This window comes from Alistipes sp. cv1 (genome assembly GCF_900240235.1).
In the GTDB taxonomy this organism is placed as follows: domain Bacteria; phylum Bacteroidota; class Bacteroidia; order Bacteroidales; family Rikenellaceae; genus Alistipes_A; species Alistipes_A hominis.
Genome location: NZ_OEPW01000001.1, coordinates 1 through 230686 on the forward strand (window position 1 = coordinate 1; position 230686 = coordinate 230686).

Below are 230686 nucleotides of genomic sequence, written 5' to 3' on the forward strand. Positions count from 1 at the left end.
AAAAGGTATACGAACTCCCCGGGGCAGTCGTAAGGGCTGTGGACCCTAGAAAACCAAAAGGGAATACTTACGGAACATTACTCGACACTGCTGCGCTCGCTAAATATAAGCCCATGTCCCTGTATAATTACATAATGTTTTTACCCGGTGTCTATAGAGTAGGCGACGGATTATTTATGAGAAGGAAAGGATTGCCGGATGCTTCAGGATCTCTTTGTTTCAACAAGTTTTATCATCCCGTTTTATTATCAGTTAATGGAGGAGGTTGTGCTTTAAGCGATTTAACGAGTTATACTGTCGATGATGTCTTATATATCAATTACGTACAAAAAACTGAAATTACACCGATGTCTGTTGAATTTCCATATCGAGTAGAAATTATTTTAAAAGAAGGGGTTTCAGCAATTAGATCCGAGATAAAAATGTATCGTACCATCGGTTATGCCGAAAGCGTAGAGTTTTACAGTCCGGCATACGATACCCCTGAAAAAGTTGCCGACGAGAAACCCGATATCCGGACGACGCTTTTTTGGAACCCATACCTGGAAATAGAACCAGACGGTACCGCTATAATAGAGTTCTATGCCGATGACAACGAAAATCCTCAATACGATATTACCATAGAAGGAATCAGTCCAGACGGAAAAATATGTAATTACCAGACTATAAGAAAATAAACCATCCGATCCTATTTTAAAGGGAGGATAAATTAATTCATTTATTAACTTATTAAAATTTCACAACTATGAAGAAACGATTGATTCTGACGAGCACTCTGCTGATTGCGAGTGCCGTAACCGCAATGCTGTGGACAGAAAATGGTAATGCGAAAACTGATTTATTAGCGGCTAATGTTGAAGCGCTTTCTTGGGGAGAATACCCTGGCTTGGAGTGTGGGCAACCAAATTTATACCCTAATTCTATGTTAGAAAAAGCTCAAGGCACAATAACAGAAACCAAAGAATGCATAATGGACGGATTTCTAACATATTCAAAAGGAACTTTACAAAATAAAAAATATATAAAAGGTCATTATTATACTATAGTTTACGAAACTACTTACTGTGCCCCTTACCAAGGGTATTGTTGCGATCCGTCTCAAGCTGGCAGTTTAATCATTGATGACGGAGTCTCCCATTAAAATTAACATACTAAGCTGCCGGAACATTCCGGCAGCTTCTTTCCTTATAAACGAATAACTATAACCATGAACTTAAAACACAGAATTTTATATCTTTTATCATCTTTGTTGCTAACCGGTTGTACTTCTGACAACCGACCGATCGTTTACAACGGCGAATATATTTCGAAAGAAAATGTAACTTCGGCAACCATCGAACAACTCGACTCTCTGATCGAATCCTGCGATTTTATCCCGCTCGAAACCGGCGACAGCAGTCTGTTGAGCAATATTATCGACATACAATGCTACGACGACAAATTTTTCGTCACCTCGTCGGTTGTCGGATTTATGCCTGAAATCCTCGTTTTCGATAACCGGGGGAAATACCTGAACCGGATCGGAAGACCGGGACGCGGCCCTGGCGAATACCTTGGACTACAGACCTGGTATGTCGATCCTTATTCTCAAGAAGCAGTTATCGTCGATCAAGCCAAACGGAAAGTTTTCCGTTACGGACTCGACGGCCAATATATACCCGACACAGAAACCGACATGGATTCGACTTTGAATAATGCCAAACGACTTTGCCCCGCCGATTCGAACACCGTGATAGCCTGCTACGGAATCAATCCGATCCGCCGGGATCTGCTCGCCACCTACCCGGCAAACCTGAAAAAACAGAAGCCGTACCGCAAAACCCGACTGACTTGGCATGGCAACAGTTCCTATTCGTCCAATCCGGTCGGCCGCGACGGCGATGCATACCACGTGATGCTGCCGCTGAGCGATACCATCCTTCGATACCGGAACGGCACGTGGGAGCCTTGCTACGTTATCACCTATTTCAACGAAGGGAAAAGTTATAAACCGGGAAAGAAGGAGACCGATTTCGAAGAGATCAGGCAACGGGCCGCCGAACGGAATTTCCGGTATATCCGCGGGCTGGTCGAAAACGACCGGTATATCCTGTTCGAATACCTCGGCGGATCGATTTTGTGGGACAAGCAGGCTAAGCGAGGAACCTACGTAGCCGACGGTTACAATGCGGAACGGCTGAACGGCTTTCCATTCATTCCGCACACGGCTTGCTACGGAGCGGACGACTATTTCGTCTCGGTCATGACTCCGTCGAGTTTTCGCGACAACGCCGAAACCATCTGCAAAAACAACGGAAGACAAAGCGACGAACTGCAACGAATCGCCGCGAAAATCAGCGAAAACGACAATCCCGTACTGATCGTCTACCACCTCAAACGACAGTCTCGATAATAAGACGTAAGACACTGATTATCTACACATAGATTATCCCCCAAAAAAACATCGCGCAACCGGAAACCGAAACTGTTTTCGGACGGGAGATCACGGAACTCGTCAAGCAGCGGTAGCGGCAAGCTTTTTACGCCGCTTGCGCCGCTGCCTGAGGCCGACCGGAACGAACAACGGCAGGAAGAATACCAGCGCGATCACCGAGAACAACATGCCGCCCATCGTGCCGACGGCGAAGGCGAACCAGAATACTTCGGACTCGCCGTCGTAAAGGAACGGAATCAATCCCAGCACCGACGAGAGGATCGTCAGCGAAATGGGAATGATCTTATGATTGTACGCTTTCAGGAAATTGTGCATCGAGACTCCGTTCCCGACCTTGCAGGTCAGATTGTAGTGGTTGATGATATAGATCCCGGCGTTCACGACGGTTCCGCACAGCAGTACGAAAGCGGCGAAACCGCCCTGGTCGAACGTATACCCCGTGATTCCGAACGTCAGAAACACCCCGATAAACGAAATCGGGATCAGCGACAGAATAATCAGCGGTTCGGTCAGCGACTCGAAAAGCACCGCGCAGCAGAAATAGATGATCGTAATCACCAGCAGGATCAGCCAGTACTGACGGTTGGCGCCGGGTCCGCCGCCGCCCCAGTTGTAACTGTCCGTCTCGGCTTTGAAACCGATCGGCAACACTTCGTCGTTGAGACGTTCCACTTCCGTGCGGGTCGTCTTCTCGGCCAGTTCGTACGGCCCGACGAAATCATAGGCAACGATCAGCCGGTACTGCTGGTTATCCTTGTAAATGTCGTTTCCGGTGCGCCGTTTGGCGATATCGCCGAACTCGGAAAACCGCGCGTTCTGCCCGTTCACCCGCAGGTATTCGTTAGACAGACGCCATACGTCGAAACGGTCGCGCTGCGAAGACACCAACGCCACAGGCAGGCTGGACTCCCCGTCGAAATAGGAACCGACGTTCCCGTTGTACAGCTTTTGCCGCATCGAATTGTACAGGCTGTACAGGTCGATACCGTTCAGCGCGATCCGGTCGGGATGGAAGGCGATGTAAAACTCGTTACGCGACAGGTTGTTGCCCCATCTGACCTGCCCGTAAATCCCCGGATCGCCCACGCGCTTGTTTTTCGATATCTGCTTTACGACGTCCTCCGCATAACGGTACAACTGATCGTAATTGTAGCCGGTGAGCGTGATCCGGTGCGACTTATAGCCCGAATAGACGTTATTGTTGAACCCGTTCTGGTCGATCCCGTAGACTCCCCATGTAGCTCCGCCGTAGTTGATGGCCTGGCTGATTACCGTATTTTTCAGGAAAAGAGGAAAACCGGTATGCTCCGCATCTTTCTTAAACGTAACTTCGATCGAACCGTCGTTGTACCCGTAAATACTCGTCTTGAACATGTCGATCTCGTCGAACTGGCTCAGGAAGTTTTCCATCATCTTCATGATATCGTTGAGCTGCTGCACGGTACATCCTTCCGGCATCGCCGCTCGGATGCTCAGCGTCGTCCGCTGCGGCTCCCGGTAATAATTCCCTCCCGACATGTTCTTCATAAAGAACCGCAGACTCCCGCCGAGCGACTTCTCGACGATCGACTTCATGTTTTCCTGATACCATACGCTGCCGATCGTCTTGTTATATGTCTTCGGCCACCACTTGTCTTCTTGATTCGGGTCGGTCTTGATCCGCTCGGGCAGCAGGTGAACCGGCAACCCGAATCCCAAGATCATAACGACGATAAAGATCCATTTATGTCGTTTGCCGAACAGAATGTATCTCCCGTAAATACGGTTGAACCTCAGCAATCGCCTCATCTTCCGCCGGGTGTTTTTACGCTTGCGCGGAGCGATCGGCAGTTTGTCCATCAACGCCGGCACGAAAATCAGCGCCACGACGATCGAGATCATCAGGTTGACGATCATCACGGCCGAGAAATCGACCAGGTTCACCCGCTGCTGCTCGGGAAGAAAAAATACGATGGCGAGCGAACCGACCGTAGTCATCACGGCCGCAAGAATGGCGATAAACGCCTTCCGGTCACGGTAATAGCCGTAATGGTCGATCATGATAATCGAAGTGTCGATGATAATCCCCAACGACACGGTAATTCCCGCCAGCGAGTAGAGGTGAATCTCCAGATTCAGAAAATAATAGAAAATGAACGCGATGAAAATATTCGCCGCCAGCGTTACCACGATGATGAACAGGTAGCGTAATTTCCTGCTGACCAGAAAAACGAACAACAGCAGAATAATCACCGAAAGCACCGTCCGGAACACGATCTTGCGCAACTCGCCCTTGATATAGTCCGACGAATCGTAGCTGAGCGTCGCCGAATATCCGTCAGGGAAAGTTCGTCCCAATTGTTCCATCCGCTCCCTGACTCGTTTGGACAGATCGATCGTGTTGACGTATTTTTCGGGAGTCACCGACAGGTTGATCGTATTCAGTCCGTTGATTCTGAAATAGAAAGCCGGCAACTGCTCTTTGTAGGCCACCGAAGCCAGATCGCCCAACGATACGATCGTACCGTCGATATTTTTGATCGGAATCGACTCGAAATCGACCCGGCTGCCGCCGCTGCCGAGCATCACGGTGATTTCGTTCACTTCCCCCTGCCGGTCTTCTTGGACGATGTTGCCGACGATATCCTGGCGTTCCAACCCCGCACTGATTCCGTTGTGCAGCTCGTCGATCGAAATCCCGAAATTATCCAATTTATCCGGGTCGAAACAAACTTCGACATAGAAAGGCGTAGCTCCTGAAAAACCGATGTTGCCAACCCCTTTGATCCGGGCCAGTTCCTTGACGATGTTCTCTTCGGCATACTGCTGGATCTGCTGACTGGGGACGCCCGCGTTCAACGTGTAGATCAGCACCGGGGAGAGCTGTTCTCCGGACGGGGCGGACGACAGCGAAGGGTAGGAGACGCCCTCGGGTAATTTCGGATAAATTTGCCTCATCAGCGACGCGATCTCGAATCGGAGTACATCGACGTTGACATTTTTTTTGAACGATACGCTGACGCTGCCTCCCTCCCGGTAAGACACCGAGCTGACGTGATCGACCCCTTTGACGGCCGCCAGCACACCTTCGATTTTCGACGTCACCTCGGTTTCGATCACCCGGGCCGACGCCCCGTTCCATCGGAAGTTGACGTTCAGGCTATTCTGCTTCGAGGAAGGCGTATATTGGATATTGAGCAACGGCATGATCCCGGCGCCGATCACGACCATCACGATCATGATCAGAATGACGGAATAGGACGGTATCCGCGAAAAAATATTTCCACCGGAATCCGTCATCGTTTCTTCTTGCTTTTATAAATCGTGTAATAGAACACCGGAACATAGAATACGCTGACCACCGTGCCGACTATCATTCCGCTGATCAGGGTCAACGACAGCGGATACTGCAGGTCGGAACCCATGTCGCCGCGGTACAGGAACGGCAGCACCGCAAGGATCGTCGTCAGACTCGTCATCACGATCGGCTTGATGCGCCGCGAACCGCCCTCCATGATCGCGCGGATCAACGAATATCCGTTCTTACGCAGTTTGTTGATCGTATCGACTTTTAGGATCGAGTCGTTGATCACAACGCCGCACATCACTACGAGTCCGATCAGCGACATTAGGTTGATGCTGGCGCCGAGCAGCCACAGTATCAGCAGGGCGCCGAATATATCCACCAGAATCTCGGACAGGATGATCAGCGGCTGAACCAGCGATTCGAATTGCGCAGCCAGGATAAAAAACAACAGCAGGAAAGCGACGGTCAGCACGACGATCAGTTCGCCGATCATCGTCCGGTTCGAAAAGTAACTCCCCGAGAAACCGACGTCGAAATCGTCATTCTGCTGTACCACGGCGCGGATCGTACTCATCAACTGCGGAATCTGCCGATCCGAAGCGTCGATATTCACCGGATAGAAATCGCCTTCGGTACCGGAGATGATGTTTTTCAAATCGCGGCTTCGGGTCTCGCCGACCAGCATCGAGAGCGGGATGTCGACGCCGGCGCCGTTGGTCACTTTCGTTTCCAGAATATCCGCCGACAATTGCGACCGGTTGCCGCTGACCACCGGGATCGAGAAAGTCCCTTCGTTGATCGTAAAGAGTCGGTTTTGGTTCGTGGCTTTCTTCAGCGCGCTGAAAACCGTGTTGTAATCGATGCCGTACAGTGCCATGACGCGGGGTTTCACCACGAACAACACGTGTTCCTGCCAGACGGCCGGTTCGATATAAATGTCGGGCAAGGCGCGGCTCAGTTCCCCCAGCAGCGCGTTCAGTTTATCCGGATCGGGCGCCCGCCCGTTGGTCGGTTTCAGCCGGGCGACCAGCGGAGGTTCGGTTTCGGAGAAGATCATATCGAAGATATTACCCGCCATTTCGAAATGAAACATCGCGTCCGGATACTGTTCCTTGAGACGCTTTTCAAGCCGCTCTTTGATCTGCGGCAGATGATCCGGACTTTTCGCCCGGACATACACCAACGCTTCAGAAGCGCTCAGCTCGCGGGTATGCGACAAGATGAACTGCTGGATTCCGGTCATTGCCGTACGCTGGGCCGCCAGATCGGCGACTTCGCTCATCAGCGCGTCGGTACGCCGGTCGTTGTCCTCGGGCGAAATCCGGCTGTTCCAGTCGATGCTCATCAGCATGTCGTCCTGGGTCAGCGGCGGCAACTTCTCTTTATCGATCTCGGTATAGACGAACCACAATGCCGGGAAAACGGCGATAAACGAGATCCATACGAATCGCTGGTGTCTGAAAAACCACTTCAGTATCCGCTCGTACCCGCCTCGGAAATCCACGACAGCCAGTTTTTCCAGGTAACGGTTCGTCGGGCGGAAAGGGCTTTTGCGATAAAAAAGATAATAATAGACCGGAATGACGAGCACCGAAACCATCAGCGACGAAAACAGTCCGATCGCAACGGCCATAGCCTGGTCGTAGAATAGCGAGCCGGCGATCCCGCTGAGAAAAATCAACGGCACGAATACCGAGCAGGTCGTCAGCACAGAGCTCAGCATCGGCCCGAAGACTTCGTTCGTAGCGGCCGGCACGGCTTCTTTCAGCGGTTCGCCGCGGTCCCAATGCTGCGAAATGTTGTCGATGACGACGATCGAATTGTCCACCATCATACCGATCCCCAGCACCAATCCCGACAGCGAAACGATATTGATCGTGATACCCAGCAGGTGGAAGAACAGCAACGACACGATCAACGCCAGCGGAATGGTGATCGTCACCAGCACCGGCGTCCGGAAATCCTGCATGAACAGGAAAATGATCAGACAAGCCAGCAGAGCGCCCACGATGATGTCGTTGCGCAGGTTGCCGATCGAATATTCGAGCAACTGCGTCTGGTCCCGGGTAACGGTGAACTGTACGTGCGGATACTCGTTCCGGAAATGCTGCATCAAGCCGTTGATCTCGGCCCGCAGATCGCTCATCTGCGCGTCCGACTGCTTGATGACGGCCATCGAAACCGCATTATGAGAATCGGAACGCACCATGCCCTGCCGCCGTTGCGGATGCTCGATGACCGTCGCCAGATCTTTGAACTGGTACAACCGGTCATGGATATTCAGGTACACGTTCTCAATATCCTTTTTGGAAAGAATGTCCGATTCGAACCGGATGTCGTACTGGTATTCCCCCTCCCGGATGGTCAAATTTCCCAATTTGATGTTGTTGCGTTGCAGGGCGTTTTCGAGCGTTTGCTCGCTGATTCCGAGCGACTCGAGCTTTTTGCGGTCGGGGACGATCAACAGTTCGGGGTAGGAGAGTCCGCTGACGTCCACCATGGCCACCTGCGGGATCTGCTCGATCCGTTTGGCGATCACCTGCCCGGCGAAACGGCTCAATTCCATGAATTTCGGCGAAACGGGAAACAGCTCGCGCGACGATGCGACGACGCCGTCATCGTCCTCGTCGGTTAGGCTCATGTTGATGAAGAAAGCCGGAATATCCGTCGCGCTCGCTTTGACCACCTTCGGGCGTTCCATGTCGCGGGGCAACGAACTCATCGCCCGGTCGATCTTTTCGTTGGTCTCGATGAACAGGTAATTGATGTCCGAACCGGGGTCGAACTGCATGAAAATCGTTCCCGTCCCATTCCTGGCTTCGGTCGTGATGTCCCGCAGGTGCGAAACCTGCATCAATTGGTTTTTCAACGGTTTAACGATCGTCGCATCCAATTCGCGGGCCGAAGCGTTATCGTCGACCACCCGCACCGTGATCTGCGGTATCTGAATATCCGGCATCAGCGAAACGGGCAACATACCGATCGAAACGAAACCGAGCACGAGGACGGCAATCAAGGTCATCGTGACGGCGACCGGGCGTTCTATCAGGCGTTTGATCATAAAAAAATCATTTTAAACGGACGAACATCGACACGAATGCGCTTCCGTCCTGTTTCTCAGCCGAACCACCGCCGGCGGGAAACGAAATTCAACCTACGGTTTGCGTACTTCCACCTGGGAACCGTCCGCCAGGTTCAGATTACCCGAAGTAATGATCACATCCCCAGCATTCAGTTCGGCGCCCTTGTCCAGGTTCGGGGCGACCACGTGCGAATCGCTGTTCGACATCACCACGTTCACATAAGTCCACATCGCTTTGTTCTCCGGCCCCAGGCGAAACAGCACCTCCTGGTTGTCCCGGATCACCACGGCGCTTTTCGGTACGGCCAACTGTCCCCGCACCAGATTCTCGACCAGCACCGTAACGTTCATCCCTTCGAGCAACTTCCCGTCCGTATTGTTCACCTTGGCCCGCACGTTGATCTGTCCTTTGTCGTCTACCAGCGGATTGATCTGCGTTACGACGCCGTCGTAATAGTGATCCGGCCGGTTGAACGACGCCGTTTTCACAGTCTGCCCGACAGCCACGAAGCCAACCTCCGATTCCAGCAGGTTGAAATCGACGTCGAACGTCCGGTCGTCGATCAGCGTACAGAACGGATCGTTCGGCTTTTCGTAAACTTTCGACTGCAGGTTCGCTATCTTCCCCGCAAAAGGAGCTTTCAGGGTTGTATTCATCAGGTCGATCTCGGCCTGTTTCAGGCTGTTGACGGCTGAGGCATACCCCGAACGGATATCGGCTACACGACGGCGCTCTTTCGGCACGTCGGTCGTGTCCGAGTACCCGAAGCTGATCAACGCGTCGACCCGGTCGATCTCGGCCTTATCGAGCGTCTGATGCGCCTGTTCGAGTCGCAACTGCGCCGAACGCGGATCGAGTCGGGCGATCACCTCGCCCTGCCGCACGGACTGTCCGTTCGCAACGCAGACTTCGGAAATATCTCCGGCCGTCGCGAAACGAAGCACGCTCTTGGTCACGGCCCGCAACTTCCCGTTGCCGACGATTTGTTTATTGAAATTCCGCGGCCGCAGCACGACCGTATCGACGACATTCCGTTCGGCCACGTATTCGGCCTTGGCCGCTTCCGAATCTTCCCGTTTCTTCTCTTTGTCGTGCCCGCACCCCCAAAGGATCGCCGCCACGCAAAGCGGCAAAAAATAAAGTTTCATTATCAACTCCGATTTAAAATCTTTACTGTGAATTTCCCCGTCCGTTATTTCCCGACGATCTTATCGAACTCGGCCGATATGTTCGTCCTGCTGATATAATCGAACAGGGTCAGCCTGCGTATATTATAGTAATACGACCAGTAATTGTTCAGTTCCTGAATGTAACGGTTCGCCGCTTCGTCCTTTTCGCTCTGAGCCGTATTGAGGTCGGTCACGTCGGCCGTTCCGTTGATAAAACGCTCCATCACCATTTCGTAACGCTGTTCGGCCACGCTGTCGGCCATGGCCGATATTTTACACTGTCGGATCTGGTTGTTGAACTGCACCACTTTGATCATAATATCCTGGCGGTGCTCCGTGTCTTCCTGATTGGTCTGGGTGCGTACCACATTTTCACGCGATTTGGCGGTTTTGACCCGTCCTTTACCCAGCCCCCAATCCATAATCGGCAGGCTCAGACCCAGACTAATAATCTCCTGATCCATCGGATTTTTGTAAGCATATTTAAAGCTTTCATTCTGCTGAGTCAGTCCGAACTGGGCGCTGAGCGTGGCCGAAAGTCCCCGGTTCGCCTTGGCTTCGGCGACGGACTGTTCGGCGTACAACACGGAAAGTTCCTGACTGAGTCCGAAAGAAGAATTGGCATAGGAGAGATCGACCACCTCGCTTACATTCAGCGCGAGTTCGGGAATCGAATCGGGCAGCACCAGCTCCAGTTGCACGCTTTCGTTGTATCCGAGGTACGATTTCAGTTTCAACTGGTTCATATCCAGATTCAACTGACTCTGATTGATCGACAGGCCGTCGTTCAGCAGCCGTAGTTCGAGCTGCAGCAATTCGCTCTTGGTCACTTTCCCAAGTTCGAAACGTTCCTTGGCAATCCGGTAAAGCGTTTCGGTATTCTGATAATTTTTCTGGGCCCTTTCGAGGTTCCGCTGCGACAACAGCGCATTGAAAAACAGCGAAGTAGCCGTAACGGTAATATCCTCCATCGTTTCGAGGTAACTCCGCTTGGCCTTTTCGTACTCTTTCGGTTGGGTCTTCTTCTGCCATTTCAGCGAATTGAAAGCCCGCAACGGCTGAATGTAAGTGATATTGATCGGCTGCGAATTATATGTTATGTTCCGTTCCGGCGCATACTGATCCAGCCGGTTCAACTGTGTGAATACGGATACTTTACCTCCCGTCAACGCGATATTCTGATCCAGCGAAAGCGTCAGGTTGTTGCGCATGTTGTTGTTCTCGACGTATTTGATATTTCCCGTCTCGGAATTCTGAAGCGCCATCAGCGACCGGTTGAAATTGCCCAGCGTCGCCCCCAGGTTCAGCGACGGCAGAAACTGCGCTTTATAAGAACGGTACGCCCAGTAGTTCCCCAGAAAATTATGTTTGGCCACCAATGCGCTGGGCGATTGTTCGTGCGCGGTATAAATAACGTCGGTCAGGGTCATTTTGCGGTTCAGGCTCTGAGCATACCCTTCCGTCGAAAATAACACCCCGACAACGATCAACAACGAAATCGTGTTTCTTTTCATAAAAATCATACGGTCTTGGATCGGCAGTCCGCCGCTTTCTTGTAAAAGTACAAAAAAAGGAATCCGAAAATCCCTTCCTTTGTTACTTTTTTGATCTTTTTTTGTCAGTTTCAACGTTTTTTCGTGCAAACCGGCAGGATCATTGCTAATAATTTATTGTTTAAGTCGACCTGCTTAGTCGTGCTTGGCCTGTTCCCGGATCTCCTTTTTATAAAGCTCCCACAGCCGCTCGTTTCCGATCGGATTGCCGACCAAAACCACCCGGTTCTGCCGGTCGAGCAAGAAAGTATGATACATTTCCCCGGACGGAATGCGGGGATTCCGTTTTAAAAACAAACCTCCGCTATCGAGAAATACCGGATAATCCAACTGGGCCGCTTTCAGCGAAGTAATAAGCTGGGATTCGGTTCCCCGTTTGGGCGAAAATATAAATATCGCATTGAACTTATGCTTCAGTCCGATCGATGTGGCGATCACTTCCTGCCATTCGTACATCCTGTTGATCCGGCAGGAAGAGCAGACCACCGAATCGTAAAATACCACCAGCTTCGTTTCGGCGCCCATAAAGTCGGTCAGCGTGGTGTCCCGGCCGTTCACCGTACTCCGCAGGCTGTCGGGCAGCACGATTTGCTGCCCGGTAAATTCCTTCAATTCCTTTTTGATCCGCGCCGTTTTGCAGGAAACGACCGCAAAGCAGCTTAACAGGATAACCAAAATACGTTTTACCATCATAACATGCTATCAATAAGTTCTAAAATCAAAGCGCTTTCATCAGCCGGTTCCACCGCAACTTCCCGGTCGCTTTGTCCCGCGAATAGGCGATCCGCGTAGCGACGCCGACGATAAACTTTTCCGGAATGAATCCGAAATAACGCGAATCCTGCGAGTTGGCCACATTGTCGCCGCCCATGAAATAATAATTTTCCGTGAACGTATATTCATCGACGGGAAAGTCGCCGAGATACAGAACGCTGTCGCGCACTTCAAGGCGCTTCCCCGTCTCGTATCCGACCGCCAGCCGGTACAGCACATGATTCCGGGCATCCAGCCGGATGCGATCCCCCTTGCGGGGAATATACAGCGGCCCGAAATTCTTCGTCGTCCAGCCGTACTTCTCGTCGAACGGAGCCGACCGTAGGATGACCGGATCGATCAGGGAGTCGGGCGTGGCCGAGAAAGCCGCTTCGTTGTCATAATACCCCAGCGTATCGCGACAGGCCGGGTTACGGTAAAAGCCGTTCACGACAGAGAGCGTATCGCCCGGCAGACCGAGACAGCGTTTGGCAAAGACCCGGTTGATCCGAAACTCGATCTTTTGCCAGTCGTCGTTCCCGAACGGGAAATTGAAAACGACGACGTCGTTGTGCCTGATTTTCCTGAATCCGGGAATCCGGAACGTTTCGAGCGAATCGCCTTGGAGAAACTTTAGGTTTTTATAAATTCGCGCGCCGAAAACCAGCTTATTGACCAGAATCTGATCGCCGGGAATGATCGTCGGAGTCATCGACGTCGTCGAAACCGGATATTTGTCGCACACGAAAACGCGTGTGCCGAAATAGAGCAGCACCAACCCGAAAAACGCCAATACGCACACGGAAACCGCATTGACGGCCTTCGCTATCTTTTGTTTATTTAACATCATCTTTTACATTCTCGCATCCCGAACTGCCGACCGTTTTTGACGCACACCCGATCGGGTTCCTTTAAAAACGCATTCCGCACCATCGTTCAGGATCATTAAAACAATTTTTTGTTATTCGAAATTAATACATTCCGACCGATACTCCATGCCGTCCGGACTATTTTCCATACATTTCGGACGAAACGGACGAATCCGTCTCCGAAAGCTCCCGATTTTGCAGCCGCCGGATTTCCCCCTTCATCTCCCGCACAGCCGTGGAGGGAACCTTGGGGTCGAACGACAACACCCGGTCGGCCATTTCGCGGGCTTTATCGTCCTGCCCCGTCTCGAAATAGAGCTTTGCCAGCAGGTACAACGGATACAAACGGTTCGGTAGCCGACGGTAGGCCTTCTGGTAATACCGTTCGGCGGCAACGACATCTCCCCGCGCCTTGCTGTTATTTCCCATCACGTTCCAGAACATCGGATCGCCGCTGAAACGCGCGCCCCGGCGCAGCGCCCAATCGCTCAGAAAATAGCGTTCCGACTTATTCAGCGCATGCCCGTATTCGAACAGGAAACGGGGCTCGTCGCAAAGTTCCGGATACAGTTCTTCGTACTCCCCCGCAACGAACCGGTAATCCTGCAACTGATAGGCCCCTTGCAACAGCTTCCAATCCTGCAAAGCCCGGTATCGCTTTTCCGCTCCGGATACGGCGCAGCACGACCACGCGAACGTGCCCGAAAGCAGCGCGACGGAGACGACCGCCGGAAATCGTCTTCCCGAACGACCATCGTCCTGAGCCGCCGCGATAAAAAACACAAGCAAAATACAGAAGGGGAGCAGATTCAGCGGATAAGAAGCCAACGAAACGATCATCAGGCTCGTCAAGCCGTACAGCAACCCGTCCCGCCGGCGCGCCAATCCCCGGAAAGACAAAACGACCACCGACAGAAACAGCAAGGCTCCGGCCGCTCCCGTTTCGACCGTAATCTGCAAAAAATCGTTGAAAGCATAATCCGGAGCCCCGGCTACGCGCACCTGATCTTCAGTCATCGCCCCGGAAACGAAGCTGGCTTCTTGCGCATTCCCGTACGCCCCGGCAAAGCAGCCCGTTCCCACGCCGAATGCGGGATTTTCACGGATCAACTGCGCCGACACGTTCCAGATCAGCCACCGGCCGCCGGCCGAATCCTTTTTGTACCGGTACAACCCGACCAGCGACACGACGACCAGAACGAGCACGGCCGAACCAATCGTTGCAAACAGAAACTTCCTGCGTCGGTAAAACTTTCGGATATATGCCGGCGCGGGCGTCTCGCGGCATACCGCAACCAAACCGCTCCCCAGCACCGCCAGCCACGCAATCCGCCCCCGGGTCGCCGGCAAGACAACCAGAGCCAGCAGCAAGAAAAGCCAGGATGCGTAATAGATCAGCGTATCCGGATTCGACAACCGTACGAATCTCGCGCGCCCTTTCGACGCCGACAGAACGGCCGGAACGGCACGCAGAGTCAGCACGTAATAAAACGCCACGGGAACGATCACGGCGAGGTAGTTGGAGTAGGGGCCCGGATTGAAAAACGATCCGGTCATGCCGAACAGCGAATGATTCGACGAAGCCATTCCGTACAACTGCATCAATCCGGTAACAGCCTCGGCAATCCCGGTCGATAGCAACGCCAGCACCAATACGGGCACGACCCCGCGGGACAGCGAAAACACGATCCGCAGGTTCAGGTAAAGGCATCCCAGCGCTACCGGTACAGCCCATGCGTACTCCGTCCGGGAACCGGAACGAAAAACGACGTACGCCAGCAGCACGCACGCCAGAAGATCCGCGACCGTCCACCGTACCCGTTTCTCCCGGGCCATACAAAACCATAACAGGACAAAAAAAGTCAGACACGGCATCAGCCAAAAGAGCGCCTGTTCTTTTTCGGCGACCGCGATCAACGGCGTATCTTTCCGCACCCGGAATACGATGAAAAAGACAGCGACCGACAACAAAACCGTCGTCGTTTTCACCAGAAAAACCGCCAAATCGCGCACCCGCATAACTTCCGTCCGTTCGATATGTTTATAAACAAGCTATGATTCAGGCGGATAAAGTTATAAAAAATTCCGTCCAACGAAGAACGTCTTTCGATTTTAATTTCGAAACAAGTATATTTATGGCCACAATTCCCGGCAGGATTCCCTAAAAACCGATTACGCCTATGAATACGAACCTGAAAACCGTTCTCGAAACAGCGATCGGCGACCCGATAACGAGCGCCGTCTCCGGCACCGGAAAGATCCGTACGAAATCGGGCGCGGAATACTTTCTCAAAAGCGGCGCGCCCTCCGAAAGCTATGTATGCGAAGCCGAAGGACTGAAAGAATTGTCGGAAACCGGAATCTTCCGCACCCCGAAAGTCCTGTCCGTCGGAACGGATCACCTGCTGACCGAATACGTCCCGAACAGCGCCGGCGGAAACGATTTTTTCGAAGATTTCGGGCGCAGACTGGCCCGGCTGCACCGTCGCCGGACGGCATATTTCGGATTCCGGCGGAACAACTACATCGGACTCAATCCGCAGATCAATCTTCCGCACGGCGCCGAACGGTCGAATTGGACCGCATTTTACCTGAACAAACGCCTGCGCTACCAGTACGAGCTGGCCGAACGGAACGGCTATGCCACGACCGGACTCCGCAGAAATTTCGCCCGGTTGGAATCGAAAATCGCGGATATCTTGCAGGGCTGCGAGGAGCCGCCGTGCCTGCTCCACGGCGATCTGTGGGCGGGTAATTTCCTATGCGACGCCGTTTCCGGCGAGGTCGTGCTGATCGATCCGGCCGTTTATTACGGACACCGCGAAGCCGATCTGGCGATGACGCGGCTGTTCGGCGGTTTCCCTCCGGCCTTTTACCGGGCCTATGAGCAGGAATATCCGTTGAAACCCCGCTGGGAGTACCGCGAAGGGATCTACCGGCTATACCATCTGTTGAACCACCTGAACCTTTTCGGCAGCTCCTACCTTCCGGAAGCGAACCGCATCCTGGAAAAATACGCATCCGATTAAAACAGAGGAGCATCCGAACCGTACGGCCCGACTACATGCCCTTTTTAACGCCTTTGCGGATCAGCCATACGTTCATCGGCAGAGCTGCCAAAAAACCGACGAACATGGCCGTCTGCATCATAAACCAGAACGTCCACGACATTTTCGACAATCCGGTTTCCCGGAACAGCACCCAGATAACGACGGCCATCCACGCGTACATGCCGGCCTGCCACGCGGTCAACGACAGAAAATCGGCCTTCAGCGCATGGACGACCGCCTGCTTTCTCGGCAGCATTTGCATACTCCGGATTGCCGCGTACTGAAAATAAACCCCGATACAGAGCGCCAACGCATAATCCAGCGCCCAACCGCCGACAACCGCGCTGCCGCCGATCGCGACCGGCACGAAATACAGAAAGCTTTCCCCGATCAGGTCGGCTAACGTACATCCGGCGCCGCAGTGCAGCGTCGACAGCACGACGGACTGCCACTTCGGACGGTCGCGGCCCATATCCATCGGCATGCGCGTCTCCGCTTTATTTCCCATCGGCATCGAACCGGCATCCGGCGCCTCCATCCGCATCGGAGCGGCCACCGGCGCGGAGCGTTTCGCGCGCCCGAACCGGAAATAAGCCCACAAGGCGATAAACCCGCCCCAGAGCCCGGTCAGTATCCACACGCTGTTCATTATCTTCATGGACTGCTTCCGGCTATGGAGATCCGATGCGATCACGAGGGCCGAAACGATGCCCGAGCATACGAAAAATACGGCGATTGTATTCATACCAAACAGGTTAAATTGTTACGAAGATCCGTAACAATTAACATACCAACGCGGGGAAACGCCGTCAGAACATGCTGACCAGCAGCATCACGTTCAGCAGCGTCACCACGCCGCCGATCGCATAAAGCAGGTATTTGGTGAACGTCGAATTTTTATACTTGCCCATCACCCGTTCGGAAGAAGTCAGGTAAACCTGCAGGAAAACGGTGAACGGCAGCTGGATGCTGAGGATCATCTGCGAATAGATCAGTCCCCGGAACGGATTGGTAATCACCAGGATGATCAGGAACGCGACGACGAGCGAAATGATCACGCCGAGCCGCGAGTGGCTATCCTTGATATCGTAGGGCTCTTTGAAGATCCCGGCGAAAATGGAACCGGCCGCCATACCCGACGTAATCGTCGAAGCGATCCCGGCGAACAGCAGCGCCACGGCGAAGATCACCGTCGCATTGCTTCCGAGCAGCGGGCGCAGCAGCGAATCGGCCTGCTGCAACTCTTCGACGGGTGTTTTGGACACGAAGAACGTCGCGGCGGCCAGTAGGATCATCGCGCTGTTGATCGCCCAGCCGATCAGCATCGACAGGATCGTATCGGCATATTCGTACCGGAGCTGTTTTTTGATCACCGCGTCGTCGGAAAGGTTCCACTGCCGGCTCTGGATGATCTCGGAGTGCAGGAACAGGTTGTGCGGCATCACCACGGCCCCCAGCACGCTCATGATAATCACCATCGACCCCTCCGGAATGGTCGGCGTAACCCACGCCCAAGCGGCCGCGGGCCAGTCGATCGTCGTCAGCGACAGTTCGTAAATAAACGACAGCCCGATGATCGACACGAACGCGATGATCCACTTCTCGATCAGCCGGTAACTGTTGGTAAACAGCATGACGATTACGAAAATCAGCACCATCAGCGCCCCGATCCGCACCGGAATGCCGAACAGCATCTGCAACGCGATCGCCCCGCCCAGAATTTCGGCCAGCGACGTGGAGATCGACGCGAGCACGGCCGACCCCAGCACGGTGCGCGACACGGCCGGCTTCAGGTAAACGGTGGCAGCCTCCGACAAGCAAAGCCCGGTGGCGATCCCCAGGTGGGCCACGTTGTGTTGCAGGACGATCAGCATCACGGTCGACAGCGTGACCATCCACAGCAGCGCATAGCCGTAGTCGGCGCCCGCGGCCAGGTTCGAAGCCCAGTTGCCCGGATCGATGAACCCGACGGTCACCAGCAGACCGGGCCCGATGTATTTCAGTATTTCGAGGCCGCCGAGCCGGGGATGATGTTTACCGAGGCCGAATTTAGTACGCAGCGAATTCAGAAACGAAGCCATGAATCACAATTTGGTTACATTTATATCCTTGCGGTCGATGTAGTTCGGATAGCGGAACGCCGGTATGCCGAGCGCCATTCCGGCGCGTATCTTCCCGGATATGCCGAGCATTTTGGCCAGCCGCCTGTTCCGGTCTTGTTCGACGGCCGAACAGACGAAACCGGTGTAGAACTGGGCAACGCCGAGACTCTCGGCCATCAGCGAACCGTTCTGATAGGCGAGGTTGGCGTCCTGGCATCCGAAGCGGCTTTCCGAAGGCGTATGGATCAGGATCACGGCGGTAGCCCCGCGCAGGATCAGGTCGTTCCCCTTGTCGAACTCCGAGATCAGACGCTTAAAATGCGGCACGTAGCCGTATAGCTGCGGCGCAATCCGTTTCAGCACCGGCTTCAGCAGCGGATTTTCGAGTTTTCTGAGAATCGAAGCGAATACGCCGACGGTAAACGCGCTGATCGCGTGCAGTTTTTCGGGATCGGTCACCAGCGTAAACGCCACCCGTTGCAGGTTGCTGGCGGTCGGGGCGCGGTGGGCGGCCTCGAGAATCCGGTCGAGCGTCTCTTCCGGCACCGGCTTCGCGGTAAAGGCCCGGTTCGACCGCCGCGCCTTGCACAGCAGCATCACCTGTTCGGGCGAGGGCAGCAATTCCCGATCGACCGGATGCACCTTCTGCGGCGGAAAATCCCCGTGCTCGACCGAACCGGTCGGGCAGACGGCCACGCAATGCCCGCACACGATACACGACCCGATCCCTTGCAATCCGATCTCGCCGCCGGAGGCCGGCTGCGTAAAAATTTTCGACGGGCACACCCGCACACATTTGCCGCACCGGATGCAACTCTCCGCACGAACGCTCAGCATTACTTCCATACCATCCTGATTTTAATTCCGTAAAAATACGATAAACCGGGCTATTTTCCCCGGTCCGCCCGAACTTTTTTACTCGACATTGATCTATAACGCCATACATAAAATGTTCCAAACCGCAGCGCATACGCCCGTCTTCCGCCGTTACTCCTTTTCGAGCCGGAACCGCCACGCGCAGGCGCAGTCCGGCTCGGTCATATCCGGAAAACAACTCACGGCCTCGCATCCGATCCGATCGTCGATCACGCGGGCGAAATAGGCGTACTCGTTTTCGCCGACCGGTTTGCACGGATGCAACGGCAACCCCCTGCGGGTGCGAGCCGACTGCACCCGGCAGTCCGCCACGCGGAACTCCAGCGCATCGCCCGCTCGGCGGCACTCCGTCCGGCGGTTGGCCAGCGCGGCGAAACGAAACGCGAGGGCTTGTTCCAGCCCGTCGAGTCCCGGCCGTTCGGGCAGACCGAGAAACGTTTTGATACGGCGGGCTTCCGTCTCGGTGAAACGCCGCCACACCGCACAGTCGTGCGCCATCGCCTCGTCCATGCCCCGTCCGCGTTCGACGGACTGAAACCACACGCCGTCGAGCGCCAACAGGTTGCGGGCATAGATCCGCACCAATTCTTCGAGTTGTTCCTTAGTCAGTTCTTCCAAACTCATCGCTTTCATAAAGGCATCGTTTCAGTCGGTACAAAAATAACGATTTCCCGGCAATAAAAGGTTCGGCGCCGCCCGGCGCAGGCAAAATATAAAGTCGATTATTTCAGCAAGGAACGGCAATTATACTCGCCGAATACGTTTTTGTAGATTCAAATTTTAAAGGCAGGCTAAATTCCTCTGAAAAACTCCTCGAAAGTAATACCGTAATAATTACACAACTTTTTCAGGGTAGGGAGCGATATGCAATTTTCTGCAATCTCGATACGGCCTATGTTCATATTCAGATCGAAACGCACGTTCTCCTGGGTAAGGCCCTTCTTTATGCGAACGTCCTTCAAGCGTTCAGCTATCTTTATTCCCAAGGCTTATTTTTCAAATCAATATTTTTGAAAAACTCTTCCATCGAAACTTCGTAATACTTGCAAAGAATAGCTAACGAATAAATCGAAGGCATCCGATTCCCTGATTCTATCCTACTGATATTTACTCCCGTATCCATCGTAACCCGCTGTTGGGACACACCCCGGCCGTTGCGGATTTCTTTCAATCTCCACACAATGGTCGCAAGGAATTGATTGTCACGTCTCGGAGTGCTCATAATTGAGCAAAATAGAAGATAATCACTTTCTTTTTTGCATACCAATCGGTATTTTATTCAGAAATAAATTTTATATTTGCATTTGTAAATCAATAATTGACAATGAAAATATTATCTTTGTTAGGTCATAATACGGTTTAAACCGTAACATACACAGTAAAGGTTAAGACAACCTTTGCGTCGTTCAGTAAACTTAGGAACTGTTATATTTATTATGTAGCAGGTTTAGTGTGGCGTAAATCTTGTCCGAAACCCTTGCCATGCCCCGGTACGAAATACCGGGGCGGGGCTTGGGCGCAAGGGCAGTTTCCACACAAGGCATCCTAAGGCCGACTGAACGAGCTGTCTGAGCGTCCTTGCCCCTTTTTTATTGTTCTACCGCAGCGGCGGCGAGGATATGTCCCAGTTTTACGTCCCGGACAGGACGTATCTCATCCAATCATTATCCGAATGCCGCCATGAAAGAAAAGAATGAAAGCTGGTTGTTGTCGCCCCATGCCGCGTACCACCTCGAACTGAGCATCGACTTTCTGCACACACGCCCGGTCATGGATATCGGAGCGAACGAGATTCCCGCAGAACTGTTGCAGACACGGATCGCGCCCGGCCCGAAAGAATTGCTGATAAGAATGGCAGATGGCTCGGCCGGACCGAACGAGACGATGCCGTACGAAGTCTTCGCCCGCGCCCACGAACGCCACGACCGGTCGTACGCCGAAATGCTCGAACGCGAATTTCATACTCCCGCCGCCACGGTCAACCGGAATTTCCTACTGTACCAGGAGATCCTGCGAATCGTCGCGCGACTCCGCGAAAAGCGGATCGAGGTGCCCCCGTTCGCCGTGTTCAACTTCGTCAATTACCCGATCACCGTACCGGCCGCCAGGGAGTATGCGTGGAAACACGGCATTCTGTCCGTATGAAATGATCCGGCGAACACGTACGAAAGAGTAGGGGACAGGCTACCGGCCGGGAGCGGTTCCCCGTCCGGCCGCGCCGGAAGCATCGTCCGCCGAATGGTCTTTTTTGATCCGCACCGCGTTGCCGGCGTCGGGCGAGAGCCCGAGGTAACCGAACAGATGCAGGAACCCGATCGCCGTGACGAAAAAGAACGCCAGCCGGAAATCCGGGATCGTGTATTGTCCCGGCACGCCGCCGTTCAGTACGTTCGAAAAGCGCAGCGCGACGGCGCCGATGGCGATCCCCATCCCGATCGACATCTGCTGGATCGTACTGTACAGCGTATTGGCCGAGGTCATATCGTGTTCGGGAATATCGGCGAAAGCGAGCGTCGTCAGCGAACTGAACTGCATCGAGCGCACGAGTCCCGACAGGAACAGCGTCAGCACGATAATCCATACCGGCGTGGTCGGCAGCAGCAGGGCCGTCAGAAAAGTGAACAGGGCTACGAGGCAGCCGTTTACGATCAGCACGCTGCGGAAACGGAAACTGCGTATGACCCACACGGTAGCCGACTTCATCGACAGGTTGCCGACCATCGTCGACAGGAACAGCAGTCCCGCCTCGAACGGACTGAGCCCGAACCCGACCTGGAACATCAGCGGAACCAGGTACGGGAACACGCCGATCACCATCCGCGAAACCGAACCGGCGTAGATCGTGATCCGGTAGCTTTTGTACTTCATCACCGAATAGTCGATCAGCGGATTGTCGATCCGTTTCGAATAAAACACGTTGGCGAACAGTATAATGAGACTTCCGCCGATAAGCCCCAGCGGCACGTAATACGAAAGTCCTTCTTTGCTGAACAGCTCCACGCCGTACATGAATCCGGCCAGCGCCAGGCCGCTCAGGACGAACCCCGGAGCGTCGAACGGTTTGCGGGAACCCTCGCCGCGCTTCTCGGACGGGATATAACGCCAGGCGAGCAGGACGCACGCGATGCTGATCGGAACGTTCAGGTAGAAAATCCACCGCCACGTAAGGAAAGTCGTCAGATAGCCGCCGACCAGCGGGCCGACGATCGGCGCGACCAGCGCCGGAATCGTGATGTAATTCATCGCGACGGGCAGATTCTCTTTGGACGACGTTTTCAGCACGGCCAGGCGGCCCACCGGCGACATCATCGCCCCGGCCATCCCCTGCATCACCCGGTAGATCACGAACTGCAACAACGACTGCGACGTCCCGCACAGCGTCGAGGAGAGGATAAAAAACACGATCGCCGCGCAGAACACGTTGCGCGTCCCGAACCGGTCGGCGATCCAACCGCTGACCGGAATAAAGATCGCCAGCGCAATCAGGTACGAAGTGATGCCCGTACTCAAATGGATAACATCCGTCCCGAAGGCGCGCGCCATGGCCGGAATAGCCGTATTGACCGCCGTGGTGTCGAGAAACTGCATGAAAAATGCAATGGCCACCACCAACGCTACCCGAACCGATTTATCTATTCTCATCCTCCTCAAAATCTCAATCGCAAAGTTAACAATTTTCAACAAAAAAGGCCGCTCGCCTGCCGGAGGCACGGCAGGGCGAAATAAATATTTTTTTATCCCGGCTTGCGAAATAAAAAATAATATCGTATATTATCCCGATAAATTAAATTCGACCTATGAAAAACCTCTTATTGCTGCTTGTCGCCCTGACCGGATTTATACGACTTCAGGGGAAAGAATTGATCGTTACGACGACCGATAGCGTACAACTTTACGTGAAAATAAAAGGACACGGGCCGCACTTGCTTTATTTGCACGGCGGTCCCGGATCGGGTTCTTATTGGCTTGAAAAATTTTCCGGAGAATTCTTCGAACGGCATTTTACGATGATCTATCTCGACCAGCGGGGAACCGGACGTTCGACCAGTCCTTCCAACGGAGATTATTCGATGAAAAGGATGGCCGAGGATTTCGAACAGGTGCGCCAAATCCTGCATATCGACCGTTGGTTCACACTGGGGCATTCGTTCGGAGGAATCCTGCAAATGGGATATACAGAACGGTATCCCGGTGCAATCGAAGGGATGGTCATGCTGAACTGCACGTTGTATATCGACGACAGCTTCGAAAACGGATGGCTAAAAAAAGCCGGAAAACTACTCGGGAAAAAAGAGTGCGCTTTTTTGAAAAACGATTCTCTTTCAAATATGGAAAAATTGACGATCGCCGCCGGAAAACTCGAAGAAAAAAAACTCCGGTGGAAAATATTTTACGCTTCGCCGGAGAGCGATGCAAAGATGAATCGGTCATATCAGGAAGTTCCCTCTTTCAACAACGATTTCAGCAATAGTTTTTTTAGCAATAACGCCGTTGTATTTCCGGAATATTACCGGGACTATAGACCTGCCACGGCTGAAATTCAAGTACCCGTCCTGTTTTTTTATGGCAGCACGGACTGGAGCGTCGGGCCTAAACACTACCGGAACGTACATTTCCCGAACATGATCCTGCGGAGAAGCAACGTCGGCCATATGCCGTTTCTCGAGAATAGCGAAGACATGCAAAACGCCGTATTGACTTTTCTAAAGGAGAGCGATTCTCTTCGATAAACGATGCCGCAACGCTATCCCACGCCAATCGGTAAAAATGCAGGATATTTGCTCTTATTAGCAAATATCCTGCATAAAATCGGAAAACTGCCTATCATGCGTTTTTTTCAGCCCGATTCGCAACATTCCGAATAAAGAAAACTCACAAACTATTTCTAATATTCGGGCGGCAGCCCATTCAGTTGCGCTTTCGTAAACACCGGACCGTCCTTGCACACGTACAACTTGCCAACGTTGCAGCGGCCGCATTTGCCGACGCCGCACTTCATCCGGTTTTCGAGCGTCGTATAGATCCGGTCGTCGGCGAACCCGAGTTTTTCGAGTACCGGGAACGTGAATTTGATCATCACCGGCGGTCCGCAAACGATTGCGATCGTATTGTCGCTCGACGGAGCGATCTGTTCGAGCACGGACGGTACGAATCCTACGTGCCCTTTCCAGTCGGCGGTCTCGCCGCCCGGATCGACCGTCGTAACGAGATTGACGTCCGGACGCGCCGCCCATTCGTCCAGTTCGTGTTTATAGACCAGGTCGCCGACCGATTTGGCCCCGTACAAAATGGTCACGTCGCCGAAATTTTCGCGGGTGTCGAGCGCGTTCCAGATCACGCAGCGCATCGGCGGCAGCGCGATGCCGCCGGCGATGAACAGCAGGTTTTTACCTTTCCATTCGTCGAGCGGGAAAACGTTGCCGAACGGCCCCCGAAAGCCGACGGTATCGCCTTCTTCGAGCTTCGACAGGCCCGTGGTCACGCGTCCGGCCTGGCGGAACGTACATTCGATATACCCCTTGCGGGTAGGCGACGAAGCGATGCAAAACGTGGATTCTCCTTCGCCGAATACCGAGTATTCGCCGAATTGTCCCGCCCGGAACTCGAAGGCGGAAGCCTCGTCCCCGTTGCGGAATTTCAGCCGGAACGTCCTGACGCCCGGTGCTTCGACGGTGATCTTCTCGATCTCCATCAGGTACGGAAGATATAGATTGGATTGATTCATGGCGGCTAAATGGATTGTAAGTGTTCGAGCAGGTTCATGTTCACCGGGCAGGCCCGCGAGCAGCGTCCGCAGCCGGTACAGCCGGTCTGTCCGATCCGCTCGGGCATATACGAGAATTTATGCAGGATCCGCTGGCGCCAGCGCGCGCTCTGCACCGAACGCGGGTTATGTCCCGACGTATGCAGCGTGAAAAGCGAGAAGCCGCACGAATCCCAGCAGCGCACCCGCCGGCCGGTCGCCCCGCGCGCATCCTCCTGAATGTCGAAACAGGCGCAGGTCGGACAGACGAACGCGCAGGCTCCGCATCCCAGGCAACGCTCGGACTGCCGTTTCCAAACCGGGCTGTCGAACGCCTGATCCAGTTTCTCGCGGAGCTGTCGCGCATCGAAACGCTTTTCGACGCGGGCCAGATACTCTTCCTTCGAAATGCCGTCGGCCGACGCAAACAGCGACGACGCTTCGGCTGCGAGCCGTTCTCCTTTCGGGGTCAGCACTTCGACCAGCGCGCCGCCGTCGGGCAGCAACGTAAGCTGAATGTCGCTTCCCGCCGTACTTCCCGGCCCTCCCCCGACCGACGTGCAGAAACAATATTCGTCGCTCGTCGCACAGCTGAAACTGATGAGCGTCAGCCGCTCGGCGCGCGCATTATAGGAACCGTCCTTGTAATCCCAGTTGAATATGCCCGACAACGGGGCGAATCCGGCCGCATCGCACGGACGGATTTTCCAGACGACCGTTTCGGGAATCGCCTGCAAATCGGGTTGCCGCACGGAAACCTGTTTTCCCTCCTTCCGGTAGGAGAACAACTCCTCCGTCCTCGGGAAAACAACCTTTTTGACCGACTGCGTCGTTTGTACGTAATCCGAGGCCACTTCCTCCGGCCGGGCGATCTTTTTAAAATCGACCCGCTCCCCGGTTCTTACCGGAGCGTATACCGACCGTCCGCTGCCGATCAGTTGTTCGAGCCAGCGGGCGATATTTTCGGGTGTGATATGTAATTTCTCCATGATTCTCGTTTAACGAATGAAATTTTCCTTGTCCGACGGATCGAACGTCGACAGCGCATTGCCTTTCTGACCGAGGGTTCCGGACTTCGCACCGAATTCGGCGTCCACGTCTTCGAGCAACTTTTGCGTCAGCAGGTGGATCGGAATCCCCAGCGGGCAGGCTTCGCCGCAGGCCCCGCACCCGGTACAGCGTCCGGCCATGTGCATCGCGCGGTTGATGTGCCATTCGATATTCGGCAGCGTTCCGGCCCAGGGTTGCACCCACTGCGGGCAGTTGATCTCCACCACGCAACGCGTACAGTAACACAGCGGGCAGGCCGCACGACAGGCGTAACACTTGAAACACGGTTCGAGCTGCTCTTTCCAGAATTCCCAGCGTTCTTCCCGGGACATTCCTTCGAGCCGGTCGATCAGTTCCCGTTCCTTCTCTCCGAGTCTGAAATCGAAACCGGTCAGGTAACTTTCTACCGCGGCGAACGTATCGAATTGCATCACCTCGCCGTCGGCTACGGTAAGTACCAGCAGCTTATCCTCGGACAACTGGTTTTCGGCAGCCAGTTGCAGGATCGACCGCAGCACCGGGATCGTGGCGACTACCGCCGTGCGTCCCGCGCCGAGCAGTTCGGGTTTGGTCAGGTAGACGGCCAGGTTATGGATGCAGCGGCCGTCGTAAACGAGGCGCGCCGCCTCTTCGGGTATGCGGCAGAACAGCGGACGGGTCTTGTTGCCCTTGTCCTCCCCGTAGCCTATTACGAGCGTCGCTGCGCCCTCCCGCAGCAGGGCTGCGGCTTTTTCGGTCAGTTTATCCATGGTTTTCCTCCTTTTCGATATAATCGGCTACTTCCCGATACCTCGTATACGGCCCCAGTTCGCGGATTTCGCGCACCGTGTCGTTGACCAGGTCGGCCCACTTGCCCCCTTCGGCTGCCGACACCCACGAATAGCGGATGCGGCGCACGTCGATGCCCATAAAGTCGAGCAATCCCCGGAAAACGATCCAGCGCCGGCGGGCGTGGAAGTTCCCGGACGTATAGTGGCAGTCGTTCGGATGGCAGCCCGAAACGATGATGCCGTCCGCGCCGCCGGCAAAAGCCTTCAGCAGCAGCATGAAGTCGATGCGCCCGGTACACGGGAAACGCACGATCTTGACGTTCGTGGCGTACTTCAGCCGGCTGGTTCCGGTCAGGTCGGCCCCGGCGTAGGTACACCAGTTGCAGACAAAGGCCACGATATTGGGTTCGAATTCTGTTTTATTTTCGTTCATTGTTTATCGTATTTGCATTGTGACGATCCGTCCGTTCAGGCCCCCTGCGTGTGCAGCAGCGCCATCACCTCGGCGTACATCTGGTCGTTCGAGTATCCCTGAATATCGATTGATTTCGAGCGGCAGAACGCGACGCAGGTTCCGCAGCCCTGACACAGGCCCGGATTGACGCGGGCCACGGTCTTGACGACGTTGCCGCCGCGGTCCTTGATCTCCTCCCGCTCGATAGCCTGGTACGGACAAGCCGTCTGGCACATGAAACAGCCTACGCAGGTACTGTACACCGGCGGCGCCATCCGGTTCACCACCGCGATCAGCGGCTCGCGTACCAACTTGTCCGACGAGAACAGCGCGGCCACTTTCGCCGCCGCCCCCGAGGCCATGCTGACCGTTTCGGGAATGTCGCGCGGCGCCTGGCAGGCTCCGGCTACGTAAATTCCGGCCGTATTGGTTTCGACCGGTTTCAGTTTCGGATGCGCTTCCGCAAAAAATTTGTACGGATCGTAGGATACGTGCAGCCGCTGCGCCAGTTCTTCCGCGCCCTCGTTGGACACCCCGGCGGTAGCGAGCACGACCATATCGGCCTCGATCTCGACGGGTTGGGCCCCCATCAGCGTATCGACGCCCTTAACGATCAGCTTGCCGTCTTTTTCATAAACGCGGGCCACGCGTCCGCGCACGTAGTTCACGCCGTCGTCCTCGATCGCGCGGCGCACGAACTCCTCGTAGTTCTTGCCGGCGGCCCGGATATCCATGTAAAAGACATAGGACTCCCCGCCGTGCACTTTGTGCTGGTACAGCATCGCGTGCTTGGCCGTATACATGCAGCAGATTTTCGAGCAATAGTGAATCCCTTTGGCCGGATCGCGCGATCCGGCGCAGGCGATGAACACGATCTTTTTCGGCATCGTTCCGTCCGACGGACGGCGTATCTCGCCCGACGTAGGCCCGGAAGCCGAAGCCAGCCGCTCGAACTGCAGTCCGGTAATGACGTCTTTGTACCGTCCGTAACCGTATTCCGAAAAAAATTCCGTACCCAGCACGTTGAACCCGGTAGCGACCACCACTGCGCCGATATCCTCGGTAACGAACTCATCTTCCTTGTCGAAACAGATCGCCCCGGTAGGGCAGGTCTTCTCGCATATCTTGCACTTGCCGCGTTTGTAATAGTTGCAGTGCTTTTTGTCGATCACCGGTTTGTTCGGCACGGCCTGCGGGAACGGGACGTAGATCGCCGTGCGAAGGCCGAGTCCGGCATTGAATTCGCTCGGGATCCGCTTTTGCGGGCATTTGGTCGTACACAGGCCGCAGCCGGTACAGATCTTTTCGTCGACGCTTTTGGCTTTCAACCGGATCGTCGCCTTGAAATTGCCGATAAACCCGTCCAGATGTTCGAGTTCGGCATAAGTGTACAGCTTGATGTTCGGGTGTTGCGCGACCTCCACCATCCGCGGCGTCAGGATACACTGCGAACAGTCGAGCGTCGGGAACGTCTCCGACAACTGCGACATGTGGCCGCCGATCGACGGCTCTTTCTCGACCAAGATCACTTGATGACCGCAGTTGGCGATATCCAGCGCGGCCTGTATTCCGGCGATGCCGCCGCCGATCACCAGCGCCTTCTTGGTAATCGGCACTTCGATCGGCTTCAACGGCTTGTTGCGTTTCACTTTCTCGACCAGCCCGCGAACGATGTCGATCGCTTTCGCAGTCGTGGGTTCTCCTTTTTCGTGCACCCACGAGCAATGCTCGCGCAGGTTGGCCATCTCGCACAGGTAAGGGTTCAGCCCCGCTTCGGAACAGGCCCGCCGGAACGTCGGCTCGTGCATCCGGGGCGAACAGGCGGCCACCACCACGCCGTCGAGTTTTTGCTCCTCGATGGCCTTGCGGATCAGCGACTGTCCCGGATCGGAACACATATACTTATAATCGGTGGCAAATGCGACTCCGTCGAACTTCGCGGCTTCGGCCGCCACCTTTTCACAGTCGATCGTAGCCCCGATATTTTCGCCGCAATGGCAAATAAAAACTCCTATTTTAGACATTTTCGGATTTTCAGTTAGTTAGAAGGTGACGGGAACGAAATGGCGTTCGATGCCCAGCTCCCTGGGACTGAGCCCGACGGCCAGACCGATGGCCTGCGTAACGTACAGCACCGGAACATCGATCCGGCGCCTGAGGTAGCTGTCGATCGCCTGCCGGCGCATATCGAGGTTCGAATGGCACATCGGACAGGCCACGATGATCGCCTGAGCACCCCGGTCGGCGGCGTCGCGGACGATCTCCCCGGAAAGCCGTCCCACGATATCGGTACGCGACACCGAAAACCCGGCGCCGCAGCATTCGGTCTTGAATCCCCAGTCGACCGGCTGGGCCCCGACCAGTTTCATCAGCGCGTCGAGGCTCTGCGGGTCTTCCAGACGATCGAATTGCAACACCCCGTGCGGACGTACCAGCAGGCAACCGTAGTAGCACGCCACTTGGCGGTCGAACGGCTGCACGATCCGCGCCGCGAGTTCTCCCTGAATATACTTTTCGATCATCTGCACGACATTCAATATCCGGACGCTGCCCGTATAGGGCATCCGGATCGTATCGGCGATTTCGTTGCGCAACGCCTCGTCTTCGGCCAGTTCGTACTGTACCGTACTGAGCCGATTATAACATGAAGCGCACGGCACGACCACCTCATCGAGTCCCTGTTGTTCGGCCAGCGCAAGGATGCGGGCCGGCAGCAACAGCGCGAGCGTCCGGTTCATCGAGTGGGCCGCAGTGGCCCCGCAGCAATTCCAGTCCTGCACCTCTTCCAGTTCGAGCGAAAACGCTTTGGCAAGGGCCGCGACCGATTCGTTGTATTCGCGGGAAGTGCCTTTGAGCGAACATCCCGGATAGAAACCTATTTTCATCTGCATTCCCGGTTTAAAGTTTTTTACCGGCTTTACCGGCCTCGTCGAAAATATGCCGGATCGCCTTTTTGTTTTTCACCTGCTCGGGCAGCAGGCTCAGCTTGCCTTTCGCCAGCATGTCCGGCACCAGGGGCAGGTCTTGTGCGAGCCGCATCGTCCGGGCCTTGAATCCCGCGATCAGTCCCACCTCGTACAGCCGTCCGGTGTATTTCACCGAGTCGAGGAACGCCCGGTGGAAGGCCACGACCGGTTTCGCCTTTTCGCCGACGCATCCCGCCCGCAACGACTCTTCGCGCAGGTAGTCCATCATACGCGGAATGTCGATCTGCTGCGGACAACGCGCAATGCAATTCTCGCAGTTCAGGCAGAGCCATATCGTGTTCGAACCGAGCACCTTCCGGTCGTTCTCTGCGCTGCGCGTCTGCAACATCCGCAACACGAGGCTCGGCGGATAGTCCATCTCCGGGGCCGTCGCGCATCCGGCCGAGCATTTGCCGCACTGATAGCAACGGGCGACATTTACGCCGGTATTTCCCCGCACTTCGTCGGCCATGTAATTTTTGTTTTCCATTAGGTATTATTTAGTAGCTTGGATGAATAGGCATAGCTATACCGCACCGAACCGGCACGGTCATTCCGATGAAAACGGGCATTAAACCCGCATACAGCCCAATGTATGGATATAATCCGGAAAGGCGTTCCGGATAAAAGACAGGTATTCCGCGGCGACACGTTTCCGCCGTTCCGCAGGAACGGACAATTGCGGAGTAGGGCAGGCAAGCGTCCGTACCGGATATTTCGAAATCTCCGCCCCGGAATATTCCGCGCCCGCAAAAAGACACTTATCCGTCGAAACCGCCTGCGCATCCGTCGCGGGCGGACAGACCGAAACATCGCACGAATCGAAGCACGCCGTCTCCGCATACGCAAAAACGGCGGAGAATTCCGAAGAACCTCCCCCTTTTTCGGTAACGTTTCCGACTACGAACGAAAAAAACAAATATGTCAGGACGAATAAAGCCTTTTGATACATGGTTCACGACGACGCTTACACCCGAGAACACTTTCTACCGTAAACGCGTTTACAAATGTAATCATTCGGAACGACATTTCCGCCTCGATTTGAAAAATTACATAACGCCGTAGAAAAGCGATGTAACCGTAGCACGCGTTTACGGCGATCCGCTGTCGGCCGTCCAGGGTACCAAAAGGTCAACAAAGCCAAGTAATCAAGCCGACGCACCCAAAATAAATTTCAATCCGGGAGGGATTTAAGAAACGATCTTAAATCCCTCCCGGATAATTTTTAGCTTCGACAACAAACTTCCGCCTTTTTCGACCGGAGAATCGCGACATATCGACCGATCTTACTTATATTTGCCGAAAGAGCCGGATCGTCCATGAAAAGAATCGTTTTGTCCTTCGCATTATTAGTTATCGCACAGAGCGGTAAACCGTCGGTTATCGAATACCGATTGCAGGAGCCGTCGTTCGCCGCGACGGAAAACGCCCCGTTTCAGGAACGGGGTCGAGGTAACGGAACCTATACGAAAGACAGTTGGACGGTTTTTTATCGCGGGTATGAAGTAGAGGGAGCTTCCTCGTCATCGTTCGAAGACCTCGGGAGCGGATACGGAAAAGATGCGTGGAAAGTATTTTATCAGGGCCTTGAAATCGAAGGCGCTTCCCCCTCTTCATTCCGAAGTTTCGGCGACGGCTATGCCAAAGACGACTGGCAAGTATTTTACCGGGGCAGAAAAATAGAAAATGCCTCCTCGTCTTCATTCGAAAACCTCGGCGGCGGTTATGGGAAAGACAGTTGGAAGGTTTTTTACAGAGGAAAACCCATACCCAACGCCTCCGCATCGTCGTTCGAGAATCTGGGCAGGGGATATGGCAAAGACGCCTGGAAAGTTTTTTACAACGGGAAAGCCGTCAAAGGGGCCTCCCCGTCTTCCTTTCGGACTCCGCACCAAAGATAATAATCGGTACGATCGTAAAGAAATATCAGATCAGCAATGATTCGATCCTTCTGCGGGGAGAGTAGGGTAACGGTTTTGGCATAACCGATTCTCATTATCAACGCAGGATACTCCTTACCGGCAGGCAAGTTTTCTCGCAAAGCGGAATATGATTTCGACACGGCAAAAGACAAAAAATAAAAATGAGGAGTACGATTATGTTTTTTAGAAAGTATCCACCTGAATATACCGTAATAGCCGTTTTCATAGCGATCGGGCTCGTTCTTCAATTGACAGCTTTGTCCAATTCCGGATTTTTCAGCGACGAATTTCTACACATCGAAGCGGGAAGACACCCCGCCTGGGGCTATTCGGATTTTCCCCCGATGATCGCCGCGTTTGCCTGGATACAAAATCTGTTTAACACCGATTCCGTATTTATCAATCATCTATTCAACCTTGCGGCTTCCGCAATGGCGGTTCTGTTCTGCGGTTTGACGACAATCAAACTGGGAGGCAAATGGTTAGCCGTATTGGCCACCTTGTTATGCATCCTGTTATCTCCCGGAATAGCAGGAACCCGGTTTCTTTTTTTGCCCACCGCATTCGATCAGTTATTTTGGATTATTTGCATTTACTGTTCAGCGAGTTATTGCCAAAGTCAAAATGCCAGATACCTAATTTGGTTTTGCATATTCGGAGCATTGGGATTTTTGACAAAATACAGCATTGTTTTTCTGTTCGCAGGGATGCTTACTTCGTCGTTAATCTTTCGGAGAGATATTTTTCTGAAAAAGAGTTTATGGATCGGATTGCTAATATTCCTTGCGTTAATCACACCGAACCTCTGCTGGCAAATAAAAAATCAGTTTCCGGCGATCACTCATTTTTCCCAATTATACGACAGTCAGCTAAACCGACTTTCAATGGGCGGGGAATTAAAGAAGCTTTTTCTTTTTTCAAATCCCTTCACAATGATATTCTGGCTTCCCGGACTGTTCGCGATTCCGTTTATTTCCAAATTCAAACGATACAAATTAATTTCCTTTGCGTTATGCTGTTCGTTTGTTTTCTTGTTTTGCGCAAAAGGAAAATGGTATTATTTTTTCCCTGTCGTAATCGGGGCGATTCCGTTAGGCACGGTCTTTTTCGAGCGATTATTGCAGAAAAGAAAATGGATAATCTACGCATACCTCACCGTACTCGGATTAACAGGCGTTTACCTCTTGCCTCAAGGAATCCCTATTATCAAGCTCCAGAGATTTATCGAACTATACCATAAAAAACCAAACAAAGACGGTAAAATACCCCTTGCTTTTGATAATTATTATTCAACCGAAATATGGACCCGGATATTAAATGTCGTGAACAAAACGTATATAGAATTGCCTTCCGAAGAACAAGAGAAATGTTTTATTTTGGGGCGGCATTATTCAATGGCGGGAGCGATGAACTTACTCGGGAAAAAATACGGGTTGCCCCAGGCTTTTTCACTTCACAGTTCATTTGAGTGGATGCCTGAATTTGACAAAGGAGCGGTCATCATTGCAATCGGCGAGTCAAACTGGCTCGAACAACACTGGGGCGAATATTTTAAATATGTTGAAGAAATCGGTATTGTCGAAAACAAGTATGCAAGTAAAGAAAGCGAATATAATTATCGCATCTTTTTATGTAAAGGATTGAAATATAACTCAGTCGAATTTAAGCGGTTTATTGAAAATTAACAGCCGAATTCTACGAAGTATCGAATATGAGGCGAACCTGACGATGTATGAACCGATCGTGTATTACGCAGTGATAATCCGCAAATCATTTTTGAAAAGTACCGAACCGCATTGGATAATTATCCGATACGTTTGGACTTCGATACGCCCAACCGTACCGTATTTTGGGTGTATTCCAATAACATCATTCTGCACAGGTCGAAAGACCGACTTGAAAAATATATTTGTTTGAAAAACAAATAATTAGTATATTTGTATGTTAAGTTTGATTGATTCGTTAGAGATTAGGAATTTGGTACATTTTTTTTGGTACACAAAAAAAGACAGTCACAAATTTTCATTGCAACTGTCTGATTTTCAAGTGGTGCCACCACGAATCGAACGAGGGACACAAGGATTTTCAGTCCTTTGCTCTACCAACTGAGCTATGGCACCGGTTTATCGTTTGACGGGTGCAAAGATAGAGATAAAATTTAATAAAACAATAGGCAAGTTAAATTTTACTTCTGGACTAAAAGTTTTATCTTTGCGTCATCTACTAAAACTAAAGGCCACAAACGTAATGAAAATAGCTCTCGCCCAGTTAAACTATACAATCGGCGATTTCGATTCAAACCGAAAAAAAATCGTAGAGTGTATCGATTCGGCGAAATCCCAATCCGCGCAACTGATCGTTTTTGCGGAACAGGCCATCAGCGGCGCACCCGCATATGACCTGTTAAACAAAGTTTCGTTTCTGGATCTCTGCGAAGAAACGCTCCGCGACATCGCATCCCACTGCGAAGACATATCGGTGCTGATCGGTCTGCCGGTACAGTGTTCGAACAAGACCATCAGCGTAGCGGCTCTGATCGAGAACAAAAAAATCAAACGTTACATCGGTAAAAAAACGATTCGTTCGCGGGACGAATCGAGCTACCTGTCTCCTTCCAAAGGTTGCGAATACATAAAAATCGCCGGCAAAAAAGTCGCCGTCGTCGTGGGGGAGGACATCCATACGGAACAGGAATACGGCGAATATGCCGACTTGATCATCAACCTGTGCAACAGCCCGTACTCGCGCGGAATTATCGAGAAAAGATACGATTTTTACCGGCAGTTGGCTTTTATGACCGGCAAAAGCATCGTTTTCGTCAACAACGTCGGCGCGCAAACCGACATCGTTTACGACGGTTCGTCGGGGATCATCAACAGCCGCGGAGAAGCCGTTACGCTGTTGAAAAGTTTTTCGGAGGATTTTCGAATCATCGAACTGGACGCCGACCACGAACCGGTGCGGTTGCCCGAGCAGAATAAAACCGTCAACGTATACCATGCGATCAAACTGGGATTGCAGGATTATTTCGCCAAAAACGGATTTAAAACCGCATGTTTGGGGCTTTCGGGAGGTATTGATTCGGCGGTCGTCGTATCGCTGGCCGCCGAGGCGCTCGGCCCCGAGAACGTGCGGGTACTGCTGATGCCCTCCCAGTTTTCATCGGATCATTCGGTCGAGGACGCGCGGGCGCTGGCCGAAAACCTCGGTATCGAATACCAGGTCGTCCCGATCAACGAAACGTTCGCGGCGCTTACTACGACGCTCGGCCCCGTTTTCGGGGAACTTCCGTTCGATGTGACCGAGGAAAACATGCAATCGCGCATCCGGGGCATGATGATGATGGCGATATCCAATAAATTCGGGAATATCCTGCTGGCGACCTCCAATAAAAGCGAGATCGCAGTCGGTTACGGAACCTTGTACGGCGATACGGTAGGAGCCCTGAGCATCATCGGCGACCTGTACAAAAGCGAAGTTTACGACCTGGCGCGTTACATCAACCGCGACCGGCAGATCATCCCGGTCAGCACGATCGTCAAGGCTCCTTCGGCGGAGCTCCGGCTCGAACAGAAAGATTCCGATTCGCTGCCGCCTTACGACATCCTGGACGCGATCCTGTACCGTATGATCGAAGAGGGACAGAGCCGCGAAGAGATCATCAACGCCGGATTCAACGAGAAAGACGTCTACAAGGTATACAACCTGGTTCTGAAAAGCGAATTCAAACGCTACCAGTCGTGTCCGACGCTGCGGTTGTCGACCTGTACGTTACGCATCAACCGTCGGCTTCCGCTAACCAACAAATACGGTTATTAATCGATCCGGGGAGAAAACGACGTGAACGGGATTATCACACATCCGGCGAAAGTTACGAAGGTCACGGGCGCAACGGTCGAAGTGAAGATTCTGGCCGAAAGCGCATGTGCGTCCTGTCGGGTCAGGAACAAATGCGGAATGGGGGAGAGCCGCGAAAAGTTACTGGTCGTCGAAACCCCCGAAGCCCCTTTTTTCGAAGAGGGGGAAGCTGTCGAAGTACACACCGATCAGGTAATGGGCTTGAAAGCCGTCTTTTTCGCTTACATGCTTCCTTTCCTGCTGGTATTGACCGCTCTGTTGATCCTTTTGCAAACCGGTTCCCGCGAAGTCGTGGCAGGAACGGTTTCGCTTTGCATACTCGGAATATATTACCTGGTTTTGTACCTGTTCAGGTCGAAACTGTCGAAAGAGATTGTTTTTAAAATAAAAAAGCTGAACACTTAACCGACGAAGGCCGCCGTCCGAAGGCGACTCCCGTTCGCCTCGGGGCGGACGCTGTCGGCTGTGTAGATATAATTGATTGTTTATGATAAGCGGAGTTCTGGGATCTACGATCCTGACATTATGCGTCATCGGAGTAATAGCCGCCGTAGTTCTTTATTTTGTGGCGCAAAAATTCAAAGTTCACGAAGACCCGAGAATCGATGCCGTCGAAGGTATGCTGCCGGGAGCCAATTGCGGCGGATGCGGCTATCCGGGTTGTCGGGGCCTGGCCGACGCGCTGGTCAAAAACGACGATATTTCGTCGCTCTATTGCACGGCCGGCGGAGCCGACACGATGCAAAAAATCGCAGAGTATCTGGGCAAAGCCGTTGCCGAACAGGAACCGATGGTCGCCGTGGTGCGTTGCAGCGGCTCGTGCGACAAACGCCCGCATACGAACGTTTACAACGGAGCGCCTTCGTGCGCCGTCGAAGCGGCGCTGTACGGCGGAGAAACGGGATGCGCGTACGGATGCCTGGGCAACGGGGACTGTGTGGCGGCCTGTCAGTTCGGGGCCATCGTCGTCAACCCGGAAACGGGCCTGCCCGAAGTGGACGAAACCAAGTGTACGGCCTGCGGCGCCTGCGTAAAAGCCTGTCCGAGGAACATCATCGAACTGCGTAAAAAAGGAGTCAAAGGACGCCGCATTTACGTCGGTTGCGTGAACCGCGACAAAGGGGCCGTCTCACGGAAAGTATGCGCCGTGTCGTGTATCGGCTGCGGCAAGTGCGTCAGGACCTGCCCGTTCGAAGCCATTACCCTGGAAAACAATCTTGCCTACATCGATGCCGAAAAGTGCCGACTGTGCCGCAAATGCGTCGCAGAATGCCCGACCGGAGGAATTAGAGAAATCAATTTCCCGCCCCGGAAAACAGCGGCCGACAATCCGACAACACAAGCTTAAAAAAGGAGTCTGACATGTTAAAAGGATTCAGCAAAGGCGGTATTCACACGCCGGAATATAAAATCAGCAAAGCCGAGGCAATCGCCGATTTCCCGCTGCCGGAAATCGCCGTCGTGCCGTTGTCGCAACATATCGGCGCCCCGGCGGCGGCCTGCGTCAAAAAAGGAGACGCGGTGCGGGTCGGCCAGGTGATCGGCACGGCCGCAGGATTCGTCTCGTCGAACATTCACGCTCCGGTATCGGGTACGGTAGTGGCCGTCGATGCAACTCCGGATACGGGCGGCATTCGCCGTCCCTCGATCTCGATCCGCGCCGAAGGCGATGTTTGGATCGACACGATCGACCGCAGCGACCGCCTGGTAAAAACGTGCGATCTTTCTAAAGAAGAGATCTTCAAAAAAATCACCGAAGCCGGTCTGGTCGGCATGGGGGGAGCTACGTTCCCGACCCATGTCAAGCTGGCCGTTCCGGCCGGCAAAACGGCAGAAATGCTGATCGTCAACGGCGTCGAATGCGAACCGTTCCTGACGGCCGACCACCGGCTGATGCTCGAAAAAGGAGCCGAAATACTGGTGGGAGTCGATATTCTCGCAAAAGCGCTCGGCACGCAAAAAGCCTATATCGGAATCGAAAACAACAAGCCGGACGCGATCGAACGTCTAACGCAACTGGCCGTCGAATATCCGCACATCGAAATCGTACCGCTGCGGGTGCGCTATCCGCAGGGAGGCGAAAAACAGCTGATCGAAGCGATCACCGGCCGCGAGGTACCGTCCGGCGGGCTTCCGATCGACGTCGGAGCCGTCGTACAGAACGTGGGCACCGCATTCGCCGTTTACGAAGCGGTACAGAAAAACAAGCCGCTGATCGAACGGATCGTCACCGTGACCGGCCGCTGCCTGGCTCGGCCGTCGAACCTGCGGGTCAGGATCGGCACCCCGATCGCCTCGCTGATCGAATATTGCGGCGGTTTTCCGGAAGACGCAGGCAAAGTGGTCGGCGGAGGGCCGATGATGGGCCGCGCCATCGCTAACCTGGACGCTCCGGTCACCAAAGGTACTTCGGGCATCCTGCTGATCCGCGAAAAAGGAGCCGTACGCAAAATGCCGCAACGGTGTATCAAATGCGCCAAATGCGTCAGCATCTGCACAATGGGGCTCGAACCGTACCTGATGAGCAAGTTGGCAAAAATGGGACGGTTCGACGAACTGGAGGCCGCGCACGTAACCGACTGCATCGAGTGCGGCTCGTGCTCGTACACCTGCCCGGCTATGCTGCCGCTGCTGGATTATATTCGCCTGGGCAAGACGGAAGTCGCCAAACGCGTCCGGGCACGCAAAACACAGGAGAAAAAATAAAACCGAACTGAAAATAAATGGATAAAAAATTAGTCGTATCCCCTTCTCCGCATATCCACGGGGCATTTTCGACCAAACGCCTGATGGGGGACGTGCTGATCGCGCTGATCCCCGCCTTCATCGTATCGGTCATCGTCTACGGTGTCGACGCGCTGGTCGTAACCGGAGTATCCGTCGCCGCCTGCGTCGCATTCGAATATCTGATTCAGAAATACCTGCTAAAAGGCGATTGTACGATCGGCAACTATTCGGCCGTCGTCACCGGCGTGCTGCTCGGCTTCAACCTACCCAGTACGCTACCCGTCTGGATGATCGTCATTGGCGCGCTGGTAGCGATCGGCGTCGGCAAAATGTCGTTCGGCGGCCTGGGCTGCAACCCGTTCAACCCGGCATTGGTCGGACGGGTGTTCCTGTTGATCTCGTTCCCGGTGCAAATGACAGGCTTCGTCACGCCGGCACACGTAGATTCGCTGTCCGGAGCCACGACGACGCAAGTGGAAATCAATGCCGAAACCGCCACCGACGCCGTTTCCGGACCTACGCTGCTGGGATATGTAAAAGAGGCGCTGGCCGGAGGCTCGACCACTGCCGACATCGCCGAAAAACTGTCGTACAACGACATGCTGCTCGGCTTCAAATCCGGATCGGTCGGCGAAATCGCGGCGCTGGCGCTGCTGCTCGGCTTCTTCTACCTGCTGTGCCGGAAAGTAATCACCTGGCATACGCCGGTAGCCGTGCTCGGATCGATGGCGCTGTTCGGCGGAATCCTGTGGGCGGCCGACCCGTCGCACTACATGAATCCGTTGTTCCACATCCTGACCGGAGGAGCGATGCTCGGAGCTGTTTTTATGGCCACCGATTACGTCACCTCTCCGATGACGCACAAAGGGATGTTGCTGTACGGAGCCGGCATCGGAATCATCACGATGCTGATCCGCACCTGGGGTTCTTATCCGGAAGGCATGTCGTTCGCGATTCTGATTATGAACGCGGTCGTGCCGCTGATCAACAAATACGTAAAACCGAAACGCTTCGGAGTCGTTTCTGCCAAAACCCGTTAAAGCCGTATGGAAAGTTCATTGAAAAATATGGTCGTCACGCTGCTGGTCATCACGCTGGTGTCGGCCTCAGCCGTAGGGTTTGTCTATAAAATCACCGCCGAGCCGATCGCCCGCGCCAAGGCAGCCAAAATCACGGCAGCGATCGCGCTGGTGTTGCCGACTTTCGACAACGATCCCGGAGCGGCCAAAACGGTGCAGACGGTAGACGGGAAAGAAGTCGTCGTCTACACCGCCACGCAGGGGCAGGATACGGTAGGATATGCCGTCGAAACCTTCACGAACACAGGTTTCGGCGGAGAAATCAAACTAATGGTCGGCTTCCTGAAGGACGGCACGATCAACCGCGTTGAAACGCTTTCGCACAACGAAACGCCCGGTCTGGGCAACAAAATCGAACGCAGCAAATCCGACTTTGCCGTGCAGTTCGAAGGCAAAAATCCGGCAGACTTCAAACTGGCGGTGCGCAAGGACGGCGGGGACGTCGACGCCATCACCGCTTCGACGATCTCTTCGCGCGCCTTCAGCGACGCCGTGAGTCGGGCTTACGAAGTTTACAAATCGATCCAAAACAGCGGAAACCATGAATAAACTGCAAATCCTGACCAAAGGTCTGATAAAGGAAAACCCGACGTTCGTGCTGTTGCTGGGAATGTGTCCGACCCTCGGCACCACCACCTCGGCGATCAACGGGCTGGGCATGGGCGTGGCGACCCTGTTCGTACTGACCTGCTCGAACGTCGCCATTTCGTTGATCAAGAACCTGATCCCTGACAAGGTGCGCATTCCGGCGTTTATCGTCGTAATCGCTTCGTTCGTCACCGTCGTGCAACTCTGCATGGAAGCCTACGTACCCGATCTTTACGCGACGCTCGGCGTATTCATCCCGCTGATCGTCGTCAACTGCATCATCCTGGGACGCGCCGAAGCGTTCGCTTCGAAAAACAACGTCGCAGACTCGGCGCTGGACGGGATCGGCATCGGATTCGGCTTCACGCTGTCGCTAACTCTGCTGGGAGCCGTCCGCGAAGCGCTCGGCAACGGCTCGGTGTTCGGCCTGAAATTCATCCAGGGAGACGGAATACTGCTGTTCATCCTCGCCCCGGGAGCCTTCATGGTACTGGCCTACCTGATGGCCATTTTCAAAAAGCTAACGGCTAAAACGAAATAGTCATGGAATACTTCATCATTATCATCAGTTCGATCTTCGTCAACAACGTCGTACTGTCGCAGTTTCTCGGGATCTGCCCGTTCCTGGGCGTATCCAACCGGGTCGGCACGTCGTTGGGCATGGGCGCCGCCGTTACGTTCGTGATGGCCATTTCGTCGATCGTCGCCTACCTGATCCAGTACTACGTGCTCGTCCCGCTCGGCATCCAGTATATGCAGACCATCGTTTTTATTCTGGTAATCGCCGCGCTGGTACAGATGGTCGAGATCATCCTGAAAAAAGTAAGCCCGGCGCTCTACCAGGCGCTCGGCATCTTCCTGCCGCTGATCACGACGAACTGCGCCGTCCTGGGGATCGCCATCCTGCTGGTACAAAAGGAATACAATCTCGGCGAATCCGTCGTTTTCGCGACCGCGACGGCCATCGGCTTTTCGCTGGCGCTGGTGCTTTTTGCCGGACTCCGCGAACGGCTCGAACTGGAAGACGTCCCGGCCGGCATGAAGGGAATGCCGATCGCGCTGCTCACGGCGAGCATTCTGGCAATGGCTTTCATGGGATTCTCGGGACTGGTGCGGTAACCGACCGATCCGGATAAAATACGGGGGCGGGGAAAGAAAATCTTTCCGTCCCCGTATTTTTTTCATCGAATTTACGTTAACTTTAAGGGTTAAGACCGTCGATATAATGAACGTTAGGATTGCCGTCATATGCGTTACCGTGCTGGTTCTGTCGCTCCGAGCGCAGGGCCGCCCGGACGTTGGCCAGCCTTCCAAGGATACGCTGCCGGCCCGGGAGAAAAAAACAGGACGTTTCTCCCGCCTGCTTTACCAGACGATCTCCGTAACCCCGCGCGACAAAGAAGCCGAAATGCGCGCCGCCAAAGCCGATCAGGAATATTTCGAACAATTCGCCGGGAAGAAGATCGGCGATATCCGGATCGTCCGCGAGAACGTCTTCAATCCCCATTCGAAAGTATGGGGCGAACGCAAGACGAACGCCATGCACCGGATCACGCAGGAGAGCAAGATTCGCCGCGACCTGTTTATCAAACCGGGCGACCGCTTCGATCCGCTACTGGTCACCAACAACCGCCAACTGATCCGCTCCCGCAGCTACATCGCCGACGCAAACATCCGCGTAATCCCCGCGACGCCGGACTCGTCGGTCGTAGACCTGATCGTCACGACCCGCGATCGCTGGACGATCGGCGTCGACCTGAATTCGCAAAGCGACGGGAACACCTATTTCGAACTCTACGACGACAACATTCTGGGGTGGGGGAACAAGCTGAGCGTCAAGACCTATTTCAATTGGAAAAACTGGAGCTACGGCGGCAACCTGTTCGAATACGAGAACCCGAATATCCTGGGCAGCTTCGTCGAAGGGCGCATCATCGCCGGCAAAGGATTCAACTACTCCGACTACGGAGCCGAATTCAAAAAAGAGTTCATCCGACCGTCGGACTACACGCTCGGAGGATACGGCTACTACCGCCGGGAACCGATCGACATCGACCCGTTGGATTCGACGATCAACACCTCCCTGGCCAAATGGGGCGTATGGGGCGGTAAATCCTTTTACATAAAAAACCTGAAAAGCAGTTTCTTTATCACGGCGCATTACAATACGGTGCTTCACCGGGAACGGCCGGAAGTATCGCAGTCGCTGAATCCCTATTTCCACAACGAGAACCTCGTGCTGTTCAACACCGGTTTCTACAAAGAGCAGTTCCGTACCTCCAGCCTGATCTACGGGTACGGAGTCAACGAGGATATCCCTTACGGCTACCAGTTCTCGCTGACGGGTGGCCCTTCGTGGGGCGAGTTCGGCAACCGGTGGTACCTGGGCGGCAAGTTCAGCGCCGGTAACTTCACGTCGTTCGGCTACCTGCGGTGGAGTTTCGCCCTCGGCAGCTACCTGAACAACCGCGACGGGCGGTTTTACCGCACCGCCCTGGTATCGAATCTGAACTGGTTTTCGAACCTGATGGGCAAAGGAAGATACCGCGTCCGCCAGTTCATCGACGTGAACCTGACCCGCGGATGGAACCGGATGGACGGATACCGCGAATCGTTCGGATTCGAAGACAATGCCGAACTGCGCGGACTCGGAGAGGAAATTTACGGCAACAACCGGCTCGTGGTCAACTCCGAAACCGTCGTATTTACCCCATGGCACCTGTACCAGTTTCGTTTCGCGTTGTACGGATTCGCCGACCTCGGCATTCTCGGCTACAACGGCAATCTGTTTAAAAACGGATTCTACTCGACCATCGGCATCGGCGTGCGCATCAAAAACGAACACCTGATTTTCCGAACGATCAACATCCGGCTCGGTTTCGCCGTAGGACGAACCGGCCTACTGAACGCCAATTACTTCCATATCAATACCGAGGACAAGCGGCAACCGATCCGGTACCGGCCGCAAAAAGCGACCGTCACCGATTACGAGGACAATACCTGGTACGGCTGGGATTAATCCGGGACGACCGGTACGCGAAAAAGACGGCAGGCATCCCGATAAAAATACGTTACCGGACTTTCGCCCGGTAACGTATTTTGAACGAAACAAACGCCTTCCGGCGGCGACTTCTAATTCGTCTTGAACGGACGCTTGATCTGAGCGAGCTCCCGGTTCGCCTTGCCGATCTTCTGGGCCAACTCGCTTTTGAAAGCGACGAATTTCCGCATCAGCTCCTCGTCGCCCACAGCCAGGATCTGAACGGCCAGGATCGCGCCGTTGCGGGCCCCGTCCAGCGCCATCGTAGCAACCGGTATCCCGACTGGCATCTGCAAAATGGAAAGGATGCTGTCCCAGCCGTCGATCGAATTGGACGACTTGATCGGAATCCCGATCACCGGCAGCGGGGTAGTGGCGGCGATCACGCCCGGAAGATGGGCCGCTCCGCCGGCGCCGGCGATAATTACTTTCACGCCGCGGGTATGGGCGTTCTTCGCAAATTCGGCCACCATTTCGGGAACGCGGTGGGCCGACAGCGCATTGATTTCATAAGGAACTTCCATCTGGTCGAGAAACTCGGCAGCGGCCTCCATGATCTTCAGATCCGACGTGCTGCCCATGATGATGCTGACTTTCGGTGTCATTTTATCACGCTTTTTAAATTATTTTTGATTCGCTTCATTATCTTTGCAAAGATAAACAACAAACCTCCGGATCACAGCAACCGGACGTTATTTTTTTCCGTTACCGATCAAAGCGAAACAGATGGACACGATACGGCTTCACGACAAGACATTCCGGCGTTCGATCTCCTGCGAACAACTGCAAAAGGCCATCGCGGAGGTGGCCGCACGCATCAACAGCGACTACCGGGAAAAACGAACGCCGCTGTTCGTCGGCGTGCTCAACGGATCGTTCATGTTCATGGGCGAACTGCTGCGTCACATCTCGTTCGACTGCGAAGTCTCGTTCGTCAAAATAGCTTCTTACAGCGGAACCGCAACCACCGGCCGCGTCAGGGAGCTCATCGGCCTCTCGCAGGATATTCGGGGCAGGCACGTCATCCTCGTCGAAGACATCGTCGACACCGGAGCCAGCATCGAATACATGACCGGCGTGCTGAAAAAGCAGGGACCGGCCGACATCGCCGTCGCGACGCTGCTTTTCAAACCGGAATGCTACCGGAAACAAATGCCGCCGAAGTACTACGCGCTGTCTATTCCGGACAAGTTCATCGTTGGTTTCGGGCTCGACTACGACCAACTGGGACGCAACTACAAAGACATTTATGAAATCGCCGACGACCATGAATAACCACGACGACCTGTTCTGCGGCGGACGAAAACTGCCGCTCGTCGAAGATTTTTACACCGTTCAGGGAGAAGGTTTCCATACCGGAAAACCGGCCTATTTTATCCGTCTGGGCGGATGCGACGTCGGATGCCGGTGGTGCGATGCGAAAATGACGTGGAATCCCCGGCTTTTCCCGCCCGTGGAAGTCGATTCGATCGTCGAACGCGCCTGCTCTTTCCCGGCGCAGGCGATCGTCATTACCGGCGGCGAACCGTCGCTGTATCCGCTGGATTACTTGACCGAACAACTCGCGGCCCGCGGACTCAAAATATTTCTCGAAACCTCCGGAGCGCATCCGCTGAGCGGCCGGTTCGACTGGATCTGCCTGTCGCCCAAGAAACAGCAACCTCCGGTCGACAGCGTATTCGCCTGCGCCAGCGAACTGAAAATCATCATCGAAACGCCCGACGATTTCCGGTGGGCCGAACAGAACGCCGCGAAAGTAACGCCGGAGTGTATGCTCTACCTGCAACCCGAATGGAGTCGTTACGACCGGATGATCGCCGAGATCGTCGAATACGCCAAAGCGCATCCGCGCTGGAACATCTCCGTGCAGACCCACAAATACATGCGGATACCCTGACCCGACTCCGGATGGGAAAACAGCAAAGGGGCTGCAAAATTCGGATCTCGCAGCCCCCTTGTCGGCATATTGTTTTAGGCCCATGCGACAGGAACCTAAGAATCACCGTACCAGATAGATCGTCTCCTCCTTACGTTTCATCAGATAATGCTCGCGGGCGTACTGCTCCAGGTAACGGTCGTTTTTCAGGTTCTCGAGCACCGTACTGTCCTCGGCAATCTTCTGCCGGTAATAGGTTTCCTGCACCTCCAGCGCATTGATTTTCTGTTTCAGCCGCCACGCTTCGATCAGGTTGTTTTTGTCGAACACGACGATCAGCAGGCCGAACACCACGATGCTGATCAGCCACAGACGCCTGTCTTTAAAAAATTTACCGACAAATTCCACGCGCGCAATTTTTTGTAAAAATAGTTATTCCTCCGGAAATCTACTCCCAAAAACGATAAAAATGGTGTACGGGCCCGTGTCCGTTTCCGAGCCGATACTCCCGGCCGCGGACAATCGCCTCGTGGACATAGTTTTCCGCACACAGCACCGCCTCTTCGAGCGGATAGTCCTGCGCCAGGAAAGCGGCGACGGCCGACGACAGCGTGCATCCGGTGCCGTGCGTATTCGGCGTGTCGGTTCGCGGGTAACGGAAGGTATGGCAACCGTTGCCGTCGAAAAGGTATTCGGTCAGTTCCGTTCCATCCAGATGTCCGGCTTTCAGCAGCACGGCCCCGGCTCCCATATCGCGAAGCGCGGCGGCGGCGGCGGGAAAATCGGCCTCGGAACGGATCGGCATCCCCGTAATGTATTCGGCTTCCGGAACATTCGGCGTCACCAGCGTCGCCAACGGAAAAATATGCCGACGGATCGCCTGCGCAGCGGCTTCGCTGATCAGACGGTCGCCCGAGGTAGCCACCATCACCGGGTCCATCACCACGCTGCGCACCCGGTATTTTTTCAGCGATTCCGCGATCGGAACGATCATTTCGTCAGTCGGCAACATGCCGAGTTTTACGGCGTCGGCGCCGATATCCTCCAACACCGCCGCGATCTGTCCGGCGACCACTTCCGCCGGAACGACATGAAAACCCCGTACGCCTACGGTATTCTGAACGGTTACGGCCGTGATCGCCGTCATCGCATAGCAGCCGCAAGCCGATATGGCCTTGATATCGGCCTGAATACCGGCCCCCCCTCCGCTGTCGGAACCGGCTATCGAAAGTACTTTTTTGTATTTTTTCATTCTGCAAATTTATGAAAAACCCCGCGGATTCGCCTCCGTCACCGTCCCGAAATGTAACCGAATTTCTCAAGGTCTTCCCATTCCCGCACCCGGAAAGTCCGTCCGTCGCGGATCAGATACAACCGACCGCCGACACACAGGACGTCGCGCGGTACCGGCGATCGGTCAAAAATGACGAAATCCCTTCCACTGCGGTCGGACGACCTCCCCGTTGTCCGACCAGATTATATCCGGCGCTCCGGATCGTATCCGACCGATCCCGTACAACGGCTTCCCGAAATGCCGGACGTACTCCGCCGCAATCCGGTCGGCGGCTTCGGCTCCGACGGTCAGCAGCAACTGGTAATCTTCGCCGCCCGTAACGGCCAGCTCGACGGTCGTACGGGTCGGTATCCGCTCGATGGAAATCTCGGCGCCGGTCTTCGACTCTTCCAGAATATGAGACAGGTCGGAAGCGAGTCCGTCCGAAATATCCATCATCGCATGCACTTCCGGTTGGTTCCCCAGCCAGATCCCTTCGTTGACACACGGATGCGGATCGTGGTGCACGGCGATGAACGGCGAGTCGTATACGCCCGACCGAATATCGAGCAATCCTTGAGCCGAATCTCCTAAATACCCTGTCACATAGACTATATCGTTTTCTCTGGCTCCGCTCCGATATTTGACTTTCGCACGGGCGATACGCCCGATGGCCGTCACGTTGATCGCAATTCGATCCTGCGAAGAGGTGGTATCCCCGCCCAACAGCGGAACCCCGAACTCTTCCGACAGGCTACGGTAACCGTCGGTAAAACGGTCGGCCCAACCGGCGGAGACATCCCCCGGAAGAGCGATCGATAAAAACGATGCGATCGGAACGGCGCCCATCGAAGCGACGTCGCTGAGATTTACGGCAAGCGATTTGCGTCCCAGCAGGTAAGGAGGAATCACCGCACGCAAAAAATGAACGTCTTCGATCAACATATCGGTCGTAACGACCAACGCTTCTCCGTCTCCGCACGGGATTACGGCGCAGTCGTCCCCGATTCCGAGACTTTCCCCGGAAGGGACGCCCCGAAACTTTTCGCGGATACCCGCAATCCAACCGAACTCGCCCAATTCTCGCAATTCCATCTGTCTGTGCTTGTTATCAATTCGTTAAATTATTACAAAAATATGCTAAATATTCAAATTACCGTTGTATTTTTGTACCGAATTTGAGAAAATGTTTTTGATCCTATCCGTAAAATTTTTATCCCGATGAAGTTACTGATTATTAACGGCCCGAACCTGAACCTGCTGGGACAACGCGAAAAGGGCATCTACGGAGAACAAACCTTCGAATCTTACCTAGACGAATTGAAAACACGGTTTCCGGACGTCACGCTCGACTATTACCAATCCAACATCGAAGGAGAGTTGGTCGACAAGCTGCACGCGGCGCAGGAGGCCTACGACGGGGTCGTAATGAACGCCGGAGCCTACACCCACACGTCGATCGCCATCGCCGACGCCATCGGAGGAATCCGCATCCCGGTCGTCGAGGTGCACATTTCCTGCATCCTCGCCCGCGAAGAGTTCCGCCACGTTTCGCTGATCGCCCCCAAATGCAAAGGATCGGTGATGGGTTTCGGACTCGACTCTTACCGGCTGGGGATACTCGGCTTCCTGAATTAACGGTCCCCGACGATTCGTTTTCAATATAAAACCAGATTATTTAAGACACCTACTCATGGACAAAAAGACAAAGATCATAGCCACCATCTCGGACAAACATTGCGAACCGGAATTTATCAGAGCCCTGTACGAAGCCGGCATGAACGCCGCGCGGATCAACTCGGCCCACCTGACGCCCGAAGGGGCCACGACGATTGTCGAGAACGTGCGGAAAGTGTCGGAACAGATCGCTATCATCATCGATACGAAAGGGCCCGAGATCCGGATCACGGGCATGGCTCCGGGATTCGAAGCGGGTATTCCCGTTTCGACCGGCGACATCGTCCGGCTCAGGGGCACGTCGGAAGACCTGCCGTCGAACAACGAACTGATCTATCTGAACGACGGGCACATCTCCCGGGACGTGCCGGCCGGCTCGGTAATCCTGGTCGACGACGGGGAACTGGAACTGTACGTCCGAGAAAAGCGCGGCGACGAACTGGTCTGCGAAGTGCGCAACGGGGGAGTCATCTACGGTCGTAAAAGCGTAAACATCCCCGGCGTGGCCATCGACTTGCCATCGGTCACCGAACGCGACGCGCGGTTCATCAACTGGGCCATCGACATGGACGTAGATTTCATCGCCCACTCGTTCGTCCGCAAAAAAGAGGACGTGCTGGCCGTCAAGGAGTTGATCAAAAGACGCAACAGTTCGATCAAGATCATCTCCAAAATCGAAAACAAAGAAGGGGTCGACAACATCGACGAAATCCTGGACGAGACCTACGGAATCATGGTCGCCCGCGGCGACCTGGGCGTCGAAATTCCGGCCGAACAGATTCCCGTCGCCCAACGCCTGCTGGTCAGCAAGTGCATCGAAAGTAAAAAACCGGTCATCATTGCGACCCAGATGCTGCATACGATGATCACACACCCGCGTCCAACGCGCGCCGAGATCAGCGACGTGGCCAATGCCATTTACCAGCGCGTGGACGCCGTGATGCTGAGCGGTGAAACAGCCAACGGTCAGTACCCGGTCGAAGCGGTGAAGACGATGGCCCGCGTGGCCCGCGAGATCGAAAAGGATACGGCGCAGAACAGTCCGAACTACGACATGAACCTGGTGCGCATCAACAACGAAATCACCGCGCAGCTTTCGCGTTCGGCCGTGCGCGCCTGCATCAACTTACCGATCCGGGCCATCATCATCGACACGCTTTCGGGACGCACGGGACGTTACCTGGCCGCCTTCCGCGGCGAGAAACCGGTGTACGCCGTCTGCTACCGCAAGAGCGTGATGCGGCAGCTCGGAATCTCCTACGGCATCCACGCCATGTACCGCGAACCGACCATCAACCACGAAAGTTTCCTACTCGGCGTGCTGTACTACCTGGAAGACCGGAAATGGCTTTGTAAGGAGGATATGATCGTCGTGATCGGCGGAAGTTTCGGGGCCGCCAAAGGCGCGTCGTTCCTCGAAATAGGAAACGTTCTAAACTTGGAGCACAAAGCGCTGAATGCACAGAATCTTTAAAGCAAACAAATCTTTCGAGGGAATCTGGCACAAACTCACCTGGATAAAACTCAACTAACAATCAAAAACGAAAACGGAAGGGAACGTTTCCCTTCCGTTTTCGTTTATAAACTTTTCGCCGGAATCCCCGACACCGGCCAAAAGCGAATGACTTCTTATCGCTAAAGGCTTTCGCCGAAATCCTTGCGGAATTTAATCATCAGTTTTTCGGGCCAGTCGCTGGTCGGTTCGAGTCCTCCCATGAAGAAACGCAGTACGGGCGGTTCGTAAACGAACTTCAGGCCGCCGATCATGTCGCGGTTTTCATACAACCAGGCCAGGCGGTCGATCACGTACTTGACCTGCGACAGCGTGAACACGCGGCGCGGCACGGCCAGACGCAACAGTTCCACGTCGGCCAGGATCTCGTCGCCGTTCTCGTCCCGGACGCTCGATATGGTCCCCCGTTCCATTCCGCGGATACCCGAAATCAGGTAAAACGCGGCTGCCAGCGCGCCGGCGGGGTATTCGGTCTGCGGAATGTGCGGACAGAAAGCCATCGCATCCACGTGGGCTCCCAACACGCCCGGAGGGGTCACTACCGGAATACCGAGCTTGTCGAGCGATTCGACTAGGTATTTGATAAACGACGGACTCTGGCTGATCATCGTCTCGTCGAGCGTCTCGCGCAAACCGACGGCCATCGCCTCGATCTCGCGCACCGAAATACCGCCGTAAGTCAGGAATCCTTCGAACAACGGAATCAGCGCCTCCATCTTACCGTACAAATCCTTGCGATTAGTACAGATGCCGCCGCCGCGCGACGAACTGAGCTTGCGGGCCGAGAAGTAAACCAGGTCGGCCAAACCGGTCATCATCTTGATGATATCGGCCATCGAATTTTCCTTCCACTGCTCCTCGCGCTGCTGGATCAGGTAAGCGTTTTCACCGAGCAGACTGGCATCCAGCACCAGCATGATGCCGTATTTGTCCGCAACGCGGCGAACGTCCATCAGGTTGCTCATCGAGAACGGCTGACCGCCGATCAGGTTCGTGGAAGCTTCCATCCGGATGAACGGAATTTTATCGACGCCGTGCTTTTGGATGCAGGCTTCGAGTTTTTCGATATCCATGTTCCCTTTGAACGGATGGTCGGAATGAAGCACCAGCGCATGATCGTGCAGCAATTCCTCGATCTTTCCTCCGTTTTCGAGCACATGCGCCAGCACGGTCGTAAAATGGTAGTTGGTCGGGATAATGTCGCCCTTCTTAATAAAAGCCCGGCAAATGACGTTCTCGGCCGCACGGCCCTGGTGAACCGGCAGCAGGTATTTTTTACCCAATACGTCTTCGACCGCCTTTTGAAGTTTGATAAAACTCTGCGAACCGGCATACGCATCGTCGGCCTGCAACATGGAGGCTACCTGATTGTCGCTCATCGCATTGGTTCCGCTGTCGGTCAGCATGTCCAGGTATACATCCAGCGTACTCAGACGGAACGTATTGAAACCGGCCTCTTTGATCGCGTCCAGGCGGCGTTCGATCGGAACCAGGTGGAGTTTCTGTACCACGCGCACTTTGTGCAATTCCAAGGGAATGTCTTCCCCCAAATAAAATTTTACTTGGCTCATCGTTTATATAATTTTGGTTAGATTTTTACGGGATACAAAATTAACGTTTTTGCCGGGAAATAAAAATCCATTTTCATATTCTGTTATAAAACGATCAATATTCCGACCATCCGTTTTCACCGAACAGCGATTCATTCCGTCCGAAAGCTGTCTCCGACAAGCACGGCGACCGGAATCCGTAAAAACGCGGAGGGAACCGGCGTTTTGCCGGTTCCCTCCGCAGGATGATTCATCGAACAACTACCTCGCCGAAAAACCGTAAACGGTCGTTTGGCGATAAGTTTCGCCCGGGCGAAGCACGGCCGACGGAAAGTCCGGATGATTCGGCGCGTCCGGATAATTCTGGGCTTCCAAAGCGAACGCGGAACGATAGAACGAAGCCGTCTCGTCCTGCTGCACGCGCGATTTCCCGGTAAAGAACTGAATGCCGGGAGTGTCGGTCAGCACGGTCATTACGATACCGGTCGAAGGCTCGTAGACCTCGGCTGCCTCGACCACGTCGGGCGACGAACGGCGGATCACGTAATTGTGGTCGTAACCGTCGCGGTAATTAAACGCGCTGTCAGGGCCCAGCACCCGTTCGCCGATCGTCGTCGGGGTACGGAAATCGAGGGCCGAACCGTCCAGCGAAGCGATCTCGCCGGTCGGAATCAGCGTCGAATCGGTCGGCGTGTACCGGTCGGCGTTGATCGTTACCCGATGGGAGTTCACGCTGGTCTTATGATCGCCGCCATGCAGGTTGAAATAGGCGTGGTTGGTCAGGTTCAGCACCGTCGGAGCGTCGGTCGTAGCCGTATAGTCGATCCGGAGCTGATTATCCACGGTCACGGTATAAACCACTTTCGTAGTCAGCGTACCCGGAAAATTCTCTTCTCCGTCCGGAGAAACATAGATCAGTTCGAGCGCCTGTTCGCCGGCATCGTTGGTAAAGGTGCGGGCGTCCCACACTTTTTTACTGAAACCGACGATCCCCCCGTGCAACGTATTCGGGCCGTTGTTGATAGCCAACGAATACTCTTTGCCGTCGAGCGTGAATTTCCCGTTGGCGATCCGGTTCGCATAACGCCCGGTGATGGCTCCGGCAAACGTATTTTCCGGTACGAAATAATCGGCCAGTTTCGGGTACCCCAGCACGACGTCCTTGAAAGCGCCGTCTTTGGCCGGAACCCATACGTCCACGATAATCCCGCCGTAATTGGTGATCTGCGCTGCCATTCCGTTGGCATTCTTCAGCGTATAGAGCGACACCGCCTTACCGTCGATCGTCGAGTCGAAATCGGCCGCCGAGTAGAACGCCGGCTCTCCCGGCTGTGTCTTTTTACAACAAGACACAGCGCCCAGCAGCGCCATGCACAAAGGAAAAATCTTCTTCATTCCGTAATAATTTTAAAAGTTAATGATCGGAGCGTGATTCGGTTGCTAAAGTAATAATAATTCGCAGAACCTGCAACGTTACCGATAACGCCGGCCGCTCCGAAGCTTGTTTATATCGGATTTTTTGCCGAGTTTTGTTTAGCCGACTTCCGACCGCTCCGATGAACAAACTGACAATCCTTATTTTCGCCTGCATCCTTTCACTGCCGGCCCTTGCACAAACGGCCGGCTGGCCGGAAACCGGCAACCGAACGCGTCCCGGGACGAACGGTCCCGCAGGGACTCAACGGCGCGGTAAAATTGATCCCGGCCCGGATCGACGCCGCATCCGATCCTTAATATCTGAAAGTTACATCTATTTTAACAAATTAATGCGAGCGACCGGCCGTTTTTTGTTTCCGGGAATGTATCTTTGTACAGTATCTGTTTCCCGGACTTATGAACCTGTTGAACGACATCCGCATCCTGCTGACACGGTGGAGCACCGCTTTCGTACTACTCGGGGTCTTGGCCGTCGCGATGGCCGGAGCCACGCTGATCGAGGCCGGAATGAACCTGCAGGCGGCCCGCGGCATCATTTACAACGCCTGGTGGTTCGACCTGCTGCTATTACTGCTCTGCGTGAATTTTATGCTGATCGGCCGGAGGCTGAACCTCTGGAGCCGGCGGCGGAGGGGAGCGTTATTGCTGCATTACGGATTCGTCGTCATCCTCGCCGGAGCTTTTATCACGCACATGTGGGGCGAAGAAGGCTACATGCACATCCGCGAGGGAGAAACCGCCCGGCGGATGATGACTCCCGACCGCAAAGTGCAGACGTTGCCGTTTTCGGTTACGCTGAACCGGTTCACACTTCATCGCTACCACGGTTCGCAAAGCCCGTCTTCGTATGAAAGCGACGTGACGATCCGCTACCGGGACGATGTCTCGCACCGGAAAATCTACATGAACAACATCGCGCGGGTAGGGGGATACCGCCTTTACCAATCGTCCTACGACCCGGACGAACAGGGCACGATTCTGTCGGTGAACCACGATCCGGTCGGCACGGCCGTTTCTTACGCCGGCTATTTTCTGCTGATCGCCGGACTGATAGTCGCCTTGTGCCAGAAAGGCTCCCGTTTCAGAACGCTTTACGCGAAATTGGGAAAAGCGACGCTGGTCGTTCTGTTCGCCGGCTCGTCCGTCGTAGCCGTCGCCGCAGCCCGCCCCGCCACTCCCGGCGGCATCGCGCCCGAAACCGCCGAACGGTTCGGACGATTGCTATTGCAATCTTCCGACGGACGCATCGAACCGGTGGACAGTTACGCTTCGGAGATTCTCCGCAAGCTGTATCACCGCGACAGCTACGGAAATCTGAATGCCAACCAGGTGCTGGCCGGCATCCTGACCGACCGGCAGACATGGGGCCGCGAACCGATCCTTTACATCGGACAGAATCCTCTTCCGGAAGAAGCGTGTTTTCCGGACAAATACGTATCGTTCGATGCGATGTTCGACGATCGGGGCGATTACCGGCTGAAGAAACAGGTGGAAACCATTTACGCCAAACCGCCCGCGCACCGCACGAAGCCGGAACAAACGCTGCTGAAACTGGACGAAAAGGTCAATATCCTGTACGCCCTGCTGAACGGGCAGATGTTCCCGATCTTCCCGGTCGCCGGATCGCAGCGGTGGATATCGCCGGGCGACGACCGGACGGAAGCCGACACGGTTCTGACACCGAGGCTGTTCGCGGCATTCCGCAACGCGCTGACCCAAACCGACCCGCAGGCCGCCGGACGGGCGCTCGACGCCATCCGGCAATACCAGCAAGCACGGACGCCGTCGCTGCAACCGCTGCGGATCGAAGCCGAAATCCTGTACAACCGGGCGGATATTTTCCGGATTTCGTTCCGGGCCTACCTGATCCTCGGGGGAATCCTGCTCGTAACGGCCCTACGGGGGATGTTCGGAAAGAACAAACGCCGAGCGACGCTCGCCGCCCGGGTCGTTTCGATCGCCATATTCATCGTTTTCGCACTGCATACGTTCGGACTGGGACTGCGCAGCTACATCAGCGGCCACGCCCCCTGGACGAACGCTTACGAATCGATGGTCTACGTCGCTTGGGCAACCGTACTGTCGGGAATCGTTTTCGCCCGCCGGTCGAAACTGGCCCTCGCGCTGGCCGCGCTGCTCGGCGGGGTCGTCCTGTTCGTATCGAACCTGAACTGGCTCGACCCGCAGATCACCCCGCTGGTACCGGTGCTGAAATCCTACTGGTTGATGATCCACGTGTCGGTCATTACCGCCAGCTACGGTTTTTTCGGTATCTGCGCGGCCTGCGGCATCGCTTCGCTGATCGCCACGATCGCAGGAAAGAACCTCGCGGAACTGAGGATCATCAACGAAATGGCGATGCTCGTCGGGCTGGTGCTGCTGACCACCGGCATCTTTTTCGGCGCCGTCTGGGCCAACGAGTCCTGGGGCCGTTACTGGGGCTGGGACCCGAAGGAGACCTGGGCGCTGATCACGATGATCGTTTACGCGGTCACGACGCACCTGCATTTTATTCCGCGGCTGAATACGAACCCGCTGGTCTTCGACGTTATGTCGGTGGTCGGTTTTTCGACGGTGCTGATGACTTTCTTCGGTGTGAATTATTACCTGTCGGGATTGCACTCCTACGGAAAGAGCGAAGGCTTTTCGCCGGAAATCGTACTGGCTGCGGGAGCAGGGGTGCTCGTGCTGGTCGCCGTTGCTGCCGTCCGTTATCATAAAAACAAAAAAACAAGCTGATCTCCGTGAAATTCAGATACTTTTACGCATTGCTGTGTTTGATACTGACCGTCTTCACGCTGAACCGGAGCTGTCACGAAAGCGTGCGGAACGTTTACAACCCGATCCCGGAAATCATTCTACCCGAAGGGATCAACCACCTGCTCGACAACTCCAACTCGGAGCTCGAAGAGACCCGGCAGTTCGAGAGGATCGTCGAACGCTTCATGCAACAATGGGAGATCACCGGCGCGTCGATCGCCATTATGAAAGACGGCAAACTACTATACAGCAAGGGATTCGGCTGGGCAGACAAAGAACAGGGCATCCGTACCGACGTCCGGCATATCTTCCGGATCGCATCCCTCTCCAAGCTGATCACGGCGACCGGCATCATGAAACTCTGCGAACAAGGACGGCTTTCGCTCGGCGACCGGGTCTTCGGCGCCGACGGCATCCTGAACGATTCGCTGTTTCGGAATATACGGGACAAACGGATCGAAAAAATAACCGTCGAGCATCTGCTGCGCCACCAGGGAGGCTACTCGATCCGCAGCGGCGATCCGCTGTTCTGCTCGGTGAGCGTCGCAAAACAATTGGGCATCGCTCCGCCGGTGGGATTCGACGACATGGTGCGTTATGCGGCCGAAACCCGCCTGCGCTACGAACCGGGAAGCAGCAACCTCTATTCGAACCTCGGCTACGTGGTACTGACCAAAGTAATCGAAAAAGCGAGCGGACTGCCTTACGAGAGTTTCATCCGGGACAGCATTCTGTCGCCCGCCGGATGCCACGACATGCACATCGGCCGCTCGTCCTACGAACAGAAATTCCCGAACGAAGTCCGCTATTACGAGCCTTCCGACGCCGAGCCGACCGAAGCGTTCGACGGCAGCGGCCGGTTGGTTCCGCGCAGCTACGGCGGCTGCGACATGCAGGTGCTGAGCGGGGCAGGAGGCTGGGTAGCCTCTCCGGCGGAACTGATGAAGTTCATTACGGCGATCGACCCCGGCGATTCGCGGCCGGACATCCTGAAACCGGAAACCATCGCCTACATGACCGAAAAAGACAAATCGAAATACCCGATCGGCTGGATGAGAACCACCGAAAGCGACGACTGGTCGCGCACCGGGTCGCTGTCCGGATCGAGCGCAATGCTCAAACGGCAGCACGACGGTTACACCTGGGTATTCATCACCAACACGAGTTCCTGGTCGGGTTCCCGCTTTCCCCGGAAAATCGCCGCAATGATGAAACAAGCGATGGGCAAAATAAAAAAATGGCCCGACCGCGATCTGTTTTCGGTCGAACAGCCGGCCGATTCCGTCCGGTCGTCCCGACTGTCGCCGGCAAAAAAATAACCGGCAGCGCCGGCTGCCGGTCTTTCGAAACGTCCCGGAAACATCTCTTCGGCACGTTTTATTCGTACTTCTTCGGCATCTCTTCGCCCCGCAATACCCGCAGCGCATTTTCGGCCAGCGCTCCCATCTCGTCTTCACCGGGAATCACCTCGACCGGAGCGATAAAGGAAACGCGTTCGCGAATCGCGTCGCAAACCGTGCCGCTGTACGCGATGCCGCCGGTAATCAGAATCGCATCGACCCGACCGCCGAGTACGGCAGCCATAGCTCCGATCTCCTTGGCCACGTTGTAAGCCATCGCGTAGATGATCCGTTCGCAGGCCCGGTCGCCCTGTTTCGCTCGTTCGAGCAATTCCTGCACGCTGTTGGAGCCCGCCAACGAAACCAGACCACCGCTGCCGCAGAGCATTCGCCGGATCTGGGCCTCGGTATATTGTCCGCTGAAACAGAGCTTCACCAACTGTCCGGCCGGTAGGGTTCCCGACCGTTCGGGCGAAAAAGCGCCGTCGCCGTCCAACGCGTTATTCACGTCGATCACCCGTCCGCCCCGGTGAGCGCCGACCGAAATACCGCCCCCCAGGTGGGCGACAATCAGGTTCAGTTCATCGTACTTTCTCCCGACCCGCGCGGCATAAATCCGCGATACGGCTTTTTGATTCAAAGCGTGGAAAATAGAGACCCGGCGAAACAGCGCGTGCCCGCAGACGCGGGCTACGTCGTCCAATTCGTCCACGACGACCGGATCGGCGATATAAGCCTTCGCATCCGGAACCCGCGACGCGATTTCGACAGCCAGCAGTCCGCCCAGGTTCGAGGCGTGCTCGCCCTGCGGAGCGTGGATCAAATCCCGACGTAGCGCGTCGTTCACCTCGTACACGCCCGAAGCGATCGGTTTGACCAATCCCCCGCGCCCGATAACCGCAGACAGCGAGTCCAGCGCAATACCTTCCTCCTCCAGAACTTTCAGAATCAGATCCCGGCGAAAACCGAACTGGTCGGTCACGCGGGCGAACGGCCGCAGCTCCTCCGCCGAGTGACGGATCGTCCGGCTCATCGCCTCCGTTTCATCGAGATACACCGCAATTTTCGTAGAAGTCGAACCGGGGTTGATCGCCAATATTCCGTATTGTTTCATCACTTCTTACTTTTTAACGGACAACGCAGCCATTGCGATCGAATAGAGCTTCGACGCCGGAGAATCGCCGCGGGACGTCAGTACGCACGGACATTTGGTGCCGACCACCATCCCGGCCAGCGGTGCGCGGCATAGTTGGTTTGCCGCCTTAAAGAAAGCATTCGCCGCATCCAGCGTCGGGAACAACAGGCAGTCGGCGTCGCCTGCAACCGGACTCGACAGCCCTTTGGTCTGGGCTACCTCCTTCACCAGCGCCACATCCACCGCTAACGGACCGTCGATCAACGCATTTCCGAACTGTCCCCGGTCGCCCATTTTGGACAGGATCGCCGCATCGACCGCCGACTGGATTTTCGGTAGCATCTGCTCGCTCGGAGCGACCACCGCGACCTTGGGTTTCTGAACGCCCAGCGCCCGAGCCGCCTCGATCAGATAGCGGGTGATCCGCACCTTCTGATCCAGGTCGGGGTAGGGGATCACCGCCACATCCGACACCAGCAGCAACTTGTGATACATCGGCAGCTCCAGCACCGCCACATGGCTCAACACCCCTTTGGGCGGAAGCAACCCGAATTCCTTGTCGAGAATCCCGCGCATGTATTTGTCGGTAGAAACCAGCCCTTTCATCAGAATATCGGCCATTCCGTCATGGATCATTTTCACGGCCGTCGCCACGCAGGCGACATCGCTCTTCTGGTCGATCACCGAAAACTTTTCCGGGTCGATCTCGTCCGCCATGCAAACCCGCTCGATCTCGTCGCGGTCGCCGACGAGGATCGCTTCGACGATTCCCATATCCACCGCCGCGCCAACGGCCTCCAGCGTGTGCGAATCCTGCGCATAGGCTACCGCCAGTTTTTTACGCGGCTGCCCCTGGACGGTCTGAATGATTTCTTCCAGTTTCGTTATCATCGTTTCATAATTTAACAATCCTTTGAAACATCAAAAAGTTTTCCGTTTTTTTCATTCCGGAAAACTTTTCGAACATTCGTTTGCATTCGCCGCAACAACCGTATTATTCGGAGCGTTTTTTGGTCAACCGGAACGTATCCGAAGCGATGACCAACTCTTCGTTCGTAGCGATCGTAACGACCTTGACGCGCGAATCCGGCGCAGAGAGCACGACGTCTTTTCCGCGCACGCCCCGGTTCACCTCGGGATCGAATTTCACGCCCATGAATTCGAGCCCCTTGCTGACGCGCTCCCGGGTTCCCGGATCGTTTTCGCCGATTCCCCCGGTAAAGACGATCATATCGATCCCCTCCATCAGCGCGGCATACGCGCCGACGAACTTCTTGATCCGCGCCGCAAACATTTCGATCGCCAGTTCGGCCCGCGGATTCCCACTCTCGGCCGCAACGCGGATATCGCGCATATCGGACGAAACGCCGGTAATGCCGAGCATTCCGGACTCCTTATTGATCATCACGCTCAGGCGATCCAGATTGATCCCTTCTTTCTCGGCGATATAAATCAGCGCGCCGGGATCGGTGCTGCCGCAACGGGTTCCCATAATCAGGCCGTCGACCGGCGTGAATCCCATCGACGTATCGTAAGACTCCCCGTTCAGGATCGCCGCCACCGACGCTCCGCTACCGATATGACAAGTCACGATTTTCGACCGATTCATATCGATCCCCGTCAACTTGCAAGCCGTCTGGGCCACATATTTGTGACTCGTTCCGTGGAAACCGTAACGGCGCACCCGGTAATCCTCGTAATATTTATAGGGGAGGGCGTACATAAAATTCTTGGCCGGCATCGTCTGGTGGAACGAAGTATCGAATACGGCCACCTGCGGCGTGTTCGGCAGGATGTTTTCCATCGCGAGAATCCCCTTCAGATTGGCCGGATTATGCAACGGAGCCAAGTCGAAGCAAGCTTCGATCTTCTGCTTGACGGACTTGTCCACCAAAGCGCTGTCCTTAAAATACTCTCCGCCGTGAGCCACGCGGTGACCGACCGCCGCGATCTCCGAGATGCTTTCCAGTACGCCGTACTCCGGATCGACCAGCGCGTCCAGGATCAGGCTGATCCCGCTCGTATGATCCGGAATGCTCCGCACCACTTCGTAAACCGGTTTTCCGACCGGCTTATGCGTCAGGATCGCGTCGGACAGACCGATCCGTTCGATAATGCCCTTCACCAACAGCGAATATTCCGTGGCGCTCTTCATGTCGATCACCTGATACTTGATCGACGAACTACCACAGTTTAAAACAAGGATTTTCATAAGTTTATATCACTTTATATTAACCTTCAGATTACTTCATTCCTCCCGCCTGGCATGCCGTAATCGCGACGAGTCCGACGATATCGTCCACCGAGCACCCTCTCGAAAGGTCGTTGATCGGAGCGGCCATTCCCTGCAGGATCGGACCGATCGCCTCGGCATGCGCCATGCGCTGCACCAACTTGTAGGCGATGTTGCCGACTTCGAGCGTCGGGAATACCAGTACGTTCGCTTTGCCGGCGATCTTGCTGCCGGGAGCTTTTTGCGCGCCGATACCCGGAATGATCGCGGCGTCGGCCTGCAACTCCCCGTCGATCATCAACGTCGGATCCAACTCCTTGGCCAATTCGGTCGCGCGCACCACCTTGTCGACCATTTCATGTTTGGCCGAACCTTTCGACGAAAAACTCAGCATCGCGATACGCGGTTCGAAACCGGCGATCACGCGGGTCGTCCGCCCGGTCATCACGGCGATCTGCGCCAACTCTTCGGCCGTAGGATTCGGATGCACCGCACAATCCGCGAACACCATCATCCCGTTCTCCCCGAACATCGGGTCTTTCAGCATCATAATGAACGCTCCGGACACGACGCTGATCCCCGGTATGGTCTTAACATACTGAAAAGCGGGACGCAACACGTCGCCGGTCGCATTGTTCGCGCCGGCTACCTCTCCGTCCGCATCGCCGGCCTTCACCATCACGGCGCCCAAATACAGCGGATCGGCGATCTGCTTTTCGGCCTGTTCGCGGGTCAATCCTTTGGCTGCCCGAAGCTTCAGCATCAGTTCCACGTACTTTTCCTTATCGGGATTGTTTTGCGGATCGACGATCTTCGCCTTCCCGATATTTTCCAGATAGAGTTCCGAAGCCAGATGATGGATCTGATCCGGATTCCCGATCAGGATCAGATCGGCAAACCCTTCGCTGATAATCCGGTCGGCAGCCTTCAGGTTGCGTTCCTCGTAGGCTTCCGGCAGGACGATCGTTTTGATGTTGCTTTTCGCCTTCTGTTTGATTTTATCGACAAATTCCATAATACCAATTATTATTTAAATTGTGTTTTCATCCGAAACGACAACCGGCCGTAAAGAGGTGAGAGCGACCGGATACCCTGCAAAAAAACGCTCTTCTCATCCGTCGAGATAAAAAGAGGACAGCCCGGGGCCGCAACAAAATCACACAAAGGTAGCCATTTACCGACGAAATGAAAATGTATTTTACTTTTTTTTACGTTTATTGCGCCATATCTCGATCACAGCCGGCAAAATGGAAACGACGATGATCACGACGATCAACAGCTTCAGATTTTCCTGCACCACGTCCAGTCCGCCGAACAAAAATCCGGCGTAACAGAAAACGGCCACCCAGGCACACCCGCCGACCACATTGAAAAGGGCGAAATGCCGATAGCTCATGTGCCCCATGCCGGCCACGAACGGAGCGAACGTCCTCACGATCGGAACGAATCGCGCCAGAATAATCGTTTTTCCGCCGTATTTTTCATAAAAAGCGTGCGTTTTCTCAAGGTAACTCTGTTTGAAAATCCGGGAATCCGGATTCCTGAACAATTTTTCGCCGAACAAACGGCCGATCGTGTAATTGGCCGCATCTCCCGACACGGCGGCGACAGCCACCGCCAGCACCAGCAAATGGACATTCAACTCGTTGGTCGGCAAAGCGGCCAGCGCGCCGCCTACGAACAGCAGCGAATCTCCGGGCAGAAAAGGCGTTACGACCAGGCCGGTCTCGCAGAAAATGATCGCGAACAGGATCGCGTATACCCATACGCCGTACTGGGCGACCATCTGCGCCAGATGCACGTCGATGTGCAGCAAAAAATCGATCAGAAAATGAACATATTCCATAAAAGTTCGAGTTATCGCAAAATTTGGAAATGCAATTTTAGGCAATTATTGTTAAAAAACAGTTAAGAAGCTCGCTATATATTCCCGCAAAGGGCGTGAATACCGGTAACTTTTTGAACGGGAACTGTGTTTTTTAGGAAAAATCATATACTTTTGTAATTTAAAGCTGCCCGCTGGCAGCGGGACTTTTCTGAATCTAAAAACGTTTGATGATGGTTACCGAAAACAACGAACTGCCTGTTCCCGAGGAACAAGTCAATGCTTCCGGCATTGAGGATACGACGGATACCGCTCCGACTGCCGAACCGGCGGTCGAAAAAGAAAGCAAGAACCGGCAAGACGCACCGGCCGACCCGCAGGCTCCGGCCCCGGAAAACGCCGCCGATCCGGTCGTAGACTTCTCGGACGAAGAGGCGGCCCTGGCGGCCGACGCTCCGGAATTCGATCTGGGAGACGAAGAACCTGCGGAAGAAAACGCCGGCGGGGATCGCGTTTCGGAGACGGTCGACTATTCCGGGAAGAACAAAGAACAATTGCTCGCGATTTTCGAAACGCTGCTGCGGACGAAGCCCGTACAGACGATCCGCGCAGACGTGGAAGCCATCAAAATAGCCTTCTATAAGAATTACCGCAACGAGGTGGATCAGTTGCGCAAGCTGTTCGTCGAATCGGGCGGCAATAGCGAAGATTTCGTTCCGCCCGCAAACGAAGCGGAACAGCAGTTCAAGACGCTATTCGCCGAATACCGCGAGAAACGCAATGAGTTCATCGCCCGGCTGGACGCCGAAAAAGAAGCCAACTACCAGACCAAACTCCAGATCATCGAAGAACTGAAAGAACTGGTCAACAGTAACGAAACGCTCAATCAGACATTCAACACGTTCCGCGAACTGCAACAGCGCTGGAAAGAGACAGGGCTCGTACAGCAGTCGGTCATGAAAGACCTGTGGGAAACTTACAACCTGCACGTCGAGAATTTCTACAATTTCATCAAGATCAACAAGGAACTGCGCGACCTCGACCTGAAAAAGAATTACGAAGCCAAAATCGCCCTGTGCGAAGAGGCGGAAGCGCTGGTGCTGGAGAACTCGGTCATTACCGCGTTCCACAAATTACAGAAGCTGCACGAACAGTGGCGCGAAATAGGCCCTGTGACCAACGAATACAAGGAACAATTGTGGGACCGTTTCCGCGAAGCCAGTTCGAAAATCAACAAACGGCATCAGGAACATTTCGACCAACTGAAAGAGGAACAAAAGAAAAACCTCGACCTGAAAACCGAGCTTTGCGTCAAGACCGAGGAACTGGTCACCGCTGCGCCGATCTCCCGCAAGGAGTGGAACAAAGCCTCGGAACAACTGATCGAAATCCAGAAAGTATGGAAAACGATCGGTTTCGCCCCGAAAAAAGACAACACCAAAATTTACGAACGCTTCCGCAACGCATGCGATAAATTTTTCGAAAACAAACGGAATTTCTATCTCCAGACGAAAATGGAGATGGAAAGCAACCTGCAACTGAAAAACGAAATATGCGCTGCGGCCGAAGCCGTTCAGGACAGCGAGGAGTGGAAAAAAGCCACCGACGAACTGATCGCGCTACAGAAAAGGTGGAAAGAGATCGGGCCGGTCGCACGCCGCCATTCGGATGCGGTGTGGAAACGGTTCCGCACGGCCTGCGACCGTTTCTTCGAGCGCAAGGCGGCCCACTTCGCAACGATCGACACCCAATACGAAGAGAACCTGACGAAAAAACGCGCGCTGATCGAAGAGATGAAAAACTTCGTCGCGGACGGACAGGAAAAGGCTTTCGACAAACTGAAAGAACTGCAACGCCGCTGGGCCGAAACCGGATTCGTGCCGATCCGGCAAAAAGAGGCTATCCAAAACGAATGGCGTCAGTTGGTCGATGCCGCTTTCGCCAAGTTGCGCGGCAATGAAAAAGAGCGTCATCTGGAACGCTTCAAAGGCAAAATCCAAAACCTGGCGGCAGACAACGCCAACGACCGCCGCCTGCGCCACGAACGCGAACGACTGTACAACAAGATGAAACAACTCGAAGCGGACATCGCGCTGCTGGAAAACAACATCGGCTTCTTCTCGAAAAGCAAGAACGCCGAGGCCATGATCCGTGACGTCAACGAGAAGATCGCCAAGGCGAAAGAGGAAATGGCAACCACGATTGAAAAGATTAACATGATAGATAAGCAGGGAGAGTAAAAACATGGCTGTGAGTAACACGAACAAAACGAAATTTATCTTTGTCACCGGAGGCGTCGCCTCTTCGCTGGGAAAGGGGATTATCTCCGCATCCCTCGCGCGGCTGTTGCAAGCCCGGGGCTATAAAGTAGCGATCCAGAAGCTGGATCCGTACATCAACGTCGATCCGGGAACGCTGAATCCCTATGAACACGGAGAATGCTACGTCACCGAAGACGGCGCCGAGACCGACCTCGACCTCGGGCACTACGAACGTTTCACGAACATCCCGACTTCACAGGCCAACAACGTCACCACCGGACGCATCTACCAGAGCGTTATCAACAAAGAACGGCGCGGCGAATTCCTCGGCAAGACCGTGCAGGTCATCCCGCACATCACCGACGAAATCAAACGGCGAATCAAGTTGCTGAGTGCCAAGAAAATATACGACGTTATCATCACCGAGATCGGCGGCACGGTCGGCGACATCGAATCGTTGCCGTACATCGAAGCCGTCCGGCAGCTCCGCTACGAACTGGGAGCGAACAACTCGCTGGTCGTGCACCTGACCCTGATTCCGTACATGGCCGCGTCCGGCGAACTCAAGACCAAGCCGACCCAGCATTCGGTCAAGCAGTTGCTCGAAAACGGCCTGCAGCCCGACGCGCTGGTACTGCGCACCGAAAAGCACCTGACCAACGACATCCGGCGCAAAGTGGCGCTGTTTTGCAACGTGGACGTCAATGCGGTCGTCGAATCGATCGACGTACCGACGATTTACGAAGTGCCGCTGATGATGCTGAACCAGAAACTCGATCTGGTGGTGCTCGATAAACTACGGCTGCCGGACAACGGAGAGCCCGACCTGAAAGCCTGGATCGAATTCGTCGAAAAGGTCAAGCATCCGCAGAAAAAGGTCAACATCGCGTTGGTCGGCAAATACACCGAACTGCCCGACGCCTACAAATCGATCGTCGAATCGTTCATACACGCCGGGGCCGCAAACCATACGAAGGTGAAACTGCAATACGTAAATTCTGAAAAGATCACCAAAGAGAACATCGCCGCGCAACTGAAAGGCATGTGCGGCATTCTGGTAGCGCCCGGTTTCGGGCACCGCGGCATCGAAGGAAAAATCGAAGCGGTGCGTTACGCCCGCGAACAGAAAATCCCGTTCTTCGGGATCTGCCTTGGAATGCAGTGCAGCGTAATCGAATTCGCCCGCAACGTGCTCGGATACGCCGATGCGAATTCGACCGAGATGGACAGCACGACGCATCCGGTGATCGACCTGATGGAAGAACAGAAGGGCGTGACCGAAAAAGGCGGCACGATGCGGCTGGGAGGATACCCTTGCGCCCTGCAAAAAGGCACGAAAGTCTATGCGGCATACGGGAAAGCCGAGATCGTCGAACGCCATCGCCACCGTTACGAATTCAATAACGACTACCTGGACGAGTTCGTCCAAGCAGGCCTCAAACCGGTCGGCGTAAATCCGGATACGAACCTGGTCGAGATCGTCGAACTGGAAAACCATCCGTGGTTTATCGGCGTGCAGTACCACCCCGAATATAAAAGTACGGCACTGCACCCGCATCCGCTGTTCGTATCGTTCGTAAAGGCTGCCGAAAAATATTGCGAAAGCAACAGTTGTAAATAAAACAGAAGACGTCAAAACATGGATAAGAAAACGCTACTGGGCCTACTGATCATCGGTGTCATACTCTTCAGTTTTTCGTGGTACAACAGTAAACAGCAGTCGCAGTTCGACGAAGCCAAAACGCTCGTCGATTCGCTGAACGCCGCCAATGCGGCAGCCGTTCAGCAAACGCAGAAAGTGGAAAAGATCACCGTGACGAACTCGCCAGCGGGCGACAGCCTCCGGACGGCGCAAGCCGAACAAGCCCTCGAACGCCACCTCGGGAGCTCTCTTTTTCAAGCGACCAAAGGAACCGAAACTTTCTATACGGTCGAGAACGACCTGATGAAAATCCGCTTTTCGAACAAAGGCGGACGCGTCGCTTCGGTCGAGCTGAAAGATTACAAAACCTACGGGGGACAGCCTCTGGTGCTGTTCGCCGACACGACTTCGGTATTCGATCTGTCGTTCTTCATCAAACAGGGATACAACGACGCCCAGATACGAACAGGGGATTACTACTTCACCCCCGCCGAGGCGACCGACCTGACTTTCGGGGCAGGGCAGGAGCAAAAGGAATTCGTCCTGCGGTTGCCGGTGGATTCGGCCGCCTATGTGGATTACGTTTACACGATCCGCAAGGACAACTACATGATCGACTTCGACGTGCGTTTCGTCGGTATGCAGCAAATCTTGTCGCCGAACCAGGGCGACATGGAAATCACGTGGCAGAATGTCGGCCCTCAGAACGAAAAAGGGTTCGAAAACGAGAACCGTTACACGACGATCGCCTATAATTACCCGGGCGACGACGGCATCGAGGAACTCGGCATCTCCAACGAAACGAAAGAGGAGACGATCAATTCCAAGATCAAATGGGTGGCATTCAAGCAGCAGTTCTTCTCGTCTATCCTGATCGCCGGAGACGATTTCCAAAACGGCTCGGTCAAATTCACGACCTTTGCGCCTACCGCCCGCGAGATCAAAACGTTCCATACGCAACTGGCCGTCCCTTATACGCCGCAGACAGACCATTACGATTTCAGTTTCTATTTCGGCCCGAACAAATACTCGACGCTGAAAAAATACGACGACCTGCACCTGCAAAAGTTGGTTCCGCTCGGAGGCTGGATCATCGGTTGGGTGAACCGCTGGCTGGTAATCCCGACGTTCGATTTCCTGGGTAAATACATTTCGAATTACGGATTGATCATCTTGCTGCTGACGATCTTCATCAAAATCATCATCTCGCCGTTGACCTACAAGTCCTACCTTTCGACCGCCAAAATGCGCCTGCTGAAACCGGAAATGGACAAGCTCAACGAGAAGTACCCGAAACAGGAAGACGCGATGAAGAAACAGCAGGCGATGATGGCGCTGTACAAAAGCGCCGGAGTCAACCCGATGGGAGGCTGTATTCCGATGCTGATCCAGTTCCCGATCCTGATCGCCATGTTCCGCTTTTTCCCGGCGTCGATCGAACTGCGCGGAAAATCGTTCCTGTGGGCCGACGACCTTTCGTCGTACGACAGCATCCTGCATCTGCCGTTCAACATTCCGTTCTACGGCGACCATGTCAGCCTGTTCGCGTTGCTGATGGCCGTATCGGTATTCATTTCGTCGAAGATCAACTACGCGCAGACGGCCGGAGCAGGCCCGCAGATGGCCGGCATGAAATTCATGATGCTGTACCTGATGCCGCTGATGCTGCTGTTCTGGTTCAATAATTACTCCAGCGGCCTGAGTTACTACTATCTGGTCAGCAACATCATTACGATCGGGCAAACCTATGCGTTCCGTTACATCGTAAACGAGGACAAACTGCACCACCGGATGAAAGAAAATGCCAAAAAACCGCGCAAGTTGAGCAAGTTCCAGCAACGGTACGAAGAGATGATGAAACAACGGGAACAAATGGCCAGAAAGAGATAACGACTGCAAAACAAGCGATACCCGAAAAACGCCGGCTGTTCAGCCGGCGTTTTTTATAGCCGCAAATTACTGTAATGTAACTTTTACGCGGCACGTTCGGGAACGGATTCCGCATAAACCGGATATTTTACTATTTTTGTTACAAACCAACTTAAAAGCACAATCATGATAAACCGAAAACTGAGAATGGGCATGATCGGCGGCGGGAAAGGCGCTTTTATCGGTGCGATCCACCGGGCCGCCGCGCTGATGGACAACCAGATCGAACTGGTTTGCGGATGCTTCAGCAGCAAACCGGAAGTTTCACTGGCTTCCGGCCGGGAATATTTCTTACCGGACGACCGGATATACACTTCTTACCAACAGATGATCGAGCGCGAAGCCGCGCTGCCGGAAGAACGGCGCATGGATTTCGTATCGATCGTCACTCCGAACCAACTGCATTTCGGGCCGGCCGCGATGGCTATGGAACATGGCTTCGACGTCGTACTCGACAAACCGATCACCTTTTCGCTCGAAGAAGCTTACCGGCTCAGGGACAAGGTCGAACAAACCGGCCGTACCCTTGCGCTGACCCATACTTATTCCGGTTATCCGGGCGTCAAAGAAGCGCGCGAACGTTTCGCCCGCGGCGATTTCGGGAAAATCCGGAAAATATTCGTCGAATATACGCAGGGATGGCTCTCCACGCGCGTCGAACTCGACCCCGCCTCAAACGCCGGATGGCGCACCGATCCGTCCCGCTCCGGAAAAGCGGGGACGATGGGAGATATCGGCACTCATGCCCTGCAACTGGCCGAATACATCTCCGGGCAGCGATGCACATCGCTCTGCGCCGACCTGCGTACAGTCGTGGAAGGACGCCTGCTCGACGACGACGGCGCGGCACTGCTCCGTTTCGACGGAGGCGCCACCGGCGCGCTGGTCGCAACCCAAGTAGCCGCCGGTGAAGAAAATCCGCTGACGATCCGGATCTACGGCGAAAAAGGCGGCATCGAATGGGCACAGATGGAACCGAATACGCTGTACGTCAAATGGAACGACCGACCGATGGAGGTCGTACGCACCGGGAATGCTTACATGGGAGCCGCTGCAAAAGCCAACACCCGCACGCCCGGCGGACATCCCGAAGGTTACATCGAAGCCTTTGCGAACATTTACCGGAATTTCGCACGTACCGTGCGGGCCCGGCGGAGCGGGGAAGCGCCCCGGCCGGAATGGACGGATTTTCCTGATGTGAACGACGGAATCCGCGGTATGCAGTTCATCGAAACCATCGTAAAATCCGGATCGGACGACGACCGTAAATGGACCGAATGGGTAAGATAACCCGCCGCGCGGCATACCGGCATAAAAAAGGCTCCTCTTCGAGGAGCCTTTTTGTATTTTATAAATCCGGTTATTTCGCTGCCGGGGTCGCGGGAGTCGTAGGCGCCGCCGCGTCGGTCACCGGAGTAGTCGGCTTGTCTTTCAGGTTCAATTCCTTTTTCAACAGAGGAAGGATGTCGGTTACCGTTGCCGCGTTGTAATAAGCCAGCGGTTCGTTGGCCGTATTGAACACCAGCGTGAAACTATTTTCCTTGCTTACTTTGTCGATCGCAGCCTGCGCCTTCTTCAGCACCGGATCGAACAGATCCATCTGAGCTTTCTGAAATTGCTGCGTAGCGAGTTGGCTCAGTTCCTGGTAACGCTGCTGAACGCCATCCAGTTCCTTCTGCCTCATCTCTTTCACCGCATCGGAAAGCGTAGCGGCATTTTTCTGATAATCGAGCGCCTTCGTATTGAACTCGACCTGAACGGCTTCCAATTGCTCCGACAGTTCTTTCTGTAAAGCCTGTAGTTTGACCATTGCCGAATCGTTCTCCGGCATCAGAGAGATCAGGTCGTCCATCTTGATATAGCCGAACTTCTGAGCGTAAGCACTGCTCCCCGCTACCAACAGCGTCGCAACCAAGGTTAATTTGAGAATCGTTTTCATAAAATTCACATTAAGTTTTAATTGTTGTTTAACATTTTGATAATTTCATCGGTTTTGTCCAACGCCGGCTGATAGTAGAGCAGGGTCTGATTATTCGCCCGGTCGACTACCATTCCCAGATTGTTGGTTTCGGCGTACTTGTTGATCGCGGCGAAAACCCGCTCCTGGATCGGTTTGATCAACTCGATACGTTTTTTCATCAGCTCGCCTTCGGGACCGAAAACGTCCTGCTGATATTTTTTAATCTCTTTTTCCCGGTTGACGATTTGTTCCTCCCGGTTCTGGCGGCTCGTCTCGGACAGATATCCCCGCTGCGCAGCATAGTTGTTGAACGTCTCGTCCAACTCCGCATACGCATCGTCGATATTTTTCTGATATTCCGCGGACAGATCGTCCAGTTGCTTTATCGCACTATTGTAGTCGGCCTGCGACTTGAAAATCGTCTCGGAATTCACGAATACATAACTTTGCGCCCATGCGCCGCTTGCCGCGCAGAATACGAGTGCAAACAATACCACGAACTTTTTCATAGCCTGATAATTTAAATTAGAACTGTTGACCGATCATAAAATGCACCTGGCTTCCGCTGCGGTGGCTCGCTCCCACGGCCCTGTCGAAACCGTATCCCCAGTCGATACCCAGCAGTCCGACGACCGGCATAAAGATTCTAAGTCCCACGCCGACAGAACGTTTGATCAGAAAAGGATCGAACTCCTGCCACGACCTGAAAGCGTTTCCACCTTCCGCAAATACCAGACCATAGATATTCGAATTCGGCTTCAATATAATGGGATAACGTATCTCCATCGTATATTTATTGTATGCCCGCGCATAATCGGTTCGTCCGTCCGTCGTATACGAATAGGGGGTCAGGGCGCCATCCTCGTATCCGCGCAGTCCGATAATATCCACACCGTACACATTATACCCCGACATACCGTCGCCGCCGACATCGAACCCTTCGAACGGAGAAGGTTTGTTCTTGTTGTACGATCCCAGGTAACCCATTTCGGCTTTGGCCATAAACACCAGCTTGTTATTGTTGGTCAGCGGGTAGAACCACTGCGCTTTGAGCTGCCATTTATGATATTCGATCCATTTATACCGTTTACGATCCGGCAAATTGGGATCGGAATAATCGATATTTTTCTGAAACAGCGAGTAGGGGGGAGTCAGAGCCAGCGAAACGGAGAACTCCGAACCGGTACGCGGATAGATCGGCGAATCGACCGTATTGCGGCTGAAAACGGTTTTCAACGCGATAATATTGGAAGTGCCGTTTTCCACGATGAACGACGTCCAGTCTTTCAGATTATAGGCCTGGTAGCTGAGCTCGTGGTACAGCGAGAAGTTCCTGTCGGGCCACTTGAGCCTCCGTCCCCAGCCGACCGAAACGCCCATCGTACGGAAGTGCTTGGTGCCGGACTGCCATGCGTAGTAAGCATTCGTCTCGTTGGAATAGAAGAGTCCGAGCGTAAACGAATTCGGCTTCTTTCCGCCCAACCACGGCTCGGTAAAGTTCACCGAGAAGGCCTTGTAATACGAACCGTTACTCTGCGCCCGGACGGCCAGCGACTGCCCCTGCCCCTGCGGGAAAGGTCGCCAGGCACCTTTCTTAAAGAAATTCTTGATCGCAATGTTGTTCAGCTGAACGCCGATCGAGCCGACGAACATGCCGCTTCCCCAACCGCCGGATATCTCGAATTTGTCGTTGGCCACCTCTTCGAGCGGGAACGCGATATCGACCAGTTCGGTGGAATTTTCTACCGGTTGAACGTCCGGCAACATCTTTTCGGGGTCGAAATGTCCCATCTGGTTCAACTGCCGGATCGTCGCCATCAGCAACGAACGGTTGTACAATTCGCCGGGACGCACGTACAGTTCGCGGCGAATCACGTTGTCGTTCACCTTCCGGTTTCCGGACACGTCCACTTCGTTGATTTTGGCCTGTTTACCTTCGTATATCTTGACATTGATATCGATCGAATCCTCGCCGACGACCTCTTCGCCCGGATCGATCTTGGAGAACAGATAACCGTTGTTCTGATACAGCGAGTTCACCGAAGACATATCCTCCGGGTTATCCTCCTTACCGATTCCCAACCGTTTATACAGCGACTTTTTGTCATAGGTTTCTCCCCGGCGGATTCCCAGCATGTCGTTCAACTGTTTGGTATCGTAGACGTCGTTACCCGTCCAGGTTACGTTCCGGTAGTAGAATTTGTTTCCCTCTTCCACCTTGATCGCGATCCCGATCCGGTTGTCGCTGATCGGATAGATCGAATCGCTGATGATCGTGGCGTTGCGATACCCCTTCGAATTGTAATAGTCGATTACATTTTCTTTGTCCGTTTCATACTCTTTCTCCTTCAGTTTCGCTCCCCGCAGGAAGTTGATGCTCTTGCGGTGCGTCTTTTTCATCGCGCCGCGCAACTGCCTGTCCGAAATCGCTTCGTTCCCATCGAAGACGATATCGCCGATCTTCACCCGTCGGTTGCGGTTGATCACAAACGTCACGTTCACCACATTCTCCAGCGTCGAGTCGTTTTCCACGCGGTAGCTCACCTCCGTATTATAAAACCCTTTTTCCCGGAAATATTTTCGAATCGCCTCTTTCGAACTGTTCAGAATAAAATCGGACAATTCACGGCCCTTTTTCAGATTCAAGGTTTCGAACAAATCGGATTTCTGCCCCTTGCGGATACCTTCCACATTCCAATTATACACCCGGGGGCGGTCTTTCAGCACCACTTCGACATTCACGCTATCGCCGACGGGAGACACCAGCATCTGGATATCCGAGAAGACTCCTTGTCCCCACATTTTCTTAATGGAATTGGAAATGTACTCGCTGGGCAACATGATCGTATCGCCCTTGACCAGACCGGTCATGGCCGAAATGAACTGCGGATCGCGGTAGGTGGCTCCGCTTACGGTTATATTATTGATAATATATGCTTTGGGAGTAGATTTGAAATCAATCATCGGCGGAGTTTGAGTCTGCTTCGTCGAGTCGTCGGGTTGAGCAAAAACGGAAACATTTATCAATATAAACAGTAAAGCTATTGCCAGGTTCCTTAATTTATTTCTCATTTTTTCCTGTACTGGTGTAACAAGGGTTATTTTTTCATCAATATTCCGTATCTGCGCTCCCGCTTCTGATACTCCGCGATCGCCTTATCGAATTCAGACTCGTCAAAATCGGGCCAATAGGTTTCCGTAAAATACAACTCGCTGTAAGACAACTGCCACAACAAAAAATTACTCAGGCGTTGCTCTCCGCTGGTACGGATCAGCAGGTCGGGATCGGGAATCCCCGCCGTAACCAGGTTGTCGGCCACGGTACGATCCGTAATTTCGTGAATCTGCAATCCTTCGTCGCGTACCTGCACGGCTATTTTCTGCGCCATCCGGGTAATCTCCCACCGCGAACTGTAATTGACCGCAACGACCAGGGTCAGTTTCTCGTTCCGGTGCGTCTCTTTCTCGCTGCGCGCAATCGCCGCACGCACATCTTCGGCCAGCGCTTCCACATCCCCGATGAACCGCATCCGCACGCCCTGACTCTTCAGTTCGGCGGTTTCGTTCGACAGGGACGTGCACAACAACTCCATCAGCGCCTGCACCTCCTCTTTCGGACGCCCCCAATTCTCGGTAGAGAAGGCGTAAACGGTCAGGAACTTCACTCCACGACGGACAGCCGCGCGAATCGCTTTGCGCATACTCTCCACGCCGTTGATGTGGCCATATACCCGCCCCTGTCCGCGTTCTTCCGCCCACCGGCCGTTGCCGTCCATGATAATGGCCACGTGTCGGGGTATATTTTCCGGATCGAGATTATCCATCTGTTCGTTTTAAAATGTAGAGTGCAAATATAACACTATTACCGGGATTTCCGTCAAAATAACAACGGGATTCCGAAAGCGTCGACGCTATTTGACCAGATCCCGGCTGTCGATCCCCCACATCATTTTATTTCTTAACGTATCGTAAAAAGATATATTTTGGAAATGCACCAAAAAAATCGACTTTTCGGCCTTCGACACCCGGAAGGTCACTCCATTGGGCGCCGTGTAGTTCTGATTGTCAAGCGAAACGGCAAAATCGGTTTCACGGCTCGACACCCTCAGCGTAATCACGCTGCTGTCCGGAATCACCACCGAGCGCATCGTCAGGTTGTGCGGCGCGATCGGCGAAATCAAAAAACACCGGCAATCGGGCGCCACCACCGGCCCGCCGACGCTCAGCGAATAGGCCGTCGAACCGGAAGGCGTGGAAACCAACACGCCGTCGCCCCAGTAAGTAGCGATCATCTCGTCGTTGACATACACCTCGGTCGAGATCATATTCGGCCCATGCCGCTGGATCGTAAACTCATTGAACGCATACGGAAACCCGGGCTGCTGCGTAAACTCGCCCTCGGCATGGATCAGCGAACGCGGAGCCACCGTGTAGTCGCCCGCCTTTATATCGGCGAACGCCTGCTTCATGTTTTCTTTCGTTATATTCGCCAAAAAACCCAGACGTCCCGAATTGATCCCGACGATCGGGACCGGACGGTTATCGAGCAACCGCACGGCATCCAGAAAAGTCCCGTCGCCGCCGTAGCTGACCATCACGCGCGCATCGTCCCCGATACCGGCGCTGTCCCGGTAAATCTGCTCCGCACCGAACGTCCGGCCGGTCTTCGCCCCGATCAGTCCGGCAAAGTCTTTGTTCATCCGGTAGGACATCCCGGTTTCGTCCAACGCATTGATCAGCAAGTCCAAATCCTCTGCCGAAAAAGACGGCTGAGCACGGCTGTACAAAACTATATTCATCCGATTTCCAATTACTCAAAAAAGTGTTGTAACTTTATGCCCACAAAAATAGCGAAAAATATGACAAAGCTAAGCGTTAACATAAATAAGATCGCCACCCTGCGCAATTCCCGCGGGGGGGACATTCCGAACGTCGTCGAAGCGGCGCTGAACGCCGAACGATTCGGCGCCCAAGGGATCACCGTGCACCCTCGGCCGGACGAACGACACATCCGCTACCGGGACGTCTACGACCTGAAACCGGTGCTTACGACCGAATTCAACATCGAAGGAAACCCGATCGACCGTTTCGTCGATCTGGTACTCGATGTCCGCCCGACCCAGGTGACGCTGGTGCCCGATGCGCACAACGCGATCACGTCGAACGCCGGCTGGGATACCGTTACGCACAAAACCTTTCTGAAAGAAGTGATCGCCCGGTTCAAAGCCTCCGGCATTCGCACCTCGATATTCGTCGACGCACGGCCCGAAATGATCCCGGCCGCAGCCGAAGCCGGAGCCGACCGCGTGGAACTTTACACCGAACCCTACGCGAAGAACTACGCCGCCGACCGCGAAGCGGCGATCGCCCCGTTCGTCGAAACGGCTCGCGAAGCGGCACGCTGCGGTCTCGGCGTCAACGGAGGTCATGACCTGAACCTCGAAAACCTGAAATATTTCGCTGAAAACATTCCGAACCTGCTCGAAGTGTCGATCGGCCATGCGCTGATCGCCGACGCCATCTACCTCGGGTTCGAAAATACGATCCAGCTCTACCTGAAACAACTTCGGTAACGATGAACGACGCGCTGCGACACCCCCTTTTCAAACAAATCGGAGCGATCGCCGACGCCAAAGGCTTACAGGCCTTCGTGATCGGCGGCTATGTCCGCGACTACTTCTTGCGGCGTCCCTGCACCGATATCGACGTCGTGGTAACCGGCAGCGGAATCGACGTGGCCGAAACGCTGGGCCGACAGATCGGCAGCCGGGTATCGGTCTTTAAGAACTTCGGAACTGCGATGCTGCGCTGCGGGAAGTGGGAAGTGGAGTTCGTCGGGGCCCGCAAGGAGTCCTACCGTGCCGACTCGCGCAAACCGATCGTCGAAAACGGGACGATCGAAGACGACCAGCTGCGGCGCGACTTTACGATCAATGCGATGGCTTTCTCGCTGAACGGCGATACGTTCGGGCAGTTGATCGACCCGTTCGACGGAACGGGCGACTTGGAGCGACTGCTGATCAGAACCCCGTGCGATCCGGACACGACGTTCTCGGACGATCCGTTGCGGATGATCCGGGCCGTACGTTTCGCCGCCCAACTGGGTTTCGACATCGAACCGGAAACTTTCGACGCGATCGAACGCAACCGCGAGCGGATTTCGATCGTCTCGAAAGAACGCATCGTAACCGAACTGAACAAGATCCTGCTGTCGCCGGTTCCGTCGATCGGATTCGACCTGTTCGACCGCTGCGGGTTACTGCCGCTGATCTTTCCGGAATTGTCGCGGCTCAAAGGCGTCGAACGGGTCGGGAAACACGCCCACAAAGACAACTTCGTGCATACGCTCAAAGTGCTCGACAACATAGCCCGTCATACCGACAAACTCTGGCTGCGTTGGGCGGCGCTGCTGCACGACATCGGCAAACCGAGAACCAAAGCCTACGACCCGAAAACGGGATGGACGTTCCACGGGCACGAAGTCGTCGGATCGAAAATGGTCGCGGCGATCTTCCGGGAGTTGAAACTGCCGATGAACGAGAAGATGAAGTATGTCCAGAAACTGGTTTTTTTGCACCTGCGGCCGATCATCCTCGCCGAAGACGTCGTAACCGACTCGGCCGTACGGCGGCTGCTGTTCGAAGCGGGCGACGACATCGACGACCTGATGACCCTCTGCGAAGCCGACATCACTTCGGCCAACGACGCCAAGGTCAAACGTTACTTACAAAATTTCGAGCTGGTACGAGTCAAACTGCGCGAAATCGAGGAGAAAGACCGGATCCGTAATTTCCAGCCACCGATCTCGGGCGAGCTAATCATGCAGATTTACGGACTGAAACCCTGCCGGGCGGTCGGCGAGTTGAAGAGCGCCATCAAAGACGCCATTCTGGACGGCGTGATCGCCAACGACTACGACCAGGCTTACGCCTACATGGAACGGCAGGCCGCCGAACTCGGGCTGAAAAAAATCGGGTAGGGCCGTCCCTTCCCGGTAAATTATTCATAAAACCGGCTCATTTTGCATTTTCGGTATTCTATTTGCCGGATAGGTCGTTACCGCCATTGTCAAACGTTAAACACCAAAACTATGTCATCGAACATTCCCGATACCGACAAAAAACGCATCGTCATCGTGGGCGGCGGATTCGCCGGCCTCGCATTGATCCGTACCCTGCGCCGCAGCGGTATGCAGGTCGTGCTGGTCGATAAACACAATTACCACATGTTCAAGCCGCTGCTGTACCAGGTGGCCAGTTCGGCGCTGAATGTCGGCGATATCGCATTCCCGTTCCGGAAAATGTTCCACGGATGGAACGACTTCTACTTCCGGATGGCCTATATCGAACGCGTCGACGCGACTGCAAAGCGATTGTACACCACGGTCGGAGACATCCGCTACGACTACCTGGTCATCTCCACGGGCTGCGTTCCGAACTTTTTCGGGATCGAAAACATCAAGCGCACCGCACTGGCGATGTCCAACATCACCGACGCGCTGAATATCCGCAACCGGGTACTCCGCAATTTCGAGATCGCCGTAACGGCCTCTTCCGACGCCGAACGCATCTCGCGGCTGAACGTGGTGATCGTGGGCGGAGGCGCTTCGGGGGTCGAAATCGCCGGAGCGCTATCCGAAATGAGACGTTACGTGATGCCGAGGGATTACCCGCGGCTGGACATGTCGCACATGAGCATCTACCTGATCGAAGGACTGGGACGCCTGCTCTCTTCCATGTCGGAACAGACCTCTGCTGAAGCGCTGAAAACCCTGAAGAGCAAAGGCGTCAAAGTGATGCTGAACCGAAAAGTGACCGATTATGTCGACGGCTGCGCGATCTTCGACGACGGGGAGAGCATCCCGACCCAGAACTTGATCTGGACGAGCGGCATCCGGTGCAGCGCCGTTCCGGGCCTCGGACAGCAAACCAAAGAACGCGGCGGACGGATCGGCGTGGACGCTTTCAACCGGGTCAAAGAGTACGACGACGTTTTCGCCATCGGCGACATCGCCGCGATGCACGACGACGCGGAGTATCCGAACGGACACCCGCAACTGGCTCGCGTCGGAATTTCCCAGGGAAAACGTCTGGGGAAAAACCTGCTGGCCGGACTCAAAGGACGCCCGATGAAACCGTTCCGCTACTGCAATTACGGCGTCATGGCAACCGTCGGCCGCAACAGGGCTTTCGTCGAATGGAAAAAGATCCGTTTCGGCGGTTTTGCCGCATGGGTCGTCTGGTCGACGATCCACATCATGTTCCTGCTCGGCATCCAGGGCAAGCTGAAAGTATTCTGGGGCTGGGTATGGAATTATTTCGGACACGACCAGCCGATCCGGCTGATCATCGGCTCCTACGAACGCCAGAAAAAAGAGGACGGCCTGGCGTAAACTTACCGGCGAACAAAACCGCGGCGCATCTATTTTCAGATGCGCCGCGGTTTTTATTAGGAAGCAAGGGATCAGTTCTCCGACCGGGCCGGAATGAACAATACGGCATCCGCGACGACTATGCCGTCCGCCTCTTCGTTCGAAATCTCCACATACCCTTTCCTACCTTCGGGCAGCCGATAGCGGCCGATACGCACCCATTCGCCGCCGGTCTGTCCTTCGACGACCACGTCCGACGACCGGATCCTCCGGTCGTACCGCCGCGCCCCGTCGAAAACCCGGATCGAAGTATGCGTAGTCGCTCCGCCCACTTTCGGGAAGTAAACATAAATGTCGTATTCGTTTCCGGCCGGAAGCCGCGGCACGTATCGCAACGATTTGGGAAATGTCCCCTTCGAATCGTCCGACAGGAAATCCGGCCCGTAGGCCGACCAGGCGTTTTTCTCCGTTTTCCAATCGCCGCTGACGACGACGTTTTCGGCATCGCTGTTATCGACGAACAGTTCGGGCTGGCTACCATCCGCCAGCGGATTGCCCGCAAATTCATCCATCACGGCCGCAACGTCGACACGCTGCACGCAGCCTCCGCACCGGTCGATCGCCTGACAGGCCGCTATGGCCGACGACTGCGCCAACACCATGAATACCGGCTCCATGCGGATCGAACCGTAAGCGATGTGCGATGCGGACAGACATACCGGAACCAGCAGGTTCCGGGCTTCTTCGGCCCGCGGCGTAACGGCCCGGTACGAAACGGGGTAGGGGCCGAACCCTCCGATCTCGACATTACCCTCGTTCTTGACCATGCCGTTCACGACGTGGCGGTCGCAATTGTGCGAATCCATCGTATAGGCGGCCCAGCCGATGCCGTCGGTCACCGTCTCCTCGCCCAAACAATGGTGCTGGGTCATCACGACGGGGCCGATCATACGCCGCGCTTCGCGTACGTACATCTGGTGCGTCCAGTGCCCGTTATCCGTATATTCGTCCTTCGGGTATCCCCACCGCAGCATCTCCCTACGGATGGAGTCGGGGACGCGCGGATCGTGTCCGATAAAATAGAGAAGCCCTTTCGTGTAGTCCTCGTGGAATTTTCGAATCCGTTCGCGCTCCGGGTAATCCGCTTCCGGATAGTTCCAGTTTTCACCGATCACGTCGGTCGAAAAACCGCCGGAATTATTGATATCCGTCTTGCCGTTCGGCATTCTGCTCCAGATAAAAACATCGTAAGGCGTTTTCCACGGAAGCTTCTCCTTCAACCGTACCAGCAACTCGTACCGCTGCGGATCGTAGTTGTCCGGGCGGGTGATTTCAACCCGGTTCTCCGGACGATCGGTAAGCGCGATGCGGAAATTATAGGCCTGCACTTTTTTGTTCCCCGTCCCGTCGGGCAGGATCGGATCGGGATTGATGCCGTACAGCAATCCGCTGGCGCTGTCCCCTCTGACGATATACGGGTCGATCCCGTCGGGAAACTGGTGGCCGTTCATCCGCTGCGCCCCGTTGTAGGTTTCGCCGTACCGTTCATTACCTTCCCGACCGACGGTGTAGGAAACCCCGGCGCGCGCCATCAGATCCCCTTCGTAACTGCAATCAATAAATACCTTTGCGCGTACCGTTCTACGGGGCGACGACCGCGGCGAAACGGAGTTTTCGAGCGTGATATTCCGGATCACTCCGCCCCGGTTGGCCGCCCGGACGATCCGGCTGTCGTACCACACCTCCACATCCGCCCGGCGGATGTACTCGTTGAAAACGGCTTCCGCTTCTTTCGGTTCGAAAATCCATTGTTCGAGCTTGCCGTAATGCCGGCCCAGCCGACGGTAGAAATCGAGCGCCAGGCCCCGGATGACGTATTTGTTCCCGATATCGGTATATCCCAGCCCTCCGGAACTCATTCCGCCCAGATGACGCCCCGGCTCGATCAGCAGAACGCTCTTCCCGGCCTGCCGGGCCGTATAGGCGGCTATGACGCCGGCCGAGGTTCCGCCGTAAACGCAAATATCCACCTCTTTCACATTCTCTCCCTGTAAAGGGCTGCAAGCGCATACCGTCACCGAAAGCATCGCCAGACAAGAGATTATTTTCGACATCCTCATCGTATGATCCGTTAATACCGGAGTAGCACTTCTTCCAAAAAATCCGTAAAAGCGAAAATCCTCCGGTTGCCGCAAGTTGGTCATAAAAACTGAAAATCACAACAAAAAACGGTCGCGGATTTCGATCCGCGACCGTTTTTCGTCGTCTCTTTCGCCAAAACCGGAAAGCTACTCCTCCTCGCCGCCTTCGGCCTCTTTCATATTGTGGTAAACATTCGCCACATCTTCGTCCTCTTCCAGTTTCTCGATCAGTTTCTCGACCGTAGCGCGCTGCTCCTCGGTCACCTCCTTCGTGTCGGTCGGGATTCGCTCGAACTCCCCGCTGATAATCTCGTAACCGTTATCCTCCAGGTACTTCTGAATGGCTCCGTACGATTCGAACGCCCCGTAGATCACCACTTCCTCACCATCGACGAACACCTCGTCCACGCCGCAATCGATCAGTTCGAGTTCCAGCTCTTCGATATCCATCCCTTCTTTCACCGGAGTTTTGAAAACGCACTTGTGATCGAACATAAACGACACCGATCCCGAAGTCCCGAGCGAACCGCCGAGCTTGTTGAAATAACTGCGAACGTTGGCTACGGTACGCGTCGTATTGTCGGTCGCCGTCTCGACAATCATCGCGATCCCGAACGGAGCGTATCCTTCGTACACCATCTCTTTGTAGTCGCCCATCTCTTTCGACGTGGCCCGTTTGATCGCGCGTTCGACGTTCTCTTTCGGCATATTGGCGGCTTTTGCATTCTGAATCAGCACTCTGAGGTGGGTATTACCCGCCGGATCAGGCCCTCCGGCCTTCACGGCAATCGCGATTTCCTTTCCCAGTTTGGTAAAAGTACGGGCCATGTTGCCCCATCTTTTCAGTTTGCGTGCTTTTCGATACTCAAATGCTCTTCCCATAATATGTTTTGTTCGTTTTCATTTTTTAGAGGTACAAAGCTATACTCTTTTTTAAAAATAGACAAAAAAAAGCGTACTTTTGTGCGATTCCAAATTATGTAAAACATGGCTGAAGATCCGATTTATCAGGCGCTGGAAGTCCTCCGAAGGGGGGGGGTCATCCTCTATCCGACCGATACGGTCTGGGGGATCGGATGCGACGCGACCAACGAACAGGCAGTCGCGCGCATCTACGACCTCAAACAGAGCGTCAACAAAAAGAGTATGCTCGTACTGCTCGACCAGATCGACAAAGTATCGCTATACATCCAAAAAGTGCCCGAAGTGGCGTGGCAGTTGTACGAAGTAGCCGACAAACCGCTGACGCTGATCCTGCCCGGAGCCTGCGCCGTCGCCCCGAATCTGATTCCGGACGAAGGGACGCTGGGAATCCGTATTCCGGATCACGAATTTTGCAACAAACTGATTCACAAACTGAATCGACCGCTCGTTTCTACTTCGGCCAATATTTCGGGCAAACCGTCCCCAATGTCGTTCAGCGAAATCGCAAAGGAGATCGTCGACGGCGTCGATCTGGTGATCGACCGCGCGTGGGAAGGTCGTCCCACCGGAAAAGCATCGTCGATCGTCAAGGTCGGCGTGAACGGAGAAATTGAAATCATCAGACCATAAAGCCTATGATAGAGACACAAATACAAATGCGCTTCGCCGACATCGACGTACTGGGGCACGTCAACAACGTCAATCAACAGCACTATTTCGACCTCGGGAAGTGCGACTTTTACAAGCAGGTGCTCGGCCTGACTCCGTACTGGAAAACGGCCGGACTGATCATCGTTGCAAGCCAGACGAACTACCTCGTCCAGACCCGCCGCGACGAGCCGATCGCCGTACGCACCCGAATCATCCGGGTGGGTAACAAAAGCTTCACGCTGCACCACCAGCTCATCAACTCCGAGACTGAACAGATCAAGACCGAATGCACGGCCGTCATGGTGGCTTACAATTTCGACGAGCAGCACTCTTTCGAAATGCCGGACGAATGGAAAGCCAAGCTGACTGCCGAAATGGAAAAAGACGCGGGCCGATAACTCCGTTCCGTAGACGGAAACCGGTCGTCCCGCCGGGCGCGCCGCGCCGCAATACCGACGATCCCCGGGAAACAGGATTCCGTTTCCCGGGGATCGTATTTACGAATCTCGCCCGCGCATATTCCGCCGGATCAGAATGCTTCCGATGCGGTAAACAGGAAAGCCGTACACCTTTTTTTATCCCAGTGGAAATTCGGATTGCCGTGCGCGCCCCAACCGTAATCCAACCGGATGTTCATCCGCTTTTTAAATTCGAAACGGTAACCGACGCCGAAACTGCAAAGCGTATGATTCCAGGCAAAAGAATCGACGCCCCAAACGTTACCCGCACCGATCCACGCGGCCACCCCGTGGCGACGGTAAACCCGCTGGCGCAATTCGACCTGCGTCATCACGCAGTTCCGGTCGCGGTAGCGCCCTTCGTAATAACCGCGCATGCGCTCCATGCCGCCCAGCGACGAATACATGTGCCAGGACGGCACTCCCATCGTAAAATTCCCGTAAAGGTCGTAAGCCAACACGCACCCTTTCCACGTTTTCCGATACCAGTCGAAGGTAACCTGTATCTTCCCGAACGTATGCAGCGAATTGCCGAGCCATCTCGGGAAATATTTGATATCCAGATTAAAGAAAATACCTTTGTACGGACTGGTCAGCACATCGCGCGAATCGTATTGCAAGAAGGCCCCCAAACCGACATTCATCGCATTGGGATTTTCGCCGGTCGATCCGACATAGTTGTCGAACGGATCGGCTTTCGCGGGATCGTAATAACCGTTGCGCCACGCATCGTACAACCGTTTCCCGTCTCCGTAGGAATAACCGTTGAAAACCGCTTTTTCCTGCGCGTCGAGACGGTCGTAAGCCTCCTGCGCCCCGCCGATCGTACCGCCCGACTCCTGGAGCACCTTATCCACCACCGATTCGTAATAGAGGAACGACCGTTCGGTAGCGGAGGACTTTTTCGATTTGGCTCCCGTATAGTCCAGACTGAAAGTCATCCCGGCGTAAGCCTTCGGCGCGATCCGAACGCCGCCGCTCGCACGGACTTTATACATCGTCGTGGTCAGCTCCTGCACGTATCCCACTTTTCCGGCGTCGTAACCCACGCCGTAAAAAGCGCCGGGAAAATAGACCATCGCCCCGGAATAAGAGACACGATAACGATTCTGCTTGAAAATATTGGTGCCGCTGACACGCAGCAAGGCGAACTTCTGGGTCGTTACGTTTCCGTAAACGGCAAAATTGGAAGGCATCGTCGTCGAATCCGTTCGATCCAGCCGATACAGGCCGGCTATCAGGAATCCGATACCGAAACCCACGTCCGACGAATAATTCGGACCGGGCGCTATGCTCCAGTCGAGTTTCTTTTCGAAGGTGCGGTCCACGTTCGACCGGCCGTAATAATCGATGATGCGGGCGATGAAATTCTTTTTGTGACGGGAGACGGTATCCTGAAACGCATCGATATCGGACGCCGACTCTTGCTGGAACGATCCGGTTAGTTGCTTGACGGACGGGAAAGACGCCGAAGTTTTCTGCGGATCGGCCATACCGGCGACTCCTCCTTTTTCATCCCTTCGCAATTTCAGAGAATCGTTCGTTGCGGTTTGCCGCGAAGAAAGTTCCTGCGCCTGCAAGGCAGCGGCGGTTCCCAGCAATAAAAAAACGACCAGAACTTTTCGGAAAATCTGCATACAAACGGGTTAGTGATTTAGGACAAAGGTACGGAAAAAAACGAGATAGTAGGCTGAAAGAGGCAAGAAGGTTGTAAACAAAGGGTTTAGAGAAAACACAGACTGCGAGGACAAAGAAGCCAAGCGAAACCTTTGAAAAGCCAAGTGAGATCGGAGTTGCATTACTATCCCGCTACTTCGGTTCGGATAAAGGATTTTCGACGTTAGGTATGAACCATGAAACCTTGTTAGCGATATTCCGTCAGCACAACGAGGATTACCAGAAGCAGGCGGGCAAGCTCAAAAGTCTGCACAGTTATTGGAAATACTGCACCGTGTATAAACACCTCGCGGAGTTCCATCGAAGAACGCTATAAAGTCAGCGCCATTGCCTTGGAAGAGCTTGCTCCCGCATTCATCACCGACTTCGAGCTGTTCCTCAAAACCGAAAGGACAGGCTTCTGAACTGAACCGAACAAAGAAACGGGCAGGCGTCGAAACCTGCCCGTTGTCATTCTCATTCGCTGAATACTCTTGCCGGCAAATTCTTGTTTCTTGTACCTATCGGTTTATATTTGGACATCTACAAATCCATACTACAATTCCTCTTAAATGTAGCGTTTTTATATTCAGACGGAGAACAGCCTGCATACAACTTAAAATAGCGCCCGAAAAAAGACTGGTCGGTAAAATGTAATTTGCATGATGTTTCCTTGATGCTTATCTTAGGATTGGACAATAAACGTTTGGCTTCTATGATGACGAACGTCGTAATCCATTGAGATGGTGTCTTGCCCGATACCTTATGAATTAATGTCGTGAAATAGCGGGGCGTAAGGCCTTGTTGCTTTGCATAAAACTGTACATTTCTGTGAATATGGAAATTCTGATACAGTGAAACGAGAAAGTTCTGGAAAGTCTTGTCCTTGCGAGTCTGCTTCATAGACTGCATCGATTTGTTGGTTATATAGGCATCTATCACTTCGTAACAAAAGGCTTGAACAAGCGATAACACGATTTGTGTCCCCAATTGGGTCTGGATATTTTTCCTTTTACGGACAAACCAAATGATTTCCTCTATACGTTGCAATTGTTCAACCGTCAAAGAAACAAGAGGATGGAAACGTATATAAATATGACTTTGAGTGTCGGATATGGAATCGAGCGAGGAAAATATGAAATTGAAATCCGCCGTTCCCGCCACTCCCTGTAGGTCATCGCTGACACTATGGATTTGCGTCAGCGAGAATGCCGGATATATGTACAAATCGCCTTTTTCCACATTGTATAGCCGTTCGTCCATTATAAGAGAAATTTTTCCTCTTTTACAAAGCAGAAATCCATTTTGATTAAGATAGCTGAAAGGATTTCTTTGCTTTATATTTTTGCTGTCTATATCGAATAACTCGATATTGGAATCTTCAATTGTACTCATTTATTTTGTATATCTAAACCTCGGCAAAGATAAAAAAACAAACAAAACAAACTCATATTTCGCTATGAATCTTCCGTAAATCGAACATATCATACAATTTTCGCTCAATTTTGCTCTTGCGCGCCATTTTTGATTTGCATAATTTTATAGCCGCAATTAAGGACAATTCATATATGAGAAAAAATTATGTTATAACATGTCTGTTCATGGGACTGTTATTGCTGAACAGCTCGTGCCACAGTAAGCAGACGGAGGAAACGGACACGGCAAATGTCCGGCTCTTCATGGTTGAAAACGCCGGTGCTACATCGGTTCAAGAATTTCCCGGACGTGTGAAGGCTGCGGAAGAAGTGAACATGGCTTTCAAGATCAGTGGAACATTGATGAACGTCTATGTCGAGGAAGGCAGCAGGGTAAGCAAAGGTCAGCTTGTAGCGGAAATAGACCCGCGTGATTATCAAGTGCAACTGGACGCTATCAAGGCGGAGTATATGAACGTAAAATCGGAAGCCGAACGTGTAATAGCACTCTATGCGGACAGCGTAAGCACAGCCGATGCATATGACAAGGCACGATTTGGCTTACAGCAGATTGCCGCAAAATATGAAAATGCCCAAAACCAATTAGCTGACACAAAAATATATGCTCCTTTCAATGGGTATGTTCAGAAACGCTTGTTTGATCCGCCAACGGTCGTGGCAGCAGGTATGCCTATTGTCACGATTGTATCAGGGGGTAAGCAAGAAATAGAAATCAATATCCCGGCGTCTACTTATATTCATCGCAACAAAATGGAATCGTTCTATGCTTCATTTGATTTCATGCCGAACCAGAAAGTCCCGCTCCGCTTGATTAGCATAGCACCGAAAGCCAATGCCAATCAATTGTACACAGTACGTCTTTCCATTCCGCAGGACATGTCGCCCCAGCCTTCGCCCGGAATGAATACGATGGTAGATATGGTGATAAGCGATACCGCGAGCGGGAAGACGGAAATACCGTCTTCCGCATTATTCAAGAAAGACGGGAAAAGTTGCGTCTGGGTTTATAATAAGAAGGACGGAGTGATAAGATTACGTGCCGTATCCGTCAAGCAACTCCATACCAATGGCAAGGCAATCATTGCACAAGGGCTTTCTGATGGGGAACTTGTCGTGACTGCTGGAGTACATAAACTGACGGACAGCCAAAAGGTAAAGCCTATGGCTGATGAATCTGAAACGAATGTAGGAGGCTTATTGTGATGGATGTAGGAAAATGGGCTTTCGACAACAAGAAACTGGTTTATTTTCTTATTGTCGTCTTGCTGGTCGGCGGGCTCTATTCCGCATACGACATGAGCAAGCTGGAAGATCCGGAAATCAAGGTGAAAATGGCGATGGTCGTGGCGACCCGGCCCGGAGCTTCCGCACACGAGATGGAAATGGAAGTCACCGAACCGTTGGAAAAAAACATACGCACCATCGGTGAAGTGAACAACGTATGCAGTTGGTCGTATAATGATTTAACCATCCTCCAGGTCGAAATGAAGACCACGGTTCCGGAAAACGAAATCGAGCAGTGCTGGGACATGTTGCGGCGCAAAGTTTCCGATGCCGGAGCCGGACTTCCGGAAGGCACGTCGGTCAAGGTGCAAGACGATTTCGGATTGGTATACGGCATGTTCTACGCCCTGACCGGTGACGGAACGGACGAGCGCAAACTATCCGACTATGCCCGATTGATCCAGCGGGAGTTGACAAACATTGAAGACGTGGGACGTGTCACTATATACGGAGAACGAGAGGAGTGCATCAACATTGAGATGCTGCCTGAACGTATGGCGACATTGGGCGTTTCGCCTGCGGAGGTACTCACCACGCTGCAAGGGCAGAATGGCATCTATTATACCGGATATTACGACAACGGGCCAAAACGCGTGCGCGTGACTGTCAATGACAAATTCCGCAAGGTAGAGCAAATTCGCAATATGATTATACAGGGCCATGAGGATGACCAACTCCGCTTGGGAGATATTGCCAAAGTAGGTAATGACTATGTCACTCCGGTACGCAACTCGATGGCTTATAACGGCGAGCCGTCTTTGGGCATTGCCGTTGCCGCCGCTTCGGGTACGGACATCGTGAAAGTAGGCAAACAAGTTGAACGGCGGCTTGAGGAATTGAAAGCGGAGCATTTCCCGGCAGGAGTAGAATACCATCGCGTGTTCTACCAGCCGGAACGAGTGACAGATGCCCTTGCCACTTTCTTCATCAACCTGATAGAATCGGTCGTTATCGTCGTGGCGATATTGATGCTCGTCATGGGCTTCAAAAGCGGTGTTATCATAGGCACGAGCCTTATTGTCACGGTTATCGGCTCATTCTTGTTATTGGGCATGATGGACGGTTCCATGCAACGGGTATCGCTGGCTGCTTTTATTCTCGCAATGGGAATGCTGGTAGACAATGCCATCGTGATAATTGACGGCATCCTGATAGACCTGAAACGGGGCAAGCCGCACATGGAAGCGATGACTTCCATAGGTAAAAGGACGGCCATGCCGCTTCTGGGGGCAACTTTGATTGCCATCCTTGCCTTCCTGCCCGTCTTCCTTTCTCCCGATACGGCGGGCGTATACGTGAGAGACCTGTTCATCGTCCTTGCCGTGTCGTTGTTGTTGAGTTGGATACTGGCACTCGTGCATGTGCCTTTGATGGCAAACGGTTGGCTGAAAGCCGACGCGCCCGGCAAAAAAGAGGAATCGTTATACAACGGTCGGGTATATGACTGGCTGCGTGCAGCCTTGAATTTCGGGCTGCGTCATCGCGTATCCTCTGTGCTCATCGCGGTCGCGCTCGTCCTGTTAAGCGCATACGGCTATCGGTTCATGCGCCACGGCTTTTTCCCTGACATGGTGTACGACCAGCTCTATATGGAATACAAACTGCCGGAAGGTACGAACTCCACACAGGTGGCGAGCGAGTTGGAAGAAATCAGGGTTTATTTGAAAAGCCGCCCGGAGATACGCAACGTAACGACCGCCATCGGCGGTACGCCCGCCCGTTACAATCTGGTACGCAGCATCGCCACGCCCTCATTGTCGTACGGCGAACTGATTATCGACTTCGAGTCCCCCGACGCGCTGGTGGAAAACATGGATGAAATTCAACGGGAACTTCTGAAGCGGTATCCCGATGCCTACGTCAAGTTGAAACAGTACAACATCATGTACAAGAAGTATCCCATCGAGGCCCTGTTCACAGGACCCGACCCTGCCGTACTCCATGCGTTAGCGGATTCCGCACGCATGATTATGGAACAGACCCCCGAAGTCTGCTTGGTCACGACAGACTGGGAACCGTCCATGCCGTTATTGACGATAGACTACGACCAATCGTCCGCACGCCGCTCCGGGTTGAGCAGGCAAGATATTTCCACTTCCGTACTGACAGCAGCCGGAGGCATACCCGTTGGCAATTTCTATGACGGCATACACAAGAACACGATTTATCTGAAATGTACAGGAGAGGACGGAGAGAAAATGGACAATCTGGAGAATGTTCCTTTGTTCTCAATGATGCCCAATATAAGCAGCGTGTTGGATGAAGAAGCTTTGCTGAAAATAAAATCAGGAACGGCAGACCGCAGTGACCTCATCGAATCGATCATGCAGACGACACCGTTGAAGCAAATCGGCAAGGGGATTAGCATGGAATGGGAAGACCCCATCGTTCCGCGTTACAATGGACAGCGTGCCCAGACAGTCATGTGTTCGCCTTCGCCTGGCATTGAAACAGAAAAGGCACGCGCAACCATTGCCGAAAGGATCGAACAGATAAAACTTCCCGAAGGATACCAACTACAATGGAAAGGCGAAAAAGATGCCAGTACGCAAACCATGCACTACTTGTTCAAAAACGTGCCGTTGGGTATCGTCCTGATGATTGCCATCCTTATCATGCTGTTCAAGGATTACCGCAAGCCTGCAATCATACTTTGCTGCGTTCCATTGCTTGCCATCGGTATCGTCGGAGCCATGCTTCTAAGCGGACAGTCATTCACGTTCTGCGCCATTGTCGGGGCATTGGGACTGGTCGGCATGATGATGAAAAATTGCATCGTGCTGATGGATGAAATCGGGGAACAGATAAGTGCCGGCATCGCGCCGGCCGAAGCTCTTGTATCCAGTTCGGAAAGCCGTTTGCGTCCTGTGATGATGGCTTCGCTTACTACCATTCTCGGCATGATACCGCTGTTGAGCGACGCTATGTTCGGCTCTATGGCTGCTACCATCATGGGCGGCTTGCTCTTCTCCACACTGGCTACGCTGTTCTTTGTGCCTATCCTTTACGCCATGTTCTTCAAAATCAAGATAAAATGAAACGATTATTTATATACATATTCGCCGTATTACCGTTTGCATGCTATTCGCAAACGGTTCTGACACTGGATGAATGCATCCGGTTGGCAAAAGAAAACAATAAAAGGATGGAAGTCTCCGAGCAGCAATTACAGGCTTCCCTGTTTGAAAAGCGCAGTACCAAGGCTCTGTTTCTCCCGTCATTATCATTGACAGGAAACGCTCTTTATTCTACTGCCGACGGTTCCTATTCAAGCGGTATGGGACAACTGCCTGTATTAGGTGCGGATGGAATCCCTACAGGACAGTCTGCCTTGTTTCCGGGCATCGACCTTGCATACGACCTCGGCTGGATATACAGCGGAGGTGTCAAAGTGGAACAGCCCGTTTACATGGGCGGGAAAATACGGACAAGCTACCGCATGGCAAAGATCGGCGATGAAATAGCCCGGCAGAACAAAAGACTGACGGAATCGGAAGTGGTCGTGGAAACGTCACGTGCATACGCCGGAGTGGTGCGCGCCAAAGAACTGGTGCAGGTTGCGGAGTCCTATAATGAGCTATTGACGGAACTGATGCGTACCGTGGAAAGTGCCCGCAAGCATGGTATGAAATCGCAGAACGACGTGCTGAAAGTGAAAGTAAAGTTGAATGAAAGCGAACTGGACTTGCGCCGTGCGGAAAACGGGCATCGACTTGCCATGATGAATCTGTGCCACTACATAGGTCGCCCATTGACGGACAAGATAGAAACAGATAGCTCTTTACCTGAAACGAATGCCGGTCATATGCAGGACGACGGCATATCCAACCGTCCCGAATACTTGATGCTTGAACAGCAAAACGAATTGGCTAAACAGAAAATCGCCGTAGCAAGAAGCGAGCATCTGCCACAAGTGGGATTGGTCGGTCAATACGGCTACTTGAACGGCATTGAGCTAAATGGGAGAAAACTGCTCGACAGTTGGAACTTTCTTGTCGGCGTGCAAGTCTCCATACCTATTTTCGATTTCGGACACCGCACCAACAAGATCAAATCAGCCAAGGCGCAATACACACAGGTTCAAGCCGAACGCGAAGATACTAACGAACGGCTTACGCTTGAGATGACCCAGTCGTTCAACAACCTTGACGAAGCATTCCTTGAAAAGAGGTTAGCGGAATCGTCCGTTGTCTCAGCGGAGGAGAACCTGCGTGCGAGCCGACTGCAATATGAGAAAGGCGTGGAAACGCTGTCCGACTATCTTGAAGCGCAGACCTTGTGGCAACAAGCCATGCAGACACAGGTGGAAGCACGGATAAACTGCTATCTGAGATGGCTGGAGTATCAGAAAGCGGTTGGAAAAATTAACTAACGATCGGCATCGAGGTATATTTCTGCGTCCTTTCAAAAATGATTCATATCGTTTTATCTCGATGATGACCCGCAGAAGCGCCTCTCCGGGACAAAGAGGCGCACCGGACTCCTGCTTTTGACCCCGTATGCGCCAGGACGGCTAATACCCTAATATCCGCATCATCGAACGGTAACTCTGCTCCTTGGCGAACAGGCGGGTATAATACTCGTTATCGCCCTTTTCGCGGTCGATGATAATGTGCTTCGGAGCCGGAATCAGGCAATGCTGGATTCCGCCGAACCCGCCCAGCGACTCCTGGTAAGCTCCGGTATGGAAAAACCCGATGTATTGCGGTCCGCCGTTCAGCTTCGGCAGAAAGATCGCGTTGGAATGCGACTCTCCGTTGTAATAATCCTCGCTGTCGCAAGTCAGGCCACCGAGAAACACCCGCTGGTACTCCTTGTCCCAATTATTGATAGCCAACAGAATGTACCGCTGGTTGATCCCCCAGATATCCGGTAGCGTGGTCATAAAGGAACTATCGATCATATACCAGCTCTCCCGGTCGTTCTGCTGCTTCTGGTTGATGATCGAAAAGAGGGTCGCGCCGCTTTCGCCCACCGTGAACGACCCGAATTCGGTAAACAAGTTCGGCTCCTCGACCTCGGCCAGGTTGCATATATTCTTGATCTGAGCGACGATTTCCTCGGTCATGTACTCGTAATCATAATTGAAGCCCAGCGAATTTTTGATCGGGAACCCCCCTCCGATGTTCAGCGAATCGAGTTCGGGGCAGATTTTTTTCAGCTCGCAGTAAACGCTCAGACATTTGCTCAGTTCGTTCCAGTAGTAAGCCGTATCTTTGATCCCGGTATTGATAAAGAAGTGAAGCATTTTCAGCTTGAACTTCTTATTGCTGCGGATCTTGGTCTTATAATACTCCACGATGTCGTTGTAACGAATACCGAGACGCGAAGTATAAAAATCAAATTTCGGCTCCTCTTCCGACGCGATCCGGATACCGATCTTGCATTCGGTGTGAATAGCGGCGTCCAGCAGATCGAGCTCCTCTTTGTTATCGACGATCGGAATCGTATTTTCGAAACCGTTATTGACCAGCGCCGCAATATTCTCGACATACTGCGGACGCTTGAAACCGTTGCAGATGATAAAGATATTCTTGTCGATAATCCCGCCGTCGTACAGCGCGTCGATGATATGAATGTCATAAGCCGACGAGGTTTCGAGGTTAATGTCGTTCTTCAGCGCCTCTTCCAGCACGAATGAGAAGTGGGAACTTTTCGTGCAATAGCAATAGTTGTAATTCCCCCGGTAATCCACTTTGGCCATCGCCACATTGAACAATCGCTTGGCCCGTTGTATCTGCGACGTGATCTTGGGCAGATAGGTCACCTTCAGCGGCGTCCCGTACTGTTTGATCACATCCATCAGCGGCACTTCGTGAAAATTCAGCTCGTTGTCGACCACGGAAAACTCATCCTGAGGAAATTCGAACGTCTGCTCGATCAGATCGATATACTTATTCTTCATCTTCAAACAACCTGTTTAAGACCAATCCGCCCCCGCTACTTCATCCGATAAACTGCGAAGTAACGAAGCTACATTTAACTTATAGGACGCAAAGAAGACAATTCTTTTCAACAAAAACAACAACTCGGCCGAATTTATTTTGATTTTCGCTTTTATTTTTTTCCGACGAATCCCCATCCCGAACGAATGAAAATACGTCCGGGAGTTGTTTCTATTCCGAAAAAGCCCTATTTTTGGAAATCAAATCTAACGACTGCGAGCCATGGTCAACAAAATTATAGCGGACTACCTGAAAACCAACAAGAGACTGGTCGTTCCTCAGTTCGGCGCGTTCCTCCACAAGGACGACGGAACCGTTGCATTCGTTCCGTTCCTGAAAAAAGACGACGGGGTGCTGATCCAACTGATCGGTTCGGCATACGGCCTGAATCCGGGCGACGCACAGGCTGCGATCGAGGAATTTACCGCCGAAATCAAAAAGAACATCGCCGCGCGCGGCGCTTATATTATAGAAGGTATCGGAACCCTGAAAATCGATTCGAACAGCATCTATTACCTGGATTCCGGACAAAAGGCAGCGCAGGCTATCCCTGCGCCCCCTCCGGTTGCCGCCGCACCCGTACCCTCGCCTCCGACAGCAGCACGGCAACAGCGCCCGGCGCCTACGACCGTCCCTCCGGTCGAAAAACCGCAACCGGCCGTCCCGCAGAAGCCGGCGACAGAGCAACGGACGGCTGCCGCGCCGCAACCTCAATCCGACATCCCGCCCAGACGGTCCGTGCCGCAGCCGACGCAACAACGTCCCGTACAACAACAGACGCCGCCGCATCCGGGCAATCCGGTTCGGCAGACGCCGCCGGCGCAGCAAGTTCCCAACCGCGCTCCGCAACAGCCCTATCAACCGCCGATGCCGAACGCAGGCAACCGGCCTCCGATGAACCAGAGGCCGCAACAGCCCGGTTATCCGCGCAGGCCGCAGCAGCCCGGACGACCGGTTCAAAAGAGATCGAAAGCGGACGGTTTTATCGTCATCGCGATCATCACCGCCATCATCGCGCTCGCCGTGATGATCTTCGGTTTTCTGGTAAGTCGCGAAGGCCCCGACATCCAGTCGATCATCCTGCCTGCACAGACCGATACCGCGACCGTACAAAGCGCGCCCGCTCCGGACAACGATTAGTCCGTACGAAAAACACCTGCGCCGGCACTCCTTTCCGGACTCCGGCACAGGCTACTTACTTAAACGAAAATGGAGTTAACGACCATAAAACAACGTTTCGGGATCATCGGTAACGACGAAAGTCTGAACTGCGCCCTCGAAATAGCCCTGCGGGTCGCTTCGACCGATCTTTCGGTACTGGTGACCGGCGAAAGCGGGGTAGGCAAGGAGTTCTTTCCGCAGATCATTCATGCGAACAGCGCCCGCAAACACGGAAACTACATTGCCGTGAACTGCGGAGCCATTCCGGAAGGCACGATCGATTCGGAACTTTTCGGCCACGAAAAGGGAGCCTTCACCGGAGCTACCGAAAGCAGGAAAGGCTACTTCGAGGAAGCCGACGGAGGAACCATTTTCCTGGACGAAGTGGCGGAACTGCCGCATACGACCCAGGTGCGCCTGCTCCGGGTACTGCAAACCGGCGAATTTATGCGGGTGGGAGCGTCGAAGTCCGCCAAGACCAATGTGCGGGTAGTCGCCGCGACCAACATCAACCTGCGCGAAGCGGTCTCCAACGGACGCTTTCGGGAAGACCTGTACTACCGGCTGAACACGGTGCCCATCACCATCCCGCCGCTCAGGGAGCGCAAAGGAGACATCACGCTACTATTCAGGAAGTTCGCCACGGATATTGCCACGCAATACCGGATGCCCGTCATCACCCTCGACGACGAGGCGCGGCACCTGCTCGAGAACTACCGCTGGCCCGGCAACATCCGGCAACTGAAAAACGTGGCGGAACAGATCTCCGCCGTCGAGGAAACCCGTCTGATTACCGGCGAGATCATCAAAAAATACCTGCCGGATTCCGCGCCGAACACCATTCCGATGGTCATGAGCGGCAGCGCCCCGGCCAGCGAGGTGAATACCGAAAGAGAACTACTGTACAAAATTCTGTTCGATCTGCGCAGCGACATGAGCGAAATGAAACGAATGGTCGCCGAACTACTGGCCGAGAAATCGTACGACGCTCCCAAAAGCGATATCGCCGGGTTGCTGCCTCGCGGCAGCTACCCGATCGCACCGGCCGTTAAATCTCCGGCTGCCGAGGCGCTTTACACCGACACCGAAGAGGTCGTGGACGACGGCCCGAAGGAAGAGATGACCAAAGAAAAAGCGCAGAAAGAGGCAATAATCCGGGCTTTGAAACGTCATAATGGGAAACGCAGAGACGCGGCCCGCGAACTATTCATCTCGGAACGCACGCTGTACCGGAAAATCAAAGAATTAGGAATCGACGAAATCCCGTAATCCCGGAAATGGCCGGCAGGGAAATGGAAAACGCCATGAAAAACAGACTGAAATACATCATCCTGCTCGTATGCCCGCTACTGTTGGGTACGTGCAGCGTGAGTTACTCCTTTTCGGGGGCTTCGCTGTCGCCCGAAATGAAAACGATCAGCATCGCCCGCTTCCCGAACAATGCGCTGTTGGTTGCCCCGATCCTCAGCTCGACGCTAACGGATGCGCTGCAGGAACGTTTCGCGCGCCAGACGAAACTGATCCAGGTGCCCGAAAACGGCGACCTGAATTTCGAAGGCGAAATCACGAATTACGCGTCGACGCCGGCGGCCATTTCCGGGGATGAGTACGCAGTACTCAATAACCTGACGATCACCGTACGGGTACGGTTCACCAACGCTGTCGACCCGTCCCTGAACTTCGACAAAACTTTTTCGGCTTTCTCCACCTACGAGAGCAGCAAACTGTTGCAGGAAGTCGAACCTACACTGATTCCGGAAATCGTGGATCAGTTGGTAGAAGATATTTTCAACGCTGCCGTATCGAATTGGCAGTAATCCGCCTGCAGATGAACGACGAAACGGCATCCCGAACCGCTCCGCTCCTTTGCGATCCGCCCGAAGAGGCGGCCGGCCGCTACCCGTGGTTCGTCGCCGCGCAACTGCTTCTATGGCAACGGGGAGGAACGATCACGCCTGCTCTCCGGTTGCGACAACAGTTCCGGCCGTTGCCGGATTTTTTACTGAAAAAAAACGAAACGGCAGCTACGCGGGACCCGTTCGAAGTCATCGAAAAATTCCTGCAGGAAACCCCTTCCCGCCGTTCCCCGGCGACGGGAACGCTCCCCGGGGAGGATCTGTCCCGGGAATCCGTCACCGAAGACCCCGACCTGATTTCTGAAGAACTGGCCGAAATCTATGCAAAACAGGGATTTTATTCCAAAGCCAGAGAAATTTATACCAGATTAAGTTTGCTATATCCGGAAAAAAGTGTTTATTTTGCCGAGATTCTTACCGGGCTCGGCGACAGCGAATCCGATTAACTGACCAATTATAAACGTTTAAACCCATATTAGTAATGTATATTTTCTGCATCGTATTGATCCTGATAGCAAGCATCCTGTTAATTCTTGCCGTTTTGGCTCAGAACCCCAAAAGCGGCATGGCTGCCAATTTCGGAGCATCGAATCAGGTCATGGGCGTGCGTCAGACCGCCGACTTTCTCGAAAAATTCACCTGGGGGCTGGCTATTTCCATCGTAGTACTGAGCCTGATCGCAACGATGACCATGCCGTCGGCCAGCATTTCGTCGAGCAAAAGCGGCGTCGAAAGAGCGCTGGAACAATCGCTGGAAAGCAACGAAAACCTGATGCCGCAGGCATTGCCGGCAGCCGGACAGGACGCAGCCGCTCCGGCACAGACGACGGACTCTGCAAAATAGACGTTTCCGATCCGGCGGCGGCATCGGCCGGTTTCGCCGGACGTTTTATGAATTTATACAAAAAAGGTGTCCAACAAAGCATGTTGAACACCTTTTTCATTTTCCCGCAACATGATACGACCGCTCGAACCGGAAGATACGGACACCGTACTAGAAATATGGCTGCGAAGCTCCGTCGCGGCACACGACTTCGTGCCGCGCAGCTATTGGGAAGGGAAGTTGGACGAAATGAGAACCCGTTACCTGCCCGACTCCCGCACGTTCGTCTACCAGGACGAATCGGCGGAAAGCGTCTGCGGATTCGTCTCGCTGGTCGAAAACTATGTCGCGGCCCTATTCGTCCATCCCGACCGGCAGGGACAAGGTATCGGACGCCGCCTGCTGCAATGGGCCGCAGCGCAATATCCGACGCTGGAACTGAGCGTATACGCCGAAAACAAACGGGCCGTACGCTTTTACCTCCGGGAAGGTTTCGAAATCCGACAGGAACAGACCGATGCGAATACCGGCCGCAAAGAGCTGCATTTACTGCTTCGAAACAAGCGATATTGAACCATCCTATGTCCAATCCTCGCGTCACATACAGGTTTACGGCGATGCCGGTTTTGCAATTGCGCCCGCAGAAAACACGGCGCGACGCTTCCAAACGATAATCAAGGCAAAATCAGCTAATTGAATAAAAATATTCAAATAAACGGATCGGGGAAGTTCGATGAACTTCCCCGATCCGTTTATCAATAGAATAGTACGGCAATCTGCCCTTACCGAGTCACCACCTCCCACACCTTGATGCGGCGGTCTTGCCCGTCCGGGCCTTCGACGGTCAGCGTCACCGTCCATTCGCCGGCTTTGGCATAACGGTGCAGCGGATATTCCTCGGAGGATTTCGTTCCATCGCCGAAGTCCCACTCCCGGCGGGCGATCTCTCCGGTCGAACGATCTTCGAACAGCACGATCCGCCGGTCGCGGTCGACTTCGGTAAACGCCCAGTCGGCAGCGATTTTCGGCCGCAGCGTCTCTTCCAGCGGCATCAGCCGGAAAGCGTTTAGGAACGAAGCGTCGCGGATCATCCGGAAATCGTGCGACAGACACATCACCGGATCGGCTTTCGGCCGATCCACATCGAAATCGATCATACACCACGACATTCCGATCAACTCGTTCTCGGTCAACTGCGAAACGACCGAACGACCGGGCCCTTCGACCGCCGCGTAATCGAACGGCGTGATCCAGAACTCCATTTTCAGCACACCGGATTCACCCGGCCCGAAATCATAGTCGTACGCGACGTTGGCATACGGGAAATCCTTGATCCACGGCGTAGAACCCCATACCATCGCCCAGTCTTTCCCGTGCTGCACCGGCGTGAAAATGTGGTAATTCTGCGCATGGGCGCCATGTCCCTTGAAATGCAGGTCAGCAACCGGCAGCTTGTTGATATTGCCGTTGTCTTCCTTGATAAACGGACCGCCGGACGCGTCGCCGTCGACCACCAATTCGAAAATATCCTGCCGCAAACCCGGATCGGTAAAGTCCCAGCTATCGTCGTAAGCCTCCACATAGAAATAGAGCCGGTTCTCCCCGTTCACCCAACCGACCTTGACGGTCAAGTCGAACTCCTTCGGATCGAGGTTCTCACCGCGTCCGCCATGCGTATCGTACAACTCCGACAATCCAATCGCATAGGAATCGGGCACCATGTCCCAATCCGAAAAATCGCCGTCGATACGCGGAATAGCCGTCCGCGGAAACTGGAAAATCCGATACTCCTTCTCCGGCCGGGCGAACCCGAACGCCTGCTGCGCGCCGAAAATGCACAGCAAAACTCCCAATAAACAATTGATCCGTCTCATCCCTGTCAGTTTTCAAAGGTTTCGTCGCACATCGACTGCGGCAGGTCTTCCGGAGAACTGCCCCAGTTTTTATTCGGTTCGGGCCCCATCTCGAACGCCAGCGTCGCATTGCCGCCGAACAGGTCTTCGTGTCGCAGCCAATTCTTCGAATACGGTGCGCCATTCAGCGTTACGGACTGAATATAGCAATTTTCGCGCGATACGCCGTTCGCCCGGATCGTCAACACCCCGTTCGGATGCTTTACCGACATCTCCCCGAAAATCGGCGTTCCGATAAAATAAACGCCCCGACCGTGGGTAACGGGATAGAACCCCATCGAACTCATCACGTACCACGCCGACATCTGACCGGTATCGTCGTTGCCGCAGATCCCTTCGGGAGAAGTATCGTACAGCGTGTAGATCACGTCGCTGATCCGTTTTTGCCCTTTCCACGGTTGTCCGGCATAATTGTACATGTAAAGGGTGTGATGCCCCGGCTCGTTGCCTTGCGCATACTGTCCGATCAAGCCGGTAATATCGGGCGCTGGGTTGTCGCCGTGTATCTCGGAGCTGACCGTAAACAGCGAATCGAGTTTGGCGACGAACGGATCGCGGCCGCCGAACAGATTCATCAGCCCCTTGCCGTCGTGAGGCACGAAGAAAGTCCACTGCCACGAAGTGCCTTCGCAGAAATCGTCGTCCGGCCGGTAGTGGTTCGAATGGAACGGATCGAACGGCGTCCGCCAACTGCCGTCGGAATTCCTGCCGCGCATAAAGTTCAGATTCTGATCGAAAAGATTCTTATACCAGCCGGCCCGGCCGATGTAATAGTCGTAGTCGTCCCGGTGCCCGAGCATCCGCGCCATCTGAGCGATGCACCAGTCGTCGTAGCAATATTCGAGGGTCTTCGAAACGGAAGTCACCTCCAGATCGCACGGTACGTACTCGTACTGCTTGTAATAACGCGTCCCGCGGAACGCTTTCAGAAAATAACCGAACGTATCGCGGTTGGCCGACGCTTTCATCGCCTCGTAAAGCGCTTCCGCATCGTAACCGCGAATCCCTTTGCAATAAGCGTCGGCAACCAGCGGCATCGAATGATAACCGATCATGCACATGTTCTCGACGCCGGCCAGCGTCCAGATCGGCAGTTGACCGCAGTGGCGGTAGTGCTCCAGCAAGGTTTTCATCAGATCGCGGGTCACGTCCGGCCTGAGAATCGCGATCAACGGGTTCTGCGCCCGGAACGTATCCCAAAGGCCCAGCACGCCGGCGAAATAACGGAAATCGCCCTTATATACCTTCGAGTCGGAACTGCGGTATTCGCCCGTCACATCGGAATAGAGCATCGGGTAGAGCATCGCGAAATAGAGACTCGTATAAAACACCTCCTTCTGCGGCGAATCGGCATCGGCGATCCGGACAGCCGACAGGGCTTCGTTCCAGTCCCGATAAGTCGTTTTCCGGACTTTATCGAAATTCCATCCTTTGATCTCGGCCCTCAGATTCTGCCGCGCGCCGTCCATACTGACCGGGGAGATGCCCACACGGACGACGACCGGTTTTCCCGCCTTCCCTCCGAAACGCAGCACGGCCCGCACGTCGGTACCTTCCAACTCACGGACGCCGTCCCGAAAATGCTTATGATCGAAAAGACGGCACGAAACGATCGGCTCTGAAAATTCGGCGTAGAAATAGACGTGCTGTTCCGGCGCCCAGCCGTTCGAAACCCGGTATCCCCGCACCGTACGGTCGTCGACCCATTCCAGCCGCGAGATTTTGACGGTATCGAAATCTTCGTCGGCGAAAATGGTCGTCGAATGCTCGCAGCCGTGTTTCAAGTCGATGATCAACTGCCGCATCGCCCCTTCCGGATACGTGTAGCGGTGCATCCCGCAGCGAGCCGTAGCCGTCAGTTCGGCATCCACGTCCGAATCGAGCCTGATCCGGTAATACCCCGGTTCGATAAACTCCTGCTCGTGCGAATAACGGCTGCCGACGCGGTCGGGACAAACCTGCTGCTGCGTCCATACGGCATCCGTAACCGGAAAGAACATGATGTCCTGATAATCGGTTCCGCCGCCGCCCGATTTATGGGTGTGGCTGAAACCGTAGATCAACGGATGGTCGTAGTGGTAGCCGGAAGCGGTGAAATAAGTATCCGGCCCCAACTGCACCATTCCAAACGGAGCTGCCGCCACCGGCACGACGCATCCGGCCGCCCCGGTTCCCATCATCGGCCGTACGCAGGCAGCCGGTTCCGATCCGGCGGCAAACCCGGCCGTACACCACAGCAAGGCGACAGCCGATACGATTTTACGATAATTCATCTCGCATTTTATTAAAAAAGCGGGAGCCTGCCGTTCAACAGGCTTCCCGCAATGAAATTTTCCGAATAACTACTTTTTACCTTTTGCCGCCTCGGCTTCGCGGTCCAACAGGTAGTAGATGTTGTCCGCGATAGCGGAAGGAGGAATAAACATACCGCCGTAGTTGCCCGTCGTCGCATTGTGCGTATCGGGGAAACAATAGTCGAACGCACCCTCTTTGTAACGGTCGTACGTCTCCGGAATATTGTGCGGACGCCAGTTGTCGTCGGTATGCACATTCATCCAACGGATCGCCGCATTGGTAATACCGCGGTGGAACTTCATCCAGTCGATCTCCGGATCTACCTCCTCCCAGCGGATGCCGTTCGCAATCGACTGAGCGAACACGGCGAGCACTTCCCACTGCACATGGTCGCGCACCCAGTTGGCGAAGTACCAGTCGCTCGAACTGAGCACCGGTTTGGTATTGTACAGCATCGGAATCTCCTCCGGCTCCCACAGGTGCGTGAAAGGCAGGATCGTACGCATCCAGTAAACCGCTTTTTCCTTGTATTTCGGATCGCCGAACTGCTCGAACGCCTTGTAGTTGGCGATGGCGGCATGTCCCGCGGCGAACAGGTTGGCCGCATGCAACGGGGTTTCCCAGAAGTCGCCGCCCTCGGGGCGCGTCATCGACATGCAGAAGTCGATCGCCTTTTTACCCGCGTCCAGGAAACGCTGTTCGCCGGTTTCCTTCCCGATTTGCAACAGTTCCATCGCCGGCAGAATCGTAATGTCGAGCGCCGTAGCCCCGTCGAGTCCCATCGGCTCTACGAAAGAGGTCGCTACCTTGAAATCGTCCTTGCGGTAGTGTCGTCCGTCCGGTTCGAAAGCGAACGAACCGTCGGCACGCTGGATTGCCAGAATTTCGTCCCCATGTTTTACTTGGCGGGCCTTCTTCTGTTCGGGCGTCTCGATCTTAACCATAGGAACTTCTTTGGGCTGCAACGATTCGATTTTGGCCTGCAACTCTTTAACTACCTGCGATTTTTTATTTTCGTTCATGTAACGCCTCAAAAATCCCGGAATGTTCGGGCCGGCCTCGTCGATCGAACGCTGCACCACGCCGAAACCATGCCCCTCGTGCCACAGGTTCGTATTATAAGCGCCGGCCATCAAGTCGAGCGCCTTACGGTAATCCCATTTCGGAGCCGAAGGTTCAGGCAGGCCATGACGTTTCACCCAGTCGGTTACCACATCGACGCTGTTCCCTTTACTGAGCCACAGTTCGGCGTCGAATTCGATCTTCTCGCCGATACGCAGTTCCGGAGCGATCTGCGAATAAATCTCGTTCTCGTGCCCTTCGACCGAAGCGTCCGGAATCATCAGACCCATCAGTTGGTTATTCATCCGATCGACGAAATTCGGCGAGGCGAACACCGGTTGCGGATGCTGCGTGCGGTAGTTGAACCAACGCGCCGCTACCGCATTCGGGTCCCATGCCAGTCCGATACCGTCCCCCTCGTAGCTGATCGCCATCAACGGCACAGACACCTTGTTGGGGTGGGGGACGACGCGCAGCGCCCACGGGTCTTTGAAAAAGTCTGAACCGCTCGTCCACTCGTCGCCGATCGCCCAGTCCACACCCGGCAGGATCGCATCGTCCTTCTTCGTCCCGAACGACGATTCGCCCACCTTCAGCCATGGACCGCGCAGGTAGCGCAGGTAGTAATTACCGGTCGCCGTCAGATCGTATTTCAGTTTGACGAAAGGAGAATCCGGAGTGACGGTAATCGTCACCGTTCCGGTAATGGCCGGCTCGCCGTACGGATAGTGCATCCAGTTGTCGAACGAAGTGCCTTTCAACATCTCGCGCACGACCACCGATTTGACGTTGAATACGAGACTTTCGCCGTCGGCCGTCCTGACCCGGGACACCGAATCGGCCTCGAAACGCATCGGGATGTCCTGATCGCGGATCATCAGTTCGCCCAGATGATCCATCACGGCCATCAGCTTGCCTTCGGGCGTCAGAATTTCACCCCAGCCCCAGCCTTTGATCCGTTTGAAAAAGTTCATTGTGACATACTTGTTTTCGAGCGTCACCGACTCGTTGACATAACTGCTCTGCTTGAAATGCGGAGTCAGGCTGCCGTTGGCGGCCGTCGCGCTGCGAGCCGTAAAGACCGAGACGGACAACGCCGCCAGGACAGCCGGGAAAAACATTTTTTTCATATCGTTTCAGGTTATCGTTAATCTTCTTCATACCGGTAATTCGCGCGGCGCGACGGGGCCTGATCGCCATTGAGCAGGAACTCGTCGATATCCCCCAACTTTTGGATGCCGTCGGCCCAATGGAAATCGAAAGCCAGTTTTCCGGGCCCGAAACAGCTACGCGGAACGCTCACCATCAGCTCGTTCCCCTGGTAGCGATAGGCTGCTTCGCGGCTTTTCTTCCATCCGGTCTTATCGTAGGTTTTGACCATGCTCTTACCGCTTCGGAAACCGTCGTTAACAAGCAGGTCGTAGCCTTCCCATCCGGTCGCATGCTGCCTGTCGGTATCGATAAACAGCAACATCCAATACGGATCGGTATGCGGAGTAAGCGGCTGCGCCGTTTTTACGTAGAAATAGACATACTTATCGTCACGCGCCACCTTCGACTCGATAATGTCGTTGCGCCCGGTCGCATTCACATACGGCCCGGCAGCGAAATTACCCGGACTGTCGCGGTGATACGTATCGCCCGCATGATCGTAATAAGTCTTTTTGACCTGCCGCCACTGGCCGAAACCGCCGCTCAGGTCGATCGTTACCGGTTCGCCGGCCGGTTCGGGCTTGGCAACCCCTTTGTACTTCCGGACATTGGCGATCAACTGGTAGTAATAGTTGTCGGTATGGCCGCCCTTCATCGGTTCGATGTCGCGGCTGAACTCCTGGTTGTACTGGTCGATGAAATAGCCTTCGCCCATTTTGACTTCGCGGCCGCCTTTGCCGCATTTGGCTCCGGGGAAAAAGTCCCATTTCTTCATCTCCTCGGCGTAATCCGGATTCGTCCGGTTCATCTGTCCGGCCGTCCATTCGTTCCAGCCGGTCACGAATATAAATTCCGGATCGACCTCCAACGCACGCTGCCACTGCTGATCGAAATAAAGCCCCTTATCGGTATCGGTCGTCGCATCGTACCGGTCGTGTTCCGGCTCCACGCCGTCGCGGAAACTCCGTCCGATATTCGACAGCGGATGCTGCGCGGATGCCACCGGCACGTACTCGGCCCGGTCGGGCGACTCGTGCCAGCCGACCGACTGCGGATAATGGTCCACCCACGGCCACTCGTCATGTCCGTCGTCGTACCACCGGAGCGTCGTCCACGCCCAGCTTTGTCGGATCGTGAAAAAATCCCGGATCTCTTTCGGGAAACGGACATCGTCCATTTGCTGGCGCCCGCCGATGATATGCTGCCCGAACATCAGCAACGGCTTGCCTTTCCAGCGGAACCACAGATCGGCATACAACCCCCGGCTGTAGATCTGATCCCAGAGCTGCTGCACCGAATTCTGGCTGGCCAGGCAGGCGATCTGCGGCGTGGTCTCGCCCTCGGAACGCATCTTGCGGAACACTTCGGCGATGAAGACGAAAACATCTTTGTAAATATTGTCGTTCGTATTGTCGAGAACGATCAGATCGACACCCGCGTCGGAGAGCATCCGCGCATGACGGCGGATGATCCACTCGTCCTTCATGATGTAGTAACCCGCTTCCGGCTCTCCCCAGTAATGGACGCCGCCGCCCCATTTCGGGTTCACCGGATCGGCCTTCAGTATCTCGGTCACGTTATAAGGACCGTCTTTCGCCCCGTTCTGGTTGTGGGTTACGAAATAGAACATCGCCACCGTGCGGTTCGTTTTACGCGGACCGCACTCCGCATAACCGGGCAGCGTCCGTCCGAGCGCATCGGTAGCCACCCACGTATCGGCCTGCAGGTCGCGGCCGCCGCATCCGGCAGCCTGACCTGCCGTTTGCGCGGAAACGCTTCCCGACAGCAGACCGAAGGCCGCGAACAGAGCCGCCCGCGAAATCTTAACAGTAAACATCGTATTCAAATTTATCAAAACCGGATTCTTATTTATCCGCCGAATCCCCGCCCGAAATAGGCGAGGATACCGGCGGATGATTCAATTACAATCTATTTCGATTGGGTCGGCATGGCGATCGGTTCTTTGTAAATAATCTGATCCCAACTGTCGATGCCGATGATTTTCTTAGCGAATTCGAATGCCTCTTCTTCCCGGTCGGTGCCGAAAGCCTGGAATACGAACCAGGCCGGTTTGCGTCCCGACGGATCGTCCTTATCGTCCGGGAAGCGACGGATACCGATCCTGAGACCTCCTTCGCCGCGCTGGTCGAACCAGCCGTGCATCTGATAAGCGTCGATTCCGTCGCAGGCTTCGAGCTTCTTCAACGCATAAGCCATTCCGGCAGCCTGTTCCAGCAGCGCTTCTTCAGAGTAATCTTTCGAATTGGGATTCTGTTCGGACAGATAAAGCGTACGTTTCTCCTTGCCTTTATAGAGCGCGCGCGGCTGCTTGATCCATGCGTCGAGCACTTCGAGGTTCTTGAACGTGATCAGCGGCGTATTGTAATCGAACGTCGCTTCGGTATCGAGCCACGCTTTCGGTTCGAACAACGATTGCGGATAAGGATGGTGTGCCACGCCCCATTTGAAATCGCCTTCGGCCTCGGTGTAATCGAGCAGCAGGTCGAGCAACTGGGCCGACGGGTAGCAATACTCGTTGTGGCGCGACTGCCAGTAGTGGGTCAGCGTAATCAACACTTCGGCATGCGGGTTATATTTGCGAGCCGTATAATAGAGCAAACGCATCGACTTGACGTAAATATCCATGAACCGCAGCGGCGTTTTGATCCCGGCATTGGTCCACACCCAACCGGCATCGACTTCGTTGTGGGCGATCCAGTGGTGGATGCGGCCGTACTTCTTGTCCGGGCGGTTGTAGCGCGAAGCGAGGAAATCGATCGCGGCGGCGTAAAGGTTCAGCGATTCGAGCGTCGTCATGTTCGGCATCGTATAGATACCCGCCGGATCGAAATCCGGATGTTCGAACAGTTTACCGGCGGCTTTGTCGGCAAAAGCGCGCTCCGGAGCCACCAGAATGATCGCGCTGACGATCATGTTTTTCGAAGCCGCGAATTGCAGCGTCTTGTCGAATCCGTCGATGGTTTTCTTATCGGCATAATAAGTTTTGCCGTTGTATTCGAACGGAATCGAATTGTCGGACGGAGTCAAGCGCATAAAACCGAGCCATATATTGACCGTAATGCTGGTCGCCTGCAGGCTGTCCGCATCGGAAGCGTACGGACCGTCGTGGAAACCGCCGATCCCTTTTTTGGTAGCCACCACCTCGTGCGGCAGATCGTACTGAGCCTTCACGTCGTCGGCATAACGCCCGTGCGAACAGATCAGATATCCCTTCTGCGACTTCTGGGCCAGCACCCAGCGCGAATAGAGGCGGTCGTACTGCCGCCCGTCAACCTGCGCATAGCGGTCGAATTTCAGCTTGAAGTTCGTCGGCTTATCGATTTTCTTTTCGGTAATGAAAGTCAGATCGGTCAGGTCGCCGAACATCGGCACTTCGCACAAATAAACGTCGCCCGGCATTCCTTTGATATTACCGGCCACTTCGACGCCTTCGTCGGTCACTTTCACGTCGGTCACCTGGCACGGGTGATCTTTCTTAAGGTAAACGTCGATATCGTGGTTCAGTCTTTTCTCGCGTGCTTCCCGTTCGGCTTTCTGCCGGTTCTGAGCGATCTCTTTTTCGGTATAAGCCCTCAGGCGCGGCGACTTGATCCGCATGGTGGTCGGTTTGGCCGCATTCGGAACGATCAGCAAGCTCAGAAAATCATTGGGACTTTTAAGCTGTTTGAGCTTATCGGACACATCGACCGAGAAAGTGCTCCATCCTTCGGCGATCGGCAGGCGGATCATGTTCTCCTCGATGCGCGACCGGTCGTTATTGACCGTCACGACCATGAACTCCATGCCCGAAGCGCAGAAATAATCGAAACTCAGCACCGCCACATCTTCCGGCAACTGCTCTTTCAGCGGGGCGAACTCAATCACCGCGTCGTTCGGAGCGGTCGTCACCTCGAACACTCCCTTTTCGACCTCTTTCATCACAAAACCCTTCGACTCTTTCGGCGCGACGGACAACGGCACCGCATCTTGGGCATGCAACTGCGAAACAAACAACAAGGCCCCGATCAACAGCAGGCCGACAAAACGTTTCTTACTCATCTCTTCGTTCAGTAAAATTAGGTTAAAGTTATCTCCGGCGGCATGCAAAACCACACGCCTTACCAAATACAATAATACGATTTTTTTGCCGAAAGGCCCGACGATTTGTCCCGAAAAATCATTTTACGGAGTATTATTATCATTTTACGGAGCATACGGAGCGCTCCGTACATACACTTTTTTCGCCTTTTTCCGTTTCGTCCGGTAGAACAACCGGGATACTGTTTTATCTTTGCAGCGGCAGTCATAACCGATTCGAGGTACGAGGGAAGCCTTTTTCCCCGGCTTCAGGTATTTTCCGGAATCCTCCGGTTGCGTACCTTTGCCCGGAAAAAATTTCCCGGTCTGACGATAAATGGAAAAAGAAATCATAAATAAACGCCTGTCGGAACTGAAGACGTCGGAAGAAGGGGTCATCACCAAAGTGTTCGGACACGGCTCTTTTCGCAACCGGATCACAGAAATGGGATTCGTTCGCGGCAAAACGGTGCGGGTCATCAAAAATGCCCCGCTGTCGGATCCCATCGAATACGAAATCATGGGTTACCGCATCGCCCTGCGCAAAAGCGAGGCGGAACTGATCGAAGTTTCGCTGCCGAGCGGCGGAACGGCGGGGTCGGGACTTCCGTCCGGCGGAACGTTCCGGGACGAATCGGTCAACCGTTTTCAGCACGTAACGGGCCGAACCATCAACGTCGCGCTGGTCGGCAATCCGAATTCGGGCAAGACATCGCTGTTCAACGTCGCGTCCGGCTCCCACGAACGGGTCGGCAATTACAGCGGCGTGACGGTCGACGCCAAACAGGCCGTTTTCCGGCAGGACGGCTACACGTTCAACCTGTTCGACCTGCCTGGCACCTATTCGATCACCGAATACACGCCCGAAGAACTTTACGTGCGCCGGCACATTCTCGACGCCATGCCCGACGTGGTTATCAACGTGCTGGACGCCTCGAACCTCGAACGCAACCTGTTCCTGACCACGCAACTGATCGACATGGACTTGAAGGTCGTGATCGCGCTGAACATGTACGACGAGCTCGAAAAGTCGGGTCTGAAACTGGACTACCGTAATCTGGGCCGGATGATCGGAATCCCGATCGTGCCGACCGTCGCCTCCCGCGGCGAAGGAATCCGGGAACTGTTCAAAACCGTGATCGACGTGTTCGAAGACAACGAACCGATCGTGCGGCATATCCACATCAATTACGGGAAAGACATCGAACACAGCATCCGGCTGCTGCAAGACGAGATCTGGAAAAATACCGACCTGGTCGCCCGCTATTCGTCGCGCTATCTGGCGATCAAACTGCTTTGTAACGATAAAAACGGATACGAAGTGGTCGAACCGGCCGCCAACTTCGCCGAGATAAGCGCCGTGGCGGAACATGAACGGCAGAAACTCGAACGCCAGTACAAAGACTGCGTCGAAACGATCATTACGGACGCCAAATTCGGGTTCATCGCCGGAGCGCTCGAAGAGACCTGCCAGGGCATCAACCTGCGTAAAAACCGGCCCGACGACCGCGTCGACCGGATCATGACCCACAAGGTCTGGGGACTCCCGATTTTCCTGCTGATCATGTGGATCATGTTCCAAACGACCTTTTCGCTCGGCGGCGTCCCGGCCGGATGGCTGGAAACCGGCGTCGAATGGTTAGGGGACTTCATCGGCGGAATCATGCGGGAAGGCCCTTTGCGCGAGCTGATCGTCAACGGGATCATCAGCGGAGTGGGGGGCGTGATCGTCTTCCTGCCGAACATCCTGATCCTGTTCTTTTTCATCTCGCTGATGGAAGACACCGGCTACATGGCGCGGGCGGCTTTCATCATGGACAAGCTGATGCACAAGATCGGATTGCACGGCAAATCGTTCATTCCGCTGCTGATGGGTTTCGGCTGCAACGTTCCGGCCATCATGGCCACGCGCACGCTCGAAAGCAGAAAAGACCGGCTGATGACCATGCTGATCATTCCGTTCATGTCGTGCAGCGCCCGGCTGCCGGTCTACGTCCTGCTGATCTCCGCCTTTTTCCCGTCGAATCAAGGGCTGGTGCTGTTCTCGATCTACCTGATCGGCATCCTGATCGCCATCGGATCGTCCATACTGTTCAAAAAACTGCTGTTCGCAAAAGCGGAGGCGCCGTTCGTCATGGAACTTCCGCCCTACCGGATACCGACCACCCGCAACGTAGTCCGCCACATGTGGAGCAAAGGATCGCAGTACCTACGGAAAATGGGAACGGTCATCCTGGCTGCATCGATCATCATCTGGGCCCTCGGATACTATCCGCGCAACGTGGAATATTCGGTCGATTACGACCGAGTGGCGGCCGAAATAGCCTCTTCCGGCCTGTCGCCCGAAGACGAGCAAGCAAAACTGCAGGAACTGAACGACATCCGCCATGCCGAACACCAAAAGCAGTCCTATATCGGAAAAATCGGTCGTTTCATCGAGCCGGCGATCCGGCCGCTCGGCTTCGACTGGCAGATCGGAATCAGCCTGTTCAGCGGACTGGCGGCCAAGGAGATCGTCGTCAGTACGATGGCCGTGTTGAGCAACAGCGGGGACGACGACGCTTCGCTGGCCGAGAACCTGCAAAAACAGGTATACACGCAAGGCGACAAGGCGGGACAACCGGTCTACTCGCCGCTGGTAGCCTACACGCTGATGTTATTCATCCTGCTTTACGTCCCCTGCATCGCGGCCATCGTAGCCATACGCCGCGAAGCCGGTCGCAAATGGGCCGCGCTTTCGGTCGTCTATTCGACGGGCTTAGCATGGTTATTGTCTTTTGTCGTTTACCAGATAGGAAGCTGGCTATAAAAAACGGTAAATATGCAGGGAATCATTACGGCAATCATCATCGCGGCGGCATTCGTTTACACGCTGTTTTCCATCTACCGGTGGAACAAGCGGAAAGGGTGCGGATGCGGATGCTCCGATAAAAGGAGCGGAGAGTGCGACCTGTGCGACGGCTGTTCCGAATGCAGTAAACGCGACCGGAAAGAGGGAAGGCGGTAAGAAGCGGTCTTTTAGGTTGACTTTATACGCTCGTTTTTATAATTTTGCAACTGTTTACGAGCGAACCAAACTACAAATAAAAGAACGATGAAAAGATTTTTTGCATTTTTGGTTCTCGTCGCCTGTATCATGAGTGGCTGTAACAAAGACAACGAAAGCCCTGAAATGACCATTGGCAACATCACCGTTTCCGACAAAAACGAAATGAACCAGCGGCTCTACGCCGACCGCAACCAAAGCGGATTCGAATTTACCGCCGCGCAGTCCTGGAACGCCACCGTCACCGAAACCGGCTCCAAAGCAACCAACGCCACGTCGTCCCCGGACTGGATCGAATTGAGCCGATACGACGGCCCTGCCGGAAAATACCGCCTGACGATCGATCTAGAAACCAACACTACCGGCGCGGTGCGCACGGCGGTCATTACGATCGTCTGCGGTGACACCCGCATCACAGTCACGATACGACAGGAAGCCACTACCGAAAGCGGAGACATTCCGGATGACGGCGAAGAGGTAAACCCTTCCTACGGAGATACGACGGTAGTCGATATTCCGGACGAGAATTTCAGGAACTTCCTGATCGAAAACAAAAACTGCGGTTCGTTGGGCGGAAAAATACGTCAGTTCGAACTGGATATGATCGAATACATCGACTGTTCGGGACAGAACATCGCCTCGCTGGAAGGGATCGACCATTTCAGGCGGCTGCTCGGTCTGAACTGCCTGGGCAACCCGATCACGTCGCTCGACCTGTCCGGCAATACCGTTTTGCGGGAACTGGCATGCAGCGGCAACGGTAGCGACACGGGCGAAGAAACGAAAATTATGTCGCTCGACCTGACCGGCTGCGAATCGCTCGAAAAGCTGACCGCATACAGTCTGGACGTGGAATCGATCGTCGGACTGTCTACCTGCAAAGAATTAAAGATCCTTATCGCGGAATCCTGCAAGATCGCCGCCGGACTGGATCTGAAAGCATGCAAAAATCTGGAATCGGTAAAATTGAACTATAACGATTACCCGGCAATCGACGTTTCGGGATGTACCCTGTTACAGACCATCGACTGCGGCTACTCAGACAAAACGCTGGAAACGCTCAACGTGACCGGATGTTCCTCCCTGAAAACATTGGTTATCAATGACAGTAAACTCCGCGAACTCGATCTGGCCGGATGCCCGTCTCTCGTCACGCTGACCTGCGAACACGGCGCACTGCAAAGTCTCGACCTGTCGCCCTGCAAGGCATTGTCTGAACTGAACTGTAATAAAAACGAGCTCACGCAACTCGATATCTCATGCTGCCCGGAAATAACGACCGTGGAAGTCCCGTACAACCGACTCTCCGAAATCGACGCCCGAGCCAACAAGAATCTCGAAAAACTGGACGTAACTTACAACGAAGCGGGCATGAACATCTACCTGCTTGAATCGCACAAAGCATGGCCGTTCGAACTTAAAAAAGACCGCGACGCCAACGTCTTCTACGAATAAGACGCATCCCGAACGGGCGAAGCGGCGGAGCGATCGCTCCGCCGCTTCGCTTATACCGGCACGTCCGGTTATCCGACCTGTTCCAGCGCCCGGGCCAACTGATCGGGGCAGGAAGTGCCTTTTCCCCTGCAATCGATCCCTTTCAAACGGGCGATCGCTTCGTCCACAGGCATCCCTTTTACCAGCGAGCAGATCCCCTGCGTATTGCCGTGACAACCGCCGACGAAGACCACTTCGCATATTTTACCGTCTTCGACCGCCGCGTGGATCATTTTGGAACATACCCCGCCGACCGGAGTATAATCAATCGTTTTTGCGCTCATTGCATGAAAGTTTGAATTCGACTTGCAAAGGTAGCAAATTCCGGCCGTTTTATCCGTCACAACAGTAACGAGCGGCGCGACAGCAACTGCATGAAACGTTCCCGGTAAGAGTCGGACACCGGAATATATACCCTCCCGAACACGATCCGGTTCCGTTCGATCGTTTTGATCTTGTCCACATGGACGATAAACGAACGGTGCACCCGGACGAAACGGTCGGCAGGCAGGGTTTCCTCGATAGCCTTCATGCTCATCAGCGTCATCACGGAAGCCCCGTCTTCGGTATGTATCTTTACGTAATCTTTCACGCCTTCGATATACAGGATCTGATCGAGGCGCAGCTGCACCATCTTGTATTCGGTCTTGACGAAAAGAGTTTGCGCGGATCGGCCCTGGGCAACTGGCCCCTCCTGTTTGCCGTCCTGAAGCCCGAACCAACGCTGCGCTTTGTCGGCGGCCCGCAGGAACTCGGCATAGCTGATCGGTTTGAGCAGATAATCCAGCGCATCGACCCGATATCCTTCCAGGGCATACTGTTCGAACGCCGTCGTAAAAATCACCCGCGTCCGCGTTCCGATCATCCGCGAAAGCTCCAGTCCATTGAGCTGCGGCATCTGGATATCCAGAAAAATCAAGTCGACCTTCTCGCGCTGCAAAACGGTCAGCGCCTCGACCGCACTGGAACACGCTCCCGCAAAATGCAGAAACGGCGTCTGCTTTACATAACCCGTCAGCAGGTCCCGCGCCAGCGGTTCGTCGTCTACGACAAGCGATTCGATAGTCATCGTCAAAGGTTTATAATCAGTTGCGACATATAACGATCTCCCAGCCGTTCCGTTCGCAGGATGTGCCGGTTCGGATAAATCAGATTCAGTCTTTTGCGCAGGTTGTCGAGCCCGATCCCGGAACCGCTGCGATCGCGGTCGTCTTTCGGGAAATAACTGTTCTCGATCGTGCAGACCAGCGTATCGGCTTCGGTAATCCGGAAAGCAATGCTGACGAACGATTTTTCGGACGGGCTTACCCCATGCTTGAACGCATTCTCGATCAGCGTGATGAACAGCAGCGGAGCTACCATATACCCCCTGCCGTCATCGGGAATGTCGATATTCAATTTCACCTGATCGGACGACAACCGCAAGCTCATCAACTCGATGTAATTTTTCATAAATGCGAACTCCTTGTCGAGCGAGATCAAGTTCTGATTGTTGTCGTACAACACGTAACGCAGCAAATGACTCAGGCTGTGGACGGCATACTGCGCCTGCGGGGGATTCAACTGGATCAGCGCATAGATATTATTCAGCGTATTGAACAGGAAATGCGGATTCAACTGACTCTTCAGGTTTTTCAGTTCGGCCTGCGTCCGTTCCTTTTCGATCTCCTGCTTTTCGGCCTCGGTACGGTACCAGTTACCGGTCATTTTGATCGCCACGCTCAGAGCGACCGTCAGCGCCAGCAGCATAAAATTCCACATCAGGAAAAAATAGGCCGGAGGGCCGTGGTGTCCGTCACCCTTCCGGGGCAGATCGGTCATAACGTACAGTCGGAAAATCTCGTGCCAGAAATGCTGGAACAGGTCTACCGCGACGATCAGCAGCAAGTTCATCAGAATAAAACGTCCCAGATGCTTGCGGAACAACTGCCGGTCGATCAACACGCAGTAATTGATGTAAAACACGATGATGAACGTCACCGGAACGACACAGAAATCGAGATATCGACTCAACGAAAAGGTCGCGTCATTCCTTCCGTACGCAAAAAAGAACGGCGACGTGAACATCAATCCCCAGGCGATCGAATGGATTGCAATCTGGAAAAATCGGTTCTTTTTACTCTGAGGCATGTTCATTTTGTTTCCGTAAATTTAAGCGTTTTTATTCAATCCGCCAATCCGGCCCGGCTATTCGTAGCGGATCGCTTCGATCGGGTCGAGGTTCGAGGCCTTCTGGGCCGGATACCACCCGAAAAAGATTCCGGTCACGGTGCAGACGGCGAACGACAAAATCACCGAATAGGGCTGCACGAATACCGGCCAGCCGGCCGCATGCTTAATCACCGCCGACGCCCCGATCCCGAGAACGACTCCGATAATACCGCCCATCACGCTGATAATCACGGCTTCAATCAGAAATTGCCACAGGATATGCCGTCCTTTGGCTCCGATCGACATCCGCAACCCGATCTCCCGGGTACGCTCGGTTACCGACACGTACATGATGTTCATGATCCCGATCCCGCCGACCAACAGCGATATGCCCGCGATACAGGCCAGCAGGATGGTCATCAGGTCGGTCGTCGAACTCAACATCGAACTCAGTTCTTCCTGCGAACGGATGTTGAAATCGTCGTCGTCCCCCGCCTTGATCTTATGGTTCTGCCGCAGGATGGCCGTCAGTTCGTCGATCGCCTCGCCGGACATCTCTTCGCTGATAGCCGATGCGAAAATTCCCTGCAGATAAGTGATCGCCAGAATACGTTTCTGCACGGTAGTATACGGAGCCAGTATGAGGTCGTCCTGATCCTGTCCCATCGAATTATAGCCTTTCGGCGTCAGCACGCCGATGATTTTGAACGGAATCTTCCCGAAACGGATCGTCTTGCCGAGCGGATCCTCACCGTTCGTAAACAGGTTCTCGACCACGGTTTTCCCGACCACGCACACTTTGGCGGCCCGCCGGATATCCTGATCGGTGAACATTTCGCCTTCGCCGACCGAATATTTTCGAATCTCCATATAGTCCTGGTTGATGCCGTAGACCGAAGTAGGGGCGTTGTTGGCCCCGTTGACGACCTGTCCGCTGCTGTTCACCACCGGCGAGCAGGCGCTGATATAGGAAGCCTCGTGAATAATGGTCTGGTAATCCTCCATTTTTAGCGTCTGCATACTACTGGCGCTCTGACGTACGCCGCCGAAACGGCCGGCTCCCGGATGTACCATGATCATGTTCGATCCCATTTCGGAAATCTGCTCCCGAATACTGCGTTTCGACCCCTGACCGATGGCCAGCATCGCGATCACCGACGCGACGCCGATGATGATCCCGAGCATCGTCAAAAAGCCCCTGAACTTATTGTTCGAAAGCGCTTTCAGCGCAATTTTTATCAGATTCTTGTAATTCATAATCCCCGTTTTATTGGCCGCTGTCCTGCGGCAGCGAATCGAGTACTTCTTTGGCGGAACGGACTTGCGTATTCTGCACGTCCTCGACGATCCGCCCGTCGCGCAGCACGATGTTGCGGCTACAGAACTCGGCGATCTCCGGATTGTGCGTTACGAAAACGATCGTACGCCCTTCCCTGTGCAGCTTTTGAAAAAGCGTCAGGATCTCGAACGACGTCCGCGTATCGAGGTTACCCGTCGCCTCGTCGGCCAGAATCATCACCGGATCGTTCACCAGGGCCCGCGCGATGGCCACCCGCTGCTGCTGGCCGCCGGACATCTGGTTCGACCGGTGATGAATTCGGTCGGCAAGTCCCACTTCATGCAAAGCATTGATAGAACGTTCTTTGCGATCGCGCGCCGAAACCGACGGATTGTAGAACAACGGCAGTTCGACGTTTTCGAGCGCCGTCGTCTTCGGCAACAGGTTGTAGGACTGGAATACGAAGCCGATCTTACGGTTACGCAACGTAGCGCGGTCGTTACGACTCATCTCGCGCACCGAAATCCCGTCCAGGTAGTATTCGCCCGCGGTCGCCGTATCCAGACACCCGAGCAGGTTCAACAGCGTCGACTTGCCGGAGCCGCTAGTTCCCATGATCGTAACGAATTCCCCTTCCCGGATGCTGAACGACACCCCGCGCAACGCATGCACCGTTTCACCGCCCACGACGAAATCCCTGCGGAGGTTCTCGACCCGTATAATATACTTTTCCATGATCAAATCCTTATAAGTAGGAAAATCTATTTTTTCGCATTCTTACGCGCCCCCGGAGGAGACGGCATAAACGGATTCGCTTCGCCCTGTCCGTCCGAAATCGACGCCACTCCGATATCCACGCCGGTAACTACTTTGTCGCCCTCTTTGATATCGCCCGTTATTTCAGCAAAAATCCCGTCGTTGTCGCCGGTCGTGACATTTACCGGCTGCAATCCCTGCGGCGACTGCGTCCATAAAACCCGCGCACGCGGATTGGCCGAATCTGCGACCGGTTCCGGGGCATTCTCCGGCTGGAAACGCAACGCTTTCAAAGGCACCAACAACACACTATCCTTCTGCATCGTATAGATCGTCAGGTTGGCCGTCAGTCCCGGCTTTAGCTTCAGATCCGGATTCGGAGCGTCGACAACCACTTCATAGGTAACCACATTCGACTCGGTGGTCGGCTGCAGACGCACCTGCGTTACCGATCCTTTGAAAACATCCTCCGGAAAGGCATCGACGGTGAACGTCGCCTGCTGCCCCTCGACCACGCCTCCGATGTCGGCCTCGTCCACGTCGGCGATCACGCGCATCTGGCGCAAATCGTTGGCGATCGTAAACAGGGTAGGGGTGTTGAAGCTGGCGGCAACGGTCTGCCCTTCTTCGACCGCACGGTCGATCACCACGCCGTCGATCGGCGAATAGATCGTCGCATACTCCAGATTCTGCCGCGCCTTAGTAATATCCGACTGCGATTTTTCATAACTGCTTTTCGCTTTATTGTATTGGTATTCGGCCGTCTCGTAATCGGTATCGCTGACCATCTTCTTTTCGTGCAGCCCTTTGATACGCAGAAAATTTTTCTCCTGATATTCGTATTCCGTCTTATTGGACTGCAAAGTCGCGGAACTGGACGCCAAATCCGCCTCCAACGTCGTTTTGTCCAATTCGGCGATCACCTCGCCTTTTTTCACCACCGAGTTGTAATCCACATAAATATGATTGATGATGCCCGATACCTGCGTACCTACCTCCACCTGGACGATCGGTTCGATGGTACCCGTCGCGGTAACGGTATTCACGATCGACCCCCGGTGTATTTCCGCCGTTTTGTATTTCATCTGCGGCTTTTCGCTTTTGCGCAGGATCAGGAATGCAGCGACAGCCAGTACGGCGATTACGACGATGGCGATTCCTATTTTCTTCAATGTTTTCATGAATTATGTTTTTTTGATTGTTTACAGCGTAATCGGTTCGTTCTGGTAGAAGTTCAGCAGTTTGATCGACAGCACGGCCTGATACTTGGCCTGGATCTGTTCCTGCTGCGCCGACAGGTAGTTGTTCTTCTCGGTCAGCAGTTCGACCGTATTTTTCATCCCTTCGTTGAATTGAGCCAGCACCAAACCGTAACTGGTTTCGGCCGATTTTACTTTGTCGTTGGCAGCCAGGTAGCGGCTCTGCGCCGAAACGGCATCCTGGTACAGCGACTCGACGTCTTTCAGCAGATCCTTTTCCATGCTCTGGTAATCGAGTTCGGCCTGACGGGTTTGCAAACGCGACCGTGCGATCGACGACTTCGCCTTACGATTGTTGAAAATGGGAACGCTGAGCGTAATGCCCACATTCTCATTCAACTTGTTATTCAACTGATTGTAGAAAGAGTAGTTCGTTCCCGAAATATTCCCGGTACCGATCGATGCGCTGGCCGTCAGGCTCGGCAGTCCGTCTCCGGCAGCGATCTTCTCGCCCAACTGGGCCGACTCCACGTTCAAACGGCTGTTTTCGACCTGAGGCATCACCTCCAACGCCCGCTGGTACACCCGGTCCAGCGCCGGCACTTCGGCCAACACGTCCTCGCTGCTCAGGTCGGGAAACTGCACGTCGAAAGATTCGTCCAATCCCAGTTCGAGCAACTGTTTAAGAGTCAGAATATTCTGATCCAGCGATGTTTGGCTGACCGTCAGTTGATATTTGTCGCTGCTGTACTGCGACTCCATCTGGGCATAATCGCTCGGAGCGATCGAGCCGGCTTCCAGCAACGCCTTCGAACGCTCCAACTGCGCGGCGGACGACTCGACGGTCTGTCGGCTGATCTTCACGTTTTCATTGGCGTACAGGATGTTCAGATAGGCCTGCGTCACGGCGATCTCAATGTCGTTCCGAGCCATATCGACCTGGAACTGCCGGCTTTTGTTGATCACCTCTTGTTGCCGCAGCGAATTGGTCAGCTTGCTCCCGTTGTAGATGGTGATGCCGGTCTTCAACGCATAATTTCCGGAATAGGTTCCGTTAGCTTCGAAATTCCCGTCCGTCTTTTCGCTTTTCTGATTGACGTAATTCTGCGACGTCGAGAAATCCAGCGAAGGCACCCGTTTAGCCTTGGCTTCCGCCAGGTCTTCCTGTGAACTCTGCTGGGTCACTTGAGTCGAATGTACCTGGATATTGTTTTCCCGCGCATAGTCGATGCATTTGCGGAGCGACCATCCTCCCGGCGACTGGGCCCACGCCGCCTGTCCCGCGAACAGCAGGAGACAAAGGGCCGGAATCGGTTTAAATCTGTTTATCATATTCGGTTTACATTATGAGATTTCTCAATGCAAACATAATTTTATCCGATCCGTACGGCAAATGAAATATAAGTATCCCGCATTTCCATCGACCAACGCCCCTTTTTCATCGACAGGTTCCGCGTCGGCACCCGATGCAGTTCATCCAGATGACGTCTCTTTCCGAAACGAAGGCGACCGCCCCATTTGGAGCGGCCGCCCGGTAGCACGACGGCCCGTCCGATTACGGCTGCGTCTGTATTTTGGCCGACTTTACGATCTCAGACATTTTACTGCCAAATTCGGCGGCCCACTGCGGCACCACGCCCATCACCTCCTTTAAAATCAACGGTTGCGTCGAAGCCATTTTCTTCCCCAGCGGGCTTTCGTAAAACGCGATCAGTCCGTCCAGATCCTCCTCGGTGTAATACTTGGCGTAGATCGGGGTCATCATTTCGAGCATTTTCGGAAAGTATTCCGCCATCAGATCCTCGATCTGCCGCGAAACGGAATCCGGCATTGCGGGCACCTGCTGCTTCATCATGCCGATCATCTGTTTCGGCAGTTCTTTCATAACCGCATCGGAACCCGAAAGTTCCAGCATTCTCGTCATTTTCGCCGTATACTCCGGCGTTTGCGCCCGAACTTCCAACGCGAGCAGCGCAAGGGCTCCGCACAGTAAAACCAACTTTTTCATTTTTTCGATTTAAAATCCATACTCGATCATTTCCTTCTTTACGCCGCAGGTCGTGCGGTACGTCCGAATAAATAAAGATAGCAATACGTTAAATGTAACGATAAATCGAATATCCGCAAAATAATCTTCTCTTTTTTATAAAAAAACAACGGGGCGCAGTTTTTGAATGAAAACCGGCAATGTTCAACCATTAAAACAAGACATATGAATTACGGAATCAGCGTATTGTTCAGAGCCATACCGCTTGTAATGGCCCTGTTTTGCTTTTTTTACGGCGGCTACATCTACCTGTGGGGCGACGACTCTTCGCGGATGATCGCCGGCCCGGTCGTTTTCTTCCTCGGATCGATCTGCATCGCACTGTTTGCGACGGCCGCCACGATCATCCGCCAGATCATCCACACGTACAATCCGTTCGCCAAGTATTTTCTGCCGATTCTCGGATACTCCGTAGCCCTCGCCACGTTCATCTGCGGCATCGCGATTTTCAAAGACACCGAAGTCGCCGAATTTTTCGTAGCGGGGCACATCGTCTGCGGACTGGGGTTAATCACCGGATGCGTCGCGACGGCGGCCACCGTATCCACGCGTTTCTCGCTGATCCCCGAAAACAGCACTTCGCCGAGCCGCGAGATCAACGCCAAAGGATTTACCCAACAGCAGGAGCTGATTTTCGAATCGATCGCCGCATTCTTCGCGGCGCTGGCCTGGGCCTGGACGATCGTTCTGCTGGCCGGAGGCAGCACGCCTCATTTCGTAGCCGGAAGCGTGATGGGGGGTATCGCCTGTATCTGCACCTCGCTGATCGCATTGGTCGCCAGCATTGTCCGTCAGGAGAGGAACGTCTATGCGGACCGGGAAAAAAAGATCTGGCCGAGACTGGTGCTGATCATGGGCACGATCGCCACGATCTGGGGACTGATCGTGATCTTCGTCTATTACGGCCAAACCCGCGACTTCGTCGGATTCGTCCTGATCGGCCTGGGCCTGGTTTGTTACAGCATTTCCAGCAAGGTCATCTTGCTGGTTAAAATATGGAAAGCCGAATTTCCGCTGGCCGCGCGTATCCCGCTGATCCCGGTACTGACGGCCTTGATCTGTCTGTTCCTCGCTTCGTTTCTGTTCGAAGAAGCTGTTTACAAAGAGAAATTTTTCGTTCCCGCCCGGGTAATCGTCGGTCTCGGAGCGATCTGTTTCACGCTTTTCTCGATCGTCAGCATCCTCGAAAGCGGCGCGAAAAAATCCAAATAACCTTCAAAAAACAGCAAAAACCCATCTTCCTTCACGGAAGATGGGTTTTTATTTTCATACGCTCCGACCACATAGCCGGACACGTCCGGTTAGAAACGGTAACCGAGCGTAAGGGCGAACACGTTATTATGAACTTTTCCTCCTTCGCCGGCGGAGATGTTCGCCACACCGATGTTGTAACGGGCATCCAGAATCAGCTTATTGAAAAATTCATAGCTTACGCCCACGGGGAATGCGAAATCGAACGACTTATAGTTATTGGTCGTCGTGAAAGCCGTCTCTTCGCCGCTCTCTTTAACCTTATCTTTGCCGGACAACAGCACGCCCGGCTGGATACCGATGTTGAATGCCAGTTGGTCGAGCACGTAGAATTTGGCCAGGATCGGCAAATTCAGGTAGTTGGTCTTGGCGATGTACTTGTCTCCGCCGCTTTTCAGCATAGCGCCTTCGCGCGAGAAGAGCAGGTCGGCAGACATCCCGATCCAATCGTTGAACCGGTAGTCGACGAATACGCCGGCCGTGAGTCCGGTCTTCGAATCGAGTCCGGTATTATTCATTCCCGAAACGTTCAGACCGGCCTTGACACCCCAGCCGAATCCCTGTGCAAACGAAGAGGTTCCGATCGCCAGCATGGCGACAACTGCAACAACAATTTTTTTCATGATCGCATAATTTTTAATTAGTAATCAATTGATTTTATCAGGTGTAATACGATTCTTGACAAAACGCACCGCCGCCCAACCGTTGCGCCTGCGCACGCCGTCGGCATCCAGCCCGCACGCCGCCGCCCGGCTTTCGATAGCCGAAATATCGGCTTCGAGGATACCGCTCACCAGCAGCATTCCTCCCGGCGTCAGCGTCGCCGCATAAACCGGCATATCCGCCAGCAGAATGTTGCGGTTAATATTGGCCAGCACGAAATCGTAACGTTTCCCGGCCAGCAAAGACGCGTCGCCCTGCAACGGGACGATCCGTCCTTCCATTCCGTTGGCCTTTATATTCTCGGTCCCGTTGCGATATGCCCACTCGTCGATATCGACGGCATCGACCCGTACGGCTCCCCGTTTCACGGCCAGAATGGAAAGCACCCCGGTGCCGCTTCCCATATCCAGTCCCGATTTTCCGGCAAAATCGACATCCATAATTTCGGCCGCCATCAGATAGGTAGTCGCATGATGACCCGTGCCGAACGACATTTTCGGCATAATCTCCACATCGTACTCGCAAGCGGGATTTTTCGAATGGAAAGGAGCGCGTATCCGGCAACGTCCTTCGACGTCGATCGGCTCGAAATTGGATTCCCAGACGGTATTCCAGTTCCGGTCGGGAACTTCCGCCGCCGTATACCGGCAGCGATTGCGTTCGAGCGACTCCTCGATCGCGGATCTCCACATCCGAAAATCCGCCTCGGGAATATAGGCCTTCAAACAATCCTCCTCTTCGGTGAAGCCGTCGAACGGATAGTCGCTCAATTCGGCGATCAACATCTCCCGTTGCGACTCGGTGGCGGCCTCGATTACAAATTCGGTATATTTCATGCGCTCTAACGATTCAACCGGTTTCTTCGGAATCTGCAAAACCGATACCAGCTTTCCCCGTACTTTGTTTCTTTCAAAAAACTTGATTATTTTACAAAAATAGTAATTTTGACTGAAAATAAGCACAGGTCATGCGAGATTGGGATAAAGAGTTGAAAGATTACACCTTTTATATCAAACTGGAAAAAAAACTTTCGGACAATACGGCCGAGGCCTACCTGCGGGATCTGCGGCAAATGGCCGGCTATATGGACAGCGAATTCGGTATCGGGCCGGAACAGGTGCGCGAGCAGCACATCGAATCGTTTTTGGCATACTTGTACGACAAAGGCGTGAAAAAGACGACGCAGGCACGGATTCTGAGCGGGGTGAAAAGTTTTTTCAACTACCTGCTGATCAACGACCGGATCGAAAACCTGCCCACCGAATTCATCGACCCGCCGAAAACGGGACGCAAGTTGCCCGATGTCCTTTCGGTCGCGGAGATCCAAGCCATTCTGGATACGATCGACCTGAGCAGCCGTTTCGGACACCGCAACAAGGCGATGATCGAAACGCTGTACAGTTGCGGCCTGCGGGTTTCCGAACTGATATCGCTGCGAATCAGCGACCTGTTTTTCGACGACGGATTCATCCGCGTGATCGGGAAAGGGGACAAACAACGGCTCGTGCCGGTCAGCCGACAGGCCGTCCGGCTGATCGGCTGTTACCTCGAACAGCGCGCCGGGCAGGAAACCGACCCGCGTTCGGCCGACACGCTGTTTCTGAACAACAAGGGTAGGGGGCTGACCCGCGTTATGATCTTCCACATCATCCGCGAAGCGGCGAAAGCCGCCGGGATCGCCAAGACGATCAGTCCGCACACATTCCGTCACTCATTCGCCACGCACCTGCTCGAAGGAGGGGCGAGCATCCGCCAGGTACAGGAGATGCTCGGGCACGAATCGATCCTGACGACCGAAATATACACCCATCTCGATCGCGAAAACCTACGCGACAACGTTGAGTCGCACCATCCGCTGTCGGATTTTTGACCCGGCGGGAACCGTTTTACTCCTTGGGAGTCAGCTCGCAGCCGAGCAGCATACCGTCATAAGCCGACGCCACCTTGCCGATTGCGTTCACCGTGGCGTTCTGGGTCATATTAGCGACCGCAGAAACGATTTCCAGCAACTTGTCAGCCTTGAAAAGCAGCCGAATACGGTCGCCCGTCTTGCGGACGTAAAGGTTCAAAGAACCGGCGCCGGCAAGCCCTTCCACGGCTCCGTATTTCAGACTGATCTGCCCGGTCTCGCCGTCCACAGAAAAGGTTCCCCCGATACTGCGGTTCTTCAGTTGGCAGACAAAACTGCTGTCGGTATTGAACGTCACCGAAAACCGGTCGGCCGAGATGCCCGCTTTTGCATACAACTCCGCGAGTTTCGCTTCGATTTGCGAAGAGACGAGACTTCCGCCCACTTTTTTCGCCGCATCGTCGCTCTCCAGCTCGCAGGCGGGTTTCGAATACGCCCATGTCCCGGCCAGATCGGCCGCCGTGACTTTCGACGAAATCAGCGAACCCGCCAGATTTCCGACCGTTTCCTTGTTCAAAACGTCTTTCAGCGACCACTGGGCGTTTGCCGTCAGGCACGACATGCAGCACGACAAAAACATCAATACAAAATATTTCATTTTTTTCGGAATTAAAATTTCTAAAATCGAACCCGCCTTAACGCGAAGCGACCCGGATCGGCGCGTCGCCCTCCTTGTACCAATCGCCGCGGGCCCGCATCACCTGCTCGACCACATCCCGCACGCATCCCTGCCCGCCGCCGAACTGCGACACGTAACGCGATGCATTGACGATCTCCGCCACGGCGTCGGCCGGACAAACCGGCATACCGACATGCCGCATCGGCTCCAGATCGGGCACGTCGTCCCCCATGTAAAGAATTTCGTCGGCGGAGACGTCCAATTCGTCGCAAAGTTCTTTCAGAGCCTTCAGCTTTTCGTGGCAATCCATATAAACGTGATCGACGCCGAGCATGTCGAAACGCACCTTCAGGCTGTTCCCCTTGCCGCCGGTAATGATCGCTATGTGATAGCCCTTTTTCAATGCCAGCGACAGCGCATAACCGTCTTTCGAATTGTACTTGCGGATGAAATCCCCTTCCGGAGTGACGGAAATCCCGCCGTCGGTCAGCACCCCGTCCACATCGAATACGAAAACCCGGACGCGCGCTATATCTTCTTTGAAGTTTCCCATATATTAAGGCTTATGTTTTTATAAAGGTTTTGTAGTTCGGGATGATTGTGCAGCATTTCGATGTGCTTGTGCCGGGTACGGTAGTCGTTGCGGCGCGCAGGGCCGGTCTGTACGGCCGCAGCCGACGGGCTGTCGAGCGCCTTGGCGACCGTTTCCCGGATCAGCGGCTTGATCAGGTCGGCGGGCAGGCCGTACTCCTGCAACAACTGCTGCCCGACGGCGAACATGTGGTTGGCGAAATTGCAGGCGAACACGGCCGCCAGATGAAGTCGCATCCGCTGCCGCGAATCGGCGATCCGCACCCGCGTACTCAGCGCCCCGGCCAGTCCGGCCAGCGCATCGACCGTAAAATCGTTGTTTCCCTCGATAAAAAGAGGAACGTCGCTCAGTTCGAGACTGCGCCCCGCCGTAAAAGTCTGCAACGGATAAAAGACCCCTTTATTCCGGATGCGGGGGGCCAGTTCTCCGAGCGCGACGCTGCCGGCCGTATGCGCGACGACCGCATCCCCGAAGTCGAAACTCTCGGACAATTTCGGTACGGCGCGGTCGCTGACCGCCATCAGGTAGATATCCGCTTCGGCGATTCGCTTCGGATCGTCGGCGCAGGCGCAACGAACCGCCCGGGCAATCGCCTGCCCGCGTTCCCGGTTGCGGGCATAGATCTGCACCAATTCGTAACGACTGGCTCCGATCGCTTTCGCCAGCGCCTCGGCCACGTTTCCGCTTCCTATGATAACGACTCTTTTCACTCCGTTCCGGCTGTAAATATCTTTATTCCGTTCGTACATCCATCAGTAAAACATTGTCCGCGCTGCGACTGACCGTCAGGTTCAGCCGGTTCACGATCGCGTCGATCTGCCGGAACTCGGGACTCTGCTGCAAATCGAGCGACGCCATTCCGCTCGCCTCGACCTGCTGGATCACGTCGCAGACCCGCAGCGTATGCACGTCGCGGGCCGGCACGTACAGGTTGACCTTATCTTCTTTACTGACCGTCGACACGATCAGCCCAGCCTTTTCGAGGTCGAAAACGGCATCCCGCACGATGCGCACCGGCAGGTTCAGATCCTGAGCCACCGTTTCGGACGATACGGCTCCGTCGCGCGCGAGAAAATGCGCGATAATCTGGTGCATCACCACGAGCAGCGCCTTCTTGCGGTACTCGTAACTCATCTCCTTGGCGATCTTTTCGAACTCGAACTTCCGGATGTTCTGGTAGGCGAACGACAGCTCGGCGCCGAACAGCACGATCTGCCAACTGCTCTGCAACCAGATCAGGAACAACGGCACGGCGGCAAAACTGCCGTATATCGCATTATAACTGGTCAGTCGCGACTGAATGAAAATATAGGCGATCTGGAACAACTGAAAGATCGTCCCGGCAATCACCCCGGCCGAAACGGCGCTGCGCAGCTTCACTTTCGTATTCGGCATCACCAGATAGACGAATGCGAACATCAGCCAGATCATCACCAGCGAAGCGAGTCCGAGGAATACGCTGACCACGGGCGACGAAGTAAGGTGCATCAGATGTTTCTGTATCTGCAGCCCGATACTGCTGGAGATGATCCACAGGATCGGCGTTACGACGATCACGGTCGTATAATCGCTGAATTTGCGTGCGAAACTGCGCGAACGGCGCACTTCCCAAATGTTGTTGAAAGCGCTTTCGATGTTCCCGAATACTTTCAGCACGGCCCAGAACAGCACGACCAGACCCACCGAAGCGATCAGTCCGCCCTTGGTACGCAGCAACATCGCGTTGGCGAATGCGATCACCTGGTCGATCACGACGGTATACTGCGGGAACTGGTTGTAAAGATACTCGTTCAGGCGCGTTTCGAGTCCGAACCCCTTGGCGATCCCGAATACGAGCGCGGCGACCGGAACGATCGACATCAGCGTATAGAAAGTCAGCGCGGCCGAGCGCACCAGAATCCCGTGCTGCCCGAAGCCCTGCGCCGTAAAGATGAACACTTTGAACTGGCGCACCGCCCAACGCATTTTCCGGGACTTGTATTCGTGTTCTTTCTTTACCCAGATGTCGTGCGTGATATACTGAATGATTTTCCTGATCATATTTTCGCTTCCTTGGCCGTGTAACAAAGGTAACTATTTATTTCGATTTTCCGTTTCCGGCAAAGCGCCCTGCGGCGGGATTCTGCGGATACGCAAACCCAGCCAGGCGAACAGGATCGACATCAGCGGACTGATGTAACAAAAAAAAGCGTAGGGCAGGTAAGCGACCGTCGCCACGTTCAGCACGCCGGCCTGCGTCGCGCCGCAGGTATTCCACGGGATCAGCACCGAGGTGGCCGTACCGGCGTCTTCCAGCGTCCGGCTCAGCACTTCGGGAGCCAGCCCTTTGCGCCGGTACGCGCTGCCGAAAATTTTGCCGGGGATCACGATGGCGAGGTACTGGTCGGATGCGGTCGAATTGAACAGCACGCAGGTTCCCGCCGTCGCGCTCACGAGTCCTCCGGTCGAACGTACGCGGCGGATGAGCGCCGTCGTGATCCGCTCCAAAAACTGTCCGGCCTCCATCACGCCGCCGAAAATCATCGCCGTGATAATCAGCCAGACGGTATTCAGCATCCCGGCCATTCCCCTCGACGTAAACAGCGAATCGACCATCGGATCGCCCGTTTCCGGCGATACCGTCCCGTACATCGCCCGGCTGACGACACGGTAAGCGCCCCCGGCCGTCAACGTCCCGTCGCCGCTGAGCGAACCGATCAGTTCCGGCTGGCATACGACCGCCATCACGCCGCCGAGCAGGCTGCCGACGAAAAGCACCGGCACCGGAGGCATTTTGAACACGATCATCGCCACCGCCGCCAACGGCACGAGAAACAGCACCGGAGAAATGTAATAATAATCCGTAATCATCCGCTGCGTATCGGCTACCGAAACATCCGCTGCAATTTTACCGCCGCCGATCGACAGTATCGTAAAAATAATCAGCGTTACGAAGATCGTGGGCAGAGTCGTGTACAGCATGTAACGGATATGCGTGAAGAGATTCGTTCCGGCGATCGCCGCGGCGAGGTTGGTCGTATCGCTCAGCGGAGAAACCTTGTCGCCGAAATATGCCCCCGAAATGATGGCTCCGGCGATCACCGGGTCTCCGAACCCGAGCGTCCGTCCGATTCCCAGCAACGCCACCCCGACGGTGGCCACCGTCGACCACGAACTGCCCGTAGCCAGCGAAATCAGCGCCGAAATGACCACCGTAGCCGGCAGGAAGTATTCGGGACGCAGCACATACAGCCCGTAATGGATCATCGCGGGAATAATTCCGCTGAGCATCCACGTTCCGGAGAGCACCCCGATCATCAGCAGAATCAAGATCGCCGGAATGGCTCCGGTCAGCGTCCGCACGATTCCTTCCAGAATATCCCCCCACGTTTTCCCGTTGCGAATCGCGATGCAGGCCGTAACGCCCGAAGCGATCAGCAGCGACATCTGATTGGCTCCCGCGAGGGTCTCGTCGCCCAGCAGCGTCACGTTAAGCCCGATCAGCACGATCAGTACGGCGACCGGAATAAGGGACTGAAAAACAGTGGGGGATTTAACGGTCTTCCGCATCGTCGGTCATCTTTTTGATGGGATTTCCTCCCCGAGCATCAGGGCGTACAATTTTCCTTCGATCCGGGTAAAAGCGAAAGAATCGTCCCCGCCCTGACGGATGCCCAGCGCGCGGGCAATTCTTTCGGCATCGAACGGAAACTCTTTTTTCAGTAGATTGCAGCGGGAAATTCCCGCCGCTTTCAGGGCTTGTTTCAGCTTTTTCGGCTGATAGAATGCCATCTCGCGGATCGGGTAGACCCGGCCGAAGAACCGGTCGGGCGCCTGCCGCGACAGGCAGTAACCGCTCTGCGATACGGCGTAGCATCCGATCCGGGCAGCGTATCTCCGTACCAGACGGGCCTTGCAAAGCGACACGTCCGGCACCAACAGATACCCGTACGGCGGCTCGAAATCCGACGCCTGCGCCGGCTCGCCGTCCCCCCGTCCGAATACGAGCGAACCGCAGCCGGCCGCGACCGCCCGGACGCTTCCGGCCGGCGCGTCCGGCGCCGAAGGAACATCGATCAACACCTCTTTGCACTCGCCCTGCCGGGAAACGATATCGACGGTTATGCGGTCGCCGAACAGTCGGAACGCCTCGTCTATGTCGAACAACGGCGACGCCTTGACCACGACCCGGCGCGTTTTCTCCCGGATCGCCGGCAATAGCGAGACGATGTCCGGAGAACACTCCTCGAACCGGAACACTTTCCGGTTCCCTTCGCCGCGCCGCGCCGGATCCGCATACACCAGATCGGCCGTCCCGGGAAACGACTCTATGAAATGTTCGGCGGAGTCGTTCACCACCTCTATGTTCGAAATCCCCAGCAGCGAAAAATTCACGGCGGCGACCCGGGCCGTAACCGGATCGCGTTCGACGGCGATCACCCGGTCGAAACTTTTCGAAAAATGGGCCGAATCGACGCCCAGACCGCAAGTCAGATCGATGCAGAGCGCACCTCCGTACCGTTTTTCGGCGGCGACCGCCTCGCTGCTGGCCTGCTCGAACGCCAGCGGCGGCAAAATACAGCGGGCCCGGTAATAGGACGGGAGTTTGGTCCGGGCACGCTGTAAATATTTCAACTGGGTGGCCAGCAACGCTCCGCCGCCGCCCAGCCGCAGCGCGAGTCGTTCCGGCCGCTCGTCCAGATATTTCAAAACCGTTTGCCGGGACTCTTCCCGCAACAACCAATCAACTTCTTCGTGCGTCATGTTCGATCATTCGTTCCAAATTCAACGGGCGACTCCCCCGAAATATTCTTTGCGAGAATCCTCCCGCCATTTCAACCCGACGGCCAACGCCGCCAATACGACATAAGCGGCCGCCGCGCCGTACCCGTCGAAGCGCACGCCCGAAACCGAAGCGACGGGCGTGCCGGCGGCCCACGTTACGATCCCGTTCTGCGCCTGCAACAAAGCACCCGCTACCGCGCTGAAGACCGCGTTGAGTCCGGGAAAAGCGAAAAGCACCCACAAAATCCCCGTAAAAACGGACAAAAAGGCCGTCAGGATAACCAACGGATTAATGATCAGCGAAATTATAGGTATATTCCCGAAATTCCAGGCGACCAGCGGAAGCGTCCCGATCTGCGCCGCCGCGCCGAGCAACACCGAACTGCACACCGCATCGGCGATCCGGTTGCGGCATAGTTTTCTGCGATACAGTCGCGGATAGAAAAACAGGATCGATAGCACGGCCATAAACGACAACTGGAAACTGAGGTCGTAAAGATAGAACGGATTGGCGGCGAGCATCAGCGTCGCCGCGCCGAGCACGACGTTGTAACCGTTTCCCGGAACCGAACAGGCCAGGGCCAACTGTGCGGCGGAAAGCATCAGCGCCGCCCGCACAGCAGACGGCGACAGCCCCGCCATCACGGCATAAAACCACAACGCCGATATGACCAGTACGTTTTTCGCCACATGACCGTACCGCAGCAGCACCGTCCAACCGAACAGCAGGTTGGCAATCACCAGCACGAACCCCATATGCAGTCCCGACACGGCCAGAATATGCGCCACGCCGGTTTTCGAATAGTCCGCTTTCAGCCTGCGGTCAAGGTTCCGTTTATCCCCTGCGATCAGAGCCGACAGCAATTCCTGTTCTCTCTCGCCGACATGCAGCCGGTGGATACGTTCGACCGCCCACCGTTGCAGCGCCGCCGCATAACGGGTCGCCCGGCGCCCGTTCCCTGGCAGGCGCGAAATCACCTGATCCCCGCGCACATAGACGCGCGCGCCGATTCCGCGGCTGCGCATTAGCGTCCCGTAGCGACTCCCGGCCGTATCCACGGGATTCAGGTAGCCCGCCACGTACAATTGCTCGCCCACGGCGACCCGTTCCGCCGTATCGACCCGCAATTCGACTTTTTCATCGACGCCCCGCCAACCGCTCCCGGCAGAGTCCAGCGGTCGGTATGCCCCCACACGAGCCACGGTCTGCCGCCACCGGCCGTTCGAAACCGGATTCTGTCCGACTTCGAGCACCATAGCCAGCCTTTCGCCGCGCGGCATCGCTTCCTTCCGGGCGCTCACGGCCGTAACCAGTATCCCCGAAAAGAAGAGCGCGACAGCCACCGTCCACCACCGGCAGGAACCTTTACGCTGCTGCCATGCGACGGCATAGCCGATAACGGCGGCCGCGACGATCAGCCAGTCGGGGGCGGTCACATACCGGAAAGCGAGAATACCCGCCGCGAAAAACGGAAGTATCCTCGCAAAAGGCGTTATGTCGATTTTATCGGAAAGTTGCATCGCGTCCGTCGGTTTTTAAGCGCCCCACGTATCGCGGTCAAGCGTCCGGTAACCGATCGCCTCGGCGATATGCGCCGGTTCGATCCGCCCGCCTCCTGCCAGATCGGCGATCGTCCGCGAAACCTTGAGAATCCGGTCGTAGGCCCGCGCCGACAGGTTGAAACGTTCCATCGCCTTGCGTAACAAAGCGCTCGATTCGGCCGAAAGCGGACAGAATTCCCGCAACTGACGGCTGTTCATCATGGCGTTGGTATATACCGGTGTTCCGGCGAAACGTTCGGTCTGAACCTGCCGTGCAGCCACCACGCGGCTGCGGATTGCGGCGCTGCTCTCCGCAGCCCCCGGTTGCGACAACTCCGAAAAATCCACAGGAATCACCTCAATGTGCAGGTCGATCCGGTCGAGCATAGGCCCCGAAATCCGGTTCAGGTATTTGGATACCGCCCCATGCGAACAGACGCACGCTTTGGTCGGATGGTTATAATAACCGCACGGACACGGGTTCATCGAAGCGACCAGCATGAAATTGGCCGGATACTGCACCGTGTATTTCGAACGGGAGACCGTGATTACTTTATCTTCCATCGGCTGACGCAGCGTCTCCAACAGGCTGCGTCCGAACTCGGGCAGTTCGTCGGCGAACAGGATTCCATTGTGGGCCAGCGATATTTCGCCGGGCTGGGGCGACGTTCCGCCGCCGACCAGAGCGGCCTGAGAAGTCAGATGATGCGGCGACCGGAAAGGCCGCGTCACCAACAGACCCGTTTCGGCGCCGAGCTTCCCGGCTACCGAATGTATCTTCGTGGTTTCGAGCGCCTCCTGCAACGTCATCGGCGGCATAATCGACGGCATACGCCGCGCCAGCATCGTCTTGCCTGACCCCGGAGGCCCGATCATCAGTACGTTGTGCCCGCCGGCCGCCGCGATCTCCAGCGCCCGTTTCACATGCGCCAGCCCCCGGACGTCGCCGAAATCGACGTCGAACCGTTCGGCATTTTCCCGGAATCGTCCTTCGAGATCGACCGTTGTCCGCGAAAGGGTATGCTCCCCGCACAGGAATCCGACCACCTCGCGCAGATGACCGGCTCCGTAAACCTCCAGCGATCCGACGACCGCCGCCTCCGCCGCATTCTGTTTCGGCAGGATAACCCCTTTAAATCCCTCTTTCTGCGCCCGTATGGCGATCGGCAACGCGCCCCGTACCGGCAACAGCGAACCGTCCAGCGACAACTCGCCCATCAGCACATAACGAGCCAGCGGAGCCGAATCCACCTGTTCGGTAGCCGCCAAAACAGCCACCGCGATCGGCAGATCGTAGGCCGACCCTTCTTTGCGGATATCGGCCGGAGCGAGGTTGACGATCACCTTCCGACCGCTCATCTTGTACGAACAGTTTTCGAAAGCGGCCCGGATACGTTCCTGGCTTTCGCGCACCGCATTGTCCGGCAGGCCGACCATGTAGAGTCCGATCCCCGCCGAGATATTCACCTCGACGGCGACCGTGATCGCCTCGATGCCGACAACGGCGCTTCCGTAACTCTTAACGAACATAACAGTCTGTTGCGTTGCTACGCGCCCCGGACAGATCCGAAGCGGTTATTCAAAAATCAAATCCTTTTCTCGTTTAGAACGGCGGATTCTCATCGTCCGGCGGCGTGCCGAAACCGCCGAGCTTGTTCGGCGCCGATCCCGACGGCACGCCGAATTCGCCATACCCGCCGAAATCGTTCATTGCTCCGCCGCCGGCATTTCCGCCGTCGATAGCCGATCCGAATTCGGAATTCATGCTGCTGTCCATCGAGAACCCGTCGCCGGAAATATCGTCGTAATCCATGAATTTCGCCTGTTCTTTGCGGAAACGCAACTTAATCGTATCAACCGCGCCGTTACGGTGCTTGGCGACGATGATCTCGGCCATGCCCTGCGTGGGAGTGCCGTCCTCGTCGGTCATCAGCCCGTAATACTCCGGGCGGTGGATAAAGGCCACCAAGTCGGCGTCCTGCTCGATGGCGCCCGATTCACGCAGGTCGGACAGTTGCGGCCGTTTGTTGCCGCCGCGCGACTCGACCGAACGGTTCAACTGCGAAAGCGCGATGATCGGGATGTTCAGCTCTTTGGCGATCGCCTTCAGCGAACGCGAAATCATCGCCACCTCCTGCTCGCGATTTCCGCCGCGCGTATCGACCGCGGCGGTCATCAACTGCAGGTAGTCGATAATCACCAGTTGGATATCGTACTGCGTCTTCAGCCGGCGCACCTTCGAACGAAACTCGTAAATCGACAGGGCCGGCGTATCGTCGATAAACAGCGGCGCACCGGCCAACGGCTTGATCGACGATTCGAGATGCTTCCACTGCTCGGGCGTCAACTGTCCGTTGCGCACGTCGCGCGAGTCGAGTCCCGACTCGCCGACGATCAGACGCATCATCAACTGCTCGGCGCTCATTTCGAGCGAGAAGAAGGCAACCCCTTTTTCGAAATCGACCGCCACGTTGCGCGCCAGCGACAACACGAAAGCCGTCTTACCCATCGACGGGCGCGCCGCAATGATAATCAGGTCGGAAGGCTGCCAGCCGAGCGTCAGCCGGTCGAGGTGCGTAAACCCGGTCGGCACGCCGCTAAACCCGCCCTCGCGTTTCGAAGCCTCCTCGATCGCGAGCAGCGTTTTGGTCAGGATATCGCGCGACTTCTGCACGTCGCGCTTCACGTGGCCTTCGGACACTTTGAAAATCTCGCCTTCGGCCAAGTCGATCAGGTCGGTTACGTCCATCGACTCGTCGTACGCTTTCTTCTGTATCTCGGTCGCCGCGCGGATCAGCTCGCGCTGGACGAACTTTTGGGCGATGATTTTGCTGTGAAATTCGATATGCGCCGCCGATCCCACCTTCTGGGTCAACTGCGCGAGGTAGGCCGCACCGCCCACTGCGGACAGTTTGCGGGTTTGCTTCAGTTTTTCAGTAACGGTATACAGGTCGATCGGTTTGAGTTCCATCGACAGCTCCATGATCGCCTTGTAGATGATCTGGTGCGCCTCTTTGTAAAAAGCTTCGGGAGTGATGATCCCCTGTATTTCGATCACGGCGTCCTTTTCGAGCATCAGGGCGCCGAGCACGGCCTCTTCCAGTTCGACGGACTGCGGCGGAATCAACCCGACCGTATCGGTCAGCGCGGCCGCAGCCTCTTCATTGTTCGGATTCGGGGTGTAACGTTTTGCCATAATTCAATTCTCAACGGTCATGTAAAGATACGATTTTAATCGACACGGGGAAAGACCGCGGCGATTTTTCGGACTTACCGTTCGCCGCGCCGGTCTTTCCATCCGAAAAAATAACTTTTCTGCCTTCGCTTTTCGTCCTGCGAACGCGCGACATACACTTTTTCGTCCGTGTACGGATTTTCGCCCGTGTAAAACATCACCGACGACAGCGTCATCGGGGTGGGGGTCAGGTCCTGCACCTGTTCGAGCCGGAAATGCAGCCGCCGCGTCTCGGCCGCCAGGTTGCGCATATCCCGTTCGGTACACCCCGGATGGCTCGAAATGAAATAGGGGATCAACTGATAATTCAATCCCTCGTCCCGGCATATTTTCTGAAAACGTTCGTTCAGGTCGCGGAACAGCGCGAACGACGGTTTGCGCATCAGCCGCAGCACGCCGTCCTCGGTATGTTCGGGAGCCACTTTCAGCCGCCCGGATACGTGGTTCACGACCACTTCGCGCAGGTAATCCCGGTTGTTGTCGCCGAACAGATCGTAGCGTATTCCGCTGCCGATAAACGATTTTTTGACTCCGGCCAACCGGTCTACCTTACGGTACAGTTCCATCAACGGCCGGTGGTCGTTGTTCAGGTTGCGGCACAGCGACGGATAGATGCACGACGGACGGCTGCATTTGCGGCACAACGCTTCGTTGCGCCCGCCCATCCGGTACATATTGGCCGACGGCCCGCCCAGGTCGGAAATATATCCTTTGAAACCCGGCATCCGCGTCAGTTTCCGCACTTCGTCGAGCACCGACTCCTCGCTGCGGCTCGAAACGAACTTGCCCTGATGCGCCGAAATCGTGCAGAAACTGCACCCGCCGAAACAGCCCCGATGCAGGTTCACCGAAAATTTAATCATCTCGTAAGCCGGAATATCGCCTTTGCCGTTATAGCGCGGATGCGGCAAGCGGGTATAGGGCAGGCCGAAACTGTGGTCCAGCTCCTGTTCGGACAGTTTCGGATACGGCGGATTGATCACGACGAAACGGTCGCCGACCGGCTCGACCAGCGTCCGGGCTTCCATCCGATTCGATTCGGTTTCGATCCGGACGAAATTCTCGCCGAACGCCCGCCTATCTTTCAGACATTTTTCAAAACCGTGCAGCCTCAACGCCTCGTCGCCGAGCGAATCCACATACCTATCGTCGGCCAGGAAGGCCACCTGACGCAATTTGCGCAGCAGGTTCAGGTTGTAACCGTTGTGCATCGCCCGCGCGATGTCAAGCACCACCCGTTCGCCCATGCCGTAAGTCAGCAGATCGGCCCCGCTGTCGACCAGCACGGAAGGTTTCAGAGAGTCGCTCCAGTAATCGTAATGCGCGGCCCGGCGCAGCGAAGCCTCGATCCCGCCGATCACGACCGGCGTATCCGGGAAAAGCCGTTTTAAAATGCGGGTATAAACCGTTACGGCATAATCGGGCCGGAAACCGGCCTTTCCGCCGGGCGTATAGGCGTCGTCGCTGCGCAGCCGCTTGTTGGCCGTATAGTGGTTGACCATCGAGTCCATGCTTCCGGCCGACACGCCGAAAAACAGCCGCGGCTTGCCCAGCTTGCGAAAATCGCGCAGGTCGTCCCGCCAGTTCGGCTGCGGCACGATCGCCACGCGCAGTCCTTCGGCCTCCAGCAACCGGCCGATCACGGCGGCCCCGAACGACGGATGATCGACATAAGCGTCCCCGGAGAACAAGATCACATCCAGTTCGTCCCACCCGCGCGCTCGAACCTCTTTGACCGAAGTCGGCAGCCAATCCGTTATCTTATACGAAATCCCCATCTTTACCGAATCAACAGCGAACTGTCCCCGTAACTTAAAAACCGGAACCCGTTGTCCAACGCATAGCGGTACGCCCTGCGCCAATCCTCGCCGATAAAGGCCGACACCAACAGCAACAGCGTGCTCTGCGGTTGGTGAAAGTTGGTTATCAGGCTGTTCACGACCCGAAACCGGTATCCGGGCATAATCATGATCCGCGTGGAGGTTTTGATCTTCTGCAACCGCTCCCGTTCCATATAGTCCGCCAACGCCGCCAGCAATTCCCGGCCGTCCAGCCCGTCGGGAATGTCATAAATTTCCCATTGCCCGACGACTCGTTCCGGATCCGGCTCCCCGTCGCGGACAATGCGGTAGCCGAGCGCCGCCAGCGATTCGAGCGTCCGCACGCTGGTCGTTCCCACCGCGGTAACGCGCCCGGCATACGCAATCAGATTCCGGATCGTGGAAACCGAAAACTCGAAATGCTCGGTATGCATCCGGTGGTCGACCACGCGGTCCGTTTTGACCGGCAGGAAAGTGCCGGCCCCGACGTGCAACGTCACCTCGTCGGTCGGATGCCCGGCCCGACGCAGCGATTCGATCAGTTCGGGCGTAAAATGCAGGCCGGCGGTCGGCGCGGCGACCGATCCCTCGAACTTCGAATAGACTGTCTGGTAGCGGCTGTTGTCCAGTTCCTCGCTTTCGCGGCGCAAATAGGGCGGAATCGGAATCCGCCCGAGCGTTTCGAGCAGTTGCCCGAACGACAAGTCGGCATCCCAGCGGAACCGGACGATTTGTTCCTTCTCCCCGGCGGATACCTTTTCGGCGCTCAGGCGGCAGGAACATGCGCCCAGTTCGAAATCGATATGCAACGGGCCGTCCTTCCACTTTTTCAGGTTACCGACGATGCACGACCACTCAGAACTTCTTTTGGCGGCGAACGCCCGCTCGTAATCGGCCGGATCATGCGGTTCGAGGCAGAATATTTCGATCCGGGCTCCGGTTTCCTTATAGAAAACGAGCCGCGCCCGGATTACTTTCGTATTGTTGAACACCAACAGGCTGCCTTCGGGCAGGTATTTCCCCACTTCGAAAAAACGGTCTTCCGAAACCCGTCCGTCGCGGCAGAGCAACAGTTTCGACTGCTCGCGGCGTTCCAGCGGAAATTTGGCGATCCGCTCCTCGGGCAGCGGATAATCGTAATCGGATATACAGATATTTTGTTTCATGCACAGTTGACCGGCGAACCGGATTTTCCTGCAAAGGAAATAAAAAACGAACGGTTTCGAGCCATATCCGACCGGCGAATCCCTTTTTTTCGTACTTTTGGTATTCGAAAAATCACTAAACGAACATCTCGATGAAAAAAATCGTCTTTTGTTTTCTCGGCCTACTGGCCGTATTATATACCGCGTCGGCGCAGTCGTACACGTTCAACCACGGCCCATATCTGCAAGAACTCTCCGAACACGCGGTCACATTCGTCTTTACGACCAGCGACAAAGGCTTTTCGTGGGTGGAAGTGAAACCGGACGGCGGAGAAGCCGAACGACACTACACCGTCAGGAACGGCTTGCGCGACGCCTACAACACGTTCAACGTGATTCGCGTCGAAAACCTCCGGCCGGACACCCGTTACCAGTACCGGCTCTGTTCGAAGCAAATCGCCGACTTCCAGCCTTACAAAGTGACGTTCGGCGACAGCATCGTCTCGCCCTGGCGCCGCTTCTCGACTCCGGATCCGAAAGCGACCGCCTGCTCGTTCATCGCGCTGAGCGACATGCATCAGCAGCCCGATAAACTGGGCCGCCTGCTGAACCAGGCCGGCGTCGGCAGCGCCGATATGATTTTCTACGTCGGCGACATGATGAATTACTACGACAACGAAGAAACGCCGTTCCGGAGCTTCATCGATAAAAGCGTCGAGCTGTTCGCCTCGGAAAAACCGTTCGTACTGGTGCGCGGCAACCACGAAACGCGCGGCAACATGGCCCGCGAATACGCCCGCTACGTTCCGAAAAGCAGCGGAAAATATTACGGAGCCTACCGCGTGGGCGACATCATGTTCATCGTGCTCGACTGCGGCGAGGACAAGCCGGACGATTTCTGGGTCTACGCCGGACTGACCGACTTCGACGGATACCGTACCGAACAGGCCGCCTGGTTCGGCGAACTGATACGCTCGAAAGCGTACAAAAGCGCGAAATGGCGCATCGTGATGAACCATTTCCCGCCGCTTTCGCACATGGAGAGCGACAATCCCGAGCGCCACGGGATACAGGACATCACGGACAAATTCCTACCGCTGTACAACCAAGCGAAGATCGACCTGATGATTTCCGGGCACACCCACGCTTACGAATTCATGTCGCCGGACAAGTACGACCGACTGACTTTCCCGGTAATCGTCAACAGCACCGAAAGCGTCGCACGGATCGATATCGACGGACGCACGCTGAAAGCGAAAGTGACGGACACCGGAGGCAACACGCTCAAAGAATTTACAATCAGCAAGTACCCCGCCGTATCGACTTTCTACAAGGCCGGCGCCTGAAAATAAGGTGCCGGCTTTTTTCACGGCCTACCGGCAGGAACTTCCGGACGACGATTCTCCGGAAGATAAAATTAACGGCGGGACGGCCCGTATTTCGGTTTCATTTGATTACCTTTGCGGGGCACAGCAGGGAAGCTCTGTCGCTGCTCCCGGGGCCGGAATGCATTCGACGATATTTTGGTTCGCATACGGGAGGGGAGGAAAGTCCGGGCAACGCAGAGCGCCGCGCTTCCTAACGGGAAGATTCTCGCGAGGGAATGGCAAGCGTAACAGAAAACGACCGCCGTCCGCAAGGACGGTAAGGGTGAAAAGGCGGGGTAAGAGCCCACCGCGGCCGTGGCGACACGTGCCGGTCAGTACGTCCCGCGGGTTGCAAGACCATGTATACCGGCAGTTGTAGGGCTGCTCGTCCGATGTCGGGGGGTAGGTTGCTGACGAGCCGTGCGGGTGACCGCCGGCCTAGATAAATGACAGAGGCCTTCGCTCGCGAAGGTACAGAACCCGGCTTACAAGCCCTGCTGTGCTTTTTTACTTTTTCTGCGCCAGGACGAGGATCGGATGGTAGGTCAGCGCGACGCGACCGTCCGGCATACTGAAATGTTCCCGGTAAGCCGTTTCGAAATCCATCAACTGTTGCTTTCCCCAGCGCGCCTTGCGGATCGAGTTCACGCCGGTGGCCTTGATATGCCGCAATACGTCGGCCGGAGTGTCGAACGGCAGATGGCGCGTGTATTCGAGCGTTTCGACGATCCCGTATCCGGCAGCGGTCAACAACTCCTGCAACTGCTCGCTGGTATAGTAATGCAACCCTTCGCCGGTCGTAGCCCGGATCTCCCGGAAATTGTCGGTACCGAACGTCGTAAACGCGAAGTAACCGCCGCAGCAAAGGCTCCCGACCGCGCGGTCGATAAAAAGCGGCAGGTTGTCGAACCACTGCACGGCCGACGCCGACGCGATCATATCCAGCTCTCCGGGCAGCGGCAGCAGTTCCGCATCGCCCCACAGGTATTCCACATAGTGTCCGGACGCATAAGGCCGCAAATAGATTTCCGATTCTTCGATCAGGTCGTTGACGATCCATTCGGCGTCCGGATAGCGCCGCAGCAGGTAGCGCGTAAGGAAGCCGGTTCCGCAGCCGACCTCCATCGCCCGGCCGATCCGCCCGGGGCAGATCCGCCCGATCATTTCGTCCAACTGGCCGCAGATCTCCTGCTGAACGACGGCCAGCGAATCGTACTGCCGGAACGTGGCGGCAAAACGTTTTTTGAGTAACTGTTTATCGGTTGTCATTTTCAATCTTTTTTAAGTAGCCGGACACGATGCCGGGATCGCCGAAAGGGTAGTGCGGCAACGGTTTTACGACGGCCTTTTCTTTCCAGTAGGCAAGCATGTTCGCCGGCGGGAAAATCGCGTCCCGGTCGCCCACGACCGCCGCCGTCCAATCCAGCGACGGCATATACGGTTCGGCGGAGCGTTCGAACAGCACGCCGAGTTCGTCGAGTTTGTCTTCGAACGGCCGCTCGTCGAAAAACGGGGCGAGCCGGTCGTAATCCGCGCCGTAGGCGCGGCGGTTGAACGTTTCCGCCCCGCTGCCGCGCAGTCCCCGGAGCGTCGCCAGGAACGCCCTGCGCGGAATGCCGAAACGGTCGTCCACCGGATAGGGCGTTCCGCCCAGCGCGACGGCGCAATCCGACGCAACGTCGCGGCACGTCCGTTCGGCGGCCCACACCCCGAACGACCATGCAAAAAGCGTGACATTCCGGTAGGCGGAAAACTCCTCCGCAGCGAACGGTTCCAGCGTACGGTAATCGTATACGCAGAGCATATCGTACCCCTCGGGCGCGAGGTGCTCGACCGCGTGATGATCCGCCGCCCAGCCCAGCATGAAAAGGATCAGGCCGGGATTCCCGTCCCGCGTCAACCAATACTTGCGCATATTTCGGTAAATTTTCGGATTTCGTCGGCCGTGAGCGCCGCGCTGAGCGACACGCGCACCCGAGCTTTCCCTTTCGGCACCGTCGGATAACGAACCGGCATCACCCAGTAGCCCGCTTCGCGGAAACGCCGGCTCATTTCAATCGCCCGGCCGTTTTCTCCGGCCGGCAGCGGAACGATGTGGGAACGGTACGCATCCCCGGTAATCAACCGCGAAAATTCCCGCAGCCGGGCGCGGCGGTCTTCCATCTCCGGCAAACGCCGCACCAGGTATTCCGACCAGCGCAGCGAAATCGGAGGCAGCGCCGTCGAGAAGATCAGCGTCCGGAGCCGGTTAATCAAGAAATCGCGCGTCAGCCCGTCCGTAACGACGAACGCCCCCTGCGACGCGAGCGCTTTGCCGAGCGTCGCAATACGGACATCGCAATCGTCCCCGACGCCCATCTCCGCGGCGACTCCGCATCCCTGCGGCCCGCAGGCCCCGAATCCGTGCGCTTCGTCGACATACAGCTTCGCGTCGTAACGCCGTTTCAGCGCGGCCAGCTCTTTCAGCGGCGCGCGATCGCCATCCATGCTAAAAATCGATTCGGTCACGATCCAAACGTTCCGGTACGAACGACGGTGGGCGGCCAATAACCGCTCCAAATGTCCCGTATCGTTGTGGTTGAACCGTTTCCAGTCGGCTTCGCACAACCTGAGTCCGTCGATCAGGCTGGCATGCACCAGCTTGTCGGCCAGTACCAGATCCCCCTTGCCGGTAACGGCCGGCAGCACGCCCGAATTGACCATGTAACCGCAGCCGACGACTAGTACGGCACGCCCGCCGAACAGTTCCGACAGCGCCATCTCAAGCCGTCCGTAATCCGGACTGTTGCCGGTAATCAGCCGCGAAGACGGATTACTAAGCAGAAAATCCCCTCCGTCGGTCATCCGCCGCATAAACTCCCGGTGCAGGCCGCTGCACGAAAGGCCCAGGTAATCGTTCGACGACAGATTCAGGTATTTACGACCTTCGTAAACGACGTATTTCCCGTCGATCCCTATTTCGGGCAGCGTCCGCAGGTTGTCTTCGGCCGCCAGCCGCCGCAATGTTTCGCGCATCATACGAAAATCTCCTCTTCTTTTCTTTCCAGCAGCGCGCACACCGCCTTCTTTCCTTCGGCCCCCAGATCGACCGAATATTCGTTTACGAACAGTTCGATATGCCGGCGCGTCACCTCCTCGCTGAGTTCCTGCGCATACCCGCGCACGAATTCCGCCGAAGCCGACGGCTCGGCGAACGCGAATTCGACGCTGCGTCGCAACACCCGGTCGATCTTCCGCTGCGTCTGCCGGTCAAGCCGCCGCGATACGGCGATCGCGCCGAGCGGCAACGGCAGTCCGGTCTTTTTCTCCCACTCCTCGCCGAGATCGGCCACCAGCCGCAACCCTTTTTCGCGGTACGTAAAACGTCCTTCGTGGATCAGCACCCCGGCGTCGCATTCGTCGCTCATTACGGCGTCGGCCACGTCCGAGAAAAGATAGACCCGCTTGTCGGTCACGCCCGGATACAACGTCGCCAACAGGCGGTTGGCCGTCGTGTGCTCGCCGGGGATCGCCACCCGGATACCGCTCACTTCGTCCGGGTAAATCCGGTGGCGGCTGACCAGCAGCGGTCCGTTGCCGCGCCCCAGCGCGCTGCCGCTGTGCAACACCCGGTAACGGTCGAGCAACTGCGGCACGACCGCATAACTCAGTTTCGAAATGTCCGGAACGCCTTGCAACGCTCCGGCGTTCAGTTGTTCGATATCGGCCAGCGAAAGGTCGAATTCGAGACCCTCGGTGTCGATGCGGCGGTGCACCATCGCATCGAACATGAACGTATCGTTCGGACAGGTCGATATATGAAGCTGTAATTTCATGTTCGCTCGGTATTTAAGAAATGCAACAATTCGCACAGCGAGTCGGCCAACGCGGTCACCGCCCCCCGGACATCCCATTCCGGAAACGGATCGCCGACGCGGTTGGAAACGGCGCGCAGTTCCAGGAACGGCACTCCGCACTGCAGGCAGGCATAAAAGAACGCCGCGCCTTCCATATTCTCGATCTGCACCCCGACGCGATCGGCGAACGGAGTACCCGCGACGCCGACGCTGTTGCTATCGACCGCACGGAACGGAACCCCTGCCGGCAGCCACGGGCAGTCGTAACGCCCACTGAACTTCGGCGTGAAATCGCCGGCCACGAACGAACCGGCATCGGCGGCGCACTCCGAAGCGACCAGCACCGTCTGCCCGACGGACAATCCGCTGCCGGGATACGCCCCCGCGATCCCGGCAAGGATCAGCAACTGCGGGTCGCAATCGCGGACCGCCGCCATTGTCGTCACAGCGCAGCGATACGGGCCGACCCCGGCGATCCGGATTTCGGGCCCGTCGGCGGCACCGTAGCGGAAAGGCGCTATTTCAGGCTCCGTCGGACTCAGTATGACGATCTTTTCGTTTTTCATGGCAGGCGGTTTTGATTCTCAGAATATGGATCGAGACGAACAAAGATACGGTAAAAAGCAAAACGGCGACCCAAATCCGGCTATTAAGTACGATGCCGACGAACAGCATGGAACTCCACATCACCGACAACACGGTTATCTTGACCGACAGCGGGATTCCCCGACCGCTCCTGTAATCGCGCAGGTAGCGGCCGAAAACCCGGTTCTGAAGCATCCAGCGGTTCATCCGGGGATCGCTTTTCGAAAAGCAGTAAACGGCCAGCAGCAGAAAAGGCGTGGTCGGGAGCATCGGAACGAAAGCCCCGACGAAACCGAGCCCGACGGCCAGGTATCCGGCGATTTTGAGCAGCGTATTCTTCATAGTCGTACGAAACGGGCGCAAGATACGAAAAATCAAAAAAATGTTTACCTTTGTGACGCTTCCGGCGGCCGGCGGATCGCATCCGGCAGGTGCAATCCCCAGTTTCTCAAAAGGAACGCGTTGCGCACCGGAAACGCCTCGCAGGGAGCATCATCCGATAATTATCATTTTTATGTCAGAAAATTCGATACTTTCACGCCTCGACGGACTGAAGATCAAATACGAAGAGATCGGCCAGCAGATGACCGATCCGGAAGTGATCGCCGATATGAAAAAATTCGTAGCGCTGAACAAAGAGTATAAAGAACTGCGGCCGGTGGTCGAAACCAGCGAAAAATACCGGACGGCGCTGAACCACCTCGCCGAAGCCAAAGAGATCCTCACGACCGAAAAGGACGACGAACTGCGCGAAATGGCGCGCATGGAGGTCGCCGAGTTGGAACCGGAACTCGAGCGGCTGGAAGAGGAGATCAAGCTGCTGCTGATCCCGGCCGACCCGCAGGACAGCAAGAACGCCATCGTCGAAATCCGCGGCGGAACCGGCGGCGACGAAGCGGCCCTGTTCGCCGGCGACCTGTTTCGCATGTATACCAAATACATCGAGAAACGCGGTTGGAGATACGAGATCAACAGCATGAGCGAGGGCACTTCGGGCGGATTCAAGGAGATCGTGATGAAAGTGATCGGCGACAGCGTCTACGGCGTGCTGAAATACGAATCGGGCGTACACCGCGTACAGCGCGTGCCGCAGACCGAAACCCAAGGCCGCGTACACACGTCGGCCGCGTCGGTGGCCGTACTGCCCGAAGCCGAAGAGTTCGACCTGGAAATCAATATGAATGACATCCGCAAGGATATTTTTTGCGCATCGGGGCCCGGCGGCCAGTCGGTCAACACGACCTATTCGGCGATCCGGCTGACCCACATCCCGACGGGCATCGTCGTGCAGTGCCAGGATCAGAAATCGCAGTTGAAGAACTTCGACAAGGCGTTCGAAGAGTTGCGTACCCGTATTTACAACCTGGAGTACCAAAAATACCTCGACGAGATCGCCGGCAAGCGTAAGACGATGGTGTCGACCGGCGACCGCAGCGCCAAGATCCGCACCTACAACTATCCGCAAGGCCGCGTGACCGACCACCGGATCAACCTGACGCTCTACAACCTGAGCGCCGTGATGGACGGCGACATCCAGGAGATTATCGACAAGTTACAGGTAGCAGAGAATGCCGAACGGCTGCGCGCGAGCGAAGAGTAACGAACCTCAAAAACGAATACTCCATGACTTCATCGGAACTTTTCGAACAGATCAGGCGGAAACGCAGTTTCCTGTGCGTAGGCCTGGATACCGATCCGAACAAAATCCCGCAGCGCCTGCTGTCCGAAGACGATCCGGTTTTCGCCTTCAACCGGGCGATCGTCGACGCCACGGCGGCATACGCCGTATGCTACAAGCCCAACCTCGCTTTTTACGAGGAAAACGGCGCGAAAGGCTGGGAAAGTTTCGTCAAAACGGTGCGATATATCCGGGATAACTATCCCGAAATCATGATTATCGCCGACGCCAAACGGGGCGATATCGGCAATACGTCGCAGATGTACGCCCGCGCCTTTTTCAGCCAAGATCTGGCCGACGGGGTGACGTTGTCTCCGTACATGGGACGCGACACGGTCGACCCGTTCCTCCGCTTCGACGGCAAATGGGCGGTCGTTCTGGCGCTGACATCCAACCCGAGCGCCGCCGATTTCGAAATGCAGCGGCTCGAAGAGGGCGGCTATCTTTATGAAAAAGTGATCGACGTATCGAGCGGATGGGGCACGGCCGAAAACATGATGTACGTCGTCGGCGCGACGCAAGCCCGGATGCTGAAAGGAATCCGGGAACTGATCCCGAACCATTTCCTGCTCGTCCCGGGAGTGGGCGCGCAGGGCGGCAGCCTCGAAGAAGTGGCCCGTTACGGGATGAACGATCGTTGCGGCCTGCTGGTCAATTCCTCGCGCGGGATCATTTATGCCGACCGATCGGAACTCTTTGCCGACACGGCCGCGAAAAAAGCGGCCGAAATGGCTGTCCAGATGGCCGAATTATTGTCCGCGCACGGCCTGTAAAAAACGATTCCGAAAAATAACGCCCCGGAATATCATACGATTTCGGGGCGTTTTCATTTTCATCCGCATACGCCGACACTCTCCCGATCCGGCGACATAATTCCATGAGATATGAAAAGGATATTCCTTTCCGGTCTGTTTCGTTCGGACTTTTCTATCCCGCAAAAAACGGCGTGACCCGGGATTTCGCAAAACTGGCACTGAAAATGAGCACTCCGTTACGGCGTTACCCGACACCGTTCGAACCCTTCCGTCCGTTTGACGGGGTCGAAACGAATCGCCCGGTATATAAAATTTTCTATCGTTCAAAATTAAGTAATATTTCATTAAAAAATCAAACTATGGACAATTCTTTTGAAACGCTGCTCGAACATTCGAAACAGGCGATCCGTTACTGGTGGTTGCTGCTGCTGACCGGCATCGCGCTATTCATCATCGGCCTGGTCGTATTCCTGTACCCGGCGCAAAGTTACCTGGGCATGTCGCTGATGTTCGGTTTTCTGATCTTCTTTTCCGGCCTGTTCCAGATCATTCTTTCGGCCGGCAACAAACACTACATGACCGGACGCGGATGGATGCTGGCCGGTGGCATCATCGAGGTGATCTTGGGCGTCATCCTGATCTTGAATACGGCGCTGTCCGCAGCGACGCTGCCGATCTTCCTCGCTTTCTGGTTGTTGTTCCGCAGCTTCAGCGCGATCGGACTGGGTAGCGACATGAACGCGATGAACGTTCCCGGTTCGGGATGGACGATCGTAAGCGGCGTCCTACTGCTGCTGCTTTCGATGTGGATCCTGTTCCAGCCGATACTGTTCGGGACGGCGGCCGTGATCATCTGGGTAGGCATTTCGCTGCTTTTCGCCGGGATGTCGACCTGTATTTTCGCCTTCCAACTGCGCGACGTACACAAACATATGAAATAGAATATTCGTTATTTTTCTCTGCAAATCCCGGCTCCGGCCGGGATTTTTCGTTTCGCACGACGCCTTTCCCGAAAAACATCGCTTTTGCGGTACAACCGCCCGTCCGTACGCGAAAGATCAGATCCGCAAAATCCGGAATCGTCCTCGATCCGCTTTTTCAATGGGAAAATTAGAATCTTTTTCTAAAAATCCGTATCTTTTGGGCAAAAATCGCCGACTCGCTACAAAGTCGGCTTCAACCCAATTTATTCAGGACATGGCTTCTTCTCAAGTATTTTTCACAAACCTCCGCACCACGCCGACCAGCAATCTGCTGGACAAAATGGAGCGACTGGTTCGCCGGGCGGGCATCGCCGGCATCGATTTCGAGAACCGTTTCGCCGCGATCAAGATTCATTTCGGGGAACCGGGCAACATGGCCTACCTGCGGCCCCAGTACGCCGCCCGGATGGCCGGACTGCTGCGTTCGCTCGGCGCGAAACCGTTCCTGACCGACGCCAACACGCTCTATTCGGGACGACGCGCGAATGCCGTCGACCACCTACAGAGCGCTATGGAGAACGGCTACAACCCGATCTCCGCACAATGTCAGGTCATCATTGCCGACGGACTGAAAGGCATCGACTACCGGGAAATCGAAATCGACGGCGAATACTGCAAAGCACCGAAAATCGGCGCGGCCGTCGCCGACGCAGACATTGTCATCTCGATGACCCATTTCAAAGGACACGAACAGACCGGATTCGGCGGTACGCTGAAGAACCTCGGCATGGGTTGCGCCAGCGTCGGCGGCAAGCTGGAACTGCACTGCGCGGCCCAGCCCGTCGTCAAAACGGAAAACTGCCGAGGCTGCAACATCTGCGTAAAACACTGCGCGCACGACGCCATACACCTGAACCCGGAACGGAAAGCCGAGATCGACTACTCGAAGTGCGTCGGCTGCGGACAATGCATCGCGTTATGCCAGTACGACAGCGCGTCGATGGGGGCCAACGATACATCGGAACGCCTGAACTACAAAATCGCCGAATACACGAAGGCCGTGCTGAAAGACAAGCCGAACTTCCATGTCAGCTTCATCATGAACGTCTCGCCGGAATGCGACTGCTGGAATCACAACGACGCCGCCGTCGTCCCCGACCTCGGAATCGCCGCTTCATTCGACCCGGTAGCCCTGGACAAAGCCTGCGCCGACCTGGTGATCCACGCGCCCGCGTTGCAGACGGTCAACCGACTTACCGAAAGTCGTCCGCACGAACACCTCGAAGATACCGACAAATTCCGACTGATGCATCCCGACACCGACTGGCTGGCCGGACTGACGCACGCCGAAAAGATCGGAATCGGAAACATGCAATACGAACTGATCGAGGTGAGGTAACGTTTCCTCCCCGAAGATACTCCGCAATACCGCAATCGAATAACTTTAAAATACAACTATGTTATGGAAACGACTGTAAAACTCTATTCGCTGAACTTCCGACAGGCCAAGACCTATTGGTTCACGCTGCTGTTCGTAGCCGGCAATCTGATTCTGCCGCAATTATGCCATCTGATTCCGCAGGGGGGACTGATCCTGCTGCCGATCTACTTCTTTACGCTGATCGCAGCCTATAAATTCGGCATCCGGGTCGGCCTGCTGACGGCCGTGCTCTCTCCGCTGGCGAACAGCGCGCTGTTCGGGATGCCCGCTGCCGCCGTACTGCCCGAAATCCTGATCAAGTCGGTCACGCTAGCCGTAGCCGCCGCTATGGCGGCCCGTTACCTGAAAAGCGTTTCGCTGCTGGCGATGGTCGCCGTCGTACTGGCTTACCAGATCATCGGCTCGCTGTTCGAATGGGTCCTCACGGGCAGCTTCCTTACCGCCATGCAGGATTTCCGTCTCGGCGTTCCGGGCATGTTGTTGCAGATCGTAGCCGGGTACGCGCTGCTGAAATGGCTGGCCAAACGCTGACACGATGCAGGGAAAAACATTCGAAGAAGTGCTGACCCGCTTCCGGGAGATCCCGATCCCGGAAGATTTCGACCTGCTGGTAGCGATCGCCAACGGCGGGATCATACCGGCCGCGCCGTTGAACCTGCGGCTGAACAAAGAGGTTCGCCCGCTGCGAATCAACCTGCGCGACGAATGCCAGCGGCCGAAATACGACAAACCTAAAACGGCTGGCCCCGGTCGACTTCGACGTAAAGGGGAATGCGGACTACGCGCTATACAACGAAGCTTGCTTCCGATTTCCATGAATACTCTGACCGTATGAACGTACTGACGAAACTTTACCTATGCGCCGCAATGGCATGCTGCGGCATGATTTCCGCACGGAGCGCCGTACCGGAACGCTTCGCCGACTCCGTACGGATGGACGAAGTGATCGTGACCGGATCGCGGCCGGCGGTAAACCTCCGCAACCTGCCGATGAGCGTATCGGTCGTCGAGGAACGGCAAATCGAACGGCGGTTCGAACCGTCGCTGCTGCCGGTGCTGACCGAACAGGTGCCCGGACTGTTCATCACCGGACGCGGCGTGATGGGGTACGGCGTGGCGGCCGGCGCGGCCGGCGGCATGAAAATCCGGGGAGTAGGGGGCGAACCCACTTCCGGGGTGCTGGTGCTGATCGACGGACATCCGCAGTACATGGGCCTGATGGGGCATCCGCTGGCGGACAGTTACCAGTCGATGAACGCCGAACGGGTGGAAGTGGTGCGCGGCCCGGCCTCGATTCTGTACGGGTCGAACGCGATGGGCGGCGTCGTAAACATCATCACGAAAAAAGGGCAAGCGGATGGCGTCTACAACACGGCCCGCCTGATGTACGGCTCGTTCAACACGCTGAACGTCGAAGTGAGCAACGCCGTGCGGAAAGGAAAATTCAACAGTTTCGCCGCGCTGAATTACAGTCGTACCGACGGACACCGCAAGGACATGGGATTCGGCGGTTGGGGAGGCTACCTGAAGCTGGGCTACGATTTCACCGCGCACTGGAAAGCGTTCGCGGACGTGAACCTGAACCATTTCGCCGCCTCGAACCCCGGTTCCGTCACTGCTCCGCTGATCGACAACGATGCGCTGATTACCCGCGGAATGACCTCGTTCTCGCTCGACAACCGCTACGAACGCACGTCGGGATCGCTGAAATTCTTTTACAACTTCGGATATCACAAAATCGACGACGGGCACAGCCCGGGACAACCGTCGCCGGACTACCGTTTCCGTTCGCGGGACCGGATGCTGGGCATCACAGCCTACCAGTCGTACCGGCTGTTTACGGGCAACCAGACGACGCTCGGAGCGGACTACCAACGCAGCGGGGGACGCGCCTGGAACCGCTATCCCGACCGAGACGAACAGTTGGCCGACAAGACGCTGAACGATGTGGCGGTCTACCTGAACATGCAGCAGACGCTCGCGAGATGGATGACGCTGAACGCGGGCGTCCGCATGGATTATAACCCGCACTTCGGCGCGCAGTGGGTCCCGCAGTTCGGGATCAGTTTCCCGATAGCGCCCGAAACCGTCCTCAAAGCGATCCTCAGCAAAGGATTCCGGACACCGACCATCCGCGAAATGTACATGTTTCCGCCGCAAAATCCCGACCTGCGACCCGAAAGGCTGATGAATTACGAGTTCTCCGTTACGCAGAGTTTCTGGCAACGCAAACTGTCGCTGAGCGCCAATGTTTACTACCTTAAGGGCGACAACACGATCCAGGCGGTTTTCGACGGCAACCGGCCGATAAACGTCAACACGGGCCGGATCGAAAACTACGGCGTGGAACTGACCGCGCGATACCGGGCCGTCCGGTCGCTGGCCTTCTCGGGCAATTACAGCTGGCTGCACATGGAATACAAAATACTGGCGGCGCCGCAGCACAAACTGTACGCCGGTATCGACTTTATCCGGCCGCGCTGGAGCGTATCGACCGGGGTGCAATACATCCGCGGACTCTATACGGATCTGAAAGCGCCGGGCACGGAGCAATTCGTATTGTGGAACCTACGCGCCTCGTGGCAAGCGAGCTCCGTCGTCGAACTTTTCGCGCGGGGCGAGAACCTGCTGGCCCAGGACTACGAAATCAACGCCGGTTACCCGATGCCCCGAGCCACGGTTTTCGGCGGCGTGAACCTGCGCTTCTGATATACTTCGAAAACAACCCGACTAAAAACAAACGCGATGGACAGACGAGATTTCTTAAAGGCGATCGCCCTGACGGGGGTTGCGATGATTATCAAGCCGGGCGGGACGATGGATCTGCTGGCCCAATCCGTCACCGACCCCGCTACGGGAGGAAAAACCGACCTGATCGCCGTCATGGGCGGCGAACCGGACGCCATGTTCCGCAAAGCGATCGCCGAAATGGGCGGCATGAAAAAGTTCGTCAAAGCAGGGGCCAAAGTGGCCGTCAAACCGAATATCGGCTGGGACAAAACGCCCGAACTGGCCGGCAACACCAATCCCAAGCTGATCGCCGAGATCGTAAAACAATGCCTGGCCGCCGGAGCCAAGGAGGTCGCGGTTTTCGACCACACCTGCGACGACTGGATCAAATGTTATAAAAACAGCGGCATCGAAGATGCCGCCAAAACCGCAGGCGCGAAAGTCGTTCCGGCCCACGAGGAGTCCTATTACCGCGACATTTCGCTGCCGCACGGCAAAATCCTCAAAAACGCCAAGGTGCACCGGGCGATCCTCGACAGCGACGTCTGGATCAACGTACCGGTGCTCAAACACCACGGGGGAGCCAACCTGACCATCTCGATGAAAAACCTGATGGGCATCGTCTGGGATCGCGGCGCATTCCACCGCGACGACCTGCAACAGTGCATCGCCGACATCTGCACGCTGCAAAAGAAACCGGCGCTGAACGTGGTGGACGCCTACCGCGTGATGAAGACCAACGGACCGCGCGGTCAGTCGGCCGACGACGTGGTGCTCGCCAAAGGGCTTTTCGTATCGCCGGACATCGTCGCCGTCGACACGGCCGCCACGAAATTCTTCAACCAGATCCGCGAAATGCCGATGGAATCGGTCGGACATCTGGCCAACGGCCAGGCGCTGAACATCGGCACGACGGATCTCGATAAGTTGAACGTCAAACGAATCAAACTGTAAAAAGACGAAAACATCATGCTCAGAAAGTTGCGTGTGGTAGCGGCGGCGGCGACCTTTACCCTGATTACGCTCTACTTCCTCGACTTCGCCGGATGGCTGCCGGAAAGTTTTCACGGACTGGTCAGTATCCAATTCCTGCCGGCGGTGCTGTCGTTGAGCCTCGTCACGCTGGCCGGGCTAATTCTGGCGACGCTGCTGTTCGGGCGGATTTACTGTTCGGTCGTCTGCCCGACGGGCATTTTCCAGGATATCGTGAACCGAATCGCCGGCCGGTTGCAGAAAAAACGGAAACGGTTCGCGTTCGCGCCGGCGAAAACGATCCTAAGGTGGTCGGTGCTCGGAGTCGTCGTAGTCACGTACCTGTTCGGCCTGACCGTCGTGCTGAGCCTGCTCGATCCGTACGGGGCTTACGGGCGGTTGGTATTGAATGTCTTCAGCCCGGTCTACATGGCCGGCAACAACCTGTTGGAAGCGATTTTCACGAAATTCGACAACTATACTTTCTACCGCACGGAAGTCGCCGTCGTCAGCCCGCTGGCTTTTATCGTCGCACTGGCCACGTTCGGAATCATCGGTTTTTTGGCATGGAAACACGGTCGCTCGTACTGCAATACGATCTGTCCGGTCGGCACGCTGCTGGGTTTCCTGAGCAAATACGCGCTGTTCAAAATCAGGATCGACAAGAACAACTGCAACGGTTGCGGCGTATGCGCTTCGAAATGCAAAGCGTCGTGCATCGACCGCAAGACGCACACGGTCGATTACAGCCGTTGCATAGCCTGTTTCGATTGCCTGGACAACTGCCGGCAGCAGGCGATCCAGTTCTCGTCCACCGCATCGAAAGCGGCGGTTCCGTTGGCCGTAAAAAAGGGCGGTATCCCGCAAACGGTTCCTACGTCTTCGCAACCTGCCCCTTGCAGCCCGCCCGAAACGGCAGGCGTTTCCGAATCGCCCGACCGGTCGCGGCGGCAGTTCCTCGGCACGCTGCTGGCGACCGCCGCCCTGCTGCCCGAAGCATTCGCCAGGAAACAGGAAGAGTTGCTATCGGGCCGCAAAGGGTACAAACGGCAGCATCCGCTCTGCCCCCCGGGAGCGGTCAGCCCGGAACACCTGCTCAAACACTGCACGGCCTGCCACCTATGTATCGCCAAATGCCCGTCGCACGTACTGAAACCGGCCGTAACCGAATACGGACTCGGCGGGGTAATGCAGCCGGTAATGTATTTCGACCGCGGATTCTGCAATTTCGACTGTACCGTCTGCTCGGACGTATGTCCGAACGGGGCGATCCATCCGCTTACCGTCGAGCAAAAGCACTTGACGCAGGTGGGGCGCGTCGTATTCATTAAGGAAGATTGCATCGTCTATGCCGACGAAACGAGTTGCGGCGCCTGCTCCGAGCACTGTCCGACGCAAGCGGTGACGATGATCCCGTACAAGGAGGGACTGACCATCCCGTCGATCGACCCGGATATCTGCGTCGGATGCGGCGGCTGCGAATACGTCTGCCCGGCACGACCGTTCCGGGCGATCCACGTGGAAGGCAATCCGGTGCAACAGCAGGCGAAACCGTTCGAACGGTCGGGCGGCAGCGACATCAAAATCGACGATTTCGGATTTTAAAATGCGCAGACCGCTTATGACCGCCGAAACCGTCCGACGAATCGCCGCATATGGCTGTCTGACGGCCGTATGCCTGTTCGCGGCTTTATGCGCTACGGCAAAACCGCAATGCGGAACGCTCGTCCGGCAAATCGACTCCGTGCTGTCCCGGTACCGGGCGACCGTCGGGGTGACCGTACTGTCCAACCGGGACGAAATCGTCGCGGCGAACGACAGCATCCTGTTCCCGCTGATGAGCGTATTCAAATTCCACATCGCCCTGGCCGTACTCGACCGCATGGACAGGAACCGCACCCGGCTGGACAGCGTCGTCCGCATAAAAGCTTCGGACATGCACCCGGACACATACAGCCCGCTGAGAGAACGACACCCCGGCCGGGACTTTTCGATTACGATAGCGGAATTGCTGAGATACAGCGTAGCGCACAGCGACAACAACGCTTGCGACATCCTGCTCGAATATGCAGGAGGCCCCGAAGTCGTCGAAAAATACGTGCGCGGCCTCGGCATCGAAAACACGTTCATTTCCGCCTCGGAAAAAACGATGCACGACCGGATCGAGAACCAATACCTGAACCGTAGTACGCCGACGGCGACGGCACGCCTGATCGAGACCTTTTTCGAAAACCGGCTGTTCGCATCCAAGTACAAAAAATTCCTGATCCGGATCATGACGGAAACCTCGACCGGGCAGGACAAGCTCAAAGGTCTGTTGCCCCCGGACTGCACGGTCGGCCACAAAACGGGCTCTTCCGACCGCACCTCAACGGGCGTCAAAATCGCCGACAACGACGCCGGATTCGTGCTGACGCCGGACGGCAAAAGATACTACATCGCCGTATTCGTCAGCGATTCGCAGGAAGACGATCCGACGAACGCCTCCATAATCGCCCGCATTTCCGCAATCGTATACGATTTTATGATACGTCCGACTGATCCGAACCGTCCGACGCTTTGCCGCCCCGAAAGCGTGTCAGCCGACGATGCGGCCGGGATTCCGTAAAAAAGAGAGCGCCTTGCCAAACAAACAAGCGCTCTTCTTTTTAACTTTGGTTGCGACGCCGCAGGTAGCGGGAAGCGGTACTTACGCTCAGAAGTTCGGCAATACAACCTTTATTCGAACGGATGATTCGAATAAAAAAACAAAACCGGGTTATCATCCTCCCGGGCTGTCCGCACACGGCTCAGAAAAACCGAATCCGTTGAATTTCCCCGGTCGGATACCGACAATTTCAATTGCTGTAAAGTCTGAGAGAACCCGACCACGGGATGCCCTCCGACGTGTTCGACGGCAAGCATTTCCCCGAGGAAAACCCCCAGACGTCCATCTTTAAGAGACCGCAAATAAGTTGTTTGCCGTCCTTCCAGATCGATCTTCCCCAATCCGGACAGGTTCGTCGTAAAATAAACCGTTTTCCCGTCTTCGGTGACGTTCGTAACGGAATAAACGTAACCCTTTACCAGCAAATCCCAAAACTCCTCCTGTGTCAATTGTACATTCAACCGCGACGCAGGGAAATTTTTCTCCCCGAAATCGATTTGGAACCAAGGTACGATTTCCTTCCCGTCCAATCGGTAGACCGTATTGTCGTACCGGCACGTAAAATTCAGATGATCGGAAACGACGAGCTGCCGCCCGATGGAATAGGTATTGAAAGGAATCGGACGTTCAAAAGGAATTTTTACAAATCCATCTTCCCGTCCCCGTTCTATCAGGGACAGATAATCGGCCGGAAACATCTGCTGGCTGTTAATCGCGACAAGGTACTTTTCCGTAAAAGCCAACTCTTTGAACAGAGCGTCCGGCAACCGGCTTTCATACCGGAAATCGCCTTGTACACCGCAATGAATCAATTTGTAGGGCTTATCGGCATAGATGATCAATTCTTCCCGGTCGGGATCGATCACGAAATCCGTCATTCCGATATACTCCCCGGGCCCTCTGCCGACCCGGCGAATATTCCATAAAAACTTTCCGGCGGTATCGAACACGCATATTTTATCATAGCGGTTATCCGAAACAAAGATCCGACCGTTCCACAGAACGACTTTCGAGATCATACTCAGCGCCGATTCGGAAGTGGTTTCCAGAAATACCGGTTTCGAATAACGCCAGAGAGAATCGCATAAACCCGTATTCGCTTCCCGAACAGTCACCGTAAAAACAGGGGCGGATCCGGATTCTGCGGACGAAGTACAGCCAGCGATCCACAAAACAGAAACCCAGAAACAGATAAACGACGACTTGTACATCGATAATCAACCGATTTGCGTTCTGCTTATTTCCGACATTGCCATATCTCCCACAAAACACTGAACCTCTCCTTGACCGTCGCAATCTACAACCTCCGTAACAAAATAAACCACACTATATTTACGACCACCAGACTCTTCTGTAACTGTGGTTTGATATGATTTCGTCGTCATCTCATAAGAATACGGTTTATCATCCGCTTCTTTTCTTGTTAAAGCTTCAACATTAGCCTGCAATAAATCACTATTCAAATGAGGTTTACTCTTTAAGTAAACTGTTACGGCAAAAGACACGCATAACGCACCTAATGCAATCCATCCTTTTTTCATTTCACTTAAATTTGGAATAAATAACTAAAATAAAAATCTTTAGCGCACCTACACAACAATAAATTTAACAAATCTTCTAATCTCTGTTTTTACCATAGGCATAAATATTTAAATTATATACTTATGTCCCGAAGGTAAACAAATTAATCTTTACCTGCAAATTTCATATCGGTTAATTCATAAAATTAGCATTTAAACACGTAACAAATGAATTAAATGCGAACAAAATACCCATCTTTAGTCTGCCCGTCGTTGATTTATTCCGGAAATCTTTGCAATATTGCATTCCGTGTCGGAAACACCCCGAACGGGTTTTAACCGTACCGTTCAAAAGTCCGTAAAACAGAAAATTATGAAACTTCATTCCTTACTGCTGTGTACGCTTTTCTGCATCGCGACCGGCTGCGACGGCCTGGCCGCCCGGCCGAAAGACCGCGACGACCGCGGATGCGCCACCTACAACATCCTGGACTTCGGAGCGAAAAACGACGGGACGACCGACTGCGCCCCGGCCTTCGAGAAAATATTCCGGCGGATGGAAGGCAAAAGGCAGGTCGAGATCGTCCTTCCGGCGGGGTCGTTCCGGATATCCCGACGGATCGTTTTCGACCAGCCGCAGTTCGGCGGATACGATTACCATTCGGGAATTTGCGTCAGGGGAGCGGGGGAGGACGCGACCGAACTGATCTGCGACAACGAGGATGGAGGGCTTTATTTCAATCTGGCGACGAATATGCTGACCGTGACCGTCTGCGATCTTTCGCTGGTCGCCGTAAAAAAAGGCCTCGGTACGGCGGTCGAATTCAATACGGCCGACCAGAACACCGGAGATCACCATTCGAGGATGTTCCAGGCAAGGAACCTGCTGGTGCGGGGACCGCATTTCAGCAACGGCTATTTCGCCAACGGAATCGTCGTAAAGAACGCCTGGTATCCGATGCTGGACAATGTCAAGATCACGTCCGAGTACGGCGATTCGCACGGTAAAATGGCTGCGGGATTCGCCTTGCTGGACTGTTACAGCCCGCTCGTCGACAAATGCTACTTCTGGGGAGGGGCGGAATACGGCCTGCTGTACCGGAGCGAAATAGACAGCGAGGACGGGATCGTATCCGACTGCTATTTCGTAGGGCAGGACACCGGCATTCGGGTAAGGCTGTCGGCACGAACGGACGGGTGGGGCGAACCGGCGTTCCACCTGACCGACAGCCACATCCACTACAAGGTCAAAGGACTGGCCCTGAAAGGCATCCGGCAGGGATTCGTCTCCGGAAACCTGTTTTACTGCTTCAACCGGGCGGCGAGCAGGTGGCATGCCGACCCCGACAGCGTATCGTCGTACACATCCAAAGACATCGAATGCGACGCCGTGAACGATTTCATCGTGTCGCACAACCAATTTACCGAACCCGCATCGCCGAAGAGGGTGTGCATAGACATCCTTCCCAACTCGGGCAACCTGCTGATCGACGGCAATATTTTTAACATGGACGGCACCGCCATTCGAAACCGGTCGCAGGTCAGCAGCAGGTGTATCGGAAACGTGTATACCGGGAGTCCCGACTTTACGAAATCGGCCGACGGAGCGAACGCCCTGATCCGGTACGTCGATCCGAACGGAACCCTGAAAACCCTCGACTTCGAATAAGCCCGCAAGCGGCCGCCCGCCCGGCAACGCTTTCCCAACGACAAAAACGACCGGACGTTGCTGTCCGGTCGTTTTCCCGATACGAAAGCCGTACCGCGTCTATTTTACGGCGATCACATCTATCTCGACTTTTGCGCCTTTGGGCAGCGCCGCGACCTGATAGCACACCCGGGCCGGCATCTGCCCGGTGAAGAATCGAGCGTAGACTTCGTTCATGGCCCCGAAATTGCTGATATCGTCGAGCAAAACGGTCGATTTGACCACGTTGTCGAACGAGCATCCGGCTTCGGCGAGGATCGCCCCGATGTTGAGCAGCGATTGTTCGGTCTGCCGGGCGACCGTATCGGGCATCGTACCGCTGATCGGATCGATCGGGAGTTGGCCGGAAACGTAAACCGTCCCGTCCGCTTCGACGGCTTGGCTGTAAGGGCCTACGGCCTGCGGGGCCGCCGCGGTTGCAATAACTTTTTTCATGGCTCTGTAATTTATCGGTTATACTGTCGTGCAAATTTAAAACATCATCCGGAATCCGGACGGGTTCTCGGAAATTATTATTAGCTTTGCTTGCCGTTTTTTCGGAGGGTATTTTTAACAATTACAAATAAAATCAACTTATTATGAAAACCGCACGTTTGATTCTCGCAATCGCTCTCGCCGTTTCGGTTACGGCCTGCTGCTCCTGTCGCAAAGGAAAAAAGAATGCCAAACCCCTGACCGAAACCACCTGGGCGATGGTCGAATGGGAAGGACAGCCGTTCAAAGCCGACAACAACTATACGTTGGTATTCAGCAAAGAAAAAGGCCGTTTCGGCGGACGCGGCGACTGCAATTCGATCATGGGCAATTACACGCTGTCCGACAACGGCAAAATCAAAATCGAATCGGTCGCTTCGACGCGCGCCATGTGTGCGAATCAGGCTCAGGAAGACAAATTCATCAAAGAACTCGACCGGGTGGATTCTTACCGGATCGACGGAGACCTGCTGATGCTGATGCACGACGGCGAAATGCTGATGGTGATGCAGGCGCAGGACACGACGATGAAATAAACGGAAACAGGAGAATACCTGCTAAAAAAAACGGATGCGCCGTCCCGAGGGACGGCGCATCGTTTTCCTGGTATTCCCGGCGCGTTTTTTGCGAATTGATTCCCCACGAATCAATCATCCATCCATGAACGCACTGCAAAATAAGACCAAGGCCCACCTCGGCCTGATCCTGGCCAATCTGGTCTGGGCGATGAATTACCCGTTTTACAAGATGATTATGCCGCAATACATGTCGCCTTACGCACTGGCGACCCTGGCGGTAAGTATCGCCGCGATCCTGGCTCTGCTGTCGTTCTTTTTCGTTCCGGTCGAACGGGTGCAACGCAAAGGAGACATCGTAAAATTCGTCGGGGCAGCCGTACTGATGGGCGTCGCAAAAAAACTGTTCCTGATGGTCGGCATCCAGCATACCAGCCCGATCGACGCCTCGATCATCGCCACGCTGGGGCCGATCCTCGTACTGGTGATCTCGGTATTTTTCCTGATCGACCGGTTCACTCCGATGAAAATCGTCGGCATGGTGATCGGCCTGGCCGGCGCGCTCGTGGTGATTCTCAGCAACAGCGGCACGACGGCGGCGACGGCCAAACTGGGCGGCGACGCGATCGTCTTCCTCGGCATCGTCAGTTCGTCGTTCTCGATGGTATGGCTCAAAGACCTGATCATGCGCTACAAACCGATCACCCTGTTGCGCTGGATGTATCCGCTGGCCGCGCTGATGCTGCTTCCGTTCGGACTGAGCTCGGTGATCCATACCGATTTCGCCGCCATCCCGCCGCACATCTGGTGGGTAATCGCCTACGCCGTCCTGCTCCCGAGTTTCGGACCGAATTACCTGCTTATTTTCAGTCTGCACTACGTCAAACCGACGATCAGCAGCGTCTATTTCTACCTGCAGCCGGTCATCGCGACCGGGCTTTCGGTCGCCCTCGGCATGGACAAACTGTCCTGGGATCGTGGACTCGCCTCGATCGCGGTTTTCGTCGGCGTACTGCTGGTAGTCAACGCATATAAAAACCATCCGTCGGCCCCGCGGCACGGCGGGGAGTGAACCCGCCGGCAGAACCGATTTCGCATAATCCCGGGATATTATTGACAATCTGCCAAAAAATAGCTATTTTTGCAGATTATTGCAAAAGTCAAGTTATCGAAACATGGGCAGTTCAAAATTCAAAGAGTATAAAGGACTCGATCTATCGCAGATCAACCGGGAAATTCTCGAACAGTGGGACCGCAACGACGCATTCCACCAGAGCATAACGACCCGCGAGGGACATCCGACGTTCGTCTTCTACGAAGGTCCTCCGTCGGCCAACGGAACGCCGGGGATCCACCACGTCATGGCGCGTACGATCAAGGACATCGTCTGCCGCTACAAAACGCAGCAGGGTTTTCTCGTACACCGCAAAGCGGGATGGGACACGCACGGACTGCCCGTCGAATTGGGCGTCGAAAAGAAGCTCGGCATCACCAAAGAGGACATCGGCACGAAAATTTCGATCGAGGAGTACAACCGCATCTGCCGCCGCGAGGTGATGACCTATACCGACATGTGGGAACGGCTGACCCGCGACATGGGGTACTGGATCAACATGGACGACCCGTACATCACCTACGACAACAAGTACATCGAGACGCTGTGGTTCCTGCTCGCCGAGTTGTACAAGAAGGGACTGCTGTATAAAGGATATACGATACAGCCCTATTCGCCGGCCGCCGGCACGGGGCTCAGCAACCACGAGCTGAACCAGCCGGGCTGCTACCGCGACGTGAAGGACACGACCTGCACGGCGCAGTTCCGGATCGTTCGCAACGCGAAAAGCGAGCCGTTGTTCGAAGGGGTCGAAGGGGCGCTGTACTTCATGGCGTGGACGACCACGCCGTGGACGTTGCCGTCGAATACCGCGCTGGCCGTAGGGCCCGCAATCCGTTACGTAAAAGTAGAGTCGTTCAATCCGTATACGGCCGAACCGATCACCGTTATCCTGGCCAAAGAGCTGCTGCATAACTTTTTTCCGAAGAAAAACGAAGAGTTGCCGCTGGACGGTTACGGCGGGGACGGCAAAAACATTCCGTACCGGGTGATCGGAGAGTACATGGGCAAAGACCTCGCCGGCGTCGAATACGAACAACTGATCCCGTGGATCAAGCCGGACGGCGACGCATTCCGCGTCATCACCGGCGACTTCGTGACGACCGAGGACGGTACGGGAATCGTGCACATCGCGCCGACGTTCGGCGCCGACGACGACCGCGTAGCCAGGCAAAACGGAATCGCCCCGCTGATGGTGACCGACCGCGCCGGCAAACGCCAGCCGATGGTCGACCGCACCGGGAAATTTTTCCTGATCGCGGACATGGATCCGGAGTTCGTGAAAACCCATGTCGATACGACTGCCTACAAAGAATACGAAGGCCGTTTCGTCAAAAACGCTTACGATCCGAAGCTGACGGACAACGATCCGACGCTCGACATCGACCTGTGCATGAAGCTGAAATTCGAGAACAAAGTATTCAAGATCGAAAAGCACACGCACAACTATCCGCATTGCTGGCGTACCGATAAACCGGTGTTGTACTACCCGCTGGACTCGTGGTTCATCAAAACGACGGCCGTCAAAGACCGGCTGATCGCGCTGAACGAAACGATTAACTGGAAACCGGCCAGCACCGGTTCGGGACGTTTCGGCAAATGGCTCGAGAACCTCGTCGACTGGAACCTGTCGCGCTCACGGTATTGGGGCACCCCGCTGCCGATCTGGGCGACCGAAGACCACAGCGAACTGAAATGCATCGGCTCAGTCGCCGAGCTGAAAGCCGAAATCGACAAATCGGTCGCCGCCGGTTTTATGACCGAAAACCCGTTCGCAGGTTATGTCGAAGGCGATTTCAGCAAAGAGAATTACGAAAAATTCGATCTGCACCGGCCCTATGTGGACAACATCGTGCTGGTATCCGACAAAGGTGAAAAGATGGTGCGCGAGAGCGACCTGATCGACGTGTGGTTCGATTCGGGGGCCATGCCCTACGCCCAGGTGCACTATCCGTTCGAGATCGGCGATGCGGAGTTCCGAAAAGTATATCCGGCCGATTACGTAGCCGAAGGAGTGGACCAGACGCGCGGCTGGTTCTTCACGCTGCATGCGCTGGCCACGATGTTGTTCGACAGCGTGGCGTTCAAAAACATCATTTCGAACGGTCTGGTGCTCGACAAGAACGGCAACAAGATGAGCAAGCGCCTCGGCAACGCCGTCGATCCGTTCGAAGTGCTCGAAAAATACGGGGCGGACGCGGTACGTTGGTACATGATCTCGAACTCGCAGCCGTGGGACAACCTCAAGTTCGACGTGGAAGGCGTGGACGAAGTACGGCGCAAATTCTTCGGAACGTTGTACAATACGTACAGCTTTTTCGCGCTGTACGCCAACGTGGACGGATTCACCGGCCGCGAACCGGAAGTGCCGGTCGAAAAACGTCCCGAGATCGACCGCTGGATCATCTCGCTGCTGAACACGCTGGTCAAAGAGGTAACGGACGCGCTCGAAAATTACGATCCGACGCCGGCGGCTCGCGCCATCCAGGAATTCGTCGGCGAAAACCTGTCGAACTGGTACGTGCGCCTGAACCGAAAACGTTTCTGGGGCGGCGAACTTTCCGAAGATAAACTGGCCGCTTACCAGACGCTCTATACCTGTCTGGAGACCGTTTCGCAACTGGCTGCGCCGTTCGCGCCGTTTATCAGCGACCGGATCTTCACCGACCTGAACGCCCTCAGCGGACGCCACTGCGATGCGTCGGTACACCTCAGCGCATTCCCCAAGGCGAACGATTCGCTGGTAAACAGCGACCTGGAAGAGAAAATGGCGCTCGCCCAGAAGGTATCGTCGATGGTGCTGGCGCTGCGCCGCAAGGTCAATATCAAGGTGCGCCAACCGCTGAGCAGGATCCTGATCCCGGTGCTCGACCCTGTGCTGAAAGAGCATATCGAAGCCGTCAAGAGTTTGATCCTGAACGAAGTGAATATCAAGCAACTCGAATTCATCGAAGACACAACCGGCGTAATCACCAAACGGATCAAGCCGAATTTCAAAACGTTAGGCCCCCGGTACGGAAAGCAGATGAAACAAATTTCGGCGCTGGTCGCCGGATTCTCGCAGGCCGACATCGCACAGTTGGAACGCACCGACTCGTGGACGGCCGAAATTGACGGCGTGAAGATCGAAGCCACGGCCGCCGATTTCGACATCACGTCGGAGGACATGCCGGGTTGGCTGGTCGCCGCCGAAGGGAAACTGACCGTCGCGATGGATATCACGGTAACCGAAGAGCTGAAGCGAGAAGGAATGGCACGGGAATTGGTAAACCGTATCCAGAACATCCGAAAAGAGAGCGGGTTCGAAGTCACGGACAAAATCCGGATAACGATCGGCAAGAACGGTCAAACCGACGGAGCGGTCGAATCGTACGGCGATTATATCGCCGCGCAAACGCTGGCGGTAAGTATTTCCTCAGCCGATTCGATAACCGATCCCGACACGCAAAACATCGAGTTGGACGATTTGACAGTCAGCATATTGGTCAAAAAAGCATAACCTGCGGACGATTATTTTCCGGGGTTACCGCCAAAAACTTTTGCCGATTCGTAAATTAATATTATTTTTATACATAAACCAAAAACTTTAGGGCCATGTCTGAAAATGAAAAAACACGGTATTCCGACGAGGAGCTGCAGGAGTTTAAGCAGATAATACTGGAAAAATTGCAAAAGGCAAAGGCTGACTACGATTTGCTGAGATCGACTATTACGCACACCGCAAGCAACGATATCGAGGATACCTCGCCGACTTTCAAAGTGCTCGAAGAGGGTGCCGCCACGTTGTCGAAAGAAGAATCCGGACGCCTTGCCCAACGGCAGCTAAAATTTATCCAGCATTTGGAGGCAGCGCTCGTCCGCATCGAGAACAAAACCTACGGCATCTGCCGCGAAACGGGGAAGTTGATCCCGAAGGAACGCCTGCGTATCGTACCGCACGCCACGCTGTGTATCGAAGCCAAAGGCGAGCACAAATAGCAATCACGAGGGTAGGGCGGAGGCTTCCTCAGGCCGTACCGGGGTCGAATTTACTAACAAAGAAGAGGGCGCGTCCCTCTTTTTTAACGCATATGCCGAGACAAATTACGATTTACACCGACGGCGCCGCACAGGGGAATCCCGGACGCGGCGGATACGGGGTAGTCCTGCTGAGCGGCCCGTTCCGCAAAGAACTGAGCGCCGGCTACGCCCATACGACCAACAACCGGATGGAACTGATGGCCGTCATCGCGGGGCTCGAAGCGCTCCGGTACGACCAGTGCGAAGTGACGATTTACAGCGACTCGCAGTATGTCGTCAATTCAGTCGAAAAAGGCTGGGTTTTCGGTTGGGAACGCAAAGGTTTCAAAGATAAAAAAAATGCCGACCTGTGGACGCGGTTCCTGAAAGCGTACCGCCGCCACCGCGTTCGCTTCGTCTGGGTGAAAGGACATGCCGACATTCCCGAAAACGAACGCTGCGACCGACTGGCCGTCGCGGCGGCATCTTTGCCGAACCTTCCTCCCGACACGGGATACCGCCCCGAAACCTGAACGACCGCACGAAACGACCGGTGCGAACTGCGATAAAATGACAAAAAAAGGCAAAGAAAACCGTTTTATTTTTGGTTTAAAGAAAAATCTGTCTATCTTTGCACCACCAAAAACGGAGATTCAGTAGCTCAGCTGGTAGAGCACAACACTTTTAATGTTGGGGTCCCGGGTTCGAGCCCCGGCTGGATCACAGAAACGCTGGACAGAAATGGACAGTAAATGTACAACTCCTACAATATCAAGGTATTGTAGGAGTTTTTCTTTGTATAATGTCTGTGACCTAAGACACGAAAAGGTCACAAAATGACACACTTTTGTGACCAATTCGTGACCTGTCCACCCTCTAAGATTTTAGGTCACGGAATGTCCAAAATTGGCGGTTTGTTGTCTTGATTTGTCCGTACTGCAAATATCTCATTTTCAGTTTATCAATTTAAGTTTGTAACTAAAAAAAGAGATTATGAGAAGTACTTTTAAGCTACTCTATTTCGTCAAACGAAATGCAGTAAAGAAGAACGGTAACGCACCGATTATCGCACGTATCACTATCGACCAAGTTGTAGCCCAGTTTAACACCAAACTGGAAATAAATCCGGCTCACTGGAGCGTGGAATTAGGCAAGGCTTCCGGCAGAACCGCAGAAGCCGTACACATCAATTCTATGCTGGAAAGTATTCGTAGCACAGTTCATCAACATTACCATGCGTTAATGGCGCAAAACGGATATGTAACCGCAGAACTGGTTAAGAACGCTTTTTTAGGCAAGATAGCAAGGGAACGGACTTTGATAGAGTTCTTCAAACAGCACAACGAGCAGTATTTGCAAAAGGTCAAAATGAATACCACAGACAAAACCTATTCACGTTATGAACTGACAAAGAAACGGCTTATCGAGTTTATGAAGTTCAAGTACTCCGTTTCCGACATGCTCATAAAAGATATAAATGTGGTATTCATTGAAGATTTCCTGCTGTATATCAAGAACAACTACGGATGCAGCCATAATACGGCTATGAAGTTCGTACAACGCTTTCGCACAGTGGTAAACTTTGCCAAGAATACGGGTTTGGTGACTGCCGACCCTTTCGGGTCTTATCGGGTAAAATTTGAACGTACCGATAGGGATTATCTGACTATGGAAGAAATTACCGCTATTTACAATCACGAGTTCTGCACCAAGCGACTGGAACAAGTACGTGATTTGTTCATTTTTAGCTGCTATACGGCACTTTCTTACATTGATGTATGCGAACTAAGACAAGAGGACATTCGTACCGGATTTGACGGTAATTTGTGGATTATACGGAAAAGACACAAAACAAATGTTACATCTACCGTCCGATTGCTGGATATACCAAAAGCCATATTGGAAAAGTACAAAGACAAATTACCAAACGGTAAGATTTTACCAATTATCAGCAATCAGAAAATGAATGATTACTTAAAAGAAATCGCAGCCATTTGCGGAATTGAAAAGACCTTGACCTACCACGTTGCAAGACATTCGTGTGCGACTTCGGTGCTGCTTGCCAATGGTGTTCCCATTGAAACGGTATCTAAGATTTTGGGACATACCAATATCAGAACCACTCAAATTTATGCGAGGATTACCAATTTGAAAGTAAGTAGCGACATGGAAATATTGGCTCAAAAGTTGGATGTTCCACACAGGACTGCCAGCCGATGAAACTATGTTATCGTCAGATAACAGCAAGGTGTGATTTGTGGCACACAAATCTGTTTTCCGTGCCGCAAAACACCTTGGGCAAATTCACTCCGAAGTCGTTTGCCAATAAAAGAAAGAGATTCCCCAACTAAAGATTTTTTCGCTCGTCGGGATGGGTGGTCCCGCCCCTTGCCGCTGGGCGTTCCCCGACCGATGAGTTTATTTTTGTAATTCTGCAATCTTGTTTTATTGAAATATTGATAGCTTGATTGATTGAAAGCAAGATTTCAATATGGCAATATTGAATGGAAACAATAAACCATTCAATATTGATTGAAATACTGAATGGTTTATTTATTGCAAGAACATAATTACTTGCGAAAAGAAAAAAATATTATTTGCTATCATCTTCGTCCATACGCTTAATCAGACAATCTTGCAAACGGGTAAGATATGCCGTCCGGTCTTTCTTCCGTTCTTTCATGGCAATATAAGCAGCATAATAATCCCCTAATTCCACTTGAAACACTGTGCCGAGAAAGTTCATTATTTCTTTAATTTCCACATTTCCATTGTTAATGTCCCCCGAAGAAACAAGAGAATAACCCAATTCTATAAGAAAAACTTTTTTACCCGTGAAACGAAAAGGACATTTCGTGCCTTTTTGCAGGTTATCTTCTACAAGATTATCGGTTTCCAGTTTAACTAACCTCTTATTTAAATAAATACGTAACATCTCATTGGCTATAATTTTTGCGACCTTGTAATCATATCCAGTTGAGAATTTTGGATCTTTGTCAAGTTGTACGCTATCCGTACATAATCTTAAATCAGCCTTTCCACGAACAAAATAGTATTCATCATATATGGTTGAATGTGAACGATAATACTGATAAAAATCTAAATTCCTATTGAAGAAATAGGTCAGATTGTCCAATTCCTTATTAAGATAGCTTCTAACGGCTTCATTACTACCATTAGGACATTGCGTTTCTATACGATATATTTTATGAAAATACAATAATCGACCAAGTATTTCCGGCTTCTGGGACTTAAAGAATGATATTTCATCTTCCTTAGTAGGGAAAACATAAGTTTGCAATTGATTTCTTAAATCATTCAATACGTCTTGTAACCGATGCACCATTGAAAGAGAAGTCGGAATAATATCATAACCGTAGAGGTCAATTTCATCTATTTCTGAATCTATTAGAACTAATATTTGGGAAAGTTTCTCTTTCATCTGTAATTCTTTTGTAAGTCATCCACCTTGCTAAAATCAACAGCAAGGTGGATTCTCAATTATTACAAGTAATCTTCTCGTTGAGGAGTGAACACATCAACAACCTCACCACCTTCAATAACTTCAAACGAATGGGGCGTGTTCCCCGGAATAGCATAGCTATCGCCTGCATGAAGCAATATATCAATATTTTCTTCCGGTATTTCCACTTTCAATCGGTATTCACCTGAAATAACATAGCCGCATTGCTCATGCGGGTGTTGATGCGTTGTAGCGAAATTACCTTTTACATAATTCATCTTGGTTACCATTGACTTTTCACCAATTGCCAAAGAATCCAATGAAACACCTTTAAATACTTTTTTCAAGGCATCTTTTTTGTGTACCACAATTTTTGTCTTTGTCATCTTTCTACTTTTTAGATTAATTGCTTTTTCGTTATTTGTTTTCAATATGTTTTCATTAAAAGGACAACTACATAAATTAGCTACATTCAAAACGAATAATCTACTAAGCATAAATATTGTCGATTTATATTGTCAGCTCCATTTGAATATCACCTCTTTCATAAGCAGGATGATATTCAGAAAGTTCTTTAAATCCTATCTTTTTGTATATATGAATAGCAGGTTTTAACAGTGTGTTGCTTTCAAGGAATAATTTCTTGGCTCCAAGTTCTTTTGCCTTATTTACAGCAGCCTTACATAACAGAATGCCAATACCTTTCCCTTGTGCTTTTGGACTGACAGCAAGTTTTGCCAATTCGTAATCAAATATTAAATCATCCATTTTACAGAGAGCACATACGCCAACTGGTTCGTTTTTGTAAGTCGCAACAAAAATATATCCACCTTTATCAATAATATTTTGTTGAGGATAATCAAGATATTCCAAATCATGTGCTTCTAAACGCCAATGGGCAGTTATCCAATTCTCATTCAACGATTTGAATATAGCTTGAAAACTTGGGGTATAAGAAACTATCTGTATATCATGGCTTTCTCTTGCCTTTTTCGCCTCTTTCACCCGTTGAAATAAACTTTTCTCAGAAAGTAATTCTTCCCATTCTTCAATAGCTCTCCATAAATCATTACGTGTTTCTTTTGATATATTCTCGATTGCTGTTGCTACATCAGAGCATTGCGTAGATAAAATATCTGCCATTTCTTTTCCTTTATCAGACAGAACAATAACATTTCTTCTTTTGTCTGTTTTGTCCGTTATTTCTTTTATTAGCCCCTTTGCATCCATTTCTTTTACAATATTACTCACTGACGGGTGAGTATGACCTATTTCTTTGGCAATACCCGTTATCGTCTTAGCTTCTCCATCAGATAATACAAAAAAGACGGGAAACCATTTAGGTTTTATATCCACATCATACAATTGATAAATTTGAGATGCGTCAGCTGTAACCTTATCGGTAAGCATACGTAATCTGCTACCAATAGCCATTTTACCTGTTTTTTCAAAAAATCCCATATTATATGTTATTAAAAACGTAATTGATTACACAAAAGTATAAAACAAACTTTTATCTGCAAAAGAAATACAGAAAATATTTTCTCTCTTGGCAAGTAATAAGTTTATTTTGAGAATTTATGCCTACAAATTTTAGTGCAAGGTGCAAGTATATATTTATATATATAGCTTGCACCTTGCACTAACCTTAGAATGTTTATTTTCAACGGTTTGCAAAATTCAAAAATAATGCGTACATTTGAACTCAAGATGTTGGCAGACAGACACCGGACAACAGCAGACAGTTTTTAAGGACTAAAGCGTGACGGATGCAAAGCTGAAATTTATGAAAGTGCTGATATTGAGGAAGAAATAACGTTTGGTTCATAACCCAGGCGGATCACTGAGAATCAAAGCGATTTGGTGACAAATTGAGATTAAAAGGTTTAAAACTGATGTTTTAAACCTTTTTTATTTCTGCATGTCGTGACTTACAATGTATTTTCGATGTCATTGGGGATAATTATTTCATCACTTATTCGTTACTTTTTTGCATTTTCAGAAATAGGTAACAGACAAGGAACAAGCTCACAAATCACCAACATTCAATATTTTTTACTTGTAATTCCTGTCGATTTTTTCTCTTTTTCATCACTTAATTAGTTAAACTCCGCCCTGAATAAAGCCTATGTCTTCGGGCGAAAGCCTGTAATCCGAATGCAATCCATTTTACCCGACCGAATCATATCGATCAGCCGGTTCAGACTGTGGTTCTCCCGCTTCAGCCACTCCTCGAACGGATGGTCGATCGGAATATCGACCGGCGGATAATCGTAAGGATCGTCCTCCTTGCATATCTGGGTAACGCCAAACGGAACTTCGAACTCCAATTGCTTTAACTGAGGTAATGTTATTTTAGCCGTATTTCCCGTAGAAATTTCCGTATATCCTCCGCAATGTTGTCCGGCCGTCAGACCGATTCCCAATGTCTGACAGTAACGGGCGAACATCTGACTCGCCGAGTAAGTAAGCGGGCCGGTCAGGACATATACGTTTCCTCTAAAACCGTGTTTCGGATGATCTGGAACATATTGCAGATCGCAGACCGTATCCGTGCAAAAAACGGTTCCGTCTTTCAGTGTTCCGATGTATTCGATCAAACGCTCCCGATCGCTTTCTTTTATATGCGGGCTTCTCTCTATATTCGTCTGTAATTTTTCTCTGCCTTCGTCGATTACACGATACTTGGCGTTTATATCGATCGGCTTATCCGTAAAATAATTTAGCGTATAATATACGTTTTCTGTCATTCCGCCGCAGTTCAGACTGACATCGATAATCAGATCTTTTATATCGTCCCGATCGATACGGCGCATGGCTCGACGAAGCAAGCGTTTGTAGCGCCAGTCTTTGCCGAACAGCAACATGGCCGCCCAACGTTTGCCCCAGAAAGAATTGATCGAAAGTACGCCGATTCCATTGCCGAGATTTTCATAAACGATTGGTTTTTTCCCAAAGCCGACTTCTGATTTGACTTTACGTTTATCGCCTGATTTTTTAAATTGGCGATACTTATCTTCACGAGATATACCCCTTAATACAACGGTGTCTTGTTGATTATTGTCAGGTCGGATATAAACGACCTCGAACGGTGCACGAATACTTTCCATGAATAAAAAATTGGCGAAGTTCGGCCAAGCTGCAGGTCTTGCCTCGTACCTTGCATTCATCATAGCCATCGCATTGGCTTCCTCACCGGGTCCAATAGCCCGGTTCATCAGTGCCATTTCTTTAGCTGAGCGGCCGTTGATGCTGAGAATTTGAGCGAAACGGGGAATAACGCCGTTGTAATCCTTTACGTTGTAAACCGATCCGTCTTCCCATGTCTGAACCCATAAAGGAAACAAGTAATCGTCTTTTTTGAAATATTCCCATCGGTTGAATATGCCGTCGTCGGGGAACTTGAAATGGGCATCGTCTTTAAGCAGGTTCAAATAGCGCCACACATAAACGTAATACCCCTCCATTCCTTTATCAAAGAAATTTTGTAATTGGCTATAAATGATACTTTTGTTTTTGTTCCATTCTTCGTCATTAATACCTCGCCGACCGGATATGTAAGTATTTTCGATATGATCGATAATAAATGCTATTTCATCGGAACAGGTACGCTTAACTGAATCCAAGTTGTTATGAGCCGTGTCGCATGTCCCACCTGCTGCACACCCTAATAGCGGCAGAGAAATCATAACAGACAGCATAAAGCATAATTTTTTACCCTTAAAGATTATGCGCGTGACTTTTCTTGATTTCATAATGTAAATCCAAATACTTGTTGAAAATGTCTTTATCTTTATATGCGGCACACATATAATGCTTTCACCGTATTTCGTGCTTCTGTACCGTCTGTTCACGCAAACGCCCCACTTCGCAGTCGCGGCTTTTTATTCAATAACTGAACGCTTTTATCAAAATTAAAATATTTCTAGTTCAAATACAATACCTGTTTATGCGTTTTGTCATGCCTTTATTCAGAACTTAAGCAGCGGCATATAATCATTGATTATTCCCTGTTTTTACTGCGCTTGCCAGGATAAAGAGAAGGGATATATTCTGACAGCGGCATCGGAAAGATATATGTTGTCAGATGGTTTTCAAGTTTCAAAAAGCCCTATACTACCTCGTCGAACTGGAAAAACAGCATATCCATACCATACCGTTTCAAATTCTGAATTTCCACGCTTATCCGGCAACACAGTCGCGACCGAAAGAGATTGTTACGCGGCTCGGAATCCGCTTCGACAAAGAGCCGATAGGATCGAAAGATAGGATCGGACAAGACCTGTCCAAATTTATCAACTCAATTTATTCTTTTATACTCGCCGGGGGAAAGTCCGGTCATTTTCTTGAAGAGAAAGCCGAAATATTGCACCGAAGGGAATCCGAGTTCTCGTACGATCTGGCAAAGCGGTTCCTGTGACAGGCGCAATTTCCGTTTCGCGATCTCGATACGCCTGAGTTGCATGTGGCAATGATGCGTATGTCCGAACTCCTGTTCGAGAAGGTCTTCGAAATAGGCTTCCGACAACCGGAGCCGTTCCGCGCAACGTGCGGCGGTAAGAGGGCCCCGTATCGCCCATTTTCCGTCGGCGAGGTAGCGGTCGGCAAAGGCTTCGTACTCCCAGACAAGGGCTTCGTTCGCCGTATTCCGGGTGATGAACTGCCGCTCGTAAAAGCGGGTCGTATAATCCAGCAGCCGGATGATATGCCGGGTCAGAATCGCGCGCGTGTAGCGATCCGCACCGTGACGGAGTTCCCGGCGCAGATCGTCGAAACAGGAGGTGAGGATGCGACGTTCTTCGCAGGATACGTGGAGCGCTTCTGCGGGAGCATACGAAAAAAACGTATACTCTTCGGCCCGTTTCTCCTGTACGCAGCCCTCGAACAGATCGGGATGGAATGCAACCGCCCACAGGCAGGAGGCCGGAAGTCCTGCATATGCAGCGTCCGGATGGCGGCAGATCAATGTCCCGCAGTTGTAATCGTAGTACTGCCGGCCGTATTTCGTCCCGGATTCGGAAACATCCGCCGCCATGACCAGCGCATAGTATCCGCATCGGACGAGGGACGGGAGCGCCGGGCGGAGATCGGCAGCTTCGCCGATATAGAGACCGGGAAATTGCAAGTCGCTCATCGCCTTTTCCGCATAAAGACTATTTCCGCGAGCGGAACTCGTTGGGGGTGCAACCCGTAACCCGTTTGAACATCCGACTCAAGTGCTGCGGGTATTGGAAGCCCAGGCCGTAGGCAATCTCGCTCGTCGTCTTATCGGTCGACAGCAAAGATTCTTTGGCCCGTTCGATCAGCTTGTTTTGAATGTATTCCGAAGCGGTCTGTCCGGTCTGCTTGCGGATCATATCGCCGAAATAGTTTGCCGAAAGAAACACCTTGTCGGCAAAGTATTTGACGGTCGGCAGTCCCTCCTGCAACGGGGCCTCGCTGTCGAAATAGTCGTCCAACAACCGTTCGAAACGGACGATGATGTCTTTGTTCACCTCTTCGCGCGTGGTGAACTGCCGTTCGTAAAAACGCATACAGTAGTCGAGCAACAGCCCGATGTTGGCCGTAATCAGCCGGCGGCTGTGCTTGTCGATGCCGTGCTTCAGTTCCGCTTCGATCTTATACAGGCAATCCATCACGGTTTGCCGCTCCTCTTCCGAGAGGTGCAACGCCTCGCGGGTTTCGTAAGAAAAAAAGGAATAATTCCGGATCTCCTGACCGAGCGCCGTTCCGCGGATCAGGTCGGGGTGGAACAGGATACCGTGGGCATTCGGCCGGGTATTTTGCGACATCTCGGTCTCCACGACCTGTCCGGGCGCGAAACTAACGATCGTCCCGTCCTGATAATCGTAACTCTGACGGCCGTACATGATGTCGCCGCAACGGGTATCCTTCAGGAAAAGGGCATACACCCAATAATTGATCCTGAAATGCTCGGGCCACCGCGTCGCTTTCGACAAATCGACCACGCTTACCAGCGGATGCCGCGTCTCGAGTCCGAAAAATTTGTTGTACTTGTCTACTTCGTCGAGTTTTATAATCTCTTCCATAGGTCTGAACGGTTTTCTTTCGAGCAAAAATAACTTATTTAATTCAAACGGCGCACGGCCTCACTGCAGAATCGGGGATTCGGGTATGAATATCGGTAAATCGTATACAATCCCGCCGTTTTATCGCGGTAATTTTGCAATCGGAAGTTTAATAAAAACTGAAAATTATGGATGGCAGAGTTTTTTTGAAAACGGCATTGGGCCTGCTGACGTTTCTGGCTTTCACGAACGTCGCGGCATCGGGAAAGACAACGTTAAAAAACATAAAATCGACCGACATGGACACATTGGAATTAACGCAGGAGTGGGACAAGACCTTCCCGCAGAGCGACCGAGTGGAACACTCGAAAATCACTTTCCACAACCGTTACGGCATCACGCTCGCCGCAGACGTGTATAAACCGAAGAATGCGCGGGGACGCCTGGCCGCCGTCGCGGTCAGCGGCCCTTACGGGGCGGTGAAAGAGCAGGTTTCGGGCCGTTATGCGCAGACCCTCGCCGAGCGCGGCTTTCTGACCGTCGCATTCGACCCCTCGTTTTACGGAGAGAGCGGCGGCGCGCCCCGCTACCTCACTTCGCCCGAAATCAGCACGGAAGATTTCAGCGCGGCGGTCGATTACCTGACCGCCCGCGAAGATGTCGATCCCGGGCGCATCGGCATTCTCGGCATCTGCGGTTGGGGCGGGTTCGCGCTCAATGCCGCAGCCAACGACCCGCGCATCAAGGCTACGGTCACTTCCACCATGTACGACATGAGCCGCGTGAATGCCAACGGATATTTCGACGCCATGAGCGCCGACGATCGCTACAAGTTGCGCGAACAACTGAACGCCCAACGCAGCAAGGACTACGGCAACGGCAGTTATGAGCGTAACGGCGGCGTAGTCGACCCGGTTCCCGAAGACGCTCCGCTCTTTGTCCGTCAATACCACGACTATTACAAGACCGAACGGGGCTACCACCGCCGGTCGCCGAATTCAAACGAGGGAATCATCAAAACCAGTTCCCTGGCATTCGTCAATATGCCGATCCTCTCCTACATCGGCGAAATACGCAGCTCCGTACTGATGATACACGGGGCCGAGGCCCATTCGCGTTATTTCAGCGAAGACGCCTACAAACGGCTGACGGGAGACAACAAGGAACTGCTGATTATCCCCGGAGCCAACCACGTCGATCTTTACGACAACCTCGATGTCATACCTTTCGACAAAATAGACGTTTTTTTTAAGGAAGCCTTGAAAGGAAAATAGGATTCCGATTGCCGAAATCCCGCTTACCGAACGGCGACGGCTAAGGCCCATTCCGACCATCTCGACAATTTGCTCGGAGCGGGAATGATTCGTCCGTCGGCCTGGGAAACGGAAACGTTCGACCGGGAATACGCGCAAATCGATCTGATAGGTCACCTCGCCGAAAGTCAGATCGACGAATAAAACAGGTTTATAAAAACTGATTATGGTCAAAACAATCATAGGCTTTCTGTCTCTGTTCGTCCTGCCGTCATGCGGCAAATGTCTGAATCTGGATAAGCAACCCGGCATGTGCGCCAAACTGCCGATGGCGGCCGACGGCATCGTGCGGCTATCGAAAGTAGAGGTCTATCCGGAATATCTCGACGAGTATATGAAGTATGCGACCGAAGTGGGCGAAATCTCCCTGCGTACCGAGCCGGGGGTGCTGACCATGTATGCGGTCAGCGAAAAGGAGAATCCCCGCAGGATAACCATTCTCGAAACCTATGCGAGCCGCGAGGCTTACGAATCGCACGTTGCATCGGAGCATTTTCAGAAATACAAACAGGGAACGCTGCATATGGTCAAGACGCTCGTGCTCTCCGACCAGACGCCGCTCAACCCAGCAAACCGCATCAATAACTTCATCCAATAAACGAAACGATTATGAATAAATTCCTTTTATTTTCAGTATTCAGCATGTTAACAATCAACGTTATGGCACAGGAAAAAATCGTACAAACGGCCGGACGCGACCAGTTAGGCGACTTCGCTCCCAAATTCGCGGAACTCAACGACGACGTCCTTTTCGGCGAAGTGTGGAGCCGCACCGATAAACTCGGTCTGCGCGACCGCAGTGTAGTGACCATCGCTTCCCTGATCAGTCAAGGCATTACGGACAATTCGCTCGTTTTCCATCTTCAGTCGGCCAGAAAGAACGGAATCACCCGCACGGAGATCGCCGAAATTATCACCCACATCGGTTTCTATGCCGGTTGGCCGAAAGCGTGGGCGGCATTCAACCTGGCAAAGGGCGTGTGGGCCGAGGATACGGCCGGCGAGGACGCCAAGGCCGCTTTCCAGCGCGAAATGATTTTCCCGATCGGCGAACCGAATACGGCATACGCCCAGTATTTCACCGGCAACAGCTACCTCGCCCCGATTTCGCGCGAGCAGGTATCGATCTCCAATGTCACGTTCGAACCCCGCTGCCGGAACAACTGGCATATCCACCGTGCGACGAACGGCGGCGGACAGATGCTGATCGGCGTGGCCGGGCGCGGCTGGTATCAGGAAGAGGGAAAGCCGGCCGTGGAGATTCTTCCCGGCACGGTCATCCACATTCCGGCGAATGTCAAGCACTGGCACGGGGCGGCGGCCGATAGCTGGTTCGCCCATCTTGCATTCGAGGTTCCCGGCGAGAACGCTTCCAACGAGTGGCTCGAACCCGTTACGGACGAAGAATACGGTCAACTCGACCAGCGATAAAAGGTTCGCCGGCGAAGGTCGAACGGCTCTACGGCATCGAATGTCCGAAATGAATACGGGCATACCGAAAACAGACTCCCGTAATCGATCGTATTACGGGAGTTCTTTTGTTGCGACGGGACGTTTTTGCAATCGGAAGCACAATCCGTAATTCGGGTATATAAACCGGGGAATTATCTACAAAAAGTACGACCGGGACAATCTACTTTTGTATCAAATAAATAATATAAATAAAGAGAGATGAAAAAATTACTATTGCTTCCGTTCCTGCTGCTCGCCGTTCTGTCGATGGTAGCCTGCGGGGGTTCCGACAACGAACCGTTTACGCCCGGACAGCCCGAAACTCCCGAACAGCCCGGCGGAGGAGACGATACGGACGATTCCGATACGCTCGCTCCCGAAGGCAGCGGCCGATACCTGGTACTTTACAGTTCGCGCACGAGTAATACCGAACGTATGGCGCGACAGATCCGGACGGCACTCGACTGCGACATGATAGAGGTGGAACCTCAAATGCCTTATGAGAACGACTATAACGCCATGCTGGAGCGAGCGCAAGAGGAACTGGCCGCTATCGAGCAAGGCCGTTATCCGGCCGTCGGCACTTCGGTAGACAGCTTCGACGGTTACGATATCGTGTTCGTCGGCTATCCGATCTGGTACGGCAGCATGGCGACGCCAATGCAGGCTTTCCTGCACGAACACGCCTCGAAACTCGCCGGCAAGCGGATCGCCCTGTTCGCCACGAGCGGCGGCAGCGGCATATCCGCTTCGATCGGCGAAGCGCGGTCGCTCTGTCCCGAAGCGACCTTCGTCGATCGAACGTTGCTGCTGACCTCCTCGACACTTTCCCAGATGGAGGGCCGCGTTGCGGAATGGCTCGACGAAATCGGCGCCGGCCGTGAAGAACCGGTCACACCCGGCATCTCATCGCCGAACGTAAACATCTCGGTCGGCGACCGCACGATTACCGCCACGATGGAAGACAATGCCGCCGCACGGGACTTCCTTTCGCGCCTGCCGTTGGAAGTGACGCTGAAGGACTACAACCTGACGACCGAAAAGATTTTCTATCCTTCCCCGGCACTGACGACCGCCGGCACCGCGCGCGGCTGCGTCCCCATACCCGGCGACATCACGATCTACGCGCCGTGGGGTAACGTGGCGATTTTTTGCAAGAACGGATCGCGGAGCAACGACCTGATTAAAATCGGACATATCGACGGCGACGGCATCGAGGCGTTGCGTGTCGCCGGCGATGTGCGGGTAAAATTCGAACGGCAATAAGATAACGAACAAAACATGACTATCGAAACTTTCAAAGAATACGCGAAGACGCGCCAGGCGCTCGACTCGGAGGAGATTCGCCGTTTTATGGACGAAATGAGCAACGAGGCGAGGCGCGTCACCTTCCGGCTGAACGCATCCTTCCATACGGCGGACGAAGTGCGCGGGTTGCTTTCCGACCTGTTCGGCTACCGGGTTCCGCCGTCGCTCCGCGTCTTCCCGCCGTTCTATACGGACTTCGGTAAGAACATCGCCGTAGGAGACGAAGTGTTCATCAACGCTTGCTGCCACTTTCAGGATCACGGCGGGGTAACCCTCGGCGACGGCTGCCAAATCGGGCACAACGTCGTATTCGCCACGCTCGATCACGGACTTGCTCCGGAAGACCGTAAAACGACTTATCCCGCCCCGATCGTTTTGGGAAAGAACGTCTGGGTAGGGTCGAACGCCACGATTCTTTCGGGCGTAACCGTCGGCGACAATGCCGTCGTGGCAGCGGGGGCCGTAGTAACGAAAGACGTGGCGACGAATACGGTCGTCGGCGGTATTCCGGCACGGCTCATCAAATCGATCAAAAACGAATAACACGATAAACGATGAAACTTATTTCGAATACGGAATTCGGAGGCGAGCGCCCCCTGTTCGAATCGCACGATCTCCGGCTGGAGAACGTAACCGTCCGCGCCGGAGAGTCGGCCATTAAAGAGTGCAGCAACATCGAAGCCGTCAATTGCCGGTTCGAAGGGAATTATCCTTTCTGGCACGTCCACGGCTTCGCCATCGACCGATGCTTCTTCGATGTCGGCGCCCGTTCCGCCCTGTGGTATTCCGACCACCTGAAAATGACCGATACGCGGATCGACGCTCCCAAGATGTTCCGCGAGATGCATGACATCGAGATCGAAAATGTGGAGATGACCGACGCCGACGAGGTGTTCTGGCGGTGCAACCGGCTGAACATAAAGAATCTGAAGCTGCACGGAGGAACTTATCCGTTTATGTTCTGCAACGGACTCCGCATCGACGGACTGGAAAGCGACAGCAAATACGTGTTCCAGTATGTGAAGAACATGGAACTGCGCAATGCCAAAATCACGACGAAGGACGCTTTGTGGGAAACGGAAAACGTGACGGTTTACGATTCCGAGCTGAACGGCGAATACCTGGGCTGGCACTCGCGCAACCTGCGTCTGGTGAATTGCAGAATTTCCGGTACGCAGCCCCTGTGCTATGCGGAAAACCTCGTGTTGGAGAACTGCGTGATGGCCGACGACTGCGACCTGGCTTTCGAGTACAGCAGCGTACACGCCACGATCGACAGCCCCGTCCGCAGCGTGAAGAATCCCCGCAGCGGCCGCATAATCGCCGAGAGTTACGGCGAGATTATCCTCGACAAGCATATCAAGGCTCCTGCCGACTGCGCGCTGAAACTCCGGGACGAACGGACTTGTTTCTCCGCCTGATAATTTCCGGACAGGCCGATGGGAACGGGAAACGACAATACCGATTACCTTTTATCGCTCATCCGCGAAGGAAAAAAGATGACGCTGGGGCAGCAGTTGCGATTGACCGCCTACCTCAGTGCGCCGGCCGTTATGGCCCAGTTGTCTTCCATTGCGATGCAGTATATCGACGCTTCGATGGTAGGGAGCCTGGGGGCGAACGCATCGGCCTCCATCGGGTTGGTATCGACCACGACGTGGCTGTTCTGGGGACTGTGCGCGGCCGCAGCAACGGGGTTCTCCGTACAGGTGGCGCACCGGATCGGGGCCGGCGACTTCGCAGGGGCCAGAAAGGTGCTCCGGGAATCCGTTGCGGCTACATTTATATTCGGTTCTTTGCTGGCGGCCGTCGGCGTCTCCATCGGCGGAGCGCTTCCAGGCTGGCTGGGCGGCGACGAGACCATACGGCACGATTCGTCCGTTTACTTTCGGATATTTTCGCTTTTTTTGCCGGCCCTGCAACTGAATTTCCTTGCGGGCGGGATGTTGCGGTGCAGCGGAAACATGCGCGTGCCGAGCCTGTTGAACGTACTGATGTGCCTGCTCGACGTCGTGTTCAATTTCTTTCTGATCTTCCCGACACGGCAAATGGAGATTCTGGACTTCAGTTTCGTCGTACCCGGTGCGGGCCTGGGCGTGGAAGGCGCGGCATTGGGAACGGTGCTCGCCGAACTGGCGACTGGCGGAGGGATGATGTGGTATCTCTGCCTCCGGTCGCCCCTGCTGAAACTGTCCGGGGAACGGGGGCTTCTCGTGCCCCGAAAGGATACGTTGCGCAAAGCCGTGCGCATCGCCCTGCCGATGGGATTCGAACACGCGGCCATTTGCGGCGCGCAGATCATGACGACGGTTATCGTCGCCCCGCTCGGCATCGTCGCGATAGCCGCCAACTCGTTCGCCATCATAGCCGAAAGCCTTTGCTACATGCCCGGCTACGGCATCGCGGAAGCGGCTACGACACTGGTCGGACAAAGTCTCGGAGCGAACCGGATCCGGTTGCTCAGGCGTTTCGCCAACATCACCGTCTGGTCGGGGATGTCGGTCATGGGAATCATGGGCGCGCTGATGTATATGGCGGCTCCGCAAATCATCGGCGTGATGACGCCCGTCGAGGAAATCCGCGTACTGGGAGTCGAAATACTGCGAATCGAAGCTTTTGCCGAGCCGATGTTCGCAGCTTCCATCGTGGCCTACGGCGTTTTCGTCGGAGCGGGTAGCACGTCGGTTCCCAGCCTGATGAATTTCGCGAGTATCTGGGGCGTCCGATTGACGTTGGCCGCATGGCTCGCTCCCGCGATGGGATTGCGCGGCGTGTGGCTCGCCATGTGCATCGAACTTTGTTTCCGGGGCGCGATATTCTTAGTCAGACTCTGGGGCGGTAACTGGATTTATAAATTACGGATAAAAAAATAAATTATGAAATACGATTTCGACACAATTATCCCGCGTCGCGGGACGAACTCCTACAAATGGGATACCCCCGAAGAAGAGGGCGTACTGCCCATGTGGGTGGCGGACATGGACTTCCGTACCGCTCCCGCCGTTATCGAAGCCTTGCAGCGGCGCGTGGCGCACGGGATTTTCGGCTATACCAAAGTGCCGCAGGCTTATTACGATGCCGTCGTGCGGTGGTTCGGGAACCGTCACCGCTGGCAGGTGGATCCCCGGTGGATCGTCTATACGAGCGGCGTCGTTCCGGCGTTGTCGGCGATCATCAAAGCCCTGACGGTTCCGGGCGACAGGGTGATCGTCCAAACCCCGGCATACAACTGTTTCTACTCGTCGATCCGCAACGACGGATGCGAAATGTCGGCCAATCGCCTCGTTTACCGGGACAACCGCTATACGGTCGATTTCGACGATCTCGAAGCGAAAGCCGCCGATCCGAAAGCGAAGCTGCTGCTGCTATGCAACCCGCATAACCCGGTCGGACGGGTCTGGACGCCGGAAGAGCTGCGGCGTATCGGCGACATCTGCCTGCGGCACGGGGTATTCGTGGTTGCGGACGAAATCCATTGCGAACTGACCTACGAAGGGCATGACTATACGCCTTTCGCCTCCTTGTCCGAACGCTTCCTAATGAACTCCGCGACCTGCGTCTCCCCAAGCAAGGCGTTCAATTTGGCCGGGCTGCAAATCGCCGACATCGTCGCTGCCGACGAACAGGTTCGCCGCCGCATCGACCGCGCCGTCAACATCAACGAAGTGTGCGACGTCAACCCGTTCGGCGTAGCAGCCACGATAGCGGCCTACGACGAAAGCGGGGCGTGGCTCGACGCCCTGCGAAAGTATTTATGGGGAAACTACGAATACCTCCGCCGCTTTTTCGAAGAACGACTGCCGCAATACCCCGTGCTGCCGCTCGAAGGAACTTACCTGGTCTGGATCGATTGCCGGGCGACCGGTATCGGCTCGGACGATACGGCCCTGCGTTTGCAGAAAGAACAGAAACTGATGGTCAATTCGGGCACGCTGTACGGCCCCGGCGGAGAAGGATTCATCCGGCTGAATATCGCCTGTCCCCGGACGCTGCTTGCCGACGGACTGGAACGGACGGTACGTGTCCTGGAGCGCCGCCGGGATTGAATCGGCCGGAGATAATCTGAAATCGGGCATCGAAACATAATCACCATTAGATCAAATATATACGACACACCCATCCTATCTGCGTCCGGGAGAGGCCGTCGCCCAATGCACGCCCAGAATTTTCGCATAGCACCTCTTCGATCGTATCGTCGAACCAGGGCGGATGCGTCGCTTCTACTTTCTGTTTTCCAGGATGCCGTCCGCGTGCCGCTGCGCCCATTCCACCAGTCCGTTCAGACACGGCATCAGACTCCGGCCTCGGTCGGTCAAACGATATTCCACCCGCGGAGGCACCTCGGCATAAGCTTTCCGTTCCACGATTCCGTCCGCCTCCAGCGTGCGCAGCGTGACCGTCAGCATCCGTTGCGACACGTCGCCGATCGACCGCTGCAAATCGCCGAAACGCATGACTCCGTTCGTTTGCAGCGAAACGAGCACGAGCAACGACCACTTGTCGCCCAGCCGGCTCAGCACGTCCCGGATCGGACATATTCCGTCGCGATGAAAATTTTGCATGATTTTTTCTGATAACGACTCCCTGAAGATCAGCAACGGTTACATGCGTGTAACTTACTTATCTGCAAGTGCCTTCTTGTTTTTACTTTTCGTTTCCGCTACATTTGTTCACAAATATAACGAACTTACGAAAGATAACTTTTGTTTCACTAAAAAAATCAAACGTCATGGCAAAGAAAGTAGCTGTCGTGGCCGTCAATCCGGTAAACGGGTTCGGCCTGTTCGAGTACCTGGAAACATTTTATGAAAACGGGATTCCCTGCAAAGTATTCGCCGTAGCGAATTCGAAAGAGATCAAAAGCAATTCGGGCATCGCGCTGGTCGCCGACGACGTGATCGCCCACCTCAAAGGACGCGAAGACGAATTCGACGCCCTGGTATTCGCCTGCGGCGACGCCGTGCCGGTCTTCCAGCAAAACGCGGAGAAACCGTACAACGTCGACCTGATGGCCGTACTGAAAGCATTCGGCGAAAAAGGGAAAATCATGATCGGGCACTGCGCCGCCGCAATGATGTTCGAGTTCGCCGGGATAACCGCCGGCCGGAAACTGGCGCTGCATCCGCTGGCGAAAACCGCCATTCAAAAAGGCAAAGCCACCGACGAAGATTCGGTGACCGACGGCAATTTCTACACGGCCAAAGACGAACACACCATCCGGACGATGCTGCCGAAAGTCGTGGAGGAACTGAAAAAGTAACTACCGGCAACCGGTCGTTCCTCACACGACCATATCCTGAATACGAAACGGGAAGGCGCTCGTCTCACGCCTCCCCGTTTTGTATTCCCGGTTTCGAACGTTACAGGTTTTTCACCGTTTCGACCAACCGGATAAACTCCCGCCGGTATCCCTGCGGATCGTCGTCGAGTCCCCGGCGGGCCAGCGCGATCACATCGTCGTACGTGGCTTTTCCTCGGAAATCCGAATTGCGCAGCAACTGTCCGAACATCGCCACGGCCGAAGCGAAACGGAAATCGGACGACACCCGGTCTCCGCCCGAATCGACCAGGGCGACCTCCATTTTTTTGCTGACGTCTCCGTCCGGCTCCTTGTAACGGAGTTTGACGGTCAGCATCTCGGAATCGGGCCCCGCATAGGACGGAACCGGAGCGGCCGACTGGTATTTCAGCGGATCGACACTACCCGGAACGTTCCCCGCCGCACCCGCCGGAACCACTTCGTAAAGGGCCGTCACGCAGTGCCCGGCGCCGATTTCACCGGCGTCTTTCGTGTCGTCGTTGAAATCTTCCTTGTTCAGCAACCGGCTTTCGTATCCGATCAGACGATAAGTCTGAACCCGAGCCGGGTTGAACTCGATCTGCAATTTCACGTCTTTGGCGACCGTGTGCATCGTCGAACCGAATTCGTTCACCAACACGCGGTTCGCTTCCTGCAGGTCGTCGATATAGGCATGGTTGCCGTTACCCTTTTCGGCCAGCGTTTGCAGCTTTCCGTCCTTGTAATTCCCCATCCCGTAACCGAGAACCGTCAAAAAAACGCCGCTCTGACGCTCCTTCGCGATCAACCGTTCCAGTTCCGCCTCGCTCGAAACGCCGACGTTGAAATCCCCGTCCGTACAAAGGATCACCCGGTTGTTACCGCCGTCGATAAAACTGCGCCGAGCCAGGTCGTAAGCCTTCTGAATCCCCGCGCCGCCGGCCGTCGAACCGCCGGCCTCGAGTTGTTCGAGCGCGTCCCTGATTTTCTGTTTTTCGCTGCCCGGCACGGACTCCAGAACCGTTTTCGCACTGCCGCAGTAAGTAACGATGCCGACGCGGTCTTTGTCGCGCAGGTTGTTGATCAGCAACTTCATCGAAGAAACGACCAGACCGAGCCGTCCGGGTCCGTACATCGACCCCGAAACATCGATCAGGAACACGAAGTTGGACGCGGGCAAAGCCTCGGAAGCGATCTCCCGCGCCTTGATACCGATCCGCACCAACCGGTGCGCCTCGTTCCACGGGCAAATCCCGGTTTCGGTCGAAATAGCCACCGGATCGTTCCCCTCGGGCTTTTTATAACCGTAGGTGAAATAATTGACCATTTCCTCGATCCGCACCGCGTCCTGCGGAGGCGTCTCACCCCTGCCGATCATGCGCCGGAGATTGCCGTAAGAAGCTCCGTCCACGTCGATCGAAAAGGTGGACAGCGGTTCGGACTGCGCCGAACGGAACCGATTTTCGGCAAAGGCGGCGTACGCTTCGCCGTTTCCGGCAACCGGCGCGGGCAGGGGTAGGCCGCAATCCGCGGCGAAAACCGCCCGCGGCATACGCTCCGCCCGCAGGCTCTGTTTCTCCGTCCCGTAACCGACGACTACGCACTCCTCTTCCAGTTGCAAGTTATCGCTCTCGAGAACCACGTGCAGCCGAACCGAATCGGCGGCTACCGAACGGGTCTTATACCCGATATACGAAAAAGTAAGCATACTCCCGCGTTCGACGCCTTTCACCAAAAAATTTCCATTTACGTCGGTAAGCACGCCGTCGGCCGCTCCCGCCCTGACGATTACCCCGAGCAGCGGGGTCCGGTCGGCATCGGTCACCCGTCCGCTCACGTCGATTCGTTCGGCCCGCAGCAGCGGCGCCGCAGCCAGCAGCATAAAAGCCGCAACCAGCGTTTTTCTTAAAATTCCTTTTTTCATAATCCATGTTTTAAGGTTCGTTTGCCTGATAGATGCCTTCCGCACGGAAATTCCATAAATTACCCGGAAATTTTTTGACGAACCGTAAAAATAGCTACCTTTAAAACAAAAACAGGCTTGTTTTTCGCACAGACCCATACCCGGGAACCGGACGACGACGAATTGCTGCGACGGCTTCGCCAAACCGGACAGGATAGCTGCTTCGGCACGCTGTACAGCCGGTATATACCGTTGCTGTACGGCGTATGCCTGAAATACCTGCAAAGGCAGGATCTCGCGGAAGATGCGGTAATGGCGTTGTTCGAAGAGCTGCAACCCAAAATCGCACGGTACGAAATCCGCGAATTCCGGACATGGATTTACAGTGCGGCGAAAAATCACTGCCTGCAGCAGTTGCGTAAAACGAAACGGGAAATTCCGCACGAACCGGACGCGCGATTTATGGAATCGGCGGGAATTACGCATCTATTGGACGAACCGGAAGCGGTATCGCGGAACGAACCGCTGAAAGCCTGCCTCGAGGAACTGCCCGAACCGCAGCGGATCAGCATCCGGCATTTCTTTTTCGAAGAGATGTCCTACGCCGATATCGCCGAAGCGACCGGATGGCACTTGAAAAGCGTCAAAAGCTACATCCAGAACGGGAAACGCAACTTGAAAATCTGCATCGAAAAACGGACGGAACGATGAAACTGATCGATTACATAACCGGAAACCGCAAGGGTAGGGAAGCCCGCCGCATCGAACGCGAAGCGATGGACGATCCGTTCCTGCGCGATGCGCTGGAAGGATACGATGCGGTGCCGGGCGATCCGACCGATGCGATCCGGCGAATGCAGCGCCGGGTGACGGGCGCCGCTGGAAAACTGCGGCGCAGGATTTACTGGAGCGCGGCGGCGGCGCTGTTGCTGTGCGCCGGCGCGGGAGGATACCTGCTGACGCTACGGAATATTCCGATGCAGGAACCGGCGATTGCACTGCGGCAGGATACGCCCGAACGCTCCGTTCCGACCGATTCCGTCGTACTCGCCGCCGCGACGCCCGAAAAATCCCGCCCGGAGGCAAAAACCGCCGCCGAAACGCCGTCGGTCTATCCGGAAGAGACGCCCGCAGCCGAAGACCGGGCGCCCCTTGCGAAACAAGAGGCAGAATACGCCGAAAACGAAAAATCCCGGCCGGGCGAAACCGTCGCCGGCACTCCGCCGCCGGCTCCTTCCGAAGAAAGCCTTTCGCAGGACGAGGCCGCCCTGCCGGTCGCTGCCGACATCGCCGCCGAACGCAGCGACCGCCCGGAGAAAATGCAATCCTCCGTTCAGGTCTCCCCGGCATCCGATTCCGAAAGAATCTTCCGGAAAATCGGGAGACCCGCATCGGTACGGGGCCGGATCACCGATAGAAACGGCACGCCGCTTATCGGAGCCACCGTCGCTTCCGGACCCGGCAAAGGCACCGTAACCGACAGCGACGGAAATTTCTCGCTATCCAAAATTCCGGGAACCGACACACTGGAAATCAACTACCTGGGATATCGCACCGAAAAAATACCGGCCGACACCTCCCGCCCGATACGGCTCGCATTGCAGGAGGACGACGAGCAATTGACAGAATGCATCGTCGTAGGCTACGGTACGCAGAAACCCGAAGCACGACAGGAAGACGTCCGCAAATCCATCCCCGTCGGCGGACACAAAGCCTATCTCCGGTATCTGGACGAGCACAAAGTCTATCCGGACGACGGGAACCTACCGCACGGCAAAGTAACTCTCCGTTTCAGGATCGACTCCGCAGGACGCCCCGTCGACATCGAAGTGATCCGCAGCCTGGGTGCCGCAGCCGACCGGGAAGCCGTCCGCCTCGTGCGGGAAGGCCCCGACTGGACGCCCGGCAAAGGCTTCGTTCGCCTCGACATCCGGTTCTGACCTCGGACCGAACCGTTTTCCGCGCCGGATGCAACCGCCAAGAGCGACTGTTCCTTTCTCTTTCCGCTTTCACGGGGGCCTCCCGGAATCCCGTTTTCCGGCAGACAGGTCGGAAACTCTTCCGTCCGGGCGGCGTACCCCGCGCTCATTGCCGCCCGCAACGGATTCGTCACCGGAAACCGTCCCGGCTGACGGTCTGCATCGAACGTAAAAATTTCCGCTTCTCAACGAGCGCGTCCGGACATGGTACACGAAACGATACAGTACGTCCCGTTACGCAAAAAAGCCGACCCGTACATACATACGGCCCGGCCTTCGCCCGTTTTCGGCAAAGAACGAATCAGGCTTCCTGCAGGCTTTCGACGATCTCCCGCTGTTCGTTGAAAAATTGCCTCCGCTGGATCTCGCTGCTCTGCGAGATCAGCGTCGAATGACGTTTGAGCGACTGTATCCAGTTTTTCTGAATGTTGCACATGCGCGGATTCTGCGAATCCATCGAGTTGATCGAATAAACGCGGAACAGGCAGGCCTGGAAATCGCCCTTCTCGACATACGTGTAAGTCGCCTCGAAATTGATATCCGACAGGTAGATCGCCAGCGAATGTCCCTTGCTGAACTCTCCGGTCGTCGTCACGGCTTCCAGTTCCGACAGCAGCAGTCCCAATTCTTTCTTCATATTTCTCACGTCCTCGGCGGAGAGCAGGTCGAGTCCGGCAAAATAACGGATCTCCTTGACGATCGACCGGAATATGTTGTAATCCCAGATAAAACTGGTGTGGGACAACTGCCGGATGCTTGCGCTGAGTTTCCAGTGCATCTGGGGCACTTTGTCCGGCACTTGTAGGTCGGACAGGCTGGCGGGAGGCTTCATTTTACCGTGATGGTAGATCCAGCGGCCCAGACGGAATTTCGAAAGGCATTCGTACGGAGAATAGAACGTAAACGGAATCAGGTTCGAAGCCGTCGCCACGCTCGCCGTCGGATCGTCGCGCAGCAGGTCGAACAATTTCGCGTAACGCACCAGGATTTCGTAATAGCTCTCGATCGGATCCCCTGTATGCAGCAGGTTCAGGTCGAACATCGTATCGTTGAGCATCCGGCGTCCGACGATCTTGTCGAGCGAAATGCCCAGATGCTGCGAGATCAGAGAAACCTCTTCGAACGTAAAGGCGACCTCGCCCCGCAGCCTACGGTAAATGGCCTCCTTACCCATACATAGGATCTCCATCAGGGAATTGGCCAGGTTGCTGCCTTTGGGAATCCGTTCCCGCATGACTCCGATCAATTCATTAACCATCTCGTTTTTCATTGTTTTTTGTTTTTGTCGTTCATTAAGTCATTTCATTCTACGCCCGGAAGCGCCGCCCGAACTCGCGGGACGGATCAGCGGCTCCGCGGACCGGAGAAACCGGTATTTTCGGAATCAGGCGCGCGCATCTCCCGCTGTTCCTGCTTGCGCCATCCGCACGCCCGGCTCCCTTTCGCTGCACGATACCCGGCACCGGCAGACTGCCCGTCCGGCGATCGACCGCGCCGTTTTTTTTCCCTCCTTTTCTCATCCATACAAAGATGCGTCTTCCGCTTCGAATAAAAGTTTCCGTATCCGCAGGATTCGAAACGAACGATTTCTAATATTGCACCGCACAAAAAACAGCCGGGCCGCATAATGCAACCCGGCTGCTTTTCAACTACCGTATTTTCGTTTTTCGCAACAAGACGTTCCGCAGAGTTGCGGAAACCCTTACACTACAATTCCGCGATAATCTCGCGCTGTTTTTTAAAGAATTGAATCCGCTGCATTTCCGCGCTCTGGGAAATCAGCGTGGAAAACTTCCGCAGCGAACGGATCCACTCCTTCAAGTTGCCGAACACTTCCGTATCGCGCGATGTAATGGAATTGATCGCGTATATCCGGATCATGCTGACATGGCGGTACTTCGACGCGGCATAACTGTACGTCGCCTCGAAATTGATGTTCGAAATGTAAATATGAACGTCTTTCCCCGATGCGAATTTCCCTTTCATGGCGATCTCCTCCAACTCATCGAGGGATTGGAGCAGTTCGGTTTTCAGTTGAAACACGTTATCTTCGGTCAGCAGGTGGATTTTCGTAAAATATTTGATATCGTTGACCAAGTACTGGAAAATCATGCTGTCCCATATATGGCAGGTCGATTCGAACTGCTGCGCCTCGTCGACGAGTTCCTTTTGCCGCTGCAACAACTTTTCCGGCAGCACCAGATCGTCGTAACAATGGTTCGTGCAGTCGATCTTGTCATGCTGGTACATCCATTTGAACAGCCGGAAACGAGACAACATATCGTACTTCATATAAAGCGTCTGCGGAATGATGTTGGACGAAGTCGCCAGCTCGGACTCGGGCTCTCGTTTCAATTCCCGGAAAATCTTCGCATAACCGTCGATCATCGCGTAATACGTCTCGACCGGATCGGCATAATGCACGATATTGAGCCCGAACAGCGCATTCCCGCCGAAGTTGGCGCCGATCAGCTGATCCAACGATACGCCCAACTTTTGCGAGATCACCGCGGCTTCGGTAAACGTAAAGGGCACTTCGCCCCGCAGCCTCCGGTAAACGGCCTCTTTACCTATATACAGTATATCCATCAACAGGTTCGCCAGGTTGGCTCCCTCCGGAATCTTTTCTTTCATCGACTCGATCAGGCCGGAATTCAGCTTGTCGGTCATCATCATTTCCGTCGTATCCATGTTTTTTACTTTTTAATCCCAAAAAGAAACCGCGAAGGCGATCGCTGCGCCGGTCGGCAAAACAGGGCGGTTCCATCCGGAGCGCGTTGCGAAAATCGCACCGTTCCCGACTCCCGGGTTGTTTTATTAGAAAATATTTGAATTTAAATACTTTATAAACGACACCAATATGCCGTTCTCTGAAAATACATTTGCAGTACCGAAAGGTACGAATAATAATGCTCAAATCAAATCGTAAAATGCGAATAAAACGCAGGTACAGAGGACGGCCGATCCGTTCGGGAATACCGGTTCGGAGATTCCGCCCGTAAAAAAACAACATACGCCACATGAAAAGATATTTCTTCCAAAAACTTCGCAAAGTGCAGTACAAAAATTATTTATGTTTATGAAACGGCGGGCCGTACCCGGCTCGAAAATCAGGCGGACAATCCGTAAGCGGTCCACGTTTACTGTTTTCCCCGACGCCTCGGAACCGATTTGGTTCCGAGGCGTTTTTTCGATTAACGTTTCCCCTCCTGCCTACCACGGCCACGACGACGATCGATACAGGACAACGGATTTTCAGGGAAAGTGCGGTACCGCCGGAGCGGACGCCATCCGAAAATCACCGCCCGATTGGTCTTGAACAGTCTCGAACCGGACAGATGAATGCCGGATTTACTTTGCAGACCAACGTCTACTGAAACGTCCTTCGGGATTTTCGGTTACATACCCAGTTCAATCGAACACGGTCTCCGCTGCATATCGGATTGCAACGGAGACTTTTTTACGAATTATTTTTTACTTTTGCAGTAACGACAGATTTCCTCGGTTTTATTTTCAGTCAATTATTTACGGACAAAAACCCGCCTTATGAAAAAAACAATTCTCCTAATCGCAGTTGTGCTGGCCGCCGGAGTCGTTTCCGGGCAGAAAACCTTTACGTTCGGCCCGAAAGTCGGAATCAACATCGCCGACCTGTACGCTAGTTCCGCCGAGAATACCCGCGACCTGAACGGAACGAAACCCTCGCTGATCGTCGGCGCTTTCGCCGAATACCGCGCGCTGAAATGGCTCGCCGTCTCGGCGGACGTGCTCTATTCCCGGCAGGGTTCCACCGACAAGGCGACGTGGACGGAACGGGGCCCGGGAGGAGGATTCGTAACCGAGTCCGAAGAGTTTAGCTACCGGCTCAATTACCTGAACATTCCGATCCTGGCCAACTTTTACGTAACCAAAGGACTGGCCCTGAAAGCCGGCATCCAACCGGGATTCCTCATCGGTTCCAAACTGCGGGTGCGCAGCAACGACGGACCGTGGGAAACCGCCGACCTCAAAGACGAAAACCTGTTCCGGACGACCGACATCGCCATTCCCGTCGGCCTCTCCTATACCCTCGACTACGGACTGGTAATCGACGCCCGCTACAACTTCTCGCTGAACGACATCGCGACCGATACGTTCAAAGAGGAAATAGCGCAAGAAGGCGGCGACCTGAAAAAAATCAAAAACCGGGTATTTTCGCTGACTCTCGGCTGGAAATTCTAAACCTATCGGGGAAATACTTCCAGAACCGTTTTCTGATACGGGCGGGTGACTTTTGTAAAGTCGCCCGCTTTCTTTATTATTTTCCGGCACGACACGAACGAACGTCGAATTGTTTTGTAAATCAATCGAATATTTTATAAATTTGATACAATCCAATACCATATGCGCTATGGATAGATTTTTGCTGATTTTATGTACGGCAGTTTATCTTGCCTGCCCGCACACCCGTGCCCAAACAGCCCGCGAAAACCGGAACGCTATGCAAGATTCCGGGATACAGTCCTTTTTCGACGCGCAAACCGCCAAACATCCCGAGAAGCTCTACCTTCATCTGAACCAGCCCTACTACGGGGTCGGAGACACGATCTGGTTCCGGGCCTATCTGACGGATGCCGTGACACACAGACCCGATACGCTCTCCAATTTCATTTACGTCGATCTGTACGACCGGGCCAAACGTTTGGTGACTTCGAGAAAGATCAAACGCGATTCGATGGGGTTCGCAAACTGCCTCCCGTTGGCCGATACTCTTTTTTCCGGGGAATACACCCTGCGGGCTTATACGGGTTGGATGCTCAATTTCGACGCCTCCGGTTTCTTCCAGAAAAACATCGTGATCGGACAGAATATCTCGAAAGTCCGCCATTCGGTCACTTATACGGACAAGCGTATGGTCGTCCGTTTTCTCGACCGTTACGAACGCCCCCTTTCGAAAAAGGAAGCGTCGTTCGATCTGTACGATAAGAACGGGAAACACCTGGGTTCCGGTACGCAGCGTCTTTCGTCCACGGGCGCCGTACTGGTTCCCCTGCCCGGAGATTCCGCTTCCCGCGGGGCCTATGCCGATATCCGGATTTCGATACGCGAGGATTCCGTTTTCCGCCGTACGGTCTTTATCGAACCGCCCCGCGCATCGTTCGACATCCAGTTCCTTCCCGAAGGGGGCGAACTGGTAGGATCCGACATGCCCCAGATCGTTGCGTTCAGGGCGGTCCGTCCGGACGGCAGTCCTGCGGAGGTACAGGGGTATCTGTTGAACGGCGGCAACGATACCGTAGCCCGCTTCCGCAGCGAGCACGACGGAATGGGCCGTTTCCTGCTCACGCCCCGCGAGAGCGAGAGCTATCGCGCGGTCGCGTTCCTCGATACGCTTTCCGTCTCCGTTTCCCTTCCGGCTGTGCGTGACAACGCCTGCGCTTTGCAGGTCGTTCAGGGAAACCGGGACATTCGTTACCGGATTCTGGGAAAAGTTCCCGCGTCTGGCCTTTTGGTCGGACATACGCGGGGCGTGTGCTGTCTGCTGCACCCGGTAGACGCGCGGCAAAATACAGGAACGATAAGAACCGATTCATTACCGGAAGGTATCCTTCACCTGCTGCTGACAGACTCGACCGGTTGTCCCCGCACCGAACGGTTGGTCTATATCCGCAAACCCGGCAGTACTCCCCGTTTCACCGTCCGCGCCGACAAACCCGCCTACGGAGCCCGCGAGAAGGTGCGGGCGGATATTTCGCTGAAAAGGGGAGAGCAACCCCTCTCCGGACGGTTTTCGGTCAGCGTAACGGATGCGGATGCCGTGAAACCGGATTCCCTGTCCGATCATATATACACTTATCTGTTGCTGACCTCCGATCTGAAGGGATACGTCCACAATCCGGGGTACTATTTTCTGGACGACTCGCCGGCCCGGCAGCACAGCCTTGATTTGGTTATGCTAACGCACGGCTGGCGGCGTTTCCGTACGGACAGTCTGTTCCGCACCGCTCCGTTCAGGCCGAAATTCTTTTTCGAGCACGGACAGTTTTTCTCGGGTCGCGTGAACAATATGTTCGGCAAAGGCGTTGGGGAAGCGACCCTAACGGCGTTCGCCTCCCGGGGCGACGGTCTGGGCGACCGGGCGTTCACTGCCACGACGGACAGTGCGGGACACTTTCTGTTCGAAGGGTTGGATTTTCAGGATACGACGGTATTTCTGATCCCGTTTTACAACAAAAAAGGGAAGATTCCCTACGAGATCCATTTCGAAGACACTTATTACCGTCCGGGGCTTACGCCCCTGGCTCCTTATCAGAGCGAGACAATCAGGGAAAAGCGGCTCGAAGAGGTTCGTCGGGCGTCTCCGCCTCCAACGGGTTTGGACAGTCTTACAACGTACCAGATCGACGAGGTGGTGGTTCATGGCCGTGATCCGAACGCTCCGGCCCTGCGAATCGAAAAGAGACTGCACAAGGATACGGCGCAGTTCGCAAAACTGAGTACGATGTCGCTGGAGAAATATGTACAACACTTTCCGGGAATGAAACAGATGCCTTTGGGATGGTGTATAGATATGGGGGGCAGAATGAGTGTCCCGCTTCAATTCCGCCTGAATGGCGAGGTGATTATGGGTACCGAGTTTTTGAACTTATATACGGTCAGGGACATCGAATACATCCGTACGGTACTCATGCCTATGCCTGGACCTCCGCTGCGGGAGTTTCTTCCGTATCTGCCGATCGGTACCAGCCCGGATTATCCCTGCCGTTTCGAGATTTATCTGAAAGAGGACGCCCAGGGAAAACGCCGGTTCGGCCTGTACAGAACGGTGGGTTATATACCTGGAGCCGAGTTTTACCATCCTGTTTACGACACTCCGGAGCGACTGGCGAATAAAACCCCGGATCGCAGGACGACACTCTATTGGGAACCCTATTTACAACTTGGGAACGACGGCAAGGGTTCGATCGAGTTTTACACCAACGACAAAAACAAGTCTCGTTTGGAAATCGTGATCGAGGGTATCGCGGCGGACGGATCGGTATGCAGAACGCTACAAAGATTGGAGTGATTTTGGCGCATTTGTTTGATTCGGGATACGCCTACGATAGTTTTTCAACGCTTTCCGGCGTGAAATTTATCCCTGAACCGGGAATCAAACGCCGGCAGCCGACAAATAAATTTTAACCGATTGTTATTTTTTTCAGGATATAAATCTTACTTTTGTAAGATATAGCGTTTTTGAAAAAATTTATGAACATCACCCTGATACAGGCCGATCTCGTCTGGAACGATCCGGCCGCCAACCGCAACCGTTTCGAACGGGAAATCTTTGCGGTCGGAGAAACCGACCTCGTCGTACTGCCGGAAATGTTCCCGACCGGGTTCTGCACCCGCCCGCGCGAAGCCGCCGAACCGGACGGAGGGCCGACTCTGGCATGGATGCGACGGACGGCCCGGAAGAAAGGAGCCGCGTTGGCCGGCAGCGTAGCCGTAGAACAGGACGGCCGCTACTTCAACCGGTTCTATTTCGTCCGTCCCGACGGTGCGACGGTACATTACGACAAACGCCACCTCTTCACTTACGGCGGCGAGCACAAGGAATACACCGGCGGAGACCGGCGCGTGATCGCGGAATACAAAGGCTGGCGCATCCTGCTGCAAGTCTGTTACGACCTGCGGTTCCCGGTCTGGTCGCGCAACCGGGACGACTACGACATGATTCTCTACGTAGCCAGCTGGCCGACGCCGCGCGTAGAAGCCTGGAACGCGCTGCTCAAAGCGCGGGCGATCGAAAACGTCTGCTACGTGGCCGGGGTCAACCGGGTGGGAGACGATCCGAACTGCAACTACTGCGGAGGGACTGTACTGCTCGACTTCCTCGGCAAACCGCTGGCCGATGCCGGCACGGGCGGACAGCCGGCGACGCTCTCCGCCGAAGCGGACAAAATCTCCCTGACGACCTTCCGCGAAAAATTCCCGGCGCTTCAGGACGCCGATCCTTTCACACTGAATATCTAACAGCTAACCTCACACGATCAATATGGAAGAAAAATTATTGCTGCTGGGTGACCAGGCCGTCGCATTGGGAGCCATTCATGCCGGGATTACCGGCGTGTACGCCTACCCGGGAACTCCCTCGACGGAGATCACCGAATATATCCAGACCTCGGAACTGGCCACGCTGCGCGGCGTGCATAGCCGTTGGTGCACCAACGAAAAAACGGCGATGGAAGCCGCTCTGGGCGTCTCTTACGTCGGCAAGCGGGCGCTCGTCTGCATGAAGCACGTGGGCCTGAACGTAGCTGCCGACGCTTTCGTCAACTCGGCCGTAACCGGCACCAACGGCGGATTGGTCGTCCTCGTGGCCGACGACCCGTCGATGCACTCGTCGCAAAACGAACAGGACTCCCGCTTCTACGGCAAATTCGCATTCACGCCGATGCTGGAACCTTCGTCGCAGCAAGAAGCCTACGACATGATGTCCTATGCGTTCGATCTTTCCGAACAGCACAAACTGCCTGTACTGATGCGTATTACCACGCGGATGGCGCATTCGCGGGCCGTCATTAGCCCGGGCCGCATCCGCGAACAGAACGAGCTCGGTTTCCCGGACGACGCGGCGCACTGGGTGCTGCTGCCCGTCAACGCACGCAGGTGCTACGGCGAATTGCTGGGACAACAGCCCGCACTGGAAGCGCTCGCCGCCGAATCATCCTACAACAGCTATACCGACGGCCCGAACCGGAAAACGGGCGTAATCGCCTGCGGTATCGGCTACAACTACCTGATGGAGAACTTTCCGGCAGGATGCGATTTCCCGGTACTGAAACTGTCCCAGTATCCGCTGCCGAAAACGCTGGTGCGCCGTATGGCCGAAACCTGCGACGAAATCCTCGTACTGGAAGACGGACAGCCGTTCGTGGAGGAACAACTGCGCGGCGTACTGCCTACCGCCGTCCGTATCCGCGGACGCCTCAGCAACGATGTGCCCCGCACCGGGGAGCTGACCCCGGACAATGTCAAACAGGCGCTGGGACTGGAATCGGCGCCCGGTTTCGCCCCGAGCGAACACGTAACCCCGCGTCCGCCGGCGCTGTGTTCGGGCTGCGGGCACCGCGACACGTACGACGCGCTGAACCGCGTGGTGCGCGAATACAAGGATTACCGGGTATTCAGCGACATCGGATGCTACACGCTCGGAGCGCTGCCCCCGTTCCGCGCCATCCACTCCTGCGTCGACATGGGAGCCTCGATCACGATGGCTAAAGGCGCTGCGGACGCCGGCCTGTGGCCTGCCGTAGCGGTCATCGGCGACTCAACGTTCACCCATTCGGGCATCACCGGCCTGCTGGACGCGGTCAATTCGAACGCCAACATCACCGTCGTGATTTCCGACAACCTGACCACGGCGATGACCGGCGGCCAGGACTCCGCGGGGACGAACAAGCTCGAAGCGATTTGCCTCGGAGTAGGGGTCGATCCGGCCCACGTGCGCGTGGTGGTTCCGCTGCCGAAAAATATGGACGAGATCACCGCCATCCTGCGCGAAGAGATCGAATACCGGGGCGTCTCGGTCATCATCCCGCGCCGCGAATGCATCCAGACCCTCAAACGGCACCACAAGGAAGCCCGACAAAACAAAACGACCAAATCTTGAAACCTATGAAACTAGATATCATTCTGTCCGGAGTAGGGGGCCAGGGCATCCTCTCGATCGCAGCGATCATCGGCGAAGCGGCCCTGGAAGAAAAGTTGCATATCAAGCAAGCCGAAGTGCACGGCATGAGCCAGCGGGGCGGCGACGTACAATCGAACCTGCGGATCTCGTCCGAACCGATCCGTTCCGACCTGATCGCCCGCGGCGGGGCCGACCTGATCCTGTCGCTCGAACCGATGGAAGCGCTGCGCTACCTGCCTTACCTGTCCGACACGGGCTGGATCGTGACCAACGCCGCGCCTTTCGTCAACATTCCGAACTACCCGCAGGTAGACGACCTGCTGGCCGACCTGAAACGCTTGCCGCGCGTCATCCTGCTCGACGTGGATGCGCTGGCCAAAGAGAACAACGTCCCGCGCGCCGCCAATGTCGTGCTGCTGGGCGCCGCGTCGCCGATCCTGGGCATCGGGATCGAAAAAATCGAAGACGGTATCCGCCGCTTTTTCGGACGCAAAGGCGACGACGTAGTCGCGATGAACCTCAAAGCGCTGGCATGCGGCCGAGAAGCCGCCGAGCACATCATGCGGAAACATCTGTAAAAAAGCGAAAACGAAAAACATGCAAAATAGCGTATTCAGTCGACAACTGGTCGAATCGATCGTCGACGAGCTGAAGATCACCGACCTGGCACAGGCCACGATCGGACAGGTAGTGCTGCTGGCCTCGGCCCTGGAGCAGCGCACGGGCATCCCTTTCATCCGGATGGACCAGGGCGTACCGGGCCTGAGCCCCAACCAGGTAGGAATCGCCGCCGAAAAAGCGGCGCTCGACACCGGTATCGCAGCCATCTACCCGGCCGCCGAAGGCGTTCCGGAGCTCAAACGCGAAACCTCGCGCTTCGTAAAGGCCTTCCTGAACGTAGACATCACGCCGGAAGCCTGTATTCCGACTACCGGATCGGTCGCGGGATCGTTCGGCTCGTTCATCGTCACGAGCCAGTGCTCGCCCGGTAAGGATACCGTGTTGTTCATCGACCCGGGATTCCCGATCCAGAAATCGCAATTGAAAATATTGGGTGTCAAATACCGCCAGTTCGACATTTTCAACTATCGGGGAGCAGCGTTGCGCGACAAGCTGGAAAGCTTTCTGAAAGAGGGAAATATCTCGGCGATCATCTATTCGAACCCGAACAATCCGGCCTGGATCTGCCTCGAAGAGGAGGAATTGCAGATTATCGGCGAGCTGGCCACGCAGTACGACACGATCGTGCTCGAAGACCTGGCCTACTTCGCGATGGATTTCCGACGCGATCTGAGCCGTCCGTTCGAACCTCCTTTCCAGGCGACCGTAGCGCGTTACACCGACAACTACATGCTGATGTTGTCGGCCTCGAAAATATTCAGCTATGCCGGCCAGCGAATGGCCGTCGTATGTATTTCCGACAAACTCTTCAACCGCCGTTACCCGGCCCTGGCCGAACGCTACAACGGAGCCGGACTTTTCGGCAACACGTTTACCAACGCGATCATGTACATGATCACTTCCGGCGCCAGCCATTCGGTACAGTTCGGCCTCGCGGCGATGTACAAAGCGGCCTGCGACGGACAGATCGATTTCGTGGCCGACACGATGGAATACGGCCGGCGGGCGGAAAAGATGAAGCGGCTTTTCTGCGAAAACGGCTTTCACGTCGTATACGACAAGGACGTCGAGCAACCGATCGGCGACGGATTCTTTTTCACGATCGGCTACCCGGGAATGACTTCGGGCGAACTGATGCGCGAATTGCTCTATTACGGGATCAGCTCGATCACGCTGAATACCACGGGCAGCCTGCAGGAAGGCATCCGCGCCTGCACGTCGCGGATGACGGACGAACTGTTCGACATCCTCGAACAGCGACTCAAAGCCTTCAAAACCGACCACCCGCTGTAACCTGAAAACCGAATGAAAACCCACCGCATCGCCGGATGCGGAATATCTACAAAATTATGATCTGGAATCAAACGAAGGAGTGTATGGACCGCGAACAGATGCGGTTGCTACAAGGAGCCCGGCTCAAAAAGTTGGTGCACCGGGTCTACCACCATACCCCTTTCTACCGCGACAAAATGCAGCAGATGGGCCTTACGCCCGACGACATCGACACGATCGACGACATCGTCAAACTGCCTTTCACCACCAAGCAGGATCTGCGGGACAATTACCCGTACGGGCTGTTCGCCGCCCCCCAATCGGAGATCGTCCGGCTGCACGCCTCGTCCGGGACGACCGGCAAACCCACGGTGGTCGGTTACACGCACCGCGATCTTTCGATCTGGTCGGAGTCGATCGCGCGCTGCCTGATGGCTTTCGGCACTACGCGCGACGACCTGTTCACGGTCGCCTACGGCTACGGCCTTTTCACGGGCGGACTGGGTCTGCACTACGGGGTGGAACACCTCGGAGCGACCGTCATCCCGATGTCTACGGGCAATACGGCCAAGCACATCCAACTGATGCACGACTGCGGCTCCACCGCGCTGGCCTGCACGCCGTCTTACGCCCTGTACCTGGCCGAACAAATCATCAAGTCGGGTATTCCGCGCAGCGAATTTCGGCTACGTACCTGCATTCTCGGCGGAGAACCGTGGACCGAAAACATGCGCCGCGAGATCGAAGCGAAGCTGGGCGTCGATGCGTACAATATATACGGACTCAGCGAGATCATGGGGCCCGGAGTATCGTACGAATGCCGCTGCAAATCGGGTTCGCACATCGTCGAAGACCATTTTTATCCGGAAATCATCGATTCGAACACGTTGGAACCGCAGCCCGCCGGCGGGCAGGGCGAGCTGGTGCTCACGACCCTGACCAAAGAGGGTATGCCGCTGTTGCGCTACCGCACCAAAGACCTCTGTTCGCTGACCTACGAACCCTGCGCCTGCGGACGCACGAACGTCCGGATGAGCCGTATCGTCGGCCGCAGCGACGACATGCTGATCATCCGCGGCGTGAACGTTTTCCCGTCCCAGGTCGAAAGCGTGGTACTGGAATTGCCGGAATTCGAACCGCACTATCAGTTGGTGGTCGACCGGGTCAACAACCTCGACACGCTGCAGGTGCAGGTCGAAGTGCGCGAAGCATTCTATTCGGACGAGATCAGCCAGATGATGGCGCTCAAAAAACGGATCGCCGACCGTCTGCACAGCGTGCTGGGCATCGGGGCCGACATCCGTCTGATGGAACCGCACAGCATCGAGCGCAGCGAAGGCAAAAGCAAACGGGTGATCGATAAACGCGTACTCAAATAGACAAACCTTAAAAACTGGATAATCATGACGATCAAACAATTATCGGTATTTCTGGAAAACAAGACGGGACGCATCAACGACGTGGCCCGCATCCTGGGCGAACACGGCATCAACATGTATGCGTTCAGCATGGCGGAGACCGCCGATTTCGGTATTCTGCGGATGATCGTCTCCGACGTCGAAGCGGCCAAACGGGTGCTTCGCGAAGCTAAATTCGCGGTGACGCTCACCGACGTGGTGGGAATCAACTGCCCCAACACGCCGGGCTCGCTCTCTCCGGTGCTGGATATTCTGGCCCGCGAGCAGGTCTTCATCGAATATATGTACGCCTTTTCCGAAGGGGAACTGGCCAGCGTGATCATCCGTCCTACGGACGTGGCCAAATGTATCGAAACGCTCAACCGGTGCAAATGTCGTTTGGTTTCGTTCCGTTCCGAATAAACGGGCAGCGGCTCCAATATATCGAAAAACGACAAAAAGCGGATGAAAAATCATCCGCTTTTTGTTATTCCGCACTTCCGGCAATCGACCCGGTACGATTCGGCGTAAAACGCTCCTGTAGTGATCGTAAAGATTCTCCGGCCGCATTTAATTCCATCCGGAAAAACTTTTTGTATATCAACGGATAAAATATTGACATGCAGGAAAGACGAAAAGACACAGTAAATCGGAAAAAGTTTCTAAATTTGCACCGATTGTACTTACACATTCCTGTGAATGAAAAAACTCCTGCTCCCGTTCTTCTGCATGTCCTGCGTATCGGCCATAAGCGCCCAAAATATTCCGGAAGATGCGGACACCCTGTCCATCGGACTGAAAGAGGTGAAAGTAATGGCTTCCTACGGACATGACAAAGGCGTCGAGCCGGTCGTACTGTCGACGATCAGCGCGAAAGACATCGCGACCAAACTGAGCAATCAGGAATTTCCCGAAATCATGAAATCCACGCCGTCGATTTATGCGACCAAGCAGGGAGGAGGCTTCGGCGATTCGCGGCTGATGCTGCGCGGCTTCGGTTCGGAAAACATCGCCGTGCTGATCAACGGCATCCCGGTCAACGGCATGGAGAACGGAAGCGTCTATTGGTCGAACTGGTCGGGACTGGCCGACGTTACGAACAGCATCCAGGTACAGCGCGGTATCGGGCTCTCCAAACTGGGTCTCTTTTCGGTCGGCGGGACGGTCAATATCGTCACCCAGAGCACCGAAGTCAACCGGCAGGGTTCCGTGTATTACGGCATCGGAAACGACCGTTACCAGAAAATGGGCTTCAACCTCTCTTCGGGTCTGCTTCCGAAAGGGTGGGCCTTCTCGATCATGGGAACCCGCACGACGGGCGACGGATACGTAAAAGGAACGAATTTCGAAGCTTGGAGCTATTTTGCGAACGTTTCGAAAAAATTCGGACGCAACCACATCCTGTCGCTGACGGCCTTCGGCGCGCCGCAGTGGCATAACCGGCGCAGCAACAAACAGTCGATCGAAGATTACGACCTCCATAAAGACGGCATCCGGATGAATACCTGTTACGGTTATATCAATGGACAGATCGTTCCGACCTATTCGGGCTATAACGAATACCACAAGCCGCAAATCTCGCTGAACCATTTCTGGCAGATCAACGGCAAATCCACGCTGTCGACCTCCGTTTATGTCTCCAATGCGACGGGAGGAGGCCGAAAAGTGTACGGCAAAGACGCCAACCGCCTGCAATACAATTATAAGACCGGACGGCCCAACGAAAACACTTCGCTGACCCCGGACGGACTGATCGACTACCTGCCGGTGATGGAAGACAACAAAAACTCCGACCACGGTTCGGACGCCATCTTCACGATGGGAACCAACTCGCACGATTGGTACGGGTTGCTGTCCACCTATACGAACGAACTGTCGAAATCGCTCAAACTGACGGTCGGTATCGACGGGCGTTATTATAAAGGCTATCACTACGACAAGATTTCGGATCTGCTGGGAGGCGCCTACTACAAGGACAACAAACTCGCATGGCGCGATCCGGACACGAAACTGCGGGAAGGCGACAAAGTCAACCAGGACTATCTCAGCAAAATCCTGTGGATGGGGGCTTTCGCCCAGTTGGAATACAACCGGGAGCACTACAAGGCATTCGTCTCGACCTCCGTGACCAGTCACTCCTACAAACGCGAAGATCCCGGAAAATACGGGACGTACGGCAACCAGGAGACCTATCCCGTTGCAAACGTAAAAACCCCGTGGAGCAATTTCGTGCCGTTCAGCGTGAAAGCCGGTTTCAACTACCGCTTCAACGGAATGCACAACGTATTCGTCAACGGCGGCTACGTAACCAAAGCGCCGATGATGGACAACATCTTCGTAGACAACACGCCGCTGTCGAACCCGATCCCCGAAAAAATCGCGACGGGCGAAATCGGCTATGGATTCAATTACCGGACGCTGAGCGTCATGCTGAACGGTTACTACACCCAATGGATGGACAAAAGCGTGACCAAGGCGATCGGCAGTTGGAACGGCCCCAGAGCCTGTATCCCGAACATCGACGCGCGGCATATGGGTATCGAACTGGAAGCGAGCTACCAGCCGCTCGAATGGCTGCGGGTGTACGGCTTCTTTACGATCGGGAACTGGCGCTGGACCAACGACGTGAATTTCACCCTGTTCAACGAACAGAACGAAAAAATCGGGGAATACCACGCCTACATCAAGAACCTGCATGTCGGCAACGCGCCGCAGACGAGCGCGATGCTGGGGCTCAGTTGTATGCCGGTATCGGGACTGACCCTCGGCGTCGACTTCAACTATTACGGGCGCCACTATGCCGATTTCGCCGCAGCCGACCGCACGGATGAAAAAGACAGGGCGGAAGCCTGGAAGCTGCCGGATTATTCGACGGTCGACCTGAACCTCAATTACGATTTCAAAATGGGTACTTTTCGGGGGCAGCTTTTCGGCAACGTGAACAACCTGTTCAACCGGAAATACATATCCGACGCACTGGACGGATCGGATCATACGCGGGAAACCGCCGTCGTATGGTACGGATTCGGCATTACCTGGACAGCCGGCCTCAGGATATCGTTTTAACCAAATCGGGGAAAAATATGTCGGTCAGAAGACTCAATAAGCTGAAATTCATAGTCGGGTGCGCGACGGCCGCGCTCTTCGTCAGCTTGTTGTTTCCGATCGGCATCGCGGCCAAAAACAGCCTCGACAGTCCCGGGGATCAGGGCACCATCCTGATCATCGCGTCGTACAACCCGGATACCAGACGCATGTCGAGTTTCATATCCGACTTCGAACATAAGATCGCCAACGAAAACGTTCCGTTCGAAATTCTGATCGAAGATCTGGGTTGCAAAAGCGTAGCGGAAGCCAATCTGTGGAAAGACCGGCTTATCTCGGTGTTGGAGCGCTACGACAGGAACCGGCTGAAAGCCGTTATCCTGCTCGGTCAGGAGGCATGGGCATCGTTCGTCTCCCTGGACAGCTTTCCCCAGGACATTCCGTTTTTCGGATGCTACGCCAGCACGAACGGAATTCCGCTCCCGGACCGGAACCGTCCGGTTACGGATAAATGGATGCCCGAGTCCGTCGATATGATACGGCAGGCGGACAGCATCGGAAACGGGGGAGGAAGTCTCAACCGGTACGACATCGCCAAAAACATCGACCTGATCCGTTCCCTCTACCCGAACGTAGATAACATCGCATTCCTATCGGACAATACCTACGGGGGTATTTCGCTGCAGGCTTTGGTCAAGCAGGAAATGAGCAGCCATCCCGACCTGACCCTCACCCTGATCGACGGGCGGAACGGGGAGAAAAAGGCCTATGCAGCCATCGAACGGCTGCCGCGCAAATCGGTGCTGCTGATCGGCACCTGGCGGGTAGGTCAGGACGGCCAGTATTTTATGGACAATTCGCTGAAAACGCTCCTGGCCGATCAACCCCACCTGCCCGTTTTTTCGGTCAGCGGCTCGGGGATCGGCAGCGGGGCTATCGGAGGCTACATCCCCAAATACGAAAACGGAGCCAGCGAAATAGCCGGGCAAATAGCCGACTTCTATAAAAAGAAACCCCGGGCGGTACATTTCGATCCGACGGAAAACGAATATCGTTTCGACCTGCAAAAACTCAAGGAGTTCGGAATCGCGGAATATAAACTGCCGTCGGGTAGTATCGTCGTAGACACCGTAGAGGCGCGATTGCAGAAATACGAATCGTACATCCTGATCCTGATCGTTATTTTCATCGTGCTCTCGCTGTTCATCGCCTTCTTGTATTACCTCTACTACCGGAACAAAAAACTGAAAATCAGCCTGGAGAACCGGGGTAGGGAGCTCATCGCCGCCAAAGAGAAAGCCGAGGAATCGGACATGCTGAAATCGGCGTTCCTGGCGAACATGAGCCACGAAATCCGGACGCCGCTGAATGCGATCGTCGGATTCTCCGCCCTGTTGGGCGACGAATCCATTTCCGAAGAAGACCGGAACGTATACATGGGCATCGTGAACCAGAATTCAGACCTGCTGCTGACGCTGATCGGGGATATTCTCGATATTTCGAGGCTCGAGACGGGGAAAATCAGTTTCACGCTGCATCCGGAGAATATCGTCGCCATCTGTCAGCAGGTCATTTCGACGACCGCCCACGGCCGTAAAAAAGGCGTGGAGTGCGTTTTTAATCCTCCCGTCGAATCCTTTATCCTGAAGACCGACTCGCAACGCCTGTCGCAGGTGCTGATCAACCTGCTGACAAACGCCAGCAAATTCACCGAAAAGGGCACGATCGCGCTCGCATTCGAAATACAAAAAGAGCAGCGGCGGATTCTGTTCTCGGTTTCCGATACCGGATGCGGCATCCCGCGGGAACGGCAGGAACGGGTTTTCAACCGATTCGAAAAACTGAACGAATTCAAACAAGGCACCGGTCTCGGCCTGGCTATTTGTAAACAAATCGTACTGCGGTTCGGAGGGAACATCTGGATCGATCCGGAATACACTGAGGGAGCGCGGTTCGTCTTTTCGCACCCGATTGTCCCGTGACCCGTATTTCCCGTTACATAACGCTCTCTCGGAATCTGTTCTTGGGGATGATGATGATATTGATTGCCGGATACGAAAGTTCGGGGCAGATCCCGTCCGTCTATCGCCGTACATGCCTGCAGGACTCGCTGCCGGCCCTCGCAGCGCCCGCGCGGGACCAATGGGACCGGTTCACTTCGTCGCAAACCTACCGCATGACCTACGTGGCCGTCCCGCTGATCGCAGCGGGACTGATCGTGGCAGGGGAAGACTCGCATTTCCACAGCCTGCGCGACAACTTCCTGCCCTCCTTCCGACACCATTACGACGATTACCTGCAATACGCCCCCGCCATCGCCATGCTGGGGCTGAAAATCGGCGGCATACAGGGAAGAAGCTCCTGGGGACGAATGCTGGTTTCGGACGCATTTTCGGCCTCGCTGATGGCGATCGCGGTCAACACCCTGAAACACACGGTCAAAGTGATGCGCCCGGACGGATCGAACCGCCACTCGTTCCCGTCGGGACATTCGGCAACGGCCTTCATGACCGCGACCATGCTGCACAAAGAGTACGGCATGACCCGCAGTCCGTGGTACAGCATCGGCGCCTATACGGCGGCCACGCTCACCGGCCTGTCACGACAAATGAACAACAAACACTGGCTGAGCGACGTGCTGGTAGGGGCCGGCATCGGCATTCTGTCTACCGAAGTGGGGTATTACCTGGCCGACCTGATCTTCAAAGGTCGCGGGATCACGTATGCGCGACTGCCGGACAGACCTTTCGATCCGGGTTACAAACCTTCGTTTTTCGGGCTTTACCTGGGACTCAACCTGACACCGGGACGCTACGCGCTGGAAGACGGCCGCGAAGCGTCGCTTTCGACCGGAGGCACGGCAGGCGTCGAAGGCGCTTGGTTCATCACGCGCCACATCGGGATCGGAGGACGCGCGACCATCTCCAACATGCCCCTGTCGGTCGATAAAATCCTTCAGGACGAATCGCTGGACATGATCTCCGGGTACGTCGGCCCGTTTTTCTCCTATCCGCTGACCTGCCGCTGGCTGGTCGGCGGCAAACTGCTCGCCGGATATGTTCACTATCCCTCCTGTCGGCTTTCGGACATCCGGATCGGCGACAAGAACGGATTCGGGTTCGGAACGGGCCTGTCGGTCACGTTCCTGGCCAACCACAAATTCGGGATGAAATTCTCTACCGACTACGATCTCGTCACCTCCGGTTTCGTTCCACGCGGAGGAATCCGGCACGTTCTCACGCTCTGCGGCGGCGCCAGCATCATGTTCTGACACGCAGCCGGCGGACGCATCCCGCAGAAAACGTCCGTCGCCTCAACGCTCTTTAACGGCCGATACGATCAACATCATCGGCCTACGCAGCTCGTCGTTCATCCCGGCAACGGTTCTCAGCAATTTCTCGCCGGGTTCGGGCTCGACCAGCCCGGTAATCCCGAACCCTTGTCGAATCAGTCCGTTTACATAAGTAGTCAACGTTTTATGGTACTTTACGACCTGTTCGCCGAGAAAGTTCGAAACGCGCCGCCCCTGACTGAAACAACTCCGGCCAGTGCAGTCGATTACCTTGTCCGGCAATACCACTCTTCATGTCCCTGCGCCGTAAAGACCGGATGCCCGACCGAGAAAACGAACGTCCCGCCCGGACGAAGGCAGCGATACACTTTTTCACAAAGATTGTCGAACGACTCCAGGTTTCAACGAAAAAACCAAATATTTTATCGGTTAAGATGGTAATAAATCGGAAAAAAACACGTTAAAAAAACAGGATATGAAAAATATATTCCTGCAAAACGATCATTTTTCAACGGCCTCCAACGTACTGAACCATAAAAGAAAAAGCTGCATATCGCCGTATCGGTAAGAGCAACGGACCGCTAAAAACGAGAGTAAATCTTCGAAAAACGCAAAATAATTAGCATATTTGTGAAACTTTTTAACAAAAATGCAACATTTTCGATCAAAAAATAATTAGATGAAAAAAGTAATTCTGTACAGTTTGTTGACTGTTTTGTCCGTCATGTTCTACGAATGCGGTAAAAGCGAGGAAGCGCCGGGCGAAACTTACACGTTCCAGTTTTCGGAAGAAGACTGGGCGGTTCCGGTGGCCGGAGCCAACAAAAACGTTCCGCTGGAAGCGCCGGGAGAGTGGACTGCCGAAGTCGTTTACGTTTCGGGAAGCGGCAAATGGCTCAATGCGACTCCGCTGAAAGGAAAAGCCGGAAAATCCCAGATAAACCTGTCGGTCGGTAAAAACACCTCCTACGACGAAGCGCGCGAAGCGACGCTGACCGTAACCTGCGGCACCGAAAGCAAAAGCATAAAAATCACGCAGGACACCCAGGAAGGCGTCGTCATCGAACAACAACTGTTCAACCTCAAACCGGGCGACACGCTGATCGCCGTCAAAGTATCGGCAAACGTCGGATACGAGCACACGATCGACAAATCGGCCGAAAAATGGATTCTCCCGGCCGAAGCCAAATCTTCGATGAAAGACTCCACGATCCGGTTCCAGGTGCTGGCCAACGATACGGACAAAGAACGTACCGGCACGATCACGTTCTCGCCGACAAAAGGAAACGACGTCACGGTAACCGTTAAGCAGGCCTGCGAGCCGAGGCTGACGCTGCTGCAGTTGAACCTGTGGATGGAATGTACGAAAGTTCCGAACGCTTTCAATGCGCTGGTCGACCAGATCGTATCGCTGCAACCCGATTTCGCTACGTTCTGCGAACTGTACAAAGGCGGGGACGAAGCGATCATGCCCCTGCTCGTGGACGCACTGAAACAAAAAGGGCTGACCTATTACCAAAGCCGCGTGGACGGCCGCGGACTGCTGTCGAAATACCGGATTACCGAAACGCAGAAGATCAACGAATGGATGTTCAAAGGGGTCTGCAATGTCGACGGCCGCAGAATCGCCGTCTATCCCTCACATGCCAACTACGTCTATTACTCCTGCTACTACCCGCGCGGGTACAACGACGGGGGCAACAACGGCGACTGGAGCAAAATGGCTACCGGCCCGAATACGGACGTAGCCCTGATCCTGGAACGCAACCGGCTGTCCGGACGTCCGCAGTCGACCCAGCAATTCATCGACGATGCGAAAAACGAGATCGCCAAAGGCGCGCTCGTCTTCTTCGCAGGCGACCTGAACGAACCTTCCCACCTCGACTGGCAGGCCGATACGAAAGATCTATGGGACCACAACGGCTGCGTAGTGAACTGGCAGAGCTCCATGCTGATGTACGACAACGGATTCATCGACGCTTACCGCGAAACGTATCCGAACGTCGTGGATTATCCGGGGCTTACCTGGCCGGCCGATAACAAAGACGTCGACGTAAGCACGCTGGTATGGGCCGGCGATGCCGACGAACGCGACCGGATCGATTTCGTTTATTACTATCCCCGACAGGGGCTCAGCGTCGAGAAAGCCCAAATCGTAGGGCCGTCCGGCACAATCGTCCGTAGCCAGCGGGTGGAAAACGACAGCAAGGACGAATTCATCGCCCCCGCAGGAGGACACTGGCCCAGCGACCACAAAGGATTGCTGATCACGTTCAAACTGGACGAATAATCCTCCAGAAAAAACGTATCCGAACAAGCCAGTCCGTTCATTTGCGAACGGACTGGCTTGTTTCATAAAATCTTTTCTCCGGGACGCTTCGCTTTATTACCTTTGCAGCCGGAAAAACGTCTGTCGATGAAAAAGAGTCTTATTGCGCTGGCTTTCGGAACCCTGGCGCTGGGGATCGCCGAATTCGTGATGATGGGGATTCTGCCGGACATAGCGTCCGACCTGCACGTCAGCATCGCCGAAGCCGGACACCTGATCTCGGCCTACGCGCTGGGCGTATGCGTAGGCGCCCCGATGCTGATCCTGGCCCGCAAACACCCATTGAAACGCATCCTGCTGGTACTGGTAGCCGTCATCATGGCCGGAAACGTCTGTGCGGCCCTCGCCCCGAATTTCTGGACGCTGATGGCGGCTCGGTTTGTCTCGGGACTGCCGCACGGCGCTTATTTCGGGGTCGGTTCGATCGCTGCCGAAAAACTGGCGGACAAGGGGAAAGACTCCGAAGCGGTCTCCATCATGATAGCCGGCATGACGATCGCCAACCTGCTCGGCGTTCCGCTGGGTACGGCGCTCAGTTCGATGCTTTCATGGAGAGTCACTTTCCTGCTGGTGGGATGCTGGGGAATGATCGTCCTTTACTACATCTGGCGATGGATTCCGCCGGTGGAAAATCTACCGGACACGGGATTCCGGGGGCAGTTCCGCTTCCTGCGATCACCGGCCCCGTGGCTGCTCATTTTCGCCACGATGCTCGGCAACGGCGGCGTATTCTGCTGGTACAGCTACGTCAGTCCGATGTTAGTGCACGTTTCGGGATTTTCCCCCGACAGGCTGACCCTGCTGATGATACTGGCCGGTTTCGGTATGGTCGTGGGGAACCTGACCGGCGGCCGTCTGTCCGACCGGTTCACTCCGGGCCGGGTCGCCGCCGTTTCGCAGGGATCGATCTTCGTAATCTTGCTATTGCTGTTCTTCACCGCACATACGGCCTGGCTCGGCGCACTGCTGATGTGTCTGTGCACCGCAGGACTGTTCGCCGTATCGAGCCCGCAGCAAATTCTGTTGATCCGCTACTCCAAAGGCGGCGAAATGCTCGGCGCCGGAAGCGTGCAGGTAGCATTCAATCTCGGAAACGCCATCGGAGCCTATTGCGGCGGATTGCCGCTGGATGCGGGATTGGGATACCAGTATCCGGCTTTGGTCGGAGCGCCTTTCGCCCTGGCCGGTTTCGTCCTGCTGACCGTATTCCACCGCAAATACGAACGGAGTCGGTAAACCGTGCGGAAGACGAAAGATCCGTATTTGATATGTGTCTTTAATCTGTCTGAAAAAGATAAGAAACGGTCTAAAACCCTTCCGGAAGCGGGAAAGTATACATCGGCGCTTCGGTGTTCGAATTCACCATGACCAGCACCTGATTGACCGTATCTATATCGAATCCGTTCACGCGACGATTCAATTTATATTTCCGAAGCATCGTACCGTCAAGATCATATACCAATAGTTGATCAGAGCCATCCGGAACATTTTTACCTCGCCGTACAAGTTCAATCATTTCTTTACGATCCGCTCCCCGGATGACGTCCGGTACGCCTCCTTCGCCTATTATTGAAATGATCCCGTCATGCCCCTGCTTATATATCTCCAAAAGATCTCCGAGCTGGGACACGTTTACGGCTATTTTCGGTTTTTCTTGATAGGCAATCGATGAATTCCACAACGAAGTCATATATTTCTCCAATACCGATCGACGTTTTACATCGACGTAATCAGGCAACTCAACCTTTAACAAAGGCATAGTATCCGATGCAGACAGTTCAACGAAATTCCTCTCCTTCGAATTATGGATTATAAAAAGGCCCCGCGGAGTAACTTTGTAATTCAAAACGGGACTGAAACCGGTAGGATAGTATATACATGTGTCGGGGTTATCGCTTCCTTCGGCGGTAAGACAATACCCGAACGAAAGCGCCGTCGCCGGCGTGAAGATCCAATATGAAAACCAATGAATCGGCCAATCTGATTTTATACGGATAGAAGAAAACTGTTTCACGCGGCATCGAGCAACGCCTCCTCCACCTGAGTGACGGACATCATTCCGCATGAACGCATGGGAGAAGGGCTGGGCATGTACGGACTTTCGATGGCCATATCAACTGCCGTGGCACCCGCATTGGGTCTGGCAATGATGAACCTATTGCGCTTCGTTTGTAAATGGTAGAATCCGCAATTGAATCGCTATCGGATATAGGGAATACAAATGTAAGAGTTCGTTATTGCTATGAAAGCGCAAACGTGGTCGTATGCTATGTATATTCCCTCTGGCTTTAGTCAGAATAGATATTTATAAACGGCTCACGATTTTTCAGGCTTGGGCTGGCAATAGAATTTCATCTGAATCAAAGTAAATCGGATAATTCTTTGTAATTCGCGTTTTGGGTATTAAATTTAACATTGAATAGGTTAGAGTAAGACGAACGCCTCAACTTATCAAGTGGGGAGAGTATTGCCGAGCGATAGGGTTCTCCGACGGATAGGCCCGTAATCTCGTGAACATGCGGCCCGTCCGTTTTTCCAGTAGTCTATATTCAAGCGAACACTCCCAACATTTCGATGCAGAAAATGCCGAAGCGAGGCTCACAAAGGATGAGAAAGGCCCCGGAGGGTTTCAACTGTTCATCGACCAAATACCGATTCTGAGATGGTTCCGGCAAAAGGCGAAAGAGTTTTTGGAGCATATCGGAATCAAGATCAAAGACCGCGAGCAGGGTCGGGGAATAGGGATGAGATAAATCCTAAACCCGGCATTTCATTAATATATTAGACAAATTTTCGTATATTTACCGCGATAAACCAATTAATTAAAGGCGAGCCTATGGCATAAACGGAAATATACAAGACATAATATAAAAAGCGTTAGCTTTTATTCTTGCTTCTGAAATTACCACTTTTAAAGCGATCAAGAGTAAAGTTAATGCCTGCGGAAACGTGGGCTTTACTCATTTATTTGATCGCAGGTTGTGGTAGACCTCAGAAGCAGATAAAAAGGTACTGTCCCACGTCTTTTTATGTGTAACTAAAACTCCGCCGGGGGACGGGCGGAAATGATTTATACAAATGAAAAAACATCTGTTTTTATTGATGCTTTCAACGGCGATTCTTGCCGGTTGCAGCAAAAACGAAGGCGGAGAAGGCGAGCCGTTCACTCCGCCCGCACAGGAACAACTTACGCAAAACGCCTATGCCGATAACGAGAGTACGGGCGGCGGCTTTTCTTTCACGGCCAGCGCCCCCTGGACGGCGACCGTGAACGAAGTGCAGGCGCAGGCTTCGGCATTGGCATCCGTACAAACAAAATCCGTTACACGGGCTGCCGACAACAACGGCAATAACGTAGTCTGGCTGAAACTCTACAACGGCGACAAGGAGGCTTATAGCGGCGGGGCCGGGACGATTACGCTCCGCATCGAGATCGACCAGAACTATACGGGAGAACGGCGCGAGGCGACGATTACCATCCGTTCGGGCAACAACACCTTTACCGTAACGGTCGTTCAGGAGGGAACCAAGCAAGACGGCAGCGAGAACGAGCCGCCGGTCAAAGTGACGAAGATTACCCTCGACAAAACCGAACTTTCGTTGGATGCAGGAGCTAAAACGACGCTGACCGCCACCGTAGAGCCTGCCGACGCCACGATCAAATCGGTGGTATGGTCGAGCAGCAACCCTGCCGTTGCGGACGTAAATCCCGTAACCGGCGAAATCACCGCGATAGCCGACGGAACGGCGACCGTTACGGCTACCTCTTCCTCTAACAAAGAAGTGTCGGCCTCTTGCGCGGTAACGGTGGGCGACGACGAACCTGTCGTACCCGATCCCTCGAGCTACGCTCTTGTCAGCCGGATCGAACGCACGGTAACTTATTGGAATCAACTCCCCACTTCGGATCACGATGAAGAGGAGGCGACCTATACGTTCGAATACGACGACCATAATCGCGTTTCGTCATATACGATCGACATCCGCCCCACCAACGATCCGGAAGGTTCGAGCCAACTGGTCAGCAACATCGACTACTCGGCACCGGATCGTCTCCGCATCGAGGATCGGTGGTCGGACGCCGGAACACAAACCTACGACGTCCTGCTGAACGACAAAGGATACATCCGACAGGGCAAATCGCATCCCTATTCCCATGACGAAGATAATTATGAGTTTTACACCTATGAGATAGAATATAACGACGAAGACCGTATCTCGCGCGTCGCCTACTCCAATACGTGGAACACGTATACCTATAAAGACGGTGTGCTGTCGGGCGGTTCCTATTCCGACGGAGCTCAGCCGGACGAAGTGTCCGGGTTCGAGCAATATTTCAACCAGACGCCGAACGACAAGTTGAATCTGGACATCAATATGCTCTTTTTACCGGATATGCTATTGGAAGAAACCGAAGACGGAGAGGTGCCGGGCCGGCTCGGGCGCTTGGCTCTGCTGCGCCTGGCGGGTCGCGGTATGGACCGTTACACGACAATATTTACCGGATGGAGTGACGATGAAGAAGTCGCTGGCGCTACTCAGGGCTATCCGGAGCCCAATGTGACGGTTCATAAGAGTTACGAATACTACGCTTATGTCGAGGACACGGAGAAGCGCCTGGATTACGTCTTTAACGACGACGGTACGGTCGCTTCGGTCACAGCACACGCAACCGTGGCCAAAATCAAGCATGAATACGACATCGTGGTAGGTAATGAACCCGTCCATCCCGAATACCCTGAAGCAGGATATAAATACGAAATCAAAAACAGAAAAGATACCGAACTGGATCGCGGTACGAATTCGGCCGTCTATTCGTTTACCTACCGCTAATTTCTTGTATAACTAAAGAAGACAGACTACGATATAACTTTTTAATCTATCTTTTAACGATACGCAAATTATATGAAAGAGCATCCCTCCGAATGTGGGATGCTCTGATTTTATGTGTTTGCCATTGCGGAGCAGTTAATACGAGGTAAAAGCATAAAAATATCTGCACGGATTCCCGGAAATTCACTATCGTTTATGAATCTATATTCTTTTAATTTTGTCCATATTTCTTTACTCAGATTCGGGATTGTAAATGCTCCCAGCTATTGTCATACCCTTTTTGATGATTGCTAAGTGATATTATCACGGAAATTGTCCTATCTGTTTTTAATTCCATCAAATAAAATGCCGTACAAATTTAAAACAAAGCCGCCTCACAGTGCACTGTGAGGCGGCTTTGTCGAGGTCTGAAGCGGATTCGAACCGCTGTAGCAGCTTTTGCAGAGCTGTGCCTAGCCACTCGGCCATCAGACCCTTTCGGGAGTGCAAATATACGATAATATTTCATACGCCCAAAATTTTACAGGACTAAATCTCCCATTTTCATACGGATATTCCTTTAAGGTGTGCTGCTTTTGTTCGGAAACGGATAAAAACGTACCGCGAAATATAAAATCGATCTCGGCACCTTTCGCAACGAAGCGTGGCGGACATTCGGCCGATATGAACTTTTTCGCCGTCCAACACAGGGAGAACACAACTGGAGATCAGCCGGTAATTGTACTGTTTCTCTTCTCTGCCCGATTTACTTTGTGACGGCATGTTTCAATAAACGATTCCTGCATCCATCGCTTACCACCTGATGTAATCATTTCATTATTTATTTTGAACTTTTTGTGTTTCAGGGAGTAGTAAAGCGTGATTTAGATCCGGTCTCTGTTATTCAATACGTTTCTCGGTATGCCGGGAAACGGTGAAAATTCAGCAAGTACAACCATAATCATACCTTGTGCGCCTGGGCGACGTTGCCCAGAAAAATCAAACGAAATATGATAATAGGTTATTTACGGGTAAGCACCGGGAAACAGAATCCGGGCAACCAGCAGGACGAGATCCGGCGTTTCGCCGAGAGTCGGAATTGGATCGTAGACAACTGGGTTACGGAAGTGGCCAGTGGCAGCAAACGGGAACAGGACCGCAAACTTGGGACTTTGCTCCGTAAGATGAAACGGGGTGATACGCTGATCGTAACGGAAATCTCGCGCCTGAGCCGGACGCTCACGGATGTGATGGCGATCATGGGCAGGTGCCTGCAAAAGGAGATCAATCTTTACACGACCAAAGAGGGTTACACATTCGACAACAGCATTAACAGTAAAGTGCTTTGTTTTGCATTCGGATTGGTCGCCGAAATCGAACGCAACCTGATCTCGATGCGCACCAGAGAGGCGCTGGCCCTACGCAAAGCCGAAGGCGTGGTGCTTGGCCGCAGAAAGGGCAGTTATACGAAGTTCAACGTGCTGACCGAGAATCGGCAGCACGTTATCCGGATGTTGCATCAGGACAAATCCGTCACCGACATATGCAAACGTTTCGATCTCTCGCGGGACACCTTCGATAAATTCCGCCGGAGCTACCCATCGGTACAGCAAGCTCTCCGGGAGAAAGAAATGCGACGGGTACGGCGTTTCCGCAGCAATTGCTTACAAACGCTTACCTAAGGCTGGTATTTCAAGAGCCCGAAGATACAACTTCGGGCTTAATTCTTGGTTAAATCGTTGGTTTACAACAGCAAACCTACAAAAATTCGAAACGATTTCCAAATAAATATTGCAAATATATATCACACAACAAGTTGCCAAAAGTATGTTTCATTGCTTTTTAGGTTTACACCTCCTTTTATTCATATACCACGAGATAACCAACGTTTAAACGGACAAGAAAGTTCTTTTGTCTGTTTCGATAGAAATTATATAACAACGAATGATTTGTTTTAAGAAAAGCATTTCAGGCCGCGAATGTCGTTCGAGAGCGATCCGGATGGTCTTTCTGCTCGGATTCCTGTCATACGGATTTACCGTTACGGCCCAGGAGACGCGCAGCGATGTGTCTGCGGGCAATAATGAAAGTTTTCGGCAAACGACGAATACGCTCACCGACGGACAGGATACGGTTGTTTTCCGTTTCGCACCCAAGCGCCGCATGTTCTGGGCGGATTACAAGGGGAATGCGGCCGCTCTCGATTCGCTTACCCGATCCATCCGACAACACAAGCTCTCGATCGAATCAGGCAATATGAAAGTGCGCGTACTGGGATTCTGTTCCTCGTACAATTCCCCACAGGAGAATCTTGCCACTGCGAAGAACCGGAGCAACCAGGTCAAATCTTATTTTATCGTTCGGGAAGGGCTGAAAGAGGAGCATTTCCGCACGACGAATTCCACGCGCCGGTGGCGCGGGATGACGGACGTGATCGCGGTGGCTTATTTGTTTCAAAACACGAAGGCAATCGCGCATTCCGACGTACAGTCGAATCGTTGCGTTGTGCCGGCCGATTCGTTGTCCGAAAACGAAGCTCCGGCATACCGGCGGACTCCGGAACCCGCTGTCGAACCTGACGCGCCTGTCGCGGAGAGGCCCGCGGAACCGGAATCCGAACCCGCGCAGCCGGTTGTCGAGGCTTTGGCAGGCGCGCTGGGCGATCCCGTTCGTCCCCGCCAGCGGTGGGCCGTCAAGACGAACATAGCTTATCTGGCCGCCACGGTAGCCAACCTCGGCGTGGAGCACAGCTTCGGCGATCACTATTCGGTCGATCTTCCGGTCATATACAGTCCTTACACCGTGGCGCGCGATTACCGGCTGCGTTTTCTGGCGATTCTGCCGGAGTTCCGCTACTGGCTCGGCACTCCGATGAAAGGACACTTTTTCGGGGCGCATCTCCATATCGGGGCGTTCAATATCTCCGTGGACAAGCATACGCGCTACCAGTCTCCCGACGGTTTCTACGGCGTGGGGCTGAGCTATGGCTATATGTTGCCATTTGCCCGCCATTGGGCGGCTGAGTTCACCGTCGGCGCGGGATACGTCCATACGAAGTACGATGCTTATTACAATATCCCGAACGGAGCCCGCTACGAGAAAGGCATCCCGTACAATTACTGGGGGCTTACGAAGGTCGGGATCAACCTGGTTTACAGATTCGGAAAATAAGGAGGAGAGGCGATGAAAAAAACAATACTATACACCGTGTGCCTGTTCGTCCTGACGGTGACGAGCTGCGATAAAACCGTGCTGGAGTTTCCCGAAGGCGAAGGCGCCGATCCGACGCTCGTACGGATGAATCTCTCGCTTGAGGTCGATCCCTCGATCGAACTTTATACGCCCTCGCGCTCCAAGACCGCAGGCACGGATGAAACCCACCATGTACGTTGGATCGTCGAAGTGTTCCGCGACGAAATAGACGGCGCTCCCGTCGAACGCCGCGTTTTGTGCTGCGACAAGGCCGCGGACGGCAAACATACCATACAAACCTCGATCCCCCTCCATGCCGCCAGATACCATGTCGTAGCATGGGCAGACTATGTGGACAAAAGTTCTACGGAGGATAAATACTATACGATAGGTTCGCTATCGTCGATCTGTATTCCCGAACCGGAGGAGTACATCGGCGACGAAGAGCATAAGGATGCCTATGTCGGGCGGCAGGCGTTCGATCTGACCGTTTACCGCGACCGCTGGAACGAGACCGCGGAGTGCGCGATAACGCTCGAACGCCCGATGGCACAAATCGAGTTCATCACCACCGACGTCGATAAGTTTCTCGACGATCTGGCAGCGAAAAAAGAACGGCAAGGCAGCAGAACTGTCGCGGACAACCTGCTCGGCAGCGCGCCCGACCTTTCGTCCATTCAGGTCACGGTGGACTATGCCTGCTACTTCCCGTCGAGTTTCAATGCCTATACGAACAAGCCCAACGACGCCTGCTTGGGCATGTCGTTCGGATGCTGTATGACGCCGCTTACGGAGAAGGAAGCGCACCTGGCCGGCGATCACATCTTCGTCAATGGGGCTGAGTCGGCCGTAACGATCAACCTGACCCTGCGCGACGGCGATGGCAACCTGCTGAACCGCATAGAGGGGATCAACGTCCCGATCGTGCGGGGCAAGCTGACCGTGGTTCGCGACGAGTTCCTTACAAGAAGTTACGCACCCGGTATCGGCATCGATCCCGGGTTCGACGGAGAGATCGATATTGTAATACCAGATTAACCCGACCCGACGATGAGAAAGATATTTTACTTGTTTTTGATTCCGATCCTTTTTGCCGGTTGTAACAAAGAGAGGGAGACGCTGCCGGAACCGGCGCCGGTCGGCGGCATGATCTCCGTCCGTTCGCAAAAAGAGCTTTCGAACGAATCGCAGAATTCCTCCGCCATACGCAGCGATGCCTTCTCCCGCGCCGCCGATGCGGCTGTGACCTACACTTTCGAGGCATGGACGCACGATGCGAATCCACGCTGCGTGTTGCATAAATCCGTGACGGGGACACTGACGGAAGCGGCATTCGAGATCGCGCTGATTCCCGGAAATTACGACTTCCTCTTCTGGGCCGATTACGGCAAGGGAGCCTATGCGACCGACAATCTGCGGCAGGTAACCGCAACGACCGCTTATACGCTTGCAGCCGCAAGTGAACGCGACGCCTTTGCTTGCGCCAAAACCGGAGTAACATGGAACGGTGGCAACGGTGTGTCAGCCACGCTTATGCGTCCGATGGCAAAACTGACGATGCAAAATACCTCGCCGTTTGCCACAGACGGCAAGATGGTTTCGATCACTTATCGGAACACCCCAACGCAGTATGACGTACTGACCGGTACGTCATCCGCTCCGGCGGCGGAGATAACGCTCCCGTTCCCGACGACAACGGCAGGATCGGCCGCGGTCGGCGAGGATTTCATTTTCGTTCCGGCAGAAGGGAAATCCGTCGGTCTGACGATCACAGTGGGCGATGTAGAGAAAGAACTCGACGCGCTGCCGCTGAAACCGAATTATATAACCAATGTAACAGCCGTATTCGAATGACGGAAGACCGAACGGAATATGAGAACAGAACATACTATAAACTATTGATTTACAAAAATTAACTAATTTTTACAAAAAGATAAACCCACTAACATTAATATATCATGAAAAAAATTTTACTTGTAGCCGGTATGCTGATGGCACTGACCGCATGTCAGAAAGACGAGGGGATCGTATCCGATACGGCAACTACGTCCTCGTTTACGGTAACGATTCCGCAAGGCGAAACACCAACCCGTGCCGTGACCGATGCTTTCGGTACCGGTACATCGGCTAACCGTTGTATCCTGGAGATCTACCACGGCGATCGGCTGTATGATCGTATCGAAAAAGGAGTGACCGCCAAGACGGTTACGTTCGATAACCTGCGTCTGGTGGCCCAGCAAACCTACGACTTCGTATTCTGGGCCGATTGCGCCGATGGCAGCGAAGGAAATTTTACGGATCGGCATTACAATACGCAAAGCCTGAAAGCGATTTCGAATCGCGGGAACTTCGAGGGCAACTCCGACAAGCGCGATGCGTTCTTTGCCAAAGAGACATTCGAAGTGACCGGCGCATTCTCGAAACCCGTAACCCTGACCCGTCCTTTCGGCTTGCTGGTCGTCAAAACCAATGACCTGAACGAAATCAAGGACGAGGCGCTGAAACCTACGGGGTACACGGTCGCTTTCAAAGGGCTTCCCACCACATTTAACGCCCTGACGGACGAAGTGAGCGGCCCGGCCGACGTGACTTATACGGCAGGAGAACTCGCCAAGGACGACGGTACGATCTCAATGGATTTTCTTTGGGCCACCAATGCCGAGGCTGCGCTCTCCGATTTTTCGATGACGTTCCTCAATAACGGTACGACAATCTGCACCAACGATGCCTTTACCAATATTCCGATCCGCCGCAATTACCGCACCAACGTATCGGGTAACCTTCTGACCAAGCAGGGCACGATCAATGTAACGATCGATCCGGAGTTCCAGGGCGATATTCCGCGGGACATCGATCAGGTGAAAGATATCGCGGCGGCCAACGAGGCATTCGCGGCGGGCAAGACCAACGTAATCGTGACCGACGTCCCGACAGACGACGCTACGCTCATTCTCCCTTCGACCGAGGCTCCCGTATCGGCCACGCTGCCTGCTCTGACAACGAAACTGAAAGTCCAGTATTCCGGCGCGGCAGGAGCGAAACAGCCTGTTACTTTCCACTTGACGACATCGAGCAGCGCAACCGTCGAGATCAAGGCTCCGAACTCCACCGTCACGCTCTCCGGTGCTCAATACGCTGATGTGACGGCTACTACGGCAGCCAACACGCTCATCGTCAGCGAAGAGACGACTATCGAACAACTGACCGTAAAGAGCGGGAACGTAGAGGTTTACGGATCGGTGAGAACGATCGTCTCGAAACCGGCCGGTACGATCTTTACACTCTACGCTTCGACGGTTGAGCAACTCCGAGATTTTGCTTCAGGCGTGAAGGCCGGGACCAATGTCTACAACAAGGTAATACTCGCCGCCGATATCGACTTCAAGGGAGCTGTATACACAATCGAAAAAGCGAGCGGTTTGGAGTTCGACGGTCAGGGTCACAAGTTATCGAACTACAAGGTGGAAAACACCCAGACGGCCGGATTGATCTGCGACGCCATTTCGGTGACTGTCCGCAACCTTACGGTCGAAGGAGCCACGGTACGAGCGCTCGATGACGGCAGCGGAAACGCTTATGCGGGTGCGCTTGTCGGCCGTTCCTACGGCACTATCGTCTTCGACAACTGCCAGACTGTCAATTCGACGGTCGAAGGCATCAACAAAGTGGGCGGCATGATCGGTTTCGTTGCCGAAAATCGCCTCGAAGCGACCGACTGCAAGGTCATCGGCTGTACGATCTCGAACATCGACATCGCCGAAGAGTCGGGCCAGACCGGCGGTTTCGCCGGATATCTGGGCAGCCTTTACAGCTCCACCTGCTCATTCACGAACTGCTCGGTCGAAGATACCGAAATCAACGTTTACATGAATCGGAACGACCGTACCATCAGCAAATTCATCGGTTGTTTCCAGGGGGATCAGGCAACGGATATCGTTTCGATTGACAACTGTTCGGTGAAGGACGTCACACTCAACGGCATGAACGAAATGGCCCGGTCGTTCGTTTCGACCTACGGCGATCTGCTTGGCGGACAGCGCAACGGCAACGGTACAGTAAAGATTACCAACAGCGATACGGATATCTACATCTCGACAAAAGAACAACTGTTCACTTTGGCTTCGATGGTAAATGCCGGTGAAGCCTTTGCTCAAAAGAAGGTAAAACTTGCTAACGATATCGATTTGAAAAACGAATCATGGACCCCGATCGGAAACGGCAGTCGTTCCGGCTCCATCCCTACAGGCAACCAGTTCAAGGGCACGTTCGACGGTAAAGGCCAGACGATTTCGAACCTGAATATCAATACGACGAAAGGTACGGACTTCGCCGTCGGCCTGTTCGGTGTCGTGAACGGAGGCACGATTGAGAATCTCAAACTCCAAGAGGTAGCCGTTGATGTGCCGACCAGCGAAATGGCTGCCGCCGCCGTCGGTATGCTGACGGGCGGAGGTGCGGTCAGCGGTGTCGAAATACTTTCGGGACATGTTACGGCCAAACGCGGTAACGGCGCTATCGTAGGTCGTATGATCAAGGGCGGCACGATCAGCGGATGCAAGAACTATGCTAAGATAACCGGTACGGGAGCGAATGTCGGCGGTATCGTAGGTGCGGCTTACTATACCGCCGAGAGCCAGACGATGACGATCGAAAATTGCGAGAACCACGGACAGGTAACTGGTACTGCCGGAGTTGTCGGCGGTATCGTCGGCTTGTCGGCCGCCGACGTATCGAATTGCGTGAACGAAGAGGCCGTCACGGGCGCGGGCAATGACGTGGCCGGTATCGTCGCCGAGCAGCAGAACGCCGGCAGCGTGAAGAACTGTACGAACAATGGCGACGTCCACAACAACAATACCGCTTCTTACGGTACGGCCGGTATCGTAGGTTGGATACGCTACAACGGTGCGGAACAGGATTATCCCGTCAAGAACGTGATCGAAGTAACGGGCAATACGAATCACGGTGCGGTCAGCGGCGGCAACGATGCGGGCGGTATCGTGGGTACGGTCTACAACCTCGGTAAGGTCAACGACAACAAGAATTTCGCACCCTCGCTCCAAGCAGCCACGTTCGCCGCAGGTATTGTCGGCAATGCACAGTTTACCGAAACGGCGGTCGGCATGACCGAACCGAATTCCGTCGAAGTGAAGAACAATGTTTCGACCACCCCCAAAGAATCAATCACCGGTAACTGTACAGACCTGTATGTGTATATCAACAATCAGGAATTCGTAACGGCCGGGAACAACCGGAACTCCGAATAAAGCGATTGTGGTACTCCGGCCGCATGACCGGACAACTTACAACCCGGAGGAGTCTAATCGCTCCTCCGGGAACAAAAAGGCAAACACAGAATTCTTATCACCACAAAAATTACAAACTGCCGGATTGCAAAACAATTCGCTAAAATTAATTGTATCATGAGGAAATTTTTCTTATTAGCGGCGGGCCTTGCACTGACCTTTACCGCATGTCAAAAGGACGAGGGCCTCGTATCCGACGGAACAACCGCCCAGACGATTACCGTCACCATCCCGCAAGGAGTAAAAACCCGTGCTACGGCAACGGACTTCGGCAACGGTTCGCAGATCGACCGTTGTCTGCTTCAGATCTACCGGAACGGCCAGCCCTACGGAGAGCAACAGACGGCGACGGTAATGAATAACGCCGCTACGTTCAACCTGCGTCTGGTGGCTCAGCAAACCTACGACTTCGTATTATGGGCCGACTGTTCGGCTGACGGCGGCCGTTACAATACGGACGACCTGACCCGAATCGCCCTGAAAGACGGCGTATCGTATACGGGAAACGACGATAAGTTCGATGCCTTTTTCTTCTGCAAAAAGGACTACACGGTTAGCGAGTCTTTCTCGGAGAAATTCACGCTCCGTCGTCCTTTCGGCCAGATGAACGTGAAAACCAATGACATGGGGGACATTCCCGCCAACGCACCCGACCTGAAACCCGCGAAAGTCAAGGTAAAGTTCACGTCTCTTCCGACCGCGTTCAATGCCTATACGGGGCAGGAGAGCGGCGAGACTGCTGTGGAATACGAGGCCAACGTGCTTAATGCAAACGGCGAGCTGACGGTCGACTACGTTTGGGCTCCTGTCGAGCAGGCTACGCTGGCCGACTTCTCGATGACATTCTACGGCGCCGACGGTAGCGAAATATCGACCAACAGCGACTTCAAGAACATTCCGATCCGCCGCAACTACCGCACCAACGTATCCGGTAACCTGCTGACCAAGCAGGGTGCGATCAACGTAGAAATCAATCCGGAATTCGAGCAGCCCGACATCAACGACTATCCCGAACTGCGTGCCGCGTTTGCCAACGGCGGTAGCGTCACCCTATCGGAGGATGTGACGATTAAGGCTCCGCTGGTCGTGGAAAGCGGCAAGACGGTCGAGATCGACCTGAACGGCCACGACATCATCAATACGACATCACTTCCTGATGGAGAATATGGAAACACCACCGTATTCGAAGTGAAAGGTGACGCGACCCTGAATATCAAAGGCGACGGCAATGTTCAGGCTATCGGGACTAATCCCAACGAAGACGGCTACCGCATGGCGGTATATGCCCTTGGTAATTCGACCGTGAACATCTACGGAGGCAATTTCTTTAACGACCAGGATTATAAAGATCATCAGGCCCAACTCGATCTCATCTACGCAGATCAAAACGCCATTATCAACATTTATGGAGGTACGTTCGAATCGAAGAGTGCCAATGACAGAGGCTATTGGGTATTGAATTTGAAAGATGGTTCGAATGCTGCCATCAATGTGTACGGAGGCACGTTCGTCAATTTCGATCCTTCGAGTTCGATGACGGAAAATCCGGTTAAGAACTTCGTCGTTGCGACTTCCTCCACCGTAAAGATTAGTGAAGCCCCCGCACCTAACGGTACCTACGAAGTCGTTCCCGAGGGAGGAGTGGTGAGCGTCCCTATTGAAGTAAATGATGCGGAGAGTCTAACCGAAGCGTTGTCTAATCCGGTAGTGGCCAATATCGAGGTTGCGTCCAGCATCGACCTCTCGGAAAAGAGCGCCGAAGAACTTACGTTCTCAGAACACAAAACCATCGACATCAAAGAGGGTGCGACCGTCCTGCTCGGTAAAACGAACTTCCTGACGGCTGAAAAGGGCCTAACTCTGACCGGGGAGGGTACGATAAACAATACTTCGGAGGACAACAGCGACCTGGGTAACGGCTACCAGAAATCGCTGATCCATGTCATGGGCGGAGAGTGCGTTATCGACGGCGTTACCCTGATTAACGACCCCGAATACCATTGGCATGGAAACTCATCAACGGGGCATCCTTACAATAGTGCGGCAATCGCTTATTGGAATGATGCGAATGTAACCATAAAGAACGCCAGGATCATTTCGGGCGAGTTCACCGTCTGCGGTATGGGACGCGACGTCGCCAGCGGAGAGATCACCCTTGTTGACAGTTATTTCGAATCTACTTCCTCAAATAAGGATAACGGTACGCACTGGGCTTACGCAATGCGTCTGTTCGGCTCGAAAGTAAGAATCGACGGTTGCGAGGTCAAAGGCATTCAGGGCGGCATCTCCATTGAAAGTTGTCAGGATGCGGTCATCAGCAGTGGCAAGTATTACACGGTAAATACGCCGGGGCAGATAGATGCCTTTTATGCGTTATATATAACCAACGGCGCGAAAGTCACGATTACGGGCGGAGAGTTTTCCGCAGCCAATGACCGGTCCGGGGGGGTTGCAGATCGAGGGAACGAGCGCTGTCGTGTCGGGCGACAATGACGTTGATCTGCCGACCGGAAGCGTAATTCTCAAAGGCGGTAAATTCAGCGGCAAAGCTTATAACCATACAACCTCGGTCGTTTACGAACCGGCCACGGGTTACAAGTGGCAGACGATCGAAGGCGGTGGCGATTTGAAATGGGAAGTTGTCGCCGAATAAGGCAGGGGGTCAAGTTGGAGTGACCCAAACCCGATAAAACACCGATTACCCGATAGGGGTTAAACTATGTACACAAACAAAACAAAAGCGACTGTTATGTCGCTTTTGTTTTTTACGCCCTTAAATTTTGCGAAAACGAGTTGTCAAAACGATATTCAACTTTCGTTTCAATTGATTGCACCTTCGTGCATCACGCCCCGTTAGACGGCTACCGCACATAGCGCTCCTTTATCGAAAAAGAGTAATCCTGTCCGGGAGACGCTGCCGTCAGCCGACCGATGAAGCGATCCGGCGCAGCATACGGCGGATGATGATCCGATGAAACGGCCGGATCAGTGCGAAATAGATCCGGCCGAGCCGGTTATGGTATTGCACCGCCGTGGAAATACTGATTCGCCGCACCCCGTCGGGACGGGGGAGCACGCTGAGCGAGACCGTAAAGATCAAATGTTTATCGTCATTGGACAGTACCGCTTCCCGCTCCGATTCTTCGACGATCGCTTTCCGGAAAACACGGGATTCTCCCGTCTTCAAACCGAAAGGCGCAACGAGCGCATTACGGATTTTCATCAGCCCGTTCACCCAGCGCGGAGTATCGGAGAAAACGGATTCCAACAGTTTCCCGGGACGCAATTCCGCATCGGAGTTTACGTCGAGACTGTAAGAGTCCGAATAATCGGCCCGGATCGGTTCGGCGGAATCCGCATCGGAATACATGCTGAAAAAATTTAAAAACGCGGTTTGAGAATTTCGGAATACAGCACGGCCATTTTCGGATCGAAACCGCCCGGAAACGCCCTTTCGGAAGAAGCCGGTTCCGGCTCCGTAGCAAGCTGCGGAGTAGGGGAATTCCCCTGATCCGCGGTAGACATCGGCTCCGGCGCGTTATCTCCGACCATGTCGTCGTACGAAAAGACCGTACGGTTCTCGAACGCTTCGATCGCCTCGTCGTCGTAAGACAGCATCTCCGTCGGCAGCGCGTCCGCATCCGGAACAGTCCGCTGCACCGGACGCGAATCGGCCGCAGATTCCGTATCGGCTCCGCCCCCTTTTTTAAGTTCGCGCATCAGGTCGTCCCACGGAGAATCGGACGGAGCGGTATCCGCCTGCTCCTCGCTTTCGGAAACCGGTTGTTTTTTCTTTTTCGCAGCGGAAATTATTGCGAAGACAGTAATCAGAAGTACCGGAAGCAACTCTTTCAGATCCATAGCTATTCGATTTTATTTTCCACCCGGTTTACCTGCTCGACCCCCTTGATCCGGATCACCTTGTCGATAATCATCTTCAGATCCTTGATATTTTTCACATAGAGGCTGATCCGCCCTTCGAAGATACCGTCGTGGCTCTGGATATGCAACTCCCGGATGTTCGTGTTCAGCTCGCCGGTAATCACCTGCGACAGTTCCATCAGGATCCCGATCCGATCGATTCCGCGCAACTCGAGGATCGACAGGTAGGACATCGCCTTGTGGCTCGACCAGGTGACCGGCGTCAGACGATTGCCGTGCTGGGCAGCCAGTTTAATCAGTTCGTTGCAGTTTTTCTTGTGAACGTCGATCTTGTGCGTATCGGGATTGCTGTAACCGACAACTTCGTCGCCCGGAATCGGATTGCAACACGGGGCGATCTCGAACTCCGGATCGTCCGCATCCTCCGGCGATGCGCCGTCAATTACCTTTTTCCCTTTTTTCTTATCGTCGCCTCCGAGGAACTTGAATGGATTCGGTATCTGCAACGTCCAGAATTTCAAAATCTTATTGGCAGGATTGTCGCGCAGGATCTTTTCGATCCCGTCCAGTTTCAGGATGCCGGCCCCCAACTTGCTGTAAAACTCGTCCTTCGTAGCGCAGTCGTAAGCAGGCAGCACTTTCCGGAACACGCGGGCGCTCGGCACGATGCCGAACTCCTTGAGCTTTCCTTCGAACAGCACGATCCCGTTAGCGATGTTATTGAGATTCTCCTTTTTCAGGAAAACCATGATCGACTGCTTGGCCTTGGTCGTAATCACATGATCGAGCCATTCGGCCTTCGGCTTCACATTTTTCGACGTGATGATCTCGATCTGGTCGCCGCTGCTGATCGGTGCGAAAATCGATTCGATCTTCCGGTTGATCTTGGCGCCCATCGCGCTGTTGCCGATCTTCGTATGAATCTCATAAGCGAAATCGAGCGCCGTAGCGCCCTGAGGCAATGTCCGCGAATCGCCTTTCGGCGTAAACACGACGATCTCGTAGGTATAAAGGCTCAGTTTGAAATTGTCGAGGAATTCGACGGCATTGTCCGTCGGGCTGTTCAGCGCTTCGCGCACCTGCTTCATCCAACGGTCGAATTCGCCTTCCTCCTTCGACAACTCGCCCGATTTGTACTTCCAATGCGCGGCGAATCCCCGCTCGGCAATCTCTTCCATCCGCTGCGAACGAATCTGCACCTCGACCCACACGCCGTCGGGACCCATCACCGTGGAGTGCAGGGCCTCGTAACCGTTCGCTTTCGGAATGTTCACCCAGTCGCGGATCCGATCCGGTTTCGGCTTGTAAATATCGGTTACCAACGAGTAGATGTGCCAGCACTGCGACTTTTCGGGAATCAGCGGCGAAGGCCGGAACACGATGCGAATCGCGAAGAGATCATAGATCTCTTCGAAAGCGATATGCTTGCGCTGCATTTTGGCCCAGATCGAATAGATCGACTTGACGCGCCCCGATATTTCGAAGTCGATATCGTTGCCCTTGAGCTTCTCGATAATCGGCTGACTGAATTTTTCGATAAATTTCGACCGGTCGGCTTCGGTTTCCTGGATCTTGGCTTCGATCTGCCGGTAATCTTCCGGGAAACGGTATTTCAACGACAGATCCTCCAGTTCGCTTTTGATCGCGAACAACCCCAGGCGGTAAGCCAACGGAGCGAACAGATAGATCGTTTCGCTGGTGATTTTCATCTGCTTATGCGGAGGCATCGATTCCAGCGTACGCATGTTGTGCAGCCGGTCGGCGATCTTGATCAGGATCACCCGGACGTCGTCGGAAAGCGTCAGCAGCATTTTGCGGAAATTTTCCGCCTGCTCCGAAGCGCTGGTTTTGAAAACGCCCGACATTTTGGTCAGTCCGTCCACCATCAGCGCGATTTTGGGTCCGAAACGGCTTTCGATATCCTCCACCGTATAGTCGGTATCCTCGACGACATCGTGCAACAAGGCCGCGATCACCGACTTGACGCCGAGGCCGATTTCATCCACGACGATCCGGGCCACCGCCAGCGGGTGCACGATGTAAGGCTCCCCGGAACGGCGGCGCACTCCCTCGTGAGCCTCCTTCGCCAAGAAAAAGGCCCGTTTGATCAGATCCCTGTCATATTCATTTTTACAGATTTTGGCACAACTCCGCATCAGTTTGTCAAACTGCTCGCCAATCATGCGTTCATCTTCCTGCGAATAACCCATCAATCTCCCGTTTTACATACGCCGACATCAATCCCTTGCCCGCCGAGGACAAGACAAAACATGTTTTCGGGTACGCCCCGGACGGAATCAGGCTGTGTCTCCCGCCGGCCGTACCGCACCCGCGCCCGCTAACCGGCGGCGGCAAGCGCTTCGCGCACTTTGGCCTCCACCTCGGCCGCAAACTCAGGATCGGCCTTGAACGCCTCCTTGACGGCATCGCGCCCTTGTCCGATCTTCCTGTCGCCGTAAGAAAACCACGAGCCGCTCTTCTTGATAATTCCCTGATCCACTCCCAGGTCGATGATCTCGCCGATCTTCGAAATTCCTTCGCCGTACATGATATCGAATTCCGCTTTGCGGAACGGGGGAGCCAGTTTGTTTTTCACGATCTTGACACGCGCCCGCGCGCCCATCTGTTCTTCTCCGTCTTTGATCACCGAAGCCTTGCGGATATCGACCCGGACGCTGGCGTAAAATTTCAGCGCATTACCGCCCGTCGTAGTCTCCGGATTCCCGTAAACCACGCCGATCTTATCGCGAAGTTGGTTGATGAAAATACAAACGGTTCCCGTCTTGCTGATATTGGCCGTCAGTTTACGCAAAGCCTGCGACATCAGTCGCGCCTGCAACCCCATTTTCGATTCGCCCATCTCGCCTTCGATTTCGGCCTTCGGCGTCAGCGCGGCGACCGAGTCGATCACCACGATATCGATGGCGCTCGAACGGATCAGGTGGTCGGCGATCTCCAGCGCCTGCTCCCCGTTGTCGGGCTGCGAAATCAGCAGGTCGTCGATATCCACGCCGAGCTTCTGCGCATACGTGCTGTCGAAAGCATGTTCCGCGTCGATAAATGCGGCGATTCCGCCCGCTTTCTGGGCCTCGGCGATCGCGTGGATAGCCAGCGTGGTTTTACCCGACGATTCGGGGCCGAAAATCTCGATAATACGTCCTTTCGGATACCCGCCGATCCCGAGCGCATGGTCGATCGTTACCGACCCGGACGGGATGACCGGGACTTTGTCGACCGCCCGGTCGCTCATTTTCATGATGGCGCCTTTCCCGAAATCCTTCTCGATCTTATCCATCACGGCGCTCAATACCTTGAGCTTCTCAGGATTCACCTGAGGCTTCTCCTTTTCTGCCATATTTTTTCGTTTAGTAGTCTTGTTTCAAATTTTTCCGGTTTTACTGGTAAGCTTCGACGATCTGTTCGAAGTGATCCTTCGTCCGCACTTTATCGAAAATCTTCTCGATCACGCCCTGTTCGTCGATCACGAACGTCGTCCGCAGAATCCCCATGAACGTCCTTCCCATAAACTTCTTCTCGCCCCACACGCCGTAGGCTTCCGCGATTTTTTTGTCCGTATCGGCCAACAGCGTAAAATTCAACCCCTGCTTTGCGATAAAGCCCTGGTGCGACTTTTCGCTGTCGGGACTCACGCCGACCACTTCGAAGCCCATTCGCCGCAGCGTATCCCGTCCGTCGCGCAGGCTGCACGCTTCGGCCGTACAACCCGGCGTATTGTCCTTCGGATAAAAATAAAGGATCAACTTGCGGCCGCGGTAATCGGCCAGCGTTTTCATATTGCCGTCCTGATCGACCGCTTCGAAAGCCGGAGCGGGATCTCCCGTTTTCAGTTTTGCCATTTTCTTTCGCATTTAAAAATTCCGGTGCCTATTGTTCGTAAAGATACACATTTCCGGGAAAGTCAAAAAGTTTTTCCGGTCAAATATAACGCCAGAAAAACTTTTCACCGCGTCGCCCGCTACGGAGCGCACCTTTTTCCGAAAAGCGCTACGACCGCGCAAGCACCTTCTTCTCGATCTCCTCCACCTGGTGGCAGAACACCTTGTCCGTCTCCATCAGATTCGAAATCGCCTTGCAGGCGTGCAACACCGTCGCATGGTTCTTGCCGCCGATCGCCGCGCCGATGGTCGTCAGCGGAGCCTTCGTGTGCTGCTTGCTCAGGTACATCGCTATCTGGCGCGCTTGCGCGATCTCGCGCGTCCGTTTCGGAGAATTAAACACCTCCGCACTGAGTCCCATGTATTCGCAAACGACCTTGCGGATATGCTCGATCGTGATTTCCCGCTGATTGAACTGCACGTATACTTTCAGAATTTCGCGGGCCAGCGTGATCGAAATCTTCTTGCCCAGGAACGAGGCATTGGCCACGAGCGACGAAAGCGCCCCTTCGATCTCCCGGACATTGGCGTTGATATTCTCGGCCAAGAACTTGACCACCTCCTGCGGCACCTCCGCATTCAACTTCACGGCCTTGTTACGAATGATCTTCACCTTGGTTTCGTAATCGGGCTGCAACAGTTGCGTGGAAAGCCCCCATTTGAAGCGGGTGATCAGCCGCTGTTCGATATCTTTCAGCTCGACGGGCGGTTTATCGGAAGTCAGGATCAACTGCTTGTTCGACAGGTGCAAGTGGTTGAAAATATTGAAAAAAGCGTTCTGCGTCTTATCCTTCCCGGCCAGTTCCTGAATATCGTCGATAATCAGGACGTCGAGCATCTGATAGAAATGAATGAAGTCGTTCAGTTCCCCCTTCAGCGCGGCGTTCTGGAACTGCGCCTGGAATTTGTTCATCGACACGTACAACACCTGCATCTGCGGCTTGCGCTGCTTGATTTCCATGCCGATCGCCTGCGCGATATGCGTTTTTCCCAACCCCGAATCTCCGTAAATATATAAGGGATTGAAAGGCGTATTGCCCGGATTCACGGCCAGCGACAGCCCGGCCGAACGGCAAAGTCGGTTGCATTCGCCCTCCACGAACGTATCGAACGTATAGTTCGGATTCAACTGCGGGTCGATTACGATCCGGCGAATCCCCGGAATAACGAAAGGATTCTTTATATTTGTCGTATCGGACTGCGTGACGAACGTATTGATGGCCGTCATGTCGGCATCCGTCACTACGGTAGGAGCGCTCTGTTCGGTACGCGGCACGGCATAACGCAGCTTGGTCTTCAAGCCAAACATCTGGTGAATGATCGGACGCAAAAGCGGAATAAAGTGTTTTTCGATATGGTACACATAACTTTCATTAGGCACCTTCAGTTTCAAGGTCACCCCGTCAAAATCAAGCGGCACGATCGGCTTGAACCATTTGGCGAACTCCTCGTCGGAGGTATGCTCGCGGATACGGGTCAAACAACTTTGCCACACATCACCGTATGTCTGGTTATTAACTATCATCATCCTGTCTGTTTCGGAAGACAAAATTGTAAATAAATTCATTAAAAAAAATTTTCTTCTCTATTGTTTGTTGTGCAAATATTTATATAGAAAAATAAGGGTTCCCGCAGAGTCAAAACTTAACCGTTTGATATAGAATATTCAAAAAAATATCCGTATCTTTGTTTATAACTTTTTTCAACCGAAACAAGCATTCGTATAAATAAAACAAATAAGATTATGAGTGGAAATTTGGATTTAATCGTTAAGGAGAGAGCCGAAAAATGGCTCTCCGGAAACTACGACGAAGACACGAAAAAGCAAGTCAAATATCTTATGGATAACAACTTGGGCGAGCTGACCGAGAGCTTCTACAAAGACCTCGAATTCGGCACGGGCGGCCTGCGCGGCATCATGGGGGTAGGCACCAACCGGATGAACGTCTACACGGTCGGCATGGCTACGCAAGGCCTTGCGAACTACCTGAAAAAAGCCTTTCCGGGTAAGCAGATCAAGGTCGCTATCGGGCACGACAGCCGCAACAACAGCCGGCTGTTTTCGGAACGCGTCGCCGACATCTTCGCAGCGAACGGATTCAAGGTTTACCTGTTCGACTCGCTCCGTCCGACGCCCGAGCTGAGCTTCGCCATCCGCAAGCTGGAATGCGACAGCGGCGTGGTCATCACCGCCTCGCACAACCCGAAAGAGTATAACGGCTACAAAGCGTACTGGAACGACGGCGCTCAGGTAGTGGCTCCGCACGACAAAAACATCATCGCGGAGGTGCAAAAGATCACGTCTCCGGATCAGGTGCTCACCAACGGACACAAAGACAACATCGTCATTCTCGACGAAACCTTCGACGCGATCTACCTCGACGCCGTTCATTCGCTGTCGCTGTCGCCCGAAGCCATCGCCGCCCATCACGACCTGAAAATCGTCTACACGCCGATACACGGAACCGGAGTCATCCTCGTCCCCGAATCGCTCC

General features: G+C 54.3%; 189 protein-coding genes, 3 tRNA genes, 1 other RNA gene and 4 pseudogenes (1 of these 197 cut by a window edge). 100 read left to right on the forward strand and 97 right to left on the reverse strand.

Annotation, left to right across the window (positions count from 1 at the left end; genetic code table 11):
* The 3 genes and pseudogenes from C1A08_RS13175 to C1A08_RS00010 all read left to right on the forward strand — a co-directional run.
* Nucleotides 1–677, forward strand: a pseudogene (locus tag C1A08_RS13175) (hypothetical protein); the annotation flags it as partial.
* Nucleotides 678–745: 68 nt separating this feature from the next.
* The gene (locus C1A08_RS13005; RefSeq protein WP_145996479.1) at nt 746–1141 is read left to right on the forward strand and encodes a hypothetical protein; all 396 of its coding nucleotides are present in this window, start codon (nt 746–748) and stop codon (nt 1139–1141) included.
* 105 nt (nt 1142–1246) lie between these two features.
* Nucleotides 1247–2392 (forward strand): 6-bladed beta-propeller, encoded by a 1146-nt coding sequence (locus C1A08_RS00010; protein WP_180951494.1) that lies wholly within the window; start codon nt 1247–1249, stop codon nt 2390–2392.
* Nucleotides 2393–2494: 102 nt separating this feature from the next.
* Here C1A08_RS00010 and C1A08_RS00015 read toward each other — a convergent pair whose 3' ends face one another.
* The 7 genes from C1A08_RS00015 to C1A08_RS00045 all read right to left on the reverse strand — a co-directional run bounded on the left by C1A08_RS00015 (nt 2495) and on the right by C1A08_RS00045 (nt 15166).
* Nucleotides 2495–5713, reverse strand: coding sequence for an efflux RND transporter permease subunit (locus tag C1A08_RS00015; protein WP_101570508.1), 3219 nt, complete (start codon nt 5711–5713; stop codon nt 2495–2497).
* Nucleotides 5710–8781 (reverse strand): efflux RND transporter permease subunit, encoded by a 3072-nt coding sequence (locus C1A08_RS00020; protein ID WP_101570510.1) that lies wholly within the window; start codon nt 8779–8781, stop codon nt 5710–5712. Before C1A08_RS00020 ends, C1A08_RS00015 begins: the two co-directional genes overlap by 4 nt.
* A gap of 93 nt (nt 8782–8874) precedes the next feature.
* The gene (locus C1A08_RS00025) at nt 8875–9951 is read right to left on the reverse strand and encodes an efflux RND transporter periplasmic adaptor subunit (protein ID WP_101570512.1); all 1077 of its coding nucleotides are present in this window, start codon (nt 9949–9951) and stop codon (nt 8875–8877) included.
* A gap of 44 nt (nt 9952–9995) precedes the next feature.
* The gene (locus tag C1A08_RS00030) at nt 9996–11486 is read right to left on the reverse strand and encodes a TolC family protein (protein ID WP_180951495.1); all 1491 of its coding nucleotides are present in this window, start codon (nt 11484–11486) and stop codon (nt 9996–9998) included.
* A gap of 174 nt (nt 11487–11660) precedes the next feature.
* Nucleotides 11661–12218 (reverse strand): hypothetical protein, encoded by a 558-nt coding sequence (locus C1A08_RS00035; protein WP_101570516.1) that lies wholly within the window; start codon nt 12216–12218, stop codon nt 11661–11663.
* Between the two features lie 25 nt (nt 12219–12243).
* Nucleotides 12244–13128 (reverse strand): signal peptidase I, encoded by an 885-nt coding sequence (gene lepB / locus C1A08_RS00040; protein WP_055204481.1) that lies wholly within the window; start codon nt 13126–13128, stop codon nt 12244–12246.
* Between the two features lie 157 nt (nt 13129–13285).
* Nucleotides 13286–15166 carry an O-antigen ligase family protein gene (locus C1A08_RS00045; protein ID WP_101570518.1) on the reverse strand — a complete coding sequence of 627 codons (1881 nt, stop codon included), beginning with the start codon at nt 15164–15166 and terminating at the stop codon, nt 13286–13288.
* 161 nt (nt 15167–15327) lie between these two features.
* Between C1A08_RS00045 and C1A08_RS00050 the strand changes: the two genes are divergently transcribed.
* Nucleotides 15328–16176: a fructosamine kinase family protein gene (locus tag C1A08_RS00050; RefSeq protein ID WP_101570520.1), complete on the forward strand. Its 849-nt coding sequence runs from the start codon at nt 15328–15330 to the stop codon at nt 16174–16176.
* A gap of 31 nt (nt 16177–16207) precedes the next feature.
* Here the strand turns inward: C1A08_RS00050 and C1A08_RS00055 are convergent, their stop codons facing one another.
* From C1A08_RS00055 to C1A08_RS13520, 6 genes are all read right to left on the reverse strand, one after another.
* A complete protein-coding gene (locus C1A08_RS00055) occupies nt 16208–16942 on the reverse strand; it encodes a DUF4396 domain-containing protein (protein ID WP_101570522.1) in 735 nt (244 codons plus the stop codon).
* Nucleotides 16943–17006: 64 nt separating this feature from the next.
* Complete coding sequence (locus tag C1A08_RS00060) at nt 17007–18278, reverse strand: Nramp family divalent metal transporter (RefSeq protein WP_055204473.1); 1272 nt, start codon at nt 18276–18278, stop codon at nt 17007–17009.
* Between the two features lie 3 nt (nt 18279–18281).
* Nucleotides 18282–19145, reverse strand: a complete 864-nt coding sequence (locus tag C1A08_RS00065; RefSeq protein ID WP_055204471.1) for a nitroreductase family protein — start codon at nt 19143–19145, stop codon at nt 18282–18284.
* 141 nt (nt 19146–19286) lie between these two features.
* Entirely contained in the window at nt 19287–19808 is a 522-nt protein-coding gene (locus C1A08_RS00070) for a DUF6125 family protein (protein WP_101570524.1), read from the reverse strand.
* A gap of 158 nt (nt 19809–19966) precedes the next feature.
* The gene (locus C1A08_RS00075; RefSeq protein WP_101570526.1) at nt 19967–20161 is read right to left on the reverse strand and encodes a helix-turn-helix transcriptional regulator; all 195 of its coding nucleotides are present in this window, start codon (nt 20159–20161) and stop codon (nt 19967–19969) included.
* Nucleotides 20152–20397, reverse strand: coding sequence for a helix-turn-helix domain-containing protein (locus C1A08_RS13520; RefSeq protein WP_101570528.1), 246 nt, complete (start codon nt 20395–20397; stop codon nt 20152–20154). The genes C1A08_RS00075 and C1A08_RS13520 overlap by 10 nt, the downstream gene beginning before the upstream one ends.
* Nucleotides 20398–20855: 458 nt before the next feature.
* Between C1A08_RS13520 and C1A08_RS00085 the strand changes: the two genes are divergently transcribed.
* Nucleotides 20856–21320, forward strand: a complete 465-nt coding sequence (locus C1A08_RS00085) for a hypothetical protein (RefSeq protein ID WP_101570530.1) — start codon at nt 20856–20858, stop codon at nt 21318–21320.
* Between the two features lie 39 nt (nt 21321–21359).
* On the opposite strand, the gene C1A08_RS00090 is transcribed toward C1A08_RS00085, so the two are convergent.
* Nucleotides 21360–22817, reverse strand: a complete 1458-nt coding sequence (locus tag C1A08_RS00090; protein WP_101570532.1) for a DHA2 family efflux MFS transporter permease subunit — start codon at nt 22815–22817, stop codon at nt 21360–21362.
* Nucleotides 22818–22972: 155 nt separating this feature from the next.
* On the opposite strand from C1A08_RS00090, the gene C1A08_RS00095 reads away from it, so the two are divergent.
* On the forward strand, nt 22973–23905 hold the full coding sequence (locus C1A08_RS00095; protein WP_101570534.1) for an alpha/beta fold hydrolase: 933 nt from the start codon (nt 22973–22975) through the stop codon (nt 23903–23905).
* 155 nt (nt 23906–24060) lie between these two features.
* On the opposite strand, the gene C1A08_RS00100 is transcribed toward C1A08_RS00095, so the two are convergent.
* The 7 genes from C1A08_RS00100 to C1A08_RS00130 are packed head-to-tail and all read right to left on the reverse strand — an operon-like array spanning nt 24061 to nt 30648.
* Nucleotides 24061–24900 carry an FAD/NAD(P)-binding protein gene (locus C1A08_RS00100; protein WP_101570536.1) on the reverse strand — a complete coding sequence of 280 codons (840 nt, stop codon included), beginning with the start codon at nt 24898–24900 and terminating at the stop codon, nt 24061–24063.
* A 5-nt stretch (nt 24901–24905) separates the two neighbouring features.
* Nucleotides 24906–25907, reverse strand: coding sequence for a 4Fe-4S dicluster domain-containing protein (locus tag C1A08_RS00105; RefSeq protein ID WP_101570538.1), 1002 nt, complete (start codon nt 25905–25907; stop codon nt 24906–24908).
* A gap of 9 nt (nt 25908–25916) precedes the next feature.
* Complete coding sequence (locus C1A08_RS00110; protein WP_101570540.1) at nt 25917–26717, reverse strand: 4Fe-4S dicluster domain-containing protein; 801 nt, start codon at nt 26715–26717, stop codon at nt 25917–25919.
* The gene (locus tag C1A08_RS00115; protein WP_101570542.1) at nt 26710–27171 is read right to left on the reverse strand and encodes a hydrogenase iron-sulfur subunit; all 462 of its coding nucleotides are present in this window, start codon (nt 27169–27171) and stop codon (nt 26710–26712) included. Before C1A08_RS00115 ends, C1A08_RS00110 begins: the two co-directional genes overlap by 8 nt.
* A 35-nt stretch (nt 27172–27206) precedes the next feature.
* On the reverse strand, nt 27207–29216 hold the full coding sequence (locus C1A08_RS00120) for a CoB--CoM heterodisulfide reductase iron-sulfur subunit A family protein (RefSeq protein ID WP_101570544.1): 2010 nt from the start codon (nt 29214–29216) through the stop codon (nt 27207–27209).
* Between the two features lie 18 nt (nt 29217–29234).
* Complete coding sequence (locus C1A08_RS00125) at nt 29235–30077, reverse strand: CoB--CoM heterodisulfide reductase iron-sulfur subunit B family protein (RefSeq protein WP_101571567.1); 843 nt, start codon at nt 30075–30077, stop codon at nt 29235–29237.
* 13 nt (nt 30078–30090) lie between these two features.
* A complete protein-coding gene (locus C1A08_RS00130) occupies nt 30091–30648 on the reverse strand; it encodes a 4Fe-4S dicluster domain-containing protein (protein WP_101570546.1) in 558 nt (185 codons plus the stop codon).
* Between the two features lie 829 nt (nt 30649–31477).
* Between C1A08_RS00130 and C1A08_RS00140 the strand changes: the two genes are divergently transcribed.
* Entirely contained in the window at nt 31478–32059 is a 582-nt protein-coding gene (locus C1A08_RS00140) for a DKNYY domain-containing protein (protein WP_101570551.1), read from the forward strand.
* A gap of 197 nt (nt 32060–32256) precedes the next feature.
* Complete coding sequence (locus C1A08_RS00145) at nt 32257–33765, forward strand: ArnT family glycosyltransferase (RefSeq protein ID WP_180951496.1); 1509 nt, start codon at nt 32257–32259, stop codon at nt 33763–33765.
* Between the two features lie 362 nt (nt 33766–34127).
* On the opposite strand, the gene C1A08_RS00150 is transcribed toward C1A08_RS00145, so the two are convergent.
* A tRNA-Phe gene (locus C1A08_RS00150) sits at nt 34128–34200 on the reverse strand.
* Between the two features lie 127 nt (nt 34201–34327).
* Between C1A08_RS00150 and C1A08_RS00155 the strand changes: the two genes are divergently transcribed.
* The 9 genes from C1A08_RS00155 (at nt 34328) to C1A08_RS00195 (ending at nt 43351) form a co-directional block, all read left to right on the forward strand.
* The gene (locus C1A08_RS00155) at nt 34328–35899 is read left to right on the forward strand and encodes an NAD+ synthase (RefSeq protein WP_101570554.1); all 1572 of its coding nucleotides are present in this window, start codon (nt 34328–34330) and stop codon (nt 35897–35899) included.
* Nucleotides 35900–35920: 21 nt separating this feature from the next.
* Nucleotides 35921–36343 (forward strand): SoxR reducing system RseC family protein, encoded by a 423-nt coding sequence (locus C1A08_RS00160; protein ID WP_153498063.1) that lies wholly within the window; start codon nt 35921–35923, stop codon nt 36341–36343.
* Nucleotides 36344–36425: 82 nt separating this feature from the next.
* Entirely contained in the window at nt 36426–37286 is an 861-nt protein-coding gene (locus C1A08_RS00165) for a Fe-S cluster domain-containing protein (protein WP_101570558.1), read from the forward strand.
* Between the two features lie 14 nt (nt 37287–37300).
* The gene (gene rsxC, locus C1A08_RS00170; RefSeq protein WP_101570560.1) at nt 37301–38644 is read left to right on the forward strand and encodes an electron transport complex subunit RsxC; all 1344 of its coding nucleotides are present in this window, start codon (nt 37301–37303) and stop codon (nt 38642–38644) included.
* Nucleotides 38645–38661: 17 nt separating this feature from the next.
* Nucleotides 38662–39705: an RnfABCDGE type electron transport complex subunit D gene (locus C1A08_RS00175; RefSeq protein ID WP_055204264.1), complete on the forward strand. Its 1044-nt coding sequence runs from the start codon at nt 38662–38664 to the stop codon at nt 39703–39705.
* A gap of 6 nt (nt 39706–39711) precedes the next feature.
* Nucleotides 39712–40293, forward strand: coding sequence for an RnfABCDGE type electron transport complex subunit G (locus C1A08_RS00180; protein ID WP_101570561.1), 582 nt, complete (start codon nt 39712–39714; stop codon nt 40291–40293).
* On the forward strand, nt 40286–40873 hold the full coding sequence (locus C1A08_RS00185) for an RnfABCDGE type electron transport complex subunit E (protein ID WP_055204260.1): 588 nt from the start codon (nt 40286–40288) through the stop codon (nt 40871–40873). The genes C1A08_RS00180 and C1A08_RS00185 overlap by 8 nt, the downstream gene beginning before the upstream one ends.
* 2 nt (nt 40874–40875) lie before the next feature.
* On the forward strand, nt 40876–41451 hold the full coding sequence (gene rsxA / locus C1A08_RS00190; RefSeq protein WP_055204258.1) for an electron transport complex subunit RsxA: 576 nt from the start codon (nt 40876–40878) through the stop codon (nt 41449–41451).
* Between the two features lie 106 nt (nt 41452–41557).
* The gene (locus tag C1A08_RS00195; protein WP_101570563.1) at nt 41558–43351 is read left to right on the forward strand and encodes a hypothetical protein; all 1794 of its coding nucleotides are present in this window, start codon (nt 41558–41560) and stop codon (nt 43349–43351) included.
* 113 nt (nt 43352–43464) lie between these two features.
* Here the strand turns inward: C1A08_RS00195 and purE are convergent, their stop codons facing one another.
* Entirely contained in the window at nt 43465–43977 is a 513-nt protein-coding gene (purE, locus tag C1A08_RS00200; RefSeq protein WP_101570566.1) for a 5-(carboxyamino)imidazole ribonucleotide mutase, read from the reverse strand.
* Nucleotides 43978–44098: 121 nt separating this feature from the next.
* On the opposite strand from purE, the gene hpt reads away from it, so the two are divergent.
* Together hpt and C1A08_RS00210 are read left to right on the forward strand one after the other, a co-directional pair.
* The gene (hpt, locus tag C1A08_RS00205) at nt 44099–44647 is read left to right on the forward strand and encodes a hypoxanthine phosphoribosyltransferase (protein WP_101570568.1); all 549 of its coding nucleotides are present in this window, start codon (nt 44099–44101) and stop codon (nt 44645–44647) included.
* The gene (locus C1A08_RS00210; protein WP_055204250.1) at nt 44640–45269 is read left to right on the forward strand and encodes a 7-carboxy-7-deazaguanine synthase QueE; all 630 of its coding nucleotides are present in this window, start codon (nt 44640–44642) and stop codon (nt 45267–45269) included. Before hpt ends, C1A08_RS00210 begins: the two co-directional genes overlap by 8 nt.
* A 102-nt stretch (nt 45270–45371) precedes the next feature.
* Here C1A08_RS00210 and C1A08_RS00215 read toward each other — a convergent pair whose 3' ends face one another.
* The 3 genes from C1A08_RS00215 to thiL all read right to left on the reverse strand — a co-directional run bounded on the left by C1A08_RS00215 (nt 45372) and on the right by thiL (nt 47616).
* Entirely contained in the window at nt 45372–45656 is a 285-nt protein-coding gene (locus tag C1A08_RS00215; protein ID WP_055204248.1) for an FtsB family cell division protein, read from the reverse strand.
* A gap of 40 nt (nt 45657–45696) precedes the next feature.
* Complete coding sequence (gene thiD, locus C1A08_RS00220) at nt 45697–46500, reverse strand: bifunctional hydroxymethylpyrimidine kinase/phosphomethylpyrimidine kinase (RefSeq protein ID WP_101570570.1); 804 nt, start codon at nt 46498–46500, stop codon at nt 45697–45699.
* Between the two features lie 165 nt (nt 46501–46665).
* Complete coding sequence (thiL, locus tag C1A08_RS00225) at nt 46666–47616, reverse strand: thiamine-phosphate kinase (protein ID WP_180951497.1); 951 nt, start codon at nt 47614–47616, stop codon at nt 46666–46668.
* 126 nt (nt 47617–47742) lie between these two features.
* Here thiL and aroQ point away from each other — a divergent pair, with 126 nt between their 5' ends.
* Both aroQ and pyk read left to right on the forward strand, forming a co-directional pair.
* Complete coding sequence (gene aroQ, locus C1A08_RS00230) at nt 47743–48159, forward strand: type II 3-dehydroquinate dehydratase (protein WP_055204244.1); 417 nt, start codon at nt 47743–47745, stop codon at nt 48157–48159.
* A gap of 55 nt (nt 48160–48214) precedes the next feature.
* Nucleotides 48215–49672, forward strand: a complete 1458-nt coding sequence (gene pyk / locus C1A08_RS00235; RefSeq protein WP_101570572.1) for a pyruvate kinase — start codon at nt 48215–48217, stop codon at nt 49670–49672.
* 161 nt (nt 49673–49833) lie between these two features.
* Here pyk and C1A08_RS00240 read toward each other — a convergent pair whose 3' ends face one another.
* Together C1A08_RS00240 and C1A08_RS00245 are read right to left on the reverse strand one after the other, a co-directional pair.
* Nucleotides 49834–51282, reverse strand: a complete 1449-nt coding sequence (locus tag C1A08_RS00240) for a tryptophanase (protein WP_101570574.1) — start codon at nt 51280–51282, stop codon at nt 49834–49836.
* 240 nt (nt 51283–51522) lie between these two features.
* Nucleotides 51523–52656 (reverse strand): aldose epimerase family protein, encoded by a 1134-nt coding sequence (locus tag C1A08_RS00245; RefSeq protein ID WP_101570576.1) that lies wholly within the window; start codon nt 52654–52656, stop codon nt 51523–51525.
* Between the two features lie 438 nt (nt 52657–53094).
* On the opposite strand from C1A08_RS00245, the gene ccsA reads away from it, so the two are divergent.
* Both ccsA and C1A08_RS00255 read left to right on the forward strand, forming a co-directional pair.
* Entirely contained in the window at nt 53095–55437 is a 2343-nt protein-coding gene (ccsA, locus tag C1A08_RS00250) for a cytochrome c biogenesis protein CcsA (RefSeq protein ID WP_101570578.1), read from the forward strand.
* 5 nt (nt 55438–55442) lie between these two features.
* Nucleotides 55443–56777: a serine hydrolase domain-containing protein gene (locus tag C1A08_RS00255; protein WP_228385775.1), complete on the forward strand. Its 1335-nt coding sequence runs from the start codon at nt 55443–55445 to the stop codon at nt 56775–56777.
* Between the two features lie 58 nt (nt 56778–56835).
* On the opposite strand, the gene buk is transcribed toward C1A08_RS00255, so the two are convergent.
* From buk to C1A08_RS00280, 5 genes are all read right to left on the reverse strand, one after another.
* Entirely contained in the window at nt 56836–57912 is a 1077-nt protein-coding gene (buk, locus tag C1A08_RS00260; protein ID WP_101570582.1) for a butyrate kinase, read from the reverse strand.
* A gap of 6 nt (nt 57913–57918) precedes the next feature.
* Entirely contained in the window at nt 57919–58824 is a 906-nt protein-coding gene (locus tag C1A08_RS00265; protein ID WP_101571571.1) for a phosphate acyltransferase, read from the reverse strand.
* Between the two features lie 103 nt (nt 58825–58927).
* Nucleotides 58928–60145 (reverse strand): acetate/propionate family kinase, encoded by a 1218-nt coding sequence (locus tag C1A08_RS00270; protein ID WP_101570584.1) that lies wholly within the window; start codon nt 60143–60145, stop codon nt 58928–58930.
* A 31-nt stretch (nt 60146–60176) separates the two neighbouring features.
* Nucleotides 60177–61181 (reverse strand): phosphate acetyltransferase, encoded by a 1005-nt coding sequence (gene pta, locus C1A08_RS00275; RefSeq protein ID WP_055204228.1) that lies wholly within the window; start codon nt 61179–61181, stop codon nt 60177–60179.
* Nucleotides 61182–61364: 183 nt separating this feature from the next.
* Nucleotides 61365–62012 (reverse strand): DedA family protein, encoded by a 648-nt coding sequence (locus C1A08_RS00280; RefSeq protein ID WP_101570586.1) that lies wholly within the window; start codon nt 62010–62012, stop codon nt 61365–61367.
* A 212-nt stretch (nt 62013–62224) separates the two neighbouring features.
* Here C1A08_RS00280 and C1A08_RS00285 point away from each other — a divergent pair, with 212 nt between their 5' ends.
* The 4 genes from C1A08_RS00285 (at nt 62225) to C1A08_RS00300 (ending at nt 69113) form a co-directional block, all read left to right on the forward strand.
* Nucleotides 62225–64231: a DUF349 domain-containing protein gene (locus C1A08_RS00285; RefSeq protein WP_055204224.1), complete on the forward strand. Its 2007-nt coding sequence runs from the start codon at nt 62225–62227 to the stop codon at nt 64229–64231.
* A gap of 4 nt (nt 64232–64235) precedes the next feature.
* Nucleotides 64236–65873, forward strand: a complete 1638-nt coding sequence (locus C1A08_RS00290) for a CTP synthase (RefSeq protein WP_055204223.1) — start codon at nt 64236–64238, stop codon at nt 65871–65873.
* Nucleotides 65874–65891: 18 nt separating this feature from the next.
* Nucleotides 65892–67784 carry a membrane protein insertase YidC gene (gene yidC, locus C1A08_RS00295; RefSeq protein ID WP_101570588.1) on the forward strand — a complete coding sequence of 631 codons (1893 nt, stop codon included), beginning with the start codon at nt 65892–65894 and terminating at the stop codon, nt 67782–67784.
* Nucleotides 67785–67949: 165 nt separating this feature from the next.
* Nucleotides 67950–69113, forward strand: a complete 1164-nt coding sequence (locus tag C1A08_RS00300) for a Gfo/Idh/MocA family protein (protein WP_101570590.1) — start codon at nt 67950–67952, stop codon at nt 69111–69113.
* Nucleotides 69114–69183: 70 nt separating this feature from the next.
* On the opposite strand, the gene C1A08_RS00305 is transcribed toward C1A08_RS00300, so the two are convergent.
* The 5 genes from C1A08_RS00305 to C1A08_RS00325 all read right to left on the reverse strand — a co-directional run bounded on the left by C1A08_RS00305 (nt 69184) and on the right by C1A08_RS00325 (nt 74582).
* The gene (locus C1A08_RS00305; RefSeq protein ID WP_101570592.1) at nt 69184–69762 is read right to left on the reverse strand and encodes an OmpH family outer membrane protein; all 579 of its coding nucleotides are present in this window, start codon (nt 69760–69762) and stop codon (nt 69184–69186) included.
* 17 nt (nt 69763–69779) lie between these two features.
* Entirely contained in the window at nt 69780–70292 is a 513-nt protein-coding gene (locus tag C1A08_RS00310; protein ID WP_101570594.1) for an OmpH family outer membrane protein, read from the reverse strand.
* Between the two features lie 16 nt (nt 70293–70308).
* On the reverse strand, nt 70309–72747 hold the full coding sequence (locus C1A08_RS00315; RefSeq protein WP_101570596.1) for a BamA/OMP85 family outer membrane protein: 2439 nt from the start codon (nt 72745–72747) through the stop codon (nt 70309–70311).
* Between the two features lie 134 nt (nt 72748–72881).
* Nucleotides 72882–73607, reverse strand: a complete 726-nt coding sequence (locus C1A08_RS00320) for an isoprenyl transferase (protein WP_101570598.1) — start codon at nt 73605–73607, stop codon at nt 72882–72884.
* 87 nt (nt 73608–73694) lie between these two features.
* Nucleotides 73695–74582, reverse strand: a complete 888-nt coding sequence (locus tag C1A08_RS00325) for an NAD(+)/NADH kinase (protein ID WP_055204211.1) — start codon at nt 74580–74582, stop codon at nt 73695–73697.
* A 60-nt stretch (nt 74583–74642) separates the two neighbouring features.
* Here C1A08_RS00325 and C1A08_RS00330 point away from each other — a divergent pair, with 60 nt between their 5' ends.
* The 3 genes from C1A08_RS00330 (at nt 74643) to C1A08_RS00340 (ending at nt 78175) form a co-directional block, all read left to right on the forward strand.
* Nucleotides 74643–75356, forward strand: coding sequence for a pyridoxine 5'-phosphate synthase (locus C1A08_RS00330; RefSeq protein ID WP_101570600.1), 714 nt, complete (start codon nt 74643–74645; stop codon nt 75354–75356).
* 2 nt (nt 75357–75358) lie between these two features.
* Complete coding sequence (locus C1A08_RS00335) at nt 75359–76762, forward strand: CCA tRNA nucleotidyltransferase (protein ID WP_055204207.1); 1404 nt, start codon at nt 75359–75361, stop codon at nt 76760–76762.
* A gap of 111 nt (nt 76763–76873) precedes the next feature.
* Nucleotides 76874–78175 carry an NAD(P)/FAD-dependent oxidoreductase gene (locus C1A08_RS00340; protein WP_101570602.1) on the forward strand — a complete coding sequence of 434 codons (1302 nt, stop codon included), beginning with the start codon at nt 76874–76876 and terminating at the stop codon, nt 78173–78175.
* A gap of 71 nt (nt 78176–78246) precedes the next feature.
* On the opposite strand, the gene C1A08_RS00345 is transcribed toward C1A08_RS00340, so the two are convergent.
* Both C1A08_RS00345 and C1A08_RS00350 read right to left on the reverse strand, forming a co-directional pair.
* Nucleotides 78247–80268 carry an FAD-dependent oxidoreductase gene (locus C1A08_RS00345; RefSeq protein WP_101570604.1) on the reverse strand — a complete coding sequence of 674 codons (2022 nt, stop codon included), beginning with the start codon at nt 80266–80268 and terminating at the stop codon, nt 78247–78249.
* Between the two features lie 174 nt (nt 80269–80442).
* Nucleotides 80443–81177 carry a YebC/PmpR family DNA-binding transcriptional regulator gene (locus tag C1A08_RS00350; RefSeq protein WP_055204200.1) on the reverse strand — a complete coding sequence of 245 codons (735 nt, stop codon included), beginning with the start codon at nt 81175–81177 and terminating at the stop codon, nt 80443–80445.
* Nucleotides 81178–81282: 105 nt separating this feature from the next.
* Here C1A08_RS00350 and C1A08_RS00355 point away from each other — a divergent pair, with 105 nt between their 5' ends.
* Both C1A08_RS00355 and C1A08_RS00360 read left to right on the forward strand, forming a co-directional pair.
* Entirely contained in the window at nt 81283–81849 is a 567-nt protein-coding gene (locus tag C1A08_RS00355; protein ID WP_101570606.1) for an L-threonylcarbamoyladenylate synthase, read from the forward strand.
* Nucleotides 81850–81854: 5 nt separating this feature from the next.
* Nucleotides 81855–82268, forward strand: a complete 414-nt coding sequence (locus C1A08_RS00360; RefSeq protein WP_101570608.1) for an acyl-CoA thioesterase — start codon at nt 81855–81857, stop codon at nt 82266–82268.
* Between the two features lie 131 nt (nt 82269–82399).
* On the opposite strand, the gene C1A08_RS00365 is transcribed toward C1A08_RS00360, so the two are convergent.
* Nucleotides 82400–83965: a hypothetical protein gene (locus C1A08_RS00365; protein ID WP_101570610.1), complete on the reverse strand. Its 1566-nt coding sequence runs from the start codon at nt 83963–83965 to the stop codon at nt 82400–82402.
* Between the two features lie 203 nt (nt 83966–84168).
* Between C1A08_RS00365 and C1A08_RS13335 the strand changes: the two are divergent.
* Nucleotides 84169–84397 (forward strand): annotated as a pseudogene (locus C1A08_RS13335) (phage integrase SAM-like domain-containing protein); the annotation flags it as partial.
* Between the two features lie 130 nt (nt 84398–84527).
* Here the strand turns inward: C1A08_RS13335 and C1A08_RS00375 are convergent.
* Nucleotides 84528–85379 (reverse strand): AraC family transcriptional regulator, encoded by an 852-nt coding sequence (locus C1A08_RS00375; protein ID WP_101570612.1) that lies wholly within the window; start codon nt 85377–85379, stop codon nt 84528–84530.
* Between the two features lie 206 nt (nt 85380–85585).
* Here C1A08_RS00375 and C1A08_RS00380 point away from each other — a divergent pair, with 206 nt between their 5' ends.
* Genes C1A08_RS00380 through C1A08_RS00390 form a run of 3 tightly spaced genes read left to right on the forward strand, consistent with a single transcriptional unit; the run spans nt 85586 to nt 91076 of the window.
* Nucleotides 85586–86623 (forward strand): efflux RND transporter periplasmic adaptor subunit, encoded by a 1038-nt coding sequence (locus tag C1A08_RS00380; protein WP_180951498.1) that lies wholly within the window; start codon nt 85586–85588, stop codon nt 86621–86623.
* Nucleotides 86623–89742, forward strand: coding sequence for an efflux RND transporter permease subunit (locus C1A08_RS00385; RefSeq protein ID WP_101570616.1), 3120 nt, complete (start codon nt 86623–86625; stop codon nt 89740–89742). Before C1A08_RS00380 ends, C1A08_RS00385 begins: the two co-directional genes overlap by 1 nt.
* Nucleotides 89739–91076 carry a TolC family protein gene (locus C1A08_RS00390; protein WP_101570618.1) on the forward strand — a complete coding sequence of 446 codons (1338 nt, stop codon included), beginning with the start codon at nt 89739–89741 and terminating at the stop codon, nt 91074–91076. Before C1A08_RS00385 ends, C1A08_RS00390 begins: the two co-directional genes overlap by 4 nt.
* A 141-nt stretch (nt 91077–91217) precedes the next feature.
* Here C1A08_RS00390 and C1A08_RS00395 read toward each other — a convergent pair whose 3' ends face one another.
* On the reverse strand, nt 91218–92609 hold the full coding sequence (locus tag C1A08_RS00395; protein WP_055204192.1) for a decarboxylase: 1392 nt from the start codon (nt 92607–92609) through the stop codon (nt 91218–91220).
* Nucleotides 92610–92871: 262 nt separating this feature from the next.
* Here C1A08_RS00395 and C1A08_RS00400 point away from each other — a divergent pair, with 262 nt between their 5' ends.
* The 6 genes from C1A08_RS00400 to C1A08_RS00425 all read left to right on the forward strand — a co-directional run bounded on the left by C1A08_RS00400 (nt 92872) and on the right by C1A08_RS00425 (nt 97062).
* A complete protein-coding gene (locus tag C1A08_RS00400; protein WP_101570620.1) occupies nt 92872–93789 on the forward strand; it encodes a hypothetical protein in 918 nt (305 codons plus the stop codon).
* Between the two features lie 69 nt (nt 93790–93858).
* Entirely contained in the window at nt 93859–95079 is a 1221-nt protein-coding gene (locus C1A08_RS00405) for a sigma-54 interaction domain-containing protein (protein WP_101570622.1), read from the forward strand.
* A gap of 35 nt (nt 95080–95114) precedes the next feature.
* Nucleotides 95115–95627, forward strand: coding sequence for an LptE family protein (locus C1A08_RS00410; protein ID WP_055204553.1), 513 nt, complete (start codon nt 95115–95117; stop codon nt 95625–95627).
* Between the two features lie 11 nt (nt 95628–95638).
* Complete coding sequence (locus C1A08_RS00415; RefSeq protein WP_145996483.1) at nt 95639–96112, forward strand: hypothetical protein; 474 nt, start codon at nt 95639–95641, stop codon at nt 96110–96112.
* A gap of 35 nt (nt 96113–96147) precedes the next feature.
* Complete coding sequence (gene secG, locus C1A08_RS00420; RefSeq protein ID WP_055204184.1) at nt 96148–96510, forward strand: preprotein translocase subunit SecG; 363 nt, start codon at nt 96148–96150, stop codon at nt 96508–96510.
* Between the two features lie 111 nt (nt 96511–96621).
* Nucleotides 96622–97062 carry an N-acetyltransferase gene (locus tag C1A08_RS00425; protein ID WP_101570626.1) on the forward strand — a complete coding sequence of 147 codons (441 nt, stop codon included), beginning with the start codon at nt 96622–96624 and terminating at the stop codon, nt 97060–97062.
* Between the two features lie 209 nt (nt 97063–97271).
* Here the strand turns inward: C1A08_RS00425 and C1A08_RS00430 are convergent, their stop codons facing one another.
* From C1A08_RS00430 to C1A08_RS00450, 5 genes are all read right to left on the reverse strand, one after another.
* Nucleotides 97272–98363 carry a PKD domain-containing protein gene (locus tag C1A08_RS00430; RefSeq protein ID WP_228385774.1) on the reverse strand — a complete coding sequence of 364 codons (1092 nt, stop codon included), beginning with the start codon at nt 98361–98363 and terminating at the stop codon, nt 97272–97274.
* A gap of 5 nt (nt 98364–98368) precedes the next feature.
* Nucleotides 98369–100675: a GH92 family glycosyl hydrolase gene (locus C1A08_RS00435; RefSeq protein ID WP_055204180.1), complete on the reverse strand. Its 2307-nt coding sequence runs from the start codon at nt 100673–100675 to the stop codon at nt 98369–98371.
* A gap of 69 nt (nt 100676–100744) precedes the next feature.
* A complete protein-coding gene (locus C1A08_RS00440; protein ID WP_101570628.1) occupies nt 100745–102889 on the reverse strand; it encodes a hypothetical protein in 2145 nt (714 codons plus the stop codon).
* Between the two features lie 17 nt (nt 102890–102906).
* On the reverse strand, nt 102907–104748 hold the full coding sequence (locus C1A08_RS00445) for a hypothetical protein (RefSeq protein WP_101570630.1): 1842 nt from the start codon (nt 104746–104748) through the stop codon (nt 102907–102909).
* Between the two features lie 92 nt (nt 104749–104840).
* Nucleotides 104841–106970 carry a DUF5722 domain-containing protein gene (locus C1A08_RS00450; protein ID WP_101570632.1) on the reverse strand — a complete coding sequence of 710 codons (2130 nt, stop codon included), beginning with the start codon at nt 106968–106970 and terminating at the stop codon, nt 104841–104843.
* A 355-nt stretch (nt 106971–107325) separates the two neighbouring features.
* Here C1A08_RS00450 and feoB point away from each other — a divergent pair, with 355 nt between their 5' ends.
* From feoB to C1A08_RS00465, 3 genes are all read left to right on the forward strand, one after another.
* Nucleotides 107326–109797, forward strand: coding sequence for a ferrous iron transport protein B (gene feoB, locus C1A08_RS00455; protein ID WP_101570634.1), 2472 nt, complete (start codon nt 107326–107328; stop codon nt 109795–109797).
* Between the two features lie 12 nt (nt 109798–109809).
* Nucleotides 109810–109995: a FeoB-associated Cys-rich membrane protein gene (locus C1A08_RS00460; RefSeq protein ID WP_101570636.1), complete on the forward strand. Its 186-nt coding sequence runs from the start codon at nt 109810–109812 to the stop codon at nt 109993–109995.
* A gap of 87 nt (nt 109996–110082) precedes the next feature.
* A complete protein-coding gene (locus C1A08_RS00465; RefSeq protein ID WP_101570637.1) occupies nt 110083–111489 on the forward strand; it encodes a BACON domain-containing protein in 1407 nt (468 codons plus the stop codon).
* Between the two features lie 68 nt (nt 111490–111557).
* Here C1A08_RS00465 and C1A08_RS00470 read toward each other — a convergent pair whose 3' ends face one another.
* The 8 genes from C1A08_RS00470 to C1A08_RS00505 all read right to left on the reverse strand — a co-directional run bounded on the left by C1A08_RS00470 (nt 111558) and on the right by C1A08_RS00505 (nt 118921).
* Complete coding sequence (locus C1A08_RS00470) at nt 111558–111812, reverse strand: TIGR03905 family TSCPD domain-containing protein (RefSeq protein ID WP_055204168.1); 255 nt, start codon at nt 111810–111812, stop codon at nt 111558–111560.
* A gap of 56 nt (nt 111813–111868) precedes the next feature.
* Entirely contained in the window at nt 111869–112597 is a 729-nt protein-coding gene (locus C1A08_RS00475) for a LytR/AlgR family response regulator transcription factor (protein WP_101570639.1), read from the reverse strand.
* Nucleotides 112598–112599: 2 nt separating this feature from the next.
* The gene (locus tag C1A08_RS00480; RefSeq protein ID WP_101571573.1) at nt 112600–113658 is read right to left on the reverse strand and encodes a sensor histidine kinase; all 1059 of its coding nucleotides are present in this window, start codon (nt 113656–113658) and stop codon (nt 112600–112602) included.
* Between the two features lie 57 nt (nt 113659–113715).
* Nucleotides 113716–114936 carry an ABC transporter permease gene (locus C1A08_RS00485; RefSeq protein ID WP_055204161.1) on the reverse strand — a complete coding sequence of 407 codons (1221 nt, stop codon included), beginning with the start codon at nt 114934–114936 and terminating at the stop codon, nt 113716–113718.
* Nucleotides 114937–114946: 10 nt separating this feature from the next.
* The gene (locus C1A08_RS00490) at nt 114947–115693 is read right to left on the reverse strand and encodes an ABC transporter ATP-binding protein (RefSeq protein ID WP_055204160.1); all 747 of its coding nucleotides are present in this window, start codon (nt 115691–115693) and stop codon (nt 114947–114949) included.
* Nucleotides 115694–115719: 26 nt separating this feature from the next.
* Complete coding sequence (locus C1A08_RS00495) at nt 115720–116895, reverse strand: efflux RND transporter periplasmic adaptor subunit (RefSeq protein ID WP_055204158.1); 1176 nt, start codon at nt 116893–116895, stop codon at nt 115720–115722.
* A 21-nt stretch (nt 116896–116916) separates the two neighbouring features.
* Nucleotides 116917–118245, reverse strand: a complete 1329-nt coding sequence (locus tag C1A08_RS00500) for a TolC family protein (RefSeq protein WP_101570641.1) — start codon at nt 118243–118245, stop codon at nt 116917–116919.
* Nucleotides 118246–118468: 223 nt separating this feature from the next.
* A complete protein-coding gene (locus C1A08_RS00505) occupies nt 118469–118921 on the reverse strand; it encodes a DUF2059 domain-containing protein (RefSeq protein ID WP_101570644.1) in 453 nt (150 codons plus the stop codon).
* 204 nt (nt 118922–119125) lie between these two features.
* On the opposite strand from C1A08_RS00505, the gene C1A08_RS00510 reads away from it, so the two are divergent.
* Complete coding sequence (locus tag C1A08_RS00510) at nt 119126–120172, forward strand: DUF2776 family protein (protein WP_101570646.1); 1047 nt, start codon at nt 119126–119128, stop codon at nt 120170–120172.
* An 89-nt stretch (nt 120173–120261) separates the two neighbouring features.
* On the opposite strand, the gene C1A08_RS00515 is transcribed toward C1A08_RS00510, so the two are convergent.
* Both C1A08_RS00515 and prmA read right to left on the reverse strand, forming a co-directional pair.
* Nucleotides 120262–120834: a porin family protein gene (locus C1A08_RS00515; RefSeq protein ID WP_101570648.1), complete on the reverse strand. Its 573-nt coding sequence runs from the start codon at nt 120832–120834 to the stop codon at nt 120262–120264.
* A 24-nt stretch (nt 120835–120858) separates the two neighbouring features.
* Entirely contained in the window at nt 120859–121710 is an 852-nt protein-coding gene (gene prmA, locus C1A08_RS00520; protein ID WP_101571575.1) for a 50S ribosomal protein L11 methyltransferase, read from the reverse strand.
* A 131-nt stretch (nt 121711–121841) separates the two neighbouring features.
* Between prmA and xerD the strand changes: the two genes are divergently transcribed.
* Nucleotides 121842–122744, forward strand: a complete 903-nt coding sequence (xerD, locus tag C1A08_RS00525; protein WP_101570650.1) for a site-specific tyrosine recombinase XerD — start codon at nt 121842–121844, stop codon at nt 122742–122744.
* Between the two features lie 16 nt (nt 122745–122760).
* Here the strand turns inward: xerD and C1A08_RS00530 are convergent, their stop codons facing one another.
* From C1A08_RS00530 to C1A08_RS00580, 11 genes are all read right to left on the reverse strand, one after another.
* Complete coding sequence (locus tag C1A08_RS00530) at nt 122761–123381, reverse strand: DUF4923 family protein (RefSeq protein WP_055204146.1); 621 nt, start codon at nt 123379–123381, stop codon at nt 122761–122763.
* A 37-nt stretch (nt 123382–123418) separates the two neighbouring features.
* Nucleotides 123419–123955, reverse strand: coding sequence for a KdsC family phosphatase (locus tag C1A08_RS00535; protein WP_055204144.1), 537 nt, complete (start codon nt 123953–123955; stop codon nt 123419–123421).
* Nucleotides 123931–124743, reverse strand: coding sequence for a Rossmann-like and DUF2520 domain-containing protein (locus C1A08_RS00540; protein ID WP_153498052.1), 813 nt, complete (start codon nt 124741–124743; stop codon nt 123931–123933). Before C1A08_RS00540 ends, C1A08_RS00535 begins: the two co-directional genes overlap by 25 nt.
* Entirely contained in the window at nt 124727–126034 is a 1308-nt protein-coding gene (locus tag C1A08_RS00545; RefSeq protein WP_101570652.1) for a YhjD/YihY/BrkB family envelope integrity protein, read from the reverse strand. Before C1A08_RS00545 ends, C1A08_RS00540 begins: the two co-directional genes overlap by 17 nt.
* A 33-nt stretch (nt 126035–126067) precedes the next feature.
* On the reverse strand, nt 126068–127543 hold the full coding sequence (locus tag C1A08_RS00550; protein ID WP_101570654.1) for a Na+/H+ antiporter NhaC family protein: 1476 nt from the start codon (nt 127541–127543) through the stop codon (nt 126068–126070).
* 6 nt (nt 127544–127549) lie between these two features.
* Nucleotides 127550–128737: a THUMP-like domain-containing protein gene (locus C1A08_RS00555; protein WP_101570656.1), complete on the reverse strand. Its 1188-nt coding sequence runs from the start codon at nt 128735–128737 to the stop codon at nt 127550–127552.
* 21 nt (nt 128738–128758) lie between these two features.
* Nucleotides 128759–130279, reverse strand: coding sequence for a ComEC/Rec2 family competence protein (locus C1A08_RS00560; protein WP_101570658.1), 1521 nt, complete (start codon nt 130277–130279; stop codon nt 128759–128761).
* A gap of 15 nt (nt 130280–130294) precedes the next feature.
* Complete coding sequence (locus C1A08_RS00565) at nt 130295–131830, reverse strand: YifB family Mg chelatase-like AAA ATPase (protein WP_101570660.1); 1536 nt, start codon at nt 131828–131830, stop codon at nt 130295–130297.
* A 73-nt stretch (nt 131831–131903) separates the two neighbouring features.
* Nucleotides 131904–133496 carry a replicative DNA helicase gene (gene dnaB, locus C1A08_RS00570; RefSeq protein ID WP_055204133.1) on the reverse strand — a complete coding sequence of 531 codons (1593 nt, stop codon included), beginning with the start codon at nt 133494–133496 and terminating at the stop codon, nt 131904–131906.
* Between the two features lie 74 nt (nt 133497–133570).
* Nucleotides 133571–135313 carry a YgiQ family radical SAM protein gene (locus C1A08_RS00575; RefSeq protein WP_101570661.1) on the reverse strand — a complete coding sequence of 581 codons (1743 nt, stop codon included), beginning with the start codon at nt 135311–135313 and terminating at the stop codon, nt 133571–133573.
* 2 nt (nt 135314–135315) lie between these two features.
* On the reverse strand, nt 135316–136521 hold the full coding sequence (locus C1A08_RS00580; protein WP_101570663.1) for an S-adenosylmethionine:tRNA ribosyltransferase-isomerase: 1206 nt from the start codon (nt 136519–136521) through the stop codon (nt 135316–135318).
* Between the two features lie 131 nt (nt 136522–136652).
* On the opposite strand from C1A08_RS00580, the gene C1A08_RS00585 reads away from it, so the two are divergent.
* Nucleotides 136653–137846, forward strand: coding sequence for an FN3 domain-containing metallophosphoesterase family protein (locus C1A08_RS00585; RefSeq protein ID WP_101570665.1), 1194 nt, complete (start codon nt 136653–136655; stop codon nt 137844–137846).
* Between the two features lie 124 nt (nt 137847–137970).
* Nucleotides 137971–138371: RNase P RNA component class A (gene rnpB, locus C1A08_RS00590), an RNA gene on the forward strand.
* A gap of 3 nt (nt 138372–138374) precedes the next feature.
* Here rnpB and bioC read toward each other — a convergent pair.
* The 6 genes from bioC to C1A08_RS00620 are packed head-to-tail and all read right to left on the reverse strand — an operon-like array spanning nt 138375 to nt 142630.
* The gene (gene bioC / locus C1A08_RS00595; protein ID WP_055204125.1) at nt 138375–139136 is read right to left on the reverse strand and encodes a malonyl-ACP O-methyltransferase BioC; all 762 of its coding nucleotides are present in this window, start codon (nt 139134–139136) and stop codon (nt 138375–138377) included.
* Entirely contained in the window at nt 139123–139782 is a 660-nt protein-coding gene (locus C1A08_RS00600) for a pimeloyl-ACP methyl esterase BioG family protein (protein ID WP_101570667.1), read from the reverse strand. The genes bioC and C1A08_RS00600 overlap by 14 nt, the downstream gene beginning before the upstream one ends.
* A complete protein-coding gene (locus tag C1A08_RS00605) occupies nt 139764–140885 on the reverse strand; it encodes an aminotransferase class I/II-fold pyridoxal phosphate-dependent enzyme (RefSeq protein ID WP_101570669.1) in 1122 nt (373 codons plus the stop codon). The genes C1A08_RS00600 and C1A08_RS00605 overlap by 19 nt, the downstream gene beginning before the upstream one ends.
* On the reverse strand, nt 140882–141682 hold the full coding sequence (locus tag C1A08_RS00610) for a 1,4-dihydroxy-6-naphthoate synthase (protein WP_101570670.1): 801 nt from the start codon (nt 141680–141682) through the stop codon (nt 140882–140884). Before C1A08_RS00610 ends, C1A08_RS00605 begins: the two co-directional genes overlap by 4 nt.
* Entirely contained in the window at nt 141679–142269 is a 591-nt protein-coding gene (locus C1A08_RS00615; protein ID WP_101570672.1) for a phosphorylase family protein, read from the reverse strand. The genes C1A08_RS00610 and C1A08_RS00615 overlap by 4 nt, the downstream gene beginning before the upstream one ends.
* Nucleotides 142226–142630 carry a YbaN family protein gene (locus C1A08_RS00620; protein WP_101570674.1) on the reverse strand — a complete coding sequence of 135 codons (405 nt, stop codon included), beginning with the start codon at nt 142628–142630 and terminating at the stop codon, nt 142226–142228. The genes C1A08_RS00615 and C1A08_RS00620 overlap by 44 nt, the downstream gene beginning before the upstream one ends.
* A 172-nt stretch (nt 142631–142802) precedes the next feature.
* Here C1A08_RS00620 and prfA point away from each other — a divergent pair, with 172 nt between their 5' ends.
* From prfA to bla, 10 genes and pseudogenes are all read left to right on the forward strand, one after another.
* The gene (gene prfA, locus C1A08_RS00625) at nt 142803–143888 is read left to right on the forward strand and encodes a peptide chain release factor 1 (RefSeq protein WP_101570676.1); all 1086 of its coding nucleotides are present in this window, start codon (nt 142803–142805) and stop codon (nt 143886–143888) included.
* A gap of 23 nt (nt 143889–143911) precedes the next feature.
* Nucleotides 143912–144739, forward strand: coding sequence for an orotidine-5'-phosphate decarboxylase (pyrF, locus tag C1A08_RS00630; protein ID WP_101570678.1), 828 nt, complete (start codon nt 143912–143914; stop codon nt 144737–144739).
* Between the two features lie 341 nt (nt 144740–145080).
* Nucleotides 145081–145662 carry an HdeD family acid-resistance protein gene (locus tag C1A08_RS00635; protein WP_101571579.1) on the forward strand — a complete coding sequence of 194 codons (582 nt, stop codon included), beginning with the start codon at nt 145081–145083 and terminating at the stop codon, nt 145660–145662.
* Between the two features lie 256 nt (nt 145663–145918).
* Nucleotides 145919–147043: a DUF362 domain-containing protein gene (locus tag C1A08_RS00640; protein ID WP_055204113.1), complete on the forward strand. Its 1125-nt coding sequence runs from the start codon at nt 145919–145921 to the stop codon at nt 147041–147043.
* A 63-nt stretch (nt 147044–147106) separates the two neighbouring features.
* Nucleotides 147107–147616 carry an ECF transporter S component gene (locus C1A08_RS00645; protein WP_101570680.1) on the forward strand — a complete coding sequence of 170 codons (510 nt, stop codon included), beginning with the start codon at nt 147107–147109 and terminating at the stop codon, nt 147614–147616.
* Between the two features lie 4 nt (nt 147617–147620).
* A pseudogene (locus C1A08_RS00650) lies at nt 147621–147903 on the forward strand (phosphoribosyltransferase).
* Between the two features lie 13 nt (nt 147904–147916).
* Nucleotides 147917–149794, forward strand: coding sequence for a TonB-dependent receptor (locus C1A08_RS00655; RefSeq protein WP_101570682.1), 1878 nt, complete (start codon nt 147917–147919; stop codon nt 149792–149794).
* Between the two features lie 36 nt (nt 149795–149830).
* Nucleotides 149831–150769, forward strand: a complete 939-nt coding sequence (locus tag C1A08_RS00660) for a DUF362 domain-containing protein (RefSeq protein ID WP_101570684.1) — start codon at nt 149831–149833, stop codon at nt 150767–150769.
* Nucleotides 150770–150784: 15 nt separating this feature from the next.
* The gene (locus tag C1A08_RS00665; RefSeq protein WP_101570686.1) at nt 150785–152392 is read left to right on the forward strand and encodes a 4Fe-4S binding protein; all 1608 of its coding nucleotides are present in this window, start codon (nt 150785–150787) and stop codon (nt 152390–152392) included.
* A gap of 16 nt (nt 152393–152408) precedes the next feature.
* Nucleotides 152409–153395 (forward strand): class A beta-lactamase, subclass A2, encoded by a 987-nt coding sequence (gene bla / locus C1A08_RS00670; protein ID WP_101570688.1) that lies wholly within the window; start codon nt 152409–152411, stop codon nt 153393–153395.
* Between the two features lie 110 nt (nt 153396–153505).
* Here bla and C1A08_RS00675 read toward each other — a convergent pair whose 3' ends face one another.
* Together C1A08_RS00675 and C1A08_RS13010 are read right to left on the reverse strand one after the other, a co-directional pair.
* A complete protein-coding gene (locus C1A08_RS00675) occupies nt 153506–154645 on the reverse strand; it encodes a 6-bladed beta-propeller (protein ID WP_101570690.1) in 1140 nt (379 codons plus the stop codon).
* A gap of 6 nt (nt 154646–154651) precedes the next feature.
* Entirely contained in the window at nt 154652–154975 is a 324-nt protein-coding gene (locus C1A08_RS13010; protein WP_145996484.1) for a hypothetical protein, read from the reverse strand.
* A gap of 352 nt (nt 154976–155327) precedes the next feature.
* Between C1A08_RS13010 and C1A08_RS00680 the strand changes: the two genes are divergently transcribed.
* On the forward strand, nt 155328–156623 hold the full coding sequence (locus tag C1A08_RS00680) for a glycosyl hydrolase family 28-related protein (RefSeq protein ID WP_145996485.1): 1296 nt from the start codon (nt 155328–155330) through the stop codon (nt 156621–156623).
* Between the two features lie 99 nt (nt 156624–156722).
* Here the strand turns inward: C1A08_RS00680 and C1A08_RS00685 are convergent, their stop codons facing one another.
* The gene (locus C1A08_RS00685) at nt 156723–157097 is read right to left on the reverse strand and encodes a RidA family protein (RefSeq protein ID WP_055204093.1); all 375 of its coding nucleotides are present in this window, start codon (nt 157095–157097) and stop codon (nt 156723–156725) included.
* A gap of 143 nt (nt 157098–157240) precedes the next feature.
* Here C1A08_RS00685 and C1A08_RS00690 point away from each other — a divergent pair, with 143 nt between their 5' ends.
* The 7 genes from C1A08_RS00690 to C1A08_RS00720 all read left to right on the forward strand — a co-directional run bounded on the left by C1A08_RS00690 (nt 157241) and on the right by C1A08_RS00720 (nt 164984).
* Nucleotides 157241–157672 carry an META domain-containing protein gene (locus C1A08_RS00690; RefSeq protein WP_101570694.1) on the forward strand — a complete coding sequence of 144 codons (432 nt, stop codon included), beginning with the start codon at nt 157241–157243 and terminating at the stop codon, nt 157670–157672.
* A gap of 124 nt (nt 157673–157796) precedes the next feature.
* On the forward strand, nt 157797–158723 hold the full coding sequence (locus C1A08_RS00695; protein WP_180951499.1) for a DMT family transporter: 927 nt from the start codon (nt 157797–157799) through the stop codon (nt 158721–158723).
* Nucleotides 158724–158826: 103 nt separating this feature from the next.
* Nucleotides 158827–162264 (forward strand): isoleucine--tRNA ligase, encoded by a 3438-nt coding sequence (gene ileS / locus C1A08_RS00700; protein ID WP_101570696.1) that lies wholly within the window; start codon nt 158827–158829, stop codon nt 162262–162264.
* A 95-nt stretch (nt 162265–162359) separates the two neighbouring features.
* Complete coding sequence (locus tag C1A08_RS00705; RefSeq protein WP_055204085.1) at nt 162360–162743, forward strand: TraR/DksA family transcriptional regulator; 384 nt, start codon at nt 162360–162362, stop codon at nt 162741–162743.
* A gap of 92 nt (nt 162744–162835) precedes the next feature.
* Nucleotides 162836–163297, forward strand: a complete 462-nt coding sequence (rnhA, locus tag C1A08_RS00710) for a ribonuclease HI (protein ID WP_101570697.1) — start codon at nt 162836–162838, stop codon at nt 163295–163297.
* A 117-nt stretch (nt 163298–163414) separates the two neighbouring features.
* Nucleotides 163415–163487: transfer RNA gene (locus tag C1A08_RS00715), tRNA-Lys, on the forward strand.
* A 270-nt stretch (nt 163488–163757) separates the two neighbouring features.
* Nucleotides 163758–164984 (forward strand): site-specific integrase, encoded by a 1227-nt coding sequence (locus C1A08_RS00720; RefSeq protein ID WP_101570699.1) that lies wholly within the window; start codon nt 163758–163760, stop codon nt 164982–164984.
* A 373-nt stretch (nt 164985–165357) separates the two neighbouring features.
* On the opposite strand, the gene C1A08_RS00725 is transcribed toward C1A08_RS00720, so the two are convergent.
* The 6 genes from C1A08_RS00725 to C1A08_RS00750 form a co-directional block, all read right to left on the reverse strand.
* Nucleotides 165358–166206, reverse strand: a complete 849-nt coding sequence (locus tag C1A08_RS00725; RefSeq protein WP_101570701.1) for an RteC domain-containing protein — start codon at nt 166204–166206, stop codon at nt 165358–165360.
* Between the two features lie 62 nt (nt 166207–166268).
* Complete coding sequence (locus C1A08_RS00730; RefSeq protein ID WP_101570703.1) at nt 166269–166724, reverse strand: cupin domain-containing protein; 456 nt, start codon at nt 166722–166724, stop codon at nt 166269–166271.
* 13 nt (nt 166725–166737) lie between these two features.
* Nucleotides 166738–167688 (reverse strand): bifunctional helix-turn-helix transcriptional regulator/GNAT family N-acetyltransferase, encoded by a 951-nt coding sequence (locus tag C1A08_RS00735; protein ID WP_101570705.1) that lies wholly within the window; start codon nt 167686–167688, stop codon nt 166738–166740.
* A 665-nt stretch (nt 167689–168353) separates the two neighbouring features.
* Complete coding sequence (locus C1A08_RS00740) at nt 168354–169928, reverse strand: S41 family peptidase (RefSeq protein ID WP_257937023.1); 1575 nt, start codon at nt 169926–169928, stop codon at nt 168354–168356.
* 599 nt (nt 169929–170527) lie between these two features.
* Nucleotides 170528–171361 carry a helix-turn-helix domain-containing protein gene (locus C1A08_RS00745; RefSeq protein WP_101570708.1) on the reverse strand — a complete coding sequence of 278 codons (834 nt, stop codon included), beginning with the start codon at nt 171359–171361 and terminating at the stop codon, nt 170528–170530.
* A 19-nt stretch (nt 171362–171380) separates the two neighbouring features.
* Complete coding sequence (locus C1A08_RS00750; RefSeq protein WP_055204077.1) at nt 171381–172277, reverse strand: helix-turn-helix domain-containing protein; 897 nt, start codon at nt 172275–172277, stop codon at nt 171381–171383.
* Between the two features lie 167 nt (nt 172278–172444).
* Between C1A08_RS00750 and C1A08_RS00755 the strand changes: the two genes are divergently transcribed.
* From C1A08_RS00755 to C1A08_RS00795, 8 genes and pseudogenes are all read left to right on the forward strand, one after another.
* Nucleotides 172445–173530, forward strand: a complete 1086-nt coding sequence (locus C1A08_RS00755; RefSeq protein WP_101570709.1) for an alpha/beta hydrolase — start codon at nt 172445–172447, stop codon at nt 173528–173530.
* A 256-nt stretch (nt 173531–173786) separates the two neighbouring features.
* Nucleotides 173787–174167, forward strand: a pseudogene (locus C1A08_RS00765) (putative quinol monooxygenase); the annotation flags it as partial.
* 11 nt (nt 174168–174178) lie between these two features.
* Entirely contained in the window at nt 174179–175000 is an 822-nt protein-coding gene (locus C1A08_RS00770; RefSeq protein ID WP_101570711.1) for a carboxymuconolactone decarboxylase family protein, read from the forward strand.
* A 240-nt stretch (nt 175001–175240) separates the two neighbouring features.
* Nucleotides 175241–176287, forward strand: a complete 1047-nt coding sequence (locus C1A08_RS00775; protein WP_101570712.1) for a cyclophilin-like fold protein — start codon at nt 175241–175243, stop codon at nt 176285–176287.
* Between the two features lie 15 nt (nt 176288–176302).
* On the forward strand, nt 176303–176872 hold the full coding sequence (locus C1A08_RS00780; protein WP_101570714.1) for a DapH/DapD/GlmU-related protein: 570 nt from the start codon (nt 176303–176305) through the stop codon (nt 176870–176872).
* 11 nt (nt 176873–176883) lie between these two features.
* Nucleotides 176884–177750: a DUF3737 family protein gene (locus C1A08_RS00785; protein WP_101570716.1), complete on the forward strand. Its 867-nt coding sequence runs from the start codon at nt 176884–176886 to the stop codon at nt 177748–177750.
* A gap of 18 nt (nt 177751–177768) precedes the next feature.
* Nucleotides 177769–179202, forward strand: coding sequence for an MATE family efflux transporter (locus tag C1A08_RS00790; protein ID WP_055204060.1), 1434 nt, complete (start codon nt 177769–177771; stop codon nt 179200–179202).
* Nucleotides 179203–179205: 3 nt separating this feature from the next.
* Nucleotides 179206–180375 (forward strand): MalY/PatB family protein, encoded by a 1170-nt coding sequence (locus C1A08_RS00795; RefSeq protein WP_101570718.1) that lies wholly within the window; start codon nt 179206–179208, stop codon nt 180373–180375.
* 174 nt (nt 180376–180549) lie between these two features.
* On the opposite strand, the gene C1A08_RS00800 is transcribed toward C1A08_RS00795, so the two are convergent.
* A complete protein-coding gene (locus C1A08_RS00800; protein ID WP_101570721.1) occupies nt 180550–180891 on the reverse strand; it encodes a winged helix-turn-helix transcriptional regulator in 342 nt (113 codons plus the stop codon).
* A 167-nt stretch (nt 180892–181058) separates the two neighbouring features.
* Here C1A08_RS00800 and C1A08_RS00805 point away from each other — a divergent pair, with 167 nt between their 5' ends.
* Nucleotides 181059–181589 (forward strand): DJ-1/PfpI family protein, encoded by a 531-nt coding sequence (locus C1A08_RS00805; protein ID WP_055204054.1) that lies wholly within the window; start codon nt 181059–181061, stop codon nt 181587–181589.
* A 100-nt stretch (nt 181590–181689) separates the two neighbouring features.
* Here C1A08_RS00805 and C1A08_RS00810 read toward each other — a convergent pair whose 3' ends face one another.
* On the reverse strand, nt 181690–183531 hold the full coding sequence (locus tag C1A08_RS00810; RefSeq protein ID WP_101571583.1) for a vWA domain-containing protein: 1842 nt from the start codon (nt 183529–183531) through the stop codon (nt 181690–181692).
* A gap of 117 nt (nt 183532–183648) precedes the next feature.
* Between C1A08_RS00810 and C1A08_RS00815 the strand changes: the two genes are divergently transcribed.
* Together C1A08_RS00815 and C1A08_RS00820 are read left to right on the forward strand one after the other, a co-directional pair.
* Nucleotides 183649–184221, forward strand: coding sequence for an RNA polymerase sigma factor (locus C1A08_RS00815; protein ID WP_101570722.1), 573 nt, complete (start codon nt 183649–183651; stop codon nt 184219–184221).
* Nucleotides 184218–185450, forward strand: a complete 1233-nt coding sequence (locus tag C1A08_RS00820; RefSeq protein ID WP_180951500.1) for an energy transducer TonB — start codon at nt 184218–184220, stop codon at nt 185448–185450. The genes C1A08_RS00815 and C1A08_RS00820 overlap by 4 nt, the downstream gene beginning before the upstream one ends.
* 340 nt (nt 185451–185790) lie before the next feature.
* Here C1A08_RS00820 and C1A08_RS00825 read toward each other — a convergent pair whose 3' ends face one another.
* Together C1A08_RS00825 and C1A08_RS00835 are read right to left on the reverse strand one after the other, a co-directional pair.
* Nucleotides 185791–186759: a hypothetical protein gene (locus C1A08_RS00825; RefSeq protein WP_101570726.1), complete on the reverse strand. Its 969-nt coding sequence runs from the start codon at nt 186757–186759 to the stop codon at nt 185791–185793.
* Nucleotides 186760–187196: 437 nt separating this feature from the next.
* Nucleotides 187197–188162, reverse strand: a complete 966-nt coding sequence (locus C1A08_RS00835; protein WP_055204541.1) for a hypothetical protein — start codon at nt 188160–188162, stop codon at nt 187197–187199.
* An 873-nt stretch (nt 188163–189035) separates the two neighbouring features.
* Here C1A08_RS00835 and C1A08_RS00840 point away from each other — a divergent pair.
* From C1A08_RS00840 to C1A08_RS00890, 11 genes are all read left to right on the forward strand, one after another.
* Nucleotides 189036–189710 carry a porin family protein gene (locus C1A08_RS00840; RefSeq protein ID WP_101570731.1) on the forward strand — a complete coding sequence of 225 codons (675 nt, stop codon included), beginning with the start codon at nt 189036–189038 and terminating at the stop codon, nt 189708–189710.
* 259 nt (nt 189711–189969) lie between these two features.
* On the forward strand, nt 189970–192537 hold the full coding sequence (locus C1A08_RS00845; protein WP_101570733.1) for a hypothetical protein: 2568 nt from the start codon (nt 189970–189972) through the stop codon (nt 192535–192537).
* Nucleotides 192538–192719: 182 nt separating this feature from the next.
* Entirely contained in the window at nt 192720–193487 is a 768-nt protein-coding gene (locus tag C1A08_RS00850; protein ID WP_055204037.1) for an amidohydrolase, read from the forward strand.
* Nucleotides 193488–193509: 22 nt separating this feature from the next.
* The gene (locus C1A08_RS00855; RefSeq protein ID WP_055204036.1) at nt 193510–195126 is read left to right on the forward strand and encodes a thiamine pyrophosphate-dependent enzyme; all 1617 of its coding nucleotides are present in this window, start codon (nt 193510–193512) and stop codon (nt 195124–195126) included.
* A 5-nt stretch (nt 195127–195131) separates the two neighbouring features.
* Nucleotides 195132–195725, forward strand: a complete 594-nt coding sequence (locus C1A08_RS00860) for an indolepyruvate oxidoreductase subunit beta (RefSeq protein ID WP_101570735.1) — start codon at nt 195132–195134, stop codon at nt 195723–195725.
* Between the two features lie 19 nt (nt 195726–195744).
* Entirely contained in the window at nt 195745–197061 is a 1317-nt protein-coding gene (locus tag C1A08_RS00865; protein ID WP_101570738.1) for an aminotransferase class I/II-fold pyridoxal phosphate-dependent enzyme, read from the forward strand.
* Nucleotides 197062–197117: 56 nt separating this feature from the next.
* Nucleotides 197118–198419 (forward strand): phenylacetate--CoA ligase family protein, encoded by a 1302-nt coding sequence (locus tag C1A08_RS00870; RefSeq protein WP_101571585.1) that lies wholly within the window; start codon nt 197118–197120, stop codon nt 198417–198419.
* Between the two features lie 24 nt (nt 198420–198443).
* Nucleotides 198444–198860: an ACT domain-containing protein gene (locus tag C1A08_RS00875; protein ID WP_055204030.1), complete on the forward strand. Its 417-nt coding sequence runs from the start codon at nt 198444–198446 to the stop codon at nt 198858–198860.
* A gap of 276 nt (nt 198861–199136) precedes the next feature.
* Entirely contained in the window at nt 199137–201503 is a 2367-nt protein-coding gene (locus tag C1A08_RS00880; protein ID WP_101570740.1) for a TonB-dependent receptor, read from the forward strand.
* Nucleotides 201504–201520: 17 nt separating this feature from the next.
* On the forward strand, nt 201521–203464 hold the full coding sequence (locus C1A08_RS00885; protein ID WP_101571587.1) for a sensor histidine kinase: 1944 nt from the start codon (nt 201521–201523) through the stop codon (nt 203462–203464).
* A 47-nt stretch (nt 203465–203511) separates the two neighbouring features.
* Nucleotides 203512–204753: a phosphatase PAP2 family protein gene (locus C1A08_RS00890; RefSeq protein WP_101570742.1), complete on the forward strand. Its 1242-nt coding sequence runs from the start codon at nt 203512–203514 to the stop codon at nt 204751–204753.
* 42 nt (nt 204754–204795) lie between these two features.
* Here the strand turns inward: C1A08_RS00890 and C1A08_RS13525 are convergent, their stop codons facing one another.
* Nucleotides 204796–204954 carry a hypothetical protein gene (locus C1A08_RS13525; protein WP_153498025.1) on the reverse strand — a complete coding sequence of 53 codons (159 nt, stop codon included), beginning with the start codon at nt 204952–204954 and terminating at the stop codon, nt 204796–204798.
* A 499-nt stretch (nt 204955–205453) separates the two neighbouring features.
* Between C1A08_RS13525 and C1A08_RS00900 the strand changes: the two genes are divergently transcribed.
* Together C1A08_RS00900 and araJ are read left to right on the forward strand one after the other, a co-directional pair.
* The gene (locus C1A08_RS00900; RefSeq protein WP_055204024.1) at nt 205454–207064 is read left to right on the forward strand and encodes a BACON domain-containing protein; all 1611 of its coding nucleotides are present in this window, start codon (nt 205454–205456) and stop codon (nt 207062–207064) included.
* A 126-nt stretch (nt 207065–207190) separates the two neighbouring features.
* The gene (araJ, locus tag C1A08_RS00905) at nt 207191–208339 is read left to right on the forward strand and encodes an MFS transporter AraJ (RefSeq protein ID WP_101570746.1); all 1149 of its coding nucleotides are present in this window, start codon (nt 207191–207193) and stop codon (nt 208337–208339) included.
* A 70-nt stretch (nt 208340–208409) separates the two neighbouring features.
* Here the strand turns inward: araJ and C1A08_RS00910 are convergent, their stop codons facing one another.
* Nucleotides 208410–208805, reverse strand: coding sequence for a hypothetical protein (locus tag C1A08_RS00910; RefSeq protein ID WP_147387020.1), 396 nt, complete (start codon nt 208803–208805; stop codon nt 208410–208412).
* A 1376-nt stretch (nt 208806–210181) separates the two neighbouring features.
* On the opposite strand from C1A08_RS00910, the gene C1A08_RS00920 reads away from it, so the two are divergent.
* Entirely contained in the window at nt 210182–211936 is a 1755-nt protein-coding gene (locus C1A08_RS00920; RefSeq protein ID WP_101570754.1) for an Ig-like domain-containing protein, read from the forward strand.
* A gap of 403 nt (nt 211937–212339) precedes the next feature.
* On the opposite strand, the gene C1A08_RS00925 is transcribed toward C1A08_RS00920, so the two are convergent.
* Nucleotides 212340–212410 (reverse strand) — tRNA-Cys (locus tag C1A08_RS00925).
* Nucleotides 212411–212925: 515 nt separating this feature from the next.
* On the opposite strand from C1A08_RS00925, the gene C1A08_RS00930 reads away from it, so the two are divergent.
* The 7 genes from C1A08_RS00930 (at nt 212926) to C1A08_RS13340 (ending at nt 223066) form a co-directional block, all read left to right on the forward strand.
* Nucleotides 212926–213597: a recombinase family protein gene (locus C1A08_RS00930; protein ID WP_101570756.1), complete on the forward strand. Its 672-nt coding sequence runs from the start codon at nt 212926–212928 to the stop codon at nt 213595–213597.
* Between the two features lie 262 nt (nt 213598–213859).
* Nucleotides 213860–215086 (forward strand): DUF3575 domain-containing protein, encoded by a 1227-nt coding sequence (locus tag C1A08_RS00935; RefSeq protein WP_101570758.1) that lies wholly within the window; start codon nt 213860–213862, stop codon nt 215084–215086.
* A 12-nt stretch (nt 215087–215098) separates the two neighbouring features.
* A complete protein-coding gene (locus tag C1A08_RS00940; RefSeq protein ID WP_101570761.1) occupies nt 215099–216145 on the forward strand; it encodes a DUF6562 domain-containing protein in 1047 nt (348 codons plus the stop codon).
* Nucleotides 216146–216157: 12 nt separating this feature from the next.
* On the forward strand, nt 216158–216961 hold the full coding sequence (locus C1A08_RS00945; protein WP_101570765.1) for a DUF6562 domain-containing protein: 804 nt from the start codon (nt 216158–216160) through the stop codon (nt 216959–216961).
* Nucleotides 216962–217065: 104 nt separating this feature from the next.
* Nucleotides 217066–220374 carry a DUF6562 domain-containing protein gene (locus tag C1A08_RS00950; RefSeq protein WP_145996486.1) on the forward strand — a complete coding sequence of 1103 codons (3309 nt, stop codon included), beginning with the start codon at nt 217066–217068 and terminating at the stop codon, nt 220372–220374.
* 156 nt (nt 220375–220530) lie between these two features.
* Entirely contained in the window at nt 220531–222906 is a 2376-nt protein-coding gene (locus C1A08_RS00955) for a DUF6562 domain-containing protein (protein ID WP_257937024.1), read from the forward strand.
* Nucleotides 222890–223066 (forward strand): hypothetical protein, encoded by a 177-nt coding sequence (locus C1A08_RS13340; protein ID WP_182424181.1) that lies wholly within the window; start codon nt 222890–222892, stop codon nt 223064–223066. The genes C1A08_RS00955 and C1A08_RS13340 overlap by 17 nt, the downstream gene beginning before the upstream one ends.
* Before the next feature lie 267 nt (nt 223067–223333).
* Here the strand turns inward: C1A08_RS13340 and C1A08_RS00960 are convergent, their stop codons facing one another.
* The 6 genes from C1A08_RS00960 to dnaA all read right to left on the reverse strand — a co-directional run bounded on the left by C1A08_RS00960 (nt 223334) and on the right by dnaA (nt 229716).
* Nucleotides 223334–223783, reverse strand: a complete 450-nt coding sequence (locus tag C1A08_RS00960) for a DUF2867 domain-containing protein (RefSeq protein ID WP_101570768.1) — start codon at nt 223781–223783, stop codon at nt 223334–223336.
* 11 nt (nt 223784–223794) lie between these two features.
* The gene (locus C1A08_RS00965) at nt 223795–224274 is read right to left on the reverse strand and encodes a hypothetical protein (RefSeq protein ID WP_101570769.1); all 480 of its coding nucleotides are present in this window, start codon (nt 224272–224274) and stop codon (nt 223795–223797) included.
* 2 nt (nt 224275–224276) lie between these two features.
* Nucleotides 224277–226505: a RelA/SpoT family protein gene (locus C1A08_RS00970; protein WP_101570771.1), complete on the reverse strand. Its 2229-nt coding sequence runs from the start codon at nt 226503–226505 to the stop codon at nt 224277–224279.
* A gap of 128 nt (nt 226506–226633) precedes the next feature.
* Nucleotides 226634–227650, reverse strand: coding sequence for a recombinase RecA (gene recA, locus C1A08_RS00975; RefSeq protein ID WP_055203983.1), 1017 nt, complete (start codon nt 227648–227650; stop codon nt 226634–226636).
* A 40-nt stretch (nt 227651–227690) separates the two neighbouring features.
* Nucleotides 227691–228152 carry a thioredoxin-dependent thiol peroxidase gene (gene bcp / locus C1A08_RS00980; protein ID WP_055204532.1) on the reverse strand — a complete coding sequence of 154 codons (462 nt, stop codon included), beginning with the start codon at nt 228150–228152 and terminating at the stop codon, nt 227691–227693.
* A 148-nt stretch (nt 228153–228300) separates the two neighbouring features.
* Nucleotides 228301–229716, reverse strand: coding sequence for a chromosomal replication initiator protein DnaA (gene dnaA / locus C1A08_RS00985; protein ID WP_101571590.1), 1416 nt, complete (start codon nt 229714–229716; stop codon nt 228301–228303).
* 219 nt (nt 229717–229935) lie between these two features.
* Between dnaA and C1A08_RS00990 the strand changes: the two genes are divergently transcribed.
* A protein-coding gene (locus C1A08_RS00990; protein ID WP_055203981.1) for a phospho-sugar mutase crosses the window boundary here: on the forward strand, nt 229936–230686 show its 5' end (the start). Its footprint extends 989 nt past the window's final position; only the first 751 of its 1740 coding nucleotides appear in the window; its start codon is at nt 229936–229938; its stop codon lies beyond the right edge, outside the window.

Bases quoted from the DNA above. Each gene is read 5' to 3' on its own strand.
- C1A08_RS00305 (WP_101570592.1), bottom strand. From the start codon at position 69,762: ATGAAAACGATTCTCAAATTAACCTTGGTTGCGACGCTGTTGGTAGCG.
- C1A08_RS00345 (WP_101570604.1), bottom strand. From the start codon at position 80,268: ATGTCGAAAATAATCTCTTGTCTGGCGATGCTTTCGGTGACGGTATGC.
- C1A08_RS00970 (WP_101570771.1), bottom strand. From the start codon at position 226,505: ATGGGTTATTCGCAGGAAGATGAACGCATGATTGGCGAGCAGTTTGAC.
- C1A08_RS00435 (WP_055204180.1), bottom strand. From the start codon at position 100,675: ATGAATTATCGTAAAATCGTATCGGCTGTCGCCTTGCTGTGGTGTACG.
- C1A08_RS00770 (WP_101570711.1), top strand. From the start codon at position 174,179: ATGAATAAATTCCTTTTATTTTCAGTATTCAGCATGTTAACAATCAAC.
- C1A08_RS00155 (WP_101570554.1), top strand. From the start codon at position 34,328: ATGAAAATAGCTCTCGCCCAGTTAAACTATACAATCGGCGATTTCGAT.
- C1A08_RS00315 (WP_101570596.1), bottom strand. From the start codon at position 72,747: ATGATTGATTTCAAATCTACTCCCAAAGCATATATTATCAATAATATA.
- C1A08_RS00240 (WP_101570574.1), bottom strand. From the start codon at position 51,282: ATGAGCCAAGTAAAATTTTATTTGGGGGAAGACATTCCCTTGGAATTG.
- C1A08_RS00335 (WP_055204207.1), top strand. From the start codon at position 75,359: ATGAACGACGCGCTGCGACACCCCCTTTTCAAACAAATCGGAGCGATC.
- C1A08_RS00365 (WP_101570610.1), bottom strand. From the start codon at position 83,965: ATGCAGATTTTCCGAAAAGTTCTGGTCGTTTTTTTATTGCTGGGAACC.
- C1A08_RS00805 (WP_055204054.1), top strand. From the start codon at position 181,059: ATGGCAAAGAAAGTAGCTGTCGTGGCCGTCAATCCGGTAAACGGGTTC.
- C1A08_RS00780 (WP_101570714.1), top strand. From the start codon at position 176,303: ATGACTATCGAAACTTTCAAAGAATACGCGAAGACGCGCCAGGCGCTC.
- C1A08_RS00015 (WP_101570508.1), bottom strand. From the start codon at position 5,713: ATGACGGATTCCGGTGGAAATATTTTTTCGCGGATACCGTCCTATTCC.
- C1A08_RS00055 (WP_101570522.1), bottom strand. From the start codon at position 16,942: ATGAATACAATCGCCGTATTTTTCGTATGCTCGGGCATCGTTTCGGCC.
- C1A08_RS00140 (WP_101570551.1), top strand. From the start codon at position 31,478: ATGAAAAGAATCGTTTTGTCCTTCGCATTATTAGTTATCGCACAGAGC.
- C1A08_RS00165 (WP_101570558.1), top strand. From the start codon at position 36,426: ATGATAAGCGGAGTTCTGGGATCTACGATCCTGACATTATGCGTCATC.
- C1A08_RS00835 (WP_055204541.1), bottom strand. From the start codon at position 188,162: ATGATGACCGACAAGCTGAATTCCGGCCTGATCGAGTCGATGAAAGAA.
- C1A08_RS00635 (WP_101571579.1), top strand. From the start codon at position 145,081: ATGGACAATTCTTTTGAAACGCTGCTCGAACATTCGAAACAGGCGATC.
- C1A08_RS00405 (WP_101570622.1), top strand. From the start codon at position 93,859: ATGGAGTTAACGACCATAAAACAACGTTTCGGGATCATCGGTAACGAC.
- C1A08_RS00185 (WP_055204260.1), top strand. From the start codon at position 40,286: ATGAATAAACTGCAAATCCTGACCAAAGGTCTGATAAAGGAAAACCCG.
- xerD (WP_101570650.1), top strand. From the start codon at position 121,842: ATGCGAGATTGGGATAAAGAGTTGAAAGATTACACCTTTTATATCAAA.
- thiL (WP_180951497.1), bottom strand. From the start codon at position 47,616: ATGGAATTGCGAGAATTGGGCGAGTTCGGTTGGATTGCGGGTATCCGC.
- C1A08_RS00740 (WP_257937023.1), bottom strand. From the start codon at position 169,928: ATGCTGTCTGTTATGATTTCTCTGCCGCTATTAGGGTGTGCAGCAGGT.
- lepB (WP_055204481.1), bottom strand. From the start codon at position 13,128: ATGATGTTAAATAAACAAAAGATAGCGAAGGCCGTCAATGCGGTTTCC.
- C1A08_RS00120 (WP_101570544.1), bottom strand. From the start codon at position 29,216: ATGTCTAAAATAGGAGTTTTTATTTGCCATTGCGGCGAAAATATCGGG.
- C1A08_RS00655 (WP_101570682.1), top strand. From the start codon at position 147,917: ATGAACGTACTGACGAAACTTTACCTATGCGCCGCAATGGCATGCTGC.
- C1A08_RS00035 (WP_101570516.1), bottom strand. From the start codon at position 12,218: ATGATGGTAAAACGTATTTTGGTTATCCTGTTAAGCTGCTTTGCGGTC.
- C1A08_RS00675 (WP_101570690.1), bottom strand. From the start codon at position 154,645: ATGTACAAGTCGTCGTTTATCTGTTTCTGGGTTTCTGTTTTGTGGATC.
- C1A08_RS00085 (WP_101570530.1), top strand. From the start codon at position 20,856: ATGAAAGAAAAGAATGAAAGCTGGTTGTTGTCGCCCCATGCCGCGTAC.
- C1A08_RS00535 (WP_055204144.1), bottom strand. From the start codon at position 123,955: ATGGGAAACTTCAAAGAAGATATAGCGCGCGTCCGGGTTTTCGTATTC.
- purE (WP_101570566.1), bottom strand. From the start codon at position 43,977: ATGACACCGAAAGTCAGCATCATCATGGGCAGCACGTCGGATCTGAAG.
- C1A08_RS13005 (WP_145996479.1), top strand. From the start codon at position 746: ATGAAGAAACGATTGATTCTGACGAGCACTCTGCTGATTGCGAGTGCC.
- C1A08_RS00695 (WP_180951499.1), top strand. From the start codon at position 157,797: ATGAACGCACTGCAAAATAAGACCAAGGCCCACCTCGGCCTGATCCTG.
- C1A08_RS00070 (WP_101570524.1), bottom strand. From the start codon at position 19,808: ATGAAAGCGATGAGTTTGGAAGAACTGACTAAGGAACAACTCGAAGAA.
- C1A08_RS00860 (WP_101570735.1), top strand. From the start codon at position 195,132: ATGAAACTAGATATCATTCTGTCCGGAGTAGGGGGCCAGGGCATCCTC.
- C1A08_RS00245 (WP_101570576.1), bottom strand. From the start codon at position 52,656: ATGAAGAAGATTTTTCCTTTGTGCATGGCGCTGCTGGGCGCTGTGTCT.
- C1A08_RS00930 (WP_101570756.1), top strand. From the start codon at position 212,926: ATGATAATAGGTTATTTACGGGTAAGCACCGGGAAACAGAATCCGGGC.
- C1A08_RS00775 (WP_101570712.1), top strand. From the start codon at position 175,241: ATGAAAAAATTACTATTGCTTCCGTTCCTGCTGCTCGCCGTTCTGTCG.
- C1A08_RS00480 (WP_101571573.1), bottom strand. From the start codon at position 113,658: ATGCCTCAGAGTAAAAAGAACCGATTTTTCCAGATTGCAATCCATTCG.
- C1A08_RS00485 (WP_055204161.1), bottom strand. From the start codon at position 114,936: ATGAATTACAAGAATCTGATAAAAATTGCGCTGAAAGCGCTTTCGAAC.
- rsxA (WP_055204258.1), top strand. From the start codon at position 40,876: ATGGAATACTTCATCATTATCATCAGTTCGATCTTCGTCAACAACGTC.
- C1A08_RS00270 (WP_101570584.1), bottom strand. From the start codon at position 60,145: ATGAAAATCCTTGTTTTAAACTGTGGTAGTTCGTCGATCAAGTATCAG.
- C1A08_RS00090 (WP_101570532.1), bottom strand. From the start codon at position 22,817: ATGAGAATAGATAAATCGGTTCGGGTAGCGTTGGTGGTGGCCATTGCA.
- C1A08_RS00045 (WP_101570518.1), bottom strand. From the start codon at position 15,166: ATGCGGGTGCGCGATTTGGCGGTTTTTCTGGTGAAAACGACGACGGTT.
- C1A08_RS00505 (WP_101570644.1), bottom strand. From the start codon at position 118,921: ATGAAAAAGTTGGTTTTACTGTGCGGAGCCCTTGCGCTGCTCGCGTTG.
- buk (WP_101570582.1), bottom strand. From the start codon at position 57,912: ATGAAACAATACGGAATATTGGCGATCAACCCCGGTTCGACTTCTACG.
- C1A08_RS00840 (WP_101570731.1), top strand. From the start codon at position 189,036: ATGAAAAAAACAATTCTCCTAATCGCAGTTGTGCTGGCCGCCGGAGTC.
- C1A08_RS00145 (WP_180951496.1), top strand. From the start codon at position 32,257: ATGTTTTTTAGAAAGTATCCACCTGAATATACCGTAATAGCCGTTTTC.
- recA (WP_055203983.1), bottom strand. From the start codon at position 227,650: ATGGCAGAAAAGGAGAAGCCTCAGGTGAATCCTGAGAAGCTCAAGGTA.
- C1A08_RS00585 (WP_101570665.1), top strand. From the start codon at position 136,653: ATGAAAAAAATCGTCTTTTGTTTTCTCGGCCTACTGGCCGTATTATAT.
- feoB (WP_101570634.1), top strand. From the start codon at position 107,326: ATGGAAAAAGAAATCATAAATAAACGCCTGTCGGAACTGAAGACGTCG.
- C1A08_RS00360 (WP_101570608.1), top strand. From the start codon at position 81,855: ATGATAGAGACACAAATACAAATGCGCTTCGCCGACATCGACGTACTG.
- aroQ (WP_055204244.1), top strand. From the start codon at position 47,743: ATGAAGTTACTGATTATTAACGGCCCGAACCTGAACCTGCTGGGACAA.
- C1A08_RS00725 (WP_101570701.1), bottom strand. From the start codon at position 166,206: ATGAAAGAGAAACTTTCCCAAATATTAGTTCTAATAGATTCAGAAATA.
- prfA (WP_101570676.1), top strand. From the start codon at position 142,803: ATGTCAGAAAATTCGATACTTTCACGCCTCGACGGACTGAAGATCAAA.
- secG (WP_055204184.1), top strand. From the start codon at position 96,148: ATGTATATTTTCTGCATCGTATTGATCCTGATAGCAAGCATCCTGTTA.
- C1A08_RS00845 (WP_101570733.1), top strand. From the start codon at position 189,970: ATGCAAGATTCCGGGATACAGTCCTTTTTCGACGCGCAAACCGCCAAA.
- C1A08_RS00460 (WP_101570636.1), top strand. From the start codon at position 109,810: ATGCAGGGAATCATTACGGCAATCATCATCGCGGCGGCATTCGTTTAC.
- C1A08_RS00855 (WP_055204036.1), top strand. From the start codon at position 193,510: ATGGAAGAAAAATTATTGCTGCTGGGTGACCAGGCCGTCGCATTGGGA.
- C1A08_RS00430 (WP_228385774.1), bottom strand. From the start codon at position 98,363: ATGAGACGGATCAATTGTTTATTGGGAGTTTTGCTGTGCATTTTCGGC.
- ccsA (WP_101570578.1), top strand. From the start codon at position 53,095: ATGAACCTGTTGAACGACATCCGCATCCTGCTGACACGGTGGAGCACC.
- C1A08_RS00065 (WP_055204471.1), bottom strand. From the start codon at position 19,145: ATGGAAGTAATGCTGAGCGTTCGTGCGGAGAGTTGCATCCGGTGCGGC.
- C1A08_RS00870 (WP_101571585.1), top strand. From the start codon at position 197,118: ATGATCTGGAATCAAACGAAGGAGTGTATGGACCGCGAACAGATGCGG.
- prmA (WP_101571575.1), bottom strand. From the start codon at position 121,710: ATGAAATATACCGAATTTGTAATCGAGGCCGCCACCGAGTCGCAACGG.
- dnaB (WP_055204133.1), bottom strand. From the start codon at position 133,496: ATGGCAAAACGTTACACCCCGAATCCGAACAATGAAGAGGCTGCGGCC.
- bla (WP_101570688.1), top strand. From the start codon at position 152,409: ATGACCGCCGAAACCGTCCGACGAATCGCCGCATATGGCTGTCTGACG.
- C1A08_RS00605 (WP_101570669.1), bottom strand. From the start codon at position 140,885: ATGATGCGCGAAACATTGCGGCGGCTGGCGGCCGAAGACAACCTGCGG.
- C1A08_RS00850 (WP_055204037.1), top strand. From the start codon at position 192,720: ATGAACATCACCCTGATACAGGCCGATCTCGTCTGGAACGATCCGGCC.
- C1A08_RS13010 (WP_145996484.1), bottom strand. From the start codon at position 154,975: ATGAAAAAAGGATGGATTGCATTAGGTGCGTTATGCGTGTCTTTTGCC.
- C1A08_RS00125 (WP_101571567.1), bottom strand. From the start codon at position 30,077: ATGAAAATAGGTTTCTATCCGGGATGTTCGCTCAAAGGCACTTCCCGC.
- C1A08_RS00490 (WP_055204160.1), bottom strand. From the start codon at position 115,693: ATGGAAAAGTATATTATACGGGTCGAGAACCTCCGCAGGGATTTCGTC.
- rsxC (WP_101570560.1), top strand. From the start codon at position 37,301: ATGTTAAAAGGATTCAGCAAAGGCGGTATTCACACGCCGGAATATAAA.
- C1A08_RS00330 (WP_101570600.1), top strand. From the start codon at position 74,643: ATGACAAAGCTAAGCGTTAACATAAATAAGATCGCCACCCTGCGCAAT.
- C1A08_RS00445 (WP_101570630.1), bottom strand. From the start codon at position 104,748: ATGTTTACTGTTAAGATTTCGCGGGCGGCTCTGTTCGCGGCCTTCGGT.
- C1A08_RS00180 (WP_101570561.1), top strand. From the start codon at position 39,712: ATGGAAAGTTCATTGAAAAATATGGTCGTCACGCTGCTGGTCATCACG.
- dnaA (WP_101571590.1), bottom strand. From the start codon at position 229,716: ATGATAGTTAATAACCAGACATACGGTGATGTGTGGCAAAGTTGTTTG.
- C1A08_RS00950 (WP_145996486.1), top strand. From the start codon at position 217,066: ATGAAAAAAATTTTACTTGTAGCCGGTATGCTGATGGCACTGACCGCA.
- C1A08_RS00745 (WP_101570708.1), bottom strand. From the start codon at position 171,361: ATGAGCGACTTGCAATTTCCCGGTCTCTATATCGGCGAAGCTGCCGAT.
- C1A08_RS00175 (WP_055204264.1), top strand. From the start codon at position 38,662: ATGGATAAAAAATTAGTCGTATCCCCTTCTCCGCATATCCACGGGGCA.
- C1A08_RS00110 (WP_101570540.1), bottom strand. From the start codon at position 26,717: ATGGATAAACTGACCGAAAAAGCCGCAGCCCTGCTGCGGGAGGGCGCA.
- C1A08_RS00615 (WP_101570672.1), bottom strand. From the start codon at position 142,269: ATGAAAAACGAAAAGATCGTCATACTGAGTCCGACGGAGCCTGAAATA.
- pyk (WP_101570572.1), top strand. From the start codon at position 48,215: ATGGACAAAAAGACAAAGATCATAGCCACCATCTCGGACAAACATTGC.
- C1A08_RS00465 (WP_101570637.1), top strand. From the start codon at position 110,083: ATGAAAAGATTTTTTGCATTTTTGGTTCTCGTCGCCTGTATCATGAGT.
- C1A08_RS00450 (WP_101570632.1), bottom strand. From the start codon at position 106,970: ATGAGTAAGAAACGTTTTGTCGGCCTGCTGTTGATCGGGGCCTTGTTG.
- bioC (WP_055204125.1), bottom strand. From the start codon at position 139,136: ATGACAACCGATAAACAGTTACTCAAAAAACGTTTTGCCGCCACGTTC.
- C1A08_RS00935 (WP_101570758.1), top strand. From the start codon at position 213,860: ATGATTTGTTTTAAGAAAAGCATTTCAGGCCGCGAATGTCGTTCGAGA.
- C1A08_RS00540 (WP_153498052.1), bottom strand. From the start codon at position 124,743: ATGTACGAACGGAATAAAGATATTTACAGCCGGAACGGAGTGAAAAGA.
- C1A08_RS00555 (WP_101570656.1), bottom strand. From the start codon at position 128,737: ATGACGCACGAAGAAGTTGATTGGTTGTTGCGGGAAGAGTCCCGGCAA.
- C1A08_RS00750 (WP_055204077.1), bottom strand. From the start codon at position 172,277: ATGGAAGAGATTATAAAACTCGACGAAGTAGACAAGTACAACAAATTT.
- C1A08_RS00100 (WP_101570536.1), bottom strand. From the start codon at position 24,900: ATGAATCAATCCAATCTATATCTTCCGTACCTGATGGAGATCGAGAAG.
- C1A08_RS00300 (WP_101570590.1), top strand. From the start codon at position 67,950: ATGATAAACCGAAAACTGAGAATGGGCATGATCGGCGGCGGGAAAGGC.
- C1A08_RS00800 (WP_101570721.1), bottom strand. From the start codon at position 180,891: ATGCAAAATTTTCATCGCGACGGAATATGTCCGATCCGGGACGTGCTG.
- C1A08_RS00680 (WP_145996485.1), top strand. From the start codon at position 155,328: ATGAAACTTCATTCCTTACTGCTGTGTACGCTTTTCTGCATCGCGACC.
- C1A08_RS00425 (WP_101570626.1), top strand. From the start codon at position 96,622: ATGATACGACCGCTCGAACCGGAAGATACGGACACCGTACTAGAAATA.
- C1A08_RS00400 (WP_101570620.1), top strand. From the start codon at position 92,872: ATGGTCAACAAAATTATAGCGGACTACCTGAAAACCAACAAGAGACTG.
- C1A08_RS00020 (WP_101570510.1), bottom strand. From the start codon at position 8,781: ATGATCAAACGCCTGATAGAACGCCCGGTCGCCGTCACGATGACCTTG.
- C1A08_RS00565 (WP_101570660.1), bottom strand. From the start codon at position 131,830: ATGTTCGTTAAGAGTTACGGAAGCGCCGTTGTCGGCATCGAGGCGATC.
- C1A08_RS00500 (WP_101570641.1), bottom strand. From the start codon at position 118,245: ATGATAAACAGATTTAAACCGATTCCGGCCCTTTGTCTCCTGCTGTTC.
- C1A08_RS00795 (WP_101570718.1), top strand. From the start codon at position 179,206: ATGAAATACGATTTCGACACAATTATCCCGCGTCGCGGGACGAACTCC.
- C1A08_RS00965 (WP_101570769.1), bottom strand. From the start codon at position 224,274: ATGGATCTGAAAGAGTTGCTTCCGGTACTTCTGATTACTGTCTTCGCA.
- C1A08_RS00475 (WP_101570639.1), bottom strand. From the start codon at position 112,597: ATGACTATCGAATCGCTTGTCGTAGACGACGAACCGCTGGCGCGGGAC.
- C1A08_RS00320 (WP_101570598.1), bottom strand. From the start codon at position 73,607: ATGGATAATCTCGATCCGGAAAATATACCCCGACACGTGGCCATTATC.
- C1A08_RS00340 (WP_101570602.1), top strand. From the start codon at position 76,874: ATGTCATCGAACATTCCCGATACCGACAAAAAACGCATCGTCATCGTG.
- C1A08_RS00130 (WP_101570546.1), bottom strand. From the start codon at position 30,648: ATGGAAAACAAAAATTACATGGCCGACGAAGTGCGGGGAAATACCGGC.
- C1A08_RS00955 (WP_257937024.1), top strand. From the start codon at position 220,531: ATGAGGAAATTTTTCTTATTAGCGGCGGGCCTTGCACTGACCTTTACC.
- C1A08_RS00210 (WP_055204250.1), top strand. From the start codon at position 44,640: ATGAATAACCACGACGACCTGTTCTGCGGCGGACGAAAACTGCCGCTC.
- C1A08_RS00900 (WP_055204024.1), top strand. From the start codon at position 205,454: ATGAAAAAAGTAATTCTGTACAGTTTGTTGACTGTTTTGTCCGTCATG.
- C1A08_RS00265 (WP_101571571.1), bottom strand. From the start codon at position 58,824: ATGATAACGAAACTGGAAGAAATCATTCAGACCGTCCAGGGGCAGCCG.
- C1A08_RS00660 (WP_101570684.1), top strand. From the start codon at position 149,831: ATGGACAGACGAGATTTCTTAAAGGCGATCGCCCTGACGGGGGTTGCG.
- C1A08_RS00495 (WP_055204158.1), bottom strand. From the start codon at position 116,895: ATGAAAACATTGAAGAAAATAGGAATCGCCATCGTCGTAATCGCCGTA.
- C1A08_RS00720 (WP_101570699.1), top strand. From the start codon at position 163,758: ATGAGAAGTACTTTTAAGCTACTCTATTTCGTCAAACGAAATGCAGTA.
- C1A08_RS00350 (WP_055204200.1), bottom strand. From the start codon at position 81,177: ATGGGAAGAGCATTTGAGTATCGAAAAGCACGCAAACTGAAAAGATGG.
- C1A08_RS00025 (WP_101570512.1), bottom strand. From the start codon at position 9,951: ATGAAACTTTATTTTTTGCCGCTTTGCGTGGCGGCGATCCTTTGGGGG.
- C1A08_RS00890 (WP_101570742.1), top strand. From the start codon at position 203,512: ATGATGATGATATTGATTGCCGGATACGAAAGTTCGGGGCAGATCCCG.
- C1A08_RS00380 (WP_180951498.1), top strand. From the start codon at position 85,586: ATGGGACTGTTATTGCTGAACAGCTCGTGCCACAGTAAGCAGACGGAG.
- C1A08_RS00385 (WP_101570616.1), top strand. From the start codon at position 86,623: ATGGATGTAGGAAAATGGGCTTTCGACAACAAGAAACTGGTTTATTTT.
- C1A08_RS00600 (WP_101570667.1), bottom strand. From the start codon at position 139,782: ATGCGCAAGTATTGGTTGACGCGGGACGGGAATCCCGGCCTGATCCTT.
- C1A08_RS00510 (WP_101570646.1), top strand. From the start codon at position 119,126: ATGAATTACGGAATCAGCGTATTGTTCAGAGCCATACCGCTTGTAATG.
- C1A08_RS00280 (WP_101570586.1), bottom strand. From the start codon at position 62,012: ATGGAATATGTTCATTTTCTGATCGATTTTTTGCTGCACATCGACGTG.
- C1A08_RS00875 (WP_055204030.1), top strand. From the start codon at position 198,444: ATGACGATCAAACAATTATCGGTATTTCTGGAAAACAAGACGGGACGC.
- C1A08_RS00560 (WP_101570658.1), bottom strand. From the start codon at position 130,279: ATGCAACTTTCCGATAAAATCGACATAACGCCTTTTGCGAGGATACTT.
- C1A08_RS00735 (WP_101570705.1), bottom strand. From the start codon at position 167,688: ATGGGATTTTTTGAAAAAACAGGTAAAATGGCTATTGGTAGCAGATTA.
- C1A08_RS00355 (WP_101570606.1), top strand. From the start codon at position 81,283: ATGGCTGAAGATCCGATTTATCAGGCGCTGGAAGTCCTCCGAAGGGGG.
- C1A08_RS00730 (WP_101570703.1), bottom strand. From the start codon at position 166,724: ATGCTTAGTAGATTATTCGTTTTGAATGTAGCTAATTTATGTAGTTGT.
- C1A08_RS00470 (WP_055204168.1), bottom strand. From the start codon at position 111,812: ATGAGCGCAAAAACGATTGATTATACTCCGGTCGGCGGGGTATGTTCC.
- C1A08_RS00610 (WP_101570670.1), bottom strand. From the start codon at position 141,682: ATGAAATTACAGCTTCATATATCGACCTGTCCGAACGATACGTTCATG.
- yidC (WP_101570588.1), top strand. From the start codon at position 65,892: ATGGATAAGAAAACGCTACTGGGCCTACTGATCATCGGTGTCATACTC.
- C1A08_RS00115 (WP_101570542.1), bottom strand. From the start codon at position 27,171: ATGAACGAAAATAAAACAGAATTCGAACCCAATATCGTGGCCTTTGTC.
- C1A08_RS00755 (WP_101570709.1), top strand. From the start codon at position 172,445: ATGGATGGCAGAGTTTTTTTGAAAACGGCATTGGGCCTGCTGACGTTT.
- C1A08_RS00620 (WP_101570674.1), bottom strand. From the start codon at position 142,630: ATGAAGAATACGCTGCTCAAAATCGCCGGATACCTGGCCGTCGGGCTC.
- C1A08_RS00310 (WP_101570594.1), bottom strand. From the start codon at position 70,292: ATGAAAAAGTTCGTGGTATTGTTTGCACTCGTATTCTGCGCGGCAAGC.
- thiD (WP_101570570.1), bottom strand. From the start codon at position 46,500: ATGAAAAAATACAAAAAAGTACTTTCGATAGCCGGTTCCGACAGCGGA.
- C1A08_RS00105 (WP_101570538.1), bottom strand. From the start codon at position 25,907: ATGGAGAAATTACATATCACACCCGAAAATATCGCCCGCTGGCTCGAA.
- C1A08_RS00640 (WP_055204113.1), top strand. From the start codon at position 145,919: ATGGCTTCTTCTCAAGTATTTTTCACAAACCTCCGCACCACGCCGACC.
- C1A08_RS00705 (WP_055204085.1), top strand. From the start codon at position 162,360: ATGTCTGAAAATGAAAAAACACGGTATTCCGACGAGGAGCTGCAGGAG.
- C1A08_RS00440 (WP_101570628.1), bottom strand. From the start codon at position 102,889: ATGAAAAAAATGTTTTTCCCGGCTGTCCTGGCGGCGTTGTCCGTCTCG.
- C1A08_RS00375 (WP_101570612.1), bottom strand. From the start codon at position 85,379: ATGAGTACAATTGAAGATTCCAATATCGAGTTATTCGATATAGACAGC.
- C1A08_RS00195 (WP_101570563.1), top strand. From the start codon at position 41,558: ATGAACGTTAGGATTGCCGTCATATGCGTTACCGTGCTGGTTCTGTCG.
- C1A08_RS00060 (WP_055204473.1), bottom strand. From the start codon at position 18,278: ATGGCTTCGTTTCTGAATTCGCTGCGTACTAAATTCGGCCTCGGTAAA.
- C1A08_RS00790 (WP_055204060.1), top strand. From the start codon at position 177,769: ATGGGAACGGGAAACGACAATACCGATTACCTTTTATCGCTCATCCGC.
- C1A08_RS00645 (WP_101570680.1), top strand. From the start codon at position 147,107: ATGGAAACGACTGTAAAACTCTATTCGCTGAACTTCCGACAGGCCAAG.
- C1A08_RS00865 (WP_101570738.1), top strand. From the start codon at position 195,745: ATGCAAAATAGCGTATTCAGTCGACAACTGGTCGAATCGATCGTCGAC.
- C1A08_RS00415 (WP_145996483.1), top strand. From the start codon at position 95,639: ATGAACGACGAAACGGCATCCCGAACCGCTCCGCTCCTTTGCGATCCG.
- C1A08_RS00395 (WP_055204192.1), bottom strand. From the start codon at position 92,609: ATGAAGAATAAGTATATCGATCTGATCGAGCAGACGTTCGAATTTCCT.
- C1A08_RS00545 (WP_101570652.1), bottom strand. From the start codon at position 126,034: ATGATCAGGAAAATCATTCAGTATATCACGCACGACATCTGGGTAAAG.
- C1A08_RS00940 (WP_101570761.1), top strand. From the start codon at position 215,099: ATGAAAAAAACAATACTATACACCGTGTGCCTGTTCGTCCTGACGGTG.
- C1A08_RS00920 (WP_101570754.1), top strand. From the start codon at position 210,182: ATGAAAAAACATCTGTTTTTATTGATGCTTTCAACGGCGATTCTTGCC.
- araJ (WP_101570746.1), top strand. From the start codon at position 207,191: ATGAAAAAGAGTCTTATTGCGCTGGCTTTCGGAACCCTGGCGCTGGGG.
- C1A08_RS00785 (WP_101570716.1), top strand. From the start codon at position 176,884: ATGAAACTTATTTCGAATACGGAATTCGGAGGCGAGCGCCCCCTGTTC.
- C1A08_RS00960 (WP_101570768.1), bottom strand. From the start codon at position 223,783: ATGTATTCCGATGCGGATTCCGCCGAACCGATCCGGGCCGATTATTCG.
- C1A08_RS00290 (WP_055204223.1), top strand. From the start codon at position 64,236: ATGGCTGTGAGTAACACGAACAAAACGAAATTTATCTTTGTCACCGGA.
- C1A08_RS13520 (WP_101570528.1), bottom strand. From the start codon at position 20,397: ATGAGCACTCCGAGACGTGACAATCAATTCCTTGCGACCATTGTGTGG.
- C1A08_RS00390 (WP_101570618.1), top strand. From the start codon at position 89,739: ATGAAACGATTATTTATATACATATTCGCCGTATTACCGTTTGCATGC.
- C1A08_RS00285 (WP_055204224.1), top strand. From the start codon at position 62,225: ATGGTTACCGAAAACAACGAACTGCCTGTTCCCGAGGAACAAGTCAAT.
- C1A08_RS00820 (WP_180951500.1), top strand. From the start codon at position 184,218: ATGAAACTGATCGATTACATAACCGGAAACCGCAAGGGTAGGGAAGCC.
- bcp (WP_055204532.1), bottom strand. From the start codon at position 228,152: ATGGCAAAACTGAAAACGGGAGATCCCGCTCCGGCTTTCGAAGCGGTC.
- C1A08_RS00325 (WP_055204211.1), bottom strand. From the start codon at position 74,582: ATGAATATAGTTTTGTACAGCCGTGCTCAGCCGTCTTTTTCGGCAGAG.
- C1A08_RS00945 (WP_101570765.1), top strand. From the start codon at position 216,158: ATGAGAAAGATATTTTACTTGTTTTTGATTCCGATCCTTTTTGCCGGT.
- hpt (WP_101570568.1), top strand. From the start codon at position 44,099: ATGGACACGATACGGCTTCACGACAAGACATTCCGGCGTTCGATCTCC.
- C1A08_RS00885 (WP_101571587.1), top strand. From the start codon at position 201,521: ATGTCGGTCAGAAGACTCAATAAGCTGAAATTCATAGTCGGGTGCGCG.
- pyrF (WP_101570678.1), top strand. From the start codon at position 143,912: ATGACTTCATCGGAACTTTTCGAACAGATCAGGCGGAAACGCAGTTTC.
- C1A08_RS00880 (WP_101570740.1), top strand. From the start codon at position 199,137: ATGAAAAAACTCCTGCTCCCGTTCTTCTGCATGTCCTGCGTATCGGCC.
- C1A08_RS00410 (WP_055204553.1), top strand. From the start codon at position 95,115: ATGAAAAACAGACTGAAATACATCATCCTGCTCGTATGCCCGCTACTG.
- C1A08_RS00095 (WP_101570534.1), top strand. From the start codon at position 22,973: ATGAAAAACCTCTTATTGCTGCTTGTCGCCCTGACCGGATTTATACGA.
- C1A08_RS00825 (WP_101570726.1), bottom strand. From the start codon at position 186,759: ATGAAAAACGAGATGGTTAATGAATTGATCGGAGTCATGCGGGAACGG.
- C1A08_RS00810 (WP_101571583.1), bottom strand. From the start codon at position 183,531: ATGAAAAAAGGAATTTTAAGAAAAACGCTGGTTGCGGCTTTTATGCTG.
- C1A08_RS00515 (WP_101570648.1), bottom strand. From the start codon at position 120,834: ATGAAAAAAATTGTTGTTGCAGTTGTCGCCATGCTGGCGATCGGAACC.
- C1A08_RS00575 (WP_101570661.1), bottom strand. From the start codon at position 135,313: ATGGGGATTTCGTATAAGATAACGGATTGGCTGCCGACTTCGGTCAAA.
- C1A08_RS00550 (WP_101570654.1), bottom strand. From the start codon at position 127,543: ATGCGGAAGACCGTTAAATCCCCCACTGTTTTTCAGTCCCTTATTCCG.
- C1A08_RS00685 (WP_055204093.1), bottom strand. From the start codon at position 157,097: ATGAAAAAAGTTATTGCAACCGCGGCGGCCCCGCAGGCCGTAGGCCCT.
- C1A08_RS00030 (WP_180951495.1), bottom strand. From the start codon at position 11,486: ATGAAAAGAAACACGATTTCGTTGTTGATCGTTGTCGGGGTGTTATTT.
- C1A08_RS00580 (WP_101570663.1), bottom strand. From the start codon at position 136,521: ATGAAACAAAATATCTGTATATCCGATTACGATTATCCGCTGCCCGAG.
- C1A08_RS00530 (WP_055204146.1), bottom strand. From the start codon at position 123,381: ATGAAATATTTTGTATTGATGTTTTTGTCGTGCTGCATGTCGTGCCTG.
- rnhA (WP_101570697.1), top strand. From the start codon at position 162,836: ATGCCGAGACAAATTACGATTTACACCGACGGCGCCGCACAGGGGAAT.
- ileS (WP_101570696.1), top strand. From the start codon at position 158,827: ATGGGCAGTTCAAAATTCAAAGAGTATAAAGGACTCGATCTATCGCAG.
- C1A08_RS00665 (WP_101570686.1), top strand. From the start codon at position 150,785: ATGCTCAGAAAGTTGCGTGTGGTAGCGGCGGCGGCGACCTTTACCCTG.
- C1A08_RS00690 (WP_101570694.1), top strand. From the start codon at position 157,241: ATGAAAACCGCACGTTTGATTCTCGCAATCGCTCTCGCCGTTTCGGTT.
- pta (WP_055204228.1), bottom strand. From the start codon at position 61,181: ATGGAATTTGTCGATAAAATCAAACAGAAGGCGAAAAGCAACATCAAA.
- C1A08_RS00050 (WP_101570520.1), top strand. From the start codon at position 15,328: ATGAATACGAACCTGAAAACCGTTCTCGAAACAGCGATCGGCGACCCG.